This window comes from Actinospica robiniae DSM 44927 (assembly GCF_000504285.1).
Classification (GTDB): Bacteria; Actinomycetota; Actinomycetes; order Streptomycetales; family Catenulisporaceae; genus Actinospica; species Actinospica robiniae.
Genome location: NZ_KI632511.1, coordinates 56714 through 245271, shown reverse-complemented (window position 1 = coordinate 245271; position 188558 = coordinate 56714). Strand labels below are relative to the sequence as shown.

The 188558-nt window shown below is 68.9% G+C and carries 145 protein-coding genes and 6 pseudogenes (1 of these 151 cut by a window edge); 81 read left to right on the top strand and 70 right to left on the bottom strand.

Annotation, left to right across the window (positions count from 1 at the left end):
* Nucleotides 1–82 precede the first annotated feature (82 nt).
* Nucleotides 83–631, top strand: a complete 549-nt coding sequence (locus ACTRO_RS00990; protein WP_034260509.1) for a DUF6886 family protein — start codon at nucleotides 83–85, stop codon at nucleotides 629–631.
* A 125-nt stretch (nucleotides 632–756) separates the two neighbouring features.
* Here ACTRO_RS00990 and ACTRO_RS44720 read toward each other — a convergent pair.
* Nucleotides 757–1561 (bottom strand): annotated as a pseudogene (locus ACTRO_RS44720) (IS110 family transposase).
* A 1789-nt stretch (nucleotides 1562–3350) separates the two neighbouring features.
* On the bottom strand, nucleotides 3351–8528 hold the full coding sequence (locus ACTRO_RS00980) for a LamG-like jellyroll fold domain-containing protein (protein ID WP_034260507.1): 5178 nt from the start codon (nucleotides 8526–8528) through the stop codon (nucleotides 3351–3353).
* Nucleotides 8529–8884: 356 nt separating this feature from the next.
* Here ACTRO_RS00980 and ACTRO_RS50175 point away from each other — a divergent pair, with 356 nt between their 5' ends.
* A complete protein-coding gene (locus tag ACTRO_RS50175; protein WP_157435626.1) occupies nucleotides 8885–15316 on the top strand; it encodes an RHS repeat domain-containing protein in 6432 nt (2143 codons plus the stop codon).
* Between the two features lie 841 nt (nucleotides 15317–16157).
* Here ACTRO_RS50175 and ACTRO_RS00970 read toward each other — a convergent pair.
* The 5 genes from ACTRO_RS00970 to ACTRO_RS00955 form a co-directional block, all read right to left on the bottom strand.
* On the bottom strand, nucleotides 16158–17078 hold the full coding sequence (locus ACTRO_RS00970; protein WP_084315865.1) for an IS3 family transposase: 921 nt from the start codon (nucleotides 17076–17078) through the stop codon (nucleotides 16158–16160).
* Nucleotides 17075–17365, bottom strand: a complete 291-nt coding sequence (locus ACTRO_RS00965; protein ID WP_034260505.1) for a transposase — start codon at nucleotides 17363–17365, stop codon at nucleotides 17075–17077. Before ACTRO_RS00965 ends, ACTRO_RS00970 begins: the two co-directional genes overlap by 4 nt.
* Nucleotides 17366–17592: 227 nt before the next feature.
* Nucleotides 17593–17859, bottom strand: coding sequence for an integrase core domain-containing protein (locus ACTRO_RS45060; protein ID WP_084315864.1), 267 nt, complete (start codon nucleotides 17857–17859; stop codon nucleotides 17593–17595).
* A gap of 733 nt (nucleotides 17860–18592) precedes the next feature.
* A complete protein-coding gene (locus ACTRO_RS00960) occupies nucleotides 18593–22336 on the bottom strand; it encodes a LamG-like jellyroll fold domain-containing protein (protein ID WP_034260502.1) in 3744 nt (1247 codons plus the stop codon).
* 163 nt (nucleotides 22337–22499) lie between these two features.
* Nucleotides 22500–24122 carry a hypothetical protein gene (locus ACTRO_RS00955; protein WP_034272439.1) on the bottom strand — a complete coding sequence of 541 codons (1623 nt, stop codon included), beginning with the start codon at nucleotides 24120–24122 and terminating at the stop codon, nucleotides 22500–22502.
* 973 nt (nucleotides 24123–25095) lie between these two features.
* Between ACTRO_RS00955 and ACTRO_RS00950 the strand changes: the two genes are divergently transcribed.
* From ACTRO_RS00950 to ACTRO_RS00935, 5 genes and pseudogenes are all read left to right on the top strand, one after another.
* Nucleotides 25096–25596, top strand: a complete 501-nt coding sequence (locus tag ACTRO_RS00950) for a hypothetical protein (RefSeq protein WP_084315863.1) — start codon at nucleotides 25096–25098, stop codon at nucleotides 25594–25596.
* A 5-nt stretch (nucleotides 25597–25601) separates the two neighbouring features.
* Nucleotides 25602–26230, top strand: a pseudogene (locus tag ACTRO_RS45055) (IS30 family transposase); the annotation flags it as partial.
* Nucleotides 26231–26829: 599 nt separating this feature from the next.
* Nucleotides 26830–27765: an endonuclease/exonuclease/phosphatase family protein gene (locus ACTRO_RS00945; RefSeq protein ID WP_211244030.1), complete on the top strand. Its 936-nt coding sequence runs from the start codon at nucleotides 26830–26832 to the stop codon at nucleotides 27763–27765.
* Between the two features lie 284 nt (nucleotides 27766–28049).
* The gene (locus ACTRO_RS00940; protein ID WP_034260498.1) at nucleotides 28050–28250 is read left to right on the top strand and encodes a hypothetical protein; all 201 of its coding nucleotides are present in this window, start codon (nucleotides 28050–28052) and stop codon (nucleotides 28248–28250) included.
* Nucleotides 28251–28796: 546 nt separating this feature from the next.
* A complete protein-coding gene (locus ACTRO_RS00935; RefSeq protein ID WP_157435624.1) occupies nucleotides 28797–29369 on the top strand; it encodes a hypothetical protein in 573 nt (190 codons plus the stop codon).
* A gap of 179 nt (nucleotides 29370–29548) precedes the next feature.
* On the opposite strand, the pseudogene ACTRO_RS00930 reads toward ACTRO_RS00935, so the two are convergent.
* A pseudogene (locus ACTRO_RS00930) lies at nucleotides 29549–29899 on the bottom strand (L-rhamnose isomerase); the annotation flags it as partial.
* A gap of 184 nt (nucleotides 29900–30083) precedes the next feature.
* On the opposite strand from ACTRO_RS00930, the gene ACTRO_RS42510 reads away from it, so the two are divergent.
* Complete coding sequence (locus tag ACTRO_RS42510; RefSeq protein WP_051450101.1) at nucleotides 30084–30332, top strand: LacI family DNA-binding transcriptional regulator; 249 nt, start codon at nucleotides 30084–30086, stop codon at nucleotides 30330–30332.
* A gap of 426 nt (nucleotides 30333–30758) precedes the next feature.
* Here ACTRO_RS42510 and ACTRO_RS00920 read toward each other — a convergent pair whose 3' ends face one another.
* Nucleotides 30759–31682, bottom strand: a complete 924-nt coding sequence (locus tag ACTRO_RS00920) for an AraC family transcriptional regulator (protein WP_051450100.1) — start codon at nucleotides 31680–31682, stop codon at nucleotides 30759–30761.
* Between the two features lie 203 nt (nucleotides 31683–31885).
* On the opposite strand from ACTRO_RS00920, the gene ACTRO_RS00915 reads away from it, so the two are divergent.
* The gene (locus tag ACTRO_RS00915; RefSeq protein ID WP_211244029.1) at nucleotides 31886–34126 is read left to right on the top strand and encodes a glycoside hydrolase family 3 C-terminal domain-containing protein; all 2241 of its coding nucleotides are present in this window, start codon (nucleotides 31886–31888) and stop codon (nucleotides 34124–34126) included.
* Between the two features lie 81 nt (nucleotides 34127–34207).
* On the opposite strand, the gene ACTRO_RS00910 is transcribed toward ACTRO_RS00915, so the two are convergent.
* Nucleotides 34208–34696 carry a hypothetical protein gene (locus tag ACTRO_RS00910; RefSeq protein WP_034260494.1) on the bottom strand — a complete coding sequence of 163 codons (489 nt, stop codon included), beginning with the start codon at nucleotides 34694–34696 and terminating at the stop codon, nucleotides 34208–34210.
* A 92-nt stretch (nucleotides 34697–34788) separates the two neighbouring features.
* Between ACTRO_RS00910 and ACTRO_RS00905 the strand changes: the two genes are divergently transcribed.
* Nucleotides 34789–35490: a sigma-70 family RNA polymerase sigma factor gene (locus tag ACTRO_RS00905; RefSeq protein ID WP_034260492.1), complete on the top strand. Its 702-nt coding sequence runs from the start codon at nucleotides 34789–34791 to the stop codon at nucleotides 35488–35490.
* Nucleotides 35491–35541: 51 nt separating this feature from the next.
* Here the strand turns inward: ACTRO_RS00905 and ACTRO_RS00900 are convergent, their stop codons facing one another.
* The 5 genes from ACTRO_RS00900 to ACTRO_RS00880 all read right to left on the bottom strand — a co-directional run bounded on the left by ACTRO_RS00900 (nucleotide 35542) and on the right by ACTRO_RS00880 (nucleotide 42793).
* Nucleotides 35542–38172, bottom strand: a complete 2631-nt coding sequence (locus tag ACTRO_RS00900) for a glycoside hydrolase family 78 protein (protein WP_051450099.1) — start codon at nucleotides 38170–38172, stop codon at nucleotides 35542–35544.
* A gap of 38 nt (nucleotides 38173–38210) precedes the next feature.
* The gene (locus ACTRO_RS00895) at nucleotides 38211–39098 is read right to left on the bottom strand and encodes a carbohydrate ABC transporter permease (protein ID WP_034260490.1); all 888 of its coding nucleotides are present in this window, start codon (nucleotides 39096–39098) and stop codon (nucleotides 38211–38213) included.
* 5 nt (nucleotides 39099–39103) lie between these two features.
* Nucleotides 39104–39988: a carbohydrate ABC transporter permease gene (locus ACTRO_RS00890; RefSeq protein ID WP_034260489.1), complete on the bottom strand. Its 885-nt coding sequence runs from the start codon at nucleotides 39986–39988 to the stop codon at nucleotides 39104–39106.
* An 85-nt stretch (nucleotides 39989–40073) separates the two neighbouring features.
* Nucleotides 40074–41399, bottom strand: a complete 1326-nt coding sequence (locus tag ACTRO_RS00885; RefSeq protein WP_034260487.1) for an ABC transporter substrate-binding protein — start codon at nucleotides 41397–41399, stop codon at nucleotides 40074–40076.
* Between the two features lie 356 nt (nucleotides 41400–41755).
* The gene (locus ACTRO_RS00880; protein ID WP_157435623.1) at nucleotides 41756–42793 is read right to left on the bottom strand and encodes a LacI family DNA-binding transcriptional regulator; all 1038 of its coding nucleotides are present in this window, start codon (nucleotides 42791–42793) and stop codon (nucleotides 41756–41758) included.
* A 271-nt stretch (nucleotides 42794–43064) separates the two neighbouring features.
* Between ACTRO_RS00880 and ACTRO_RS00875 the strand changes: the two genes are divergently transcribed.
* The gene (locus tag ACTRO_RS00875; protein ID WP_084315861.1) at nucleotides 43065–43934 is read left to right on the top strand and encodes an aldo/keto reductase; all 870 of its coding nucleotides are present in this window, start codon (nucleotides 43065–43067) and stop codon (nucleotides 43932–43934) included.
* 120 nt (nucleotides 43935–44054) lie between these two features.
* On the opposite strand, the pseudogene ACTRO_RS45050 reads toward ACTRO_RS00875, so the two are convergent.
* Nucleotides 44055–44456: pseudogene (locus ACTRO_RS45050) on the bottom strand (transposase); the annotation flags it as partial.
* 29 nt (nucleotides 44457–44485) lie between these two features.
* Between ACTRO_RS45050 and ACTRO_RS00870 the strand changes: the two are divergent.
* Nucleotides 44486–44968 (top strand): hypothetical protein, encoded by a 483-nt coding sequence (locus ACTRO_RS00870; RefSeq protein WP_034260482.1) that lies wholly within the window; start codon nucleotides 44486–44488, stop codon nucleotides 44966–44968.
* A gap of 296 nt (nucleotides 44969–45264) precedes the next feature.
* On the opposite strand, the gene ACTRO_RS00865 is transcribed toward ACTRO_RS00870, so the two are convergent.
* Together ACTRO_RS00865 and ACTRO_RS00860 are read right to left on the bottom strand one after the other, a co-directional pair.
* A complete protein-coding gene (locus ACTRO_RS00865) occupies nucleotides 45265–46812 on the bottom strand; it encodes an NAD(P)/FAD-dependent oxidoreductase (protein ID WP_211244027.1) in 1548 nt (515 codons plus the stop codon).
* 122 nt (nucleotides 46813–46934) lie between these two features.
* Nucleotides 46935–47285, bottom strand: a complete 351-nt coding sequence (locus tag ACTRO_RS00860) for a UBP-type zinc finger domain-containing protein (RefSeq protein WP_034260478.1) — start codon at nucleotides 47283–47285, stop codon at nucleotides 46935–46937.
* Between the two features lie 832 nt (nucleotides 47286–48117).
* On the opposite strand from ACTRO_RS00860, the gene ACTRO_RS00855 reads away from it, so the two are divergent.
* From ACTRO_RS00855 to ACTRO_RS00825, 7 genes are all read left to right on the top strand, one after another.
* Nucleotides 48118–50409, top strand: a complete 2292-nt coding sequence (locus ACTRO_RS00855; protein ID WP_211244026.1) for an ATP-binding protein — start codon at nucleotides 48118–48120, stop codon at nucleotides 50407–50409.
* An 11-nt stretch (nucleotides 50410–50420) separates the two neighbouring features.
* A complete protein-coding gene (locus tag ACTRO_RS00850; protein WP_034260474.1) occupies nucleotides 50421–53171 on the top strand; it encodes an ATP-binding protein in 2751 nt (916 codons plus the stop codon).
* A 375-nt stretch (nucleotides 53172–53546) separates the two neighbouring features.
* Nucleotides 53547–54251, top strand: coding sequence for a VOC family protein (locus ACTRO_RS00845; protein ID WP_034260472.1), 705 nt, complete (start codon nucleotides 53547–53549; stop codon nucleotides 54249–54251).
* Nucleotides 54252–54431: 180 nt separating this feature from the next.
* Complete coding sequence (locus ACTRO_RS00840) at nucleotides 54432–55208, top strand: metallophosphoesterase family protein (RefSeq protein ID WP_169739781.1); 777 nt, start codon at nucleotides 54432–54434, stop codon at nucleotides 55206–55208.
* The gene (locus ACTRO_RS00835; RefSeq protein ID WP_034260468.1) at nucleotides 55205–55519 is read left to right on the top strand and encodes a hypothetical protein; all 315 of its coding nucleotides are present in this window, start codon (nucleotides 55205–55207) and stop codon (nucleotides 55517–55519) included. Before ACTRO_RS00840 ends, ACTRO_RS00835 begins: the two co-directional genes overlap by 4 nt.
* Nucleotides 55520–55557: 38 nt before the next feature.
* Nucleotides 55558–56013, top strand: a complete 456-nt coding sequence (locus ACTRO_RS00830) for a hypothetical protein (RefSeq protein WP_034260466.1) — start codon at nucleotides 55558–55560, stop codon at nucleotides 56011–56013.
* Between the two features lie 147 nt (nucleotides 56014–56160).
* On the top strand, nucleotides 56161–57507 hold the full coding sequence (locus tag ACTRO_RS00825) for a sensor histidine kinase (protein ID WP_051450097.1): 1347 nt from the start codon (nucleotides 56161–56163) through the stop codon (nucleotides 57505–57507).
* Here ACTRO_RS00825 and ACTRO_RS00820 read toward each other — a convergent pair.
* The gene (locus ACTRO_RS00820; protein ID WP_051450096.1) at nucleotides 57435–58181 is read right to left on the bottom strand and encodes a response regulator transcription factor; all 747 of its coding nucleotides are present in this window, start codon (nucleotides 58179–58181) and stop codon (nucleotides 57435–57437) included. The genes ACTRO_RS00825 and ACTRO_RS00820 overlap by 73 nt on opposite strands.
* A 172-nt stretch (nucleotides 58182–58353) precedes the next feature.
* Between ACTRO_RS00820 and ACTRO_RS00815 the strand changes: the two genes are divergently transcribed.
* Nucleotides 58354–59547: a CoA transferase gene (locus ACTRO_RS00815; protein ID WP_034272421.1), complete on the top strand. Its 1194-nt coding sequence runs from the start codon at nucleotides 58354–58356 to the stop codon at nucleotides 59545–59547.
* 254 nt (nucleotides 59548–59801) lie between these two features.
* On the opposite strand, the gene ACTRO_RS00810 is transcribed toward ACTRO_RS00815, so the two are convergent.
* Nucleotides 59802–60662, bottom strand: a complete 861-nt coding sequence (locus ACTRO_RS00810; protein WP_034260464.1) for an aldo/keto reductase — start codon at nucleotides 60660–60662, stop codon at nucleotides 59802–59804.
* 119 nt (nucleotides 60663–60781) lie between these two features.
* On the opposite strand from ACTRO_RS00810, the gene ACTRO_RS00805 reads away from it, so the two are divergent.
* The 3 genes from ACTRO_RS00805 (at nucleotide 60782) to ACTRO_RS42505 (ending at nucleotide 63139) form a co-directional block, all read left to right on the top strand.
* On the top strand, nucleotides 60782–61663 hold the full coding sequence (locus ACTRO_RS00805; protein ID WP_211244024.1) for a LysR family transcriptional regulator: 882 nt from the start codon (nucleotides 60782–60784) through the stop codon (nucleotides 61661–61663).
* Nucleotides 61664–61763: 100 nt separating this feature from the next.
* The gene (locus ACTRO_RS00800; RefSeq protein ID WP_211244023.1) at nucleotides 61764–62126 is read left to right on the top strand and encodes a PadR family transcriptional regulator; all 363 of its coding nucleotides are present in this window, start codon (nucleotides 61764–61766) and stop codon (nucleotides 62124–62126) included.
* Nucleotides 62123–63139 carry a hypothetical protein gene (locus ACTRO_RS42505; protein ID WP_157435622.1) on the top strand — a complete coding sequence of 339 codons (1017 nt, stop codon included), beginning with the start codon at nucleotides 62123–62125 and terminating at the stop codon, nucleotides 63137–63139. Before ACTRO_RS00800 ends, ACTRO_RS42505 begins: the two co-directional genes overlap by 4 nt.
* A gap of 21 nt (nucleotides 63140–63160) precedes the next feature.
* Here the strand turns inward: ACTRO_RS42505 and ACTRO_RS00790 are convergent, their stop codons facing one another.
* Nucleotides 63161–64237: a beta-ketoacyl-[acyl-carrier-protein] synthase family protein gene (locus ACTRO_RS00790; RefSeq protein ID WP_051450094.1), complete on the bottom strand. Its 1077-nt coding sequence runs from the start codon at nucleotides 64235–64237 to the stop codon at nucleotides 63161–63163.
* Nucleotides 64238–64440: 203 nt separating this feature from the next.
* On the opposite strand from ACTRO_RS00790, the gene ACTRO_RS00785 reads away from it, so the two are divergent.
* On the top strand, nucleotides 64441–64944 hold the full coding sequence (locus ACTRO_RS00785) for a hypothetical protein (RefSeq protein ID WP_034260460.1): 504 nt from the start codon (nucleotides 64441–64443) through the stop codon (nucleotides 64942–64944).
* A gap of 46 nt (nucleotides 64945–64990) precedes the next feature.
* Here the strand turns inward: ACTRO_RS00785 and ACTRO_RS00780 are convergent, their stop codons facing one another.
* Nucleotides 64991–65347, bottom strand: coding sequence for an STAS domain-containing protein (locus ACTRO_RS00780; protein ID WP_169739780.1), 357 nt, complete (start codon nucleotides 65345–65347; stop codon nucleotides 64991–64993).
* 220 nt (nucleotides 65348–65567) lie between these two features.
* On the opposite strand from ACTRO_RS00780, the gene ACTRO_RS00775 reads away from it, so the two are divergent.
* A complete protein-coding gene (locus tag ACTRO_RS00775) occupies nucleotides 65568–65981 on the top strand; it encodes an ATP-binding protein (protein WP_169739779.1) in 414 nt (137 codons plus the stop codon).
* A gap of 89 nt (nucleotides 65982–66070) precedes the next feature.
* Entirely contained in the window at nucleotides 66071–66853 is a 783-nt protein-coding gene (locus tag ACTRO_RS00770; protein ID WP_034260456.1) for an SDR family oxidoreductase, read from the top strand.
* A 1382-nt stretch (nucleotides 66854–68235) separates the two neighbouring features.
* Here the strand turns inward: ACTRO_RS00770 and ACTRO_RS00765 are convergent.
* Nucleotides 68236–69264 (bottom strand): IS3 family transposase, encoded by a 1029-nt coding sequence (locus tag ACTRO_RS00765; protein WP_063627906.1) that lies wholly within the window; start codon nucleotides 69262–69264, stop codon nucleotides 68236–68238.
* Between the two features lie 41 nt (nucleotides 69265–69305).
* Complete coding sequence (locus ACTRO_RS00760) at nucleotides 69306–69656, bottom strand: transposase (protein ID WP_034272405.1); 351 nt, start codon at nucleotides 69654–69656, stop codon at nucleotides 69306–69308.
* Between the two features lie 343 nt (nucleotides 69657–69999).
* Here ACTRO_RS00760 and ACTRO_RS00755 point away from each other — a divergent pair, with 343 nt between their 5' ends.
* Complete coding sequence (locus ACTRO_RS00755; RefSeq protein WP_211244022.1) at nucleotides 70000–70707, top strand: DUF1345 domain-containing protein; 708 nt, start codon at nucleotides 70000–70002, stop codon at nucleotides 70705–70707.
* 57 nt (nucleotides 70708–70764) lie between these two features.
* On the opposite strand, the gene ACTRO_RS00750 is transcribed toward ACTRO_RS00755, so the two are convergent.
* Nucleotides 70765–71685, bottom strand: coding sequence for a diacylglycerol/lipid kinase family protein (locus ACTRO_RS00750; RefSeq protein WP_051450092.1), 921 nt, complete (start codon nucleotides 71683–71685; stop codon nucleotides 70765–70767).
* Nucleotides 71682–72299: a hypothetical protein gene (locus ACTRO_RS47890; RefSeq protein WP_051450091.1), complete on the bottom strand. Its 618-nt coding sequence runs from the start codon at nucleotides 72297–72299 to the stop codon at nucleotides 71682–71684. Before ACTRO_RS47890 ends, ACTRO_RS00750 begins: the two co-directional genes overlap by 4 nt.
* 294 nt (nucleotides 72300–72593) lie before the next feature.
* On the opposite strand from ACTRO_RS47890, the gene ACTRO_RS00740 reads away from it, so the two are divergent.
* On the top strand, nucleotides 72594–73778 hold the full coding sequence (locus tag ACTRO_RS00740; protein WP_063627905.1) for an AI-2E family transporter: 1185 nt from the start codon (nucleotides 72594–72596) through the stop codon (nucleotides 73776–73778).
* A gap of 35 nt (nucleotides 73779–73813) precedes the next feature.
* On the opposite strand, the gene ACTRO_RS00735 is transcribed toward ACTRO_RS00740, so the two are convergent.
* Entirely contained in the window at nucleotides 73814–74176 is a 363-nt protein-coding gene (locus ACTRO_RS00735; protein ID WP_034260454.1) for an STAS domain-containing protein, read from the bottom strand.
* A gap of 267 nt (nucleotides 74177–74443) precedes the next feature.
* Between ACTRO_RS00735 and ACTRO_RS00730 the strand changes: the two genes are divergently transcribed.
* Nucleotides 74444–78607, top strand: a complete 4164-nt coding sequence (locus ACTRO_RS00730; protein ID WP_034260451.1) for a SpoIIE family protein phosphatase — start codon at nucleotides 74444–74446, stop codon at nucleotides 78605–78607.
* Nucleotides 78604–78906 (top strand): STAS domain-containing protein, encoded by a 303-nt coding sequence (locus ACTRO_RS00725; protein ID WP_034260450.1) that lies wholly within the window; start codon nucleotides 78604–78606, stop codon nucleotides 78904–78906. Before ACTRO_RS00730 ends, ACTRO_RS00725 begins: the two co-directional genes overlap by 4 nt.
* Nucleotides 78907–78993: 87 nt before the next feature.
* Here ACTRO_RS00725 and ACTRO_RS00720 read toward each other — a convergent pair.
* Nucleotides 78994–79623: pseudogene (locus ACTRO_RS00720) on the bottom strand (PP2C family protein-serine/threonine phosphatase); the annotation flags it as partial.
* A gap of 323 nt (nucleotides 79624–79946) precedes the next feature.
* On the opposite strand from ACTRO_RS00720, the gene ACTRO_RS42495 reads away from it, so the two are divergent.
* Nucleotides 79947–80393, top strand: coding sequence for an NUDIX domain-containing protein (locus ACTRO_RS42495; protein WP_051450090.1), 447 nt, complete (start codon nucleotides 79947–79949; stop codon nucleotides 80391–80393).
* 24 nt (nucleotides 80394–80417) lie between these two features.
* Here the strand turns inward: ACTRO_RS42495 and ACTRO_RS00710 are convergent, their stop codons facing one another.
* From ACTRO_RS00710 to ACTRO_RS48480, 6 genes are all read right to left on the bottom strand, one after another.
* Nucleotides 80418–80852, bottom strand: coding sequence for an MFS transporter (locus ACTRO_RS00710; protein WP_034260448.1), 435 nt, complete (start codon nucleotides 80850–80852; stop codon nucleotides 80418–80420).
* A gap of 330 nt (nucleotides 80853–81182) precedes the next feature.
* Nucleotides 81183–81683 (bottom strand): YfbM family protein, encoded by a 501-nt coding sequence (locus tag ACTRO_RS00705; RefSeq protein WP_034260446.1) that lies wholly within the window; start codon nucleotides 81681–81683, stop codon nucleotides 81183–81185.
* A gap of 118 nt (nucleotides 81684–81801) precedes the next feature.
* Entirely contained in the window at nucleotides 81802–82398 is a 597-nt protein-coding gene (locus ACTRO_RS00700; RefSeq protein ID WP_034260444.1) for a DUF4291 domain-containing protein, read from the bottom strand.
* 76 nt (nucleotides 82399–82474) lie between these two features.
* Nucleotides 82475–82852, bottom strand: a complete 378-nt coding sequence (locus ACTRO_RS00695) for a hypothetical protein (RefSeq protein WP_034260442.1) — start codon at nucleotides 82850–82852, stop codon at nucleotides 82475–82477.
* Between the two features lie 729 nt (nucleotides 82853–83581).
* Nucleotides 83582–84097, bottom strand: a complete 516-nt coding sequence (locus tag ACTRO_RS00685; RefSeq protein ID WP_034272392.1) for a DUF2716 domain-containing protein — start codon at nucleotides 84095–84097, stop codon at nucleotides 83582–83584.
* 2016 nt (nucleotides 84098–86113) lie between these two features.
* Entirely contained in the window at nucleotides 86114–86476 is a 363-nt protein-coding gene (locus ACTRO_RS48480; RefSeq protein ID WP_211244020.1) for a hypothetical protein, read from the bottom strand.
* Nucleotides 86477–86775: 299 nt separating this feature from the next.
* On the opposite strand from ACTRO_RS48480, the gene ACTRO_RS00675 reads away from it, so the two are divergent.
* Genes ACTRO_RS00675 through ACTRO_RS00660 form a run of 4 tightly spaced genes read left to right on the top strand, consistent with a single transcriptional unit; the run spans nucleotide 86776 to nucleotide 94398 of the window.
* Nucleotides 86776–89901, top strand: coding sequence for an FtsX-like permease family protein (locus ACTRO_RS00675; protein ID WP_034260438.1), 3126 nt, complete (start codon nucleotides 86776–86778; stop codon nucleotides 89899–89901).
* Nucleotides 89898–92675: a hypothetical protein gene (locus ACTRO_RS00670; RefSeq protein WP_034260436.1), complete on the top strand. Its 2778-nt coding sequence runs from the start codon at nucleotides 89898–89900 to the stop codon at nucleotides 92673–92675. The genes ACTRO_RS00675 and ACTRO_RS00670 overlap by 4 nt, the downstream gene beginning before the upstream one ends.
* A 6-nt stretch (nucleotides 92676–92681) precedes the next feature.
* Nucleotides 92682–93695 (top strand): ABC transporter ATP-binding protein, encoded by a 1014-nt coding sequence (locus tag ACTRO_RS00665; protein WP_051450088.1) that lies wholly within the window; start codon nucleotides 92682–92684, stop codon nucleotides 93693–93695.
* Nucleotides 93688–94398, top strand: a complete 711-nt coding sequence (locus tag ACTRO_RS00660) for an ABC transporter ATP-binding protein (RefSeq protein ID WP_034260434.1) — start codon at nucleotides 93688–93690, stop codon at nucleotides 94396–94398. Before ACTRO_RS00665 ends, ACTRO_RS00660 begins: the two co-directional genes overlap by 8 nt.
* Here ACTRO_RS00660 and ACTRO_RS00655 read toward each other — a convergent pair.
* From ACTRO_RS00655 to ACTRO_RS00645, 3 genes are all read right to left on the bottom strand, one after another.
* Nucleotides 94395–95396 (bottom strand): outer membrane protein assembly factor BamB family protein, encoded by a 1002-nt coding sequence (locus ACTRO_RS00655; protein WP_034260432.1) that lies wholly within the window; start codon nucleotides 95394–95396, stop codon nucleotides 94395–94397. The two genes, ACTRO_RS00660 and ACTRO_RS00655, sit on opposite strands and share 4 nt — an antisense overlap.
* Nucleotides 95397–95458: 62 nt before the next feature.
* A complete protein-coding gene (locus ACTRO_RS00650; protein ID WP_034260430.1) occupies nucleotides 95459–96391 on the bottom strand; it encodes an NADP-dependent oxidoreductase in 933 nt (310 codons plus the stop codon).
* 79 nt (nucleotides 96392–96470) lie between these two features.
* Nucleotides 96471–97271, bottom strand: a complete 801-nt coding sequence (locus tag ACTRO_RS00645; protein ID WP_034260428.1) for an alpha/beta fold hydrolase — start codon at nucleotides 97269–97271, stop codon at nucleotides 96471–96473.
* 81 nt (nucleotides 97272–97352) lie between these two features.
* On the opposite strand from ACTRO_RS00645, the gene ACTRO_RS00640 reads away from it, so the two are divergent.
* Entirely contained in the window at nucleotides 97353–97958 is a 606-nt protein-coding gene (locus ACTRO_RS00640; protein WP_034260427.1) for a TetR/AcrR family transcriptional regulator, read from the top strand.
* Here the strand turns inward: ACTRO_RS00640 and ACTRO_RS00635 are convergent.
* Nucleotides 97939–98741 (bottom strand): annotated as a pseudogene (locus ACTRO_RS00635) (helix-turn-helix transcriptional regulator). The gene ACTRO_RS00640 and the pseudogene ACTRO_RS00635 overlap by 20 nt on opposite strands.
* Nucleotides 98742–98903: 162 nt before the next feature.
* Between ACTRO_RS00635 and ACTRO_RS00630 the strand changes: the two are divergent.
* Nucleotides 98904–99857 (top strand): aldo/keto reductase, encoded by a 954-nt coding sequence (locus ACTRO_RS00630; RefSeq protein WP_034260425.1) that lies wholly within the window; start codon nucleotides 98904–98906, stop codon nucleotides 99855–99857.
* A gap of 42 nt (nucleotides 99858–99899) precedes the next feature.
* On the opposite strand, the gene ACTRO_RS00625 is transcribed toward ACTRO_RS00630, so the two are convergent.
* Entirely contained in the window at nucleotides 99900–100571 is a 672-nt protein-coding gene (locus ACTRO_RS00625) for a Rossmann-fold NAD(P)-binding domain-containing protein (protein WP_211244019.1), read from the bottom strand.
* Nucleotides 100572–100603: 32 nt separating this feature from the next.
* Here ACTRO_RS00625 and ACTRO_RS00620 point away from each other — a divergent pair, with 32 nt between their 5' ends.
* From ACTRO_RS00620 to ACTRO_RS00610, 3 genes are all read left to right on the top strand, one after another.
* Nucleotides 100604–101233, top strand: a complete 630-nt coding sequence (locus ACTRO_RS00620) for a TetR/AcrR family transcriptional regulator C-terminal domain-containing protein (RefSeq protein ID WP_063627904.1) — start codon at nucleotides 100604–100606, stop codon at nucleotides 101231–101233.
* Nucleotides 101234–101308: 75 nt separating this feature from the next.
* Nucleotides 101309–101842, top strand: coding sequence for a GNAT family N-acetyltransferase (locus tag ACTRO_RS00615; RefSeq protein WP_169739778.1), 534 nt, complete (start codon nucleotides 101309–101311; stop codon nucleotides 101840–101842).
* Nucleotides 101843–101911: 69 nt separating this feature from the next.
* Nucleotides 101912–102583, top strand: coding sequence for a 2-phosphosulfolactate phosphatase (locus tag ACTRO_RS00610; protein WP_034260421.1), 672 nt, complete (start codon nucleotides 101912–101914; stop codon nucleotides 102581–102583).
* 117 nt (nucleotides 102584–102700) lie between these two features.
* Here ACTRO_RS00610 and ACTRO_RS00605 read toward each other — a convergent pair whose 3' ends face one another.
* Nucleotides 102701–103573, bottom strand: a complete 873-nt coding sequence (locus tag ACTRO_RS00605; RefSeq protein WP_169739777.1) for an alpha/beta fold hydrolase — start codon at nucleotides 103571–103573, stop codon at nucleotides 102701–102703.
* Nucleotides 103574–103626: 53 nt separating this feature from the next.
* Here ACTRO_RS00605 and ACTRO_RS00600 point away from each other — a divergent pair, with 53 nt between their 5' ends.
* The 3 genes from ACTRO_RS00600 (at nucleotide 103627) to ACTRO_RS00590 (ending at nucleotide 108931) form a co-directional block, all read left to right on the top strand.
* The gene (locus ACTRO_RS00600) at nucleotides 103627–104079 is read left to right on the top strand and encodes a MarR family winged helix-turn-helix transcriptional regulator (protein ID WP_084315852.1); all 453 of its coding nucleotides are present in this window, start codon (nucleotides 103627–103629) and stop codon (nucleotides 104077–104079) included.
* Nucleotides 104080–104290: 211 nt separating this feature from the next.
* Nucleotides 104291–106309, top strand: coding sequence for a murein biosynthesis integral membrane protein MurJ (murJ, locus tag ACTRO_RS00595; protein WP_051450085.1), 2019 nt, complete (start codon nucleotides 104291–104293; stop codon nucleotides 106307–106309).
* A 1635-nt stretch (nucleotides 106310–107944) separates the two neighbouring features.
* Nucleotides 107945–108931 (top strand): tetratricopeptide repeat protein, encoded by a 987-nt coding sequence (locus ACTRO_RS00590; RefSeq protein WP_211244018.1) that lies wholly within the window; start codon nucleotides 107945–107947, stop codon nucleotides 108929–108931.
* Nucleotides 108932–109041: 110 nt separating this feature from the next.
* On the opposite strand, the gene ACTRO_RS00585 is transcribed toward ACTRO_RS00590, so the two are convergent.
* A complete protein-coding gene (locus tag ACTRO_RS00585; RefSeq protein WP_034272377.1) occupies nucleotides 109042–109962 on the bottom strand; it encodes a DUF6891 domain-containing protein in 921 nt (306 codons plus the stop codon).
* 131 nt (nucleotides 109963–110093) lie between these two features.
* The gene (locus tag ACTRO_RS00580) at nucleotides 110094–110597 is read right to left on the bottom strand and encodes a cupin domain-containing protein (RefSeq protein WP_034260415.1); all 504 of its coding nucleotides are present in this window, start codon (nucleotides 110595–110597) and stop codon (nucleotides 110094–110096) included.
* Nucleotides 110598–110887: 290 nt separating this feature from the next.
* Here ACTRO_RS00580 and ACTRO_RS46610 point away from each other — a divergent pair, with 290 nt between their 5' ends.
* Genes ACTRO_RS46610 through ACTRO_RS00565 form a run of 3 tightly spaced genes read left to right on the top strand, consistent with a single transcriptional unit; the run spans nucleotide 110888 to nucleotide 116420 of the window.
* Nucleotides 110888–111655 (top strand): hypothetical protein, encoded by a 768-nt coding sequence (locus tag ACTRO_RS46610; protein WP_157435618.1) that lies wholly within the window; start codon nucleotides 110888–110890, stop codon nucleotides 111653–111655.
* Entirely contained in the window at nucleotides 111652–113232 is a 1581-nt protein-coding gene (locus ACTRO_RS00570; RefSeq protein WP_084315850.1) for a DNA polymerase Y family protein, read from the top strand. The genes ACTRO_RS46610 and ACTRO_RS00570 overlap by 4 nt, the downstream gene beginning before the upstream one ends.
* Nucleotides 113229–116420 carry an error-prone DNA polymerase gene (locus ACTRO_RS00565; RefSeq protein ID WP_051450081.1) on the top strand — a complete coding sequence of 1064 codons (3192 nt, stop codon included), beginning with the start codon at nucleotides 113229–113231 and terminating at the stop codon, nucleotides 116418–116420. Before ACTRO_RS00570 ends, ACTRO_RS00565 begins: the two co-directional genes overlap by 4 nt.
* Nucleotides 116421–116424: 4 nt before the next feature.
* Here ACTRO_RS00565 and ACTRO_RS00560 read toward each other — a convergent pair whose 3' ends face one another.
* The 3 genes from ACTRO_RS00560 to ACTRO_RS00550 all read right to left on the bottom strand — a co-directional run bounded on the left by ACTRO_RS00560 (nucleotide 116425) and on the right by ACTRO_RS00550 (nucleotide 119847).
* A complete protein-coding gene (locus ACTRO_RS00560; protein WP_157435617.1) occupies nucleotides 116425–117453 on the bottom strand; it encodes a hypothetical protein in 1029 nt (342 codons plus the stop codon).
* An 86-nt stretch (nucleotides 117454–117539) separates the two neighbouring features.
* Nucleotides 117540–118895, bottom strand: a complete 1356-nt coding sequence (locus tag ACTRO_RS42490) for a D-alanyl-D-alanine carboxypeptidase family protein (protein WP_051450080.1) — start codon at nucleotides 118893–118895, stop codon at nucleotides 117540–117542.
* A gap of 325 nt (nucleotides 118896–119220) precedes the next feature.
* Entirely contained in the window at nucleotides 119221–119847 is a 627-nt protein-coding gene (locus ACTRO_RS00550; RefSeq protein WP_051450079.1) for a TetR/AcrR family transcriptional regulator, read from the bottom strand.
* A 94-nt stretch (nucleotides 119848–119941) separates the two neighbouring features.
* On the opposite strand from ACTRO_RS00550, the gene ACTRO_RS00545 reads away from it, so the two are divergent.
* Nucleotides 119942–120718: a group II truncated hemoglobin gene (locus tag ACTRO_RS00545; protein ID WP_034260411.1), complete on the top strand. Its 777-nt coding sequence runs from the start codon at nucleotides 119942–119944 to the stop codon at nucleotides 120716–120718.
* A 2-nt stretch (nucleotides 120719–120720) separates the two neighbouring features.
* On the opposite strand, the gene ACTRO_RS00540 is transcribed toward ACTRO_RS00545, so the two are convergent.
* The 3 genes from ACTRO_RS00540 to ACTRO_RS00530 form a co-directional block, all read right to left on the bottom strand.
* The gene (locus ACTRO_RS00540) at nucleotides 120721–121773 is read right to left on the bottom strand and encodes a terpene synthase family protein (RefSeq protein WP_034260409.1); all 1053 of its coding nucleotides are present in this window, start codon (nucleotides 121771–121773) and stop codon (nucleotides 120721–120723) included.
* 55 nt (nucleotides 121774–121828) lie between these two features.
* Nucleotides 121829–123175 (bottom strand): cytochrome P450, encoded by a 1347-nt coding sequence (locus ACTRO_RS00535; RefSeq protein ID WP_051450078.1) that lies wholly within the window; start codon nucleotides 123173–123175, stop codon nucleotides 121829–121831.
* Between the two features lie 101 nt (nucleotides 123176–123276).
* On the bottom strand, nucleotides 123277–124368 hold the full coding sequence (locus ACTRO_RS00530; protein ID WP_211244017.1) for a polyprenyl synthetase family protein: 1092 nt from the start codon (nucleotides 124366–124368) through the stop codon (nucleotides 123277–123279).
* A gap of 388 nt (nucleotides 124369–124756) precedes the next feature.
* Between ACTRO_RS00530 and ACTRO_RS00525 the strand changes: the two genes are divergently transcribed.
* The gene (locus tag ACTRO_RS00525) at nucleotides 124757–125737 is read left to right on the top strand and encodes a hypothetical protein (RefSeq protein ID WP_157435616.1); all 981 of its coding nucleotides are present in this window, start codon (nucleotides 124757–124759) and stop codon (nucleotides 125735–125737) included.
* Between the two features lie 8 nt (nucleotides 125738–125745).
* Here ACTRO_RS00525 and ACTRO_RS00520 read toward each other — a convergent pair whose 3' ends face one another.
* Nucleotides 125746–126609: a LysR family transcriptional regulator gene (locus ACTRO_RS00520; protein ID WP_034260404.1), complete on the bottom strand. Its 864-nt coding sequence runs from the start codon at nucleotides 126607–126609 to the stop codon at nucleotides 125746–125748.
* Nucleotides 126610–126693: 84 nt separating this feature from the next.
* Here ACTRO_RS00520 and ACTRO_RS00515 point away from each other — a divergent pair, with 84 nt between their 5' ends.
* The 3 genes from ACTRO_RS00515 to lysA all read left to right on the top strand — a co-directional run bounded on the left by ACTRO_RS00515 (nucleotide 126694) and on the right by lysA (nucleotide 129744).
* Nucleotides 126694–127686: an EamA family transporter gene (locus ACTRO_RS00515; RefSeq protein WP_245594646.1), complete on the top strand. Its 993-nt coding sequence runs from the start codon at nucleotides 126694–126696 to the stop codon at nucleotides 127684–127686.
* A 325-nt stretch (nucleotides 127687–128011) separates the two neighbouring features.
* Nucleotides 128012–128383: an SAV_915 family protein gene (locus ACTRO_RS00510; protein ID WP_051450077.1), complete on the top strand. Its 372-nt coding sequence runs from the start codon at nucleotides 128012–128014 to the stop codon at nucleotides 128381–128383.
* The gene (gene lysA, locus ACTRO_RS00505; protein ID WP_034260401.1) at nucleotides 128380–129744 is read left to right on the top strand and encodes a diaminopimelate decarboxylase; all 1365 of its coding nucleotides are present in this window, start codon (nucleotides 128380–128382) and stop codon (nucleotides 129742–129744) included. The genes ACTRO_RS00510 and lysA overlap by 4 nt, the downstream gene beginning before the upstream one ends.
* A gap of 1 nt (nucleotide 129745) precedes the next feature.
* Here lysA and ACTRO_RS00500 read toward each other — a convergent pair whose 3' ends face one another.
* The gene (locus ACTRO_RS00500; RefSeq protein WP_157435615.1) at nucleotides 129746–130018 is read right to left on the bottom strand and encodes a hypothetical protein; all 273 of its coding nucleotides are present in this window, start codon (nucleotides 130016–130018) and stop codon (nucleotides 129746–129748) included.
* 324 nt (nucleotides 130019–130342) lie between these two features.
* On the opposite strand from ACTRO_RS00500, the gene ACTRO_RS00495 reads away from it, so the two are divergent.
* Nucleotides 130343–130552, top strand: a complete 210-nt coding sequence (locus tag ACTRO_RS00495) for a hypothetical protein (protein ID WP_034260397.1) — start codon at nucleotides 130343–130345, stop codon at nucleotides 130550–130552.
* Between the two features lie 133 nt (nucleotides 130553–130685).
* Nucleotides 130686–132695 carry an AfsR/SARP family transcriptional regulator gene (locus ACTRO_RS00490; RefSeq protein WP_034260396.1) on the top strand — a complete coding sequence of 670 codons (2010 nt, stop codon included), beginning with the start codon at nucleotides 130686–130688 and terminating at the stop codon, nucleotides 132693–132695.
* Here ACTRO_RS00490 and ACTRO_RS00485 read toward each other — a convergent pair.
* From ACTRO_RS00485 to ACTRO_RS42480, 6 genes are all read right to left on the bottom strand, one after another.
* Complete coding sequence (locus ACTRO_RS00485; protein ID WP_034272356.1) at nucleotides 132638–133117, bottom strand: S26 family signal peptidase; 480 nt, start codon at nucleotides 133115–133117, stop codon at nucleotides 132638–132640. The two genes, ACTRO_RS00490 and ACTRO_RS00485, sit on opposite strands and share 58 nt — an antisense overlap.
* A gap of 14 nt (nucleotides 133118–133131) precedes the next feature.
* The gene (locus ACTRO_RS00480; protein WP_211244015.1) at nucleotides 133132–135012 is read right to left on the bottom strand and encodes an ABC transporter ATP-binding protein; all 1881 of its coding nucleotides are present in this window, start codon (nucleotides 135010–135012) and stop codon (nucleotides 133132–133134) included.
* Nucleotides 135013–135052: 40 nt separating this feature from the next.
* Nucleotides 135053–135595: a TlpA family protein disulfide reductase gene (locus ACTRO_RS00475; protein WP_034260394.1), complete on the bottom strand. Its 543-nt coding sequence runs from the start codon at nucleotides 135593–135595 to the stop codon at nucleotides 135053–135055.
* Nucleotides 135596–135712: 117 nt separating this feature from the next.
* Nucleotides 135713–135892: a hypothetical protein gene (locus tag ACTRO_RS00470; protein WP_034260392.1), complete on the bottom strand. Its 180-nt coding sequence runs from the start codon at nucleotides 135890–135892 to the stop codon at nucleotides 135713–135715.
* 113 nt (nucleotides 135893–136005) lie between these two features.
* The gene (locus ACTRO_RS42485) at nucleotides 136006–136539 is read right to left on the bottom strand and encodes a MauE/DoxX family redox-associated membrane protein (protein ID WP_051450076.1); all 534 of its coding nucleotides are present in this window, start codon (nucleotides 136537–136539) and stop codon (nucleotides 136006–136008) included.
* A 134-nt stretch (nucleotides 136540–136673) separates the two neighbouring features.
* The gene (locus tag ACTRO_RS42480) at nucleotides 136674–140075 is read right to left on the bottom strand and encodes an AfsR/SARP family transcriptional regulator (RefSeq protein WP_157435613.1); all 3402 of its coding nucleotides are present in this window, start codon (nucleotides 140073–140075) and stop codon (nucleotides 136674–136676) included.
* Between the two features lie 426 nt (nucleotides 140076–140501).
* Between ACTRO_RS42480 and ACTRO_RS00455 the strand changes: the two genes are divergently transcribed.
* Together ACTRO_RS00455 and ACTRO_RS00450 are read left to right on the top strand one after the other, a co-directional pair.
* Nucleotides 140502–142448: an ABC transporter ATP-binding protein gene (locus ACTRO_RS00455; protein WP_051450074.1), complete on the top strand. Its 1947-nt coding sequence runs from the start codon at nucleotides 140502–140504 to the stop codon at nucleotides 142446–142448.
* Nucleotides 142445–143254, top strand: a complete 810-nt coding sequence (locus tag ACTRO_RS00450) for an AfsR/SARP family transcriptional regulator (RefSeq protein WP_084315844.1) — start codon at nucleotides 142445–142447, stop codon at nucleotides 143252–143254. The genes ACTRO_RS00455 and ACTRO_RS00450 overlap by 4 nt, the downstream gene beginning before the upstream one ends.
* Here the strand turns inward: ACTRO_RS00450 and lepB are convergent.
* On the bottom strand, nucleotides 143209–143751 hold the full coding sequence (gene lepB / locus ACTRO_RS00445; RefSeq protein WP_051450072.1) for a signal peptidase I: 543 nt from the start codon (nucleotides 143749–143751) through the stop codon (nucleotides 143209–143211). The genes ACTRO_RS00450 and lepB overlap by 46 nt on opposite strands.
* A 165-nt stretch (nucleotides 143752–143916) precedes the next feature.
* Between lepB and ACTRO_RS00440 the strand changes: the two genes are divergently transcribed.
* Together ACTRO_RS00440 and ACTRO_RS48475 are read left to right on the top strand one after the other, a co-directional pair.
* The gene (locus tag ACTRO_RS00440; RefSeq protein WP_034260390.1) at nucleotides 143917–144429 is read left to right on the top strand and encodes a hypothetical protein; all 513 of its coding nucleotides are present in this window, start codon (nucleotides 143917–143919) and stop codon (nucleotides 144427–144429) included.
* 2174 nt (nucleotides 144430–146603) lie between these two features.
* Nucleotides 146604–147326 (top strand): hypothetical protein, encoded by a 723-nt coding sequence (locus ACTRO_RS48475; protein WP_211244014.1) that lies wholly within the window; start codon nucleotides 146604–146606, stop codon nucleotides 147324–147326.
* 29 nt (nucleotides 147327–147355) lie between these two features.
* Here the strand turns inward: ACTRO_RS48475 and ACTRO_RS00425 are convergent, their stop codons facing one another.
* Complete coding sequence (locus ACTRO_RS00425) at nucleotides 147356–148894, bottom strand: MFS transporter (protein WP_084316964.1); 1539 nt, start codon at nucleotides 148892–148894, stop codon at nucleotides 147356–147358.
* 91 nt (nucleotides 148895–148985) lie between these two features.
* Here ACTRO_RS00425 and ACTRO_RS00420 point away from each other — a divergent pair, with 91 nt between their 5' ends.
* Entirely contained in the window at nucleotides 148986–149621 is a 636-nt protein-coding gene (locus tag ACTRO_RS00420; RefSeq protein ID WP_034260386.1) for a TetR/AcrR family transcriptional regulator, read from the top strand.
* Here ACTRO_RS00420 and ACTRO_RS00415 read toward each other — a convergent pair.
* The gene (locus tag ACTRO_RS00415) at nucleotides 149550–150113 is read right to left on the bottom strand and encodes a DUF1990 domain-containing protein (RefSeq protein WP_051450070.1); all 564 of its coding nucleotides are present in this window, start codon (nucleotides 150111–150113) and stop codon (nucleotides 149550–149552) included. The genes ACTRO_RS00420 and ACTRO_RS00415 overlap by 72 nt on opposite strands.
* A 76-nt stretch (nucleotides 150114–150189) precedes the next feature.
* Between ACTRO_RS00415 and ACTRO_RS00410 the strand changes: the two genes are divergently transcribed.
* Complete coding sequence (locus ACTRO_RS00410) at nucleotides 150190–151164, top strand: TIGR01777 family oxidoreductase (protein WP_034260384.1); 975 nt, start codon at nucleotides 150190–150192, stop codon at nucleotides 151162–151164.
* 16 nt (nucleotides 151165–151180) lie between these two features.
* Here the strand turns inward: ACTRO_RS00410 and ACTRO_RS00405 are convergent, their stop codons facing one another.
* On the bottom strand, nucleotides 151181–151699 hold the full coding sequence (locus tag ACTRO_RS00405) for a hypothetical protein (protein WP_211244012.1): 519 nt from the start codon (nucleotides 151697–151699) through the stop codon (nucleotides 151181–151183).
* Nucleotides 151700–152075: 376 nt separating this feature from the next.
* Between ACTRO_RS00405 and ACTRO_RS00400 the strand changes: the two genes are divergently transcribed.
* Both ACTRO_RS00400 and ACTRO_RS00395 read left to right on the top strand, forming a co-directional pair.
* The gene (locus ACTRO_RS00400; RefSeq protein WP_063627903.1) at nucleotides 152076–153707 is read left to right on the top strand and encodes a S53 family peptidase; all 1632 of its coding nucleotides are present in this window, start codon (nucleotides 152076–152078) and stop codon (nucleotides 153705–153707) included.
* A 255-nt stretch (nucleotides 153708–153962) separates the two neighbouring features.
* The gene (locus ACTRO_RS00395) at nucleotides 153963–155636 is read left to right on the top strand and encodes a chitinase (RefSeq protein WP_034260380.1); all 1674 of its coding nucleotides are present in this window, start codon (nucleotides 153963–153965) and stop codon (nucleotides 155634–155636) included.
* Nucleotides 155637–155721: 85 nt separating this feature from the next.
* Here ACTRO_RS00395 and ACTRO_RS00390 read toward each other — a convergent pair whose 3' ends face one another.
* From ACTRO_RS00390 to ACTRO_RS47885, 3 genes are all read right to left on the bottom strand, one after another.
* The gene (locus ACTRO_RS00390) at nucleotides 155722–155949 is read right to left on the bottom strand and encodes a hypothetical protein (RefSeq protein ID WP_034260378.1); all 228 of its coding nucleotides are present in this window, start codon (nucleotides 155947–155949) and stop codon (nucleotides 155722–155724) included.
* Nucleotides 155950–156022: 73 nt separating this feature from the next.
* Entirely contained in the window at nucleotides 156023–156592 is a 570-nt protein-coding gene (locus ACTRO_RS00385; protein ID WP_034260376.1) for a GNAT family N-acetyltransferase, read from the bottom strand.
* On the bottom strand, nucleotides 156589–157035 hold the full coding sequence (locus ACTRO_RS47885) for a hypothetical protein (protein ID WP_034260375.1): 447 nt from the start codon (nucleotides 157033–157035) through the stop codon (nucleotides 156589–156591). Before ACTRO_RS47885 ends, ACTRO_RS00385 begins: the two co-directional genes overlap by 4 nt.
* A gap of 153 nt (nucleotides 157036–157188) precedes the next feature.
* Between ACTRO_RS47885 and ACTRO_RS00375 the strand changes: the two genes are divergently transcribed.
* From ACTRO_RS00375 to ACTRO_RS00325, 11 genes are all read left to right on the top strand, one after another.
* Nucleotides 157189–157719: a GNAT family N-acetyltransferase gene (locus ACTRO_RS00375; RefSeq protein ID WP_034260373.1), complete on the top strand. Its 531-nt coding sequence runs from the start codon at nucleotides 157189–157191 to the stop codon at nucleotides 157717–157719.
* A 145-nt stretch (nucleotides 157720–157864) separates the two neighbouring features.
* Nucleotides 157865–159289: a hypothetical protein gene (locus ACTRO_RS00370; protein ID WP_157435609.1), complete on the top strand. Its 1425-nt coding sequence runs from the start codon at nucleotides 157865–157867 to the stop codon at nucleotides 159287–159289.
* Nucleotides 159290–159483: 194 nt separating this feature from the next.
* Complete coding sequence (locus ACTRO_RS00365) at nucleotides 159484–160509, top strand: LacI family DNA-binding transcriptional regulator (protein ID WP_034260369.1); 1026 nt, start codon at nucleotides 159484–159486, stop codon at nucleotides 160507–160509.
* A gap of 240 nt (nucleotides 160510–160749) precedes the next feature.
* Nucleotides 160750–162753, top strand: a complete 2004-nt coding sequence (locus ACTRO_RS00360) for a glycoside hydrolase family 31 protein (protein WP_034260367.1) — start codon at nucleotides 160750–160752, stop codon at nucleotides 162751–162753.
* Between the two features lie 376 nt (nucleotides 162754–163129).
* Complete coding sequence (locus ACTRO_RS00355) at nucleotides 163130–164749, top strand: lectin (RefSeq protein ID WP_034260365.1); 1620 nt, start codon at nucleotides 163130–163132, stop codon at nucleotides 164747–164749.
* 315 nt (nucleotides 164750–165064) lie between these two features.
* Nucleotides 165065–166675 carry a spherulation-specific family 4 protein gene (locus tag ACTRO_RS00350; protein WP_034260363.1) on the top strand — a complete coding sequence of 537 codons (1611 nt, stop codon included), beginning with the start codon at nucleotides 165065–165067 and terminating at the stop codon, nucleotides 166673–166675.
* A gap of 225 nt (nucleotides 166676–166900) precedes the next feature.
* Nucleotides 166901–168091: an ROK family transcriptional regulator gene (locus ACTRO_RS00345; protein WP_051450068.1), complete on the top strand. Its 1191-nt coding sequence runs from the start codon at nucleotides 166901–166903 to the stop codon at nucleotides 168089–168091.
* A 298-nt stretch (nucleotides 168092–168389) separates the two neighbouring features.
* Nucleotides 168390–169649 (top strand): ABC transporter substrate-binding protein, encoded by a 1260-nt coding sequence (locus tag ACTRO_RS00340; RefSeq protein ID WP_034260361.1) that lies wholly within the window; start codon nucleotides 168390–168392, stop codon nucleotides 169647–169649.
* The gene (locus ACTRO_RS00335; RefSeq protein ID WP_245594263.1) at nucleotides 169646–170647 is read left to right on the top strand and encodes a carbohydrate ABC transporter permease; all 1002 of its coding nucleotides are present in this window, start codon (nucleotides 169646–169648) and stop codon (nucleotides 170645–170647) included. The genes ACTRO_RS00340 and ACTRO_RS00335 overlap by 4 nt, the downstream gene beginning before the upstream one ends.
* Nucleotides 170640–171536, top strand: a complete 897-nt coding sequence (locus ACTRO_RS00330) for a carbohydrate ABC transporter permease (protein ID WP_084315841.1) — start codon at nucleotides 170640–170642, stop codon at nucleotides 171534–171536. Before ACTRO_RS00335 ends, ACTRO_RS00330 begins: the two co-directional genes overlap by 8 nt.
* Before the next feature lie 43 nt (nucleotides 171537–171579).
* On the top strand, nucleotides 171580–172779 hold the full coding sequence (locus ACTRO_RS00325; protein WP_034260359.1) for a Gfo/Idh/MocA family protein: 1200 nt from the start codon (nucleotides 171580–171582) through the stop codon (nucleotides 172777–172779).
* A gap of 68 nt (nucleotides 172780–172847) precedes the next feature.
* Here ACTRO_RS00325 and ACTRO_RS00320 read toward each other — a convergent pair whose 3' ends face one another.
* The 3 genes from ACTRO_RS00320 to ACTRO_RS00310 form a co-directional block, all read right to left on the bottom strand.
* Nucleotides 172848–173855, bottom strand: a complete 1008-nt coding sequence (locus ACTRO_RS00320) for a LacI family DNA-binding transcriptional regulator (protein ID WP_034260357.1) — start codon at nucleotides 173853–173855, stop codon at nucleotides 172848–172850.
* Nucleotides 173856–174320: 465 nt separating this feature from the next.
* On the bottom strand, nucleotides 174321–174524 hold the full coding sequence (locus tag ACTRO_RS00315) for a helix-turn-helix domain-containing protein (RefSeq protein WP_034260354.1): 204 nt from the start codon (nucleotides 174522–174524) through the stop codon (nucleotides 174321–174323).
* Nucleotides 174524–175009, bottom strand: a complete 486-nt coding sequence (locus ACTRO_RS00310; RefSeq protein WP_034260352.1) for a DUF2975 domain-containing protein — start codon at nucleotides 175007–175009, stop codon at nucleotides 174524–174526. The genes ACTRO_RS00315 and ACTRO_RS00310 overlap by 1 nt, the downstream gene beginning before the upstream one ends.
* A 202-nt stretch (nucleotides 175010–175211) precedes the next feature.
* Between ACTRO_RS00310 and ACTRO_RS00305 the strand changes: the two genes are divergently transcribed.
* Both ACTRO_RS00305 and ACTRO_RS00300 read left to right on the top strand, forming a co-directional pair.
* Complete coding sequence (locus ACTRO_RS00305) at nucleotides 175212–176429, top strand: hypothetical protein (RefSeq protein ID WP_211244011.1); 1218 nt, start codon at nucleotides 175212–175214, stop codon at nucleotides 176427–176429.
* Between the two features lie 116 nt (nucleotides 176430–176545).
* The gene (locus ACTRO_RS00300) at nucleotides 176546–176824 is read left to right on the top strand and encodes an ATP-binding protein (protein ID WP_157435608.1); all 279 of its coding nucleotides are present in this window, start codon (nucleotides 176546–176548) and stop codon (nucleotides 176822–176824) included.
* On the opposite strand, the gene ACTRO_RS00295 is transcribed toward ACTRO_RS00300, so the two are convergent.
* The 3 genes from ACTRO_RS00295 to ACTRO_RS00285 form a co-directional block, all read right to left on the bottom strand.
* A complete protein-coding gene (locus ACTRO_RS00295; RefSeq protein ID WP_034260348.1) occupies nucleotides 176815–177621 on the bottom strand; it encodes an alpha/beta fold hydrolase in 807 nt (268 codons plus the stop codon). The two genes, ACTRO_RS00300 and ACTRO_RS00295, sit on opposite strands and share 10 nt — an antisense overlap.
* Nucleotides 177622–177748: 127 nt before the next feature.
* Nucleotides 177749–178573 (bottom strand): SCO6745 family protein, encoded by an 825-nt coding sequence (locus ACTRO_RS00290; protein WP_034260346.1) that lies wholly within the window; start codon nucleotides 178571–178573, stop codon nucleotides 177749–177751.
* Nucleotides 178574–178672: 99 nt separating this feature from the next.
* Nucleotides 178673–180352, bottom strand: coding sequence for a cellulose binding domain-containing protein (locus ACTRO_RS00285; RefSeq protein WP_084315840.1), 1680 nt, complete (start codon nucleotides 180350–180352; stop codon nucleotides 178673–178675).
* Nucleotides 180353–180639: 287 nt separating this feature from the next.
* Here ACTRO_RS00285 and ACTRO_RS00280 point away from each other — a divergent pair, with 287 nt between their 5' ends.
* The 6 genes from ACTRO_RS00280 (at nucleotide 180640) to ACTRO_RS00260 (ending at nucleotide 187379) form a co-directional block, all read left to right on the top strand.
* Complete coding sequence (locus tag ACTRO_RS00280) at nucleotides 180640–183198, top strand: excinuclease ABC subunit UvrA (protein ID WP_157435606.1); 2559 nt, start codon at nucleotides 180640–180642, stop codon at nucleotides 183196–183198.
* Between the two features lie 135 nt (nucleotides 183199–183333).
* The gene (gene macS, locus ACTRO_RS00275; protein ID WP_157435605.1) at nucleotides 183334–184566 is read left to right on the top strand and encodes a MacS family sensor histidine kinase; all 1233 of its coding nucleotides are present in this window, start codon (nucleotides 183334–183336) and stop codon (nucleotides 184564–184566) included.
* Nucleotides 184563–185261, top strand: coding sequence for a response regulator (locus ACTRO_RS00270; protein ID WP_034260344.1), 699 nt, complete (start codon nucleotides 184563–184565; stop codon nucleotides 185259–185261). Before macS ends, ACTRO_RS00270 begins: the two co-directional genes overlap by 4 nt.
* Before the next feature lie 90 nt (nucleotides 185262–185351).
* Nucleotides 185352–185516, top strand: a complete 165-nt coding sequence (locus ACTRO_RS47880; RefSeq protein WP_169739776.1) for a hypothetical protein — start codon at nucleotides 185352–185354, stop codon at nucleotides 185514–185516.
* Between the two features lie 41 nt (nucleotides 185517–185557).
* Nucleotides 185558–186553, top strand: a complete 996-nt coding sequence (locus ACTRO_RS00265; protein ID WP_169739775.1) for a UbiA family prenyltransferase — start codon at nucleotides 185558–185560, stop codon at nucleotides 186551–186553.
* A 49-nt stretch (nucleotides 186554–186602) separates the two neighbouring features.
* On the top strand, nucleotides 186603–187379 hold the full coding sequence (locus ACTRO_RS00260; RefSeq protein WP_034260340.1) for an arylamine N-acetyltransferase family protein: 777 nt from the start codon (nucleotides 186603–186605) through the stop codon (nucleotides 187377–187379).
* Nucleotides 187380–187420: 41 nt separating this feature from the next.
* Here the strand turns inward: ACTRO_RS00260 and ACTRO_RS00255 are convergent, their stop codons facing one another.
* Nucleotides 187421–187852, bottom strand: a complete 432-nt coding sequence (locus ACTRO_RS00255; RefSeq protein WP_034260338.1) for a MarR family winged helix-turn-helix transcriptional regulator — start codon at nucleotides 187850–187852, stop codon at nucleotides 187421–187423.
* A 123-nt stretch (nucleotides 187853–187975) separates the two neighbouring features.
* On the opposite strand from ACTRO_RS00255, the gene ACTRO_RS00250 reads away from it, so the two are divergent.
* On the top strand, nucleotides 187976–188558 hold the 5' portion of the coding sequence (locus ACTRO_RS00250) for an NAD(P)H-binding protein (RefSeq protein WP_034260336.1). The gene runs 269 nt beyond the window's last position; the window shows 583 of its 852 coding nt (coding positions 1–583); its start codon is at nucleotides 187976–187978; its stop codon lies off the right edge, out of view.

Genomic DNA, 188558 nt, shown 5'->3' with positions numbered 1-188558 from the left:
AGGCAGCCGCGACGGGCGTTCGCCGACGTGCCAGTTCGCGCTGGGACGGCACTGTGCGGCAGATCTCTGGCAGGCTTGTCGGATGCGTCCAGAACCCGGTCAGGTCTTGCACTTCTCCGAAGATCCGATGATCGCTCGGTTCGCTCCGCACGTCGCGGCCACCGCGCAACAGGCCGAGTCCTATGTCTGGGCCGTGGACTGGCACAACGCCCCGTCCTACTGGTTTCCCAGGCAGTGCCCGCGGGCCATGGCCTGGGCTACCGCGCGGAGCAGCGACGAGGACCGCACGCTGATCCTCGGGCCCGGTGGCGGCGAACGGGTGCACGCCGTCGAATACGGCTGGCTGGAGGCGATGCGCACGGTCAAGCTCTACGCCTACCGCTTCGACGCCGCGCGCTTTCGCCCCTTCGGCACTCCGGCCGAGCCGCATGCCTGGGTCAGCGAGCAGTCCGTGCTCCCGCTCGGCCCTGCGGAACCGGTCGGCGATCTGTTCGCCCTACTCGAGGAAGCGGACATTCAGCTCAGGGTGCTGCCCAACCTCTGGCCGTTCTGGAACGCGGTGGTCTCCAGCACCCTCGGCGTCAGCGGCATCCGGCTGCGCAATGCCAAGCCGCAGGATCAGCGGGTCTAGCCATCGGCCAACTCTGTCGCCGCGCCCGGATCAGAGCCCTTTGCCTGGGTGACTTCGGGGCGATCTCAAGCATTCGTGACGGTGCGGGGCCGGCAGGCATGAGCCTTTGGGTGCCTTGTCGGGCGTCACGCCGTGCGGGGCGTGTAGAACGCGCCGTCGCGGAGTATGGCGTGGAGGACGTTGATGCGTCTGCGGGCGAGGCGGATGATTGCTTGGGTGTGGGTTTTGCCTGCGGCGCGGTGTTTGTCGTAGTAGGCGCGGGAGTCGGGGTCGGCCAGGGCGGCGAAGGCGGAGAGGAACATGGCGCGTTTGAGCTGTCGGTTTCCGCGTCTGGGTGCGTGTTCGCCGCGGATGGAGCTGCCGGAGGACTTGGTGACCGGGGCAAGTCCTGCGTAGGAGGCGAGGTGGTCGGCGGTGGGGAACGTGCCGGCGTCGCCGACGGTGGTCAGGATGGTCGCGGCGGTCCTGACCTCGATGCCGGGCATCGAGATCAGGAGCGGGGAAAGAGGGTGGGCCTCCAGCAGGGCGGAAAGCTGGCCCTCCAGCGTGCGGCGTTGGGCGAGGATCTCGGTCAGCTGGCGGGCGAGGGATGGGATGAAGGCGGCGTCGCGGGCGTCGGTCTTGGCCTCGCCCTCGTAGAGGTCCGCGGCGCGGCGCATGGCCAGGCCGGGCAGGTAGGCGACCTGGCAGCCGGCGTCTCGGGCGACGGTCAGCGGCAGGGCGCCGATGTTCGCGGGCCGATCGACGATCACCAGGACGGTGCCGAACCTTCGTCAGCAGCTTCTCGAACAGGGCGCGCAGCTTCGGCTCGGTGTTCGGCAGGCGCTTGTCGTAGACGGTCTTGCCGGCCGGGGTCAGCCCGTGGGCGTGGTGCTCGCCCTTGCCCACGTCCAGGCCGAGGAAGACTCCGATATCACTTGTGTCGTACACACTCGTCGCTTTCCAGCCGTGCCCTCGTCTCATGCCCTGGCCTCGACCATCGCACCGCAGCCGGCAACCACGTTACACAGGCCGCCCCGAGAAAACGCCCGGCGTTGCGCCGGGCACGGGATGCGGACCAGGCCCCTTATCAGCGGTCAGGCAGTGCTCCAAAACCCGGCGGCAACACGCCCAAGGCCATAGACACGGCAGGGTGGCAGAGCCATACCGGGCCCGGAGGCCAGGCGCCCCCATTGCGGGGACACGTAAAAGGTAACGGCGGGGGGCACGGTGGTGCTGGTGGTGGCATCGCCGCTGGCGTTCGCGCTGGGTTCGGCGGATGTGGGGGCGCGGTGAGCGGATCGATCATCGCGGCTACGGTGGTTGCGGCGCTGATCGTTCCGCTGTGGCCTTCGGGTACTAAGCGTTCGGAGTCCGGTGCTCAGGCGGCTGGCGGTGCGGCTGCGGTCAAGACGGGGCGGGCGCAGGCCGGTGGGGGTGCGGATGCGAACTCCGGGGTGCGGCGGCGCCGGGGCTCGAGCGGCTGGTTGCGGGCTGAGGGTACGGGGCCTGCGATCGCGTCCGGTCCGGGAAGCCGGGGAAGTCCTTACAGATACTCCATCCTGACGTCGCTTCATAGCGTGGCTCGCGTAGCGTTGGGGTGTACCTCAAATGCAGACAGCCACGCGTGCGCATCCCGAGCACGCTCCGTGCCGATAGATAGCGACGCCTACTGATCAGCCGTCAGCTCTCGGTGCAGGGCATGGCCCAGCCGACCCTCACGCTGCGTAGCCCGACTACCGCGAATGCGCGGCCGTGGGCCATCGGCATTTCCTCGAGCACCGGCCGATCATGCCGCAAACGTGGTAACGACCGACGTGCAGGCCCTCCGAGGGCGTCGCCCAGCGCGCCTCTACCTCGCCCAGGCTTACGCCTACCTGTTCGGCGGCTTCGAATCGATGCCGGGACGCCGAGCCAGGCGCTGGCTCCCAGCGGAAGGCACGAGACGGACGTACCGGAAGTGGACGGCACGGCGCGGCCGGATTCCGCTGTTGGGCAAGCGGTGGGCGAGCGGATAGGCGCGGACGGCGTGGCACCATCGGCTACCGGTAGGACGGGATGGCGGCGGGCGACCGGACCGGAGCGCGGGAGATCGGACGTCACAGCCCAAGCTGGCATATTCGATAGCTGATCCGCCTCAGCTACGGATCAAATGGTGAGAGGTTCGAATCCCTCGGGGCGGACCGAACCATCCGCACCCTGCATAAGGTGCGGCTGTCTGTACAGCTGCCCGCGATTGCCCGGCGCGCCGCGTTCCAGTCGTGCCGGTCGCATCCGGCGCGGCGCGTGACCATCAGCGTCGCCGGGTGGGCGGAACCTCGTCGTCGCCGATATGGAGATCGAATAGGACCCGGTCGCCCGGTCCGGGCCCTTGAGCGGCTCGAGACACTTGCGCGCGGCGGGCAAGGCCAGAGGGGCGGAAGCAGTGGCACTGGCGTAGCGTCCGGCGGCGCGGACGTTCGCACAATATAAGCGTGGTTATGCAGAATGCGGGCATGCCCGTGTCCGCGAAGGAAGACTCGAGTGTTTGCGAGATCAGTGCGTCCGGGTTCGGGCGTGGTGGATGCGTGGGCTCGGTGTAGATGTGCCGTACCGCGCGCTGGGGGCTGTTTGCGTGGCGATGACGCAACCATCGGCGTGCTGTGACGGTTCGAGGCTGGCGTGGGGCAGAGTTGCGGGCGCGGGGTCCCGCTATGCGGGACCCCGCGCGTGGCATGGTTATGTCGGCTCGTCAGTTGACCTACTGGTCGAGCGGGGTGATCTGGTCGTGGAGTGCGGTGATCTGCGGTGCGCTCAGCGCGTAATTGTACGTCTTCAGGTTGCTGATCTCTCCGTCGAGGAAGTTCTTGGTGACGGGCGTGCCACTACCGAGAATGTAGAGGCCGCCGACGGTTAGGGGGCCGGTGGCGCCCCAGCCGGTCGGGCGCCCGGCCGCAGTGGCGGCGAGGGAGCCGTTGAGGTACAGCGCATAGGTGTCGGTTGCCGCGTTGAACGTGGCGACTACATGGGTCCACGTGTTGGCCGCTGCGGTGGCGGTGCTGTACGTGGCTCCGTAGTAGGTGTCGTCGCTTGCGGTGTCAGAACCCTGGCCGCCGATCTGCCAGTATCCGCCGCTGGTGATCCCGAAGTACAGTGCACAGTGATTGTTGCCGCACTCGCCGGCGATCACTTGGGCTCCCGAGGTGGGTGCCGCGGGGTCAACCCAGGCGCTGATGCTGTAGCTTCCCGTGGTGTTGACTACGGTGTTGCCGGTCGACCCGTACCCACTGGTGCCGTCGAGGCTGAGTACGGTGGTGTTGGCATTGGCGCCGACGGTGGCGGTGGCCCAGGTGTATGTGCCTGCCAGTGTCAGGAAGTTGGTGCCGGCGCCGACGTCGGAAGTGGGGTTGGGGTCGGTCAGAGTGAGGTAGGCGTTGGCGTTGTAGTTGGGTGCGCTGTCGGCGGCGGTGGTGGAGCCTGTGCCGTCGGTCAGGGTCCAGGTGTCGGTGGCGGCGAGGATGGCGTTGGCCAGGGCGCCGGTGCCGGTGTTGGTGAGGTTGACCGGGTCGGACAACGTGTTGTTGCGGCTGGTGCCGACCATGGCGAGCGGGTTGAGTTTGGTGGCGCCGTCGCTCGCGTCAGGGACGCCGATCGTCTTGTCGGGGTCGACGTAGTAGTAGGGGGATGGGCTCCACCAGCCGTATCCGTTGGGGTTGGCGGCGAGCCATCCGTTGATCTGGGTGCGGATGGTGTCGACGGGGGTGGTCGTGGTGCTGGCCGTGGTGCACGGGTCGTTGCCGGTGGCGGCGCCGTCGCCGTTGTAGGTGTCGCACGGGGTGAGGCCGATGTCGACGATGCTGGGGAACACCTCGGTGCTGCTGGCCCCGTCGGTTCCGGCCTTCATTTCGATGCCGGTGTCCTGGAGGTAGCCGAGCAGGGAGTTGTAGGCGTCTTCGATGGTGGCGAAGTCGCTGCCGGCGAGGGCGTCTTCGAGGCCTTCGTCGAGGATGACGGTGTTCAGGCCCGGTTCGTCGAGCAGATCGCGGTCGACGCGGGTGAGGGCGGCGGGTCCGCCGACGGCGCCGCCGGTGGTGGTGCCGTCGCGGGTCTCGGGGTAGTCGGTGACGAGTTGGTTGGATTCGATGCCGGCGTTGATGGTGCCGTACGGGTCGGGGGCGGTGGAGGAGGCGGCGGCGATGTCGTCGGACAGGCGCAGCGCGGCGCCGTTGTTGGGGGAGAGGGGGGCGGTGTTGGGTTCGAACGCGTCGATGAGGTTGTCGCCGAGCACGATCTGGGTGGGCACGCCCGCGGTCTGTACGTCGAGGCCGGTGACCAGGTTGGTGTAGGTGCCGTTGAGGGAGCCTGTGGCGGTGTAGGTGGTGGCGGCGGTGTCCGCGGTGTGGTCACCGGAGCCGATGGGGGCGGTGTATTCGTAGGAGTCGGTGACCCAGGAGTGCTCGACCAGGTAGGGGATGGAGTTGGTGAGCTGGAAGGAGACGGCGAGCCAGTGTCCTGCGGTGACGTTGAAGGGCAGCGGGTCGGAGTAGAGCATGGCGCCTTCGGGGATCACGGTGCTGGTCGAGCCTGCGAAGGTGAGGTTCACCGGCGTGGAGCTGGTGGCTGCGGTGGGGGTGATGGCGGTGCCGTTGGTCAGCGCGACGGTGGCGTGGCCGATGTCGAGGGGGCTGGTACCGAGCGCGTTGTCCAGCTTGACCCGGATGGTGGAGCCGGTGACGGTGGGCTGGAGCAGGACGCGGAAGGACTGGTTGTTGAAGTTGCTCGATTCGTAGTTGTAGTTGCCCTCGTTGTCCGAGGCCCATGCCCCGGTCCAGGTGTTGGGGCTCGCGAGGGTCGCGGTGGTGCCGTCGGCCTTGACCGTGCCGGTGGTGGTGTTGCGGGTGCCGATGGAGAAGATGTGCACGGCCGGAATGCCATGGCCGGGGGTGCCGGAGACGTCGGGCAGGGTGATTGAGGAGATGGTCGCGCCGGGCCTGAGCGGGATGCTGAACGCGTACATCTTCGCCGTGGAGGTCTTCTTCCCGGCCGGGTTGTTGAAGGAGGGCATGGTGAACGCGGCGAGGTTGCTCGGGCCGCTCGACCAGTCCGGGACCGTGAGGGTGTAGGTGTCGGAGGTGCCGTCGGCGTAGTTGATGGTGCCGGTGGGGGCGCCGATGGCGTCTTGCAGGGATCCGTCGTTGATGTAGGAGCCGGCGACCGGGGTGCCCGCAGGGATGTAGGGGGCGGTGGTGTCTCCGGAGATGGAGCCGGGCTCGGCCATCGAGCCGTAGGTGGCGGTGGTCAGGAACGTCAGGGCACTGGCACCGACCGGGTTGGTAACGCAGTTCATCGCCTGTGAGCTGGTGCAGGTGATGGTCTGGTTCGCGGCCAGGACGTTGTCTGCCTGCCCGGTGCCGTATGCGGGCAGCGCGAGGTTCGCGCCGTCGATGCTCATGTGCCCGCCGGTGCTTTTCCATCCGGCGGCGGTGAGGTTGGTGGCGGAGAGGCTGTTGCCGTTGCCGTCCGCGTTGGCCTGGGAGGGGTTGGTGTCGGGGCTGATCGCGGTGTTGTTGAAGCAGGCGGTGAGGCTGGCGCAGGTGCTCGGGGCGTGGGCTGCGGCGATGACGGTGTAGGAGTTGGCGCCGGAGACGTCGCCGGCGGCGTCGACGGACTCGACGTAGAGGGTGTGGAGTCCGGCCCAGGCGGGGGTGATGGTGAAGGTGGCGGTGTCGTTGGTGGCGGTGGCGATCTGGGTGGCGGGGATGGTGCCGGTGGTCACCGGGGCGGCGTCGAGCCGGTAGTAGAACTTCGTCGCCGCGGTGCCGTCGGTGTTGCCGGTCACGGTGAAGGTCGCGGTGGTGCCTGCCGCGGCGCCGGTGGTGTTGTCGGGGTAGGTGGTGTTCGCGGTGATGGCCGGCTCGTCGGGGCCGGTGGGTTCGGCGGTGTAGGTGCAGGTGGGCGACCAGCCGGAGGTCAGGGTGCCGTTGGTGGTCTGCACCTGCCAGGACACCGACTGCCCGTCGGTCAGGCCCTGGGTGAAGGCGGCGGGCAGCGTGTAGCTGGCGTTGCCGCCGGAGGCGAGGTTGTCGGCGGATTTGCCGGTGGCGGTGGTGGTGGACCCGGTGATCCAGTATTTGAAGGTGGCCTGGAGTTCGTCGCTGTCCGGACTGGTGATGTTCGTCGCGGTCAGGGTGACGTTGTTGGTCGCGATCGCCTTGCCGATGTACGGGTACGGGGCGGCGGTGTCGCATGCGGCGGTGTCCGAGCCGCCGACCGCGGCGGAGAGTTGGGCGGCGGTCGGGGTGGTGGGGGCGTGGTCGTAGGAGATGTTGAGCGTGGGGTTGTCGGTGAACCGGTCGAAGTCCGCGTAGTTGGTGTTCGAGCCCTGGTCCATGACGAAGGTGATCTGGCTGGCGCTGCTGGTGGCGGCCGCCTGCACCGGGGTGGTGACGGTGAAGGAGGCCGGGGAGGTGATGGGGTTCTGGCAGCCCGACGGGTTGTATGCCGCGCCGACGCTCGCGGAGGTCGAGTAGGCGCCCGAGCCGGTGATGTAGCCGGGGTTGGTGTTGTTGTAGTCGGTGCCGGCGCCGATGCCGACGGCCAGGTGAAGGTCCACGGTGCGTGACTCGCTGCAGGAGAAGGAGGCCTGCCAGTTCTCGGTGGCCTTCACGGTCGCGACCTGGATGGTTGCCTTCGCGATGGCCGGGGGCAGCTTCCACTGGTAGAAGGTGCGCTGGTATCCGCCGCAGTAGGTGTTGGTCCAGCCGACGCCGAGCGAGTTGTCGTCTTCGGCGGTGTCGTTGGTGTAGGACTGGCTGTTACAGGGAGAGCCCTGCTTGATCTCGTCGTATGCCGAGGCTGCGGGTGTGCTGGAGTGCCAGGACACGCTCGGGTCGATGTAGAGCGGGAAGACCGTGTCCTTGGCCGTGAGCATGGCCTTGTCCGGGGCCAGCGTCAGCGAGCTGGTGGAGGAGGAGACCTGCAGCGGCGCCTGGTGCGCGGCGTAGCCCGGGTGGGTCGCATCGGACGGGTCGGACGCGGCGACCTGAGCCAGGCTCGGCGCCTTCGCGCTCGAGGTGCCGGCAGTACCCTTCGCCGCGATACTGCCGGGCGCGGTGGGTGTGGTCTCGGAGTCCCACATCATCGCGTCGGACAGGTCCAGCTGCAGGCCGTCAGGGGCGGTGGCGAGCGTGGTCCCGGTGCCCCGGCTGGTGCCGGAGGAGTGCACGGCGAGCGCGAGCTTCGCAAGCCGCGGATCGGCGGCGGCCTTGGCGTTGTGCACGATCAGGACTTCAGAGAAGCCGCCGGTGGCGTTCGCATCGACCCGGAGATCGACCCCTGCGATCACGTTGCCGTAGGTCGCGCTGGAGCCGGAGACCGTGGGGGCGGGAAGCGCGGTCGGCCAGGACAACTGGTAGTTCGCACCACTCGAGGTGGTCGTGGTGACCAGCGGGCCGCTGCCCCCGCCGGACAGGCGCGCGGTCGCATAGGCGGTGGCAGCCGGCGTGTAGGTGCCGTCGGAGTTTTTGTGCAAGGTGGTGTCCACCGGCACCCACGCCCCGTGCTGCAGGGTACGCACCGGAGCGGGGTTGTCCGCCAGCTCCAGGCCCCCGCCCGGCTCGGCGGAGACCTGCCAGGTCTCGCTGGTCAGGGCACTGATCGGCACCGGCTGGCCGGTCTTCGCAGCCTGCGCCGCAGCCTGGTCGACGGCCTTCTGCTGCGCAGCGGAAAGCCCGTAGCCGTCCGCCAAGGCCTGTGTGCCGGCCGGCGCGCCCGCGGACGAGGCGACCGGCGCAGGATCACCGGTCGAGCTCGCCGGAGCTTGCGCGCCCGCCTGCGCATCGGCAGCTGGAGCGAGGACGCCGCCGCCCGCCATGATCATGGAGACCGCGAGCGCCGCGGCAGCCGCGCGCCGCGAACTTCGCCGCATGTGCGTATTCATGCCATACCTTCCAACCCTGTGAGATATATTCGCCCATTGAATTGGGTGGTGGCGGTTAGCGCCCCCACGGCCCCGTGCGCCCTCGGCGAGAGTGTGATCCAGGGCTCCTGGCGCATGATAGGGCCTGTGACCTGTTAGGTCATCAATTCGCAGAGCCTTTCATGAAATTGCTCCACAGTCCTTGACGGTCAGTACCCTGCGACTGCTACAGTTCGCAGGGTTCGTGCATTGTCACGCGCTGTGTGGCAGGGCCGCGGCGATGGGGAGGGTGTCGGATGGCTAGCATATATGTGGCTGCACATTCCATGCTTGGGCGATTGGCGGGGGGCTTCCGTCGGCGAAACACCCGCCTCGTCGTGGCAGCATTGGCCCCGGCGCTCGTGGCGCAGGTGATATTCGGGAGCCCGGCACTGGCCGCGAGTGGTATGGGCTTGGTGAGCGTGGCGCCGACCAAGTCGTTCCCGGTCTCTCCCGTCATCTCCCACTACACCAAGCCGACACCGGAGACCTCGGCGAAGACCGCGGCGCCGGTGTGGCCCTCAGGCAGCGCGACGGTGGCCTTCGCGGGCAGTACCGCTCAGGCCGCCGGGTCGCTCCCGGTCACCCTCGCACCTGGGGGTAAGCGCGCGGGCAAGGCATCTCCGGCCTCGGATTCGCCGTCAAAAGCCTCCGTCACAGTCGAACCGCGCTCGGCCGCCCAGGCTGCGGGCGCCAACGGGGTAGTTCTGGCCGTGACCCGCGCGGACGGTGTGGATAAGCCCGGCAGTGTGTCGATCACGGTGTCCTACAGGCAGTTCCAGGAAGCGTTCGGCGGCGGCTGGAACGCACGTTTGGCCCTGGTCTCGCTGCCCGCATGCGCGTTGAGCACCCCCGATGTTCCGGCATGCCGGGTGCAGCATCCGGTGACGTTCGCCAACAACCCGAAGACCCAGACGCTGAGCGCCACAGCCACCCTGCCCGCTTCCCCCGCCACGGCCGCGGATGCAAGGGGCGCCGCGTTCGAGAGCGCATCGTGGACTACCGAGTCGGCGTCCTCCGCCTCTCTCCCCACGCCTCTCGTCCTGGCCCTTACCTCGGACACTTCGAGCTCCGCGGGGTCCGGGGGCGGGGATTACACGGCGACCACCCTCAAATCGGACTCCGGGTCCTGGTCGGGGGGCGGGAGCGCGGACTCGTTCACCTGGTCGTATCCGATCTCGACACCTGAGGTCCCCGGTGGGCTCGAGCCTTCGCTCGGCCTGTCGTACGACTCCCAGTCCGTGGACGGGCTGACTTCGGCCACCAACAACCAGGCAGGGGTCGTCGGAGACGGGTGGGATCTGACCGACTCGTACATCGAGCGCTCCTATGCCTCCTGCAACCAGAATCCCGCCGGCTCGTCGAAGACCTACGACAACTGCTGGTCGAACGACGATCAGCTGACGATCAGCCTGGACGGCGATACCTCGACCCTGATCAAGGACGACGCCACCGGCACGTATCACTCGACCGGAGACCCAGGCGAGCGTGTGCAGTACGAGACCGGCGCGGTCAACGGCGCGCACAACGGCGAGTACTGGGTCGTGACGAGCACCGACGGCACGCAGTACTACTTCGGCCTGAACGAGTTGCCCGGGTACGCGGGCACGGACGCGCAGACCAATTCCGTGGATACCGAGCCGGTCTACGCGACCGCGTCCGGACAGCCGTGCTACCAGACATCATTCCCGAGTTCGTACTGTGAGCAGGCCTACCGGTGGAATCTCGACTACGTCGTGGACACCCACTCCGATGCGATCTCCTACTGGTACGCGAAGACCACGGCCTACTACGCGCAGGATCTGGGCACGACTGCTCCTTCAACTTCGGCGTACACGCGTGACAGTGTCCTGTCGAAGATCGAGTACGGGCAGCGGGCGGGTGCGGTCTATTCCTCGACGCCTGCGGGCCAGGTGGACTTGTCCTACGCCGGGCGGTGCAGCACCTCTCCGACCGGGTGCGACACGAGTACGTTGAGCAGCTCGACCGCATCGAACTGGCCGGATGTCCCCTACGACCTGAACTGCGCCTCGGGGGCAACCTGCTCCATGCAGTCTCCGACCTTCTGGTCCGAGGATGAGCTGACCGGGATCAAAACCTCGGCGCTGTCGGGCACGAGCTTGACCCCGGTGGACTCCTGGGCGCTGACCTACGCCCTGCCCGCGATCGTCGACTCCAAAGATACCTCCACCCCGTCCCTCTGGCTCTCCACGATCAAGCAGACGGGGCTGGACACCACGGCCGGCGGGTCCACTTCTTCGGTCCCACTGCCCCAGGTCACATTCAGCGGCACGGCGATGCAGAACCGGGTCGATATGACCGACGGGTACCCGTGGATCACCCGTCAACGCCTGAACAAGATCGTCACCGAGACCGGCGAGACGATCTCCGTCGGGTACTCGGCCCCTGGGTGCGCCAGCTCCACGCCGTCGAGTGATTCGGCGAACACGATGCTGTGCTACCCGGTGTACTGGACCCCCGCCACCGCTTCCGACCCGATCAAGGACTACTTCAACAAGTACATCGTGACCGGGGTCACCGAGGAGGACCCGACCGGCGGGTTCGGCAACGACACCATCCAGACCATCTACACCCCCGTCGGCAACCCAGCCTGGCACTACGACGACAACCCGCTCACCCCGGCGAACCAGCGCACCTGGGATCAGTTCCGCGGCTACTCGGGGATGGTCGTCTCGACGGGCACGGCGCCGGACCCGGTCACGCAGACGCAGTACACCTATTTCCGAGGCATGGACGGGGACTATCTGACCTCGACCAGCACCCGGAGTGTCACCGTCTCGGACACGCGCGGCGACGCAGCGGTCGTGGACTCGAACCAGTACGCGGGCACGACCTACGAAACACAGGTGTTCAACGGTACCGCGGTGGTGAGCGACGCGATCGACACCCCGTGGACGAGCAGCGCGACCGCGACCCACGCTTTGACGGGCGGGCTGCCGTCCCAGCAGGCATTTCTGACCGGCCAGGCCGAACAGCGCGTGTACACGCCGCTCGCGTCCGGATCGACGCGCGAGACGGAGACCGACTACACCCACGACTCCTACGGCCGGGCCACCCAGGTCAACGCCCTCGGCGACGTGAGCGTGGCTTCACAGCACTCGTGTACCACCACTAGCTACGCGGACAACACCAGCACGTGGATCCTGGACCTGCCCGACGAGGTCAAGACCGTCTCCGTGCCCTGCACCACCACGCCCGCGCTTCCCGCGGACGCGATCTCCGACGACCTGACCTACTACGACGGCTCCGCGACCCTGGGCGCCGTGCCGACGGCCGGGGACGCCACCAAGACGCAGAAAGCCGCCTCCTATACCGGATCCACCCCGAACTACGTGACCACCGCGACCACCGTCTACGACGAGTACGGCCGTGACACCTCCGACGCCGACGCCGACTCCCGTACTACCGCCATGGCCTACACCCCCGCGACGGGAGCGGAGCCGACCAGCATCAAGGTGACCGACCCGAAGGGTCTGGTCACCACCACCGCATACGATCCGTTGCGCGAACTGCCGACCACGGTCACCAACCCGGCCGGCCACATCACCACCGAGCAGTACGACGCTCTCGGCCGCCTTACCGCGGTGTACGAGCCCGGGTTCGCGGCCGCGACGAAGGTCCCGAACGAGAAGTTCACCTACACCGTCTCGAACTCCGCGCCCTCGGTCGTCGACAGCTACACCCTCAACGACGACGAGTCCTACCGGCTGTCCGAGACGATCTACGACAGCATGCTCCGAGCCCGGGAGGTGCAGACCGGCACCGTCGACGGCAACCGGGACATCACCGATACGTACTACAACACCGACGGCTGGACGTCTGAGACCACGAACCCGTACTACAACGCCAACCCCGTCGGCACCACGCTCGTCCAAACCAAGACGCCGCCGGAGACCCAGGCACAGCCCGGGGACGTTCCTGCGGAGACCGGATACACCTACGACGGAGTCGGCCGAGAAACCGCGGTGATCTCCTACAACCTCGGTAATGAGACCTGGCGGACCACCTACAGCTACGGCGGGAACTTCACCACCACCATCCCCCCGGCCGGAGGCACCGCAACCACCACGGTCACCAACGCCCTCGGCCAGCAGACCGACCTCATCCAATACCTCGCCGGCCAGCCGACCAACTACGCCACCGACCCGGCCGGCGACTACACCGACACCACCTACACCTACGACCCCGCCGGCCAGAAAGCCACCGAAACCGACGCGGCCGGCAACAAGTGGTCCTGGGCCTACAACCTGCTCGGCCAGCAGACCGACGCCTACGACCCGGACGCCGGGCACAGCGTCGAGACCTACGACAATGCCGGACAGGTGATCACTTCCACGGACGCGCGGGGCAAGCAGAGTACGTACGTCTACGACAAGGACGGGCGCAAGACCGCCGCGTACGACACCACCAGTACGCAGACGCTCTCGAGCAGCAACGAGACCGCCTCGTGGGTCTACGACACGGTCATGAACGGCATGCCCACCTCCTCGACGTCGTACTCGAACGGGGATACGTACACCAGCAGCATCCAGGCGTACAACGCCATGGGCCTGCCCGCGGCAACGAAGTTCACCCTCACCGGTACCGACGCTGACCTGGTTCCGTCCGGGGGATACACCATCGGTTATGGCTACACGTTCACCGGCCTGCCCAAAAGCGTGATCGACCCGGCGATGGGCGGGCTGCCCTCGGAGACCGTCACCACCGGATACAATGCCTACGGCGTGCCGATCTCCTTGGCCGGCACCGGCAGCGTCAACTGGAATTACGTCACCGCGATCGGCTACGACCAGTACGACCACCCCACCCAGTACACGATGCCCACAGTCAGCGGGTCCGTCCAGGCGACACTCTCCTACGATGCGCAGACCAGTGCTCTCACGGGCATCGAGACCACTGACTCGACCAGTACCAACCCGGTCGACCAGCTCGCCTACTTCTACGACAACGGCTCCCACACTGTCTCGCCGGGCTCGGGTCTGCTGACCAAGGTCGTCGACAAGCAGAACGGTACAGCCACGGTCGACACGCAATGCTTCACCTACGACTACGCGCAGCGTCTCTCTCAGGCCTGGACCGCCACCGATAACTGTCTCGCCACGCCGAGCCCGGGCAGCTCCGCCGGCGTCGGCGGAACCGACGCCCCGTACTGGCAGTCCTGGACCTATGACGCAGCCGGAGACCGCCTCACCCAGACCGACCACGCCACCAGCGGCGTGACCGCCAACGACACCACCACCACCTACCACTACCCGACCCAGCCCTCGAGCACCGACCAGCCCACCACCCTGACCAACACCACCGCCACCGGGCCCAACGCCATCGCCGAGACCGCGTCATACACCTACGACACGGCCGGCAACGAAACCAGCCAGACCGGCGGAACACCCGGCACCGAGACCTACACCTGGAACGACCAGGACCAACTCCAGGCCACCACCAGCAGCGCCGGCACTACCAACTACGCCTACGACGCAGACGGCGACCAGATCGTCATGCGCGACCCGGCCTCGACCACGCTGACCGTCGGCGACGCCCAACTCAACCTCGTCTCGGGCAGCGGCAACGTGACTGGCACCCGCTACTACTCGGTCGGCGGCGTCACCGTTGCCGAACGCACCAACACCGGTGCGGTCAACTGCCTCATCCCGGACCGCCAGGGCACCGACCAACTCGCCATCGCCACCACCGCGGCCCAGACCGTGACCCACCGCCAGTACCTGCCCTTCGGACAGACCCGCGGCGCCGCCCCGACCTGGGTCGGCGGAGACAAGGGGTATATCGGGGGCCAGGCGGACAGCACAACGAGCTTGGAGACCCTCGGCGCACGCGTCTACAACGCCGCCAGTGGACGGTTCCTCTCTGTCGACCCCGTCTTCGAGGCCGACGACCCCGCCCAGATCGCCGGCTACGACTACTCCGGAAACGATCCGGTCACCCTCAGCGACCCCACCGGCCAGCGCGACTGCGTCGACAGCTGCGGCAGCGAGGCCGACCAGGATTATGCGAAAGCGATCAGTAAGCAGGCCTACGAGGAGCAACAGGAGTACTACGACAGCGAGGCGAAGAAGGCCGAGAACCAGGCCATCGACGACTGCACGTCCAACGCCTGCATCGAACGCACGGTCCGCAACACCAACAACGCTAAAGCGAAATTGGCACTCGTCAACGAGTATGACAAGCAGCAAGCCCTCAAAAGCGAACAAGCGGCGCAGGAAGTACTCGCGCAAAGAGCCCTTGCAGCGCAACAAGCCGCAGCGGCGAAGCAGTCACATTCGTGCGGATTCATGGGGCTCAGCTGCGCATGGCACGCTGTGACGAACTATAAGATTCTCGGGATCGGCGTAAGTGATATATTGAGCACGGCCGCGATGGTGGTATCTATCGTAAGCATAGCTATTCCAGTCCTTGCGCCTGTTGCCTTCGGACTCAACGTGGCCTCGGCTCTTTACAGTGGTGTGTCCGGCGACTGGTTCGGCCTAATCTCGGCCGTACCCGGCTTCGGAATCGCGGCCCGCGTAGTGAAGCTTGAAAAGGTAGCACGCGACGCCGATGAAATGTATGATGCTGCGAGGCAGCTTCGTGCTGCGGACCCGGATCTCATGTCTAAGGGTGCTAGGCAAGCGTTCGGCAAATCTGCGGCTTCGGCTAGGCGGGACGCGAAGTATATGAATGGATTAAATAATCGGCTGACCGTCGCCGGTGGCATAGGTTTCTGGGGGATCGATGAGTGTCTCTCCCACTGCTAGGAGAACCTTAATGACTGAGCCTCGTGTTGATTGGGGTCTTACTGTCGCTGCGCGTCTTACGCTCGTGGGATCTGTGTCGCAGCCAAGGATGCGCCCTGTGCCTCGGGGTATGCCGCCACGCCCCAGTGACGTGCAGATCGTCTACGCAATGTCGCGTGGCGAGTTTGCAAGTGGTGCCGCTGGGCGAAGGGTTCTGATGCTGATATTCAGCCGACTCGCGGGTGTCACCATCATTGCGATTTTTGCGACACTCGTCGTCGGAGTCACCGGGCAGCACACAGGTGAGTTCGTGCTGCGAGTCATTAAGGCGGTATGTTTGGCTGTAATGGTCTTTACGGGCAGTCTTGCTCTCTTCATGGAACGTCGTTCGCGTCAGATGGCAGTATCGGGTGCTTACCCGCGGCGGAGATCCACTCTTCTTTTGCCTCTCATTCTGGGTGCCCTGGCTGGGGTGTTTGCATATGCGGTACAACCGATACGGTGAAATAATCTCAGCAGTATCTTGGGAGTGCTCTTGCCGAAAATTGGTGTATCTGGAGTTTCGGTCTCGCCGTGTGATGCGGTAGTGGTCGATGACGTTGTCGGGTAGCGGATGCAGCGACGCGGCATTCCCCAACGCCCGGTGTGGTCGGTGCTCGTTGTAGAACGGTTTGTACTCGGTCGGGACGGGGACTGTTTCGATTTTGGCTCTTCCAAGATTTCCGTGAGCGGAGATCGTTGATCTCGGGAGGTCCGTAGTGGGCCGGGGTCGGTGGCAGGACGCTGTGAATGTGCGACCTGGATACCCCGCTCCTGCCGATTTCTCAGTTTGGACGCCGCGCAGTTTCGTAGACAGGCAATATTATGCAGCTAATGAAAGCTTATTGTCAAATATTGACTCGTACTGAGCTGGGCTCAGGTATCCGAGCTGACGCTGGATCCGAGTGCGGTTGTAGTAGGTCTCGATGTACTCGAAGCTGGCGGCGCGTACCGCCTTGCAGTCGACCCAGACCGACAGATGTATCAGTTCTTTTTTATACAGAGCGTTGAACGATTCGGCGGCGGCGTTGTCGAAGCAGATCCCGGTCTTGCCGACGGAGGGCAGGATGCCCTGGTCGAGGCACAGGTCGCGGAATGCGCGTCCGGTGTAGACGCTGCCGCGGTCGGTGTGCATCACGGTCTGGCCCCGATGCGGCCGGCGCCGGGCGATCGCCATGCGCAGCGCGTCCAGGACGAGTTGTTCGCGCATGTGCTCGGCCACGGCCCATCCGATCACCTGGCGGGAGAACCCGTCGATCACCGTGGCGAGGTAGCACCAGCCGGTCATGGTCCATATGTAGGTCACGTCGCCGTACCAGATCTCGTTCGGCGTGTCGGGGAAGAAGTCGCGTTCGACCAGGTCGACGAGGCCGCGGCTGTTCGCAGGGTCCTGGGTTGTCGTGGTGGTGCGCTTGGCGGCGGGGTGGACGCAGCGCAGGCCCGCGGCTCGTGCCAGGCGCCGGACGCGGCGCTGGGAGGTGGCGTGGCCCTGCTTGGCGAGTTCCGCGTGGATGCGGTCGATCCCGTAGCGGCCCTCGTGCGCCCGGTCGATCGCGACGATAGCGGCGGTCAGTTCCGCGTCGCGCTGTGCGTGTGCGCAGGCCTGGCGATTGGACCAGGCGTAGTACCCGGATCGGGAGACCGCCAGGATGCGGCACATCAGCTCGATCGGGTAGCGGTATCGGCGCGGTATGCCCGATTCCTTCTGTTCCTCCACGGCGGAGGAGATGAAGGCGAACCTCACTGGTTCTGGCTGGCAAACCACGCGGCTGCTTTTTTTAGGAAATCTCTTTCCATGCGCAGCTTGCGGTTTTCGTCTTCGAGTTCCCGCAGGCGGGCGCGCTCGTCGGCGGTGACGGGCTTCTCGGCGACGGTGCCGTTCTTCTTGGCAAGGTTGACCCAGTTGCCGAGGGTCGCCTCGTGGATGCCGAGGTCGCGGGCGATCTCAGCGACCGGGCGCCCCGAGTTGACGACCAGGTCCACTGCCTCGGCCTTGTACTCGGCCGTGTACTTCTTCCGTGCTGCTCCCACTGCTCAACCTCCGTAGACCAGCCACCTTAGCGGCTCCGAATGTCTACGAGACTGACGGGGGTCCAGTTCGCGGTGGTGGGGGTGGCTTCGGTCGCCGTGCTGGATGGAACGCTGGTCGTCGCGCCGGCCACGCGTGTCGGGCCGGTACCATGCACGGGTTGTGGCCGGTTCTCGGAGCGGGTGCACAGCGTGTATGGAGTCGACACGGTTTTTTTCACCACTTGGCCTTATGCTGGTGTTGACATTCTGGCTTGCCATGCCCGGCGCACCGTGACGGGCGGCTGGTAGTCGATTGCGGAGTGTAGCCGTCTCGTGTTGTAGTCGGCGATGTAGTTTTCGATGTCTCCATGGGCGCTGGCTCCTTCGGGCCATGAGTCGGCACCGATCTCTGTTTTGATGGTGGCAAAGATTGATTCTGCGGCGGCGCCGTCGAGGCAGTGGGCGGTGGCGCCGAGGATGTGGATGCGGCGGGTGGCGTGTTCGATCACGGCCATCACGTAGGCTTTGGTGCCGTCGAGCAGGTCGACGGTGAAGAAGTCGCTCGCGATGATCGCTTCGGCCTGGGAACGCAGGAACTGCCCCCCAGGACGGTCCGCTGCGACGCGGCGCCGGGTCGATGCCGTGCTCCTTGAGGATCTCCCAGACCGTGGACGGAGCTACGGTGATGCCCAGGCCGGCCAGCTCCCCGGTGATCCGCCGGTAGCCCCCGTTTTCGTTGTCCCTGGCCATCCGCAGGACGAGCCGGGTGATCGTAGGATGCCTGCGGGGGCGGCCGGCCTTCTTCGGTCGGGACCGGCAGATGCAGCCCGGTGTGGCGCGCACGCGGTATCACTGCCGGCAGTGCCGCGAACAACGCCCGATCGGCCCAGGTCAGTTTCGGGCGAGCGGTACTCCGGCGCTCAAGGACCGCGATCTCGTGACGCAGCAGCAAGATTTCCGCGTCCTTTGAGGCTGTTGAATGGCGTGACAGCCTGAACCACTCCGGTAGTCGCAGGGCCAGAAGGAACAGAAACCGCAGACACAAGCCGATAATCATCGCGGAGCCGACACGTAGGGTGCAAGCTCGGCCTCAGCCGACAGGCGTGGATGCCATTGTCGGCAACCACAGGCTGGTTCTGCGTTTTCAGGCACGTGCGCGCGAGATCCGTACGCGCGCGGGGTCCCGGGTGGGCGTTGGCCCGACCCGGGGCCCCGGGCGCGACTGTCGATATCGTGCAGTCGGTTGATCTATTGGTTGGGCGGGGTGTTCTGGTCGTAGAGCGCGGTGACCTGGGATGCGCTCAGGGGGTAGTTGAATGCTTGGACGTTGCTGATGTCTCCGTTGAAGAAGCCGTTGGGCGCGCTGTCGACGAAGTCGCGGCCGATGATGAAGGATCCGGTGGCGTTCCAGGTGGTGGTGTGTGTTCCGGTGGCGGCTGGTGCGCCGTTGACGTAGAGGCTCATGGTGTCGGTTGCGGCGTTGTAGGTGGCGGTGAGGTAGGTCCAGCTTCCCGGGTTGTCGGTCGTGTTTGCGGTGCTGGCCCTGTCTGCGGTCCAGGTGGCGCTGTCGGTCGGGGCCATGGCGAAGGTCCATCCGCCGCCGGCGTTGGCGTAGAGGACGAATCCGCTGATGTTGGTGCCGTCTTGGCTGGCGATCACTCCGGCGCTGCTGACTGCGGGTTCGGCCCAGGCGCTGATGGAGAAGCTGCCGGTGGTGTCGATGAGCGGGCCGCTGGTTGCGCCGTAGCCGCTGGTGCCGTCGAGCGTGAGGACGGTGCCGTGTGTGGGGTCCGTGGTCCAGCTTGTTCCGGCGGAGGACAGGGTGAGATCGGCTCCGCCGACCGTGTCGATTCCGGTGCCGTTGGACAGCGGCCAGGCGTGGATCGGTCCGGTGTTCTGGTCGTCGGTGAACCCGTACGTGGTCGCCGCCGAGGTGACGTCCGCCGAGTTCGTCGCGGTTACCGTCAGCGTGTGACTGCCCGGCGTCAGGTCCTGCAGCGAGACGGTCACCTCGTCGTGGAACGCGTCGAGGCTGACGGCGGGGGCGCCGTCGAGCTGGTAGCTGAACGACTGGATCGCGCCGGTGTCATCGTCTGAGTGGAACAGGAAACTGGCGGAGGTCCCGTTGACGCTCTGCGTGCCCGGATCCACCAGGTTCGTGCTGCCGTTGTCGATGATCGCCTCCCCGTCGGAGAACCGATAGATGTTGCGCGCTCCCGCGGCGGTGCCGTACACCGTGCCCTGCTCGACGCTCACCAGGTCGGCCATCGCCGGGGCGGAGTCGATGACGACGCTGCCGCCGAAGTGGCCGGCGCCGTCGCCGGGGTAGAGCAGCAGGCTGCCGGCGGACCCGCGCACCAGCAGGTCCTCGTTGCCGTCGCCGTTGAAGTCGCCTGCGCTGATCTGCTCGGCGTCACCCCATCCGTCACTGCCCGTGGGCTCGACCTGTGTCGGAGCGGCGAATGTGGGCACCGATGGGCTGGTGCCGTTCTGCCCGGTGATGTTCTGGAAGAGTTGGACGCTTCCGTCGGCGTACCGGATCACCAGGTCGGAGTAGGGGCCTGCGTAGAACGTCCCCGGGACCACCTCCACGACGTTGGCCCAGTCGACCGACTGCAGGCCGGCGACCGTGGTGGTCGGCGGCCCTTCCGAGGTGCCGGCGTTTAGCGCGTAGACGCCGCCGCCGGAAGCGTTGTAAGCGAACAGTTCCTGCGCGCCGCTGGTGCCGAAGCCGCCCACCGTCACCGCCGTGGCCCAGTCCAGGTAGCCCGGTTCGACCGCGGGATCGATCTCCGTTTCCCCGAACGTGCCGGTGCCGCGGCCGGTCCAGAGGTCCGTCTGGCCCGCGGACGCGGGGTTGTCACCGACCGCCGGCGTCCCCTGAACCCGCGTGATCAGGTCGGTGTCACCCGAGGAGGTCGTGGTCGCCGCCGCGAAGTCGGCCGACGTGGTCCACGGCTCGAAGCGCCCCGAGGTGATCTGCACCGGCGCGTTGAACAGCTTTCCGGGCGCGGTCCCGGTCGAGGACAGGTACTCGGTCTGGCCGCGGCCCGGTACAAGCGTGCCCTGATACTCGTTCATCCACTGCAGGACGACGCCGTCCTTGCCGGTGCCGTCGAAGTCCCCCGCGACGAGGTTCTCCACGCCCTGCCAGCTCGGCGTCGGGGCCTTGGTGAGTGCGGCCCAGTTCCGGTTGTCGACGACGGTGAGCGGAGCGGCGGTGAAGTCGCTCTGGGCGTTGTCGCCGTAGAGCGAGAGTGTGCCGTCGGAGTGCCGGAGCAGGATCTCGGCGTGCCCGATCCCGGTGAAGTCCCCCACCGTCATGTCGACGACGTCGGTCAGACTCGTCGCTCCGCCGAGGTCGAGCGAGACGGGCGAGCCCGCCGAATAGGTGCCGCTCTCGGAGCGGTCGATCGGGTAGGCCACGACCGAGTAGCTGGCGGTGGTCGGCGGGCCGGCCGTGCTGCTCGGCGGCGGCGACAGCGAAATGATCGGAGAACGGTTCGCGGTAAGGAAGACGGCGTCGTTCACGGCCGTGTCCGTGCTGCCGAGGACGTGACCGACCCCGACGCTCGTCATCTTGGAGAAGATCGAAGAATGGCCGGGCAGCAGCGGGATGGACACGCCGAGTCCGCCGGAGCCGTTGTTCGGAGAGAGGGAGACGTCTCCGTTGTTCCAACTCACCAGGAGGTCGGCCCGGCCGTCGTTCGCGCCGTCGCCGTCGAAGTCACCCGCCGTCACGCTCGCGACGCCACGCCCGAGCGCAGCGTAGAACCCATACTGAGTCGCCAGTTCGAGCTGTTGCCCTGAGCCGAAGGCGCCACCGCCCTTCCCCGGGTAGAGCATGACGGTGCCGTCGGCGTAGCGCGCCACCATGTCCGCCTTGCCGGTTCCCAGGAAGTTCCCGGCCGTGTAGTCCACGGCGTTGGCCCAGGGGTCCTCCGATCCGATCGTGCGCGGGTTGGTGAGCACGGTCGGGGCAGCGGGCGCCGGGGTCGGGGTGGTGGCCGCCCGCCAGTCGAACGTCGCCTGGTACATCAGGTGGTCGTTGTGTGTCAGGTCGGTGCCGTCGGCCGCCTTGACCTCGACGATCGAGTCGGAATCGGCCGAGAAGTCCTTGGCAGTGGCGAAGATGTAGTCGAACTTGCGCGCCTGACCGCCCGCGGCGACCTCACCCTTCGAGCCCAGGACGGGATATGTCGTCGGTGCGCCGGAGCGGCAGGAGGTGAGCTGGCGGCACTGCGGCGTGAAGTACGCCTTGTCGTACTGTTCGGCCTCGATGAAAGAGCCGTTGCCGTCCTGCGCCTGGTAGATCAGCCCCATGTTGGGGTCCGTGGGGTCGGCGTTGAAGTCGCCGGCGAGCACCGTGGGGGTGTTCGCGCCGCCCCAGTACTGCATGCGGTTGATCACCTCGGGCAGGCCCTGGGCGGGGGCGCCGCCGAGCCCGCCGTCAAGGTGGACATCGCAGTACTGATACGGCATACCGGAGTCGGTCGCCTCCACGCACTCGAGCGGACGGGATTCGACCGTCGGGTTCGTCGGGTAGATGACGTCCGTGGAGAGAACCGGCGATTCGCTCGACTTGACATAGATCATGTCGCCGAACTCGTCCTCGTTCTCGGTCGAGGCCCAGTGACTACAGTGGTTGTTATTGGTGCCCGTCGTGGCCGGCGTCGGCAGGTCCCATGCGGGGTTGAAGTAGACGGTGTATCCGGTCAAGTCCGCGCTGAACGCGTCGACCTGGTTGCCGCAGACCTCCTGGATGCTGCCGGCGTCGGGCCCGTACGCGAGGATCGCCGAGGACAGGTCGGACGCCCAGTCGGTCAGATCCTCTGTCGACTGGCAGGCGGTGGACTGTCCGCACGTGTTGAACGTGACGACCTTCAATGGCGGCGGCGCGGTGGCGTCCGCGGCCTGTGCGGCCGAGCCGAGCGGCGAGAGCGCGGCTGTGGCGGTCAGGATAGAGATGACCGATGTGAGAACGCGGCGCACGACGTGCCGCCTATAGCCCTTAATGGTCACAACCCCCCATTTCACATGTATCAGTGTTGAGCTTCAGATCATATTTACCAGCGGGCCTCCGACGTCGGCTAGGCCCTTTGGTGTTTGAGATCTTGTCGTTTGAGGCAGTTTTCGTCGTCCCTGGTCAGGCTGGCTATAGCCGGGCCAGGGCGATGGAGTGGTCGGTATGACGGGCGAGGGTGTCGAGGGTTTGGCGGATTTCGGGTGGGGCCGGGGGTTGGTCGGCGGCCAGCAGCGGGATGAGCACGCGGTCGTGGACCTTGATGTAGAACACGGCGAAGCGCAGTCCGTCGTCGGTGATCCGGTAGGCGTTGCTGTGCGGTACTCGCTGAATTAGGCCTTTGAGGCGTAGTCGGCGCAGGTCGTAGCTCATCCGGGCGCTGGTGTAGTCGGTCGCCGACAGCCCGGTCACCACGGCGCGCAGGCTCTTGTTGGTGAAGGTGCCGGTGATCGTGTGCACGATGGCCGCGAGAGCTCCTGCCAGGGCCATCACCCGCGGATCGCCGAAGCGCAAGGCTGGAGCGCGCTGTCCGCCGTTTTCGACGGTGGGCTGTGAGATCCGCGCGAAGGCTGGACTCTCAAGGATCGTGTTCTGGGTGACGGTTTCCTGGTGCAGCAGGCGGTGGTTGGCGGCGCGGGCCTTGGCCTGCAGTTCGTTCAGGTGCTCGAGGCGGCGGTAGATGCCGAGGTCGCGGGGGTCGTTGACGACGGTCTCGATCCGCAGCGCGAGCCCGTCTTTGAGGTACTGCTTGATCCGGGAGTGTTTCCAGAAGGCGTTGACGATGACGCCGTCGACGTTCGAGTCGATGGCGGTGCGGTAGCTCTCGGCCGGTCGGCTCGCCTTGCGCCCGGCCAGGTTGCCCTTGAACACGATCTCCACGTTGGGCGGCCGGCCGAGATCGAGGTTGTCGGCGATCAGGGCTTCGAAGAACGCGCGGGCCCGGTGCGCGGCGTCGAACACCAGGGTGCGGGAGGTCTCGATCTGGCGCATCGAGGCCTGCCACCAGTAGCCGGCATCCCGGTCGCGTGGCTCGAGCGGGAGCGGGAGCCGGGCGAGCCAGCGTTCGATGAACACGTGGATCTGTCCGGGGCCGAGCCGGTCGCAGATCTCCTGCAGCCCGCTCGGATCCGAGCATGCGGCGAAGCCGTTGGACAGGGCGGTGAACCCGATCCCGGCGTTCGTCGCCTGGCGTTTGGCCCATTCGTGGCCGTTGACCCACACCTTGCCCGGATACGGGAAGTAGGCGCACAGCTTGATGAATCCGGGGCCGAAGTCCTCATCCCACACGTAGAAGTAGTAGCAGGTCACCCGCCGGTCGGCCTTGTAGACGTCGAACCAGACCGCGCCGTGTCCGTTCTCGCCCTTGGTGGCGGCGAACACCCGCTGGAACTCCTGGGCCACCCCGACCGCCACCACCCGGCTGCGCCCGGCGGCCTCCGCTTCCTCCATGAGCGGACTCACCGTGTCGATCTTCCGCTGGTCCTTGGTGAAGCGCAGCACCGGGACCTGGTTGGCCTCGGCGAAGTCGCGCACCGCGGCCCGGAACCGGGTGCCGCGCTGCTCCATCACCGCAGGCGAGGGGATCGGGTTGCCGCAGTGCTTGCCCAGGAACGTCGCGGCTTGCCCGGAGACCTGCAGCGTGGGCACGTACAGGTTCAGATACACCCGGTCGAGCGACTCGATCTCGAGCGCGACATGCCCGTCGAGAACCTCGTTGACCGTGACCGGACGCGCGCCCGCTTCAGCCGATGCCATGGAGACCACCACCAGACAGGGGGGAACCTGCTGGCAGCGTCCATCGACGCAGGTGGGAGGTCACGCGAACACTGAAAACGCCACCCCGGCTCGGCGGTCCGAGGCGCAGCCTCACTGGTACTTCAGTTGTATTTCTGTTCATGATTTGCGTTGTCGCTGATAACTGTGCTTGTCGATCACGCCGTCCATGCAGCTCACGCGGCTTCTTGGTGGCCGCCTGCTCGATACGGAGACCGAGGTCAACGACATCGGCCGGCTCAAGGGTGGGCCGGTGCATGAGATGGTTCCCGAGTCCCGCTTCGCGGGCTTTCACGACCTCGCCGCCGCCTGGCCTGACCAGACAGATCCGGGCAGTTCGGGGCCGGGCACCCAACGGCGATTGCAAGCCAGTCAGAGCTGTCGAAGTTCACCCGATGGCGCCGGCCGTTCACGTCTCGGCTTCGCAAACACGGGACAAGAGCGGGCAGGAAGCCGAGTGCGCCGATCAGAGCGCTGAAGCTGTCCTCGACGAACAAACCGTGCGAGCGCAGCACCGCCTTGATCGCCCTGCTCCACAGCCGTAGTCACGCCGCCGGAGCCCGCCTATGCGATCGCTGCCCCGCCCGCTCATCGGGTTCTCCTTCGTCCGGCCGGATTCTCCTCGCCGCGAACGGGCTTCGGCAGGTGTTCGCTCCGTACGCGCCTGGCCGTGAGCCGGCGCGCCTTCAGCCATTCGGGCGCCCGTGCGCTGAGCTGAGGTGCCAAGCGGGCGCCGCAGACTGAAGATGATCGAGATGGATCTTCGCCATGCATTCGGAGGCTGACCGGCATGCGCAGACTCGCAGGCATCGCCGCCGGCGTCGTTTGTGGTTCCGCCTTCGTACTGACGGGCTGTTCGTCCGGGAACGGCTCGAGTTCTCCGCAAGCGACCTCCCCCCAGGCCCCTGGTACTGGTGCTGCCGGCGCGCCCCCCGGCGCCCAGGTACTCGGCACGGTGGACGTCGGCCAGCCGTTCACCATCACGTTCCCTTCGAGCAACACCGCTCAGCCGTCGAAGCTCAAGCTCACCGTGAAAAGCGTCGTGTGTGGAAAGGGCCTGGACCCGGCCGTGATCGCCTACGCGGAGCAAGGTGGCACGAGCAGTGCGCCGCCGACTCCCGCCGGCGGCAGCCAATTCTGCGTGGTGTCGATGACCGCTCAGAACGTCGGTGACGCGTCGGCGACCTGGAGCGCTAACTACGGGGTTGGCCTCAATGTCGGCGCCGTCCAATACGTCGAGACATCAAACGATCAGGACTTGGAGCTTGATTATGCACAGGTCTGGTTCCAGCGGGGTCAGCCGAGTCCGACGTTCGGTATCAACCCGGGTGCTGCGGGGCCGGTGAATGGAGTCTTCGAAATTCCGGTCGGGGCTAAGCCGACAAGCGCGTGGGTGAGCGGTGGCTCGATCACGGCGCTCAACGGCCCGGCTCCCGGCTACCTGGTGAGGCTCTAGATCGAGGGCGTGGAGCGCTCAAGCGGGAACTGGTTACGTGCCTGCGCACCCGGCCGGGCCCTGCGAGAGCCTCGGGCACGGTCGCGCAACAACGCGCGAGGGCGTATCACCGTCGCTGTTGTCCTGTCCGGGCGGCCCGCCGAGGCAGCGAACCGCGCGGTACCCGGGCATTGGGAGGGCGACCTGGTCATCGGAACCGGCCGGTCCGCGATCGACACGGGCGAGGAGCCGCCCGTGAGGAACGGTCCCTCGCTCGGCGGTTACGGCGCCGTCGCGATGAACGCCGCGTTGGCGGCGTCGATGGCGAAGCTCCCCCCGGTAACCGGGCAAGACCCTGGCCTGGGACCGCGGGAAGGAACCGTCCGGGCAGGTGTAGTTCACACTCGATACCGGGACGAAGGTGTTCGTCGCCGATCCGCACTCACCGTGACAGCGATCGACGAACCAGAGCACGAATGGGCTGGCTGCGTCAGTACTTTCCGAAGGGCACCGATCTGTCCCGGTGGTCGACCCAGGATCTCCAGGCCGTCGCCTTGGCGATCAACGCACGCCTAAGATCCTCGGCTGGTGGACGCCGGCCGAAGTCTTTGGGGAGCAGCTAAACTCAGTATCAATAGCCGGTATTGCAACAACCCTCGAACCCAAGCAATACACGTCGAGAGCCTTCCGTGACGAGTTGACTCGGATCGGCATGCGGCAGGATGCCAGTATAACAGTGTCCTGTTTTGACAACGCTGCGGCCGAGAAGCTTCTTCGCCGTGCTCAAGAGCGAGATCGAGGTCTGGGAGTGACGAGCCGGAAGCTGACGAGAAGCCAGATGTTCGGGTGGATCGCAGGTGGCTTCAACCGCAGGAGACTGCACTCGACCGTCGACTACCCCACCCCCGCCCAAGTGCGCGTGAAGTGTGGTCATTCGGTCGCGCCGCGGCATAGATCAACCGTTTCGGGGATCAAAAGGCCACTTGAATACCGTGTACCCATATTTCCCCGACGATCACCCTCCTGCGCGAGACGCCTGACTTGTTCCGCACGACATCCGGGACGCGCGTGAGCTACCGGCGACGTACCAGTAGTCGAACATCATGGCTCTTGAGGTCCTTAACTCGTATGTGTATACTCGTTACGTCAATAAGTCTTCTGCGATGCGGTCGGACCGCATCGCATCGCCCGTTAGGGGAATCTGTGCGCCAGCGCCTCCGCCTGATCGTAGCCGCCCTTGTGCTGGGAGCTCCCGTGGCCGCGGCTCCGGCGGCTTCCGCGGACACCACCACCACGGCCACGTACACGGTTTGGCAGTGGAACGTCTCCGGCAACGTCATGAACGCCGGCTCGACGAGCGACGGCATGGTGAGCGCCGCCGTGTCCTCCATCCTCAATCGCGACGCGGACTTCGTCTCCTTCAACGAGATCTGCTACAGCCAGTACAAGGCCATCCAGGCCGATCTGGCGGGTACCTGGACGACCGCCGCCTCCTTCTCCCGGTTCGCCGCGTCGGAGGCCCCGAAAGCGGGCTTGTGCGGAAGCACCACCGACGACACCGACAACTCTTTCGGCATCGCGCTGTTCAGCAAGCAGGCATTGGGGACCTCGTCGCAGTACACCCTGCCGTCGGACGGCAGCCCCGAGGACCGCAAGATGCTGTGCGCCCCCCTCGCGGCCCAGCCAGACATGGTGTTCTGCACCGTGCACATCACCACCAGCCCCGACCTGACGGACGGAGTCGCGAACAACGTCCGCCAACTGGAGTACGTCCGCTCCACGCTCGACGGCTTCGACGCGGCGGGCGAGACCTACATCATCGCCGGCGACTTCAACGCTCAGCCGAACTACGGCCGCCTCAACGACTTCTACGACTCGTCCATCGACACAGTGGCTAATCCCAACAACACCGGCAGCAACTTCGAACTGGACGACACCGACACCCGTTGTCCTGGATACGGAGAGGCCACCGCCGCCCCTGGATCCAAGGAAGCCACGCCGCCCTGCGGCGGCAACGCCAAAATCGACGAGATCTTCGTCCGCAGCACCCGCGTGGCCCCCAACACCTCCTACAGTGCGGACGCCCTGGCGATCCCGGTCACCTGCACCTCGTCGGCGAACCCCGGCACGCTCGTCGCCTGCTCCGACCACAATGTCCTGACGGGCACCGTCACCGTGACCATCGGCTGAACCCCCACGTGGTTCTGGCTTCATGCCTCCCATGCGCTCAGCGAAGAGGAGGATGGCGTCGGTGACCCACTGGATGCGTGGCTAGTGGAAGAAATCGTTCGCTAGCCGCCCAAACGCCGCCGGAACGCGGCAGGTCAACGCGGAGCGGCCGGAGCGCGGCGAGGACGAATGACGTTGACCTGCCGCGTTCCGGCGGCCGCCATCACGCGGCGGACGATGACCGTCGCGCACCCGGCCACGCTACTGTCGTTGGGACCCGACTGGCACCAGCGAAGGGTCAGGCGATGACCGACTCGAAGACGGAACTCCAAGCGCTCATGGCCGAATACGAGCGGGCCACAAGCACGCGCGACATCAACCAAGTCATACCCCTGATCTGTGCCGGCGCCACCTACCGCTTCACCTGGACCGGCCGGGTCGACGGACGACGCCGCTCCGAATACGGCCGCGGAACCAACATGATCGCCAAGCAGCGCGACGAGTAGAAGATCCTCCACGAACGGCTGAGCTCGTAGACATCACGCCACCGCACGTTGCGCCCTCAGCAACTGGGGCGAACGCAGAGCAGCATTGGGTGGAGTAGCCGGACGATGGCGTCCCGCGTGATACAACACCGTTGTGTTCAGCGGTCGGGGCTCGTCCTTGAAGCGTGACATCGGTTGCTATGCGCTGTGGCCAAGGTATCCGATCGCAGGTCGCCATCGATCAGGCCATGGTAGTCAAGATATGAGTGTAGTAGCGCTGGTGCCGACCTTCCCGGGGAGCGGATCGGCCCAAGTCCGTCGCAGAGTTCGGTGAACCGCTGGGAGAACCCTTGGGTGCCTCTGTCCGTGTACATGATCGCGTTGCCGGGATCAGCTAATTGGAAGAGTTCCAAGCCATGCTGACTGTCATCGCTCGTCGCAGAGTCCGTTCATCCGATCACGACCGCGGCGCTGACGGCGCAGACGGCGGTAGCGCGGCGTCAGAGAGGGCGAGCCTCGGGAGACAAGAGCCGTGAGTTCCGGGCGGCGATGGGCTCCAGGGAACAGGTGCTCGAGGAGGCTTCGGCCCTGGCTAAGGATCTGCCCCGCGCTCACTGGCTGCAAGGGCTGTGCCTGGTGTGCGACGACGAGCCGCTGATCGTGCTCGATCCGACCTCCGGCCGCGGCTTTCACCTGACGATGACCGGGGTTGGTGACAACTACCAACTGCACACCCTCCTGGCCGACCGTCTGATAGGCAAGGAGCGCGGCGGGCTGCTCGACACCCGGCCTCCCAGGCCGGCATGGGTTCAGGCGGCCACGGCCGGCCCGACCGGCCCGTTCAACCTGGCCACTCCGATCAAGCGCCGCTTCCGGCTTTTCGACGGCCATGGCAACTACGTCGACCCCGAGGGTTGGCCCTCTGACATCAAGCCGCTCGACGGTATGCGGGTGCTGGTAGTCCACCCGCGAAAAGGGCTCCGGGGGTGGAACAATGGTCGCGCCTACGTCAGCATGGTGCCCACCTTGACGCTGGAGCGGGAGATCGAACCGGAAGAGGCCGCGCACTGGCTCGCCCGGATCGCGCCGGCACGGGAAACCGACGCCATGGGACTCTTCGGGGGCGATCAGGGAAAGTGACTGGCGACTGAGCATCAGCTTCGCCGACTCCATGCGGGAACGTGCAGAGCAGCTCGTCGCCGGTCAGCGCCATGACACCCGGGGTGAGAACCTGCGTTCTTGTCCCGGCGAAGCTGTGGTTCGATACCCGTCTGACTGCCGAGCCGCGGCCGCGGCCCGTTAGCCGATGCGGGCGTGACTTTGCGGCGCACCCCGACATCCGGATGGCAGACGCTGCCGAGTTTGCAGTCCTCGTCCTGGAACGTGTTCGAGTTGATCATCCCGACCCGGACACCCAGACCCGCCGCGTGGTCGGCGAGCTTGCCGTAGTCCGCGACCCTGTCCCGGGGGATGTGCAGCGACACCGGCGCCGCGACCCCCGTCACCGCGTGCACCGCCGCCGCGTCCGCCAGCTTCTCGAACGGATCCCGCGGCACACCGGCCTGCGGAAAGACCCGGAACCGCGTGCCCGAGTTCCCGTAGCCCCACGACGGGGTCTCGATCACCTGTGACTTGAGCGCCGACTTCACGGCTGCAGGTCGGTTTGCCATAGCTCCACCCTTGGCGCTTGGCCGCTCAGCCGGCCGAGCGGATTTATCCTTTCAACCCGCTCGGAGCGTAATACGTTCTACGAGATCATGTCAATGCAATGGTCCATCTCGCGGGCTGGCGTGCCACAATGCCAGCCTGAACTGCAAATATAGTCGATCTCCGCTGGTGTCATCATGTAGATGGGTGAACGATTATGGTCTGATCGATCGGCATGAGGACGTGGCCAAGGCGGCCGGCGTGTCCTTGGGGACGGTCTCGAACGTCGTCAACCTCTCGGCCGGCGTGAGTGAGGCCACCGCCGCCAAGGTCCGCGCCGCGATCGATGAGCTCGGGTACGTGCGCAGCTTGTCGGCGCGTCAGCTGAGGGCTGGACGCAGCCGGGTGGTCGGCCTTCTCCTCCAGGACTCGGGCGATCCGTACATCGCTGCATAGGACCGGCGCTGTTGCGGCAACATGAGATTCCCTACGTCTTGGTCAACGGAGTCGGTTCCGGCGAATCGGACGCGTTTCGTCGCCTTCGACGACGCGATGTCGGGCGAGATCGCGGCTGACGACCTGATCTCGTGTGGGCATGGCCGGATCGGCTTCGTCTCGGTCCACGGCTCAGGACACGCTGACCGGCTGCGTGAGGGGATCCTCAGATCCTTTGCCAAGGCGCGCCTCATGCCCGACAGCTGGACGAGGTCCGCGTAACTGCGCTCGACGCGCACGCCGGAAAAGATGCGGGGGCGCGACTGCGGGGCATGGCTGACCGCCCGACTGCCGTGATCCGCGCCAACGACCCGCTCGCGCTCGGCGTGCTGCCGGCGCTGGTCGCGAGGGCCTCCACGCTCCGCGGCACGCGGTGATTCCCGGGGCTTATCCGGCCTCGGGGATCGGCTCCGCGGCAGGGAGCCCGTCGTGGTGGTCGACGTGCGTCGCAAAGCGCTGCCGGTAGGTCGTGGCGTTCAGCCCGTAATGGGCCTTGAAGCGGCGGGCGAAGTAGTTCTGATCCGGCCAGCCGACCGCCCGCCCGACCGAGGTGACCGGCTCGTCCGTGTGCAGCAGGAGCACCGCGGCGTGCTCCACGCGGAGCTGCGCGAGATACGCGATCGGCGGCAGCCCGGTGGCGGCTTTGAAGACCCGCACCAGATAGCCGGGGGCCAGGTGCAGCTGGTCCGCGAGCTCCGCGAGCGTCCAGTGGCGCGCGATATCGGCCTCGAACAAACGCATGACTTTGCCGACCGCGGGGTGCGACGGCTGGAGCCTCGCCGACTGGGTATCGGCCGCTGACGCGACCGATCGGGCGAGTGCCCCGAACAGCAGCGTCAGCCGGCCGATGAGATCCCCGCGATACTCGCCGGGGGACAGGTGCCGCAGTGCCGAGAGGGATTCGAGCTGGCGAACGCACAGGTCGAACGTGTCCGGCTCCAGTCGGAACGCGAGCGTTCCGCGGCCGTGCGACGCGTACGGCCCGGCCCACAGCAGGTAGCCGAGCAGCGGGTCATCGCGCATCCACGACAGCTCGCGGCGTAGCAGCTCACTGCTGAAGCAACAGTTGTAGAGCTCGAGCTCGCGGCAGTCCTCGTAGCCGTGCCAGACACCAGGGCGCAGCAGCACGACGTCCCTGGTCTCGAGCGTTCTCCGCCCGGCCAGACAGTGGTGCGTGGCCTGTCCGCCGACCGTGAAGGCGATCTCCATGAAGCTGTGCGTGTGCAGCGGATTGTCCTGTAGATGCAGGTATCGGCCCGCGTACGCTTGGGCGCCGTCGGTGAAGTGGAACAGATCCCGACTCGTATCCATGGGGAGATCGTCGTTCACGCGGCGAACGATACAGCGCGCGAGTGCCAGGTCAACATCGTGCTAGCGGCGGTACATCGCAGCCTAGCGGCCCTCGGGAGACGCGGAGCACGATAACCGGCGTCGGCACGCTGTTCATCCGCGTGGCACAGGGGTTGTGACCAACCACATTTCGTTCACCATTCGCCGTTCAAGGAGGAACGCCTGTGAGCGTCCCACGTTCCCGATCTCGTCGCAGGTCAGCCGTGCTGGTGGTACTCGCCGCGGTGTCGCTCGCGGCCGGAGCCGTCGACGGGCCCGCGGCGCAGGCCGCCGGAAACGCCGCCGCCGGCTATCCGGCCGGATGCCCGTGGATGAACACGCACCTCGACGCGAGCACGCGTGCCAGCCTTCTGCTTTCCTCCAGCAGCCTGGACCAGAAGCTGCGCTGGCTCGACGAGAAGGCGGCGAACTCGCCGACGCAGACCACGTTCACGTCCTTCAGCGGCGTGGCGACCACCTACCCGGCCCAGGTGGCGTGCACCCCGACCGTCGTCTACGCCGACGGCGCCGACTTCGTGCGCAACGCCGGCAGCGACGTCACGATCTACCCGTCGCAGGTCGACCTCGCCGCCACCTGGAGCTCCGGCCTCGCCTACGCCAAGGGCAAGGCCCAGGCGAACGACGCGTTCGAGACCGGGCACAATGTCATCCTCGGCCCCGACCTGGAGAACGGGCGCACCCCGCTCGACGGACGTACTCCCGAAGACCTCGGTGAGGACTCCCTGCTTGGCGGTAACCAGGCCGCCGCCCAGATCAACGGCCTGCAGAACGGCGACGCGGACGAGCCCGTCATGGCGGTGCTCAAGCACTACGTGGCCAACGAGCAGGAGGCGGACCGCAACAACATGAGCACGAACATGAGCACGCGCACGCTGGAGGAGGTCTACAACCAGCCGTTCAACATCGCGCTGAGCCAGAGCTCGCCCGGCGGCATCATGTGCTCCTACAACCAGATCAACGGCGCCTACGCCTGCGAGAACCCGATCCTGGACAACGTGCTCAAGGGCCAGGACGGCTTCCAGGGCTACGTGACCTCAGACTTCTTCGCCGTCCACTCCACCGCGCCGTCGCTCAACGCCGGCCTGGACCAGGAACTGAACAACCCGATCCACTACACCCCGGCGAACATCCAGGCCGCCCTGGATTCCGGCCAGGTGACGATGGCCCAGATCAACGAGGCCGCGTTCCGCGTCGTCCGTTCCTACATCGCCTCCGGCCTGTTCGACCACCTGATGCCGACCACCGTGCCGACCACGACGCAGACCCCGTACAGCGAGGCCGTCGCCGAGCAGGTCGCCCAGAACGGCTCGGTCCTGCTCAAGAACTCCGGCCAGGCCCTGCCGCTCGGCAAGTCCTCCGGCACCATCGCCGTGATCGGCCAGACCGCGTCGGCCACCCCGACGAACGGCGTGAGCGCCGAGACCGTCTGCACCCAGGAGGCGCCGGACGGTATGGACAACGCGACGGACTGCCCCGACGTCGTCGCCCCGCTCACCTCCATCACCTCCCGCGCGGCGCAGGACGGGCTGCGCGTCACGTACGACACCGGTTCTGACATCGCCTCGGCCGTCGCCGCGGCCAAGACCGCCAAGACCGCGGTCGTCTTCGCCTACGCCGAGGAAGGCGAGGGTGCCGACCGCACCTCGCTCAGCCTCGACGGGAACGGCGACGCGCTCATCTCGGCCGTGGCCGCAGCCAACCCGAACACCATCGTGGTCCTGGAGACCGGATCCGCCGTGGCCATGCCGTGGCTCAGCCAGGTCAAGGGCGTCGTCGAAGCCTGGTACCCCGGCGAGCAGCAGGGCACCGCGCTCGCGAAGCTGCTGTTCGGCGACGCGGACTTCACCGGCCGCCTGCCGATCACCTTCCCCGCCTCGCTCGCCGACACCCCGACCGACACGACGGCGCAGTACCCCGGCATCGAGGACAGCAACGGCATCTACCAGACCAGCTTCAGTGAAGGCCTGGACGTCGGCTACAAGTGGTACGAGGCGCAGGACATCAAGCCCCTGTTCCCGTTCGGCTACGGCCTGTCCTACACCCGCTACTCCTACAGCGGTATCAAGGTGAACGGCGGCGGCAACGGCAAGAGCGCGATACGCGTCAGCTTCACCGTGCGCAACGACGGCACGAAGACCGGCACCGTCACCCTGCAGGTCTACGTGACGCAGCCCGCCTCGACCGGCGAGCCAGGCCACGCGCTCGTGGGCTACCAGCAGGTCACGCTGAAGCCGGGTCAGAGCCAGAAGGCCACGATCACCATCGACCCGACCAGCGCCGCCCACCCGATCTCGTACTACGACACCAAGACGAGCTCGTGGGTGACCGCGGCCGGCAGGTACACCTTCCAGGTCGGCTCAGACTCGCAGACCGCGGCGCTGAGCCAGGCGATCGAGATCCGGTAGTCCCAGGCAGGACCTGATCGCACGAGGAACGTGCGGGGCGGCGATGTCGTCCCGCACGTCGCCGTTCCGCCCGAATTTTGATCATCGCGGCGCGTCTTCTCCATAGGCAGCCTGGTCGATGAGCGTGAACCGCGCCGCGATCGCCTCGATGAGCGGGAGGTGTTCCTCCCACGTGCGGCTGCCCATGCCGAGCACATAGCCGGCGTTGCCCCGAACGGCGAAGTACTCGCGGGTGCGGTAGACCTCTTCGCCGTTGCCGGTTCGGGTCACGAAGTCCAGCGCCACACCCGGCTGCCCGGCGAAGGGGACGGCGGCGCGGGTGAAGTCGCCGTAGCCGTGCGCTTCGAGTTTGCCCTGCGCCACGTCGGCGACCTCGTCCGCGGTCCGGCCTCCGGCCGGGAGCTTGAAGACGATCAGGTTGCGACCGGCGCCGCCGGCAGCGCGCATGATCTCGGGGCCGTTCGCCGGTTGCGGGGGCATCGCCTCCCAGCCTTCGGGGACGTGCAGGATCGCGCCGTAGGGAATGAGCGGGATCGAGTGCCAGACGGTGGTTGCGACGTTGAAGGTCATGCCTGGTTGATACCGGGAGATCGGCGGTGTGCGAATCTCGCATTTCATGCGGCTCGCGGTATCAAGCCTTCGACGTCGAGGAGAGGAGCGCCGTGACCGGCACCGAGGAAGCCGGCACCACTGCCGGCGCAGCCCGCGATCGCCTCGTCGCGGCCCATCTCCACCTCGTCGAACAGGAGGCCGCGCAGTACCGGACCTGGCGTCTCGACCGCGCCGATCTGCACCAGGCCGGAGCCGTCGGACTGTTGATCGCCGCCTCGAGGTTCGACCCGCAACGGGCTGTCCCCTTCGGGGCCTACGCGCGGATCTGGGTCCGCAAAGAGATCCAGCGCGCGATCGCCCGCCAGGAGTTCCCGATGGTCTTGCCGCCGGACCTGGTCGGGCGCACGGTCGTCCTTCGGCGCGCCTTGGATGAGAACGCCGACAGGCTCACCCTGGCCGCCGCGGCGCTCGGAGTCTCCCCGGGCACCGCCGCGGCACTGCACCGTCAGCTCTCAGCCGTGAGCATCGATGCCGACGAAGATCTCTTCGCACCCGGGTTCGCGATGCCGTTTGCCGACGGTGGGCCGACTCCGGAAACCGCCGTGGTTGCGGCGGATTTCGCGGATGTCATCCGTCTCGCCCTGACCCGTATGGACGCCCGTCGTGCAGCTGCGCTGGTTCTGCGCTACGGCTTGGACGGCGGTCCCGAGCGGTCGTTCCGCGAGATCGGACGCCAGCTCGAGGTCTCCGGCCATACCGCGCGCACCTATGTCGAGCAGGCACAGACGCAGCTGCGCCGCCTCGCCGAGTAGCGCTCTGCGGCGGAAGACCGCTGCGCCACGCCCGATGAGCCTCGCCCTGAGTCAACGAGCCTCGATGGTTCCGGCGTGGCTCAACGAGCGGTTGGGTATTTGCACACTGGCACGATGCGAGCCGGCACCCAGACCGACCGGTGCCTGCCCCGGAAGCTCCAACTCCGCCGTGCATCCCGGCGGCACCACCACATCCACGCTCAACATCTCCTCGACCAACTCCCACGCGATCGCCGCCGTGCCGTACGGCGTCTCGTGGCGGGCCTTGGCCGAGGTGATTCGCCCGCCGGGCCGGGGGCGGAATCTGATCGTGCGGTAGCCGGGGCTGGTGGCTTCGAGGCCTGCGACGGTGCGGTGGAGCCAGTCGGCGACCGCGCCGAGGGCGTAGTGGTTGAACGAGGTCATGTCGCCGGGGTTGAGGCTGCCGTCCGGGCGCAGGCCGTCCCAGCGCTCCCAGATCGTGGTCGCGCCTTGCGTGACGGGGTAGAGCCAGGAGGGGCATTCGGTCTGGGTCAGGAGCTTGTAGGCGACGTCGATGTGACCTGCTTCGGTCAGGGCGTCGCACAGCAGTGGCGTGCCGACGAAACCGGTGGCTATCTTCGCGTCGTCGGCGAGGACGAGCTCGGCGAGGCGGTCGCCGGCTCGCTTGCGCGCGGCCGGCGTCGTGATCAGGTCGAACCGCAGGGCGAGGGCGTAGGCGGTGGGACTGTCGACGCGCATCAGTCCGTCGGGCAGCGCCCAACGGCCGCGGAACGCCGCGGCGACCTGGTCGGCCAGGATCTTGTAGCGGTGGGCGTGCTCGTCCTCGCCGATGGTCTCGGCGATCCGCGCCAGATGCCTTGTCGACCAGGCGAAGTACGCCGTCGCGATGAGGTACTTGTCGGTGCGGCCGCTAGCCGGGTCGTCGGGTGGCGCGACCGGGTCGAGCCAGTCGCCGAGCTGGAACCCGGTGTCCCACAGGCGCGAGGGGCCGGCGACCCGGTCCATCAGGTCGACCCACTTCTTGCCGGTCTCGAAGTGGCGACGCAGCAGTCCGGCGTCGTCGAAACGCTGGTAGAGCAGCCACGGCGTGAGCGTGGAGACGTCGCCCCAGGCCGCACCGGGCTGGATCGGAGTCCACATCGGCTCGCCCGGGATGACAGGGACGTACCAGGGAACGGTGCCGTCGGGCAGCTGCTCGATGCCGACGTCGACGAGCCAGGAGTCGAGCATGCCGGCGCAGTCGAAGAGGAACGCGGCGGTCGGCGCGAACACCTGGATGTCGCCGGTCCAGCCGAGCCGCTCGTCGCGCTGGGGGCAGTCGGTGGGCAGGTCGACGAAGTTGCCGCGCATGCTCCACACGACGTTCTCGTGTAGACGGTTGATCAGCGGGTCGCTGCATTCGAACCAGCCGGTGCGGCGCATGTCGGTGTGGTAGACGCGGGCGGTGACGGCCTCCGGGGGCACCCCGCCGTCGGGCCAGCCCTCGATTTCCGCGTAGCGGAAGCCGTGCAGGGTGAACCGCGGCTCCCAGGTGTCTGGGCCCGCGCCGTCGCTGATGTACGTATCGGTCGAGTGGGCCTCGCGCAGCGGCCAGACCGCCAGCTCGCCGTGTTCGAGGACTTCCGCGTGGCGGATGGTAACGGCGTTTCCGGCCGGTGCGTCGACGGTGATCCGCAGGCGCCCGACGAGGTTCTGGCCGAAGTCGACGAGCAGTCGGCCGTCCTCGCGACGGGCGACGCTGACGGGCGCGACCTCCTCGGTGCACCGCACAGGGGGACCCTGCGGCGCGACCAGGGTGCCCGGGTCGCGCTTCCTGACGACGACGGGCGACCAGTCGGGTTCTGCGGCCGATCGGTGCGGCGTGGACCAGGCCGAGTCCTGGAGGCGGGCGTCGAAGCTCTCGCCTTCGTACAGGCCTGATTCGGTGATGGGGCTCGGCGCGGCGCTCCATGTCCGGTCGGTCGCGATGACGGTCGTGCTCCCGTCGTCGTGGACGATCTCGAGCTGGGCGATCAGCGACTGGTCGGTGCCGTAGATGTTGCGGGTGCCGCCGTCGAAGCCGTACTTGCCGCGGTACCAGCCGTCGCCGAGCCAGGCCCCGATGGTGTTGGCGCCGGCGCTCAGGTGCTCGGTGACGTCGTACGTGTAGTAGCGCAGCCGCCGCGAATAGACGGTCCAGCCGGGGGAGAGGGCGTCGTCGCCGACACGTATGCCGTTGATCTCGGCTTCGTACAGGCCGTGCGCTGTGACATAGAGCCGTGCGCGGACGATCTGCCGTTCGACCTCGAAGTCCCGGCGGACGCGCGCGGGGCGGCGCCGGCCGTGCGGATCCTCCGGCCACGCCGCGCCCACCGGCACGGCGCTCCAGTCAGCTGGTCCGAGTAGGCCGGCTTCGACGACGGCGGCCTCGCTCCAGTCGCTCGGCTCATCGGCGCCGTCCGTCCAGACCCGTACGCGCACGCCAGCGCGCTCGCGAGAGCCCAGGGACAGATCCGGCCAGGCGACGAGGCGCTGCTGCGCGCTCGATATACGTCCGGTGCGCAGCGCGTCGGGTCCGTCGCCGCGGGAGATCTCGAGTTCGTAAGCGTCTTGGCCCAGGGAGTGCGGAGGCAGCGTCCAGGACAGGCGCGGTGCGGGCACACCGATGCCGAGTCCGCTCCGGAGGTGTTCGAACGACACCGGGGCAGGCTGAACACGCATGGGGGTGGTGACCTTTCCAGGAGTACGGAGAGCGTTCTTCAGCCCTTGACAGCGCCGCCGGTGAGGCCCTTCATGATCTTCTGGTTGAGGAACAGATAGATCAGCAGGGTGCCGAAGACGTTGATGCAGATGGCCGCGAACAGCGGACCGTACTGGGTGGAGCCGAACTGGCCGGTGAAGTTGAGCAGCCCGACCTGAATGGTGCTGAGGTTCTGATTGTTCGTGAAGGTGAGCGCGACGAGCAGGTCGTTCCAGATGAAGAAGAACTCGACCAGCCCGACGGTGAGGATGGCATTGCGCACCATCGGCACGCTGATCGCCCAGAAGGAGCGCAGGATGCCGGCGCCGTCGAGCGTCGCGGCCTCGAACATCTCGCGCGGGACCGCGCGGTAGAAGGTGCTCATCATGAACACCGTCAGCGGGAGGTTCGCCCCGGTGTAGGTGAGGATCAGCGGCCAGAGCGTGCCGGAGATGCCGGCCTGGGTGTAGACCGTGAACAGCGGCAGCAGGATCATCTGCACCGGCACCATCAGCCCGGCGAGGAAGATGAGCAGGGTGAAGTTGCGGCCCTTCCACACCATGATCTGCAGCGCGAAGCCGGCCGCCGTGCCCAGCAGCAGGAGCAGGAAGAGGGACGGGAAGACGGCGAGCGCGCTGTTGCGCACGTACAGGCCGATGCTTCCGGTGGTCCAGGCGGTGGAGTAGTTCGACCACAGCCAGTGGGTCGGCAGACTCCAGGCCGAGTTGTTCAGGTAGTCGCTGTTGGACTTCATGGACGTCAGGAACATCCAGATCATCGGCAGGACCTCGACGAGGATCAGCACGGTGATCAGGAACCGAACGGTCAGCTTGCCGGGGCCGAAGCGTCGCTTGCGGCCGGCCGGGTGTGCCTGGATGCGCGTCCCCGTGGGCGTGTCGGTGGACATGGTGTTCAGCCCTTCTGGAGGTCGCGGCGCGAGAGGCGGAAGACGAGGAGGGTGACCAGCAGGCACACGACCGTGAGTAGGAACGCGATGGCGCTGCCGTAGCCGTAGTTGCCGTAGTCGAAGGCGGTGTTGAACATCAGCACCGTCAGCGGCGTCGTGCTGTTCCCGGGCCCGCCGTTGGTCAGCGGGAGGATCGAGTCGAAGACCTTGAGCGTGCCGTTGATGCTGAAGATGAGCGAGGACATCAGCACCGGGAAGGAGAGCGGCAGCACGATGTGGCGCACCAGGCGAAGCCCCGAGGCGCCGTCGAGGCGGGCCGACTCGAGGATGTCGTCGGGCACGTCGACCAAGCCGGCGTAGAGCAGGACCGCGTAGAAGCCCATCGAACGCCAGATGTCCATGACCACCAGCACGATGAACGCCGTGCCGGTGCTGGAGAACCAGTCGATCGGGTGCAAGCCGACGTCGACGAGCAGCTGGTTGACCGGGCCGTACTGCGGCGCGATCTGGAACAGGGCTTTGAACAGCAGGCCGACCGCGACGGTGGGCAGCACCATCGGGAAGAAGACGAGGGTGCGCACCAGGGCGGAGGCGCGCTTGAGGAAGAACACGTAAAGCAGGGCGAGGAGGTAGCCGACCGCGACCTGGCCCACCGTGACGACGACCGCGTACTTGAGGGTGAACCACAGCGCCTGGTGCGCGTTCGGATCCGACCACAGGTGGCTGAAGTTGGTGAACCCGGTCCAGGTGAAGCCCTCGATGGTGTTGCCCTTGGTGAACGAGTACCCCACGGACCAGAACATCGGGACGAGCATGATCAGGGAGTAGACGAGCAGAGCCGGACCCAGCAGGATCGCGATGGCTCTCTTGTCACCGAGTACGCGGTGCATGGTTAGTCCACTTCGTAGTTGTCAGACGACGGCGCGAAGACTCGGGTCGCCGGTCCCTCGCGGGCCCGGCGACCCGGCGTCACGCTCAGCTGCCGCTGTTGAGGGCGTTCTGAACGGCGGACATGAACGCCTGCGCGCTCATCGAGCCGGACACCAGCGGGGTGGCGTCCTGCTGGCTGGTCGTGGTCGCCTGCGCGCTGAAGAGAGCCTCGAACCACAGGACGCTCGAGGTAGCGGTACTCATGGTCGTCTGCACCTGGGTGGTCACGGCGTTGGCCGCGGGCACCGAGCCGTTGACCTTGAAGCCGGAGATCGTGTTCTGCGACTTGAGTGAGTCGGTACCGTAGTTCTTGGCGACGCACGAGATCCAGTTGTCGACCTCGGTGTTGTCCGCGTTCTGCGAGGACATCACGATGCCCAGGCCGATGTTGGACGGGTACTGGTCGATCGAACCCTTGCCGCCGGCCACGGCCGGGAACGGCATGAAGCCGATGTTCGCGGCGCCCACGGTGTCCTGCTTGGAGTCGCCGATGTTGCTCAGCGCCCAGCTGCCCATGTAGAGCATCGCGGCCTTGCCGGTCAGGAAGGTGTTCATCGCGGTGTTGTAGTCGATCGAGCCGACGCCCTTGCCGAAGTAACCCTTGGCGCCGAGGTCGGCGACCTTCTGGGCGGCCGAGACGTATTCGGGGTCGGTCAGCTTGGCCTTGCCGTCGGCGACGTCACTCATAGCGTCGGGGCCGAGGTCGCGGAAGAGGTAGTCGCCGATCATGCGGGTGATGGGCCAGCCCTGCTGCCCCGAGGCGGAGAACGGCTGGATACCCGCGGCGTTCAGCTTCGCGGCGTCCGCGACGAGCTCGTCCCAGGTGGTCGGGATGCTCAGGCCGTGGGCGGCGAAGATCTCCTTGTTGTAGAAGATGCCTTCGATGTTGTATTCGGCCGGCAGAGCGTCGAGCTGACCGTTGTAGAGCGCCTTGACGGTGGAGACCGCGGACGGGAGCAGCTGGTCCTCGACGCCCAGCTTCTGCAGCAGTGGTTCGAGGTTCTCGACCTTGCCCGACTTCGCCAGCTGTACCACCGTGGTCGGAGTGTCCTCGTGGAAGAGCGTCGGCAGCGCGTTCTGGCCGGCCAGAAGCTGGACCTTCTCGTTGAGATTCGCCTGCGGCTGAGTCTGCACGTTCAGCGGCAGCGCCGTGTTCTCCGAGGCGCACTCGTTCTTCGACAAGCTGGTGAGAACGGCCCGGTCGACGGTGTTCTCGGTTGCGGACATGAAGCTGAACGACTTCGGCGCGGCGGAGCCGGAGCTCGACCCGCCTCCCGTCCCGCCGCATGCGGTGGCCAGCAGAGTCAACGCGGCCGCAGTGGCGCAAACGCCCAGCAGCCTTCTCTTGGAGCGGGTCGAGCTGGCGATCATGGATGAGCTCCCGGGTCGTCATTGAAGCGGAGGTACGGAACATGAGTCGGGGAGTGTCACGCCGTCCTGGCGTGTCCTGGGCCGTCGTGTGTAGAACGCTGCACACTCGGTGTGGCTTCACCCTGCTCCAAAACTCGCGCCCCCGTCAAGACACGACAGAGTAACATTGCGGCTACTTCGGCTTTAGCTTGGGCGTGCCGCATCGCTCAGCGTGTAAATCGTTGTTCAGATCGATGGGTGAGCGGTGCTGATCATGCCGATAGCGGCTTCGCTGTTGCGCGGTTAACAGGCCCGCCGGCCGTTGTCGGCACCGCTTCGACCCAGTCGGGCCGGGCGGTAAGAACCTGGATGTCGAATCAGGAAGCGGGCGCTGCCGTGCTCCGGCGCACGACGAGGCTCGGGGTCATCGTGGTCTGCATGGCGCGGGTGCGGCGGCCTTCCACGCGTTCGATCAGCATACGTGCGGCCGCGGAGCCCATGGTCCGGCCGGCCTGGTCGACGCTGGTGAGCTGGACAGAGGTCAGTGCCGCCAAAGCCGTGTTGTTGTAGCCGGCCAGCGACAGATCCTCCGGGACGCGGAGCCCGAGCTCGTCGGCGGCGCGGAAGACGCCCATCGCGGCGATGTCCGCACCGGTCATGATCGCGGTCGGGCGGTGTGACGCGGAAAGCAGGTCCAGGCCGGCCTTGTAACCGCCGTCGTCCGAGTACGGAGCGCGCACCACCGTGGCCAGATCTTCGAGGCCGTGGCGCTGCATCGCTTCCAGATACCCGTTGGTCAGGACGATCTCAGGCGTCTTTCGCCACTGGCTCGACTTCGTGCCGGGTGAGGAGAACAGCGCGATGCGGCGGTGGCCGAGCGAGACGAGGTGATCGACCACCATGGCCGCGCCCATGTCGTCCGCGTCGAGGACCGAGTCGTGGACCTCGGCCGCGTCGTGATGCCCGATGACGACGGTGGGAGTCACCGCGGCGAAGCCGAGCACCTCGCTGCGGCTGGTGCCCGGGGCGATGAGGATCAGCCCGTCCATCCGCCGGTCGACCATGGCCTCGATCGTGTGGGCCTGCCCGGCCGCGTCGAACCCGGCGGCGCCGATCAGCACGGTGTAGTCGGTGTCGAGCAGCTCCTCGTGCACGCCGTCGAGGATGTCGGCGAAGAAGCTGTTGCGCAGGTTGTCGAGCAGCACGCCGATCGTGTAAGTCCGCCCCCGCATGCCGCGCGCCGCCGAGCTCGGCCGGTACCCGAGCGCGGCCATCGAGGCCTTGACCTTCTCCGTCATGGCCGGGCTCGTGCCGTAGGCGTTGCGCAGCACCTTGGAGACGGCGGCCATGGAAACCCCCGCGTGCTGCGCGACTTCCTTGATCGTCACGCGCTTGGTTTGCTTCGCCGAATCCATGCCAGAGCACCCTGTCGTCACGAACGACGGCCGCCGCGGGGCTCCGCGGGCAATCGTCGACCAAAGCAGCTGAATCGCTAACGTTACACGCTATCGGCCACGTGCGACGCACCACAATCCCGCAACGAGCGGGCACCCTGGCGCAATAGTGTATAACGTTATACACAGTTCATCACGGATCGGCCCGCAGACAGCTGCGAAGCGCCGACAGACGGGACCACGAGTCCCGAGGCCGGCTCGCCGCGCGTGTGAACTGGTCTATCAGAGTGCGATGGAAAGGTCGGCTATGGCGAGGTCTCACCGTGTCGTCGGGGCGGTAGGGGTCGGCGGTCTCGCGCTCGGCTGCGCGGCGCTCTCCCTCGAGCACCATGCCGATCCCACGCGGGGCCGAGCGGTCATCGAAGCCGCGCTCGACGCCGGGATCAGGATGTTGGACACGGCCGCCGCCTACACCTCCGCCGCCGGTCCGAACGAGAACGAGCGACTGATCAGGGACGTCTTAGCGGCGAGGCGATCGGACGCGGCCCGTCCGTTGGTCGCTACAAAGGGCGGCCACCTTCGCCAGGGAGACGAGTTCCCGATCGACGCCCGCCCGGAGTCGCTGCGGCGGGATTGTGAGGCAAGCCTCTCGGAGCTCGGGATCGAGCAGATCGACCTGTACTTCCTGCACTGGCCCGACCCCGAGGTCCCGATCGAAGAAAGCGTCGGCGCGTTGGACGACCTCCGCCGCGAAGGCAAGATCGCCCATATCGGAGTCTCCAACATCGGGCTCGACGAGCTCGCCGCGGCGCGTCGTACCGCGACGATCGAGGCAGTGCAGAACCACTACTCCCTCTTCGACGTGTCCGGGCAGCCCGTGCTGGATCAGTGCGCGGAAGCCGGAATCGCATTCCTGGCCTACTCACCGCTGCGCGGACTCGCCCAAGCTGAACCCGTGCTCTCAGGTTCCCTCGGTCGCGTGGCCGGCGTTCACGGTGTGCATGCCGCGCTCGTCGCCCTGGCATGGCTGCTCGCGCGATCGCCTGCGCTCATACCCGTGGTTGGAGCGACCCGTCCGGAAACGGCACGCGATGCGGCAGCAGCAAGCCAGTTGAACCTCAGCGCGGACGAGCTTGCCGAACTGAACTGCTTGATAGCTTGAGCGAGACAAATGCAGCTTTTCGACGTATGGCCTTGGCATGTCATGCAGGCCACCCGGAGTTGAGTGTTGCACGTGGCCCGCGTTGTCAATGCTCATTGAGCCTGCGCTGAACAGCATGAATCACCGTCGCCCTCGACCGGCAACTCGTCGTGTGGCACATACGAGACCGTCCGTCGGACTTGAGGTCAGCGCGTCGCAGCGGCGTCGGGCGAGGCACAACAGGGCTTGGTTGTGCCGCTTGCCTTCGCTGATCTTCCGTTCGTAGTAGGCGCGCGAGGGCGGGTGCGCCATGGATGCGAAGGCGCTGAGGAACAAGGCGCGTTTGAGCGGTCGGTTTCCGCGGAGCGCGGGTGTCTCGTCCTTGATGGACGTGCCGAAGTGGCGGGTGACGAGGGTAAGGCCTGCGTAGGCGGCCAGGTGGGCTACGGATGGGAAGGCGGTGGCGTCGCCGACCTCGGCGAGGACTCGGGCTCCGGTCCTGACTCCGATGCCGGGCGTCGAGAGATCCGGTGGGATTAGCGGTCAAGGGGCAGGCGTGATAGGTGGTCTCCATGATTGATCGTGGGCGGCCTGTCGAGGCGGCGGAGGGCTATCAGGTCGGGGACATCGTGCGGCTGAGTGCGGAGCCGGTCGAGGTGGTGGTGTCGAGGGTTACGGTGCGCACCGTCTTCGTTGAGTGGCCGTGGCGCACTGTGGATCCTGGTCATCATTGGGATGGCAGGATGGGTTTTCCGCGCGATCCTGATCACCACGACTGGCGGGGCACGCCCTGGCGCATGGAGCCCGACGGCAGGGGCTTGTCCGCCCGGGATGTGTGCATCGTCGGAGTGCCCGAGACGTTCGCACGTGTCGAACTCATCGAGCACTTCGACCCGCCTGCGGCGTTCGGCTGGATCCCGCGGCCTGAGTGGTTGCTGGGACTGCGCCCGCTCGAGTTCGCAGCCGACCTTGAGGCGGGGTTTGCGTTTTACCTCGATGATCCGGAGCCCGTTGAGATCGAGGTGGTTACGCGCATCTCGACCAGCAAGTCTTAGATGCTGCCCGAGGGAGCCTGGAACGCGGCGGGATCGAACGACACATCTGCCCAGTGTTGACCACTCCGCCGAGCGAGCTGAGCGACGACACGGACAGCGCGTCAGGCCAGAGGGTGCCGACGACGTTGCGATAGGCAGCAGGCACTGCTCGATCAGGCCGTCGCCATGTTCCGGAATGGAGAGCTCGCTCCCCATCCGAGCTGGTGCGGGCGACTGTCGCCTGACACCCGGTCAGCGAGCGTTGCTCCCTTGAATCGCCGGGCGTTGACTTTTCCCGGTTACCGAGCCCTGATCTTTCAGTGGCCGAGGGCTTGATGGACCGAGCTCACGGCGCTTGCGCCTTCGCCCACCGCCGACGCCACGCGCTTCATCGAACCGGAGCGCACGTCGCCCGCCGCGAATACCCGTGGCTCGCTCGTCTCGAACGGCAGCGGGCTCCGGCCGAGACCAGCCCAGGTGCCGGTGAGCTCGGCGTCGAGCAACTGGGCGTCGGTGCGCAGGAAGCCCTTCTCGTCGACCGCCAGTCCTTCCAGCCACTCGGTGGCGGGGGTAGCACCGATGAAGCAGAAAAGGCCCGTGCACGCGACGGACTCGGGGGTGCCCGTGCCCGCGTCGAACGAGACCCTCTCGAGATGGTCCGCGCCGTGCAGCGCCGAGACCTGGGTGCCGGTCCGCACGGTGATCCCGGAATGGGCCAGGACCCGGTCGGCCAGATACGCTGACATGTCGGCCCGCAGGTCGTCGCCGCGCACCACGAGTGACACCGCGCTGCCGTTTTCGGCAAGGTACAGTGCGGCCTGACCTGCGGAGTTCGCCCCGCCCACCACGGCGACGGGGCTCTGCGCGCACGCGCGCACCTCGATCTGGGTGGCCGCGTAGTAGATTCCTGCGCCCTCGAAGTCGGCCCAGCGCTCGAGTGGCAGGGAGCGGTACCGGGCGCCGGTGGCGATCACGACGGCCCGAGCCGTCAGTTCGGTGTCGTCGAACAAGACCAACCTGATCACGTCACCATGCGGGTCTAGTTTCGCAACCGCACAGGGGGAGGCTATCCGGGCGCCGAATTTCTCCGCTTGCACGGCTGCCCGCGCAGTCAGTTCGCCACCGCTGATGCCCGAAGTGAAACCGAGGTAGTTCTCGATCCGGGAGCTGGCGGCAGCCTGCCCTCCGGCGGCCGAGGCCTCGAGAACCAGAGTGTCGAGCCCTTCCGACGCGCCGTAGACCGCGGCAGCCAGTCCCGCAGGCCCGCCGCCGACGACGACGAGGTCGACCGTGTGCTGCTCGGACGGCGCCCGATAGGACAGGCCGAGGTACTCGGCGAGCAGTCCCGCCGTGGCGTTGAGCAGCACGCGGCTAGGCGTGATAGCGATCGGCAGGCTGGCTGGCTCCGCGCCGACCGCGCGCAGCATGGCGGCACCTGCCGGACTGTCGGCGTCGGTCCAGGTGTGGGGGAGCTGCTGCCGGGCGACATAGGTGCGCAGCGCCAACGCGTCGGCCGACCACGCGCCACCGACCAGCTCCAGGCTCCGTGCTCCTTCACCCGATTGCATGTATCGGCGCCGCGCGATCAGAGTTCGGAGCAAGAGGTCGGAAATCTCAGGCTCTTGCTGCATCACCATGCGCAGGGCGGCGGGGCCGAGCCTGCGTACCACCGCGCCTGCGCCGCCTCTCGCGCCGACGGCGGCGTTCTGGCCGGTCAACAAGCTCAACTCACCGGTGAACTCGCGTGCTCCGAACGAGGCGATTGCGACGCACTCGTCGTCGCCGGGCATCGGCGGCCTACAGATGAGGACCTCGCCCTGCTCGACCAGGACCATATCGATGGCCTGGTCCCCCGGCTCGTACAACCAGGTACCCTCCGGCACCGACTCGGGCGCCCCGGCGTACGCCAGCAAGCGCTCCCACTGCCCCGGGGCCACGGACGGGCGGGCTTCGTCAGGGGGACCGAGAGCAGACATCCTGGACCCCGTCAGCCCAACACTTCTTGCCAGTTCGCCGGCACGTGGCCCGCCGGCCCGGGCACCGGCTGGTCGAGGGGGTGGTTCTCAGGCGGAGCGAGCGCGGGGCCGGAGTCGTACGCCTCGGAGGTCCGGTAGTTCCAGAACCACTCCTCGCCGGGCTCGAAGCTGCGGATCAACTGGTGCCCGGTGGCCTTCGCGTGCGCCGTCGCGTGCTTCGACGGCGAGTCGTCACAGCAGCCGATGTGTCCACACTGCGCGCAACGCCGCAGGTGGACCCACCATCCGCCGGCATCATCGCATTCGACGCACCCGGTTCCGCTCGGGGCGACACTCGGGTCGATTCCCTGCTGCGCGTTCATGCCGTCTCCCAGGTGCTCGCGGGTTCGTGCGCTCTCGCTCCGGCGAGCATAACCTCGGGCGATCTTGCGCACCACGGCAGAGCAGGGCCCGCGGTACTCCGATCCGGGCGCCGGCAGCCAGGAGATCCGGGCCGCGGTCTCGGTCAGCTCGCCCAGGGCGGTGCCGTCCGGGGCGAACCGGGCGGAGCCGAGCCGGCTCCAACAGCCGCGGCGGTAACTGGAGGTACCGGCCGGCCGGCGGCGGTCCGGCGACGGCCTGCCCGAACTGGTCCACCAGGGTGATCCGGGTGAAGGCGAACCGACCGGCCCGCAGCGGCTGGAACCCGCCGGGCCCCTCCGCCAGTGTCAGCTCTCGCGCATGCCGGAGCGTGCGCGCCTCGAAGAACGCGGGATGTGGGATTTCAGGCTTGTCGTCTCGCAGGTACAGCACTATTCCAGCGGGGGTTGTGACGATGACCATCGCGCCGGAGATCGTCGTGCTCGCAGCGATCCGTTCGTCCTCCGGCGAGGGATACGGCGGTGCGTTCATGACCGCAGGCTTTCACAGGCAGATCCGGCCTTATCCCACTTCTGCGAACTGCCGTGGCCTCAGTTACCTTGTACACAAAGAATCTTGGCAATACTTCAACATGTGGCAGACAGACCGGGACCTGCGTGCCACGATGAAGTGGACTGCCGAACGGCGAGGGGGCGGTCGACGAATTCGGTGGGCGCGTCCGGCCGGGCCGTGCCGCTTATTCAGGGGTGGTGCCGGGTCGTGTCCTCATCAGAGCGAGGTTGGTCGTCCGATCGCAGGCTTCTCATATGGCAGATCTGGCTCAGTACATTGGGGGTGTACGCGGCGCCGTTCGCCCTCGCGCTCGGCGCCCTGTACTTCTGGCACGTATCAACACGCTCATACTTTATACTCATCCTGGGGCTCATGTCGGGGGCGGCTCTCTGGGCGCTCGGACTCATCCTCACCATGACCCGTCGCTCCGCGCGGTCCGCACGAACGCTGCGCCGAGACGGGCTGAGCCGGCTCAGAGCCTTGGAGCCTCCACCGCCGGCCCTTTTCGTCGGACGCGGGGAAGAACTGAAGATCATCCAGGACTACGCGAAGCATCACATCACCGGCGACGGCACCCCTCGGATCGTCGTGTTGTACGGCGACGCGGGAGCGGGAAAGACGTCCTTGGCGAACCACGTGGCCCGGGATCTGCAGCGCAGGCATCCCGGGGGCCACGTCTTCCTTCACCTCGAACCGGAGCAGGATCAGGCCCGAGCAGTGGAGTCACTGCTCGGGAGCCTTTACAGCCGTCGCGGCTCTTTCGACGCCAACCGGGATGGAACGGTCCCCGGCCAGAGTCCACTCGATCCTCGGAAGGCTTCAAAGGTTCTGTTCGTCCTGGACGGCGCGGTCGGCTCCTCGGCGCTCGAGCCGTTGATGGCCGCAGGGTCGAGTAACACCGTGCTTCTGACCACGCGGGCGCGGCTGTCCTCGCGGCCCGATGTCCTGCAGATCCACGTCGGACCCCTCACCGCGACCGACGCGGTGGAACTGCTCAGCGCCCTGGTCGGAAGCGAACGCGTGGCCGGCGAGAGGGACGCGGCGGACCAGCTGGTCCAGGCCGTGGGTTATCAGCCGCTCGCCATCCGGCTGATCGGAGCGTCGTTGGCGGACGACCCATATGGAAGTCTCGCATCCGCGCTCGCCCAGATGCAGCGCATCGCGGGTGATGAGATAGCCGAGGCCGCCAGCCAGTCCGCACTCGATCTGAGTGCCTTGGCGCTGACCGCGCTGGAACGCCGCGCTCTCACCTTGCTCGGTCTGTTCGACAAGCTGGTGTTCGCTCCGTGGATGCTGGGTGCGGTCCTCGATGCGGACGAGCCGGAAGTCCTGCGTGTCGTCGACGCTCTCACTCGGGCTCGGCTGATCGAGCAGTTCAGCCTCGACACCGGAACCGCGCTCTTCCGGATCCATGAAGAGGTCCATCAGTACTGCGCGCAACTTCTCCTCACGTCGACCTCTGCGGCGGAGCGCCGCGCGCTCCACGCCCGGATCGCCCTGGCGCGCGAACAATCGAAGGAGTCGGAGTTCGTACAGAGAGTCGATGAACGAGTGCGCCATGAGATCGGAGAGGGAGACTTCGCCTCGGCTCGACAAGCCGCACGAGACTTGACCGTGTTCGCACTCAGTCAGGGCGACCAAGCCAAGGAGGCGCAGGCGAAGACCGTGCTCGCCGCCATACTGATTGAGCTGGGCAGCCTCAACGAGGCTGAGCAGTTGGCCCACTCCGCGTTGGAGATAGACGAACCGGTCAGCGCCAGGCGTGCGATGCACTGCCTGGGTGTCCTCATGCATCGGAAGAAGCAGTTTGCGGCCGCCAGTGACTACTTCACGAAAGCCCGGTCGATGGCGTCCGATGAGCCCGATGTGCAGGAGACATCCTCGCTCATCAGCGATTTGGCCCTGCTGCAAGCAGAATCGACGCAGTCGAGTGAGGCGCAGAGCACGATGGAGACGGCTATCGGCATGGCGAAAGGGCCGGTCGACCACGACGTCCTCATGGTCGGCCTCGTGTGGGCGCAATGCAGGGTCATGAGACTCCTGGGCCATCGGGAGGAGTCCGTCACGCTCCTGACGACCGAACGCCGTGTGGCGGAAGATGCCGGGTTCGCCCTGTGGCAGGCTCGACTCGATCACGAGCTCGCGCTGTGCATGCTCGATGACGGCGATTACGCCGCAGCCGAGACGTTCGCGGCTCGGGCGCTGGCGGGCTTCACGCGCATGCAGCACCGTTACGCCGTCGCGCAGTGCCGGCTCACCATCGGTCAGGCCGCCAGCGCCGGGGGCCGTCTCGAGGAGGCGTCGCGGGTGCTGGGTATGGCGCTCAAGACCTTCCAGAGCTGCGGCGACTCGTGGCTGGAAGCGGATACCGCTCGCCTTCTCGCCGGCGTCCGCGCTCAGGAGAATCGCACATCGGATGCCATACGTCTGTTCAACGACGCGGCGCACGCCTTCGAGCGGCTCGACGACGAGAAGAGCCTGAGCCGTGTCTACCGCGATCGTATCCGGGGACTGCGGACCCGACGACTACGACGGCTCGGCAGTATCACCCGGCAGCCGAACCCTGATCACTAGGCCCGACAACGATGCGTTCATTCAAGCGCAGGCGTTCAGCTCGTGCTCGCCGGCTGAGAAACGGCCTGCTCATCGCATGCAAGTTCTTCAGCCGCGCCGTACTACCGCTGACCTTCGCCTTCGCCACGCGGATGGCCGCCAAGACGCAGTCCGCGAATGCGAGCCTGCGCTGGTGGATTCTGGCGACGACCATCTCGTTCCTGGCGATCCCCGTTGTCGAATGGTTGGCGCGCCGCACCCGTGCCACGGTGGCGGAACTACCGGAGCGCCCGCACGCCTTCTACGGGCGCGAGGACGACATGCGAGCGCTGGACGCGGAGTATCGAGCGCAAGGTGGCGCGCGCCACTGGTGGCGGCTGCCGAAGCGGCGCAGGCACGCGCGCTCTCCGGTGCGGCTGTACCTGCACGGCCAGCCAGGCGTCGGCAAGGGCGCACTGCTTGCCGAGTATGCGCACCGCATCGCGCGGCACTATCCGCACGGAGTGTTCCGCGAACCGCTGAGCGAGGGCGGAGTCGCACGCCCGCCCGATGAAATCCTCAACAGCCTCCTCGACAAGCTCAAGGCGAACGGCTTCGTGAATCAGACGGCGGCGGAGAATCTCGAGCATTTCCGCAAGCTGACACACAGTGGCCGATACCTGATAATCCTGGAGTCGGCGCTGAGCGCCAACCAGATCGAGGAACTGATGCCCGATGGGCTTCGGTGCGCCGTGCTCGTCACCAGCGGACGCGACATCGCCGAGACGACCGTCACGGGCTCCCATCTCGTCAAGGTACCGACCACCAATGCCGCCTGGGACATCTTCTGCTCCGTAGCCGGAGACGCGGCTCGGTCGCATCCCGAATGCGTCGCGGAGATCATCGAACTCTGCGGATGTCTGCCGCTGGCCCTGCTCGCGGCCGCGGCACAGCTGGCGGACCGTAAGGGGATCGCCAACCCCCCGTACGAGGACCCGTACACCGAGATGGCCGCGACGCTCCGGAAGGGTCCGGGACGCCTCGGGCAACTCAATCACGGTGCGATGGTGCCGAGGCAGCGTATTGAAGCGGAGTACGCGAGACTCGGCGAGCTGGAACGGCGCGCATTCCGGTTTCTGGCCCTGCTCGAAACGGAGACGTTCCTGCCCTGGGTGCTCTCGCCGTTGCTCGAGGTGACGGACGCCGTGTCCGCCAACCTGATCGGCCGGCTGGCGAGGGCTCAGCTCATCGAGGTGGTGGGGCAGCGGCCGGGCCCGTACAGGTACACCTTCCATCCACTCGTACGTGATCTGGCCCATACCCTCCTGATGGACGAGAACGCGGCTGACATGGAACCCGCGTCGGCCAGGTTCGAAGAGGAGTTCCTCGCCGTGGCGGTCGGATTCCTGCTCCGCCGCAGGCCGCTTCTGGTGAACGTCCTGCCAGTCCCGCCGACGCCGGAGAGAATGGAGATGGCAGGTTCCGCGGAACCGTCACAGCGGTGGGTGCGGGCCGAATACGCGAACCTCGTCCGCGCTTCCTCGGCCGCCCACCGGCAAGGCGAGTGGGCTCTGAGCTGGCGTATCGCAGCACTACTCGGTGGCTGTGTGCCGCTGCGCCTCGCCGTCCCGGACGCCCTCGAGGTGTTCGAGCTCGCCCATATGGCGGCGGTCCGGGACGCGGCGATCGACGGCGAGATCGAGGTCTTGATCGCAAAGGGCTCATACCTCGTGTCGACCGAAGACTACAACACGTCTTTCGAGACACTCGAAGAAGCGATGCGTCAGGCGCTCGCGTCCTCGGTCTCCAAGCGTTCACTTCTCGCCGCCCGCATCCATCGTGAGATGGGATTGGCCTGGCTCCAGCTCGGCGCGTACTCCAACGCTCTACCCCAGTTCAGCCTCGCGCTTTCCGAGTTCGCGGGGAGCAACGACCCTCAAGACCAGCGGCTGATCGGCATTCTCAGCGCGGAGACGGAGTCCGCCAGGCGTCCGGAGCGCTGGCTGGACAATCCTTACACGGCGAGCGTGGCAGACGGCGAAGTGGTTGCCTACCGCCTCCACCTCGGCCGGTCTGAGGCGGCTCGTCGCGCTTATCGGTGGGAAGCGGCCGAAAAGGAGTTGCATGAAGGCCTGACGTCGAATCTCGGCGACGCGCGCAGACGCGCAAGCATTCAGTACCGCCTGGCGCGCCTCGCGTTGACACGGTACCGGAATGGCGCGCCCCGGCGAGGCCGGGCCGCCTATGCGGAGCAAGCCATACAATACGCGGCGACATCGCTCTTGCGATTTCAGTACATGCCCAACCCCATCGGCGAGATCCGTGCGCGGTGCATGCTGGCCAGTGCCCTGCTGGCGACCGGCCGCACCAAAGATGCTCTCTACCATGGCGAACGCGCGCAAGGCGATCTGGTGAAGATCGGCCTGAAGTCGGAGCTTGCCAAGCCGCTGTTCGCTCGGGTCGGTCGCCTTCTGGGACAGGTCCGCCTCGCGGACGATGATCCTGGCAGGGCCAAGGATCTCATCGCAGAGGCCGCTCGTAGGTTCAAGGAGCTCGACGACTTCCGGTCGTACAGCGAGTGTAAGTTCCTCATGGGCGTCATCCAGTACCGGTCGGGCGATTACATCGACGCCCGTCTTTCACTCGCCGGCGCACACGCTTACTTCGCAAAGAGCGGAGACACTGTTCAGCTGCGCTCGACGCTCTTCGCTATGGCCAAGGTGGATTACAAGATCGGCAAGAAGCTTGCCGCGGCTGATCATTTTCTGGAGGCGATGCGGCATCGCCGCGCAGTCTCGAGATGACCTCAATGAGCGGCCATGGTCGTTCGGCCGTCACCAACTCGTCCAGGGATCGTCGGCGTTCGTCGAGATTCCCGGCACGGCGACGCAGCCCCGGCTGCTGACGGTCGACGGTTCGCCGGCCGGGGCGTGCGCTAGGCGGGCTCGCCGCGTGGCCAGCTTGTTCCGCCCCCGTTCCGTGAGAACACGGACAGGGCGGAACGGGACCACCCTTGGCTGTGCGGCCCTTGCTTCGTCAGTCGACATGACGTGGTCTGCTGTGCGCAAGCTGTCCGCGGACATTTGGAGCGTGTTGTGGTTGACCGTGTTGCGCGCGTCTCGGCCAGTCGCGATGCAATTCGGTGGCGGGCTTCGTCGGTATGCGCCTAGCGTTCGGGCATGGCTGTGAGACTGCTGGCAGTGACATGCGATACCGATAGCCCCGAGCGGGTCGCTCGGTTCTGGAGCGGCATGCTCCGCTGTGATGTGGTCGCCGACGGGGACGGTCTGTTGCTCCCCGGTCCGCCGACCCAAGTCGGCCTGCGGTTCGTGCCCGGGCCCGCGGCAGCCGAGCACCTGCACCGGCTTCATCTGCACCTGACCAGTGCCAGCCTCGCCCACCAGCAGGACACGGTGGCAAGTGCGCTGGCGATCGGGGCCCGCCACGTCGATGTCGGGCAGCGACCCGAGGAAGGTCACGTCGTACTGGTCGACCCGGGCGGCAACTACTTCTGCGTCATCGAGCCGGGCAACGGGTACCTGGCCGGCACCGGCTTCTTCGGCGAGGTTGCCTGCGTCGGTACGCGCGATGTCGGCTTGTTCTGGAGCGCGGCGCTGAACTGGCCGCTGGTCTGGGACCGGGACCAGGAAACGGCCGTACAGTCGCCGCTGGGCGGCACGAAGGTCGCCTGGGGCGGCCAGCCGCTCGCCGCGAAGATCGCCCGCAGCGCGCAACGGTTTCTGCTCACCGCGCCCGGCGGGGATCTGCGCGCCGAGATCGACCGGCTGGTCTCGCTCGGCGCGGCCATCGTGTCCATCGGCGGCGACGGATCGGCCGAGCTGGTCGACGTGGACGGCAACGAGTTCCTGCTACGACCAGCCTGATCCGGCAACAGGAGATCGCAGTCGTCGACCGGACCCGGCGCGCAAACTCGCCGACGCCGGGAGCGTCGTCCTGCCAGTCCGACCCGGTCGGCCGTACGGTGTAGCAGCACCGCGCCCGCATGACCTCGTCAGAATGCTGGTCATCGCAGTCGGGCGCCGCCGGTCTCTATGCTGGTGCCCATGAGACTGGGGGTCATCGCCGACATCCACGGTAACGACGTTGCACTACGCGCAGTACTCAAGGACGCCGAAAGCTTGGAGGTAGACCGCTGGTGGGCACTGGGGGACCTCGTGCTCTTCGGCCCACGGCCCGTCGAAGTCCTGCAACTCCTCCGCACACTGCCCGGTATCGAGATGCTGCGGGGGAACACCGACCGCTACGTCCTGACGGGTGAGCAACCCGCCCCTCACGCAACTGCCGCCGATGCCGTGGCGAGCCTCGACCTCGTGCAACGCTACGCGGCGATGGCGGCGGGAATCGGATGGACCCGCGGCGTCCTGGATCAAGCGGGCGTGCTTACCGCGCTGACTACGCTCCCGACGCGACTGCGACTCCAACTGCCCAGCGGAACCAGCGTCCTGGGTGTCCATGCCTCCCCGGCAGCCGACGACGGCTCCGGCATTTCCCCGGAAATCACCGATGAGCGCCTGCGGCTGCTGCTTGCCGGCTGTGACGCCGATATCGTCATCGGCGGCCACACCCATCGCATGACAGATCGCCACCTCGACGGTATCCGTGTCCTCAATCCGGGTTCTGCGGGACTGCCGCACGGCGCTGACACCACAAGCTGGCTTCTACTCGCAGACGAGGGCCACGGCCCAACCGTCACCCACCGCACCGTGCCCTTCGACGTGAACGCCGTGGTCGAAGACCTGAACCGACGCCGCCACCCCAACACGGACTTCGTCACTTCCATCCTGACCGGGCGACGGCCACTGCGATCCTCGGTTCTGTGAATCCTCGCCTGGTAGAGATCATCGACGCGCTCTTGGATGCCGTTCAGCGATTCCCTCAGGATCTCAACTGGCAGCCGTACTACGAGGATGAGCAGGAGCTCGTCGGGGACCTGCGCGACCATGCGGAGCGCGTAGGTCGCGGAGACGGCAGCAGGCTGCCGGAGTTGAAGTTCGAGCTCCTGCCGACCGGTGATTTGAACGAGATCGCCATCAGCAGTGGCTGGGGGGAGCTCTACCTGGTGCTGGCCAACGAGTTCGACGAGCTCACCCCGGGTATGACCCCCCGGCCGCCCGAGCCGGCAAGCCGGTAGGAGCGGCTGACCGAGTCGATCCGCGGGTCATCAGTCTGATGGCGGCCCGGAAGGCTTCGCGCGGGGCGGATATCACCGAAGACCCGGACCTGCGAAATCCGACCTCGAACTGCAACGAGATCCAGCGGGTGACCCTGGTCGCGGCCCCGGTGGTGAAGCAGTTGGCGTCGAAGAGCACGTCCACGATCCAGCTGCCGGGAGCCGGTTACGCGGCGACGACCGGCCGCGGTGTCCTGGCGGCGTTGGCGATACTCGCCGGGCTGCTTCCGCTGCTTGGCCGGATCACTCGGCCGCAGACCGCGCGGTTCGAACGATTCACCGCCTCCGATCGCCGGCTGCGCAACGCCCTGGCCTCCGGGCTCGCGGCGGTCGCGCTGACCGCGGCCGTTTCGGCCTGCTCGTCCGCCGGAGCCGGCTCCGCGACCTCCACCCCGAGCCAGGCCGTGTCGCGGTGCTGTGACGCCGCCACGAGCGGCCAGAATGAGCCTCAGTGAACTGCGCGAGGCTGCCCGCCATGGCTGGGATTGACGAGTTCATAGCGCTTCGGGCGTGCTCTGAACTGGCGGGCGACTCGCGCGCCCGGCGACTGTCACGAGGTGAGCGTGTCGAGACGGCATGGTGGCGTCAGTCTGCGCCGGCGCGTGCTTACGTCGATCGTGACGGTGACCGCATGCGCGGTCGTCGTCTTCACGCTGCCGCTGGCCTGGGCTGTGGCAGAGGTCTACAGCCGAGGTGCTGTGGTGCTGCTGCAGCGGGATGCCATCTTGGTATCGGCGGACATCGCGGCGCGCCCGACCTCCGACCCGGATGCCCTGATCGGATCCGACGATCCGTCACGCGGCGTGGAGGTGGGTCTTTACTCGGCGTCGGGGCGCAAGCTCGCGGGCGTCGGCCCCGGCCGCTCGCCTGTGTCGGAGCTCTCCGTCGACGGACGCATGCACCATGGGATCGAGACCGGTCATCTGGCCGTGGTCGCGCCGGTCATCCGCAGCGGCCGGGTGGTGGAGATCGTCCGCGTCTGGATGCCCTGGGATCGAGTGACCGACCGCCGGATTCGGGCTTGGCTGGTGCTCGCTGTGCTCGGCTCGGGTGTGGTGGTGCTCTCGGCCGGCCTGGCCTGGCATCTGGCCCGGCGCGTAGCGGCTCCGCTCGAGGAGCTGACGGCAGTCGCACGCGCCTTGGGGGAGGGTGACTTCACGGTCCAGGCGCCGCGGACGCACATCCGCGAAGCGGACTTGGCAGGTCAGGCCTTGGCCGCGACGGCGCGTCGGCTCGGCGATGTACTCGAGCGCGAGCGGGGGTTCAGCACCGCTGTTTCACATCAACTGCGCACCCCGCTGACTGCTCTGGTCCTGGGTCTCGAGGCGGCGCAGAACGCCGACGAGGCGGCGCGGCGCGCGGCCGTGGGAACGGCGTTGCGGCGGGCGGAGAGTCTGGCCGTATCAGTGGAGGAATTGCTTCGGCTGGCACGTGAAACTCATCGGTCCGGCCTCGCCGTCGACGCGGCGGACGTGGCCCGGAACGTGGCGAACCGCCACGAGGCCGCGGTCTCGGACGCCCACCGCCGGTTGACCGTGCGCTGCGAATCCGGCCTCGCGCCCGTCCGGGCCTCCGAGGCCGCCATCGCTCAGATCATCGGCGCGCTGCTGGACAACGCACTGGTCCATGGCCGCGGCGAGATCCGGCTGACGGTCACGGATGTGGGCACCGGCGTCGCGATCGAGGTCGGCGACGACGGTCCCGGCGTGGCGCCCGGCGGCGCAGCGGACGAACCGCCGGTCTTCGAACGCGGCGCCCCGGCGACCCGCCATGGCATCGGGCTGCCGCTGGCCCGCTCGCTCGCGGAAGCGGAGGGCGGCCGACTCGTGATGCGCCGACGCGGGCCGCGGCCGGTGTTCAGTCTCCTCCTGCCCGTTCAGGATCGGGAGGAGTATGAGTACCCGCCCGAGGTTTCCGCAGGTGGAGGCGTCGGCTGCTCGCAGCGGTAGCCACGCCCACGTACCGTCGTGATCGCCTGTCCCAAACCGGGATCGGCGTCCTCGAGTTTGCGCCGCAGCGCGGAGACGTGGACGTCCAGGGTCTTGGTCGGGCCCAACCAGTGCGCGTCCCAGACGAGTGCCATCAGTTCGTCGCGGCTCACCACGGCGCCTGCCCGGCCGGCCAGCGCGGTGAAGAGGTCGAACTCCTTGGGACGAAGATTGATCTCGCGCTCTCCGGCGAACACGCGCCGGGCCCGCATGTCGATCGTGACGCGCCCGAGCCGGATGAATGCGGGTCCTCCGGTATTTCGGCTCCGGCGCAGGTGGGCGCGTAGGCGGGCGAGAAGTTCGGTGAACCGGAAGGGCTTGGTGAGATAGTCGTCCGCGCCCGCGTCCAAGGCGACGACGATCTCGAATTCCTGTGTCCGCGCGGTGAGTACGACGATGATGCTCTCCACGGGAAGCAGGGCCCGTAGACGGCGGCACAGCGCGACGCCGTCCATGTCGGGAAGCCCCAGATCGAGCAGGACCAGATCCGGCTGACGTCTGTCCAGGACGTGAGCGAGTGCCTGTTGCCCGTTCGCCGCGATCACCGGGTGGTAGCCGTGGCCGGTCAGTGCTTGGAGCAGCTCGGCGGCGATGTCCGCATCGTCCTCCACCACCAGCAGTTCAGCGTATGCCATGCCCTCATTACATACCGTGTCTGCTTCGTGGCCAAAGGTAAACGATTTTTAACCTTCCGCTGGCTCTCTGCTCGCCCACGCCTTCGTAGGTTCATGATCACACGACAGTGACCGAACCGAAGGGAGAATCGTGACCACGCAACCCACCCAGACGGACGGGCCGCTCAGCAGCATGCTCGTGCTCGATCTGTCCCACGCTCTGGCCGGGCCGCACGCGGCGATGATGCTCGGTGATCTCGGGGCCAGAGTCATCAAGGTCGAAGCGCCGCAGGGAGACGAGACGCGGGGATGGGGTCCGCCGTTCGTCGTCCCGCCGGTGGTCGGCGCGTCTCCGGAGTCCACGTATTTCCTGGCCTGCAACCGCAACAAGAAGTCCGTCGTCGCCGATCTGCAGAGCCGTGAGGGGAAGGAACTGGTCGAGCGGCTCATCCGGCGCGCCGACGTCCTGGTGGAGAACTTCCGCCCCGGAGTGCTGGACCGCCTCGGTTTCGGTCCCGAGCGTCTGAAGGAGCTCAACCCGCTGCTGGTCGTCCTCTCGATCAGCGGGTACGGCCATGAAGGGCCCGACGATGACCGCCCCGGATACGACCAGATCGCCCAAGGCGAGGGCGGCCTGATGAGCCTGACCGGCGAGAGTGGACGGCCGACGAAGACGGGCGTGCCCATCGCCGACCTGCTCGCCGGCGTCTTCGGGGTCTGCGCCGTCCTGGCCGCCCTGATCGAACGCCGGAGCACCGGGCACGGCCAGACCGTGCGAACGTCGCTGCTCTCGGCGCTCGTCGGCGTGCACAGCTTCCAGGGCACCGGGTGGACGGTCGCGGGCCAGCTGCCGCAGGCCACGGGCAACCATCATCCGTCGGTCGCTCCCTACGGCCTCTATCACTGCGCCGACGGCGACCTTCAGATCGCCGTCGGCAGCCAGAACCTGTGGCGTGCGCTGGCCGAGGTCACCGGCCTGAACGCGGACGACCCGCGTTATCTGACCAACGCGGATCGCGTGCGCAACCGCGACGAATTGGAACGCGATCTGACTGCGTTGTTCAGTCGTGAGTCCGCCCAGACCTGGCTCGAGCGACTGTCGGCTGCGGGGATCCCGGCCGGGCGCATCCGAACCTTGGACGAGGTCTACAGCTGCGAGCAGACCCGCCGGCCGGGGTTGACCGTCGAGGTCGAGCACGCCACCCTCGGGTGCATCACGCTGCCGGGGACGCCCTGGCGCTTCGACGAACGGCCGGAGCCGCTTCACACTCCACCGCCGATTCTGGGCCAACACGACTTCGTCGTGCGCGCATGGCTCGATCTGCTCGATGAGCCAGTGCGCTTCGCCGAAGAGGAGGGGCCTGCTACGGAAACGGCGGGGCTATGAGCTCCGCGCGCGGTGGCGAGTCGCCATCGCCATCTGCCCCTGCGGCGGGCACTCGATAGTCGACCTCGGCCTTGTGAGCCATGACGGCGCGGAGAACATCTACAAGCGTGTAGAATTAAAGTCGGCCGGGGACAGCCGGACCGCCCCCTCCATGGGCTGTCCCCGGCCGCTTCGCCGCGACCGACTGACGCAAGCGCGGCACCGGGTCGGGTGGACTCGGTGCCGCGCTGTTTCGCCGTCGCGGGTTGTGCCCGTCAGGCGGCGTTGAGCCGGCCGATCTCCTCGGCGCTGAGTTCGAGCGATTCGGCGGCGACTGAGTCCCGGATCGTCTCGGGGCGTGAGGATCCGGGGATCGGGATGACGACGGGGGCCTTGGCCAGCATCCAGGCGAGGCAGACCTGCTGCGGGCTGACCGCGTGGGCCTCACCGATCTCGGCGTACGCGGCGAAGCGGTCGCCGAGGCCGGCCGCGCTGGTGATGCCGCCGAGCGGGCTCCACGGGAGGAAGGCGAGACCGAGCTCGGCGCACAGCTCGAGTTCCGGTTCGCTGGAGCGGAAGGAGGGCGAGAACTGGTTCTGCACGCTGACCAGGTCCTCCCCGAGGATCTCAAGGGCCTGGCGGATCTGCTCGGCGTTCGCGTTGGACAGGCCGGCGCGGACGATCTTTCCCTCGTCGAGCAGTTCGCGCAGAGCGCCCACCGAGTCGGCGAACGGGACCCTCGGGTCCGGCCGGTGGAACTGGTAGAGCCCGATGGCCTCGACGCCGAGCCGCTTGAGCGAGCCTTCGCAGGCCTGCTTCAGATACCCAGGGTCGCCGTTCTGCGTCCAGGAGCCGTCGCCGGGACGCAGGTGGCCGCCCTTCGTCGCGACCAGCACGCCCGAGCTGTCGCCGCCGTAGCTCGCGAGAGCGCGCGCGATCAAGGTCTCGTTGTGACCGACCTCGTCGGCTTCCCGGTGGTAGGCATCGGCCGTGTCGATCAGTGTGACGCCCGCGTCGAGAGCCGCGTGGATCGTGGCCACGGACCGCTGTTCGTCCGGGCGCCCCTCGATCGACATCGGCATGCCGCCGAGCCCGATCGCACTGACCGCCCGGTCTCCGATCCGACGAGTCTGCATGGTGGAGAAGCTCCTCTGTCCTCGTTCGTGTGTGCTTCTCCAGCCTTGCCAACGGCGATTAGTCTGTCCAACAGAAGATACTGATCTCACTAAGCACTCAAGCTGATGAGTGCGAGCCGATGGGTGCGTGGACCGTGGAGCTCAGACAGCTGGAGCACTTCGTCGCCGTGGCGCAGGAGTGCCACTTCACTCGCGCGGCGCAGCGTCTGCACATCGCCCAGTCGGGGCTGTCGGCCTCGATCCGCTCGCTGGAGAAGGAATTGGGCGCCACCCTCTTTCTCCGCAGCACGCGCCAGGTACAGCTCACGGCCGCCGGCCAGGCCTTGCTTGCCGAGGCGCTGCGTGCCCTGTCCGCGAGCAACGCGGCCAAGGAGGCCGTCGCCGCCGTCCAGGGACTGCTGCGCGGATCGCTCTCGATCGGCTCACTCCAGTGCCTGCACGCCATCCACCTCCCGACGCTGCTCTCCGGCTTCCTCGGCCGGCACCCGGGTTTGGAGATCCGGCTGCGGCAAGGCGGCTCGGACGAGCTCGTCGAGCACGTGAGCACCGGGCGGCTCGACATCGCCTTCGTCTCCCGGCCGGCCCGCCTGCCCGAGAACGTCGCCGTCAGCCCGCTGGACGCCGAAGACCTGGTCCTCGCCTGCGCTCCCGGCCACCCCGCCGCGACGAAGGACCGTGCCAAGCTGCAGGATCTGACGGACGAGCAGTTCGTCGACTTCCCGCCCACGTGGGGCACCCGTGATCATGCGGACCGGGTTCTGGCCGCAGCAGGTGTCGAACGCCGCGTCGCCCTCGAGGTCACCGACGTCCACTCCCTCCTCGACCTCGTCGCCTGCGGCCTCGGCGTCGCGCTGGTCCCGACCTCCTTCGCCGGCAAGACCAAGCAGGTCCGCTTCATCCCCCTCGACGGAGACGTTCCAGCCTGGGAGCTCGTCACCATCACCGGCGATCCGCCGAGCCCCGCCGCCACGGCTCTTCTCCGACAGGTATGCGGATCCTGATGCCGGTGTGGTGGATGGCGATCGAGCTGCGATGAAGCGACGCGGCGTCGGATTGCGGACGCGGTTGCCGGAGATTTCTCTACCTAGATAGAGTTATCGCGTGACCCGGGAATCTGGCTCTCGACGCATCCGCAGACCCTCACCGCAGACCATTGCGGTGCTCCAGGCCCTGGCCGCTGAGCCGTCCAAGTGGCGCTACGGCTACGAGTTGGGCCGCGAGGTCGGCTTGAAAGCGGGCTCGCTCTACCCGATCCTGATCCGGCTCGACGACCGGGGCATGGTCGAGGCCGGTTGGGAGGACGAGCCTGCGCCCGGGCGCCCGCCGCGCCACCTGTATCGGCTCACTGCTGTGGGCCAGGTGCTGGCCGCTGAACTCGCGCGACCCGCGCCCGAGGGTTCGCCTGCCGCGTCGGCACCCGAGGCCGACGGGCGCGGCCGCGCGACACTGTGCGGTGCCTGGTGACGCGCACCGGGAAGGATGCGGCCAGTCGGATTCTGGGCGTCGCCGTCGCGCTGTTTCCCCCGGACCGTCGGGATTGGGGCCAGGCGATGCGCGCCGAATTGGCCGCTCTCGAGGATCCCGCAGCCCGGCGGCGTTTCGCGCTCGGATGCCTGCGGGTCGCGCTGACCCGTCCGTCGACGTTGCGCACGCTCGGATATCCGGCGCTGATGCTCGGCGCATTGGCGGCGGCCGTCTGGTGGTCGGGCAGGATCGGTTATGGGCCGTTGCGCTGGGCGGTACTCGCCGCGGCGGCGGCACTGCTGGCTTTCGTCTGGTGGGGCCGGCGACCGGGTGCGCTGGGTCCGGTGGGCCCGGGACGGGTGCCGCGGCTGGCGCGTGCCTGCGGGTGCATGCTCGTCTGCGCTCTTGTCCTCGCCGGCGCGGCTTCGGTCGCGTCGAACAGCAACCCCGGCGAGCAGGCGGCGGTGGGAGTGCCGATCTACACCGCCGTCTCAGCCGGCTATCTTTTCGCCTTCCTCGCGGTCACCTCTCGTGCGACGGCACATCGCGGTGCCGTTCCAGCCCGGACGCTGGCGGTCGGCGGGGGCGTCGGCGGCGCCGCTGCGGCGATCTGGGTGGCGGTGCTCGCGACCGCCCGCCCGATGCCGACCGCCACGGCACCGCTGATCGCACTGATCGCCGGTGCCGTAATCGTGGCCGCCGTGGTCGCACCGACCAGCCGCCGAGCGAGCGGCCGCCCACTGACTGGCCGGGCGAAGGACGGACTGATCGCAGGGCTCTGCGCCGGAGCGTCCGCCGCGCTGCTGGCCGTCGAGTCGCTCACCGCCCTTGCCACCTACGGGCCAGCCGCGATGATCCCGGACCTCGCGCCAGTGGCCTTGACCCGGGCCGACGACCTGGCTCAGAGCAGGAGTGAGATCCAGGACCCTTACGTCGCAATCCTCTTGCTCGGCGGTTTGCTGGCGATCGCGTTGTGCCTCAGCGCGATACGCGTTCGCCGCCCATCCCCGTGATGGGTGTTCCTCCGCGGTGGGCTACGCGGGTCTGGTCAGCCGTGCTGCGCACACGGTCACGCCGGGGCCGATGGTCACGGCCGTGCCCGGTCCGTACATGGCGTCGGGCCCGGTCTCGCCAAGCGTTCGCTGCAAGATGTCGAGGAACGAGACCGAGCCCATGTTCCCGTGGTTCTGCAGCGACGCCCAGGAGTGACGCAGCTGCCGCTGATCGGCGCCGAACACTTCGGCGGTGTTCTCCAGAATCGCCGGGCCGCCGTGATGCGCGACGAGGAAGCCGGGGGAGCTCTCGCCGAGCCACGACTCGAGCGCCGGGCGGGCCAGGTGGATCGCCCCCGGCGCGGCCGGGGTGGACGCGAAACCGAGTCGGCCCTCGTCATCGGCGGTCAGCCGGTAGTAGGCGGTGGTGTCGGGGATCAGGTAGTCGAGCGCGCCGACTCCGTCGAGCAGCACGTGCGGGCCATCAGGAGCCTGGTCCGCGGGGGTGACCACGGCCGCGGCCGCCCCGTCTCCGCCGAGAGCCTTGTAGATCAGCGCGTCTGCCCGGCGTGTGTGGGGTTGGGTGGTGGAGCTGAAGGCCTCGCTGGCCACGACCAGCACCTTGGATCCCGGGCGTGCCGCGATCTGCTCGCTGGCCCGGATCAGGCCGTAGAGACCTCCTGCGCAGCCGATCTGGGCGACCGGGATGCGCCGCACGTCCGGTCGCAGCCGCAACTCGCGGATCAGGTCGACGTCCATCCCCGGCATGGCGTAGCCGGTCACGCTGGTGACGATCAGCGCGTCGATCTCCTGCGGCTCGATCCCCGAGGCCCGTAACGCGGCATCGGCCGCGCGTGCGCCCAAGCCGGCGAGCAACGCCACTGTGGAGGCCCAGTGCGCCGGGGCGGTGCCGTCGGTGTAGACCTCTTTCGCGCTGCGTATGAAGGTTCGGGTATCCACCCCGGTATTGCGCATGATGTCAGCGAACTTATCGGGCACGGCGCGGCCCGGGTACGCGAGACCGCTCCGTTCGACCACCTCGTCGATTCCCACGCGGTGTTCGGCCTCGACGAAGACCGGCCGGTGCACGCACACGGGCGCTGACTGGGACTTGCTCATGACGATCCCCCTTCGCGCCCGGCCGGTTTCGACAGTCGGCCATTGCAGGCGCTTCCGGCCTTGATCTTGTCATAGAACCACGGTGCATGGCAGCCCTCGAATGCGAAGCCCGAGGCGAAGACCGTCCGGCGTAAGCAGATGGCCTGAACTTAAGATGAGATGCTTGGGCGTCGAACATGCGGCCCCGGCGAATGGTGTGACAAGTGATCTTCGAGCTTCTGTCGGAGGCTTTGGAGCGAGCGGGTCGAGACAAGCACCGCGGCCTCGAGCTCGGGCGAAGCTTCGCCAAGCATGCGTATGCGCAGGTGCAAGACACGATGGCCGGGGCGTTCGCTGCGAGCTCGGAGGCCCACTGGCGGGCCACGGGCGCCTACATCGACGGCGAGTGCTCGCGCGAACAGCTGCTCGAAGCAGTGGCGGCGATACGCAAGATCGAGACGAGAGGCGAGCGCTGGGGAATGGTCGAAACGCCTACGCTGGTGAGCGGTGTCCTCGCGCTCTGCCTCCGCTTCGAGGAAACGAGTGTTCAGCGCTGGCACAAGACGCTGCGCGACCTGGCCAACGACGCACAGTCGGTAGTCGCCGAGAAGGCCTCGCAGCGAGCACTCGACGACCCGAAAAAGGCTTACGCGGCGGCGCGGTGGGAGGAGGCGCGGTGGCAGCTGCAGTACATCATCGCCACCGAGCCGAATCTTGCTGCTGGGTAGAAGGCTGAGACCGGGACGGCTGGAGCATCCGGGGTAAATACCGCCGTCAGTCCGTTTCGAGCGCCGCGGTGGTGTCCGGGTACGCCGGGAGCAGGGTGTGCGTTCCGGTGAGCTCGATCACCCGCGCGACCTCCGGTCGGACCGCGGCCAGGCGCAGCGCGTGGCCCGTTTCGCCGGCGCGGTGAGCACCGGCGAGCAGTGCGCGCAGGCCGGTGGAGTCCATGAAGGGGCACCGGCTCATTTCCAGGACGGTCACCGCGTGCGCGGCGACCGCACTGGTCAGCACCTCGCGCAGGGGCTCCGCGCGGGCGAGGTCGAGCTCGCCCACGATTTTGATCAGGGCCTTGCCATCACCCGCATCGAGAACAGTCACTTCGAGCGCTTCGGGCCCCTGCTCCATCATGCTTTTCCCCTCGTCGCTGCGACATGCGACGATCATTGTCCCACGTGTGCCGGGCAGAGCGTTACCCGGACTCGGTCCGGGGCCCGTGGCTCGTGCCTGCGCCGACCGCAGCGCCTGCCGCATATGCTGAATGCCATCGCAGCGAATGGGTAGCAGCACCCCGGTGTTTCGGTCGGCCGACGGACCGACGAAACGTACGACCGATAGGACTCAAGCAACGGTGGGCGAGACCTTGCACGTCCCCGCATGGCACATGCGAGGCGACGCGAATTCGATCAGGAGGGCACGTGAGCGTGCCCACGATTTTCTGAACGGCCTTCGCCCGCGAATATCCTCGGAAGAGGAGCAGAGCACTTTGCTCGCGGTCAGCGAGCTGGTGACTAACGCCGTCTGCCATACGCCCGGTTCGTGCGCGCTCAACATGACCGTCGAGGACGGCCACGTCTGCATCGCCGTCAGCGACACGTCCCGTAGCCTCCCCAGCCCGAGAGCGCCGGAGTACGACGGCGAGGGAGGTTTCGGCTTGCACCTGCTCGCTCTTCTCGCCGGGAGCCTCGAGACGGAGGTGCATCCGCACGGGAAGACGGTCGTCGCCCGGATAGCCGTGGGGGACACGACTGTCAGAGCCCGCTGACACACCGGTTGTCAGGCGGTGCGCGCAGGATGCTGATACGGTGCGATGTCCGCGCCAGCGCGGTATGCCGAACCGAAGGCGGGATAGACATGGACCTCAACCTGGCCGGCCGACGAGCCGTCGTGACCGGTGCGTCGAAGGGGATCGGACGGGCGGTGTCGCTGGCCCTGGCCGACGAGGGAGTGGGCCTGGCTTTGTGCGCTCGAGACGGCGGCCCGCTCGCCGAGGTGGCTCGGGAGGTCGAGAGCAGGGGCGTGCCGGTCCACGCGGTCCAGGCCGATGTCACGAACAAGTCCGATATAGACCGTTTCATCCAGGATGCGGCTACGACCCTGAGTGGCATCGACATTCTGGTCAACAATGCCGGCGGGGCGATCCCGGGAGATTTCTTCAGTCTCACTGACGAAGAGTGGCAAGCCGATATCGACATCAAACTGTTCTCGATGATCCGGTGTATCCGAGCGGCCCATCCGTTTCTGAAGCAGTCTGACGCAGGCCGTATCATCAATATCGGCGCGGTCTTCGCCCATTATCCCAAGCCGAATTTCCTCGCCGCGACGACGCTGCGGGCGGCGGGGCACAACCTCGGCAAAGCCCTCGCGATGCAGTTCGCCCCCGATGGGATTCTGGTCAATACGGTGCACATCGGGTACGTGGAAACGCCACAGTGGCAGGGGATCCATCAACGCCGGGCGCCGGACAAGTCCTGGGCGGAATTCCACGAGCAGATCGCCGCGAGTGAGATCCCCCTGCACCGCTTCGGCAAGCCGGAAGAAGTGGCGGGCCTGGTTGCGTTCCTGGCGAGCGATCGCGCCGCTTATATCACCGGTGTCGACATCGACGTCGCGGGTGGCATGGGCATCTCGACATGACCGCGACGACCGGACGCGACTTCGAGCACGGTCGGCCGGCCACCGCCCTGAACTGACGCCAGGTCACGAAGAGCCAGTGTGACGCGAGCGGCAAGTCCTCAGGGCGATCGAATCTAGAGCGATTTGATGATCGGCTGAGTGTTGGTGGGATGTGGTGTCTTGTCGGGTCGGGGTGGTCGTCGGGGTGGTCGTCGGGGTTTGGGCGGGCGCTTCGCGTCGCCCTGTTTGTCTGACCACCCACCCACCCGTTGCGTTGGCGGGGCTGGCTGGGGTTTCAAGATCTCGCCTCCGGCTGGGGCCCTTCCTCGGAGAGTGCCGGGGTCTGTGGGGTGCTGGCGTGGTGGGGCGGGTTGGGGTTGGGGGTGGTGGGGTTGCGGGTGTGGGTTCTCTCCTCGGTCGGTCCCCGGAGGCAATCAGGGACCTGTCGGGAGGTCAAGCGGCGGTGGCTTCCGCTGATGGTCGATTGTGCATGGCGCCGCTTGACCTCCCGGCAGGTCCCTGATCGGGCTTCGCCTGCCCGACCGAGGAGAGAGCCCACCCCCTAGGGAGCAGTGCGAGCTGCGCTCGGCTGAAGCCCGGCCCGTGGCCCGGCCGCGCCCGGCGCGGAAGGATTCTGCATCACCCTGATCCGACGATCCCGGTCCTCGATCCGCGCGAAGGCGTCGGTGCTCCGGTCGCACCTGAAGTGAAATCCTGCACCGCGCTGGTGCGTCCGACCCGATCCCAGACCTCGCGGCAGAACTCCGCGGGCCGGCCCGCGCCCGATCCGGAAGGATTCTGCATCGCCCCGGTCCGAGCCGCCCGGTGCTCGCGCACTGCGCAGGATCGCGTGGCCCGGTCGCACCCCCCGAGGGGAAATCCTGCACTGCTTTCGGCCGCACCCCTGACGCCGTCCGCGCAGCCATCCCGTCCACCACCCCTCCCGTCGCAAGTCCGATCCCCCGTACTCTTCCATGCTAGACGCAGCCACCGACAAAAGCCGTGAATCCAGCTTTCGCCGTATAAGTAAAAATACTGGAGATTTCCGGGCACTCGAGCGCGCTTTCCGGCGTTGAAGTAGTAGAGATGGAACAAGCGACCCGAAACGGCGATGCAGAATCCTTCCGCATCGTGGGTGTTCCCCTTGAGGCCGGGCCGCGGGATGGGACTCGGCCCGAGCGCAGCTCGCACCGATCCCCCAGGGGGTGGGTTCTCTCCTCGGTCGGGCAGGCGAAGCCCGATCAGGGTTCTGCCGGGAGGTCAAGCGGCGCCCTGCAGAATCCGCCACCAGCGGAAACCGCCGCCGCTTGACCTCCCGGCAGGTTCCTGATTGCCTCCGGGGACCGACCGAGAAGAGAGCACACCCCCGCAACCCTGAGCTTCCCTAGAGTTTTCCGTGTGATCTAGCCCGTTGATCTGGTGTTTTCTTGTTGTGGCCGGGTTCGCCCGGATGGGGGTACCCGTTTGGCGGTGGGTGTGGGTCGCTGTCCGGGCAGTTGCCGGGCCTGCGGGCCGGCCGGTAGTGCCGGGCTTTTCGCGCGCTCGGTGCGGCGGTGGCGGCGACGGGTCGCATCGCGCGCCAGTCGCTCGAGGTCGGCCGCGGTCAACTCGCCAGCGTCGTGGGCGGCTTCGTACTCGTCCGGGGATCGGTAGCCGAGATTGCGCTGGATCCTTCGCGGGTTGTAGAACCCGTCGAGGTATTCGAACAGGGCCTGGTTCGCCTCGGCCCGGGTGGCGAACTCCCGGCGGCGCACGCACTCGGTCTTGAGCGTGGACCACATGTTCTCGGCCAGGGCGTTGTCGTAGGAGTCCCCGACCGTGCCCATGGACGCGGTGATCCCGGCCCGCACCAGCCGCGTGCTCAGCTTGATCGAGGTGTACTGCGACCCGTGGTCCGCGTGGTGCACGAGGCTGCCGTCGGCAGGCGGGCGCCTGGAGCGCAGCGCGTACTCGAGGACCGCGCACACCAGGTCCGCGTCCGCGACATCGCTGCTCTCCCACGCGATGACCTTGCGGGAGAACGCGTCGCGGATCGAGGCGAGCCACAACGGCCCCTCACCGGTGGCGATCACGGTCAGGTCGGTGACCCACAAACGGTTCGGTCCCACCGCGGTGAAGCGCCGGTTGACCGCGTCCGCGGGCCGGGGATCATCCGGGTCCGGGATCGTGGTGCGCACCTTGCGCGCCGGGCTCACCCCGACGATGCCGTTCTCGCGCATCAGCCGCTCGACCCGCTTGCGCGAGACCGCCTCGCCCTCGCGCCGCAGCACCGCGTGCACCCGCGGGGAGCCGTACACCCCGCCCGAGTCGGCGTGGACCTCGCGGATGCGCGCGAGCAACTCGGCATCACGCACCTGCCGCGCGCACGGCGCCACAGCCCGCCGGCGCCAGTCGCCGAAGGTGGACGGGGCTATCGCCAACTCCCGGAGCACGGGCTCGACCCCGAACGCCGCCTGGTTCTCCTCGAGGAACCTCAGCAGCGCCGGCCGGTCTGGTCGAGCTGGACCGCGAAATACGCGCTCGCCGCCCGCAGGATCTCATTCGCCCGCCGCAGCTCCATCACCTCCTTGCGCAGCCCCGCCAGCTCCGCCTCCACCTGCGCCGGAAGCTCCGGCACATCCACGAGCGCGCCGCGGCGAGCACCACCCCGGCCCGGACCCGAGCACCGGGCCTCCTCGTCCTTACGGATCCACTCACGCAGCGCCTCCGGATGCACACCGAGCTGACGGGCCATCGCCCGCACCACCGGCTTCTCCTCCGCCGCCCGATACATCGCCACCGCCCGCTCCCGCAACTCCGGCGGATACTTCCTCTGACCAGCCATCAGACCGACTCCCTTCACCTCATCCATCACGCCACGGGTCCGATCAACCGGCAACCCGGGGGACGCTCACCCCACCACCCCGAACCCCAGCCCGCCCCACCAACGACAGCACCCACGCGACCCCGGCACTCTCCGAGGAAGGGCCTGCCAGCGGCACCTTTGATCTTGAAACCCCAGCCCGCCCCGCCAACGCAACGGGTGGGCGGGTGGTCAGACGAACCGGGCGACGCGAAGCGGCCGCCCACAGCCCGACGACCACCCCGACCCGACAAGCCGCCACGCGCCACAAGCACTCAGCCGATCATCAAATCGCGATAACGCGCCCGAAACGGTCCCGACTGCGGTGCTCGTCTCTGGCGTCTGCCAGGCTTACGCCGTGACACCGACATCGTCGGCACCCTCGCGTGCCACCCGGCAGCCGAGGGCCTCGGCGCGCATCCAGTTCGTCGGCTCGGCGATCGCAGGGCTTTTCGTCGGTGTGGCAAGCGCGGTGCTCGGGGCGGAGAAGGTCGCGGCGTTGATCGGGTGGGACGCGATGGCCTTGGTGTTCGGCGTGTGGGTGTGGGCTGCGGTGTGGCCGCTGGATCCGGCCACCACCGCCAAGCATGCCAAGAGCGAGGATCCCGGCCGCGGCCAGGCTGATCTCGTGCTGCTCTCCGCGGCCGTGGCGAGCCTTGCCGGAGTGGGGGTCGTCGTCTTCGGCGCCGGTCATGCTCACGGGGCTGCTCAGTATTCGCTCGCCGGGCTGGCGTTGTTCTCCGTCTTCGTGTCCTGGATGCTGACCCATACGATCTTCGCCTTGAAGTACGCACGTTTGTATTATTCATCCGGGGCTGTCGGGGGTATCAGCTTCAACGAGGATGATGATCCGCAGTACTCCGACTTCGCCTACCTGGCCTTCACCATCGGCATGACCTTCCAGGTCTCCGACACCGACATCCAGGCCAAGCAGATCCGCAGAACCGCGCTTCGGCAGGCGCTGCTGTCCTACCCGCTGGGTGCCGTGGTGATCGCGGCCACCATCAATCTCCTGTCTGGACTGGCCAAGTAGCCGCCTGATGTGTGGACTGCGATCGAGGGCGACCCTGCTGTCTACGCGCCGAAGCCGCTAGCCTTCCACGCGGACCCGCAAGGCGCCGGGAAGCACCTCCACGTCCATGCTCGTGGCGGCAGGAAGCAGTTCACCGTCGAACTCCCGGGGCACCGGCCGACGCGTTCGGATGGTTATCCGCACGCCTCGGTCACGGTGGATCGTGCGCTCGGCTGTCCCGGCTTGGCCGCCGCGCAGCGCGGCAGCTACGCGTAGCCACGCGAGCGGGCCGCGCGGTAGGACCACGGCGAGATCGAGTAGGCCGTCGTCGACTTCGGCGTCCGGCAGCGGCTCGAGCCCCACCTGGAGCCGGCCGATGTTGCCCACCAGCAGCATGCTCACGTTACGATGCCGCGTGCGTCGACCGTCCACTTCGACACTCACGGCTTGGATGCGGTCGGACAGATGCCTGACAAGGGCGACGGCGTACGCGGCCCAGCCGGCACGTCGCTTGAGCGTCTCCGGCGCGCCCTCGATCATCGCCGCGTCCAGGCCCATCCCGGCCATGCCGAGGAAGATCCGGCCATCGATGCGGCCGGCGTCGATACGCCGCTCCGCGCCGTCCACGAGCACGGCTAGCGCGGCGTCGGTGTCGGCGGATATGCCGAGGTTGCGGGCGAGCAGGTTGCCGGTGCCCAGCGGCACGATGCCGAGGGTCGCATCCGTCCCCGCCAACGCAAAGGCGACCTCGTTGACCGTGCCGTCCCCGCCGCAGGCCACGACGAGGCGGGCGCCGGAGCGCACGGCGTCCGCGGCGAGACCGGCGCCGTGGTCATCTGGGGTCGTGGTCACGGCGCGGGGCTTCGGACGTCCGCCCCGGGCACACAGGTCGCTGTAGCGCGAGAGCAGGTCGGCGACGGCCGCGGCGTCGGCCTTGGCGCCGTGGATGACGAGGACGTCTGCTGTATCGGACCCCTGCGCCGCCGGAATCGCGCTCACCGTTCTCGCCTCCTCGCGCTTTCGGACTTCTGACGGGTCCCGGACTTCGCCGCAGCGGGGCCGTGGCCGTCGTCAGCCGATGCCGAGTGCGGCTTGAGGGCGGAGTGTGTGCGCTGTGCGACGCGTCGGAGGGAGTGGGAAAGCGCCGACTCGCGCTGCACACGGACGGCATCGACATGTTTCGTAATCCAGAAACAGAAGCCTGCGAGGGGGAGTTCGACGAGCAGCGCCATGGCCAGTGCCGTGAGGAACTGGTCCGTGTCGGGGGCACCGAGCACATCGAACCACGCGTCGACGATGAGCAGCGTGCCGGTCATGGCTGCGGACAGTTCGCTCTGCTCCCGACGGCGCAGCGTATTCCATCCTGTGTACAGGAGCAGCGCGCAGAGCATGAGATCGAAACCTGCCCAGGACACGTCGTAGTGGGCGGTGCGCTCGCTGCTGGGGAGTACGACCGCGAGGCCCGCGGTCCACGGCAGGGTGACAGCGCCGAGGGCTAGCAGCAGGACGCTGCACCACCGGGGGATCAGCGGGCGGGAGGGTGCATCCGGGGCGTACCCGTCTGCGTGAAGATTGGCGGGGCCGGCCTGTCCGGACGGTCGGTCGGTAGCCATCGGTATCTGTCCTCGCGTCCTCGCGTCCTGCGGCACGGCATCGTCCGTTTCGCTCTCGTCTACCCGCAACCGGCGTGGACACACGAACGGTCGTGGGCACATGAACGGGCTGGCCCACGAACGCCCGGCGCCGAAGGCAGACGGCGCGTGGTGTGCGCGGCGGTGTTTGCGCTCGGCGGGACCGGGCACGCGGATGCGCCGATCCCGGCGTGATACGGACGGACACCGCCGTTCGCCGCCCGATCGCGACGTCGATAGCCGGCTGCGAGAGCTGCGAAAGCTGTGAGGTGCGCGATGCCCGACCGCCCTGTGCCGACGACCGCCGACCGCGGTGTCGGCGGCCGTCTCGATCGAGCTTCGGGCTACGCCTGGCGACTGCTCGTGCTGGGGGTGGCCACGTACGTCGTCTTCAGGGTGCTGCTTCGGTTCGAGGCGGTCGTCGTCGCCGTGTTCATGGCGCTGATCGTGGCCTCGCTGTTGCGGCCTCCGGTCAATCTGCTGTCCCGGTTCCTGCCGAGGCGGCTCGCCGCCACGGTCACCGCCTTCGGTGTTCTCGGCCTGATCGCGCTCATCGTGTGGCAGATGACCGAGTCGGTGACGAACGAGTGGAGCGCGCTGTCCGCCGAGTTCAGCGGCGGGATCCGGCATATAGAGCAGTGGCTGGAGAAGCGGCCGTTCCACATCAAGCCCGACACGCTCACCAACCTGCAGGGCAAGGCCGGCTCCTACATCGAGGCGCACCGCTCCGCGCTCGTCAGCCAGGTGCTGAACAACGCGGGCCGGGTCGTGGACGTGGTCACGGTGCTCGCGCTGGCGCTGTTCTGCTCGATCTTCTTCACGAGTTCCGGCGAACGGATGTGGCTCTGGTTCCAGGACCAACTGCCCGCCACCGCGCGCCCGACCTGGCGGCGGGCCGGCAGCGTGGCTTGGCACACCTTCGCCGGCTACACCCGCGGCATCGTCCTGATCGCCGCCGTGAACGCGATCATGGTCGGGATCGCGCTGGAGATCCTGCGCGTCCCGCTGGCACTGCCGTTGACCCTGCTGGAGTTCACGGCCAGCTTCATCCCCCTGATCGGCTCCCCGATCGCGATGGCGGTGGCCACGGTGGTCGCACTGGCCGGGCGAGGCGTGACCACGGCCGCAATCGTCCTCGTCTTGATCGTGGTGTTCGGCCAGATCGAAGGACACGTGCTCCAGCCCTTCGTGATGGGCTGGTCAGTGCGGCTCCATCCCGTCGTCATCGCGCTGTCCGTCATCGCCGGCACGATCTGCGCGGGACTGCTCGGGGCCGTCGCCGCGGTCCCGCTGGTCTCCATCGCCTGGGCGGTGATCAAGGAACTGCGCGGGAACGGCGAACCGGATCCGGACGAGGACGACGGAGCCGACGCCGACGACGGCCATACGTCCGCAGTCGAGGCGGACTCGGCGGCAACGGGGCGGTCCGCTCTTCCGGTCGGGCCCGGGCCGGGAGAATGAAAACCGGTCGGCGGAGAGCTGGGCGCGAACCGGTGTCAGCCGGCCGATTCCAGGCGCTCGACGGCGCCCTCGACGCTCGGTTCGGTGGAGAAGATCTGGTCGAGCCCGATCATCGCGAACGTGCGGCTGAGTTCGGTGTTCATCGCCGCGAGCACGAGCCGGCCACCGGCCGCCTCGGCGCGCTGGTGGACGCCGATGAGAACGGTGATGCCGGTCGAGTCGCAGTAAGTCAGCTCCGACAAGTCGAGCACGAGTCCTTTGCCCGAGTCCACGTGGATGGCCACCAGCGCCTCGCGCAGGCGCGCGGCGTTGTGGAAATCCAGCTCGCCTGTGACTTGCACGACCGGCACTTCACCGGGCCTGGCAGGGCTGGTGCCGCTGAGAACGCGGAAGATCACCCTCGCTCCTCGAGTAGTCACGGTCGATGCGTGCGGACAGAAGCAGCCGACCAGGGCTCATGTCATCTTCGCGCCAGTACCCGGATAGGAGGAGATCCATCCGTTCGGAATCCGTTCGGAATCATCTCGGAGCGCCGGCGGCCGCGTCGCCGCCGTTGGGGCGCTCATGCCATGACTTATCATACGAAGCTATCGGCCTCGGGGTGCTTGCGGTCGCATTCACCCGCGCCGGTCTGCGTGCGCGACGAGTGGATGGAGACGAGTGACATGACAACCCCCGAGGACGTCACGCGTCGAGCGCCGGTCGACGCCGTCCCGGGCGTGTTCGCCGCCGACGAGGAGGTCGGGCGCGACCTCGCGGCCGTGGACTGGGCCGCGACACCGCTCGGGCCGGTCGGAACCTGGCCGCAGAGCCTGCAGACGGCGGTCGACATCCTGCTTTCGTCCCGGTTCGCCATGTGGATGGCCTGGGGCCCGGAGATGACGTTCTTCTGCAACGCCGCCTACCGTCGCGACACCTTGGGCCGCAAGTATCCCTGGGCCCTGGGGCGGCCGGCCAGCGAGGTGTGGTCCGAGATCTGGCAGGACATCGGCCCGCGCATCGACACGGTGCTGCGCACCGGCAAGGCGACCTGGGACCAGGCGCTGCTTCTGCTGGTGGAGCGTTCCGGCTACCTGGAGGAGAGCTATCACACCTTCTCCTACAGCCCGCTTCGCGACGACCACGGCGCGGTGGTCGGCATGCTCTGCGTGGTGAGCGAGGAGACGGAGCGGGTCATCGGCGAGCGGCAGATGGCGACGTTGCGCGATCTCGGATCCGATCCCAGCGTGGTGCGCACTGAGGCGCAGATGCTGGAGTTCGCCGACCTGCAGCTGGCTCGCAACGGCCGTGACCTGCCGTTCACCGCGACCTACCTGTTCGAGCAGAACTCCGAGGTCGCGCGGCTTGCCGGCGCGACCGGCCTCGCGGCCGGACACCGCCTCGCGCGATCCGTCATCACGCCGGAGGACGCCGACCCGTTGTGGCCTCTGGAGGCTTTGGCTCGCGGTGAATCGGTGCTCGTGGATCTCGAGCCGACGGCGTCCAAGGATCTGCCTCGTGGAGCGTGGCCGGAGCCGCCGGTCCAGGCGTTGGCGGTGCCGCTCGCGGCGCAGGGCGGCTCGCCCTACGGGTTCTTCGTCGCGGCTCTCAACCGTTACCGCCTGCTCGACGAGCGCTACCGCGGTTTCGTCGAGCTGGCCGCAGGCCACCTGGCCTCGGGCATCGGCAGCGCCCGCAGCTACCAGGCGCAGCAGCGGCGCGCGGAGGAACTGGCCGAGCTGGACCGCGCCAAGACCGCGTTCTTCTCCAACGTCAGCCACGAATTCCGCACACCGCTCACCTTGATCATGGGTCCGGTCGAGGAGCTGCGCGACCAGCTGGCCGACGCCGACCCGCGCGTGCGCGAGGAGCTCGAGGTCGTCCGCCGGAACGGACTTCGGCTCGGCAAGCTCGTCAACACCCTGCTGGACTTCTCGCGCATCGAGGCCGGCCGGATGCAGGCCCGCTACGAGCCGGTCGACCTGGCGGCGGTCACGGCGGAACTGGCCAGCGTCTTCCGCTCCGCCGTCGACAAGGCGGGTCTGCGCCTGGAAGTGGACTGCGAGCCCGCGGCCAGGCCCGTCTACCTCGACCGCGGCATGTGGGAGAAGGTGATCCTCAACCTTCTGAGCAACGCCCTGAAGTTCACCTTCGACGGTTCCATCCGCGTCGGCGTGCGCACGGAGTCGGATCGCGCCGTGGTCACCGTGAGCGACACCGGCATCGGCGTGCCCGAGACGGAGATGCCGCGGCTGTTCGAACGCTTCCACCGCATCGAGAACGCCCGGTCCCGTTCGAACGAGGGCAGCGGTATCGGCTTGGCACTGGTCAAGGAGCTCGTCCAGCTGCACGGCGGCAGCATCGGCGCCGAGAGCCGCACCGGCCAGGGCACCTGTTTCACCATCCGGCTCCCGTTCGGCCACGACCATCTTCCCGGCGAAGCCCTGGCGCCGGCGTCGGACGCCTCCGCAGCCTCGCTCAGCGCCGAGCCCTTCGTGCAGGAGGCCCTGCGCTGGCTGCCGCACGAGACCGAACACGCCCTGCCCGAGATGGTGGACCTCACGGCGAACGGCGAGGCGGCCTCCGCCGGGGTACGTGCGGCCCGCGTGCTGATCGCCGACGACAACGCCGATATGCGCGAGTACCTCGTCCGTCTGCTCGGCACGGCCGGCTACCGGGTAAGCGCGGTCGAAGACGGGCGCGAGGCCCTCGACGCGGCCCGCGCCGAAGCCCCCGACCTGGTGGTCAGCGACGTGATGATGCCGAACCTCGACGGCCTCGAACTGGTCAGGCGACTGCGCTCGGACTCACGCACCGTCGCCGTGCCGGTGCTGCTGCTCTCCGCCCGCGCCGGCCAGGAGTCCTCCATCCGGGGACTGCACGCCGGCGCCGACGACTACCTCTTCAAGCCCTTCGCCGCCGCCGAACTGCTCGCCCGTGTACGCGCCAACATCGAGCTCGCCCGGCTGCGCAACCACCACGCCCGCTACCGCAATGCCCTGATCGAATCGCTGCAGGAGGCGTTCTTCGTCTGCGACGAGGACGGCGCGGTCATCGAGATCAACAACGCGTTCACCGACATCATCGGGTACGGTCCGGACCTTCTGCCCTACCTTCCGCAGCACCCCTGGTGGCCCGACGCGGACACCGATCCCCAGGCTCACCGCCAGGTCGCCGAGGCGTTCTCGATGCTCATCGGACGCGAACGCGGCACCTTCACCGTTCCGCTGGTCCACCGCACCGGGCACCGGGTATGGATCACCGTGACGTTCAGTCAGGTGTACGACCCCGACACCGGCCGTCGTGTGATCGTCGGTACGTTCCGGGACGTCACCGCCGAGCACTACGCCATTCAACGCGAATCCGCCATGGCCGCCCTCACCGTCCGCCTTTCCGAGTCCGACAGCGTCCCGAGCGCGCTGGGCGACGCGCTCGAAGAGTTGCGCGACCTGTGGAACGCCGCGCACGTGATCGCCGCCGTCTTCGACGGCGCCGATCAGCCCGCGACCGCGTCCACCGACGGGACCGCGAGCTGGCCGGAACTGCCCGAGCCGCGGCGCCGGGCGCTCAGCGCGCTGCGTGACGGGCCCCTGCTGACCCCGGCGGCCGAGCGCACCGGCGCCGGCGTTGCGCTCGAACACCCCGCCGGACTGCTCACGCTGTGGATCGATCTCGGCGCGCGGCGGCCGTTCACCGACCAGGACCAGCTCCTGCTGTCGCTGCTCGCAAGCCGCCTCGGCCAGCAGCTGAACCGAATCCACCAAGCCGACCAGCAACGTGAGACGGCCCTGGCGCTGCAGCGCGCCATCCTCGGGCCCGCCCACCTGCCGGACGGCTTCGCTGTGCGGTACGAGCCGGCGGCCCGGCCCTTGAAGATCGGTGGCGACTGGTACGACACGGTCACGCTGGCCGACGGCCGTATCGGCATCGTCGTCGGGGACTGCGTCGGACGCGGTCTGGAAGCGGCCACTGTCATGGGTCAGCTGCGCAGCGCCTGCCGCGCCCTGCTCCTGCAGGAGGCCGGGCCCGCGCACGTCCTCGCGGCCCTCGACCGCTTCGCCGCGCTGATCCCCGGCGCCATGTGCACCACCGTGTTCTGCGGCGTTCTGGATCCGGCCAACGGCCAGCTGACCTACTCCAGCGCCGGCCACCCGCCCGGCATCGTCGTCGATCCCGACGGCTCCACCCACTTCCTGGACCAGGCCGGCTCCATCCCGCTGGCCGTACGCGTCGGAGCCGAACGCCCGGAAGCGCAAACGACCGTCAGCCCCCGCGCCACCGTGCTGCTCTACACCGACGGGCTGGTCGAACGCCGCCGCCAGTCGCTGACGGTCGGCATAGACCGGGCCAGCGCCGCCATCCAGCAGGGCAGGGCCACCCCGGTCGACCAACTGGCCACCGACGTCATGACCGATCTGGCCCCGGCCGACGGCTATGACGACGACGTCGCCCTGCTCATCTACCGCCATCCCGCGCCGCTGGAGATGAGCTTCCCCGCCGACTCCGCCCAGCTCGCACCCGTCCGCCAAACTCTGCGCGCCTGGCTCGGACAGTGCGGACTGCCGCCGCAGTCGACACACAACATCCTGGTGGCGGTCGGAGAAGCTTGCGCCAACGCCATCGAGCACGGACATCACCACCGTCCGGGGACCGTCCACCTCCGGGCCGCGGCCACCGTCGCCGAACTGTCCGTCACCGTCGTCGACTCCGGGCAGTGGAGGCCCCCGCATGCCGAAGCTTCCGTACACCGCGGCCGCGGAATCGCCCTCATGCGTGCTCTGACCCACCAGGCCGTCATCACCCCCGGCGCCGAAGGCACCACCGTCCAGTTGCAGGTGAGGATTCCATGACCACGCCGCTGACCCTCACATCCGGGCGACGCCCCGACGGAAGAGATCTGCTGACCGCCGCGGGCGAGATCGACATGACGAACACGGCCGAGCTCGCCGCCGCGCTCGAGGCGCTGCCCGGCCCGGTCACGCTCGACCTCACCGCAGTCGAGTATCTCGACAGCGCCGGCCTGGGCATTCTGTTCGCTCACGCCGATCGCCTGGAGCTCTTAGCCCCAGACCTGTTGCTACCTGTCCTGACCCACTCGGGGCTCGCCGGCATCGCCACGGTCCGCCCGGCCTCCGCGTCGACGTCCTGAGGGCTGCGCAGGGCGTGCAGGTGTGCAGGTGCGTGCAGGTGTGCGAGTGTGCAGAGTCGCGGAAGCTGCGGTGATGGTCGTCCGGGGTCACGTGGTGTTGCGATGCGAGGCGCTGCTCAGGTCGGCACCGGTGGCGGCGTCGCGATATGAGTGGGCCGAGCCATGCCAGTCCAGGCACATGACGGTCGCGTCGTCACACAGGTGACCATCGCTGGCATCGACGACCGCCCCGACCAGCGCACGGGAAGCCTCCCTGGGGTGCAACTGCCGGGTGCGCGCGACCAAGTCCACCAAATCCAGGCCTGCGGCGTTGCGCTCCAGCATCCCGTCCGTCACGATCACGAGCCTGTCACCTGGCCGCAGGTCGAGTGACTGCACGCGATAGCCGGTCTTGGACTGCGTATGGAAGTAGTGGCTGAATCCGAACGGCATGTGGACTTCCGGGACGATTTCCCACACCTTCCCGTCGCGCATCTGCAGCGGCCAGGGGTGACCGGCGTTGACGAACTCGCTCGTACCGTCCCGCAAGTTGAGGCGCAGCAGCTGCCCGGTGGCGTAGCCCTGATGGCCGTGCTCGCGCAGGGCGCGGTCGGCCTCGTGGGCTTGTTCGGCCAGGTCCGCGCCGGCCCGGCGGGCCCGACGTAATGCGCCGACCGCCACGGTGGCCAGCAGGGCCGCGTTCACGTCGAGCCCCATGGCGTCGGTCACCGACAACTGCGGCGCCGCAGCCTCCGCCGCCGCCAGCAGACCCGCCGGCAGTATCGGTTCACCGCGCTGGCTCCCGCCCTCCGACAGATCACCGGTGCCACCGGGTTCTCCCGGCCATCCCGCGGTCGCAGCCACTCCTATCTCCTCGATACGAAAGACTCCCTCGAAGGGCCAGGGCCGAGTGTGCCATCGGGAGGCCACATCGTGCCCTGAGGCAGCCGGGTTACCCGGTCCCCTGAATCGGCTGAACCATGCGCGGCGGCCGGGTCCAGCACGGCTTTCCCGGGGCTCGATCGACTCCCGATCAGATCACCCCGTGGAAAACTGCCGTCATGAACCTTCCGCCGTATCTCTCCCCGGAGGACGAACAGTCCGCCGCGAGCACGACCGCCTCCGGTGCGATGGCCATCGTCACAACCCCCGCTGGAATAGTGCTGCACCTGCGAGACGACAAGCCTGAAATCCCGCATCCCGCGTGCTGGTCCCTCTTCGGCGGTGCGACGGACGACGGCGAACTGCCCGACCAGACCATCCGCCGGGAGCTACGTGAAGAGCTCGCCCTTGATGAGGTGAACTTGCGCCCCCTGTGGCGCGTAGTCGACCTCGACGGCGACGGGCGTCAGCTCACGATCTTCGAGGCGCGCACGCACCGGCATGCGCGAGAGCTGACACTGGCCGAGGGACAGGCGCTCGGCGTCTTCGACCTGGCCTCGGCTCTCGAACTACGCCTCGCGGACTTCTGCCGCCGGAGCCTGCTCAGCTACGCAGCGCAGGCGTAGAAACGAACATGTCGCATCCGCTCTTCAGTTGCTGCTTGGGTCGGCGGCAGCAGGAGGGCCGTCCCGGCGGAAGCGGCGACGAGGCCGGCTGCCAGGTTCATTGAGTGGAGCGCCGATCGCGTAGCCGAGGCCGAGAGCGCCGAAGAGCACGCCGAGGCTCTGCGCTCCGGCGTGCAGCACGCCGCCGAGGTAGGGCACGAGGAGCGCGGTGAGAATGGCGTTGCCGGTGACGAAGGGGGCTGCGACACCGAAGACGATCGGCAGGTCCGAGGTGCGTCGGATGTGGGCGAGCCCGTCGTGCAGCTCAGACCGGAATCTGTGCCACGCCCGCTGCGGCTCGTCGCCGCCGACCGATGGCGGCTGCAGCAGGGCACGATGGCGGATCAGGGCGGTGAATGCGGCGGACGACAGGTAGCTGGCGACATCGATGACGACCACGTAGTGGAAGCCGCAGAGCACCTACAGCACGTCGCCGACGGGGCCGATTCCAGCGGTCGGTGAGCACGCCCGCGATCGGCCCGAGCACGATGGCGGGAACGGCTTCGGCGGTGAGCGTCGGCCCGGTGGCCAGGGTTGAGCCGGTCAGGCTGAACACGTAGAAGGGCGCGGCGACGAGCAGCAGCCGATAGTCGCGGATTCGCAGGACCTTGAGCATCCTCACGCCCCTCCCGTTAGCACTCTCATGGTTAGAGTGCTAACGGGCATGGTGGCACCACCGATGGCCCGCACGCAACGATCGTTCCGGCGGGCTCCGGTAGCGCAGCGGCCGCCTTCAGCGGGTAAGGGCCCTTAGTCGAGCCAGACGAGCACGGCGTCGCCCGCGTCGGCGGCGGCGCTGAAGAATGCCGTGAGCTGGCCGTAGTAGTCGCGCGCCCACTCCAGCGACGTTGGTGAGTCCCAACTCAGGGGATAGACGTTCGCGGCCGCGAGCTCTGTGTGGTCGACGTCGCGGATCAGGTCGTCATAGGAGGTTCGGGCCAATTCCCTGGCGGCGTGCCGAACGCGTTCGACGGTGAGGAAATGTGGCGGGCCGTAGCCCCAGTCCTCGTCGTCAGCAAAGTCCTCCTCGCCGTGGACCACATCGACCGGGAAATGGAAGCGGCGCAGCAGGAACCCGAGCATGTCCCAGGTCTTGTAGGTGCTGAAGTGCTTGGCTTCCTTTGGCGACTGCTCATTCTCGTCTTGCGCGTCTTGGATCTGCTCCGCGTGGTCCAGTGCCCATTGCGGGTCCTCGATCGCCCGGCTCAGCTCCGATGGCGTGACTCTCAGGTACTCACCGATCATGCTCATGGGGTAAGCGTAGGGACCTGGTACGACAGTCTGATCCAGTAGATTGCCGCCGTCCGTCGGCGCCCACCGGCGTGGTTTCCTGCGTGGCAGCGTGCCGCACACCCCGCGCCGTCGCAGCTTATCGCCGCAGATGAGCGAGCAGTTCTTCGCTCGCGGGGTAGGGGCGCTCGGGTGGTAGCCGGCGGGCCGCGGCGTGGAGGTCGCCTTCGACGACGCGCGCGTGGATCTCGCGTGCAAGCGGCGTCACGTCGCGGATCGAGACCGTCCACTTGTCGGCGAAGAGGCGCACGGCTTCACCTGCCAGCCCGAGCTGAAGGGATCGGTGGGGCAGCGGCTGGAGATGCAGATCGCGTTCGGGGTCCCACTGGACACGTGTCGGCGCCCGTTTCAGGGTGCGCTGCCATGAGCTTCGGTCGTCATGCAGTCCATGCTCGTAGTGCGAAAGGCATGCGTGTCTCAGCGCCCATTCGAACCCGTCGCGAGTGACCTCAATGGCCAGGACCGTCTCCTGGCCTTCCTTCGTCGCCCAACCGCACCGATACATCATCCACAGGAAGGAGGGCTTGACCCACGTCATCCGGTCCCGCTGCCAGCTGTCCGGGAACCGTCCGTCGTGTGCGGCAGCCAGGCCGATCTCTGGTCTGTACGCCTGGTACACGGTGATCGTGTCCGCGGCGTAGTGGGCGCGGATTCGGTGTCTGGGTTCTTCTTCCACGACGTACAGGATGGGGCACGGACCCGTGCGGGAGACAACGGATTAGCGCCCGGTCGTGGGTCGCAGGTGCCGTACCTTATTCCGGTTCCTCGGCCACCGGCCGCAGTATCGTGCGCGCATCATCCGAGGCCACCAGCCCGGCGAGCACCTCGACCATCGCGGCCACGCCCGCATCCCGGACGATCAGTCCGTCCGAGCACCAGAAGTAGGCACCCGCTTGGGCCTCGCCCGACTCGGCCCACCGGTCCATCAACCTATGCACCTCGGCGAGCGTGAAGACCGTCGCAGTCCACTCGCTCCCGTCCGAGCGCCGGACGAACACATCGACGTTCTCGACGTTCTCGACGTTCTCGACCCCCTCGGCAGAACCGAGCGCGAACCCCGCTTCAAACCCTTCACCCCGAACATGGAACAACCCGCCGCCCCACCACCCCTGGAGCGTCCCATCACCCATGAATCGACAGTCTGACGCAGCGCTCCGGGCGCAGGCAAGACCACCGTCGCCGAGCCCGGCGCTACAGGTCAGAAGCGCCAGACGAACCAGTTCAGGACGTCAGCGCCGGCGTGCGCCAGATGGAGCTCGGGAGCCTTGTAATACATAAGAAGGAATGCGCCCACGATGATGCACGGTCTGTGTAGCAACATGTGGCGAGGTAGAAAACGGTCGACGAACCAACCTTCGTACTCGACATACACCGGCGTGAGTCTGTCGTAACCGCCGAGGTCGAGGTGCCGGGCTGACGTCCACTGGTTGACGGCGAGTCCCAGTAGAGCGGGTGTCACCGGGATCCCGAGAACGAGTGCCCGCCAGAACACGCGCTTGCGCCGTGACTGCGCCTGGGATGTGGGACCAGGCGCGGTCCCACGCGCTCTGTCAAACTCTCAACCTGGGATCACGTTAATGGTCAAAGCCCCGGTCCCGTCCGGCATGGTGATGACGTCGGCGCCATCGCCTCCGAGGCTGTGTGCCGTAGCGGTTGCCTGCCCGGAGAAACAGCAGTCCAGGATCACGATCTTCATTTTCGCCCGGGGCTCGCGCAGCGCCGCTCTGACTTCGGCGAACCCAGCCCGGTCGTCGTCCGCCGCGCTCCGGCCAGCAACGCCGGGAAAACCACGTCGTATAGCAACATCCCTGTCATCCCCTCGCCTGTCCCGGAGGTCTCGGCACAGCTCTGCCGTTCGCCTACGGGCGGCCGTTGCGTCGCAGGATTCGTCCCAGTGCCTCATCGCCCACCTCGGTCACGGCCGCGATGAGCTCTTCACCGAAGATGCACAGGCTCGGTTCCCAGGGATGTCCGAAGGTGCCGTATCGCATGTCCTCGGCTAGCCAGATGTAGTAGTCGTAATCGGGGTAGATCTCGGTCGGCCACGTGTCATCGACGGGCTCTTCGTCCCGGACTCGGTGTGGCCGACACCGGTAAGTCTGGTGGTGCCAGTTCAACACGACCACGCTATCGTCGATACCCGTGACGCGGCGCAGCGCCGTGAGCAGAGTGCGGTTCACCCATACCGGTTCGACGCGGGTTGCGTCCTCGTATACGAGGTCGTAAGTGATCGACGGCGTGGGTTCGTTGATCCCTGGAAGCTCGTGCATGCTCGGACGGAAGCAGAACGCGGCGTCGAAACGATCCCACAGCTCGTGCTCCTCATCGGCTCTGACCTGCGCCCAGGCAGCCGAGTCGAACCGGTGACTTGCCACCCACGTATCCCAGGTGTTCATTCTGATGACTCCAGCGCGCGTGGCGGGTCGAGCTCGAGGCCCATGCCCGGATCATGCCACACGGCCCCGGATGTACAGGCGTCGGCAGCGAGGCCCCGAACCGGCCCACGGCTTGCGCGGCCGCTTCGCGTCGCCTGGTTCGTCTGTCCACCCGCCCACCCGTTGCGTTGGCGGGGTGGGCTGGGGTTTCAAGATCTCGCCTCCGGCGCGGGCCTTCCCTCGGAGAGTGCCGAGGTCTGTGGGGTGCTGACGTCGGCGGGGCGGGCTGGGGTCCGGGGTGGTGGGGTTGCGGGGGCGTGCTCTCTCCCCGGTCGGTCCCCAGAGGCAATCAGGAACCTGCCGGGAGCTCAAGCGGCGGTAGCTTCCGCTGGTGGTCGATCTTGCGTCGCGCCGCTTGACCTCCCGGCAGAACCCTGACCGGGCTTCGCCTGCCCGACCGAGGAGAGAGCCCACCCCCTGGGGCCCGGTGCGGGCTGCGCTCGGGCCCGGTCCCGTCCGGTGGCCCGGTTGCGCTCGATCCGGAAGGATCCTGCATAGCCGTTCTGGGCGGGTCATCCCGATTCTCGATCGGTGCGAAGGGTCGGTGGTCCGGTCGCGCTTGATGCTGCATCCTGCATTGCCGTGCTGCGATCGACTCCGGTCCCAGATCACGCTGCAGAATCCCGCGGACTGGCCGCGTTCGATGCGGGAGACTGCATCGTCGTGATCCGGCCATCCCGATCCTCGGTCTGAGCGACGGGGTCGGTGCTCGGGACGTGCCTGAGGTGGAATTCTGCATCGCCCTGGTGTGATTCACCCGGTGCTTACGCACTGCGCGGGATCGCGTGGCCCGATCGCGCTCCGAGGGGAATTCCTGCACCGTCTTCGGCCTCACCCCTGACGTCATCTGCCCATCCACCCCGTCCACCTCCCTCCCGACGCAAGCCCCGATTCCTCGTACGCTTCCATGCTAGCCGCCGCCACCGACAAAAACCGTGAATCCGGCCTTTACCTGTTATGGAGAATTACGGACACTTCCGAGGAACTCGGGCGCGCTCCCCGGCGTTGGAACAGTAGAGAACAAAAGAGCGGCCCAGAACGGTGATGCAGGATTCTTCCGCGTCGGGCGCGGCCGGGCCGCGGGATGGGAATCAGCCCGAGTGCAGCTCGCACTGGACCTCAGGGGGTGGGCTCTCTCCTCGGTCGGGCAGGCGAAGCCCGATCAGGGTTCTGCCGGGAGGTCAAGCGGCGCCATGCAGAATCGAGCATCAACCCAAGTCACCGCCGCTTGACCTCCCGGCAGGTTCCTGATTGCCTCCGGGGACCGACCGAGGAGAGAGCACACCCCCGGTACCCGACCACCCCCAACCCCAGCCCGCCCCACCAACGCCAGCAGCCACACGAACCCGGCACTCTCTCCGAGAGAAGGGCCCGCGCCGGAGGCGAAAGCTTGAAACCCCAGCCCACCCCGCTACGCAACGGGTGGGTGGGTGGTCAGACAAACCGGGCGACGCGAAGCGGCCGCCCGCACCCCGACGACCACCCCGACTCGAGAGGCCACCACGCCCCACCAACACCCAGCCGATCATCAAGTCGCAGTAAGCCAACGCCCATTGAGGAACCAGCTCGGTGCCGCGGAGACACCCGCCGACTACGATTTCGCCCGTCTCATTGTGGTGCAGGACGAGAGAATGGTCGACGCTGGTCCGGCTGAACGGCTGGTTGGGCGACGTGAGCCTTATTGGCGAGCTGGGCCAGATGCGCCAGAGGACTCCCGTGCCCTGCGGGCGGGGCTGTTTCTGGGCAGGCGGCGGTTGGACTGCTCTATTGCCATCGCGTGGAACTGAGTGAGCAGGTCGCTGCCGGGGTAGCGCTGGAAGTCGGGGTATTTCCACCTGTAGTAGCAGGCCCAGTAGCTGGTCGTGCGGCGTTCGGTGAGGGCGAAGAAGTCCGGGTTGGCGGCGAGGAAGCGCCCGTAGAGCGCACGGTGGTTTGTGCCGGCGGCGTCTGCCTGCGTCAGCCCGTTAGCGATGCTGACGAGGATCTGGAGGACGTACTCGCCTGCGAGCCGGACCACGAAGGGTGCGTCCAGGGCTCGGGGGTGCGGATGACCTGTTCGATGTGGCGCTGTCTCACGTACCCGTCGTGGTGCCGGGTGTAGAGGCACCCGAGGATCGCCGTCTGTCGGGGAGTCAGGGCCTGGGTGGCGGCGTGGGCCGGTTCGGGGTGGTGGATCCGGTACGGGATGGAGATGGCCTCACCGTCGACCGACACGCCGAACGCCTCAGTCGGGGCAGGGGCATAGTCGGCCGGCGGCATGATGGCTTGGACGGCGCGCACGTCGTTGGCGAGGGCGGCGGGAAATGCCATCGTCAACATGTATTCAGCTCCACTACTTCCGGTGGCGGGTTGTCTTCCACGGATCTGACGATAGGCGCCGGTTGCTGTCAGGGGCTATCGGCTTTTCCGGGGTCAGTCGTCGGCGTGGAGTTGGCCGTGAGTGTGTGAGAGCCGTGGAAGAGACTCAAATGGGGCAGTGGGCACGGAGAGGGCTGTTTCCTGCCGGTTCAGGAGCTAACGTCTCTTATGCAAGCCTTGCATATAACTGCGTGCCCTTCTAACCTGAATCAAAATCGGGGGACCAGAGAGGGGTGGGACACGTGTGGGGGCTGTGGGGGATGACCGTACACCGCGCTCGCACCCAGGTCTGGGTGCTGCTGGCGGCGTTCCTCTCCGTGCTGGCCGCGAGCACCGCCATGACGACCATCGCCGCGTTCGCCTCGGCGACCCGCGAGCAGTCCGTGGTCAGGATGTTGCGATCGGCGAGCCCGGACCAGCTGGGGATCGAGCTGACAGCGGGCCCCAGCAACGTCGATCCGGTCACCGCGCCGACGGAACTGGCCCATGACGTACGGAAGTACCTCCCGCAGCTTTCCGCGCGGTCGGAGGCGCTGTTCACCGGCCAGGACGCTTTCTCGCTGCTCGGCGCGTCGCCGCCGGCGGGGGACGGGGGACTGGGCGACGATCCCGGCGCGATACCGGCCGGCTCTACTGAGCTGAGTTTCTGGTCGTCGCCGACGATTTCCGCGCATGTGCGGCTGGTCGAGGGGCGCCTGCCGACCGTCAGCGCCGGCAGCCGGATCGAGGTGGCCTTGTCGCAGAGTGACGCGGCGGCCCGGCATCTTCGGGTCGGCTCGAGCTATCCGTTCTCCTCGGTCGGCGCGCAGGGGGAGTTCGTCGTCGTCGGGGTCTACCGTCTCGATGCGAGCTCGGACCCGTACTCCGCTCTGCTGCGTTCGAATCTGGGCACGGGCCTGCCGATGCTCGTCGACACCGGGGACTTCAACGGAGCCACGCTGGGCCTCGGCGGCTGCGCCTACCTGGTGCGGCCGGACTTCAGCACGCTGACCGGCGCGAACCTCGACGCGGTCTCCTCCGCGGTCGACACGTTCACCGGCGCACTCGTCGCGGACCAGAAGCTGGGCGCCTCGGCGACGGTCCAGACCGGTCTGACCGCCCTGCTCGGCGGCACGGTGAAGGCGCTGGCGGTGGCGCGCACCGCGATCGCGTTGCCCTGTGTGCTGCTGCTGGCCGTGGCCGCCTGCACGCTGGCGTTCACCGCGCGGCTGCTCGCGATCGACCGCCGTCGTAGCACGGCGCTGATGCTCGCGCGGGGGGCGAGGCCGGCCCAGCTGGCCGGCTGCGGCGCGGCGGAGGCGCTTGTCCTGTGCGCGCTGGCCCAGGTGCCGGCGGTTCTGCTGGCCGGGCCGTTGGCGAGCACGGTTTCCAGCGCGGGCGCGGTGCCGGGCTTCGGTCCGAGCGTGTGGGCCGCCGCCGCGGCCGCCTGGCTGGCCGGCACGATCACCCTCGCCGGGTACGCCGCGCAGCTCCCGGTCGACGCCGAACGTACTCGCGGCAACGTCGTGGTCGGACTGGGCGCCGAGATTGCTCTCGTGGCGCTCGGCGCGCTGGCGCTTTGGGAGCTGGCCGCACACGGCCCGGCCGAGGCGGCGCAAGGATTGGTCGACCCGGTGGTGGTGCTCGCCCCCGCCCTCGCCGTGCTCGCCTGCGCCGTGCTGAGCCTGCGGGTGATTCCGCTGGCAGGCAAGGCGATGCAGCTGCTGGCCGCGCGGGCGCGCAGCTGGGCCGCACCGTATGGCGCGTGGTCCGCGGCCAGGGCCGGGCGGGCGACGGCGGGCCCGGTGGTGTTGCTGGTCATGGCGATCGGCACGGTCGTTTTGGCCGGCAGCTACCTTTCCGCCTCCCAGCGCTCCGCGCTCGATCAGGCCGACTACAGCGTCGGCACAGACGTGCGTGTGTCCGGAGTGAACGCCCAGGCGTTGACCGTGGCAGGGGATCCCGCCACGTTGCCCGGCGTGGCCGGGGCGGCCGAGGTGATCCGCCTGACCGCCTCGATCGGCGCCGACGGTTCAGAAGGCAGCACGCAGATACTCGTGGCCGATCCGGCGGAGCTGGCCGCGGCCGGGCAGCTGCGCACCGACCTCGGCCCCGGCGGTGTCCACGGCCTGACCCAGCCGTTGACGGCCGCGGCTGCGGCCGGCCGGATAGCGCCCGAGCACGGACTCGTCCTGCCGGGCAGGCCGCAGACGGTGGCACTCGAACTCGGCTTGACCGGCAGCGCAGCTCGTGGCGGCGGCAGACTTGAACTGACCTTCGCCGCCGGCACCGGCGAGCCCGAGCCGCTCGACGTCCCGGTGCCCGCCGGCTCGACGGCTCGCGTCCAAGTCTCGCTTTCGCGCATCGTCGGCAGCGGCGCCGAGGTCGCCTGGCCGCTACGTCTGACGCGATTGAACCTTCTGATCCCAGCGTCGTCCGCCGGCCAGGGGGCCGCGGATTCTTCCAGCGCGGACGCCGGCATGACGGTCCGCTCCGTCACCGCCGACGGCGTGACGGCGGCGCTGCCCGCGTCGCAGGTCTGGAGCATGGCGACGGAACAGGAGCAGGGCACCACGATCGTCTCCGCGATGGCGGTCCCGCGCAATCCGACCGTGGCGATCGGCGCCGTGGCCACCTCGGGCTTCCTGTCCGCGGCCGGCAAGCACGTCGGTGACACGGTCGTCATCCTCGTCGGCGCCGCCAAGATCCCCGTGCACATCTACGGCGAGGCCGGCGCGATCCCGACCATCGCGCCGGCAGCCGACGGACTGTTACTCGACCGGGCGGACGTGGACGCGTACGAACAGAGCACCGGGACCGGCCCCGTCGGCACCCTCGAATGGTGGCTGGCGGCCCAGCCTGGCCGGATCGACGCGGTGGCGGCTGAGGCGGCCGCGGTGCCGGGGCTAGGCGGCGCGGTCCAGAACCGGCTCGCGGTGCGCGCCGACTACGTCGCGGATCCCGTGCGCGGCGGACCGGTCGGTGCGCTGCGCATATCCGCCGTGGCGGTCGCGCTGCTGGCCCTGATCGGCTTCGCCACCCGGCTGGCCAACGAGGTGCGCTCGCGCGCCCGCGAGATCGCCATCGCCCGCGCGCTCGGCCTCGACCCCGGCCGGGTGGCGCTGGCCTTCGGCGTGCAGCAGGCCTTCGAGGTGGCCGTGGCGGTGATCGGCGGCTGCCTGGTCGGGTCGGTACTCGCCGACCGGATCGTGCCGGTCGCCATCGTCGCCCGCGACGGCTCGGCCGCGGTGCCCACACCGGTCGCCGTCCCGCCCTGGCCCGAAGCCATCGGCAGCGCCGGCCTAGCCCTGCTCTGTGTCCTCGCGGCCGCCTGCTGGGTCGGCGTCGTCGCCGCCCGCCTGTCCATCAGTGTTCTGCTGCGCAGCGAGTCGGAGGCCGGCCGATGAGCGCCACCCGGTCCCCGGCCCGGTCCGGCGTCCCGCGCGGGCGCGCCCGGCTCGAGCCCCGCACGCTGTGGCTCTCGATCGGCGCGGTGCGCGGCCCGCTCGCGGTCCTGTCCGCGCTCGCCTTCCTGCTCAGCGGCAGCATGATCGCCGGCGACCGGCTGGTCGCCGCGCACACGACGGACGCGTATCGCTCGTATCTCAGGGCCCAGCCATCCGCGCAGACCGACGTGACCGCGACGTCCGCCATGACGGCCGCCTCGTCCGCGGAGCTCACGCAAGCCACTGCGCGTACCGACGCCCTGCTGCCTACCGGCCTGGCCGGCGCGGTCACGCCCATCCACACGGCGGTGGTCGACCAGCCCGCGGTCTGGCGCAAGCCGCTCGTGTACGCGCAGAGCACGGTCATGTGGGCGCCTGAGCTCAGCGCCGCCTACTCGCCGCAAGCTGCGGCCTCCGCGCACTACGTCCAGGGATCCGCACCCGCGTGCCCGACCGGCGGGTGCACCCGCGACGCCGTGCTGCCCATCGCCGTCGCGCAACCGGTGGCCAAGGCGCTAGGGCTCGACGTCGGAAGCCGATTCATTCTCGATGGAGTCGCATCATCCGGTGCGTTCACCGTGCGCGTGAGCGGCATCTTCGTTCCATCCGGTTCCGCCGCGCCCGCCTTCGACGACCTGGCCACGCTGCTCGCGCCCCAATTCTCCGAGTGGGTGCCGACGATGGGCGCCTATGCCGGCAAGACGAACGAGCAGTGGCATGCCGAGGTGCTCGTCGACCCGGCTGCGCTGGCCGCCATTACAGCGTGGCAGCCGGCCCAGGCGACGTGGCGCTATCACCTCGAGCCGAGCGGTCTCGTCGGCTCCGGCGCGGCGTCGCTGGCCGCCGAGATCAAATCGCGGATCAGTTCGGCGAACGGGCTCGGCCTGGGCGCCGCGTTCACCGACGCCGTCTTCTCCTCGCGGCTGGCCCCGGCCGTCCAGTCCTTCACCACCCTCGACGCCGCCGCCGAGGCGCTGGCGGACTTCGCGCTCGCCGGAACGGCCGCGATCGCGCTGGCAGTACTCCTACTGGCCATCAGGATCCTGCTGGACCGGCAGACCGCCGCGGTCGCCTTGGTCCGGGCGCGAGGTGCATCCGGGACGGTGCTGGGGACCTGGGTCGGCATTCAGGCTCTCCTGGTGTGCGTGCCGGCGACCGCCGCCGCGGTCGTGCTCTGCCGGGTCCTGATATCAGGGTCCGGTTCCGCCTCGGGCCATGCCGCCCTGCAGTGGGCCGTAGCCGTGGCCACCGCGCTCGGCGCGCCGCTGCTGGCTGCGCTGGCGGTCGCGTCGCGCACCTCGCGGCCGGCGCGGGCCACGCGGCGGCGCCGCCGGACCGCCTGGTGGATCGGCCGCGGCACCGCGCTGCTGGTGGGCGTGGCCGCGGTGGCGGAGGTGCGGATGCGTCCCGGAACCGGCACCACCGGCGTCGACCCGCTCAGCGCCCTGCTGCCCACCGTCCTGGCCGTGGACGCCGCCGTCGTAATCAGTATGCTGATACCGTTGACGGTGCGCCCCGCCGCCCGGGTCGCCGCGCGCGGCCGTGGCCTGGTCGGCTACCTCTCCGCGGCCGGCGCCGCCCGCCGCCCCACCGTCGACCTGATCACCGCGGGCGCGCTGACCGCGGCCGCCACCGCCGCCGTCTTCGCCACCTGCTTCAACGGCACGCTCGCCCACGCCCGAGTCACCCAGTCCTGGCAGACCGTCGGCGCGGACCTGCGGCTCAGCTCCACCGAGGACAACAGCAGCGCGCTCAGCCCGGCCGCGGTCGCAAAGGTGGCCGCCTCGCCCGGAATCGCCGCGCACGCCGAGGCCGCCGTCTTCACCCAGCAGCAATTCGTGGTGCCGCAGGGAGAGGTCGACGTCATCGTCTACGTCGTCGATCCGGCCGAATACCGCAGCCTGATCCGTGGCACGCCGCTGGACTCGGCGGCGACCGAAACAGGGCTCGACGAACTCGGAGCCGCCCACGTGAGCACGGCCGGCACCGTGCCCGCCCTCGTCTCGCCCGGCCTGCTCGGTCTCGTCCAAGGCCTGCCTCCGAGCTCGCCGGCGACGCTGAGCCTGTCCGAGAACACCCTCGACCTCGACACCCTGGGTTCCGCCCCCGCCTTCCCGGCGGCCACGGGCGCCAAGGCCTATATCGTGCTCTCGGCCGCCGCCCTGCACGAGGCGATGCCGAACTTCCAGATCCCCATCATGACCGCCTGGTATACCTACAAGCCGGGCACGACCAAGCCGCCCGCGGCCGCCGCTCAGGTCTTGGGCGCCACCGTCGCCGAACGGGCCGCGATCGTCGGCGGGTACGGCAGTGATCTGCTTTCCGGACTGTCCGGCTGGATCAGCCGCTTCGCCGGATTGCTCGACGTGCTGTTCTCCGCCGCCTGCGTGCTTCTCGCGGCTGCCATGACCGCACGGGCGAGGGCCGCGTCCAGCTCGTTCCTGCTGACCATGGGCACCCGGCGCCGCTCGGCCGCCACCATCTCCGTGCTCGAAACCGTGCCCATGCTCGTCGCCGTCGGCGTGGCCGCGATCGGCGCCGGCTACGGCGCGGCCGAGGCGCTGCTCCCCGCGCTGTCCGCGATCGGCGGCGTGCCGCAACCGGCCGCCGCCACCCTGCCCGCCGGGTCCCTGCTCGCCGCGGCCGCCGTACCCCTGCTCGGCGTGCTCGTCACCACCGCCGGCGCCGGGTTCGGCCGCGAGGCCCAGCTCTCCTTCCAACGAACAGGCGGGTGAGGCGACATGCCGAGCCAACTGCACCGACTCGAAGCGGCCGCCAACCGGCCCAGCGAGGTCTACGGCGGCGACGCGCACGTGGTGTGTGACCGGGTCGTGCGCATCTACCAGACCGAGGAGGTGGAGGTGGTGGCGTTGCAGGGCCTTGACCTGCTGGTCGGCCGCGGTGAGCTGGTGGCCGTCGTCGGCGCCTCCGGCAGCGGCAAATCCACCCTGCTCGGCATCCTCTCCGGCCTCGACGCCCCCACCGCCGGCCGCGCCACCGTCGCGGGCTTCGACCTCGCCGCACTCGGCAAGCGCGACCGGCTGCGCTACCGGCGCTCCACCGTCGGCTTCATCTGGCAGAACACGGCGAAGAACCTGCTGCCGTTCCTCTCCGCCGCCGACAACGTCGCGCTCCCCATGGCCTTCGCCGGCGGCGGCAAGCGGGAACGGCACCGACGCGCCCTCGAGCTGCTCGACCTCCTCGGCGTCGGCGAATGCCGCGACCGCCGCCCGGCCCAGCTTTCCGGCGGCCAGCAGCAGCGCGTCGCCATCGCCACCGCCCTGGCCAACCGGCCCGAAGTCGTGCTCGCCGACGAGCCCACCGGCGAGCTCGACTCGGCCACCGCCGCCCAGGTCTTCGAAGCCCTCCGCGGCGCCAACTGCGAACTCGGCGTGACCATCCTCGTCGTCACCCACGACAAGGCAGTGTCCGAACACGTCGGCCGCACCGTGGAGATCCGCGACGGCCGTATCAGCACCGAGACGCTGCGCGCCGAGGTGGAGTCGGGCGGTGAAGGCGCCCCCGCCGTCCGCGCCGAGCAGTACGCCGTCCTCGACCGGGCGGGCCGCGTCCAACTCCCGCGCGACTACACCGAGGCGGCCGGCCTGCGCGACCGGGTCCGGCTTACCCTCGACCCCGGCCACGTCGGCGTCTGGCCCGGCCACGTTCCGCAGCCGCAGCGAACACCGCCGCAGACGCAGACGCCGATCGAGCCCGAAACCCGTGCCGCCCGAGAGGACGCCAGCGATGACTGAGCTCGCCGACCCGTCCGAGGTGATGGTCTCGGCCCGCAACCTCCGCCGCACCTTCGGCAGCGGAGACCGGGCCGTGCACGCCGTGAACGACGTCTCCTTCGACATCCCGCGCGGCCAACTGTGCGCCGTGGTGGGCCGTTCCGGCGCGGGAAAGACCTCGCTGCTCAACCTGCTCGGCGGCCTCGACCGCCCCGACAGCGGCAGCCTCTCCATCGACGGCAAGCAGGTCTTCGGCGACGGCCTGCGCCCCAGCCGCCGCGAGCTGACCGCCCTGCGCCGGGACACGGTCGGCTTCGTCTTCCAGAACTTCTCTTTGCTCCCGATCCTCAACGCCGCCGAGAACGTGGGCGTCCCGCTCCGCGTCCGCCGCACCCCCGCCGCCGAGCGCGAGGACCGCGTCAGCCTCCTGCTCAAGCTCGTCGGCCTCGGCGACCATCGCGCCCAACGCCCCGGCGAGCTCTCCGGCGGCCAGCAGCAGCGCGTCGCCATCGCCCGGTCCCTCGTCCACACCCCGCGTCTGCTCATCGCCGACGAACCCACCGGCCAACTCGACTCCCAGACCGGCCGCGACGTCATGGAACTGCTCCACGCCGTCGTCCTCTCCGAGAACGTCACCGCCATCGTCGCCACCCACGACGAGGCGATGATCGAGCTCGCCGACAGAGTGCTGACCATCTCCGACGGGGCCCTCACGGGCTCCTAATCGACCTCGACGACGCGCAGCGTGCCCTTGGTCATGACCAGTACTGTGCCGGGTCCGTGGTCGCGAAGGACCCTGATGCGCTGTGCGATGCGCGCGGAGTGCGTCGAGTACCGCGGCGCCGCCGGGTCCGGATCGACGAGCGCCAGTCGCCCGGTGAAGTCGGCGACCACGAACCCCGAGCCGGCTTGCACCGCGTGATCGACGTCCGCCGCGGCGAACCGGCGCAGCGGCGTCCCGTCGTGGGTGTGGAGGGTCCTGACTGCGTGGGAACCGCACACGGGTAGTACCCAGAGGATCGAACCCGTTCTGCCTACCGCCTGAGGCGCCAGATCGACGTCGTCTGATCTGAAGAAGGTCGCGACGGTCCCGGTGGAGAGCGAGAACTCGACCACAGTACGCGGCCCGCACCGAGCAAGGACTCGATCGCCGTCCAGCGGCGTGAGGACCGGATGGTTGTCGCTCGAAGCCAGAGGTTCGGGCAGCGACCACTGCGCCTTGACGCTTCCGTCACGCGGTTCGATCAAGCTGATCTCGCTGCTGTGCGACTCGCCGACCAGGATGCCGGAGTCCACCACGACAGGAGCTTCGATCTTCACTCGCTTCGGACTCTGCCACAGCAGCGATCCGGTCTGCAGGTCGAACGCGGTCAGCGGAGTCGAGCCGCGCCAACCGCCGACCAGCACCGTGTCTCGCGTAGCGGCGAGATGCCCGGTGAACCTCGCCAGTTGCGCGCTCCAGAGGACGTCCCCGGTGCGCACGTCCAGGCATGACAGCTGATCAGGGCTTTGTGGGATCACCAGGCAGCGGTCGCCGGCGATGATCGTAGCGCGTGGCCAGGTGCCGCATGGGATATCCCAGCGCTGCGCACCGTCGTGGGGATCGAGACCGACCAGGCGGGTGGCTCGCTCGTGGACGACGATGTCCTTGGCGGTTGCTGCCAGCCCGCGAGCGCTGCCCGCCTGATGAAGATTCCGCTCCCACACCGTCTGCCCGAACATGTGCTCATCTCATCAGTGGCGTATCAAAGGCACAACGGGTTTCCGGGGCGCGAGCGGATCGCTCAAACGCTCAGCACGATCTTGCCCTGCGTCCGTCCGGACTCGATGAGCTCGTGCGCGACGGCGGCTTGTTCGAGCGGCAGTGTGTGCTCGACGAACGGCATGAGGCGGCCTTCGTCGACCAGCTTCGCGAGCGCCTCGAGACCGACGTAGTCCGGCTCCACAGTCACTCCCGCGAAGCGCCTTCCGGCGGAGATCGTGGCCGCGCGCAGCGCGGTGTCGGTCCGGTCGACGATGGTGAGAAGCAGGCCGCCGGGGCGCAGCACGCCGATCGAGCGAGGCCCGACCGGGCCGCCGACCGTGTCGAGTACGACGTCGAGGTCGCCGACCTTCTCCGTGAAATCCGTGCCGCGGTAGTCGACGACCTCGTCGGCGCCCAGGCTCCTGACGAAGTCCTGCTTGGCGGCGCTGGCCGTGGCGGTGACGTGGGCGCCTCGGGCCTTGGCGATCTGCACCGCGAGGTGTCCGACTCCTCCGCCGCCGGCGTGAATCAGGACCCGCTGTCCCGGACGGACGTTCGCGGAGTCGACCAGGGCCTGCCATGCCGTCAGGCCGACGAGCGGAAGTGCCGCAGCGTGGTCGTGGTCGATCGTGGTCGGTTTGCGGGCTAGCTGGCGGGAGGGCACGGCGACGTATTCGGCGTAGGCGTTTCCCGCCCGGGGGAAGAAGGGCATGCCGTACACCTCGTCGCCGACCTCGAACCTGGTCACGCCGGGAACGACCTCTTCCACCACGCCGGAGATGTCCCAGCCGAGGACGAACGGCGGCTCTCCGAGCATGCGGAACGTGCCCGAGCGGACCATCGCGTCGACCGGGTTCACGGCAGTGGAGCGAACGCGCACGAGGACTTCGGAGGGGAGCGGGACCGGCGTGGGCAGATCGACGGGTTGCAGGACGGCGGGCTCACCGAAGCTGCGCTGAGAGATGGCACGCATGAGAGGACTCCTCGAAATTGAAGTTGTCGTCGATTCGCTGATCACAGGAGCGTGGGAGGACGAGGACCGCGGGAGACGGTCAGGCGCGGGACTCGGGCGCGGCGAGGAAATCGGTCATCAGCGCGAGCCACTGCTCCGGCTTCTCGGCGAACGGTAGGTGGCCGGTCGCCAGCTCGGCCATGCGCGCGCCGGGGATCTGCTGGGCGAGCTCCCGGTGCAGGTGCGGGGATAGGAGCGGGTCCGCACTGGTCGAGATCACCAGGGTGGGCGCGGTGATGCGGGCCAGATCCTCGCGCACATCGATCCGCCGGACGAGGTCGACGTGCTCCGGCGTGCCGGGCGGGATCGCCTCGGCCAGAGCCTTGATACCAGCGGCGAGTGCCTCGGGATCGGTGGCCCGCAGCGCGTCGGTGCTGAAGGCGACCAGGCTCAGGAACCTTGCGAGCAGCTCCGTGTTCTTCGACGCGTACAGGTCGGCCCACACCTGCGCGGCGAGGTCCAGGCGTGCGTCGCGGTAGGCGAAGGTCGCCGTGAGGATGAGGGCGCTGATCCGTCCGGGATGGCGGGCGGCGGCGCGGATCGCCACCGGGCCGCCGAGGGAGAACCCGGCCAGCGCGAAGGAGTCGAGCCCTTCGGCGTCCGCGGCGGCGATCAGCTGGTCGGCCAGCTCGTCGGCATCCAGCGGTGCGTCCGAGCGCGGCGAACCGCCGGTGCCGGGCCAGTCGACGCCGACGACGGTGTGGCCGGCGGCCAGCCCGTCGAGGATGGGGCCGTAGTTGTCCGCGATGCTCCCGCCGGCGCCGTGGGCGAGCACCAGACCGGGGCCGATACCGCGCACCGTGCGGGCGAGAGTGGGCTTGGGCAGGGCGGAAACAGGCATGGGAGTCCCCTCCAGAATTTTGTAGCGATCGATACAAGTGAAGCGTAGCAGATTTTTTATCGATCGCTATAGAATGGGGTCATGACTTCTCCGGAACGACCCGCCCGAGGACGGCCCAGAGGCTTCGACCGCGAAGCGGCGTTGGAAGCGGCGCTGGCCGAGTTCTGGCGTCACGGGTACGAGGCGACCTCCGTAGCCGCCCTCACCAAGGCGATGGGAATCAACCCGCCGAGCTTGTACGCGAGCTTCGGCGACAAGCGGCGACTGTTCACCGAGGCCGTGGAGCGCTACGCCGAGACGCACGGCGACTACGGTGCCCGCGCCCTCGCTCAGCCGACCGCGCGCGGGACCGTCGAGACGATGCTGCGCCTGGCCGCGGAGCGGTACGCCGACGCCGGCCATCCGCCCGGCTGCCTCGTCATCGACGGCGCCACGAACACGACCGAGGCGTCACACGAGGTCAAGGAGCAGTTGCGCGGTTATCGCGAGAGGACGAAGCACGCAATCGCCGAGAAGATCGAAGTTGACGTTCGAGCCGGCATCTTGCCATCCGGCACGGACGCGGCCGCGCTGGCGATGTTCTACGCAGCCGTCCTTCAGGGCATGTCCACCCAGGCCAGAGACGGGGCAAGCCGCAGCGATCTCGAGCGCACCGTCGAGGTGGCGCTTACTGCCTGGCCGGCGTGATACGGCCGGCAGATTGCGTAGCCGCCCAGATGGCGAGGAGATCGAGCCGGTCTTCGGATGCAGTGCCGGGTTCGGCGGTGTAAATGATCAGGTCGTGTGCGGCTCTGCCCGGCAGAGGCAGCTCGAGGGACTGGAAGGTCAGTTCCAACAGCTCGCCGACGAGTTCGCGCAGTGCCCGGTCGCGCGGCTCGCGCCCGACCTCGGCGCGCAGCAGGGCGGCGGTGGCCATGCCGGCGGCGTCCCAGTCAACAAACAGGTCGTGGGAGTCGGGGTCGAGGAAGATGTAGCGAGCGAGGTTGGGGCGGCCGTGCTTGTCGGTGGTGGCGCTGTCGAACATCGGCGCGAACAGCGCCCGGGCCAGGGCGTTGCCGGCGAGGATGTCGGTGCGGCCGTTGCGTACGAACGCCGAGGACGTCGTCATGGAGTCGAGCAGCCACTGGACCCGGGGCGGGACCTCGACGTCCCGGCGGCGCGGCGGCGTGCGACTCTGCTGACGCGAGGAGCGGGCCAGGTCGAACAGGTAGGTGCGTTCGTCGTCGTTCAGTCGCAGGGCGCGGGCGACCGCGTCGAGGACGTCCTCGGACACGCCGCCGATGTGACCCTTCTCCAGGCGCGTGTACCACTCCGTGCTCACGCCGGCGAGAACGGCGACTTCCTCGCGCCGCAGCCCGGGGACCCGGCGGCGGTGCTGGTCGGCAGTCCGGCCTGCGCCGGGGTGATTTTGGCGCGTCGGCTGGCGAGGAAGTCCCGGATTTCGCCGCGGGTTCCGGGATGCTGGTCCATGCCATTGATGGTAGCCACCGGTCACGGCGCGAAGGGGGTCGAGCTTGTACCCCCGATAGACGCGGCCTTCTCCGGTGGCGGCGATGGCGGTCTCATGGGATCGAACCCTCTGGGGACCGAATAATCCGACCCGGTCGCAAGAGCAAGCAACGGAGATGAGACATGACGGACAAGGCGCTGACGGTGCCAGCGGTGGCGTTGGGCACGTGGGCCTGGGGAGACAGCGGTGAGGCGGGTGACGGCATCTTCGGCAGCCGGCTGAGCGAGCCCGGGCTGCGGGAGGTCGTGGAGAAGGCGCAGTCGAACGGGTTCACCTTGTGGGACACCGCCGCGGTGTACGGCATGGGCCGCTCGGAGACGGTCCTCGCCAAGGCACTGAAGGGCTACGACCGCGGCGAGTATCAGCTGTCGACGAAATTCACGCCACAGGCCGCCGGCGACAGCGATGATCCGGTCGGGGACATGCTGGAGCAGAGTCTCGAGCGCATGGGCACCGACCACGTGGATCTGTACTGGATCCACAACCCCCGCGGCGTGGCACGATGGACGCCGCTGCTGATCCCGTTGCTGAGGAGCGGCAAGGTCAAGCATGTCGGCGTCTCGAACCACGACATGCAGCAGATCGCTCTGGCCGATCAGATCCTCGGCGAGGCCGGCTTCCGCGTGGAGGCGGTCCAGAACCACTTCAGCCTGCTCTACCGCGCCTCTGAGCGCGCGGGCATCCTCGAGTACTGCCGCGAGCACGACGTGCGGTTCTTCTCCTACATGGTCCTCGAGCAAGGAGCCCTGACCGGCAGGTACGGCCCGGCCAACCCGTTGCCGGAGGGCAGCAACCGGGCGGAGGTGTACAACGGCATGCTGCCCAGACTGCAGGCGCTGACGGACCGGATGGGCGCCATCGGCGAAGACCGCGGCGCGCCTGCGGCCGACGTCGCCACGGCCTGGGCCATCGCCAAGGGGACCACTCCGATCATCGGGGTGACGAAGGCGGCTTACATCGACGGATTGGTCCGCGCTCGCGGCATCGAGCTCGCCGAGGAGGAGATCACGGAACTGGAGGCGTTGGCGGATGCCGCGAACGTCGACACGCGCGGCTGGTGGGAGCCGGACATGTGACGTGCGCGGCGGCCGCGTTCGCTGCTTGGCTGCTCAACCGCGTCAGCGCATGGAGTAGGTGGGGATCGAGGCTTCGGTGGCGAACGCGTCGGCGGCCCGGATCATGGTGCGCGCAACCAGCCGGTGCGCGAACGCCCAGTCGCGCAGCTTTATGCGCCGGTGCGTGGGCGGCGCCAGGAACGGGCCCGCGTTGCCGGATCGCGCGATCTTCGTGGGCTTGCGCATCCTCTCGTTGTAGGAGGCTAGAGCGGCGGCGTGCTCGCCGCGGGCCGCGACGAGCTCGCCGGCGAGGACGTAGGCGCCGATCAGGGCGAGTCCGGTGCCGAAGCCGCCGAGCGTGTTCGCGTAGCCGGCGTCGCCGAGCAGGGCGACGCGGCCGCGGGTGAACGACGTCATCCGGGTCCGGGCGAGTTCGTCCAGGTAGAAGTCGGGATCCTCGCGGCAGGCCTCGAGCATCTGCGCGACGCGCCAGCCGACGCCGTCGAAGTGGGCTTCGAGGAATCGCCGCTGTGACGGGATGTCGGATCGGTCGTAGTCCGGCTGCTCGGCTTTGAAGACGAACAGGTTGGGGGCCTTGTGCCCGCCGAGCACGACCAGGCGCCCGGGCGTGTTGAAGGCGTAGGCGACCGCGCGCCCGTCCGGCCGTCGCGTCTCGAGGCCCGCGGTGGGTACCGGCCCGCTGGCGAGGGCGTAGTAGTGCCCGAGGGTCGTCACCGAGCCGACGAGGGCCGAAGCCGAAGTTCACCTTGGAGCAGATCGCGGACGCCGCCACTGCGATCGCCGACCACGACGGCCTGGACGCCGTGACCATGCAGGTCGTGGCCGAGCGCCTCGGTGCCGCGAAGATGGCGCTCTATCGCTACTTGCCTGGGCGGGCAGAGCTCGAGGCCGTGATGCTCGACCGCGCCTTGGGCGCGCCGGACACCTTCGGCGACGGGGAATGGGCGAGCGCGCTCACGCGTTGGGCGACCGCGCTGTATGAACGCGCATCGCAGCGTCCGTGGACCGTCGAACTCATCCAGCGCCCCCACCTGCCCGGACCGAACGAGCTCGGCTGGTACGAAGCCGGGCTTGCCGCTCTGCAGGAGCTGAACCTGGATGGACGGGAGAAGCTCGACGTGTTGGCGATGCTGGCCGGCCACGTCGTCTCGATCGTTCGTCAGCAGGCTGCCGGTCCGGCGCCCGAGGAAGACCTCGCCAAGGCGCTCGCACCGGTCCTCATGCGCAACGCGCACGCGTTCCCGCTCACTGTGGCGGCATTCAGTCAACCGAGCGGATCAGAACACGATGATGCCCTGCACTTCGGGCTGGCCCGTATGGTCGCAGGCATCGAAGCGTTGGCCACCGCACGTGCGCACCCGCAACGTCGACGATAGCCACGCGAGCCACTTGGCCGGCAACTCAGCAGGCTGTGATCCGGTTGGATGACGGGTATGACGTCGCCCATGACTTTGACCGTCGGCCCCTCCGCGACCGCCCCGGCCCTGACCCTTCGACCATGGCAGGACTCGGACATTCCCGCCGTCGTCGCAGCCCACCGCGACGAATCGATGCGTCGCTGGCTGACGCGCTCCATCGGCAACGAGGACCAGGCCCGCGCCTGGCTCGCCGAGGTGGATGCAGGCTGGGCCGCGGACACCCTTCTGAGCTGGGCGATCGAAGAGGAAGGCGCGCTCGTCGGCTACTTCGTCATCAAGGCGGCCAACCCGCCGAAGACGCTCGCGACCGGCGTGGGCTACTGGACCGTCGCCGAAGCCCGCGGCAAAGGCATCGCCTCGCGTTGCGTCGAGGCGGCTACGGAATGGCTGTTCAGCGGGCAGGAGATCATGCCGGCCGACGAGATCGAACTTCTGCACACGGTCGGCAACGCGGGTTCGTGCCGCGTCGCCCAGAAGTGCGGCTACGTCCTCGATTCGGTGCTCGCGCCGCTGCCGCCGGAGTTTCCCGACCAGGGACACCGACACCTGCGCAAGCGACCCTCGTAGCAGCGCCGTCGGCCGCGCTGACGCTGTAAACGGTTTTTCTTCGAGTCGCGCATGCGCGACCATGGCCGAATGGACGCTCGTTTCCTTGGCATCGCCGAGCTCGTCGAAACCCCGTCCGTGGCGGTCGTAGTCGACGTCATGCGCGCCTTCACGGTCGCAGCCTGGGCTTTCGGCCAGGGCGCGGAAAAGATCGTCCTTGCCGAGTCGCTGCAGGACGCCCTGGCGCTCAAGGCCGGCCGCCCCGATTGGGTGACGCTCAAAGACGGTCCACCCGCGCCCGGATTCGACGCCGTCAACTCGCCGGGCCTGCTGCGGTCCCTTGACCTCGGCGGACGGACCGTCGTGCAGAAGACCACGGCAGGGACGGTCGGCGCCCTCGCGGTCAAGGAGGCGTCGCTGGTGTTGTGCGCCAGCTTCGTGGTGGCGGAGGCGACGGCTCGGCTTCTGCGGACGCGCGGTGGTGACGGCGTCACGTTCGTGGTCACGGGCGAAGACGGGCAGGCCGATGAAGATCTGGCGTGCGCTCAATACATCGCTCGCAGGGCGATGGCGGCCGAAACGGATGCGGCGGGATTCCTGCGCCGCGCTGCCGAGTCACGCGCCGCTGCTGAGCTGGCAACGGGAGTGCGTCAAGGAGTCCATCCCGATGACGTCGAGCTCTGTCTTGAACTCGACCGGTTCCCCTTCGCCATGGTGGCGACTTTGGAAAGCTCGCTCATGGTCTTGCGGCCGGCACGCTGACGCAGCGGCGCGAACGCAGTCCCTTCGCGTTGTTCGATGGCGAGGCCGGTTCGACGCGTCGAACTGCGCGGAGCCTCGGCCTCGGTGGAGTCGTGTGTCCGTCGCGTGCACGCGATCTCAGAAGAACTCCTTGAGTCGCTCGGCGACGGCGTTCGGGTTCCCGAGCTTGTTGCGCTGCCGGTCGATGTTCCAGGCGGCTCCGTGGTCGAGGCCGGCGAGTTCGACGCGGCGGACGCCGGGCAGGACCTTCTCCAGCGCGCGGAGTGCCTGGCCGAGGTAGCCCGGGCTCTTGCTGCCGCCGAGCAGCAGCACGGGCTGGGTGATGTCCTTGAACGTCGGGATCGAGCCGTCCATCGATGCCACGACCACGAAGTCGTACCGGAAGGCGCGGGCGAGGTCGGCCATGGAGGCGTACTGATCGGAGCCACTCTTGGCTTCCTGCTTCATGATCCAGCCGATGGCCGCCTTGACCACCCAGTCCGGCATCGCGCGCATGAGCGCCGGTCCGAACTCGGCGAGCTTCATTCCGGTGGTGAGCATGCCGCGCAGGTCGTCGGCCTTGGAGTAGGCGTCGAAGCGTTCGGCGCCCTTGCGCGGGATACCGCCCGGGAGGATCGCGGGCTCGTACAGCGCGATTTTCTCAATCCGGGGCAGGGAGCGCGCGGCTTTGAGGAGGATGTCGCCGCCGGAGCTGAGGCCGAAGACGTGGCGAGCGCCGGTGGCGGCCAGGACGGCGTCCAGGTCCCGGACGTCGTCGTCGACGGTGTAGGCGGCGCTGAAGGCGTGCGGGCTCAGGCCGCGGCCGCGCCGGTCGGGGACGACCACGGTGTAAGTGTCGGCAAGGGCTTCGGCGAGTTCGCGGAAGTTGTACGCGGTTCCCATCGTCCCCTGGACGAGGACGAGCGCCGGACCGGAGCCGAACTGCTCGAAGCCGATCCGGGTGCCGTCCGCGGAGACCGCGTGGCCGATGGTCGGTGCGCTGACGGTCATGAGTTCTTCCATTCCGGGAAATTTCCATTTCGGTAGTACTAGTATGGGGGACCATGGAGCGACGTTCAAATCAGCCCGCACCGCCCGAGGGCTCCGTTGCCGCGGTGGCCGAATTGCTGGCCTCCCTGGTCGGGCAGGCGATCCTGTTCAACGAGCAGGTCGCCCGGGCTCTGGGGATCGGCGCAGTCGACCTGCAGGCGTTCGGGGTCATCTCCCGCTACGACGGCCCCATCAGCCCGACCGAGGTCGCGGCCCGCACCGGCCTGCCGGCCAGCACCACGACGCGGGTGCTCGACCGGCTCGAGCAGGCCGGATACGTCGTGCGCAGCGCCGTCCCGGGCGATCGTCGCAAGGTCGGCGTGGAGGTCGTCCAGGAGAAGGCCGCCGAGGTCGCGCGGCACTATCTCGGCAAGGTCCAGCAGATCAAGAAGCTCAACGCGAAGCGGACCGACGCCGAAGTCGCGGCCGTGACCTCATATCTCAGCGAGCTCACCGCCCGCCCCTGACGATGTGCCCCGGGGCTGTCCATCCGGCAGCCCGCAAAGCAATGACGGACGGCGGGCAGGGCGTGTACGAGTGCTGCTTCACCTTGCCGGCGTGGCTGAAGATCGGGCGTTGACCAACACGGCACGATAGCCTTGGGATTCATGACCGCGGTCCGGGCGGATGGCGGATGGTGGGTCGCCGGAGCAGTGTGTCACAGGAAGAGACTGTGCGATGTCAGGGTGGCGCCCCGAGGGCGAGTCGTATCGGAGCCCCGACTATGCGACGGAATATCATGCGGAGAACACCGCCGGGCAATCCCCGGCCGTGAACGCGGGCGGGGACCTCATCGACCGCACCGACGACTGGTACCGGCAGACGCGTCATGATCAGCAGGCGCTCTGGTACCCGGACATACCGGCGGACGAGGCGCCTGAGGCGCGCGCGATACGCCGGGCCGCCTACGCGGAAGCGGTGGAGGCCACCAGTTATCTGCCGCCGATCAGCGCCGGCTTCCTCGATCCGGTCTCGCTCCAGCACCTCATCCCGCCGCGGCGTGGCCAGGTACAGGGTCCCGGCACCAGGCCGGACGAGGTGGGCGTCAGCGTCGAGTCCAAGGCTCCGGCGGCTGCGAAGACCAGTGTCTCGCGCGCGAGCCGCGTGATGGCCATGGGCACCATGGCCTCCCGCGTCACCGGCATGATCCGCGGTTCCCTGCTGGTGGCCGCGCTCGGCACGGCGAGCCTGTCCGACAGCTTCACCGTCGGCAACAACCTGCCCAACATCGTCTACGGGATCGTGATCGGCGGCGCGGTCAACGCGATCTTCGTCCCGCAGCTGGTGCGCGCTATGAAGGACGATGACGACGCCGGCCAGGCGTTCATCAACCGGCTGCTGACCATGACGATCGTCGTCGTCGGCGCGATCACCGCGCTCGCGGTGGCCCTCGCCCCGCAGCTGGTGACCCTCTACGCGCCGAGCGCGCACGGCACGGACCGCCAGGTCACCATCATGTTCGCGCGCTACTGCCTGCCGCAGATCTTCTTCTACGGCCTCTCGGTGATGCTCGGGCAGATCCTCAACGCCAAAGACAGCTACGGCCCCATCATGTGGACCCCCGTGCTGGCCAACGTGGTCCAGATCGCCGCCATCGGCTCGTATCTGTGGGTTGTCGGCAGCGTGTCGAACACCACCGCCACCATCACCGGGGGCGAGGAGCTGCTGGTCGGTGTCGGCTCCACCCTCGGTATCGTGCTCCAGGCCCTGACCTTGGTGCCGTACCTGCGCGGTGTCGGTGTCAGCTTCCGTCCGCGCTTCGACTGGCGCGGCACCGGCCTCGGCCGGTCCGTCACCCTCGCCAAGTGGACCCTCGCCACCGTCGCAGTGACCACAGTGGTCGGCTGGGCGGTGACGGCGATGGCGACCTCGATGGGCAACAAGCCCAGGTTCTCGCAGGCGGGCGTCGGCTACGCCGCGTACTCGAACGCGTTGACGCTGTGGATCATGCCGCAGTCAGTCGTCACCGTCTCGATCATCACCGCGCTGCTGCCCCGGATGAGCCGGTTCGCGCAGGCCGGGGACAAGCGCGCGGTCGGCGACTCGATCTCCTACGGCCTGCGTTCGACCGGCATCCTGATCGTGCCCGCGTCCTTCGCGCTCCTGGCCTTCGGGCAGCAGATCGTCTCGTTCCTCTTCGGCCACGGCAACGTCACCCCGACCCAGTCGCACAACCTCGGCTACATGCTGATGGCCTTCAGCCTCGGTCTGATCCCGTACTCGGCGTTCTTCGTGATGCTCCGCGGCTTCTACGCGTATGAGGACACGAAGACCCCGTTCATCCTGGCGCTGTGGATCGGCATCGCCAACGCGGCCTTGGCCTACCTGTCCTACCTCCTGCTCGGCAACACCCAGTGGGCGGTGGCCGGCATGTGCGCCGCCTACTCGATCTCCTACCTGATCGGCCTGATCGTCACCGCCACGCGGCTGCACACGCTCGTCGGCAGCTTCGACGGCAGGCGAGTGACCCGGGTGCACGTCAAGCTGTGCGTGGCCGCCGGCCTCGCCGCCGCGATCAGCGGCCCGGTCGGCATCGCCATCACCGACCTGCGCGGCGCCGGCACGATCGGAGCCCTCTCGGGCCTCGCCGCAGGCGGCCCGATCTTCGCCGTGGTCTTCTTCGCCGCCGCGCGAAAGCTGCGCGTGCGCGAGCTCGATTCCGCACTCGGCGCGGTCAGGGCACGCCTGGCCCACTAGAGCAAATTGATGATCGGCTGGGTACCCGGGTCGGGGTGGTCGTCGTAGGTGTGGGCGGCCGCTTCGCGTCGCCCGATTCGTCTGACCACCCGCCCACCCGTTGCGTGGGCGGGGCGGGTTGCGGTTTCAAGCTTTCGCCTCCGGCGCGGGCCTTCCCTCGGAGAGAGATGCCGGGGTTGCGTGGGGTGCCGGCGTGGCGGGGCGGGCTGGGGTTCGGGATGGTGAGGTGCCGGGGTGTGCTCTCTCCTCGGCCGGGCCCCGGAGGCAATCAGGAACCTGCCGGGAGGTCAAGCGGCGGAGGTTTCCGTTGATGGTGAATCATGCAGGGCGCCGCTTGACCTCCCGGCAGAACCCTGATCGGGCTTCGCCTGCCCGACCGAGGAGAGAGCCCACCCCCTGAGGTCCGGTGCGAGCTGCGCTCGGCCCGAGTCCTGTCCCGTGGCCCGGCCTCAAGGGGGGAAGTCCACGATGCGGAAGGATTCTGCATCCCCGTCCCGGGTCGCTCGTTCCTTCTCTCCTACTTCAACGCCGGGGAGCGCGCCCGAGTGCCCGGAAAACTCCCGTATTTTTCTTTTCCGGCGAAAGCCGGATCCGCGGCTTTTGTCGGTGGTGGCGTCTAGCATGGAAGAGTCCGGGGGATCGGCACGTGCGACGGGAGGGATGGTGGACGGGATGGCCGCGCGGACAGCGTCAGGAGTGTGGCCGAAAGCGGTGCAGGAACTCCCTTCGGCGTGCGACCGGGCCACGCGATCCTGCGCAGTGCGTGAGCACCGGGCGGATCCGACCGGGGCGATGCAGAACTCCACCGCAGGCACGACCGGAGTACCGACGCCTCCGCGCGGATCGAGGATCAGGTTGGCCGGACCGGGGCGATGCAGAATCCTTCCGGATCGAACACGGCCGGCCTGCGGGATTCTGCAGCGAGGTCTGGGATCGGGGTGGATCGCACGAGGGCGGCGCAGAATCTCACATCAGGCGCGACCAGAGCACCGACGCCTTCGCGCGGATCAAGGATCGGGATGGTCGGATCAGGGTGATGCAGAATCCTTCCGCACCGAGCACGACCGGGCCACAGGACGGGATCCGGCCCGAGCGCAGCTCACACCGGACCTCAGGGGGTGTGCTCTCTCCTCGGTCGGGCAGGCGAAGCCCGGTCAGGGTTCTGCCGGGAGGTCAAGCGGCGCCATGCACAATCCACCACCAGCCACAGCCACCGCCGCTTGACCTCCCGACAGGTCCCTGATTGCCTCCGGGGACCGACCGAGGAGAGAGCACACCCCCGCAACCCCACCACCCCGAACCCCAGCCCGCCCCGCCAACGCCAGCACCCACACGACCCCGGCACTCTCTCCGAGGAGGGCCTGCCAGCGGCGATTTTCGTCTTGAAACCGCAGCCCGCCCCGCCAACGCAACGGGTGGGTGGGTGGTCAGACGAAACGGGCGACGCGAAGCGGCCGCCCCACCACGACGATCACCCCGACCCGAACCGACCCGACCCGACAAGGCGCCACGCCCCACGAACACTCAGCCGATCATCAAAGGGCAGTAGGTGTAATGCCCCGGCAGGTCCCGGGATCGACCTCGGCCAGTAGCCGATTCGCTGAGTCTCGCGTGTGGAGTCGCTACCATCCTCGGATGACGGCGAATCGATCAGCGGCCGCTTTGAGTGGTCTCGCACGGGTGATGGCGCACTGTGGGGGCAGCCCCATGCAAGCCATACAGTACATAAACGGCGCCATCGCCTCAGCACCGGAGGATCCTGAGCCTTACGCAATCCTCGCCGATCTGTGGAAAGAACAGCGTGCGGCCGTGGCCGGACTCCTCAAGGGTGCCGACTCTCCAGGCGCGATACTGGTGCACTCGTATATCAGCTTCCTCGAGAACGATATGGACGACGCGGCGATGGCGATCGGCGGTGTCACGGGCGCGCGACCCACCGTCGCCTGGGCCGACGCCCCATGGTTCAGCGACGCCCGCTTCCTGGACGCGGTCAGTGCCGATGCGCTGGCCGAGGCCGTGATGCGGACGATGGACTTCGGCCACGATCTCGACACCGAAGACATGCGTAAGCGGTTGCGCCCCTGGTTCCGGGCCATCGACGTAGTCTGCGCCCGCGAGCCCCTTCCGGAGGCGATGGCGAAGATGGCGATATTCCTTCGGGCGAGCGGCCGCACCGACGCGTCGTTCGCTCTCTGCGATCGGGCGGACGCCGTCGAACCGATCATGCTGACAGAGACCGTACGAGCAGGCACATGGCGCAGACTGGGCGATTCCGATAAGGCTGCTGCCGCATTCCAGCGCGCTCTCGTCCTGGACCCGGCCAACTGGTCGCTCTATCTCGACCTGGCCGACATCCGCGCCGGGCAAGGCGACTTCGCGAGCGCGGTTCAGCTCGTTGAGCAAGGCTTGGAACATGAGCCGACCGAGCCCACGCTCCGTGCGGCCGGGGCGGCCTACCGTACCCGGATCACCGGGTCGCCCGACGGCCTGCGCGAGCTCATCGCACTCGCGCCGCAACTGCCTAACGGGTCCTATCGCGGCCTGCTGATCGACCTGGCTTGCGGAAATGCGGCGCTGCCTGCTGAACTCGTCGCCGAGGCACGCCGCCTGAAGAGCCGCTGACGACGCCGAGGTCCGGCAGTAGCGGCTTCACTCTTCTCATCCACGGTGTCGATCGGTGGGGCCTTGACCACAGGTTGACCACAGGCCCCGCCGACCGCTGCTGCTCGTCGTTAGCCGACCAGGCGCTTGCGCCAGTCCATCGGCTTGACCTCGACACCGCGCGACGGATCGCCGTCCCAGCACGCCGGCAGCTCGACTGCATCGAGCGCCGTAACCACCGCGCGGCCGATCGACGCGGTTGTCTCCGCAGTACCGTCGAACCCGCCATACAGCAGCATCAACCCGTGGCCGGCCGCGGCGGCGTCAGTGCACTGCTGATGGAAGTACACAAAACCGCGGGCATCCGACGGACCGGCAGCACCGATCTCGGCCTGGCCACACGAGCGGCAGCAGGTGAAGTTCTCTCGAGCGGTGACGCCTGAGCCCTCCAGAGCGAGGAAAGCTCTGGTCAACCGTTCTGGATCGGTCTCTCCTACCCAGGCCGACTGCTCCGCGACGCGCTCAAGCCAAAGACGGTCGACGAGTTGACCGGCCTGCGCCGCCGACACCGGGCGACGCTCCTTGGTCACCAGGTACTCCTGCGCGAGCTCGTTCAACTGTTCTCGCCCGTCGTAACCCGCGACGATCGCCAGCCGGACCCGCTGCTCAAGCAGGATGTGTTCCTTCTCTGCCAAGTCCAGCGCGGCTACCGGCTCGGCCGCTTCCAGATCCATAGGTCGCCAGTCCCAGGCCGAGCCCCATTCGGAACCGCCGTCTGCCCAGGCGGTCAGCGCAGCGAGCACCTGCTCCGGACCGTCGAGCGTTGATTCGAACTGACGATCCTGACCACCATCGCGGTATTCGACCACGTACGCTCCGCCGGCCTCATGCCACGTTTGGATAAAGTGATCAGGCAGGTCCGGTATCCGCTGGATGGTCAGAAACCGGTTGCCGCGCTCGCCAAGCCCGGAAACGAGCGCGCCGAGCTCCTCGATGCCAGGGCGGACGAATCGCTGCCATCCGATCTCAGCCCGCACGGTGATCTCCAACATGCGAGCCACCATCGCACATCGCGCCGACATCGCGCGAGCATCCACCAGGCTCGGCTGGCCGCGACCTGGACCATCGTTGCAACTACGGCTGGGTGTCAGCGACAGGCAGTGCAGCGCCACTCAGCCTCGTACTACGGCCGAGGCTGGACGTGCTGGACGTGCTGAGACGATGGGGCCGTCCGCCAGTCGGGCAGGTCCACCAGGTGCACATCGAAGCGGTCCTGCTCCGGGATCAGGGAGTCGAACTCCGCCTCGCCCCGGCTGATGGCGCCCAGCTGCTCGAAGTACGCGAACCGCTCGACACCCGGGCTCAGCAGGACGACGACGTCGACCGTGCTGCCCTGCGCCGCCCCGAAGGCGTGGGGCAGGTTTGGCGGGATGATGACGAGGCCGCCTCTACCCACCGAAGTCACCCTGTCGCCGAGACGGAAGACCATAGTCCCGTCCAGGATGTAGAAGACCTCATGGGACAGCTTGTGGTGGTGCGGAGGCGCCCCATCGGCGCCCGTGGCCAGGGTCAGCCGGCTGGCGCTGACCGCGCCACCATCGGCGAGCAGCTCGAATGCGCCGTCGGTGAGGGAGGCCTTTCCCGCCTCACCAGGCTGAACGACGAGCGCCGTGCTCGTGGCTTCCATGCTGACTCCTTTGATCGGACACGTTGACTTCGGAGTCGGAACAGCAAGACACCGTCCACGCTACGCGCGGGTACACCCAGCGGCATCCGCAGTCCATCACCGCTCTGAAGGCCGTGAAGGGTGAAGCTTCGACGTGGGAGGCCCCGTTCGTCGGCTGAAGGAGGCGTTGGCTTGCGTGGCCAGGTGCCTACCGTGGCTCGGCTCGATCGCGCGGCATCGCGCGCCAGTGCGCGGCGAGGCACGGCCTTCCCCGATTGACACTCGGGGCGGGATTGGCCGAGACTGTGCGCGTGACCGCGTTCGAAACTATGTTCGAAAAGAGCTTGACCTCTATCTCAGCGGTCGAGACGTCGAGGTCGGCGCGGCTCGCGCGTGCGGCGGCGGGGATCGAGGGCGTGTCGCGGGGGACGGCGCGGGTGCGGGCGGTGGCCGGGGACGGGCTGGCGGTGCCGGAGGCGTTGGCGGGGTTGCTGCCGCGCGGGCTCGAGCGGGGCGGGGTGCTGGGGGTGGATCAGGACCGGTATCTGGCGGCGAGCCTGGTCGGTTCGGCCGTGCGCTCGGGCGGGAGCGCGGCGCTGGTGGGGGTCGATGATCTGGGGATCGAGGCGGTGGCGGCGGCGGGTGCGCCGACCTCGCGGCTGGTGGTGGTGCGGCCGGACGCGTCGAGTTGGGTCAAGGCGCTGGAGGTGCTGATCGGGGCGGTGGAGGTGGTGCTGGTGCGTCCGCCGGCGGCGGTGGGTGACGCCGTGGCGCGGCGGATCGTCTCTCGGCTGCGGCGTGGTGCGACGGTGGGGACGTCGTTGCTGGTGGCGGGGCCGGCGGTGTTTCCGGCGCCGGTGCGGCTGCGGGTGGCGGCGGCGCGGTGGTCGGGGTTGGAGGCCGGGCATGGGCAGTTGACGGCGCGTCGGGCGACGGTGGTGGCCGAGGGGCGCGGGCTCGGCGGGGGTTCGCGGGCGGCGGAGGTGTACCTGCCGGGCCCTGACGGCGCGGCGCATCCGGTGCGCGCCGCGGCGCCGGTGGACGAGTTGGCCGCGCGCAGGCGCCTGATCGCGGCGTGAATACCACCATTGACATAGATGATCCTGGTTCACCTGCTCGAGTGCTGGCGGCGTGGGCTCCGGCGTTCACGGTGCTGGCCGCGGGTGCGGCGTTGGACGAGCTGGCGGCGACGGTGGCGGCGGGCCGGGTGACGGCGGTGACGCCGGCTGCGGCGCGGGCCGGCGTGCGGGTGGGGATGCGCGCGCGTGATGCGCACCGGATCTGCCCGCAACTCGCCGCGTATCGGGCGGATTCAGAGCGGGCGGCGCGGGTGTTCGAGCCGGTGGTGTGCGCGCTGGAGGAGGTCGCGGCCGGGGTCGAGGTGGTGCGGCCCGGGCTGTGCGTGCTGCTGGCCGCGGGCCCGGTGGGCTACTACGGCGGGGAGGAGCAGGCCGCCGGGGTGATCCGCGATGCCGCGGCGGTGGTGGAGTGCGAGCTCGGGCCGGTGGCGGTCGGGGTCGGCGTCGCGGACGGGATGGCCGCGGCGGTGCTCGCCGCCCGCACGGACACGCTGGTTCCGCCGGGCGGAAGCAGGCGGTTTCTGGCGGAGTTCGACATCGCCGCACTCGCCGACGCACAGCTGGCGCAGCAGTTGCGCCGGCTCGGGATTCGCCGGGTCGGGCAGTTCGCCGCGCTTCCGGCGTCCTCGGTCGCGACGCGGTTCGGGTTGGTGGGTCTGCGGGCGCACCGGTTGGCGCGTGGGCTGGACGCGCGGGATCCGGCGCCGCGCCGTGCGCCGCGGGAGCTTTCGGTGGTGCGCGAGTTCGAGCCGGTGCCGACGGTGGAGCCGCTGGTGTTCGCCGCCAGGGGCCTGGCCGAGCAGCTGCACGAGAAGCTGGCCGGACTCGGGCTGGTGTGCGATCGGGTCGAGATCGAGGCGCTGACGGGGGATGGGCGCGGTTCGGCGCGCTGGTGGCGGCACGAGGGCCGGCTCTCGGCGCGTGCGGTGGCCGAGCGGGTGCGCTGGCAGCTCGAGGCTTGGGCGCAGCGCAACCCGCCGCCCGCCGGCCATGACCCGCACGTGGAGTCCGGCGAGGGGTTCGTCTCCCTGTCGCTGCGTCCGGACGGGCTGCGGATCGCCACGGGCACCCAGATCGACCTGCTCGGGGGAGTGGCGCAGTTGCCTGAGACGGCGGAGGCGGCGATCGAGCGACTCCAGGACCTGCTCGGCCACACCCGCGTCGCGCGGCCCGTTCTGTCCGGCGGCAGGGGAGTGGGCGAGCAGATCGCGCTGGTGCCCTTCGGCGATCTCGATCCGGAGTCGCGGGGGACGGGTCCTTGGCCGGGCCGGGTTCCCGAGCCCGCGCCCGCGATGATCCCCGGCCGCTCCACCCCCGTGCGCCTGCTGGATGCGGCCGGGAACACCGTGGTCGTGACCGCGCGCGGCGAGATGCCCGATCCCCCGGCCGTGCTCGAAGTCGGGGCGGTGTGCGCGGATGTGACCGGCTACTCCCAGCCGTGGCCGGTGCACGAGCGGCCCTGGGACGAAGACGGCGGCCGCCGATACGCGCGCCTGCAGGTGACCACGGCCGACGGGCACGCGTACCTGCTCGCGGCCGAAGCAGGATCCTGGTACGTGCTGGCCGGCTATCAGTGACCGAACGCACCACCCCGGCATACGCGGAACTGCACGCCCACTCCTGGTACAGCTTCCTCGACGGCGTCGACGCGCCCACGACCCTGGTCGAGGAAGCCGTCCGGCTCGGCCTGACCGGTCTGGCGATCACGGACCACGACTCGATGGCCGCGGCCCCGCACCTCGCCGTCGCCGCACGCGGCACGGGACTCGCGACCGTGTTCGGCGCGGAGCTGAACCTGCAGCTGGAGGGTGAGCGTACCGGCACGCCCGATCCGCACGGCACCCACCTGCTCATCCTCGCCCGCGACCCGGACGGCTACCGGCGTCTGGCCGGCGCCATCACCCGCGGCCACCTGGCTGGTGAAGGCAAAGGCAGGCCCGTCTACGACCTCGACGATGTCGCCGCATCAGCTGATGGGCATTGGGAAATCCTGACGGGCTGCCGCAAAGGCGCCGTCGCCCGAGCCCTCGCCGAGAAAGGCGCCGAGGCCGCCGAGAAGGAACTTCGTACGCTGATGGAGCTGTTCGGGCCCGAGCGCGTGCACGTCGAACTGCACGCCACCGGCCTGCCGGGCGATGACCGGCGCAACGACCAGCTCGCCGATCTCGCCGCACGGATCGGCCTGCCGACCGTGGCGACCGGGCTGGTGCACTACGCCCGCCCGGACGGGCACGCCACCTACGCCGCCGTCGCCGCGCTCCGAGCCCGTGCCACCCTCGAGGAGATCGACTCGTGGCTGCCTCCCGGCCCTGGGATGTTCCTCCGCACGCCGGCCCAGGCCGCACGCCGTTTCCGCCGCTACCCCGGCGCTGTCGGCCACGCGGTCGATCTCGCTCTGGCCTGCCGGATCGAGTTCGACACCGACATCCGCCCGCGCCCGCCCCGATTCACCGCCCCCGACGGCCACGACGAGAACACGTACCTGCGTGAGCTCACCTACGAGGGCATCGCCCGCCGCTACGGCACGCGTGCCTCCCGGCCCGACGCCTATGCCCAGGCCGAGCACGAGCTGCAGGTCATCAAAGCCCTGGGTTTCTCCGGCTGGTTCCTGATCTCCTGGGACGTGGTGCGTTTCGCCCGCGCCCAGGACCCGCCGATCCTCGTCCAGGGCCGGGGCAGCGCCGCGAACTCGATCGTCGTGCACGCCCTCGGGATCTCCGCGGTCGACCCGATCAAATACAACCTGCTCTTCTCCCGGTTCCTGCACCCCGAGCGCGACGGGCCGCCCGACATCGACCTCGACATCCAGGCCGACCGGCGCGAGGAGGTCCTCCAATACGTCTACGCGAAGCACGGCCGGGAGAACGCCGCGATGGTCGCCAACGAGGTCTGTCTGACCTCGAAGTTCTCCGTGCGCGAAGCCGCCCGCATCCTCGGCTACTCGCCCGGGGCCGTCGACGCGATCAGCTCCCAGGTCGACCGGCACGAGCAGATCCCCGCCGCGCACGCGGAGATCCCCGGCCAGGTCCTCGCCCTCGCCCGACGCCTGGAAGGCCGGCCGCGGCACTTCTCCATCCACTCCGGCGGCATCGTCATCTGCGAAGGGCCCATCGCCGAGGTCCTGCCGGTCGAATGGGCCCGCATGCCCGGACGCAGCGTCATCCAAGGCGACAAGGAAGCCGCCGTCGACGCCGGCCTGGTCAAACACGACCTGCTCTCCCTGCGCGCCCTCTCCGCCGCGGCCGACGTCCTGACGATGCTCGCCGACGCGGGCACGCCGATGGAGTTCGCCGACATCCCCGCCGATGACCCGCTCGTCTACGACATGATCAACGACGGGGACACCGTCGGGGTCTTCCAGGTCGAATCCCGCGCCCAGATCTCCGTCGCCCCGGTCATGAGAGCCCGCACGTTCCGCGACCTGGCCGTGCAGATCGCCCTGATCCGGCCAGGGCCCGGGGCCTCCGGAGCCAGCAGGCGCTACCTGCGCCGCCGCTCCGGCAAAGACGCCGTCCCCGAGATCCACCCCACGATCGACCGGATCCTCGCCGTCTCCAACGGCACCGTGCTGTTCCAGGAACAGGCCATGATGCTCGCGATCGAAGGAGCCGGATTCACCCCCGCCGAAGCCGACCGGCTCCGCCGCGCGATGGGCGCCAAACGCTCCCTACCCGGCATCCTCGCCCTGCGCGAGCGCTTCCTCGCCGGTCTCGACCGCCTCGGCATCTCCAGCGCCACGGCCGAAGACCTCTACCAGCAGATCGAATCCTTCTCAGGCTACGGATTCCCCTTTTCGCACAGCCTGAGCTTCGCGTTCATCGCCGCAGCCACCGCCTGGATGAAGCGCTACCACCCCGCCCTGCTGCTCACCGGCATCCTCAACCACATGCCCATGGGCTTCTACGAAACCCCCACCCTCATCGCCGACGCCCAGCGCCACCAAGTCACCGTGAACCCCGTCCACATCAACGAGAGCCGCGCCAAGACCAGCCTCGAACCCCTCACCGACGCGGATCGCGCCGCTTACGTGCCCGTCCACCGCCACGCCTCCCCCCACCCCCAACCGCCCGTCCGCCTCGGCCTGATCACCGTGCGCGGCATGGGCACCGAGCTGGCCGAAACCATCGAACGCGAGCGCGACGCCAACGGGCCCTACACCGACATCGAGGACCTCGTCCGCCGCACCCAGACCCCCACTCTGATCCTTGAGAACCTCACTGCCGCAGGCGCCCTCGACACCTTCGGCCAAGGACGCCGCGAAACCCTCTGGGCTGTGGGCGCCGTCGCCGGCACCCGCCCCGACCACCTCCCCGGCACCACCCCCGGCACCAACGCCCCGCCCCTGCCGCCGCTCACCTTCGAAGAACAGACCTTCGCCGAACTCTGGGCCGGCCAGAACGCCGCCCACCACCCCATGCAGCCCATGCGCCCGCGCCTCGCCCGACTGGGTGTCCTCGAAGCCGAGCACCTCGGCGAACTACGCCACGGCCGACCCGTCCGGATCGCAGGCCTCGTCACCCACCGCCAACGCCCGCCCACGGCCAACGGCATCTGCTTCCTCAACCTCGAAGACCCCACCGGCATGATCAACGTCATCGTCCCCGCCAAAACCTGGGCCGCCCTCGACCGCCGCACCCGTTACGCCGGAGCGCTCCTCATCTACGGCACCATCGAGGCCCAAGACGGCTCCGTCAACGTCGTCGCCGGCCGCCTCACCCCGATCGTCGTCGGCGGCGCACCGGACAGGAGCCGCTCGTTCTCCTGAACGATCAGAACAGCCATCCGTACAGCCCTTGATCGGCCGACTCGCCCAGCGCGGCCAGTTCGGCATTGTCTGGATGGTGCAGCGTTGCGAACAGCGCCGGCAGCTGGGAAGCAGGGATCGGAGTGAGCGAGGCGCTATCGACGGTAAGTGCGACGTAGTATCCGTCGTAGAGCTCGATCTGAGTGACGGCCGTGTTCTCCGGAACGCCGACGTACTGCCAGCGACCGTCCGCCAAGCGGAGGCACGACTGGTCGCTGGCGCCGTTGTCGCCGACCGTACTATCGATCATTTTGCCGATGGATGCGCACGGAGTGGACGCCTCGGCCTTGTAGACGACCATGTCAAGGTCGTCTGCCTCGTAGTCGGGCACTGGCAGTGGCGTCTCGCCGCCGGAATCGTAGCTGCTCAAGAGGACGCCCTCGGAGTAGCCGAACCCTTCGAAGGCTGAGACTGATTGCGGATCCACCATCAGGAGCATGGCGCCGGGTATGCCGAAGCGAGCGCGGGTCTGCGCTGCGACCGTGTCGATCGAATGGTGGAGCAGTTGAGGCCATGCCAACGCCAGGCAGACCAAGCCCGCCACGGGAGCGACCCGGACATACCGGTGTGTACTCGGATGGATGAGTAGCGCCACCAGCGGATAAGGGATGCAACACAGGAGCCAGCGCGTCAGCACATCCCACGACGTGATCGATCCGGTCGCCGCCAGCGAGTCGGCACGGGGGAGCATGAAGAACACGCTGCCGAGCAGAAGCACCGCGAGGACCCGCACACTGGCCGCACCCGCTCCATGCCATTGAGTGCCTGCCGCCACGAAGGTGAACACGACAGTCCATACGATGAGGAGCAGGTCTGCGAACAGTGACCCGGCCACGAAGTGGCCGTGGTTCACGCTCGCGGAGGTGAGTGGGCCGGCCAGCAGACCGAAAGCAGTGCTCTGCGCGACCCACACAGCCGGGCCGCGGCCCGCTGACCGATTTTCAGATGCCGTATCGGCCAGCGCGGCACTCTCGACCAAAGGCGCATCCGCCATGACGACGCCCTCCCTCCGGCCAGGGGGACGCAGAACCATGACACGGCGGTTTCGCGCAGAGGATGAGCGATTCGCGGGCTCTGTGGTTACCCGAGAGTGGTGCTGCCGAGGAGTGTTCCGTCGGATGCGTAGGCCTTGAGGGTGTGGGTGGTTCCTGAGGTGTTCAGGCGTAGGGTGACGGTTTCGCCGGGCCATGCGGTGACGGTGAGGTTGGCGGTGGTGTGCAGGGTGGCGGTGGTGCCGTCGGCGAGGGGTGCGGTGGCGACGGCGGTGCCGGCGGGGATGAGGGTGCGGGCGGTGACTTGGGATTCGGTGCTGGATATCGCGGTTTTCGCGGCGGCGAGTCCGACGCCGAGTTCCTGGCCGGTGGGTGCGTCTTGGCCGAGGACGGCGCCGGAGAGGGTGAGGGTGCGGCCGTTGACGGTGAAGTCGGCGTGGAAGAGGAGGCAGCCGCCGGCTTGGCCGGTGGATCCGGTTTTGATGCCGTTGACGCCGTCGTAGCCGAGGAGGCTGTTGTAGTTGGAGATGGTGCCGGCCACGGGGATTTTCGCGCTGCCCTCGTCCACCAGTTGCGCGAAGTAGCCGAGGCCCATGGCGTGCTGGGCGAGGGTGATCTGGTCGGGTGCGGTTGAGACGGAGTCGGGGTCGTAGCCGGAGGCGTCGGCGTAGTGGGTGTGGCTCATGCCGAGGGCGGAGGCTTCGGAGTTCATTTTGCTGACGAACGCGGCGTCGGTGGTGGTGCCGGTGTCCCAGTGGGCGAGGACGTCGGCGATGTTGTCGGCGGAGGCGAGCATGAGGGCTTGGAGCGCCTCGCTCTCGGTCAGCTGTTCGCCGGCTTTGACGGGTACCGAGGACATGTTCTCGCTGACGTCGTATTTGTAGGCGGTGACGTCGGCGGCGGTGAGGGTGATGGTCGGGCCCTGTTGTCCCGGGCTGAGCGGGTGGTCGTGCAGGATGAGGTAGGCGGTCATGGTCTTGGTGACCGAGGCGATCGGCTGTGAGCTGCTGACGGGTCCGTAGCTTTTGATGACGCTGCCGTCGAGGTCTATTTCGGCTTGGCCTTGGTTGGGCCAGGTCGGTTGCAGGGTGCCGGCGACGTTCTGGCTGGAGCCGATCGAGAGTTTGGGCGGGCCGGAGAACGCCGCCGTCGAGGTCGGTGTCGCGGAACCGGACGCCGAGGCCGACGCGGAGGCGGAGGCGGAGGCGGATGCGGAGCTGGAAGCCGAGGCCGATGCGCCGGCCGATGCCGTGCCGGTCGCGGAGGCGCCGGGCGCGCCGGAGCCGTCACCGATCGCGGAGTTCGCGGGGAGGTCGGCTGCCGTCTGGGTGCTGCCCCGGGGTATGAGCAGCACGGTGCAGCCGATCACGACCGCGGCGCCGACGGCGGTGGAGACGACGGTCGCGCGGCGGCGGCTACGGGGAAGGCGGCGCTCGGAAGACATCGGTGGCTGATCCTATGTTTTCGGGCACATGGGTGCGAGATCAGTGCGTGAGGGCACGGGCGCAGTGGATGCGCGGGCCCAGTGTAGACGAGCCCGTACGTGAGTGGTGGATTCTCTGACGTTTCGATGGCATGGCCGCTGTCACCATCGAACAGGTGCAGCACCACCACGGCGTCGGCTCGGGGTCGAACCGCTCGGGCACGAGGTTACCGCAGGGTTCTGATGGTCGCCTGCAGGGTGCCGGTCAGCCCCGGCCGCCGCGCCGGCGCAAATGTGCCTTCCCGGTGACCGTGGACGCGCATCCGAGAGAAGCGCGCGAGGGTCGTCACGGCCGTGGCCGGCCGCCCAGGGCCCGCCACACCAGCGCGGCCGTGCGCCGGGGCCAGTCTTCTGGTATCGGTTCGCCGGCCAGGGCCCGGCCGTACCAGTTGCCGGTGCACATCGTCACGGCGACGGTCAGATCCGCGTCCGCGTCGATCATGCCGAGCTGCTGCGCGGCGCGCAGGACGGCGGCGAGCCGCTGCCGGCGCGGATGGATGACCGTGGCGCGGTAGCGCTCGAGCACTTCGGGGCCGGTGGTCTCCTGCAGCATCGTGCCGACGAGGGACAGCCGCCCCGGCCGGGACACACCCCGCTGGAAGTCCGTCAGCTCCGCGACGAGCGCGTCGAACGGATCCTGTGGGGCGCCCGATCCGCCGCGTTCCTCGCTGATGGCCGCGACGGCGTCGCAAGCCAGCTGCGCCTTGTCCGCCCACCGCCGATACAGCGCCTGCCGCGTCGTCCCGGCCTCCTGGGCCACCGAGGCGATCGACATCCCCTCGAAGCCGAGCACGGAGAGCTGACGCCTCGCGGCAGTCAGAATCCGTTCGTCGATCGTGCTGTCGCGGCTCCGCCCCGAACGGGCCTGGGCCGAGGAGGACGCAGGTTCGGCCGCGGGTCGCTGTCGGTTCACGTTCCCATCTTAGCTTCGGTGATACAATACTGTATTGTATTGGAATGGACGCGGGGCCAACGGGGCCGCGAGCCGACGCCCGAAGGGGCTTGTCATGACCGTCGAATACATCCGTTACCAGATCCCAGCCGAAGCCGCCGAGGGGTTCGAGCAGGCCTACGGGCGAGCCGCGGGGCAGCTGGCCGAGGCGCCGGAGTGTGTGGACTACGAGCTCTCCCGCTGCGACGAGGACCTCGAGTCCTACATCCTGCGCATCACCTGGACGTCCACGGCAGGGCATCTGCAGGGCTTCCGGGCCAGTGAGCACTTCCCGCCGTTCCTGGAAGCCATCAAGCCCTACATCTCGAACATCCAGGAGATGCGGCACTACACCCCGACCGCCGTGGCCGGCCAGGGCGGATCGATCCCCAGCCTCTACGAATGGCTCGGCGGCGCCGAAGCGCTCGAGCGGCTCACCCGGTCCTTCTACGGCGAGGTGCTCAAGGACGAACTGCTCTATCCGCTGTTCAAGGACATGGACGAGCACCACCCGCATTTCGTCGCGCTCTGGCTCGGCGAGGTCTTCGGCGGCCCGGAGAACTACAGCACGGAACGCGGAGACTACCGGCACATGGTCAGCCGCCACCTCGGCAAGCACATCACCGAGCAGCAACGGCGGCGGTGGGTCAATCTGCTGATGGACGCGGCGGACCGGGTCGAGCTGCCCACGGATCCCTCGTTCCGCGCGGCGTTCGCCTCGTACGTCGAATGGGGCACCCGCCTCGCCGAGATCAACTCGCAGCCCGGCCGCGAGGCCTACGACGCACCCATCCCGCACTGGGGCTGGGGTGTGGCCCCGCCGTATAAGCCCGCTGCGAAGTCGGAGGAGTGATGCTACGCAGCCGCGCCGCTCAGCAGCAGAAGCTGGTTCGGATTCTCCCGATCCGTCAGCCGCACCGTGGTGTCGTAGCGGTCGGTCTCGCGCAGCTGCCACTTGACGCCCTCGAAAAGCCAGTCCTCCAGGATCTGTAGGTACGTCGCCACATCGGCCCGGCCGGCGATCGTCGCGTCGCAGAGGCCGGAGCCGCTGCGGAACTGCTCCTGCACGTCGAGGAACTCGGCGGCCTTCTGGTGGAACTTCGCGGCGGCCCGCTCGACGTTCGCCTGTAGCGTGCCGCCGTGCTCGTGCTGCAGGGACAGCACGAGGTTGTCCCGGATGCCGCGCAGCAGATCCGCTTTCAAGCCGATGATGTCATTGGCGTAGGCGATCGCGGCGGTGCCCACCGAATCGGCTTTGCGCAGGAGCGGGTGCCGGACAGTCTCGGGGGTGAGCTCGATGCCGTACGCGTACTCGGCCATGGTGTAGACGGGCCGCGCGGCGCTGGCCAAAGGGCGTAGCTCGCTTGCCGCGCCGAGCGGATTGACGCGGCCGCTGCGGACCAATCGCGCTTCCTCCACGGCGGTCCGCAGATACATTCCGAGCTCTTCGCGCAGCCGGTCACGCCACTGGGGCGAGGTGTCCTCCCGGATCTGCGCCCAGATGGTGCGCATGCTGCGCGCCGCGGGCAGGTCGAAGCGGCGGACGTCGTCCTCGTCGTCCGCGAACCAGGTCTGGATATCGTCGACCATGCCGGCCACGTCCTCGGGCAGCAGATGGCGGCCCAATTGCTCGGCCCAGTCGTCGTAGATGAAGAACCAGGCCATGAGCTTGCCGTAGATCTCGCGGCGCGCCTGCGTGACGGCGCCCGGCACCACGTAGGCGCACATCGTTCCGAAGTGCTGCGTGGTGTAGTAGTCGAGCGCTGTTTCGGTCGTCAGAAGCCCTGTGGCGCGCACGAACGCGATGAGCGACGCGTCGAGCTGCGGGCCCCAGGGCGCCGCGCGTTCGCCGGGAATGAGCTGCAGCTCCGGCAGGTCGAAGAGGTGGGTGATCTCCGTTGCCGACATCGGCCGTCCCTATCGGTCAGGGGACGGGCGGTCTTCCCGCCCGGTCCGGGGAGGTTCAGCGGTGGTCGGCGACGCGCATGCGAAGCCGGTGTGGAGCGAGGCCCGCGGCGACGGACGGGCGTACGTCGGGGCCGGGCAGCGGCTCGAAGCGCCAGCGGGCGACGAGGACCGCCAGAGCGAGTACGACCTCGGCGAACGCGAACTGATCTCCGATGCACCTGCGGGCGCCGAAGCCGAAGGCGATGAACGCTTCACGGCGCGGCCGGTGCGCGGCGTCCCAGCGCTCGGGCGCGAAGCGGTCGGGTGCCGGGTAGAGGTCGGGGCGGTGGTGGATGACGTAGGGGCTGTAGCCGAGCGTGGTGCCGGCAGGCAGATCGTGACCGCCGAGTCGGACGTCGCGGGCGACCGTGCGGGTGAGCAGCCAGCCGGCCGGCGGCCAGGCCCGAAGCGCCTCGGTGACCACCCGTCCGGTGAGTTCCAACCGGGGGACGTCGGCGTAGGTGCCGGGCCTGCCGCCCAGAACCTCGTCGACCTCGGCCCGCACCCGCTCGCAGATCTCCGGATGGCGTCCCAGTGCGTAGAGCGCCCAGGCGAGGCCGGAGGAGGTCGTCTCGGTGCCGGCCACGAAGAAGCTGACGGCCTGGTCGATCGCCTCGGTGTCGGTCAGCGGGCCGTCGTCGTCTTCCCGGCTCGCGGCCGCCGTGGACAGCATCGCGGAGAACAGGTCGCCCCGGTCGGCGTGGTCGGCGCGGCGCTCGGCGATGATCTCGCCGAGGGTGGCCCGCAGCCGGGTGTGGGCGCGGCGGAAGCGGCGGTCGGCGGGGGTGGGCAGCCAGGCCAGCTGCGGCGGCATGATCATGCTCCGTATGATGCCGGGGATGACGACGCCGAGGTCGTCCAGCGCGGTACTCAGTGCCGCGGGCGCCAGCGCGTCGGAGAACATCACCTCGGCGATGATCCGCTCGGTGAGCTGCATCATCAGCTTGTTCACATCGATGATCTGGCCGTCGTGCCACTGTTCGGCGGCCTCGCGCGCATGTGCGGTCATCACCGGCGCGTACCGGCTGAGGCGCTCGGAGCTGAAGGCGGGCTGCAGGACCCGGCGCTGCCGGCGGTGGTCCGCGTGTGGACAGGTGATCAGGCCGTTGCCGAGCACCACCCGGCTCCGGTCGTAGAGCAGCCCGCCCTTGTCGAAGATCCGATCGTCCCGCAGTACCCGGAGCGTCGTCTCGAGGTCGCAGACCACGACGATGGTCATCGGGCCGAACCGGACCCGGACCAGGTCGCCGTGCGCCGGCAGGCCCGAGACGAAGCCCAGCGGGTCGCGCAGCAGCTGTCTGAGATGGCCGGCCAGGGGAAGCGCGCCGGGGGCGGCCGGGATGTCGGCCGGCACCTTGGCCATCGGTGCTCCTTTCAAGCGTCGTCGAGGCTTCGGCGGATCCGGCGGATCCGGCGGCTTCGGCGGGTTCGGCGGGTCTGACGGCTTCGGCGGCTCGGGGGCGCTCACGACCGTCTCCAGACGGCGTCGTGGGCCAGGGACCGAAGCGCCTGGTCCGCGTCGGCGGGCAGCGCGGCTCGATCGAGGGCGGTCAAGGTCCGGCGGTACCGGTCGGCGATCATCTGCTCGACCCGGGCGGCGGCGCCCGTCTCGTCCAGGACCTGCCGGGCTCGGTCGGCGTCGGCGTCGCTGATCGCCTCGTTGCCCAGGACACCACGCAATACCGCGGCCTGGCCTGGGTCCGCGTCGCCGAGAGCCAGCGCGATCAGCGCGGTGTACTTGCCCGCCCGCAGGTCGTCGAGCTGGGACTTGCCGGTCACCTCCGGGTCGCCGAAGGTGCCCAACAGGTCGTCGCGCAGCTGGAAGGCCTCGCCGAGCGGAAGCGCGATCGCGCTCAGATCGGCCAAGAGGCCCTCGCCGGCCCCGGCGAGGGCGGCGCCGATCTGCAAGGGCCGTTCGACGGTGTACTTCGCGGTCTTGTACCGGATGACGGTCAACGGCAATTCGGGCCCGGCGCCGTTCCGGGCGTCGGCGGTCAGGTCGAGGTACTGACCGAACATCAGCTCTGAGCGCATCCGGTCGATGAGCTCGAGCACGCGCATGAAGACCGCGGGTTCGAGCCCTGCGGTGTGGACCAGCTCGTCCGACCAGACCAGGGACAGGTCGCCGACGAGGATCGCGGCGCTCTCGCCGAGACGCGCGGAGTCACCCGCGGGGTGGGAACGGGAGAAGTCCGACTCCAGCAGCCGGTGGACGGTGGGTCGGCCGCGTCGTCGGTCGGAGCGGTCCATCACGTCGTCGTGGATCAGCGCGAAAGCGTGGAACATCTCCAGCGCCGCTCCGACCCGAATCAGGCTCGCCGTCTCGCGCCCGCCCCGTGCGGCCAGCCAGCCGCAGGCGCATATCAGTGGACGCAGCCGTTTGCCGCCGGCGCGGAAGAAAGCGCGCAGCGACTCCACCGCCGGGGCCGGAAGCCGCTGGGTGTCGACGGCACGTGCCTTGGCATCGAGGAACTGTTCGATCCTTGCCTCGACGCGGGCCCGGAAGAGATCGAGGTCGAGGACGGGTACTCCGGGGGAGCCGACCGAGGCGATCACCAGGCCGTCGTCGGCGCTATGCGGCTCGCGCTGAGGACCCGGGCGCGGTCGCGGCCGGGCGATCCCTCGCGGCTGCGGCTGCGGCGCGGGTGCGACACCCCTGACGGCAAGCTCATGGGAAGCTTCCTGTCCCTTTCCACGGCGTCTTCTTCATGACGATCGGTCACTGGGAGCATGCCACCGCGAAACGGCCGGTAGCTGTGCAACGCAACTACGCGCGTTGCACGCCACTGCGTGCGCCCGAGTGCGCCGTTCGCCCCCGGAAATGCGGCCGGGGACGAACGGCCGACGGTCGCGCAGGGATTGGCTGCCGCCGCTGGCATGGCCCCGGTTCGGGGAGCACCATGGTGTTGTGGGGGACATAGGGGTATCACGGCGCTCGTCGCTGGTGTCGCGCCTCCTGGGCGCTCGTCGGCGGACCTACCTCGTGGGCGGGGCGATCGCGCTGGTCGGGATCGCGCTGGAGTTCGTCGGCCTCGGCCGCACTCCGCTGGCTGCGCAAGATCGTGTCTGGCACGATATCGGGCTCGGATTCGTCGTTCTCGGGCTCGCCGTACCGCTGCGGGTGTGGCGCCGGTTCGAGCGCACGCGATACTCGGAGGCGTTGGGGGCCGAGGCGTGGAAGCGGATCATCTGGCGCGCCGGAGTCAGTCCGCTGCTCCTCGGCATCCTGGGCCTGCTGGCAGGACGCGCGCTGGAGAGCGAAGGAGCCGGCGCCGCGTCACATGTCGTGTGGGTCGGTGCGCTCGTCTGCGTGGCCTTGTGCCCGACCGTGCTGTTGACCGGCCGGGTGGCCCTGCGTTGCGCCCCGCGCGCGCTGCGCAGATCCGAGATCACCAGTGAGATCGTCAGGGAACTGTCCGCGGGCAACGCGTTCGGCGTGATCCCGTTCAATCCCGACCTCGGCGCCGCCGGCAGGCCGGATCCGTTGCACGAACGCCTGCCCGGCCCGGCCGTACCCTCACCGCGCAGCGTCAAGATCCGCAAGATCCTCGGCGAGGAGTGCACACTCGAGTGGACGGGCGAGCGGTTGTGCGTGCGCAGAGCGCACCCGGTCACCGGGGTGGCTCGCGACTTGCCTCGCGAGGTCGCCGAGATGGTCTGCTCGGCGAGCCTCGACGCGGGGGCGCCTTACTTCGCCAGAGACATCGGCCCGCGGCCGGTCAACAGGCTGCGTCTGCTCGATGCGCAGGGTTATGTCGTGGTGGACTTCGGCGTCGTGCTCAACGACTGGGAGCAGTTCGCCGCGCTCGCCCGACGGGCCGGTCTGCTGTTCCGGGCCTACGAGCTGCGCTGCGAGGAGAAGCACGATCGTAAAGTCGACCGGCTCCTGTTCCCGCGGCGGGGTGATGTCCTGGAGTTTCTATAAACACCTGGTCATTCGGCAGTAGTGATGAAGGCTTGCGCTGCCGGGCTGGGGTTGAGGGCGTTCCAGGCGAGGTATTCGGTGCGGGTCGGCCCATCGGTGATCTTGATCGTGGCGAGGGCGGGATCGGCGGGTACGTAGCGAGACGGCAGGAGCGTGATCGCCAGCCCTTCGCGTACGAGGCCGATCATGAGGTCCGTGGCGAGCGCCTCGAAGGCGACCTCCCGATGAATCCCGGCGGCGGTGAAGGCGAGGTCGCTCTGCGCACGGCCCGGAGTTCCTGAAGGGAAGTCGGTGAACGTCTCGCCGGAGAGGTCTTCGAGGCTGACCCTCTTGCGCCCGGCGAGGGGGTGGTCGCGGCTGACGACGGCGACGAGCCGGTCTGTGCCGAGGTTCCGCCAGGCGACTGCCTGCGGCTTGCGGCCGGCCGCGAGGCCGAGCACTGCGATGTCGAGTTCGCCGCCGGTGACAGCCGTTTCGAGTTCGTCGCTGCCTGCGACCCGGAGGACGATCTTCACTTGCGGATGCGCCTGCCGGAAGGTGCGTAGCGCTGCGGGAAGGTCGATGGCGGTGACGGTCGGGATCACCCCGATGCTCAGACGGCCCCGGACCAGGCCGGATGCGGCGGCCGCGTCGTCGGCGGCCCGTTCGGCGGCTTCGAGGCTGGCCCGGGCGGCGGGCAGGAACGCCTGACCGGCGCTGGTGAGTTCGACTCGACGGCTGGTGCGGGCGAAGAGCGCGACCCCGAGTTCGTTCTCGAGGGCTTTGATCTGGTGGCTCAGCGCGGACTGCACCACGTGGCAGCGGGCGGCGGCGCGAGTGAAGCTGGCCTCCTCGGCGAGAGCGATCACGTACCTCAGCTGCTGGAACTCCATTCATCGATTCTAGTCATAGATGCACTGAAGAGAATGTGTTGGACTCATCAATCGGTGTGCCCGCACGATGAAGTCGTGACTGCGATGAGAGAGAGCGCCGCCGGTGGCGGCAGGGCCGGGATCACGGCCATGACGGCGATAGCTCCGGCGGTGTGGGGCACGACCTATATCGTCACGACCCAGTTCCTGCCCGGCGGGCACCCCCTCTTCGCCGGGTTGATGCGTTCGCTCCCGGCCGGGATCATCGCCCTGATCTGCTCCCGCGCGCTGCCGCATGGCTCGTGGTGGTGGAAGGCGCTGGTGCTCGGGACGCTGAACATCGGGGCGTTCTTCCCGCTGCTGTTCCTGACGGCGCAGCGCCTGCCCGGCGGGGTCGCCGCGACGCTGGGTGCGACCCAGCCGATCATCGTCGCCGTGCTGGTCGTCCTCGTCCTTCGCGAACGCTTCTCCGTCTGGCGAGTGGGCTGGGGCGCCGTCGGCGTCACCGGGGTCGGGATGGCCGTGCTCGGCCCCGATGCCGCGCTCGACCCGACCGGCGTCCTCGCGGGCATGGCCGGTGCGGCGTCGATGGCGCTCGGAGTCGTCTTGACGAAGCGCTGGGGCCGCCCCGAAGGTGTCAGCGCCCTCGGACTGGCCGGGTGGCAGCTCACCGCAGGCGGCCTGGTGCTGCTGATCCCCACCTTCGCGATAGAGGGTGTCCCCGCGCATATCGACGGGCGTGGCATCGCCGGATATCTGTGGCTCGGGCTGATCGGCGGGCTGCTCACCTACACGATCTGGTTCTCCGGCATCCGCCGCCTGCCGGTGACGGCCACGGCGCTGCTCAGCCCGCTTTCTCCGCTCATTGCGGCAGCCCTCGGCGCTATCTTCCTCGGCCAGTCTCTCAACCTGATCCAGCTTGCCGGGTTCGTACTCGCGGTCGCCGCGATGCTCGCCGGGCAACTCACTCCGCGCGCCGCAACCGGCGGCCGAGACGTGCGCGCCCAGGCTCTGCTCGAAACCGACATGCGAACCCTGACTTCACCCTCACCCTGCTGCTGCAGGGACTGGTGCCGCCGGGGTGACAAGCCGGGGTGACAAGCCGCGCGGCCGACGGAACGGATCCTCTTCGCAGAGGCCTGTCATTCGCCTGGGGAGTCATCGTGCCGTTCGAACGCGTTTCCTTCCTTCCGAACCGTGAGCAGCGCGCCGCCTCGAAGGCTGAACGAGAGGGCCGCGGCGTCGGCCGAGGCCTAGGGCGGCGGACGTGTGCGCGCCTGTGTGGGGGCGGCAGGAACGCGTGAGCGAGCGGCGGGGGCGGCGTAGAGATCGTGTGAGGAGCGGTGCCGCGATCAATCGGCGGGTCTAGCTTCGAACTGTCAGGCCGCCTACCGGCGGTTTCATACGACAGGGAGCCAGCGCCATGCGCGAGATCGAGGAGCCTCCGGATACCTTGAACGGCCGTCGGCTGTACGTGCCGATGCGCGAGTCGGGCTGCGGGGTGAGGTTGGCGTTGTTCCGGGACCGGCACGGGGCGCGGTGCGCGGTCGGTTTCACCGACGCCGGCGCGCTGCAACGAGTGCTCGGGCCGGATTACACCGTGCTGCCGCTGGCCCGGCGGGTGCTTCGGGAGCTGGCGGCGGCGCGCGGGGTGGAGCAGATCCAGGTCGATCCGGTGTTCGCCGCGGCGCCGGTCGCCCGGCCGGCGCGCCGGATGGACCCGCAGATGGCCGGGGCGCTGGCGGTCTGTGCCGCGGCAGGCGCGGCGGCCGCGTTGCTGGGAGAACTGCGATGAGTCTGCGGGTGGAGTTGCTCGGGGAGGAGTCCGACGAGCGCGAGACGGGCGCGGTGCTCGGCTCGCCGTGGCCGGCCGGAGCGCGCGAGCAGGCGGGACGCATCGTCGTGGGCGGCGTCGATCTGGGCGAACTCGTCGAGCGTTTCGGGACCCCGTTGTACGTGCTCGACGAAGCGGAGTTCCGCTCGCGTGCGGCTGCGTATGCACGGGCTCTGCCGCAGGATTCGGTGCGCTACGCGGCGAAGGCGTTCTTCAGTCCGACGCTCGCGCGGTGGGTGCGGGAGGAGGGCCTCGGGGTGGACGTGTGCTCGGCCAACGAGCTCGCCCTCGCACTGGACGCCGGCTTCGAACCGGAACGGATCGTGCTGCACGGGGTGGCCAAGACCCACGAGGAGCTCGAGACCGCGACGCGCGAACACGTCGGCCGAATCGTCATCGACGGGTTCACCGAGATCGCGCACCTGGCCTCGCTCGCCGGCCGGCACCGGCCGTATCAGCCGCAAGGCGTGTACGTGCGCGTGATCCCCGGCATAGCCGTCGGCCACCACGAGGCGGTGCGCACCGGGATCGAGGACCAGCAGTTCGGTCTCAGCCTCGCGGACGGCTCCGCGCTCGACGCCGTCACCCGCATACTCGGCCAGGCACACCTGCGCCTGTGCGGCCTGCACTGCCATCTCGGGTCGCAGATCTCTACGATCGAGCCCTACCTCACCGCCGTCGACCGGCTGACGGCCTTCCTCGCCGAGCTGCACGTCCGGCACGGGATCCAGCTGCCCGAACTGGACCTCGGCGGCGGCCAGGCGATCGGCTACCGGCCGGGCGACGCGTCGCTGCGACCGGGGGAGTTCGCCGCCGCGGTCACGGCGCGGCTGCGCGAGCGCTGCGCCGAACACGGGCTGGCGGTGCCACGCCTGGTGATCGAGCCGGGCCGCTCGATCGTGGGCCCGGCCGGAATCGCGCTCTACCGCGTGCTGGCGGTCAAGACCAGCGCGCACGGGATCCGGTTCGCGGCGGTCGACGGCGGGATGAGCGACAATCCGCGCCCGGCGCTGTACCACGCCGCGTACACGATCCGGCCGGTCGCGCAGCACGGTGGTGCGCCGCTGCGTCCCACCCGCGTCGTCGGACGGCACTGCGAGGCCGGCGACGTGCTCGCGCCCGAGGCGCAGCTGCCCGAGGACCTGCGCGCCGGGGACGTGCTGGCGGTCCCGGCCTCCGGCGCGTATCAGCTCTCGATGTCCTCGGCGTACAACCTGGTCGGCCGCCCGCCGCTGGTCGCGGTGCGCGACGGACTGGCCCGGCTCATCCAGCGGCGCGAGACCCTGGCCGACCTCACGAGCCGCGAGGGAGCCTGGGGCTGAGTTACTGCACCGCGCGAGCTTCCTCGTCGTCGAACGAGGCCGGCAGTCGATGGATCTGCGCGAGAGCTCCGGAACTTCGGAAGAATCCCAGCAGCATCCAGCCATCGTCGAACGGCGGATGCAGCCGCCTCGGGCCGAAGAGGCTGTAGATCTGCAGCGGGCCCAGTCCCGTTCCTGCGAAGGGTGTTGGGCCGATGGGCTCGAGGACCGGGTCCGGGGCGTGCAGACGTTCGGAGTCGACGAGGACCCAGATGTCGTAATCCTCGCTGGTCACGCCGCACATGACGCCGCCGGCGGCGGCGAGGTGGGCCGAGAGCTCGGTTTGCTGACGGCCGGCAGCTCCGCGGACTCGTCGAATCCGAGGATCTCCAAGCCACACCGCTCGAAAAGCGCGAGTGCTTGCTCCTGCCGCCCGATCATGTCGGATAACCGTTACCTCCGCGCTGGACCGCGGGGTCGGGGCCGGGGGCGGCAGTACCGGCCCGGTGAGGTAGCGGATCGGTAACGAGACCGTAAGCGCGCGGTAGGCGTGCGGCGCATGCTGTGAGCCGCCGGCGGTGACCCGGCCGTTCGGCTCCGAGAACGAAGGAGGTGCCATATGACGACCGCCATGCGCTCGTTCGGTGACCGTATGCTCGGCGCGCTGTTGGGCAAGGAAGTCGCCGCGGCGGTGTACTGCCCGCATTCCGGACCGACCTGCGCCACGAGCTGCTACTCCCACGGCGTGACCGGCTGTGAGTACATCTGCGAGACCGACTGCTACGCGGCCGCAGTTCTCTGCTGGACGCACAGCGCCTGCTCGAACTGAGAGCCTCCCCGCTCTCTCCCGGCCCTGTGGCCGGGCATGTTGCCGCCGAGCTCGCCTCGGCGGCAACATGCCGCGATCCGGGACCCCGATGCCGTGAGCCGCAGACCGCCCACGTCCAGCCGCGAGGAGGCGCATGGAAAAGGCCCGATCGGCAGCGGACCTCGCGGGGGCCGAGGCCGCACGGACGCGGATCGCCGTTCTCGGGCCGGTCCAGGTGTGGCACGAGGACTGCGCGACCCGGATCAAGGGGGCCCGGCCGCAAGCGCTGCTCACGGTGCTGCTGCTCGAAGCCAATCGGGTGGTGACGCTGGAGCGGCTGGCCGAGCTGATCTGGGAGCGGCCGCCGGCGTCGGCGACGGCGAATCTGCGCACGTACGCCTGTCGGCTGCGTTCCGCTCTGGACGGCGCGCTCGGGCCGGCCGGCGCACGACGGCTGACGGCGACGCCCTCGGGGTACCGGCTGCAGGTGGCGGCCGAGGAGTCGGACATCTGCGTCTTCGCCCAGCGGATGCGTCGCGGGCTCGAGTTGTCGGCCGGCGATCCCGCTGCGGCGGCCGGGTACCTGGAGTCCGCCCTGGGTCTCTGGCGTGGCGCGGCGGCCGAGGACGTGCCGCGGACGCAGGGACTTGCCGGCCGCCTGGCCGCGCTCGAGGACCAGCGCCACCGTGCGACGGAGCACCTCATGCAGGCCCGGCTGGCGCTGGGCGAACACGAGCGGCTCGTCGGCCGACTGCACGAGCTCGCCGTCGCCCACCCGACACGCGAGCGATTCTGGTGTCAACTGATTGTCGCGAACTACCGTTGCGGGGATCCGGCGGCAGCCATATCAGCCTTCGAACAGGCGCGGCAGGTCTTGCGCCGGGAGCTCGGCATAGCGCCGGGGCCGGAGATGACAGAGCTCTACCGGCGCGTCCTGCACCGGGATCCGTTGCTGCACGCCGCTTCCAGGGACGGGGCGTGGTTCGCGTCTCAGCATTCTGTGTCGTTGCGCGAGCGCGCGATACTCACACCGGTCGTGGCTGAGCAGGCCGAAAAGATAAACGGTACCGGGCAGGACGCGGCGAACGAGCTGTTCGTGGGAAGGGCGGATGAACTGGCCCGCCTGCTCGACCATCTGGCTGCTCCGAGCGCGCCGCACGCTCCGGCCGCGCAGCGCCTCGCCGTGATCAGTGGCGGCGCCGGGATCGGGAAGTCCGCGCTTGCGGCGAAAGTGGCGCGCGTGCTCGACGGGCTGGGGCACGCGCGCTGCATCGTGCTCGATCTGCGTGGCACGACCATGGGCCGAGCGCCGCTGGCTCCGGCCGTGGCGCTGCGCCGGCTGCGCGAACTGCGCGGGGAGGCCGCAGGGGCCGAGCCCTTGGTCGTGTTGGACAACGCGGCGAGCGCCGAGCAAGTGAGCCCCCTGATACAGGCGTTGGCGCCGTGTCCCGTCCTGATCACCAGCAGGTCCGTGTTGGCCACCTTCGGTTCGGCGATGCGGATCGACCTGGCGCCGCTTCCCCTGGCCGAGTCGCGGCGGTTGCTGGCCGCGTTGTGCGGCGAGCAGCGCACGGAAGGCGAGCGGGACCAGATCGATGCGTTGGTGCGCGCCTGCGGCGGACTACCGCTGGCGCTGCATATCGCAGGCACCCGGTTGGCCGCACGGCCGGAGTGGTCGGTCACCGCCTTCGCGGAGATCCTCGCGGACGAGCGGTGCCGCCTGGACGAACTGTGCGGCGACGGCTTGTCCGTGCGTGCGAGTTTCGCAGTGAGCTACCGCGCGTTGACCGAGGCCACCGGCGCCGCCGGCGCCGCTGCGGAACGGGCGGCGCGCCTTTTCGGCCGGCTGGGCCGGGCTGGGAGCACGTTCGTCGATGCGGATCGGGCCGCTGGGATACTCGGCTGCGACCGCGTGCCGGCCGCCGCCGCACTCGGTCGACTGGCCGACGCGCGCCTCCTCGAGCCCGCGGGCGCGGGCGGATACCGGATCAGCGAGCTGATGCGCCTTTTCGCGGCCGAACAGCTTGACCGCGGTGAGGAGCAGGACGAACCGGGAAGACACTGCGCGAGGACACGCCCCGTGCCCCGGGACGTCGACGTGTCCTGCTATCGGCCGTCCAGCCTTCTTCGGACGACGCCGAGCAGCCGTTCCGTGGGCAGATAGCCCCAGACGCGAGAATCGGCGCTGCGGGAGGGATTGTCGCCGAGTACGACGAGGAATCCCGCGGGCACCGCCGTTCCCGGGGTGACACCGGCCGCGGCCGCCACCGAAGCCGGCACCGGGTCACCGGCCACGGCTGCCGCGCGCTTGATGGCCCAGTCCCGGCGCCGATCCAGCCGATCCAACTGCAGCGGCTGTTCCGCGGCCGCCCCGGCGCCACTTCGCTCGATGACGACGATGTCGCCGGTGCGCACGGATTCCGCGGGTATCCGTCTGACCAACACGCGGTCGCCCTGTCGGAGCGTGGGCTCCATGCTCGCTCCGTGGACGTCGACGACCACCAGCCTCCGTCGCAGCACCCATACGGCATACCAGCCGATCGCTAGCGCCGGCACGGTGATCGACGTCGCAATCAGAATACTCATCCACGTGCCCTGCATCACCCGACCTCCTGTCGCACCGGAGATTCGGCGCCCACCGCGTACGCCCGGGCCTGGGTCTCGAACATCCGGGCGTAGCGGCCGTCCGCCTCGATGAGTTCGGCGTGCGTGCCGCGCTCCACGATCTGCCCGTTTTCCAGGACCACCAACAGATCCGCGTCCCGGACGGCGCCGAGCCGGTGCGAGACCAGAACGCTGGTGCGTCCGGCGCGGAGCTCGCGCAGGCGCAGGTGAATCTCGTGCTCCGCTTCCGCGTCGATCCCCGAGCTCGGTTCGTCCAGGATGAGCACGTCTCGTTCGCCGCGCAGGTACGCGCGGGCCAGGGCGAGCCGCTGCCACTGGCCGCCGGACAGCGGCATGCCGGACCCGCCGCCTGCCCCGCCGCTTTCGTCATCGTCGTCGTCGGCGGGAAAGAGCCGGGACAGCGGCGTGTCGTAGCCGCGGGGCAACGCCGCGACCGTGTCGTGGATCGCGGCCCGGCGTGCGGCGGCGTGGATCCGTTCGCGATCGGTGGCGCGGCCGAGATCGCCGAGGGCGATGTTCTCGAGGGCGGTCAGGTCGTAGCACATGAAGTCCTGGAACACCGCGCCGATCCGCTCTCGCAGCTCGGCCGGGTCGAGGTCGCGCACGTCCACCCCGTCCCAGAGCACTGCGCCTCGCTGCGGGTCGTAGAGCCGGCACAGCAACTTGACCAGGGTGCTCTTCCCGGCGCCGTTGCGGCCGATCAACGCCACCGAGGAGCCGTACGGGATGCTCAGGTTCACGTCCCGCAGGGCCCAGGGATGAGCGTCGGAGTAGCGGAACCACACGCCTCTGAGTTCTATGCCACGGCGCAGCGCGGGGGTGGGGGAGGGCTTCGCGGCTACCGGCAGATCGGGGCCGCCGGCCAGCACGGCCCGGAAGTGGCCGAAGACCAGCAGTTGCTGGTGCGCGGTCGAGACCTCGGTGACCAGCCCCGACAGCGCGCCCTGGATGCCCGCGACGGAACCGATCAGCAGCGATACATCGCCGACTGTCAACCGGCCCTGCCCGGCCGCCGCCAAGGCCCAGAGCAACGCGGCGCCCGCCGTGACGGCGGTGACCAAGGCCAGTCCGGTCTGGCCGGCCAGCTCGCGTCGGTCCATGTCCCGCTGGGCCAGGTTCGCCGAGCGGCGCTCGACCGCCATCCGGTCACGCAGGTGACGGCCGGCCGCGAACAGTCGCAACTCCTTGGCCGCCTGGACGGAGGTCAGCAGGTGCTGGAAGAACAGTTCGCGCCGCACCGAGGGCGCGATTCGCCACATCGTCGCGGCCCGCCGCCGGGCCAGGGCGAGTTCGGCGATCAACGCCGGCACCGCGGAGAGCATGACGGCCACCGCGACCCACGGACTGATCGCGGCGAGTGAGATGACGAAGCCCGCTGACATCAGTACCCCGCGACCGATGCCGACCACACCGGTCACCACCGCGCCCGGCCCGACGCCGCCGGCCTGGTTCGCCAGGCGCAACCGGTCGATGAACGCGGGGTCTTCGAACCTGCTCAGGCCGACGAGGTCTTCGATGGCGGCGAACAAGCGGTCCTGGGCGAGCAGCCCGGTGCGCCGCTGCGACTCCTCGCGCGCGTACCGCTCGGCATGCGGGAGCAGGCCGATCAGCAGTCCCGCCCCCGCCAGCGCGGAGCCGACCGCGAGCAGTCCGCTGTGGCGGCCCGGCGCGGCGATCAGGTCGAGCGTGTCCTTGCTCAGCCAGGCCGCGGCGACCGGCAGCACCGCGCCGAGCAACGCGACCGCGGCCTGGGCGAGAACGAGATGGCGCCCGGCGCTCCAAGCGAGAGCCGTTGCATCGGCTGTCGCGCGCGCAGTGCCCTGAATCGCCGTGCGCAGAGCGGCGAGCTTCGGCACCCGTAAGGGCTCTGAATCAGCCGTCGATGGCATTTCCGACTCAGACTCCTGCCGGAATCCTGAGCCAGTCCGTGTTCGTCCCGGCGGACACCATGGTGCCCGAGTCGTCGAGGATGCCGAACGCGGGGAAACCGCGGACCTTCAAGGCTTTGGTGATCGAGCCCTCCATGTCCTCGACCACGACCCGGGCTATCGGAGACAGGACGGCGACCTGGTCGGCCGCCTCGTCCGGCTCGCCCACCACGATGGCGATGGTCTGGTCGCGGCCGCCGGGGAAGGAGCGGGCGAAGTCCAGGAATCGCGGAAGCCGCTCCTCGCAGGCCGGGCAGCTCGGCGAGAAGACGCCGACGAGCGTCAGCCCCGACAGCGCGGCCCGGGAGACGTGATCGCCCTCGACGGTCACCGCGTCGAAGGGATCCGTCCGCTCGGTGACGGCGAGCATCGGGTTCGGCGGCTCGGGGGAGAGCCGGGAGATCCGGTCGGCGTGCTCGCGCAGGCGCCGTATGACGCCGAGCACGAGCACGAGGTTCAGGACGCTCACCGCGCAGGCGAAGACGGCGAGGGCGATCAGCAGCGGGTGCATGGGGGAGCCTCCGGAGGCCGGGTCTGTCGTTCACGTCGGTATCGGCCGTCCGGGTCGGCCGCAGGGGCCGGCCCGGACGTTCCGTGGACGGCCGCAGGCACTGCGGCCAGGCCTAACTCAGAGGCACTTGGCCCCGGCGGCGGCGCAGTACTTGCTTCCGGGCGGGTACTCGCAGTAGCACCAGACCCGGTTGGTCCCGCAGGACCCTCCGGCGCTGCACTGCGTGGCGTGGGCCGGCACCCTCGGGACGAAGCGGCCCAGCATCCGGTCGCCCATCCTCTCCAGCAGGTTGAGCATCCGCTCGACTCCTTCCGCTCGACTATGGTCGGCTCCTGATATACGGCCGACCGATCCGCCACGCTAGGGCGCCACGGCACACCGCACGTCGCGCGCGGATACACGGCCCTGATTCAGCCGGCGGAGCGGAAGACGTCGGCGAGGTCGTCGGCGATCGCGAAGAGCAGAGCGAAGACGACGGCCAGCGCCACCACCACGGCCGCGTCCACCGCGGCGACGGGGCGGGCGGCCGACGAGGTCCCGGCGATGACACCGGCCAACGCGAGGACTGCCAGCACGACGTTGCGCGTCACATGCCCGCTGGTGAGCTCGCGCTGCGAGAAGCCGAAGCAGTGGCACGGCGCGTTCTCCCCGCGGCGCAGCGCGGCCGCGGTGGCAGCGGCGAAGACGGCCATCAGGACACACGAGAGTGCCAGGCCCGCGAGCACTGAGGCGGGCACGGCCAGCAGCACCGGCACGGCGGCCTCCGCGGCGAGGATGCCGGGCGCCGCCGCGCGCGCCGGGATCCGGGACGCCGCCCACCGCGGCATCAGCCGGCGGGTCGCGGCCAGGTAGCCGTCATAGCGCGTGCGTCCCCACGCCTTGCCCACGAACGAGACCAGGAACACGCACCCGAGTAGCGAGCGGGTGCCGAGCAGCAGATACATCACGGCGATCTCCTTGGGAACGAGGACGCGGCGCGCAAGAGCGGGCAACGCTATCGCGCCGGGATACACCGGAGATTGCCCGTCGATGACTGCGCGCCCGTCCCACGGACGCCGCGGTGCGAAAGTTTCAGCACCTACGCATGGCACGCCGCGAGCCGCTGCCGAATCCGCTCGGCGTCAGGAGTCATCCCCAATCGTTCATAGAGGGCGAGGGCCCGGCGCAGATCATCGAGGCCTGATTCGGTCTCGCCCAGAGACAGCCGGCATTCGCCCAGCCCTTCGTGGGCGAGGGCCTCGTCGTCGGGCTTGTCCAGCTCCTGATTCACGGCTCGGGCCCGCTCGTAGAGCGTGAGCGCGCCGGCCTGGTCGCCGCCGGCGGCGACGGCCGCGGCGTAGAAGTTCAGGGACCAGGCCTCGGCGTTGCGGTTGCCGGTCTCGCTGAAGATCTCCAGTGCCCGGGCGATCGTGTCCCGGGCGCCGGGCGGGTCCCCGGCGGCCAGCTGCACCCGCCCGAGCTCGACCAGCGCGGAGCCTTCGCCGTGGCGGTGGCCGATCCCGTGGTAGATCTCGAGGGCGAGGGTCGCGGCGTCGGCGGCGCCGGACAGGTCCGCGTTCAGCCGCCGCACGCCGCCCAGCTCGATCAGGACATTGCCCTGGCCGTGGCGGTGGCCGATCGTGCGGTAGATCTCCAGGGCCCTGGCGAACGCGTCCTCGGCGCCCGACGGGTCTCCCGTCGCCACCCGCACGCGCCCCAGATCGCCGAGGGCGTCGGCCTGGCCGTGGTGGTGGCCGATCTCCCGGTAGATCTCGAGGGCCAGTGCCGCCACGTCGGCGGCGCCGGACAGATCGCCCGTCAGCCGCCGCACGTTCCCGGACAGAATCAGGGCACTGGCTTCGCCGTGGCGGTGTCCGACCGCGCGGTAGATCTCCAGGGCCCGGGCCAGGGCGTCCCCGGCTCCGGGCAGTTCGCCCATCACCAGCCGCACCCGACCCAAGCCGATCAGGCAGTCGGCCTCGCCCAGGGGATGGCCGATCTCGCCGAACAGGGTGAGGCCGAGCGTGCACTTCTCGGCGGCCTCCAGGTAGTCCCCGGTCAGCAGCCGCACCCGGCCCAGCTCGGCCAGGGCCGCGGCCTCGCCCAGTCGTTGCCCGATCTCCCGGTAGATCTCCAACGCGCGCGCGTGCACTGCCGTGGCGCCGGGATAATCCCCGGTCAGACACCACACCTTGCCCAGCTCGGTCAGTGCGGCCGCCTCACCGTGGCGATCTCCGACGGCACGCCAGATCTCCAGGGCGCGCGTCTCGGCCTGCGCGGCCCCCGAAAGGTCTCCGGTCAGCCGGCGCACGCTGCCCAGCTCACCGAGCGCGGTGGCGTGCGCGGCGGCCCAGCCCCGGCGCTCGGCGGTTTCGACGGCGGCCTGGTGCAGGTCCAGGGAACGGGTGAGAGGGCCGTCGGTCTGCAGGATCTCGGCCATTCCGGCGGCCAGGGCGACGGCGTGGCGATCGAGGCCCAGGGACCGGGCGAGCGTATGCGCCGCCTCGAGGTTCTCGCGCTCGGCGCGCAGCCACGCGCGGGCCGCGTCGGGGTCGGACAAGGCGGGGGAGTGGATCGGCGCGGATCCCGTCGGCCCGGGCCGGGGGTGCCGGGCGATGGGGACTGAGGCGCGCAGCGCGGTGTGCGCGTAATAGTGCAGCAGCCGGTCCAGCGCGTCGGCGCGCTCGGGCTCCGGATCGGCCTCGGACAGCCCTCGGGCGTAGGCGCGAATCAGATCATGGAGTCGATAGCGGCCGGGCAGATACGCGATCAGCAGGCTGTGATCGACCAGGTCCTCCAACTGCCTGGCCGCGGCGACGTAGTCGGAGCCGAGCAGGGCTGCGGCGGTGAAGGCGTCGAAGTCCGGGCCGGGCAGCAGGGCCAGCCGGCGTAACAGCCGCCGATGCTGCTCACCGAGGCCGAGATAGGACACGTCGAGCACGACGGCGAGATCGTGGTCGCCGTCGGCCAGGGTGGCCAGCCGCCCGCGCTCGTCGCGCAGGAGACCGGCCAGGTAGTGCGCGGTCCACGCCGGACGGTGGCGCAGGAGGGCACCGACGATGCGCAGTGCGAGGGGCAGCCGCCCGCAGAGTTCGGCGATCTCGGTCAGGGTCGGCTCGTCGGCCGTGGCGTCCACCGATGAGATCAGCGTCCGCAGCAGGCCGACCGCATCCCGCTCGGGCAGCACGTCCAGGGCGACCACCTGGGCGTCGTGCAGGCCCTTGAGCCTGCGCCGGCTGGTGATCAGGACCAGGCAGCCGGGTGCGCCGGGCAGCAGCGGACGCACCTGCGCCTCGTCCAGCGCGTTGTCCAGCACGATGAGGGTCCTGGATCCGGCCAGGCGGTCCCGGTACAGCGCGGCGCACGCTTCGAGATCCGCCGGGATCTGCGGCGCGGGCATACCCAGGGCCTGGAGCAGCGTGCCCAGGGCGGCGGCCGGCTCACGTGGCGGGACACCCTTGGTATGGCCGTGCAGGTCGACGAACAGGTGCCCGTCGGGGAACGCATCGGCCAGCCGGTACGCCGCGTGCACCGCCAGCGCGGTCTTGCCGACGCCGGCCATCCCGTCGATGGCGGAGATCACCACCGTGCCGCCCGGCACGTCAGCGGATCGCGGCGGGTCGACCAGGCCGATGATGCGGTCCAGTTCCTCGCGGCGGCCGGTGAAATACCCTGCCGCGGCGGGCAACTGACGCGGCGTCACCCGCTTCGGCGTGCCCGCGGATTTCGCGGCATCGGACGGCACGACCTCCTCGACCTCGTCGGCCAGGATCCGTTCGTGCAGGCCCCGCAGGTGCGGGCCGGGCTCGGCCCCGAGTTTCGCCACGAGCTCCCTGCGCGCGTCCTGATACGCGGCCAGCGCCTCGGCCCGCCGCCCGCTGAGGTGCAGCGCGAGCATCAACTGGCCGCGCAGCCGTTCCCGCAGCGGGTAGGCCGCCACCGTCTCGCGCAGGTCCGCCACCAGAGCCTCGTGCCGGCCCAGACTCAGTCCCGCCTCGGCGCGGTCCTCGACGAGCTCGATCCGCATCCGCTCGAGCCACGGCACCACGTTGTCGCGCAGCAGCTGGCTGGGCACGTCCACCAGCGGATCGCCGCGCCAGAGACGCAGCGCCTCGTCGGCGGCGTCCTCGGCCGCCTTCCACGCGTGTTCGCGCCGCGACGCGCCCACGGCCCGGCACAGCCGCTCGAACTCGAGCACGTCCAGCTCCTGCGGCTCCACCCGGATCAGGTAGCCCGGTGCCCGCGCCTCCACCCGCTCGCCCTCGGGGCCCAGCAGCCGGCGCAGCCGTCCGACATGGCTGCGCAGCGTACGGGCGGCACCGGGCGGGGGATCGCCGTCCCACACGGTCTCCGCGAGCTCCTCCGTCGAGACCGCCGCGTTGGCCCGAAGCAGCAAAGCGGCGAAGAGCACCCGCAGCCGCGCCCCGTCCACCGGCACCGCTTCATCACCAGCCCCATCGGCCAGCATCAACGGCCCCAGCAACCCGAACCTCAAAGCCACCACCGCTCAATCGCCGGAGCATCTTCGAGCTCGACGATACAAAGCCGGGGCGCGTTGCGCTCGCGTTGCGCGCGGATTGCGCCGCGTCACTCCAGACTCGCACCGCCGCACGGCCGGGGAACCGCGCAACACCTGCGGCGTCCCGGTGACCCGCCGGGGCGCCGGACACTGAGCGAGCACGGTCCGGCGAGGCGCCACCCGCCTCATCCGGGCCGAAGATTCGTGTGCTGATGGCGTGAGCTCGACGGCTCGCCGGCATCGGCCACGGCGCGATTCCCGCTCTCTCCGGCCGACCGCGCCGACCGCGCCTTTCGAGCTCGGCACCCCACCGCGGCGGCGAATTCGTTCCCTGTCAAACCGCGACTGACGCGGCGTCCTGCTGTGCGGGCCTCGCCGTGTCGGCCCATCGTGTGGGGAAGGACCTCAGTGTCGCAAGAGCCTGATTACCCGCGGTCGCGCCGAGGGCGGGCACGTCTGCTGCTGCTCGCTTGCGCGGACCTCGCCGGCGCCGCGCCGACGGCCCTGGCGGTGAAACTTACCACCACGCTCGTCGGCGGCGCCTCGCCCGTCGCCGTCGCCTGGCTGACCATGGTCGTGGTCAACCGGATGGTCAGTGACTCCGGCATGCGCGGACTCACCCTCCCGCTGGCCCTGCTGTGCCTGGTCGGACTCGTGATGGCGGTGGCCCAGTACGCCGACCGGTACGCCGACCGCGAGCTCGGCCGGCGCGCCACCGTACGCGGGATGTCGCGGCTGTTCGGCGCCGTTCTCGCCCCGGTCGGCATCGGCGAGCTCGAGGATCCGGCGTACCAGGACCGGGTACGCCTGGCCCAGCAGTCGATCACCTCCGGGATCACCCAGCTGGTGCACGGGCTGATCGGCGCGGCGCAGCCGGCGATCACCACTGCCGGCTATCTGGTCAGCCTGTGGACCGTCTCGCCGGAGGTCACCTGGCTGGTGCTGGCCTCCTCCGTGCCGGCCCTGATCGCGCAGCTGCGACTGTCCGGCCGCCGCGAAGCGGTGCAGCGGGCAATGAGCCCCCTGATGCGGCGGCAGCTGTTCTACAGCATGCTGATGCTCGATGCGCGCGCCGGCACGGAGATCCGGCTCTTCGGGCTCGGGCCGCTGCTGCGCCGCCGGCTGCTCAACGAGGTCACCGCCGGCCAGCGGAAGGATCGCGCGGTCGACCGGGCGACCGTGTGGACCGAGAGCGGGCTGGCCCTGCTGACGGCCTGCGTGGCCGCGGCAGCCCTCTTCGGCGCCGCCGACCGGATCACCACCGGGCACGCTCCGGTCGGAAGCCTCGCGCTGCTGCTGGCCGCACTCGCCGGGGTCCAGGCCGCGCTGGCCGGCCTGCTGATGCAGGTGACCAGCCTCGGTCCGGCGCTGGCTCTATACGAGGTCTACCACGGGATCGTCGGCGCGCCACCCGACGACGTCGCCGCGGCCCCGACCGATCCGGGACCGCTGCGGATCGGCATCGAAGTGCGCGACGTCTGGTTCCGCTATCACGCCGACCGCGATTGGGTGCTGCGGGCCGCGGACCTGACCCTGCCGGCCGGCACGTCCACCGCCCTGGTCGGACTCAACGGAGCCGGCAAGAGCACGCTGGTCAAACTCCTGTGCCGGATGTACGAGCCCGAACGCGGCGTGATCACGTGGGACGGCATCGATATCCGGCAGCTGGACCCCGAGGCGCTGCGTCGGCGCGTGGGCGTGTTGTTCCAGGACTACATGACCTACGCGATGACTGCCGGCGAGAACATCGGCGTCGGCGAGGTCTCGACGCTGGAGCCCGGACCGCCGGACCTCGACCGGATCCGGGCGGCCGCGAACGCCGCGGGCATCGACGCCGAGTTGGCCGCCCTGCCCGAGGGCTACGACACGATGCTCGGGCGCATGTTCGCCACGCCCGGCACCTCGTCCGGGCCGACCCAGGCCGTCGGCGCCTCCTCGGCCGGAGCCGCTTCGGTCCGCCGAGCCGCCGCCCCCGGCCCGGCCCGTCCGACGCCCGGCACCAGCCTCTCCGGCGGCCAGTGGCAACGCGTCGCACTCGCCCGCGCCCTGCTGCGTCGCGACGCCGACCTGCTCGTCCTGGACGAACCCTCCTCGGGTCTCGACGCCGTGGCGGAAGGGCAGATCCACACCAGGATCGGCGAGCTGCGCGCCGGGCGGACCAGCCTGCTGATCTCGCATCGGCTGGCCGCGGTCAGAGGGGCGGACCAGATCGTGGTGCTGCGCGAGGGTCGGATCGTGGAACGCGGCGACCACGAGAGCCTGATGCTCGCCGACGGCGTCTACGCGGAGCTGTTCCGCACCCAGGCCGCCGGCTACCAGCTCACGCCCGCCGACTCGAGCGGAGGCCACCGATGAGCGTGTACGCCCCGGCCCCCGCGGACGAGGCCGTCCAGATCTCCGTGCTCGGCCCGCTCGAGGTGTTCGACCGCGGCGGCGAGCGGCTGCTGCTGCGCGGCCCGCAGACCCGCACCGTCTTCGCGCTGCTTCTGCTCGGGGCCGGAACCCTCGTCCCGACCGAGCGCCTCATCGAAGGGGTCTGGGGCGAGTGCCCGCCCCCCTCGGCGGTACTCAAGGTGCAGGGGCATATCTGTACCCTGCGGAAGCTGCTGCGTCCCGTGCGGGCGGCGGAGCTGCTGGTGACGAGGCCGCCGGGCTATCGGCTGCAGACCGAGTACTACCGGTGCGACCTGGACGAGTTCACCGCCGCGGTCCGGCACGCCGCCGCACTCTCCGCTGCCGACGACATCGAGCAGGCCTGCGAGGTGCTCGACCGGGCGCTCGGATGCTGGCGCGGACCCGCGTTCGCGGACATATCGAGCGAGCACGTGCAACGCCACGTGGTGCGGATCCACGGTCTGCGGTCCATCGCGGTGCAGGATCGGGCCTGGTTCGAGCTCAGGCTCGGCCGGGCGCTGCGCGCGATCGAACAGCTCGGCCCCGAAGTCGACGCCTATCCACTCGACGAGCGCGCACGGGAGATCCTCATCCGCGCCTACCTGCGCCTCGGCCAGCGGCACGCCGCGCTCGCCTGCTACGAGTCCGGGCGCTCCCGCCTGCGCGACGAACTCGGCGTCAGCCCGGGCCCGGCGCTCCAGCGGCTTGCCGCCGTGATCCGTCACGGCGCCGCGTCGGGCCTCGATCCGGAGGGCGCGACGCCGTGAGCCGGGCGGGCGGCCGGCCGGGTGTCCGCGCGGGCGTCCGCCCGGGCCGGGATCGAGACCCGCCGCCCGGATCCGGAGAGCCGGCGCAGCACGACGCCGGTCACCTGATCGGCAGCCAGGTAGCCGAAATCCCGTGAATCCGTACTCTGCACGCCGTCGCCGATCACGACGAGGAACCCCTGCGGCACCCGCGTCCCGGGCTGCGCGTCCACAGCGCCCAGCACGTTCCGCGGCACGAGGTCCCCGGGGACGGCGGCCACCCGCTTGATCAGCTTCTCCTCAGGCCCGCTCGCGTACCGGAACACCACCACGTCGCCGACCGAGATCCGGGTGGAGCGGCTAGAGCGCGCGACGAGCACCTGGTCCCCGGAGGACAGAGCGGGGCTCATGCTCTCGCCGTCCACCAGCACGACCGTCAGCCTGCGCCGAACCGTGGCGGCGACCGCGGCTAACGCCAAGACGACTATTCCCGCGCCGACGAGCGCGGCCTGCAGCATGGGCACGCCCCCACGTTCCCGCAACTCCGCCCTGAGGCTCAAGGCCCTCGTCAACGGACCGGTAGTGGACTGGTAACGGCCCGGTAGCCGGTCGACACATGCTGATGGCCCCGCCGCGCAAGCCGTCAACCGCGGCCGGCGCCACTGTGGAAGGGATCCCTCCTCATGCCGATTCTCACTGCCGCCGTGATCGTGGTGGGCGTCCTGTGCGTGCTCAACCTCATCCTCGTCGACGCCGTCATCCGCAGGCTGCGCGAGGTCTCCTCCCGTCTCGGCAGGGACACCGAGAAGCTGCTGCCGATCGGCAGCGCGATCGGCGAGGTCCCCGCCGACAACGCGGCGCTAAAGCATGGCACGAAGATCGTTGCAATGATGTCAACCAACTGTAGTGCCTGTATGTCCGCCCTCGACGCCACCGTCGGCTACGCCCGCAACCTGCCCGGCGGCCCCGCCGACATCCTCGTCGCCGTCCAAGGCGAAGGCGGCCATCTCGACGAGCTGACTGCCGCCCTCGGCGACGTCACCACCCTGGTTACCGGCCAAGCCGCGACCGACCTCGTCGCCGCGCTGCAAGGCCGCGCCTTCCCCACGTTCTACCTGCTCGAAGACGGCCGCATCAAGGCCGCCGGCCACACCCCGCTCGCACTGCCCACCCCGGCCGCGGTGGCAGGGGACTGAAGCGGTTCACTGCTCTACTGCGAAGTTGTGATCGGCTTGGGGCTTGTGGGGTTCGGTGGCCTGCCGGGTCGGGGTGGTCGTCTTGGTGTGGGCGGCCGCTTCGCGTCGTCCGTTTCGCCTGTAAACCCGCCCACCCGTTGCGTTGGCGGGGTGGGCTGGAGTTTCAAGATCTCGCCTCCGGCGCGGGCCCTTCCCTCGGAGAGATTGCCGGGGTCGTGTGGGTGCTGGCGTGGCGGGGCGGGCTGGGGTTCGGGGTGGTCGGGTGCCGGGGGTGTGCTCTCTCCTCGGTCGGTCCCCGGAGGCAATCAGGGACCTGTCGGGAGGTCAAGCGGCGGTGGATTCCGTTGATGGTGAATCCTGCAGGGCGCCGCTTGACCTCCCGGCAGAACCCTGATCGGGCTTCGCCTGCCCGACCGAGGAGAGAGCCCACCCCCTGAGGTCCGGTGTGAGCTGCGCTCGGGCCGGATCCCGTCCTGTGGCCCGGTCGTGCTCGGTGCGGAAGGATTCTGCATCACCCTGATCCGACCATCCCGACCCTTGATCCGCGCGAACGCGTCGGTGCTCGGTCGCGCCTGATGTGAGATTCTGCACCGCCCTCGTGCGATCCACCCCGATCCCAGAGCTCGCGGCAGAATCCCGCAGGCCAGCCGTGTTCGATCCGGAAGGATTCTGCATCGCCCCGGTCCGGCCAACCTGGTCCTCGATCCGGGCGGAGGCGTCGGTGCTCCGGTCGTGCCTGCGGTGGAGTTCTGCATCGCCCCGGTCGGATTCGCCCGGTGTTCAGAGACTGCGCGGGATCGCGTGGCCCGGTCGCACGCCGAGGGGAGTTTCTGCACCGCTTTCGGCCACAATTCTGACGCTGTCTGCGCGGCCATCCCGTCCACCACCCTCCCGTCGCACGTGCCGATCCCCTGTACTCTTCCATGCTAGACGCCACCACCGACAAAAGCCGCGGATCCGGCTTTCGCCGGATAAGGAAAAATACTGGAGTTTCCGGGAACTCGGGCGCGCTCCCCGGCGTTGAAGTAGGAGAGAAGGAACGAGCGACCCGGGACGGCGATGCAGAATCCTTCCGCATCGAGCGCGACCGGGCCCGCGGGACGGGACTCGGCCTGAGCGCAGCTCGCGCTGCTCCCTGAGGGGGTGTGTTCTCTCCTCGGTCGGGCAGGCGAAGCCCGATCAGGGTTCTGTCGGGAGGTCAAGCGGCGCGATGCAAGATCGAGCATGAGCGGAAATCTCCGCCGCTTGAGCTCCCGGCAGGTTCCTGATTGCCTCCGGGGACCGGCCGAGGAGAGAGCACGCCCCCGCTACCCCACCATCCCGAACAACAGCCCGCCCCGCCAACGCCGGCACCCACGAAGCCCCGGCATTCTCTCCGAGGGAAGGGCCCGCGCCGGAGGCGAAAGCTTGAAACCGCAGCTCACCCGCGAACGCAACGGGTGGGCGGGGTGGTCAGACGAACCAGGCGACGCGAAGCGGCCGCCCACACCCCGACGACCACCCCGACCCGGCAGGCCACCACGCCCCGAGCCCTAAGCCGATCATCACTTCGCGTTAGTCAGTCAGATGCGAATGGCTCATCGTTCCAACGGAACCAGGCGCGGCCTCCCTTGATATGCAGCAGAAACTCCGCGACCGGGCCGTCCGGCGACTCCATGGCCATCGACTTCGAGATCACGTCGTAGGCGGCCTCCCAAGCCTCATGGTCGGCTCAGGCTCGAAGACCTCCTTCCAGCCAGGGAAAGTCGGAACCGTCGATCGTGATCCGCCCTACCAGTTGGCTACCCTTCAAGACCCGCCAGACTCTTCCCACTGGGGCTGAGACAGCGCGGCCCAGTGTCTTGGTGCGTATATGGCCCCTGATTGACCTCACCTGCGCGAGCGCCGCGCGCGCCCGATCCCCAGCCGCGGCTTGGTTAAGTCATGACTAAGGCTTGACTAACCATATGCGTGCACCGATAGCCTCTCCAGCGCAGTCCGCCAGGCGTCGCTGACCACACCTGGTGCACGTCTGCGCGGTTCACGGCTGTCAGTGCATTTGGCCATGGAGGGGTTCATCAATGAGGTTCAATTCGCCGCCGGGCTGGCCGCAACCGCCGGAGGGCTGGACCCCGCCTCCGGGCTGGCGCCCCGATCCGTCGTGGCCTGAGCCGCCGTCCGGCTGGCGGATGTGGGTGGGCGACGACGAGCGGCCGGGTACGTCGTTCGCCCCGCAGCGTTCGACGACAATGCCCTGGTACGGGCGGACCCGCTATGTGACGCTGCTTCTGATCTTCGTCTTCCCGGTCGGGCTCGTGCTGTTGTGGCTCCGGGGGGACTGGTCGGTCAGGCGGCGTGGTCTCATATCCGGCGCGACGGCCGTCTGGGCGCTCATCCTCCTGATGACGGGCACGACGTCCACGCCCCCGACCACAGTTTCTCTCAGCCCTGCGGCCGGCCAGAACTCGACCAGCCCGATCGCGACAGCTGCCACCACCGCGGTCGCGCCGTCCCAGTCGCCCTCGGCCTTGCCGTCACCCAGTGCCGTCAAACCGTCTCCGAGCAAGGCCGCGGCGTCGACGACTCAAGCCACGCATGCTGCGACCACGCACGCTGCGACCACAAAGGCTCCCACCACAAAGACTCCGACCACGCACGCGGCGACTACGCAGGCTGCGGCGGAAAAGTCCACGTGCGGCGCGCCGAAGAACCCTTACGGCTACAGCTTCTGCGGCACCGGTGGCCACCTCACCAGCCCCGCCTCCGACGTCTGCAGCTACTTCCAGTGCATTGCCAGCTTCTGGAACGGCAAAGGCTACATGGTCGAATGTAACGATGGTGATTTCAGTATGTCCGGCGGTATCCGCGGCGCCTGCTCGGACCACCAAGGGGTAGAGCAGGCCGTCTTCAGCGGGTAGGTCCGACGTCGCCAGCACGACCCGTCGCGCTACTGCGCCGTCCCGGCGTTGCGGCGGCGCAGCAGCACTCCCACCACGACCGCGCCGAGCAGTGCGGCTGCGCTGGCACTGAGCAGCGCTGACTGCATCCCGGCGAGGAAGGCGCTTTGGGCCTGGGCGCGGACCGGGCCGCCCATGTTAGCGGCCACCGCGAGGGAGGAGCGGGCGGCGTCGGCCGCGGCGACGGGCATGTGCGGCAGCGGGAGGTTCGCCCGGTAGACGGCGCTCAGCACGCTGCCGAGCACGGCGATGCCCAGGGCGCCGCCGACCTCGCGGGACAGGTCGTTGACCGCGCTGCCCACGCCCTGGAGCGCGGGCGGCAGGGCGTCGGTGACGGCGGTGGTCGCGGGCGTCATCGCCAGCCCCATCCCGACCCCGAGCGGTACGAGTCCGACGGCGAGGTGCCAGTACGCGGTGGTGGCGTTCATCTGCGCGAGCCAGGCCAGGGCGAGCGCCGCGAGCGTGAGCCCGAGCGCGCAGCAGGCGCGGGCGCCGAACTTCTCGCTGGCCCGCGGGGCCAGGCGGGAGGCCGGGATGAGCCCGGCCGCCATCGGCAGCACGCTGACGGCGGCCGGCAGCGGGTCGTCGCCGCGCACCAGCTGCAGGTACTGCATGATCACGAAGATGAAGCCGAAGAAGGCGAAGAACTGCAACGTGATCGAGGCGGTGCCGGCCGCGAACGCCGGGTTCTTGAACAGCCGCGGATCGAGCAGGGGGTCGCGCCGGCGCAGTTCCCAGGCCACGAACACGGCCATGACCACCAGCCCGCCGCCGAGGCCGCCGAGGGTGGCCGGGCTGGCCCAGCCGCGTTCGGGCGCCTCGATCACCGAGTAGACCAGCGCGCACAGCCCGACCACTGAGATCAACGCTCCGACCACGTCGACGCGCGGGGCGTCCGGGTCGGCCGACTCGGGCACGACCGCGATGGTGCCGACGAGCGCGGCCGCGGCGAGCACGACGTTGAGCAGAAACACCGAGCGCCACGACCACTGCGTCAGCAGTGCGCCGGTGGTCAGCACGCCCACGATCGCACTCGCCCCGGCCACGGCCGCCCACACGCTCACTGCGCGTGCGCGCTGCTCGCGCGGGAAGGTGCTGGTGATCGTGGACAGCGTGGCCGGCATCACCAGCGCCCCGCCGAAGCCGAGCACGCAACGGATCGCGATCAGCACAGCCGGGGTGGCGGTGAACACCGCCGCTCCCGACGCCAGGCCGAACACCGTTAGACCGATCAACAGGGTCCTACGACGCCCGAACCGGTCCCCGAGCGCGCCGCCCGGCAGCAGCAGCGAGGCGAACACCAGACTGTAGGCGTCGATGATCCAGGTCAGCTGCGTCAGCCCGGCGTGCGTCTCGCGGGCGATCGAGGGCAGCGCGACGTTCAGCGACGCCATCGCCGCGACGACGGTGCCCAGGGCCAGACACGTCACCGCGAGCACAGGGCCGTGGCGTACCGGGCCGGCGTCGGCGCGCCCACCACCTACTCCGACGGGGCCGGGCGCGGGGATCGGTACGGCTGCGGATGGCATCTCGGTCTCCTTGACGGTGCGGGGTTTCGGCGCCGGCCCGGGCGGGCCGTGCTTGAACGTTCGCTCCGGCGGGCCCACCATTTCAACCGTGATGAATAAATCGCCCGGGCGCGGGCGCAGGGCCGGGGGACCGGACACGCGCGAGCAGATCCTCGAGACGGCCCGGCGCCTGTTCCTGGCCAACGGCTACGGAGGCACCACGATGCGCGCCGTGGCCGCCGAAGCGGACGTGGACGCCGCGCTGATCAGCTACTTCTTCGGCTCCAAGCGCGGATTGTTCGGCGCCGCGCTGGCGCTGACGGCCAATCCGCTCGAGGTCGCCCGCCAGGAACTGCCCGGCGACCTGGCCACTTTGCCCGAACGGGCGCTGACCGCGCTGCTGCAGGCGTGGGACGACCCGTGCACCGGCGAGCCGCTGGTCGCGATGCTGCGCGGGGTCGTGCTCGACCCGGGGATGGGCGAGCTCGTGCGCGAGGCGATGCACGGCGAACTGCTCGCCCACCTCGCCGAGCGCCTCGGCGGGGTCGAGGGCCGGCGCCGGGCGGCGCTTTTCGGCGCGCAGATGGGCGGACTGATCTTCACCCGCTACCTGTTGCGCCTCGAGCCGATCGCCTCGATGAATTCCGATGAGATCATCCGCATGTACACCCCGGCCCTACGCGCCGTCATGTTCGGCCCGCGCCCCGGTCGCGCAGTGCTCGCCCGCACCACCCGCACTGCCCGCTGAATTCGCCGCGCGTCGCACGACTGCCGCGCAGCAGACCGCGTAGAGCCGCTGGAACCACGGCACCAACGGGCCGATCGCACGGGTATACCAAGCCGCGCCGGTACTGAATACCGTGATCGTCAGCCAGACGTCATCGTGGTCGTCCCACTCGATGAGGAAGGCCTCCTCGCCGCACTCCGGGTGGCCCGGCAACGTTCCGTAGGCGAAGCCGCGGCGCCGCGGCTCGTCCAGCGCCCAGACCACGGCGCACTGAGCCCGGATCGGCCCGAGCGCGAGCTGGACCCGGCTGCCGGGCTCGGCCCGTGGCCGTTCCGGCCGCGGGCGCAGGTGCAACGCGGCGTGCATCCGCCACTCCAGCACCATGCTCGACGCCTGCTCGAACGCGTCGCGGCCTCGCCCGACCTGTGCTCGGTACTTGACGTGCTTGTATCCTGCGGGCAGGGGGCCGCCGTCGCGCGTCGCCCCGACCTCCGGGTAGCTGAATTCTGCCATGCGGCCCACCCTATGCCACTTTTTGAACGCGTTCAATTCTGCTGCTACGCTGAGTTCGGCAATGAAGGGGGTTTCCATGAAGGTTGTCATTCCCGGCGGCACCGGGCAGGTCGGCACGCTGCTGCGCAGGTCCCTGGCCGCGCAGGGCCACGACGTCGTCATCCTCACCCGTCAGCCGGACCGGACGGCTCAGGCGACCCGGACGGCCCGGACGCACGAGGTCGCGTGGGACGGGCGGAACCTCGGCGCGTGGACGAGGGAACTCGAGGGCGCCGACGCCGTGATCAACCTCGCCGGGCGCAGCGTCAGCTGTCGGTACAACGAGGCGAACCTGCAAGCCATGATGGACTCGCGCGTGCACTCCGCCGAGGTGATCGGCGAGGCCATCGCGCGCTGCGACGCCCCGCCCGCGATCTGGCTCCAGGCCTCCACCGCCACGATCTACGCCCACCGTTTCGACGCGCCGAACGACGAAGCGACCGGCGTGATCGGTGGCAACGAGGCCGGGGTGCCGGACTATTGGGAGTACAGCGTCCGCATCGCCCGCGCCTGGGAGCAGGCGCAGCGCGAAGCCGACACGCCCGGCACCCGCCGCGTCGCACTGCGCTCGGCGATGGTCATGAGCCCGGACCGCGCCGGCATCTTCGACTACCTTTCCTGGCTGGCCCGGCTCGGCCTCGGAGGCCCCGTCGCGGGCGGCGCCCAGTACGTCTCCTGGATCCACGAGCACGATTTCGTCCGCGCGGTATGCCACCTCATTGCCGACGACCGCCTCGACGGCCCGGTCAACCTGGCCGCGCCCGGACCGTTGCCGCAGCGCGAGTTCATGCGGATCCTGCGAAAGGCCTGGCGGCGGCCGGTTGGCCTGCCGGCGACGGAGTGGATGGCGCAGGTCGGCGCGTTCGTGCTCCGTTCGGATGTCGAGCTGCTGCTCAAGAGCCGGAGAGTGGTGCCGACGAGGCTCCTCGAAGCGGGGTTCGCGTTCGACTACGAGCGCTGGCCGGCCGCGGCAGACGAACTCGTCGCGCGTAGAAGGCACGCCGACTCGTGAGCCTCAGTCGGCCGGTTCATTCGTCCGTGGCGGAGCTGTCGAGGGGGTCGTTGAGCATCCCGGGACGGTAGTCCCACGGCAGAGATTCCCCGAGCGCGATCTGCGCCCGCCGCAGCCGGTCGCGGTCCGGTTCCAGCGTCGCAAGCAGTTCGAAGGCCGTGGCCGTCGCGTTGATGGAGCGATCCAATGCCAGCTCCCTGTACAGCAGCCAAATGCCGCGGCTCGCGAGCCGCTCGCACGCTTCCGGCAGGTCGGTGCCCTCGCCGTGGACAAGCGAGTTGAGCAGCTCGAGGAACTGCTCGTGCGCCTGCTGCGATAAGTCGTCGGCGAGGGCGGCCAGCGCCACCTCGGCTACGGCGGGTGCCGGCGAGTAGAGCACTACCGGGCTCCACACGTGGCATTCCGTTGCGCCTTTCAGCTCTATTTCAGCACTCTGAGCTGCGCGTCGCAGGAGGTCGGCGAGGTGACGGGCGGACTGGCTGCAGCCGCAAGGGATATCGTCCCAGGGCTGACGAGCGATCTCGAGGTCGACCAATCTCATGCGGCGAAGTCTAGATGTGGACAGCTGCGCGGAGGTCGTGTGCTGAGTCGCCCCCGAGCCACGAATTTCCCCGGACTCCGTTGACAAGGCCGCGGGCCGGTGCATCAATCAAGTCAGCGAGAGTCGATGACAACGTTGTCACGCTGTGATCGCTCCCGCCGCCCACTCGACCGCAACCGCGGATCCACGTCGGGCCAGGCGGGTTCCGTGCCCACACGCGGGCCTTCCTCCGTGCCTGCCCGATCGCTTCGTCCCGGGGCGTGCAAGTCAGCGTCCTGCCACGAGCGTCCATCCGCCCAGGGATCCCCGGATGCGGGCGCAGCGCGCACATCTCCTCATTCACGCCACACCACCCACGAGGATTTTCGACATGCAGCGACCCTTTCTCCTGGCGGTGGCGATCGCCGCGGCCGTCGGGTCGGCCTTCCTGACCCCGACCGCAGCGAGCGCCGCGACCGGCGGCGGCCAGTCCCACCCGGCCGCCGCAGCCGCGAAGACGATCACCACCAAGCACGCCTGCGCGAAGCCGCTCGAGCCCGACGGCCCGGTCTGCTACGCCATCATCCGCACGGACGTCGCGCCGGTTTCCGCCCAGGCGCTCAAGCCCGACGCGACCCCGTCCGGCTACGGACCCAGCGATCTGCGCAGTGCCTACAACCTCGCCTCCGCCGCCTCGGCGGACGGCTCCGGCGCGACCGTCGCGCTGATGGAGGCGGCCGACGACCCGAACCTCGAATCCGATCTCGGCGTCTACCGCGCCCAGTACGGACTGCCCTCCTGCACCACCGCGAACGGCTGCTTCCGCAAGGTCAACGGATCCGGGCAGCAGGGCAACTACCCGCCCGGGGACACCGGCTGGGGCGGTGAGGCTTCGCTCGACGTGGAGATGGTCTCGGCGATCTGCCCGAACTGCCACATCCTGGTCGTCGAGTCGACCGATCTCGAAGGCGCACAGAACGTGGCCGTGAGCCTCGGTGCCCACTTCATCTCGAACAGCTGGGGCACGAACGACGGGTCGGGCGACTCGGGCGCCGACGCCGACTTCAACCACGCCGGCGTGGTCGATGTGGCCAGCTCGGGCGACAGCGGATACGGCGTCAGCTTCCCGGCCAGCTCGAGGTACGTGGTCGCGGCCGGCGGCACCAGCCTGAACCGCAACTCCTCGACCTCGCGCGGCTGGAGCGAGACGACGTGGTCGGGCGCGGGTGCGGGCTGCTCCAGTTGGGAGTCGAAGCCGTCCTGGCAGGCAGATTCCGGTTGCTCCCGGCGCACCGTCGCGGACGTGTCCGCGGTGGCGGATCCGGGTACGGGCGTTGCCTTCTACGACAGCTACGGCCAGGGCGGCTGGGGTGTGGTCGGCGGCACCAGTGTCTCCTCGCCGATCATCGCGTCGGTGTTCGCACTCGCCGGCGCACCGTCCTCCGCCGCAGCCTCCGTCCTGTACGCGCACTCCGGTTCGCTGAACGACATCACCTCCGGTTCCGACGGCTCGTGCAGCCCGTCGTACCTGTGCACGGCCGGGTCCGGCTATGACGGCCCGACCGGCCTGGGCACCCCCAACGGGCTCGGCGCGTTCAACGGCTCGGGCTCCGGCGGCTCGGGCGGTTCCGGCGGTGCCACCGGTCCGATCGTCTCGGGCGTCTCCTCGAGCCTGTGCGTGGACGACAGCAACTCGAGCACCTCGTCTGGATCCCCGGTCCAGATTTGGAACTGCAACGGCACCGCCGCCCAGAGTTGGACGGTGGCGGCCAACGGCACGCTCCAAGTGCTGGGTGGCTGCCTCGACGTGACCTCCAGCGGCACCTCGGCCGGTACGAAGGTCCAGTACTGGTCGTGCAACGGAACCGGCGCGCAGCAGTGGACTGCGGGCGCGAACGGTTCGCTGGTCAACCCCGAATCCGGGCTCTGCCTCGACGATCCCGGCTCCAGCACCACGGAAGGAACCCAGTTGCAGATCTGGACCTGCAACGGCACCGGCGCCCAGCACTGGACGCTCCCGTAGGTCCACGCGGCACACGGGTTCTGCAGCTGTGAAGGCGACGATGGAGTGTTCGTCGTTCAGGTCATGTGGCTGAGGTGAACGCCCTCAGCCACATGACCGCGCCGAGCGCCCGCAGACTTCCGCAAGCCTCACTTGACTGTCTCTTAAGGTAACGGGATTGACCGCGATATTGGTCTAGTCCAATCATCCTTGGTGCGGCACTTCCCCGGCGCGACGTGGCGCCCGGCCGCACTCGTGAAGGGACCCGCCCCACCCATGGCATCCACACCCGCGCCCGGCAAGCGCACCCGCGCCGCGCTCGCGGCCACAGCCGTCGCGGCGCTCGCCGTCACCGGCGCCGTCTTCGCCACCCAAGCTCAGGCGGCGAGCACCAACATCCTGGTCAACGGCAGCTTCGGCACCGGCGACCTGACCGGCTGGACCTGCGACGCGGGTACCGGCTCCGTGGTCACCAGTCCGGTCTACACCGGTGACACCCACGCTCTGGCGGGCGCCGCGAGCAGCTCCGACGACGCGCAGTGCACCCAGACCGTCTCGGTCCAGCCGAACACCTCCTGCACCCTGTCCGGCGAGGTCGAGGGCGCCTACGTTTACCTCGGCATCGTCGGCGGCACCTCCACCTGGACGCCCTCGGCCTCCTCCTGGGCGGCGCTGTCGACCACCTTCACCACCACCGCGTCGCAGACCTCGGTGACGGTCTTCACCCACGGCTGGTACGGCCAGGGCACCTACTACGCCGACAACCTGGCGCTGACCGGCCCGGCCGGCGCGGGCTCGAGCCCGTCGGTCTCCCCGACCACGGCATCCGCCAGCCCTTCGGCCAGCCCGTCGGCGTCGCCGAGCAAGTCCGCGAGCCCGTCGCCGAGTGCCTCGGCCAGCGCGTCGCCGACCTCCACCGGCACCGGTGGCGGCGGGACCGGCGGCCTGCCCGCGCACTCGCTGGTCGGCTACCTGCACTCGAGCTTCTCCAACGGGGCCGGCAATGTGAACATCCAGGACGCCCCGGCGGCGTGGAACGTGATCGCCCTCGCCTTCGCCGACTCGAACGGTGCCGGTGACATCACCTTCACCCCGTGCCCGGCGAGCGAATGCGCGGGCGCGCAGACACAGGCGCAGCTGATCGCCGGGGTCAAGACAGTGCAGTCCCAGGGCCGCAAGGTGCTGATCTCCATCGGCGGGGCGAACGGCCAGGTGACCCTGAACAGCGCGTCCGACGCGACCGAGTTCGTCAACACGGTCAGCTCGATCGTCGACACCTACGGCCTCAACGGCGTCGACCTGGACTTCGAGAACCAGTCCCTGACGCTCAACAGCGGCGACAACGACATCACCCACCCGACCACGCCGGCTGTGGTGAACCTGATCTCGGCCGTGCAGCAGCTCAAGGCCAAGTACGGGTCCGGATTCATCGTCGCGATGGCGCCGCAGGTGTTCTTCGTCCAGACCGGCTACCAGTACTACGGCGGCAACAGCACCGGCGCGTCCGACCGCCGGGCCGGCGCGTGGCTCCCGGTCATCTACGGCCTGCGCAACCAGCTGAACCTGCTGGACGTGCAGGACTACAACTCCGGACCCACGATGGGGCTGGACGGGCAGTACTACAACACCGGCGGCGAGGACTTCCTGACCGCGATGACGGACATGCTGCTGCACGGCTTCACCGTGGCCGGCACCGGCGAGACCTTCCCCGCGCTCAGCCCGAGCCAAGTCACCATCGGCCTGCCCGCCGACCAGTACGCCGGCAACGGCGCCGTCAGCGCCTCCGACCTCGACAGCGCGCTCAACTGCCTGACGAAGGGCAGCAGTTGCGGCGGCTACAAGCCGCTCGGCACCTACCCGGCTCTGGGCGGCCTGATGGCGTGGTCCATCAACTGGGATGTGTTCAGCGGCAACCAGTTCGCCACCACCTATACCGGCTACTTCGGCTGAGGCCAGGTGCTCGCGCCTTCGCTCCGGTCCCGGGCAACGGGGACGGGGCGAGGGCGCGACGCCGCCGCACCGCACGGGCGGTGGCTTAGGAGGCCCGCGCCGTGCGGCGTGCGGAAGCTGCCTGCATGCCGCGGACGTGTTTTGCCCAGACCTCGCGGTATTCGCAGGCTGCGTTGGGATGCTTCTCGGCCCATGCGAGCATGGCTTGTGCCGCGGCCAGTTGCTCGGCGAACTCCGCTGCGGGCAGGATGGTCACGGCCGTGTCGTCTCCCACCACGCCAGGCAGCGTGGATCGCGTGGCGAACCCCGTCATGAGGACCCATCACTCCGCCCGCTGCCCGTCAGCCCGTCAGCCATCCGGCCACCCTAGCGAGGCATCCAGTGGCTTACAACGTTTTCCAGTCGCTCGCGAGCAGCGCCATCAGGTGCGCGTCCACCCACTCACCGTCCCACCGGAGCGCCTGGCGCTTCGTGCCCTCGTGGACGAAGCCCGCCTGCTCGTAGACGTGCCGGGCGCGCGGGTTGAACGCGTAAACCTCGAGTTCGACGCGGTTGACTCCGACGGTCTCGAAGGCGTGCGTCAGCGCGAGCCGCGTCGCCTCCGACCCGAAGCCGCGGCCGAACGCGCGCGGGCCGACTAGGCAGATGCGGAAGCCGCACGAGCGGTTGACGGGGTCGAGTTCATTGAGCACCACTTCGCCCACGTACGCGCCGCCTGCGCGCTCGACGATGGCCAGGTCGAGCCGGTCGTCGTGCTCGGCGCGCGTGGCGTACCAGTCCTCGGCAGCCCGGGCGTCGGGCTCGGAGTCCATGTGCGTACCGGTCATGCGCGCGCTCTCCGGATCCCGCAGCAACTCGAGCAGTCCCGGCACGTCCGCGACGCCGACGGGTCGCAGGAGTACAAGGTTGCCGACGAGGGTCGCTTTGTCCGCGAAGGAGATCTCCGTCTCGGTCACGCCCTGCCCCAGCGATTGATCGAGTTCTTCGCGTGCTTGCCGGTGGAGATGATGCCCTCGTTGTGGTGGACCGCCACTGACCCGGCGCCCTCGGCTGAGACCTGCACGCCCGCAGCCTCCAGCAGCTTCGTCAGGTCCTCGACGAGCGACGGGTCGTCCACGCTGTCCGTGCCGGCCAGGGCCTTCTTGACCTGGCCGCGCAGGGCCGCGCGGAAGTCCTCGTCGTCCGGCGCGTTGGCGACGTCGACAGCCGCGGCCTCGAGCTGCGCCCGCGCGGGATCGGTCGAGCCGCCGCGCCGGCGCAGACGTGCGAGCAGCTTGTGGCCGAGGCCGACGATGCCCTTCGCCGCGTCGTCCTCCGCGTCGGTCAGCGCTTTGTGACCGATCGCGCCGAGCGCGGCCCAGATCGGGCCCATGACGGCTTCGAGCAGATTCGGATCCATGAAAACCCCACCCCACAGCATCGGACTGCCGATGTGCCAACGGGGCCCATTGTGCCCGCGATTCTGCTCACGCGTGCGGGATTCAGGCAGACGAGACAGGGCGGATCGCTACGGCCGTAACGGATGCCCGGGGAAAACGGGTGGCCTACGGTCATGTTCGATGCAACCCTCGGCGAGGTGGCAACGATCAGAGATTATCGTCCGGGCGACGCTCCCGCGCTCTGGACTCTCAGCACCCTGCCGAACGTCGGACACACCGCCGACGCGACCGTGCCGATCGAGCTGCCTGCCGCGCGCGCAGCACCGAGTCAGTTCGCGGACTTGGCCGACATCCCCGCCCATTTCATCGGACCCGGTGGGGTCTTTCTCGTCGCAGAACACCACGGGCACCCTGTCGGCATGGGCGGATTCCGCCCTAACTCCCGCGGGCAGGCCGAAGTCCTGCGGGTGCGGATCCACCCCGCGCTGCGCCGGACTGGCGTCGGTCGCGCGCTGATGGAAGGGCTCGAATCACGCGCCGCAGACCACGGCTTTCGCGAGATGTCTTTGGACACGGCGACGAACATGCCTGAAGCGATGGCGTTCTACCGCGCACTCGGCTACCGGGAAACCGCCCGGGAGACTCGCCCGGAGTGGACATGGACACTGGTGTACTACACCAAGCAGCTTTTCCCGGCGCAGTAGGCCGGCCTGCACAGCAGCCGGGGCCCAGGGAGCTGCTGCTAGGCGCGTCTGTATACTGACAGCCAGCTCAGACTCCCGGGGGAGAGGCAGGCCATTGTCATCGCAGGGTTTCTTCGAATCCGAGCCTCGTTACGCTCGTCGGCTCGTGCAGGAGGCGGGCGAGGACGCGGCGAGGTCTGATGAGCGGATCCGCCGTTCGGTGCTGGACGCGGACCAGCGGATCGACGACCTGACCCGGCAGGTCGAGTTCCTCACGCGGGCTTTCGAGGCGTTCGTCGAGCTCGGCGATGTCCGGACTGAACTCGCCCGCTTCCTTCCGGCAGCCGCCGCAAGAGCAGCAGCCCGCACCTTCATCAAAAGCCTGGTTCCCAGCCAGGATTCCGTACTGCTGCGCGATTCGGGCGACGTGCCAGGGTACTGGCTTCCTCTCGCCGCTTCCGGATTGGCCCTGCTGCTGCGCGCCGATCCGGGCGCCGAGCCACAGGTTGCGGCGGCTTGCGAGCGCGATGCGGAGCGTACTGCGCTCTTCCTCGCTCTCGGGCTGCGGCTCGGCGGCGCCGCGCAGCTCGCCGGGCCATACCTCGCCGCCGCTCTGCCCCCGCCGTCGGCGGACGGGGTCGTCACCGTGGCGGCGCGACACCTGTGGTGCGCCCTCGCCGACGGGCACTACGGACCTGCTGCACGCACGGCTCTGGCGAGCTGGCTGGAGGCGCTCGTCGCGTCCATCTCGGCGGCAGACCTGCGCGCGGCCGTCGAGGCGCGACGCGGTCAGAGCCCGGTCGAGTTCGGGCCCTTCCCGCGGCCGACTTTCGGCCCGCGCGTACCGCGATCGGCGGCGATCGAGGCGGCGCTCAAGTCCGCCGCTGCGGCGGCCACGAGCCTGGTCCGGCTGGAACGCTGGTACGGTGCCGAGCCGGACGACCCGAACGCCCCGGCCGCGGCGGCGGACGTCGCCGCGTGCGAGCCGGTCATCAACATGCTGATCGACGAGGGCAGCCCGGAGGAGGGTCCGCTCCTGCGCAGAGCCGCGGAGCTCGAGATCCTCACCCGCACCAAGATCGCCCCGCCTGCCGCGCCGCGGTGGGACGACCCGGCCGGCTACGGACCGGAAGTGGTGGTCGCCGACCTGCTGGCCGCAGACCCCGAGCTCGCCGCACGACGCGACCTCGCCCGCGCCGCTCTGTGCCGACCGGTGGCGGAACTCGCCGAGTCCCTGCTCGCCGACGCGTGCCCGCAGCCGCCGGCGGAGATGACGGTCAGCCTGGAAGACGACACGCTCACGCTGGCCTACGACCGTTCCCCGGACGCGGAGATCGACCGGATCTGCGCGGAAATCGAGCGCCGGGCTGCTGAGGCCGGTGCCCGCGGCAACCGCAAGTACGCCGCCGACCAGCTCCGCCGCGCCGTCGACCGCAAGGCCGAGCACAGCACCCTGATCCGCTCGGCCGGCGAGCGCCTGCTCGACTATCGCGCGCAGGCGGCCGAGATTCGAGCAGCGGCCGAGGCCTCGCACCAATCGCTGATGCACCGCATGGGCCAGGTCGCGGAGTGGGCGAACCCAGAAGCCTGATCCACCGGAGACGGGCAGCGCCAGATGCGCGCTGCTCACGCGCTTGTCGAATCAGTTCCGGTCCTGCTGAGGGGATCCACGCGCGATTCGCGCCTGCCAACTGGGTGAATACGCCTCTTGCGGGGCTGTGGAGGCGGATGCTACCGTCCCTGCCCGTCGAATCAGTTCAACAACGATGCGGAAGGGAGCCTCGGATGGCGGTCACGATCGCTGACGTGGCGAAGCTGGCGGGGGTCTCTCGCAGCACCGTGTCGTACGTGCTCTCCGGCGCCCGCTCGATCTCGCCGGACACCCGGCGCCGAGTGGAGCGGGCGATCGAGGAGCTGCAGTACCGACCGCACGCCGGGGCACGCTCGATCCGCAGCGGGCGCAACGGCGTGATCGCCATGGCGTTGCCGATGGTGCACGGCCCGCAGAACCAGGTGCAGATGCCCTACGTGTGGGCGGCGCTGACCGCGGCACAGGACCTCGGTTTCAAGATGCTGATGCTGACCGACGACGACGGCGAGGCCGCGATCCGGGACTCGGTGGTCGGCTCGCAGGTCGACGGCGTGATGCTGATGGAGGTCCAGCGCAAAGACCCGCGGGTGGCGCTGCTCGGCTCGCTCAAGTGCTCGGCCGTGCTGGTCGGGACACCTGACGACAGCGCCCGGCTGCCCTATGTGGACTTCGACACCGGGTTGGCCGGCCGGCTGTGCGCCGAGCACCTGCTCGAGCTCGGGCACCGCGGCGTCGGCTACATCGGGCAGTCCTCCGCCACCTTCCGCCGCGGCGTCGCGTACGCGGTGCACGCCCGGGACGGCGCGCTCTCGACCCTGCGGGCCGCACGGGCTCGCACCGCCTGGACGGCCTGCGACGGCCAGCCTGGCGACGTGGTGCGGGCCGTGGACCAGCTGTTCGCCAAGGTGCACGATCTGACCGGCTTGATCGTGTACAACGAGCGGGCCCTGCCGCTGGTGCTCGACCGGCTGGCCGGCCTCGGGCTGCGGGTGCCGCACGACGTCTCGGTGGTCGCGGTCTGCCCGGACGACGAGGCCGAGCGGCTGCACCTGCCCGCCACCTCGGCGTCGCTGCCGGTGGAGGAACTGGCCCGGACCGCCGTCCGGCTGCTGGCCGGGCAGGTCAACGCCGAACCGGTCGCCTCGGTGACGATCCTGCCGCCGACGCTCAAGATCCGCGACACCACCGGATCGGCGCCGAGCCGGTCCGAGCGCTCCTGACTTCCCTTCGCCGCTGTCTGCTCTTCGGCCCACCCGGGGGCGGCAGCCTCTCTAGTGCAGTTTCGAATCGATTCGAAAGGTGAAGGCCATGACAGAGTCGTCCAGCCGCCGCACCTGGGCGGTCGTCTCCGCCGCATCGGTCGCGTTGACCGTGCTGTCCGCCTGCTCGTCCTCGCCATCGGCAGCGCCGCCACCGAGGACTGAAACCCCACCTCTACTCCCGGAACACAGGAGAGTCTCGTGCTAACCCCGTTCTTCGTCGCCGACGACACCCTGACCTGGCGCAACGGCCAGCACATCTTGACCGTCCAGCCGTGGGGCGCGGACAGCGTCCGGGTGCGCGCGGGCCTCTACCGGATCCAGCCGGAGCTGCCCGGCGCGCTCGAGGCCTGCCCACCTGCCCCCGAGCCCGGCGCGAGCCGGATCGAGATCGACGCCGACGGTGGCCGCGCCACGCTCGTCAACGGCCGCGTCCGGGTCGAGATCGCCGGGGCGAACGGGCTGGTCTCGTTCTTCGACGACGTCACCGGCGAGGTCGTCGTCGGCGAGGCGCCCGCCCACTTCTGGTATCCCGGTTCGCGCCATTTCGAGGCCGGCGAGGGCGGGTTGCATCGGGTCGAGCAGCGCTTCGCCGCCTACCCGGACGAGCGCATATACGGGCTCGGACAACACGGGCACGGCCGACTCGACCAGAAGGGCATGGTCATCGAGCTCGCCCAGCGCAACGGCGAGGTCTCCATCCCCTTCGTCCTGTCCAGCCGCGGCTACGGCATGCTCTGGAACAACCCGGCGGTCGGCCGGGTCGAGTTCGCCGGCAACGGCACCCGCTGGGTCGCGGACAAGGCCCGGCAGATCGACTACTGGCTCACCGTCGGTGAGACGCCCGCCGCGATCATGACCGCGTACGCGGGGGCCACCGGCTTTCCCTCGGCGATGCCCGAGTGGGCCTCAGGGTTCTGGCAGAGCAAGCTGCGCTACCGCGACCAAGCCGAATTCCTTGAGATCGCTCGCGAATACGCGCGTCGGGGCCTGCCGCTTGCCGTGCTCGTCATCGACTACCTCCACTGGCGCCACCTCGGCGACTGGGACTTCGACGCCGAGGCCTGGCCGGATCCGCAGGCCATGGTTGAGGAACTGCGCGCGCTCGGCGTGGAGCCGGCGGTCTCCGTCTGGCCGTCAGTCAGCCCCCTGTCAGAGAACTACATACCGATGCGCGACGCCGGGATGCTCGCGGAGACCGCCAGCGGCACCGCCGCGATCGGAAACTGGCCCGACGGAACGACGCCCGCCGAGATCGGCGTCGCGTTCTACGACGCCACCGATCCGCGCGCCCGCGACTTCCTCTGGGAGAAGGTCGAGGCCGGATACGCCAGACTCGGCATCCGCGCACTCTGGCTCGACGCGTGCGAACCCGAGGTGCGCCCCGGCCCGCAGCACCTCAACTTCGCCGCCGGCACCGGCCACGAAGTGGCGAACCTCTACCCGCGCGAGCATGCTCGCGGCGTCTACGAGCACCAGCGCCGCGCCGGCCAAGACGCGGTGCTCTCGCTGATCCGCTCGGCGTGGGCCGGCTCCCAGCGCTACGGCGCGGCCCTGTGGTCCGGCGACATCCCCGCGACGTTCCCCTCGCTCGCCGACTCGATCCGTGCCGGACTCAACGTGGCGCTGAGCGGAATTCCCTGGTGGAACACCGACATCGGCGGCTTCCACGGCGGCGACCCTGAGGACCCTGAATTCAGGGAACTGATCGTGCGCTGGTTCCAGTTCGGCGCCTTCTGCCCGATCATGCGCCTGCACGGCCACCGCGAGCCGCGCGGCAGCCACGGCCCGGTGGGGGAGAGCGGCGGGCCGAACGAAGTGTGGTCCTTCGGCGAGACGGCGTACGCGGCGATCACCCCCCTCCTGCACCTGCGCGAGCGGCTGCGCCCCTACATCCACTCCCACCTGCGTGAGGGCGAACGCACCGGCATCCCGCTGATGCGCCCGCTGCTGCTCGCGTTCCCCGACGATCCGGAGGCTTGGAAGGTCGAGGACCAGTACCTGTTCGGTCCGGACATCCTGGTCGCCCCGGTCACCGAGTTCGGCGCCCGGCAGCGCCGCGTGTACCTGCCGGCCGGAGCGGAATGGACGCACACCGGCTCTGGCAACCGACACGCCGGCGGCGGCTACATCACGGTGGACGCGCCGCTGGAGTCGATCCCGCTGTTCGTGCGCGACGGCGCCGACACCCCGCTGTACCCGTGAAAGCTTTACCAACTCAGGAGTCGCAGTGAAGCGAAGTATCCTGTCCCACCCGCTCACCCTCGCCCTGATCAGCGCGACCGCGGCCCTGGACGCGGTGCGGCTCCCGACACGCTCCACCAATTCTGAACTCTGGCGAACTGAATTACCCACTCCCGCCGCGAACTCGATCCGGCCGAAAGCGGCTGGCAGGTTCCGGAACTGACCTGTTTAGAGCCATATCCTCGGGCTCCTTTGGGAAACGGTTGTCTTGGTGAAGTTTTGACTGTATCCAGCTGAATAGCGCTGCTACGTTGGCGACGCGGACACCCCACATGTTCATCCGCCTGCAGAACCCTCACTCACCCACACACACGCTTCGCGCGTTTGAGGAACTACCATGACGATCTCTCGACGCAGGCTTCTGTCCACCGCGCTCGCCGGCACCACGGTCGCGGCCGTGGGCGCAACCGAGCTCATCTCCGCCCTGACCAGCCCGGCCAGCGCCGCCTCGCCCGCCGGCGACGTGGTCGGCAAGATCACCGTCGGCTATCAGGGCTGGTTCGCGTGCATCGGCGACGGGGCGCCGATCAACGGCTGGTGGCACTGGAGCGACAACTGGGGGCAGGCTCCGTCCCCGAGCAACAACAACATCAAAGCCTGGCCGGACATGACGGTCTACAGCAAGGGTTATGAGACCGGGTACGCGAATCTCGGCAACGGATCCCAGGCCACGCTGTTCTCCTCCTACGACCAGTCCACGGTCAACGAGCATTTCGCGCTGATGGCGGCGAACGGGTGTGACACCGCGGCGCTGCAGCGGTTCGACCCGAACGGCTCCGAAGGACCGACCCGCAACGCGGTGACGGCCAGGGTGAACACCGCCGCGCAGGCCAACGGCCGGAAGTTCTACATCATGTACGACGCGAGCGGGTGGACGAACATGGCCACCGAGATGCCGGCCGACTGGACGGCCAACATGAAGCAGTACACGTCGTCATCCGCCTACGCGCACCAGAACGGCAAGCCCGTCGTCGGTATCTGGGGCTTCGGCTTCAACGACTCCAACCACCCCTGGTCCGCCTCCGATTGCCTGTCCGTGATCGACTGGTTCAAGAGCCAGGGCTGCTACGTGATGGGCGGCGTCCCCACGTACTGGCGCACCGGCGTGAGCGACTCGCGGGCCGGGTACTCCAGCGTGTACAACGCCTTCAACATGATCTCGCCGTGGATGGTCGGGCGGATCGGGACGGTCGCGGATTCGAACAACTTCTACAACAACGTCAACGTCGGCGACCAGTCCTCCTGCAACGGCAACGGGATCGACTACCAGCCGTGTGTTCTGCCCGGGGACCTCTCCGCCCGCCAGCGCGCGCACGGCGACTTCATGTGGGGCCAGTTCTACAACATGGTGCGCGTCGGCGCTCAGGGTATTTACATCTCGATGTTCGACGAGTACGGCGAGGGCAACCAGATCCTGCACACCGCCGCCACCCAAGCCGCCGTGCCCGCCGGCTCCGGCCTGCTCTCCCTGGATGAGGACGGCACCGCCTGCTCCGCCGACTACTACATGCGCCTGACGAACGACGGCGGCCGGATGCTCAAGGGCCAGATCGCGCTCACCGCCACCCGGCCCACCGTGCCCAACCCCGGCTCCTCCACCGGTGGCGCCACCCCCGGGTGCGGCCAGATGACCGGCAACCAGCAGATCACCGTGAACCAGTCCATCACCTCGTGCGACGGCCGGTTCCAACTGATCCTCGGCGGCGACGGCAACCTCGTGCTCTACCAGGGCAGCACCGCGCTGTGGGCCTCGGGCACCGCCGGCCAGGCCAGCGCCAAGGCGATCATGCAGGGCGACGGCAACTTCGTCATCTACAACGCCTCCGGCAGCCCGCTGTGGGCCAGCAACACCGCCGGCGACAACGGCGCCTACCTCTCCGTGCAGAACGATGGCAACACCGTCATATACAACTCGGCCGGAACCGTCCTGTGGAGCACCGGAACCGCAGGACACTGAGACGGCAGGGCGCTGAGGCAACTGGAGACGAGGCCCGTCCGGCGGCAGATGTCGCCGGGCGGGCCTCGCCGGTCATCGCCACGTCCGCCTCGTCATCGCCGCCACGATCTGTCGGCCGGCTGCTCGAAAAAGCGCGCTGATCGGCTCGGCCGACGGTCCCGCAATGCTCGAAACTGCGCATTTTTGCCTGTTGTCGAGCATCTTCGAGCGCTGTACGCTGACCGCGTTTTGCTGGCCGCGCCTCCGCTGTGCAGAGGTCCGGTCCAGGTCATCGCTCCGCCTGGTTCCACCCAACCTTGCTCCAGGAGGAATCCCATGCTCATCCACCGCGCCCGAGCCGCCCGGCTCGGACTGCATCGGCGCGCCGCGGCGGCCCTCGCCGCGGTCACGGCCGTGCTCGTCGCAGCAGCCTTCCTCGCGCCCGCCACGGCGCAGGCCCAGAGCACGACCGTCCAGCACGTCGGCGTCCCCGCGTACTTCAATCCGAACGCCAGCCCGGGTTCGACCTACTGGACCCAGCTCGACCAGAGCGCTCCCAACGGGGGAGTCGCCATCGCCAACCCGAACAGCGGCCCCGGGACCGCGTTCGATCAGGGCTATGCCAACGCGATCCAGGCAGCCACCAGCGCCGGCATCAAGGTGATCGGCTACGTCGACACCGGCTACTTCGGCACCACCGGCCGCACCACCCGCGGCGGCTCGACCACCAGCGCGGCCTGGACGACGCAGGTCGAAGGCGACATCGCCAACTGGTACAGCTGGTACGGCAGCTACGGCCTCGGCGGCATCTTCTTCGACGACGCGCAGAACGTCTGCGGTACGAACAACGCGTACGTCAACCTCTACATCGCCGTCAACACGTACACGAAGCAGAACCACGCCGGTGCGCTGACGGCGGACAACCCGGGCGCCGTGGCGGACCAGTGCTACGCGCAGGCCGCGGACATCCTCGTCATGTTCGAAGGCACCTACGCCAGCTACAGCACGTGGACCGCGCCGGCGTGGGAGCTGAACGCGAACAACCCGAGCGCGTTCTGGAATCTGGTGTACGACACGCCGACCCAGGCCGACATGGAGTCGGCGATCGCGCGCAGCAAGCAGAACGACGTCGGCTACGTCTACGTCACCTCGGACAATCTGCCCAACCCCTGGGACACCCTGCCGGCCAGCGCCTACTGGAACGATGAGATCAGCCAGGCCGGCGCGGGCAGCAGCGGCGGTGGCGGCGGCACCTCGCCGACCGCACCGACGAACCTCCAGGCGGCGAACGTCACCTCGACGAGCCTGACTCTGTCATGGACCGCGTCGACGGACAGCGCGGGCGTCTCGTCCTACGCGGTTTACGCGGGCGGCTCGGCCGTGGCCACGACCAACGGGTCGACCACGAGTGTCGCTCTCAACAATCTGAGCCCGAGCACGGCCTACTCGTTCACGGTGAAGGCGACCGGCGCCGAGGGCGTCGTCTCCGCTGCCAGCGCGCCGCTCACGGTGACGACTCAGGCCGCGAGCGGCGGTGGCGGCACCTCGTGCACCACGTCGGCCGGATCCGGGGCGCTGACCAGCCTGACGGCGTGCAAGTACAGCACGTACGAATACTTCCAGGCGACCTTCAACACCACGACCAGCCTGCACCACGTCTTCATCAACACCGACGCCAACACGGCCACCGGCTATCAGCTCCCTTCTCCGTCGACGAGCAAGCTCGGCGCCGACTACATGCTCGAGAACAACACGCTGTACCGCAGCGCGTGCGGGTGCTGGGGCTGGAGCGCGGTGAGCGGGGTGAACCCGCAGATGACCGTCAGCGGCAACACCTACACGTGGACGGTGCCGCTCAGTGCCCTGAGCAGCCCGGCCGCGACCGAACAGGCCGAGTTCAACGCGAACACCAGCTACTCTTCGCCGCTCACCTTCGGCCAGAGCTGAGTAGCGCACTCTGAGGGCGAAGCCCGTGTGCCCGGTCCGCGCGGACCGGGCACACGGGCTGCCTGTGCTGTCCCGGCCGACCCGCCCTTCCCGAACCGACCCCGCGCCCCTTATATTTGCGATCTAGAGTAATAATTGGCAGCGGGCGCCTGACCCGCCGTGCCCGACGCCTGTCGCCGGGACGCACGGCGGATCGGGGCAGGTCGCGCGAGGAGGGGTAGATCCGTGGGAGATCCTGGAGCCGCCGGGCAGGAGCCGGTTCTGCTGCGCCGCGTCCGGCTGCTGGCCGTCATCGACGCGCTGCGCGAGGCGGGGCCGACCCCGTTGACCGTCCTCGCGACCAAGACCGGCCTCTCGCGCCCGATCGTCCAGTCGCTCGCCGACGAGCTCGTCGAGATGGGCTGGGTCGAGGCGCGGACGCCGGAGGAACTCGGCGATGGCGGTCGTTCGGTCGGCCGCCCCGCCCGCCGCTTCCGCTTCCACGCCGAGGCCGGGCTGATCGCCGGCCTCGACATCGGCGCGCACACCGTGACCGGCCTGGTCACCGACCTTGACGGCACGGTCCTGGGGCGCAGCCGGCTGACCGTCTCTCCGGCTGCCCCGCCGGCCGAACGGCTCGAACGTGCCCACGCCGCGCTGCAGGATGCGTGCGCCGAGGCGGGTACGACCCCGGCGAAGCTGTGGCATCTCGGAGTCGCCAGCACCGGTGTCATCGACCACGCCGGCCGGGTGATGCTCTCCGTCGCGCTGCCGGGCTGGACCGGGGTGGACATCGCAGGAGCCTTCGCCGAGAAGGTGGGCTGCCCGGTCGTCGTGGAGAACGACGGACGCGCCGCCGCGCTGGCCGAGCAGTGGCGTGGGGTCGGCCGCGGCGTCGAGGACATGGTCTACGTGCACGCCGGGCTACGCACCGGCACGGGCATCATCGTGGGCGGCAAGATGCTGCGCGGCCACTCCGGCGCCGCCGGCGAGATCGGCGCGCTGCCCTCCGCCGGCTGGGCCGAGGCGCCGATGCACCTGCTCGGATTCCCCGGGCTCGCGCCGGATGCCCCGCAGGAGCAGCTGCCCCAGCATGTCTTCGCCCGGGCGCGGGAGGGCGACGAGGCGGCGCTGGCCGCGACCCAGCGCTATGTACGGGCCCTGTCGTCCGGCATCGCCGCACTCGTGTTGACCTTCGATCCGGAGCTCGTCGTGCTCGGCGGCGGCATCTCGCGTTCCGCGGACCTCGTCCTCGGCCAGCTGGTGTCCGAGCTGGAGCGGGTGTGCGTGCGGCTGCCGCGCGTCGTGGCCTCGCCGCTGGACGCGGAGTGGGTCGCCCTCGGCGCGGTACGCGTGGCCCTCGACGCTGTGCAGCAGCGCTATTTCGACCCCGCCGCCTCCGAGGCGCTCGCGGCTCCGGGTCAGCTCGCAGCCTGAGGACCGCGAACCGACCCCTGCCGCCGCGTCCTCGGCACCGGCCGCGACGAAACCGCTGAGTCTCACTCAGGGCTTGGCCGAACCGTAATGTATTTGCTCGAAAATGCTCAATATTGGCCTTGTGGCCGCACCAACACGCACCTAAGGTCGGTGTACATCCCCCGGGCGAGCCACCATCGCCGCACCTGTCCGACGTTCTTCCCCCGGACCTCGAAGGATTTTTCGATGTCCAGCGCGGAACTGCGGCCGCGGACGCGCCCGGGTCCGTATCCAGCGGGCTTGAGAAGGGTGCACGACGATGAGATCGAAGAAGATCGCGGCGCTGGCAGCGTCACTCGCCTTGGTCGCCACGGCGGCCGCGGCATGTTCGAGTTCGAAGACGTCAACTTCGAGCGGCGGCAAGACCACGCTCAGTTACGCCATCTGGGACCAGACCCAGCAGCCGGCCATGCAGAAGATCATCACGGCGTTCGAGCAGCAGAACCCGGATATCACCGTGAAGATCCAGCTCACCCCGTACGCGGACTACTTCACCAAGCTGCAGACCGCGGCCTCGGGCGGCTCGGCGCCCGACGTGTTCTGGATGAACGGCCCCAACTTCCAGCTCTACGCCGCCAACGGCCAGCTCATGTCACTGACCTCGGCGTCCATCAAGACCGCGGACTATCCGTCCTCGCTCGTCTCCCTCTACACCTATGACAACACGCTCTACGGAGTGCCGAAGGACTTCGACACCGTCGGCCTCTGGTACAACAAGGCCCTGTTCAAGGCCGCCGGCGTGGCCGATCCCACCGCGAACTGGACCTGGGCCGACTTCCAGTCGGCGGCGGCCAAGCTCACGAACAAGGCCAAGGGCGTCTACGCGGTAGGCGCGACGCTCGAGGGCCAGGAAGACTACTACGACACGATCTTCCAGGCCGGCGGCCAGGTCATCTCGGCGGACGGCAAGAGCTCGGGCTACGGCTCGCCCGCCTCGATCTCCGGTCTGGAGTTCTGGACGAACCTGATCGGCAAGGGCGAATCGCCGAGCCTGGCGCAGATGAACGACACCGCCACGATCGACATGTTCGAATCCGGCAAGCTCGCCATGTACTGGGGCGGCTCCTGGGACGCGAACGCCTTCGCCCAGAACGCCAACACCAAGGACAACGTCGACGTCACCGTCCTGCCGGAGGGCGTCAAGCGCGCGACGGTGATCCACGGCCTCGCCAACGTCGTCTACGCCAAGACCGCGCACCCTCAGCAGGCTGAGAAGTTCGTCCAGTTCCTCGGCTCGCAGCAGGCCGCCGACATCGAGGCCGGCACCGGCACGGTGATCCCCGCCTTCAACGACACGCAGCAGGCTTGGGTCAAGTCCTACCCGCAGTACAACCTGCAGTCCTTCCTCGACGAGCTCCCGTACGCGGTGCCCTACCCGATATCGAAGGACACCGCCGCCTGGAACACCCTCGAGGCGAACCTGCTGGCCAAAGCCTGGAACCTGAGCGAGCCGACGCCGACGGTGGCCGCGCAGCTGGCCACCCAGATGAACCAGGCGCTCGCGAAGGAAGGGTCGTGACCGACACGGCCACGCCGCGGGTGGCGGGCGACCCGATCGGGTCCCGCAGCCCCCTGCGCCGCCGCGCCGCGTCCCCGAAAGGGGGCGCGGCCCCGGCCGCGGGCGAACGTCGGCGCGGCCGCGGCCCGGCGACCTCGGGCTGGTGGGCGGTGTTCTTCCTGGCGCCCATGGGCATCGGCCTCGGCGTGTTCTACATCTGGCCGGTCTTCCAGACGCTCTACTACAGCTTCACCTCCTGGGGCCCGTTCGGCGGGCACACCTTCACCGGCCTGGCCAACTACCGCGCCCTGCTGCACGATCCGGCGCTCGGCTCGGCCTTCCTCAACACCCTGTGGTACTGCCTGCTCGGCCTGCTCGGCATCCCGGTCTCGCTGATCCTCGCGCAGGTGCTCGGCCGGCGCGGGCGCCGGGGCGTGAGCGTCTACCGCACGCTGATGTTCCTGCCGGTGATCACCATGCCGGCGGCGGTCGCGATCGTCTGGCGCTGGCTCTACAACGGCGACTACGGGCTGATCGACGAGCTGCTGCGCAAGGTCGGGATCAAGGGCCCGTACTGGATCAGCGACCCGCACACCGTGCTGATCGCGGTGGCGATCGTGGGGATCTGGTCGACCGTCGGCTACAACATGGTCGTCCTGATGGCCGGGATCCAGGGGATCCCGCGCACCTACTACGAGGCGGCCGAGCTCGACGGCGCGGGGCCGGTGCGCCAATTCTTCTCGGTCACCCTGCCGCTGCTCACCCCGAGCATCTTCTTCGTGACGGTCTACTCGGTGATCGGTTCGCTGCAGACCTTCGACCTCGTCTATGTGCTGATCGGCCCACAGAATCCGGCGCTGCCGCGGGCGCAGAGCGTCATCTACCTCTTCTATCAGGACTCGTTCATCGACAACAACCGCGGCTACGGAGCGGCCATGGCCTTCGCCCTGATGCTCGTGATCATCGCGGTCACCGGCCTCCAGTTCCGGCTGCAGAAGAGGTGGGTGCACTATGGCTGATTCGACCCTCCCGCAGCGGCCGCCCGGTGCGGCGCGGGCTCTCGACGAGCCGTCCCGGCAGCGGCCGAACCGGCGCGTGCTCGGCTCGATCGGGGCGCACGGCTTCCTGATCCTCGCCAGCGTGCTGCTGGCCGGACCGTTCCTCTGGGAGCTGCTGACCTCGTTCAAGTCGCTGACCGAATCAGTGGCCGTACCGCCGACGCTGCTGCCCTCGAGCTGGCACCTGAGCAACTACACCAACGTGCTCGACGCGGTGCCGTTCGGCAGCGAGCTGGTCAACAGCGTGATCAACGCCCTCGCCCGGACCGCTGCGCAGCTGCTGTTCTGCTCGATGGCCGCGTTCGCGTTCGCGTGGCTGAAGTTCCGAGGCCGGGGCGTCGTGTTCGCGCTGTTCCTGTCCGTGCTGCTCGTGCCCACGCAGCTGCTGGTGATCCCGCAGTACCAGATCATGCAGGACCTGCACCTGCTCAACACGATCCCGGCGCTGTTCCTGCCCGGCATGTTCAGCGCGTTCGGCACGTTCCTGCTGCGCCAGTTCTTCCTGTCCCTGCCGCCTGAGCTGCACGAGGCCGCGCGGCTCGACGGCGCCGGACCCGTCCGGATCTTCTGGTCCATCATGCTGCCGCTGGCCCGGCCGGGCCTGCTCGCCCTGGGCCTGCTGACGATGATCTGGTCCTGGAACGACCTGCTGTGGCCGTTGATCGTGAACGACGACCCGGGCAAGATGACGCTCAGCGTCGGGCTGGCCAACCTCCAGGGTGTGTACCTGACAAACTACCCCGTGCTGATGGCCGGGGCACTGATGGCGACACTCCCGCTGATCATCGTGTTCGTCGTCATGCAGCGCCGTGTCGTCGAGGGCATCGCGCTGACCGGAACAAAGGGCTGATCCCATCACCATGAGCACCTCTGAGATAGGCACTTCCCCTGAGATGAGCACCGCCCGTGAACTGCGTGTGGGCGTCGTCGGCGTGGGGCAACGCGCCGTACTCGCCGAATACGCGAACCGGCCCGGCTACTCGCGCGTGGTCTCCTGCGCCGATCCGACCGAACGCGGACGCGCGGACGCGCGCCGGCTGTTCGGTCCGGAGGCGAGGATCCACGACGACTACCAGGCCATGGTCGGCGACGACCTCGACGCCGTGTTCGTCTTCACTCCCGACTACGTGCACACCGGGCCGGTGCTGTTCTTCCTCGAGCAGGGCGTCGCGGTCTTCGTCGAGAAGCCGATGGCCATCAGCATCGAGGACTGCGATGCGATGCTGGCCGCGGCGAAGGCCAAGGGCGTGCGCCTCTACGTGGGCCACAACCTGCGGCATCTGCCGACGCTGCGGACGATGCGCCGGCTCATCGACGAGGGCGCCATCGGCCAGGTGCGCGCGGTCTGGTGCCGCCACTTCGTGGGCCACGGCGGCGACTACTACTTCAAGGACTGGCACGCCGAACGGGATAAGACCACCGGCCTGCTGCTGCAGAAGGGCGCGCACGACATCGACGTCATCCACTGGCTCGCCGGCGGGTACTCGCGCGAGGTCGTGGGACTGGGCGCGCTGACGGTGTACGGCGACAACCCGCACCGGCGCGGCGCGGGCGAACCGCCCGCCGCGGAGCGGATGCCCGAGTGGTTCGACCGCACGGCCTGGCCGCCCGCGCGGCTGCGGGACCTGAACCCGACGATCGACGTCGAGGACCTCACCATGATGACGGCCAGGCTCGACAACGGCGTGTACATGAGCTACCAGCAATGTCATTACACGCCGGACTACTGGCGCAACTACACCGTGATCGGCGACGCCGGCCGGCTGGAGAACTTCGGCGACGGGATCGAGGGCGACCCGGCCGTGGTGCGGGTTTGGAACGAGTACCGCTCCGGCTACCGGGCCGAAGCCGACCTGACCCTGCAGATCGAGCCGGACTCCGAGGAACGCCATGGTGGCGCGGACCTCAGGCTGGTCGCCGAGTTCCTGCGCTTCGTCCGCGAAGGCGGCCCGACCGAGATCTCGCCGCTGGCCGCGCGCGAGGCGGTGGCTGCCGGCGTGGCCGCGACGGCCTCCCTGCGGGAAGGCGGCCGTCCCGTGCCGGTCCCGGCGCTCGACCCCGACCTTGCCGCCTATTTCGCCGGTAATGAGTGAGCTGATATAAGAAAGCGAAGACTCGCCGCGGGGCCTGAATCAACCGATTCGGACCCCGCGGCGAGTCGTCAGCGCGCGGCGCGGACCGGCCCGCTGCTCGCCCGCACCGTCAGGCTCGGGCGCAGCAGGTGCAGCGAGTTGGTGCCTTCCTCGGCGCCGGCCAGGATCCGCAGCAGTTGCTCGGCCGCGAGCCGGGCCATCTCGCGCTTGGGGATGGCCACCGTGGTCAGCGCCGGCCGGGCCAGGGAGGCCTCGTCGTTGTCGTCGTGGCCGACGATGGAGACGTCCCCAGGGATCGCGCGGCCGGACTCCTTGGCCGCATCGATCGCGCCGAGCGCCAGGATGTCGTGGGTGGCGAAGAGCGCGGTCACCTCCGGGTCCGCGGTGAACGCGGCCTGGGCGGCGAGGAAGCCTCCGGTGGAGGTGGGCTCCGGCGCGAAGTGGACGTCGTCGTCCGCGAGCACGATTCCGTCCGCGGCCAGGGCTCGGCGGAAACCCTCGATCCGGGCGCCGTGCGCCGGACTGGCGATCACCGCCACGCGCTCGTGGCCGAGCTCGCGCAAGTGGCGTCCGGCGAGACAGCCGGCTCGCTCGTAATCGATGGTGACGACCGGGTACCCGTCCGGAGCCTCCGTCTCCCAGGCGCACAGCGCCACCGGGAACGGCGCCTCCGCGAGCACCGGCAGTTGGGTGGGCAGGTCCTGGTCTCCGGCGATCAGCAGAGCGTCGACGTTGCGGCTGGACAGGCCGGCCAGGTGGCGCCGCGCCCGTTCGCCGTCCAGGTGGGTCGTGCACAGCAGCAGATGGTAGCCGTGCCGGTTCAGCACGTCTTCGACCTCTTCGACCAGCACGGAGTAGAAGCCGCCGGACAGCGTGGGTACGAGCATCCCCAGGGTCTTGGTGGTGCCGGTCGCCAGCGAGCGGGCGACGAGGTTCGGGGTGTATCCGAGTTCTTTCACCGCGGCCCGCACCCGGGCCGCCGTCTCGCGGCCCACCCGCCCGCGGTTCCCCATGACGTTGGACACGGTCTGTTTCGTGACACCGGCCCGGTCGGCCACGTCCTGCATCGTCGCCATCGGGACTCCATGTTTATCGGTCAAGCAGCTTCAGGCCACGCTAGGGTCCGTGGTGTCATAATGTCAAGGAATTTGCCGTTGCGCATGCAACCTGTAAGTATCCTGAACTGCACCTGAACGGAAGCTGTAGACGCGGCCTGGCGGAAAGATCTCAGCGACGTCGTGTTCACCGGTCAATCAAACTCGCCGCCACGAGCGCCCGTCGGCCTGGACGAGGGGCTCCAGACGCCTCGGCGGCGAGTGGGTCGCTGGTGATGCAGCAGCCGGACACCGGCACGGCTCTGCAGGCCTGGACCGTCAGCGGTATCGGCTCCGGCTCCAGCTCCTCGAGGTATAGCTCCAGCTCCAGCTCAGCCCGCCGCGGGCACCTTCGCCCTGGCTAGTATCGGTGGCGGCACTGACCGCCACGTCCGACTGATCGAAGCCTCCTGAACGCGGTCCGCCGTCATTTCGCGCGGGCTGCGTTCAGGCTTCCCAGCGCAGCAGATCGCCCGGCTGGCAATCGAGCACCTCGCAGAGCGCTGCGAGCGTCGTGAACCGCACCGCCTTTGCGCGGCCGTTCTTGAGTACCGCGAGGTTGGCGGGCGTGATCCCGACGCGGTCCGCGAGTTCGCCCACGGACATCTTCCGCTTGGCCAGCATCACGTCGATGTCGACGACGATCGGCATCAGATGACCTCGTCCAGCTCGGCCTGCAGCTGCGCCGCCTCCACCTCGCGCGCGACGGCCTGGGCGAGCAGCATCCGCAGCACGTACACGATGAGCGCGACGCCGAGGATGGCCACGCCGATCCCGCCCATGATGCCGGTCACGCCCGGATCCGCCCGCTGACCGGGCGCGTTGATGATCGTGACCGCGAACCATACGAGCGCTGCCGCCACGATGGCGCCGATCACGACGTCCACGTAGCGGAAAGCGGCGTCGGAGAAGACGGTCCCGCGGCGCACCATCGTCACCAGCCGCCAAACGCAGACCACTGCGACTTCGACCGACGCCATGCCGATGATGGTGGCCACGCGCAGCGGCGTCAGCGGCAGCGACCCCACGACCGGCTTGGTGGCCAGCGCCCAGACCATCAATGCCTGGACAAGGCAGGTGCCGGTCAGCACCACGGTGAGCACCGCGCGCAACGCGCGCACGACCAGGTTTCCCATGTCCCCACTCTCCATCGATTTGCGATGGGAATCTATCGAATCTCGATAGGCGGGGCAAGGATCGAGGCTCGGGCGCCCAGTCACCACCCGCCGATGCTCGGACTGGTTCCTGCAGTATCTTTGCCGCCGCCCGCAGTCCTGCGTCACGCGCACGCCCTCCAGGTTGACCATGATGTCAGCACCCACCGTTACTCTGCGGAACATGGCACACGGTACTGAAATGCGGACGGTCGTCGACGGCGAGGTGTTCGTCCACTACGGCCAGATCTACGTCAACAGCGATCCCGACTCGTTCGGGCCCGAACTGAAGGCGGCGTTCGCCGGGCAGAGCGTGGGATTGTGCGGTGGGGCGGATCCGGGCGCGCTTTGGCTGGTGACCGGGCTGCATACGGGCAACGTCGGGTTCACCGTCGAGGTCCACGATCAGCCGCCGCTGCTCGATCCGGCCTGGGAAGAAGCCGTTGAGGTCTCCTTCCGCCCGGCCTCGGGACGCAGTCTGCTGGTGCAGTGGGCGGGCTCGGCCGCGTGGGAGCTGGGGCTGGACGAGATCGATTACCGGGTGCGGTACTGCGCGCAGGGCATGGAGGGTGCCCGGTTGAAGGACACCCGCACGCACGGCCCTCAACTCGACCGTTATCTGCTGCAGTTCTGGCCCGCCCCGCCAGAGCCCGAACGGCTGCTCCGGCGGACTTCGTCGGTCGCAGAGTATTGGCACGAGTTCGCTCGCAAGCAGCCGCCGCCACCGACGGCCGCCGAGCGCGCCGAAGCCGAACGCGTTGCCCGGGAGACCCAGGAGCAAGCGGACGAGCAGGCCCGCACCGCCCGGGAGGAGTGGAAGTGGGGTGGGAAGTTGCCCAGCGAGAGGCTGCGCCAGGTCAGTGGCTGCGTTGAGTCGCTGCTGCGTTTCGATCCCGAACTGGTCCACGCGCTCGACGCCGCCGGACCCGCAGCCCAGCGAAGCGTGGCGCTGCTGGCGGCCCGCCGCGCGTGCGAGGCGGCCGGCCTCGCCGGCGTCGGCTGGATCGCCGCAGCGCTCGACGCTCTCGAAGCCGGCGACGCGTTGCCCCCGCCGTTCGACGACCGCGACCGCCTGCACCGAGCGATCCGCGCCGATCCGGATCTGCCCCGCCAGACCGTCGGCCGCGCGATACCGCCGCAGCGTCCTGCTTTCCAGCCACCTCTCCCGTCGCGAGCCGGGAGAGGCGAACCGCTCCGCCTGAGCACGTCGTCGCGAAGGCCGGCGCCTGCGCCTGCGATCAGGATTTCCCAGCGCCATATGGCTTTGCCCGCCGTCGTCCACGCCGCCGAAGCCGACCCGCTCGAGGCCGCCGTCAAGGCCGTGAGCGCAGCCGTTTCGGCCTACGGTGAGAACTATCCGGCGCTGTTGGCGGAGGTCCGGGCGACCGTCCGCCCGGAGTAACGCCACGGCGGATCTCAAAGTGCTGGAGTTCGACGACTCGCCTCGGCTACTACGGAGCGCTCCTCGAGTCCGAGCGTTGGATCAGCGCCGCCGCGGCCGCCGTGAGCTCGCGTGCCGTGGTCGAAGTCTGGAGGGACGGACGCGGCTTCCGTCAGGAACTCGTCGGCATTCGCCCTGCCGGGCCGCCCGAGGAAGCCGAAGCTCGAGACGGCTGCGGTACCCACGTAGCGTTCGAGCTCGATCCGAGCTACTTCGGCTCAAGCGCGGCCATCAGCACTGATCTGAACTCACTGGAGCTACACGGCCCGCACTGCACCGAGCTGAGCGCGCCGGGGTGCGTCGTCATCCGTGACCTGCGCCCTCACGCCTCGCCGAGCGAGATTCGCTACCGCTGAGGGCGGCTCACCGCGTCGCGGATCACGTTCGCGAGCGATTCGGATGCGGTGAGGTGGGCGATGTGGCCTTGACCGGTGAGGGTGACGACCTTCGCGTTCGGCAGAGTCGCCGCCAGGTCGGCGACGCGCTCGCGGAGGTGGGCGGGACTGAGGTCGCCCTCGAGGAAGGTTGTCGGCAGGTCGAGCGTGGTGAAGCGGTCGATGCCGGCGCCGAGTGCGTCGATCGCTTCGTCATCGGCGATCTGTGCGGCTGCGTACGCGGCGAAGAGGCCTTGCGCGCCCGGGTCGGCGAACATGGCGTCGACGATGGCTGCGGGCATGCGGACGATGTCGCGCATGTGGATCCGCATCGCTTCGACGGGGTCGCCAGCGTCCAACGCGGCGCGAGCGTGTGCTGCGGCGGGCCCGCAAAGCAACTCCGTGGTGGGCATCGGCGGCTCATAGAGGAACAGCCCGTTGCACGCGGACGGCTCGAGTAGCGCTGCCTCCAGCGCGGCGACAGCGCCGGAGGAGTGGCCGACGAGCACTACAGGCGCAGTCAGGAGTCTCGCGACCGCCAGGATGTCTGCGGCCTCGACGGCCATCGAGTGCGGCAGCGCGATCTCGGCTCCCCCCGCGTAGATGCGCCGGCGGATGCGGACGACGCGGAATTCGGCGGCGAGGTGGCGGGTGACATCGTCCCAGGTGGACGCGTCGCTGCCGCCCGGGTGGACGACCAGGAGGGTCGTCGGTCCGGAGCCGTCGACGAGAGCGGTAACGGGGTGGCCGTCGGCGGAGGTTGCACGAAGCTCTGTCATGCACTCAAGCCTGCACCCCTCCGCTGATAGCGCACTGACGGGCAGCTGACACACCGCATCTGACCTGCCGAGCGTTTTGCGGCGCGACCGCGCGGCATCAGGAGGCGGGCGGCCGAGCCGGCACCGCTCAGTCCTCGGCGGCCTGCACCGCGGCGGCGATCGGCTCGAGTCCGGCGATCAGTTCGTCGAGCTCCTCGGCACTGAGCACGTCGTACGCGGGCGCGGCCGATTCGTCGGTGAGGGCCTCGATGCGCTCCCTCGTCGCCCGGCCGGTGTCGGTGAACCCGCCGGCGGCGTTGACGAGGCCGCGCTCGCGTAGACCGTCGACGACGGCGGCGAGCTGCGGCCTCGGCAGATGGTGGACGCGCCCGAACTCCTCAGCTCTCATTCCGAGCGACAGGGCGAGGAGGACGTGTGCTTCGGTGCCGCCGATGCCGTGGGCCAGCAGGACGGCGTTGTGGCCGTCGCCGCGGTGCTCGCGCAGCAGGGTCGCGACGTGCCAGAGCCGGGCCACCGGCTCTTCGGGCACATCGAGCGCTCGGAGCCCGGCGTAGAGCGCCCGGCCTTCGGTTGGTGCGCTGAGCGCTGCCCGGCAGGCGAGGTCGGCGGCCCGGACCAGGCCGGGAGAGTCGGCGAGCGCTCCGATCATCTGACGCAGCGCAGCGGCGCTGCCCCGCTCGCGCACCGCGATCGCCTCCTCCGGGGTGGTCTTGCCCCAGACCCAAGGGATGTGGCGGGCGACCTCGCCGGCGGCGAAGTTGTAGAAGACCGCGTGCACCACCTCGGCCGGCGCCTGCCCCAGCGGAGCCGCGCGGCCGGCGAAGTAGCCGTCCCAGTAGTTGCGCATGCCCAGGGCCAGGAAGGCCTCATTGGGCACGTCCGAGAAGGTGACGGCGCCGATGGGTTCGATGAGCTCGGCCATACGGTGGATCTTGGCTTGCGGGTGCGGCATCTGTCGTCATCTCCCGTGGTCGCGACGGCCCCGATGGAGGCCTTCCACCCTAGTTACGAATGGCGCGACCCGGATCCGACACGCCGGGCTTCGTCAGCTTCAGCTACAGGCGACGCCGTTGAGGGTGAAGTGGGTCGGGACTGCGTCGCTGCTGGTCCACGTGCCCTGGAAGCCGAGCGACGTGCTCGTGCCGGGGGAGAGCGAGTTGTTGTAGCTGGCGCCGGTCGCCGTGACCGCGGCGCCGCTTTGGCTTAGCGTCGCGTTCCAGGCGTTGGTGATCTTCTGGTCGCCTGGGAAGCTGAATGCCAGTGTCCAGCCGTTGATGGCCGAGGTGCCGGTGTCGGCGACGGTGACGGCGGCGACGAAGCCGCCGGCCCACTCGCTCTGGGTGCTGTAGGTGACGTGGCACGTGGCTGAACCGGTCGCGCTGCCGCTCGGGCTCGGGCTCTTGGTCGGCGTGGAGCTCGCCGACGGGCTCGGGGTCGCGCTGTGGCTGGGTGTCGCGCTCGCCGACCCCGACGGCGACGCGGAAACCGAGGCGGACGCGGAAACCGACGGCGACGGCGAGGCCGAGGTGGCGCCCTTCGCCGTCACCCTGTACATGACCACGCCGTGGGCGGGGACGCTCGCGCTGAAGGTGCTGCTGCTCGAGGTGGTGCTGGTGTGCGCCCACAGGTCGTTCAGCGTGTAGCTCGAGGCGCTGGGCAGTCCGACCGCGGCGGCGGTGGTGGAGATGGTGGCCGCAGTGGTGTTCTCGTTGAACAGCACCACGGAAACGTCGCCGTTGGACAGCGGCTTGGCCAGCACGTCGAGGCCGCCGGAGGAGGAGACCTCAGTGCCCTGCTTGCCCAGCGGGTCCTGGTCCACCGCGATCACGTCCTTGTTCAGGTAGATCGCCATGGTCGCGGCGCTCGCGTTGCGCAGGTCGGTGCCGGACACGAGCGGGGCGGCCATCTGCGCCCACAGCGAGAACTCGCTCTGGTCCTCGGTGGCCGACATGCCGTTGCCGACCTCCAGCATGTCAGGGTCGTTCCATCCTCCGGGGCCGGCGTACTGCGCGAGCGCCACGTTGGAGTGGAAGTTGTTGAGCATGCTGCCGAAGTTCGGGCTGATGTCGCTGGTGGTGCGCCACATGTTGCCGGTCTGGGCGCCCCAGGTCCACACGCTGTCGGCGCCCCATTCGCAGAGGGCGAACAGGATCGGGCGGCCGGTCGCGGCCAGCGCGTCGCGCATGGCGTCGTACCGCTGCTGGGTCGGCTCGCTTCCGCCGTTGCAGTTGTCGTACTTGAGGTAGTCCACGCCCCAGGAGGCAAACAAGTTCGCATCCTGCGTCTCATGGCCGAGGCTGCCGGGGAAACCGGCGCAGGTCGCGGTGCCGGCTTCTTCGTAGAGCCCGAACTTCAGGCCGAGGCTGTGTACGTAGTCTGCCACCGCCTTCATCCCGTCGGGGAACTTGGCCGGATCGGCGACGAGGTTGCCGCTGGCGTCGCGGCTGCTGGTCATCCAGCAGTCGTCGATGTTCACATACTCGTAGCCGGCGGCCTTCATCCCGGAGGTCACCATGTACTGCGCGGTCTGTTCGACCAGCGCCTCGCTCACGTTGCAGCCGAAGGCGTTCCAGTCGTTCCAGCCCATCGGCGGGGTGACGGCCAGTCCGTTGGACAGGGCCTGCGCCGGCGGCGAGGAGGAGAACAGCACCACGGGCACGAGTGTGGCCACGAGCGCCACGGCGCTCAATGCGGCCAGCAGGCCGCGAAATCGGTGCGCTCGGACCGGCATCGCAACTCCCTGAAACGAGACGGCGGCACGGGTGGTAGCGCCGTACCGTTGTGTAGCACTCGGTTCCGAGGTGAGAAACGGCCCGAGGCGCCCGGCGACCCGGGGCTGCGGGAGGCCTGCGGGAACGCTGGACCTGTGCGTGCGGTGTGCAGAAAGTTTCGCCGCGCGCCCATTGATCTTCAGCCGGATGGCGCAGCCTGCGCGGAGCCGCCGGGTGCAGCGGCGGCGGGCCACTTCTAAGGTCGGATTGTACTGTTCGAGTGCCTTGTCCACAGGGGGGTCTCTCCATGATGAAGAGCGGCTCCTCCGTTGCGTCGGCAGCTGACCCACGCGCGAACGGAACCGTGCGCGTACGGGGCGCGCGCGAGCACAACCTCAAGAACGTCGATGTCGACATTCCGCGCGACGCACTCGTGGTGTTCACGGGCATCTCCGGATCCGGCAAGTCTTCGCTCGCGTTCGGCACGCTGTACGCGGAGGCGCAGCGGCGGTATTTCGAGTCGGTGGCGCCGTACGCGCGTCGCCTCATCGAGCAGGTCGGTGCGCCCGACGTCGGCTCGATCGACGGACTGCCGCCGGCCGTCGCGCTGCAGCAGCAGCGGAACGTGGGCAACGCGCGTTCCTCGGTCGGGAGCGTGACGACCATCTCGAGCCTCGTCCGCATGCTCTACTCGCGGGCCGGGTCCTATCCGCCGGATCAGCCGATGCTCTACGCCGAGGACTTCTCCCCGAACACCGTCCAAGGGGCGTGCCCGACGTGTCATGGGCTTGGCCGCGTGTACGACGTGACCGAGCAGTCGCTGGTGCCGGACGACTCGCTGACGATCCGGGAACGCGCGATCGCCGGGTGGCCGGGGGCTTGGCATGGGCAGAACCTTCGGGACGTGCTGGTCTCGCTCGGGTACGACGTCGACAAGCCGTGGCGTGACCTGCCGAAGAAGCAGCGCGACTGGATTCTGTTCACTGACGAGCAGCCGACCGCGCCCGTCTACGCGGGCTTCACGCCCAAAGAGACGAGGGCGGCGATCAAGGAGGGCATGGAGCCGAGCTATCAGGGCACGTTCACGGGTGCCAAGCGCTACGTGCTGCACACCTTCGCCAACAGTAAGAGCACGAAGATGAAGGCGCGCGTGGCCCAGTTCATGACTGGCGGCGACTGCCCGGCATGCGGTGGGAAGCGGCTGAAGCCGGAAGCCTTGTCAGTGAACTTCGAAGGGCTTGACATCTCCGAGCTGACACGGCTGCCGTTGTCCGAGCTGGCGGACCTGCTCAAGCGCGTGACGAGCGAAACCCGGCCGAGTGCACGACACGGATCGGACCTCCGCGGCGAAAAGCGCGTCGCCGCAAGGAGACTGGCCGCGGAACTGCTCGAACGCCTCAAACCGATCGTCGATCTCGGACTCGGCTATCTCTCGCTCGATCGCGCCACGCCGACGTTGTCGTCGGGCGAGCTGCAACGCCTGCGCCTCGCCAGCCAGCTGTCCTCGCGTTTGTTCGGCGTCGTATACGTTCTGGACGAACCCTCGGCCGGCCTGCACCCGGCGGACGGTGACGCGCTGCTCGTGATCCTCCAAGGCCTGAAGGACAGCGGCAACTCAGTGTTCGTCGTCGAACATGCGATGGACGTGGTCAGGGCCGCGGACTGGTTGGTCGACATCGGGCCGGCGGCGGGAGAGGCGGGCGGTGAGGTGCTGTACAGTGGGCCACCCGCCGGGCTCGCCGACGTCGAGGCCTCCGCCACTCGCCGCTACCTGTTCGCGCAGGCCGGCACCGTCGTCCGGCGCGAGCCACGGCGGCAGCGGGAATGGCTGCGTCTCGAGGGCGTCACGCGCAACAACCTGCGCGGCCTCGACGTCGCGTTCCCATTCGCTTGTCTCACAGCGGTGACCGGCGTTTCCGGGTCGGGGAAGTCGAGCCTGGTGAGCCAGGCGCTTCCGGAACTCGTGGCCGGGCACCTGGGCCGTCCGCTCGACGATTCGGACGCTGGACCGGACGACGACGCGGATCCGCTGCTCGCGCCGACCTCGGAGACCGCCGAGGGACACATCGTTGGCGGCCTCGGAAACGTGCGACGCGTCGTGCGCGTGGACCAGAAGCCGATCGGACGCACACCGCGCTCCAACGTGGCGACCTACAGCGGCCTCTTCGATCACGTGCGCAAGCTCTTCGCCGACACGCCCAAGGCCCGCCAGCGCCGCTACGGCGTCGGCAGATTCTCGTTCAACGTCGCCCAGGGACGCTGCCCCACCTGTGAAGGTGAGGGCTTCGTGACGGTCGAACTGCTGTTCCTGCCGAGCGTCTACGCGCCTTGCTCGACGTGCCACGGCAGCCGCTATAACGCTGCCACGCTTGAGATCGAATGGAACGGCCGCGACATCGCCCAGGTTCTAGCGTCGAGTATCGACGAAGCCTGCGATTTCTTCGCCCAGGAAGCGAGCGTCATGCGCTCGCTGACCGTGCTGCGTGATGTCGGGCTCGGATACCTCCGGCTGGGCCAGCCGGCGACCGAGTTGTCCGGCGGCGAGGCACAACGCGTCAAACTGGCCACGGAACTGCAACGCGCTCAGCGAGGCGACACGCTCTACATCCTCGACGAACCGACCGCGGGCCTGCATCCCGCCGATACGGACCGGCTGATGCGTCACCTGCAAGGACTGGTGGACGCGGGCAACACGGTCGTCATCGTCGAGCACGATATGCGTGTCGTGGCGCAGACCGACTGGGTGATCGACCTCGGGCCTGGAGCCGGCGACGACGGAGGCCGGATCGTCGCCGCCGGCACGCCCGCGGACGTCGCTGGTACGCGGGACAGCCGCACTGCAGCGTACTTGGCCGCAGTCTTCTAGCTGGCCTTCGACGTGTGTGGCCTCCGCCTGGCATGCTGGCCGCATGCACACCGTGGAGATCCACATCGACGTGGCACCGATGCCGCAGCTGTACCTGAACGCGAATCAGGACGCTGTCGAACGATTCGCCGCCCGATGAGCCCCGAGTCCGCGTCGCCGCCCCGCCCGCTGCGCGTTGCCGCCGCGGCGCTGGCGGCGCGCGTCGAGCGCACCCCGGTCGACGGCGTCAGTGCACTGCTTTGGCGAGCCGTGTCCATGTTCCGGCTGCTGTCCTGCGCCTACGCCGTGACCCTGACGGTGCATTACGGGCACAACTATGCGCATCCGGTGGGCGGCTACGCCGTGGCCGTGGCGATGGCGCTCTGGAGCGTCGCGAGCATCCTGGGATACGCGCGGTATCGGCCCGCTCCGGACCGCCGAACGCGACCGGCGCTGCCGCCGCTGCTCGTCGCGGACCTCGTCGTCACCTTGGGATGCCTGCTGGCTACCCGCTGGATCGTGCCGCCCGGGCAGAACCCGCAGATCCTCCCGATGCTCTGGGTCGCGTCGGTCGTGCTTGCCTGGGGCGTGGTCGGGGGGAGCGGGGCCGGCACGGCGGCGGCCCTCGCGCTCTCGGTCGGAGACGTGTTCGTGCGCGACAACGTCAACGAGGGAACGCTCAATCTCGCGATCCTGATCCTGTTGCCGGGTGCCTTGATCGGTTACGTCGCGGACCTCGCCACCCGAGTCGAGGAGCAGTCCCGGCGCGCCGCGCACCTCGAGGCGGCGACCATCGAACGCGAACGCTTGGCCCGCGCCGTGCACGACTCCGTGCTGCAGGTGCTCGCACTGGTCCAGCGGCGCGGCGCCGAGATCGGCGGCCCGGCGGCGGAACTCGGCCGACTCGCCGGAGAGCAGGAGACGGCTCTACGCGCGCTCGTCGCCATCGGACCGCTCTCGCGCACGCCTGCGGGCACCTCGGATCTGTGCAGCGCGTTGCGCGCCTTCGAGGCTCCGCGGGTGACGCTCGCATTGCCGGCCGAGCCCATCGCGCTGCCTTCTGTCGACTGCGCCGAGTTGGCCGCCGCGGTAGGCGCCGCGCTGGATAACGTGATAAAACACACGGGTCCGGATACTCGGGTGTGGATCCTTGCGGAAGCCGGGGCGGGCACCGTCAGCGTGACCGTGCGGGACGACGGCCCCGGCATCGAGCCGGGACGGCTGGAGAAAGCCGAGGCCGAGGGCCGTCTCGGCATCGCCCAGTCGATCCGGATGCGCACGATCCGGCTCGGCGGCACCGTCTCCATCGTCGCGCCACCGGGTCAGGGCACAGAGATAGAGCTACGGCTGCCGATGCGGTCCGTGTCGATTGAGGAGGGCGCGGCATGACGGACGAGGACGGTGTCGGCGCTGAGGACAGAGACGCGCCGCTACGGGTGCTGATCGTCGACGACCACCCCATCTGGCGTGACGCGGTGGCCCGCGACCTGGCCGCGGCAGGCTTCGACGTGCGCGCAAGCGTCGGCGAGGGGCGGCAGGCGGTCCGCATCGTGCCGGGACTCGGCTGCGACGTCGCGGTACTCGACCTGCACCTGCCCGATCTGTCCGGGCCCGAGCTGATCCGCGGGCTGCTGCAACGCTGCCCTGCGCTGCGCATCCTCGTGCTCAGTGCGAGCGGCGAGCACCAGGACGTACTCGACGCCGTCAAAGCCGGCGCGTCCGGCTACGTACTCAAGTCCGCGAGCAGCGGGGAACTGGTGGACGCCGCGCGTCGCACCGCCGCCGGTGACGCCGTCTTCACGCCCGGGCTCGCGGGCCTGGTGCTCGGCGAATATCGCCGCCTCGCCGACCGCGCGACCGGCCCGGAGACCGATACGCCGCGGTTGACCGAGCGGGAGATGCAGGTGCTGCGCCTCGTCGCGACCGGCCTGACCTACCGGCAGATCGCCGAACGGCTCACCCTCTCGCATCGCACCGTGCAGAACCACGTCCAGAACACCTTGACGAAGCTTCAGCTGCACAACCGCGTCGAGCTCGTCCGCTACGCGCTGGACAACGGCCTCGGTGACGACGCGGCTGAGTAGTTCTACTCAACACCGACCGAGTACCGCGCAGCCGCCGGTTGAGTAGGTCTGCCGATGCCCGGCGCCGGCCCGGGCTGGTCTCATGGGTCCATGACCCACAACAGCCGCGATACGAAGCCCGGCGACCGCACGTTCGACATGATCAGCATGCTCGGCGTCGTGTGCGTCGTCCTGTGCGTGATCGCGGGTCTTGTCGCCGTGGGCTGGTTCATCCTCCTCGGCCTGGCGATGAGCAGATACGGGAGCAACAAGTGATACAGCGGATCCGCCTCGCGTTCGTCGCGGCCAGGCCCCCGGTGTTCGTGCTCTTCGCCTCGTACGCGGCGCTCGGCATCGCGCAGGCCGGACGGCCGAACGCCTACCTGCCGTTGACCGGGATCCTCGTGACGATTGCGGGATTCCTCATCTTCTCAGTGGCCTGCAACGATCTCGCGGACGAGGCGATCGACCGGGTCAACCTCCCCGGCGACCGACGCCGGCCGCTCGTCGGCGGGGACGCCAGCCGGACTCAGCTCTCGACGACCGGGATCATCGGAGCGATCGCGGCGCTCGCCGCGAGCGCCGCCCTTGGCTGGCTTGCAGTGCTGGTCGTCGCAGTGGGCTTGGTGTTGAGCGCCGCCTACTCGCTGCGGCCGTTCCGCTTCGCCGAACGCGGGGTGCTCGCGCCGCTGGTGCTGCCCGCCTGCTACGTCGCGGTGCCTTTCCTGCTCGGCGTGGACGCGGCTCATCGCCCGGTCACCAGCCACGACTTCGTCCTGCTCGGCGGGCTCTACCTCGGCTTCATCGGACGCATCGTGCTCAAAGACTTCCGCGACGTGCGCGGCGATGCGCTCTTCGGCAAGCGCACGTTCCTGGTGCGGCACGGCCGACGCGCGACCTGCGCGCTGAGCATGATCTGCTGGAGTGCGGGAAGTTTGATCATCGTGATCGGCAGCACTCGCGACACGAGCGAGGGCCTCGTCGCCGACGCGATTCTCGGTGTGCTCGCGGCTTGCTCCGTCAAGCTGATCAACATGCTGTCTCATTGTTCTGAACATCGCCGTGATGAACGACTCATCAGTGCGATCGCGATCCTCGGTCGCGGGATGATCGTCGTCCTACTGGCGGAGTTCTCGATTTACGCCAAAGCAGTCGCGCCGACGCTCGCGCTGCCGCTGCTTCTCCTCCTCGCACTCCTCACGCTGTCACAGACTGCTGCGATGGTCGTGTACGGCCCGCGTCCGCGCCGCTCCGACGTCGACCGCCTGCTGTCGGAGGAGCCGACACCGGTCCAAGGTCTCAGTCGGGCGTAGGTCCTCCGCCTGATGGCATCCCGGCCTCGAAACTGGGATAACTGATCACGTGAATGAAGTATCTGTCACTGCGCACCTGGAGCGGATCGGCCTGCCGCATCCCGACCGCCCCGACCTGGACTATCTGCGCCGGCTGCACAGTCGGCACCTGCACGCCGTGCCGTTCGAGAACCTGAGTATTCACCTCGGCGAGGACGTGCCCCTGAATGAGGACGCACTCTTCGACAAGATCGTCACCCGGCGGCGCGGCGGCTACTGCTACGAGCTGAACGGGTTGCTCGCCGCGCTACTGCGCGCCTTGGGTTACCAGGTAAGCCTGCTCGCCGTGCGCGTGCACGGCGACAACGGCTTCAGCCCGCCGTTCGACCACCTCGCGCTGCGCGTCGACCTCGACGAGCCGTGGCTCGTGGACGTCGGCTTCGGCCGGCACAGCGAGTTCCCGCTGCGCTTGGACTACCGTGACGAGCAGAAGGATCCCGGCGGCGTCTTCCGCATCGAGGCGACGCCCGACGGCGACCTCGACGTCTACCGCGACGGAACCCCGGCCTACCGCATCGAGCAGCGCCCGCGCGAGCTCGCCGACTTCACGATCGCGCACGGGTTCCAGCGGTTCTCGCCCACGTCCCACTTCACCCGCTCACCGTTCTGCACCATCCTGACAGACGATGGCATGATCACCCTGGCCGGCCGTAAGCTGATCACCACCACCCAGGACGGCGTGCGCACTGAAGAAACGCTCGAGGACGACGCGCAGGTGCTCGCCGCCTACCGCACACACTTCGGCCTCACGCTCGCCCGTGTGCCCGACCACAGTCAGGATGTATAGAACCGAAGTCGCAGTGTGCGAATTCGGCGAAATCCCTTTGCTTACACGGAATCCTGCTGGAGGCGAGACGCCGCTTGGTGCACCTTGGCGAGGGCGGCGAGTAGCTGATCGCGCTCGGCGGGGCTGAGGTCTGCGATGAGCTCCTCTTCGAGGCGGCGCCGCTCCTGCTCGATCGGGAGCTGCAGGGCGCGGCCGGCATCGGTGAGCCAGATGCGCACGAGGCGGTGGTCGCGCTCGTCGGGGCGGCGTTCGAGGAGGCCGGCAGCGGACATCCGGGTCGCGGCCTTGACGACGGTGGGGGTGCTGACTTCGAGGGCCGCGGCGAGTTCACCGGGGGTGCGGCCGTCTTGGGCCCAGAGCAGCGCCAGCAGGTGATCTTGGCCGAGGTGCAGGCCGTGGCGGCGGATGCGGGCGTCGGCGGCGGCGCGGACGGCCTTGTTGGTCCGGCCGTGCAGGTCGAGGAATCCGGGCACGTCGCGTGGCCTTCCATCCGGAGGGGCGGGGGACCGAGCTTAGCGGAGGTCGATTGACGGCTAATCATTTACCGGCTAACGTTCCGAAAGTCGTGAGACGGCTAATGACCTCAGGGGGCAGCCATGATCCTGGTAACTGGTGCGACCGGAAATGTGGGGCGCGAGCTCGTGCGCACGCTCGACGCGGCCGGCGAGCGGATCCGCATCCTGGTCCGCGATCCAACCCGAGCCGCAGGGCTCTGTGACAAGACATCCGTCGCTGTGGCGGATCTGACGCAGCCGACCGGCCTTAAGGCCGCGTTCGACGGCGTGGACCGGCTCTTTTTGTTGACTCAGGGCACCGGGATCGACCAGGCGGCCAACGCCGTCGCCGCGGCGGTCGCCGCCGGGGTGCGTCGCATCGTGCTCTTGTCTTCGGTGAACGTCATCGGCGACCCGGTGCCCGCGATGGGCCGGTGGCACCACGCCCGCGAGCGGCTCGTGCTCGACTCCGGCATCCCCGCGACGATCCTGCGGCCGAGCGGCTTCATGACCAACGCGCTGGAGTGGGCGCCGACGATCCGCGAGGGCAACTATGTGCTCGATCCGACCGGGCCGGGCCGTTTCTCGCTCATCGATCCCGCCGACATCGCCGACGTCGCGGCCCGCGCTCTGCTCGAGGACGGACACGAGGGGGAGATCTACGCGCTCACCGGCGACGAGGTGC

Excerpts from the sequence above, each read along its gene's own strand:
- ACTRO_RS00990 (WP_034260509.1), top strand. The coding sequence starts at position 83 with ATGCGTCCAGAACCCGGTCAGGTCTTGCACTTCTCCGAAGATCCGATG.
- ACTRO_RS00980 (WP_034260507.1), bottom strand. The coding sequence starts at position 8,528 with ATGAATACGCACATGCGGCGAAGTTCGCGGCGCGCGGCTGCCGCGGCG.
- ACTRO_RS45060 (WP_084315864.1), bottom strand. The coding sequence starts at position 17,859 with ATGGCCGTGATCGAACACGCCACCCGCCGCATCCACATCCTCGGCGCC.
- ACTRO_RS00955 (WP_034272439.1), bottom strand. The coding sequence starts at position 24,122 with ATGGCATCGGCTGAAGCGGGCGCGCGTCCGGTCACGGTCAACGAGGTT.
- ACTRO_RS00940 (WP_034260498.1), top strand. The coding sequence starts at position 28,050 with ATGACCGACTCGAAGACGGAACTCCAAGCGCTCATGGCCGAATACGAG.
- ACTRO_RS00920 (WP_051450100.1), bottom strand. The coding sequence starts at position 31,682 with ATGGATACGAGTCGGGATCTGTTCCACTTCACCGACGGCGCCCAAGCG.
- ACTRO_RS00910 (WP_034260494.1), bottom strand. The coding sequence starts at position 34,696 with ATGACCTTCAACGTCGCAACCACCGTCTGGCACTCGATCCCGCTCATT.
- ACTRO_RS00900 (WP_051450099.1), bottom strand. The coding sequence starts at position 38,172 with ATGCGTGTTCAGCCTGCCCCGGTGTCGTTCGAACACCTCCGGAGCGGA.
- ACTRO_RS00895 (WP_034260490.1), bottom strand. The coding sequence starts at position 39,098 with ATGTCCACCGACACGCCCACGGGGACGCGCATCCAGGCACACCCGGCC.
- ACTRO_RS00890 (WP_034260489.1), bottom strand. The coding sequence starts at position 39,988 with ATGCACCGCGTACTCGGTGACAAGAGAGCCATCGCGATCCTGCTGGGT.
- ACTRO_RS00885 (WP_034260487.1), bottom strand. The coding sequence starts at position 41,399 with ATGATCGCCAGCTCGACCCGCTCCAAGAGAAGGCTGCTGGGCGTTTGC.
- ACTRO_RS00880 (WP_157435623.1), bottom strand. The coding sequence starts at position 42,793 with ATGGATTCGGCGAAGCAAACCAAGCGCGTGACGATCAAGGAAGTCGCG.
- ACTRO_RS00875 (WP_084315861.1), top strand. The coding sequence starts at position 43,065 with ATGGAAAGGTCGGCTATGGCGAGGTCTCACCGTGTCGTCGGGGCGGTA.
- ACTRO_RS00870 (WP_034260482.1), top strand. The coding sequence starts at position 44,486 with ATGATTGATCGTGGGCGGCCTGTCGAGGCGGCGGAGGGCTATCAGGTC.
- ACTRO_RS00860 (WP_034260478.1), bottom strand. The coding sequence starts at position 47,285 with ATGAACGCGCAGCAGGGAATCGACCCGAGTGTCGCCCCGAGCGGAACC.
- ACTRO_RS00850 (WP_034260474.1), top strand. The coding sequence starts at position 50,421 with ATGCGTTCATTCAAGCGCAGGCGTTCAGCTCGTGCTCGCCGGCTGAGA.
- ACTRO_RS00845 (WP_034260472.1), top strand. The coding sequence starts at position 53,547 with ATGGCTGTGAGACTGCTGGCAGTGACATGCGATACCGATAGCCCCGAG.
- ACTRO_RS00840 (WP_169739781.1), top strand. The coding sequence starts at position 54,432 with ATGAGACTGGGGGTCATCGCCGACATCCACGGTAACGACGTTGCACTA.
- ACTRO_RS00830 (WP_034260466.1), top strand. The coding sequence starts at position 55,558 with ATGGCGGCCCGGAAGGCTTCGCGCGGGGCGGATATCACCGAAGACCCG.
- ACTRO_RS00820 (WP_051450096.1), bottom strand. The coding sequence starts at position 58,181 with ATGGCATACGCTGAACTGCTGGTGGTGGAGGACGATGCGGACATCGCC.
- ACTRO_RS00815 (WP_034272421.1), top strand. The coding sequence starts at position 58,354 with ATGCTCGTGCTCGATCTGTCCCACGCTCTGGCCGGGCCGCACGCGGCG.
- ACTRO_RS00810 (WP_034260464.1), bottom strand. The coding sequence starts at position 60,662 with ATGCAGACTCGTCGGATCGGAGACCGGGCGGTCAGTGCGATCGGGCTC.
- ACTRO_RS00805 (WP_211244024.1), top strand. The coding sequence starts at position 60,782 with ATGGGTGCGTGGACCGTGGAGCTCAGACAGCTGGAGCACTTCGTCGCC.
- ACTRO_RS00790 (WP_051450094.1), bottom strand. The coding sequence starts at position 64,237 with ATGAGCAAGTCCCAGTCAGCGCCCGTGTGCGTGCACCGGCCGGTCTTC.
- ACTRO_RS00780 (WP_169739780.1), bottom strand. The coding sequence starts at position 65,347 with ATGATGGAGCAGGGGCCCGAAGCGCTCGAAGTGACTGTTCTCGATGCG.
- ACTRO_RS00770 (WP_034260456.1), top strand. The coding sequence starts at position 66,071 with ATGGACCTCAACCTGGCCGGCCGACGAGCCGTCGTGACCGGTGCGTCG.
- ACTRO_RS00760 (WP_034272405.1), bottom strand. The coding sequence starts at position 69,656 with ATGGCTGGTCAGAGGAAGTATCCGCCGGAGTTGCGGGAGCGGGCGGTG.
- ACTRO_RS47890 (WP_051450091.1), bottom strand. The coding sequence starts at position 72,299 with ATGGCTACCGACCGACCGTCCGGACAGGCCGGCCCCGCCAATCTTCAC.
- ACTRO_RS00740 (WP_063627905.1), top strand. The coding sequence starts at position 72,594 with ATGCCCGACCGCCCTGTGCCGACGACCGCCGACCGCGGTGTCGGCGGC.
- ACTRO_RS00730 (WP_034260451.1), top strand. The coding sequence starts at position 74,444 with ATGACAACCCCCGAGGACGTCACGCGTCGAGCGCCGGTCGACGCCGTC.
- ACTRO_RS00725 (WP_034260450.1), top strand. The coding sequence starts at position 78,604 with ATGACCACGCCGCTGACCCTCACATCCGGGCGACGCCCCGACGGAAGA.
- ACTRO_RS42495 (WP_051450090.1), top strand. The coding sequence starts at position 79,947 with ATGAACCTTCCGCCGTATCTCTCCCCGGAGGACGAACAGTCCGCCGCG.
- ACTRO_RS00705 (WP_034260446.1), bottom strand. The coding sequence starts at position 81,683 with ATGAGCATGATCGGTGAGTACCTGAGAGTCACGCCATCGGAGCTGAGC.
- ACTRO_RS00695 (WP_034260442.1), bottom strand. The coding sequence starts at position 82,852 with ATGGGTGATGGGACGCTCCAGGGGTGGTGGGGCGGCGGGTTGTTCCAT.
- ACTRO_RS48480 (WP_211244020.1), bottom strand. The coding sequence starts at position 86,476 with ATGTTGACGATGGCATTTCCCGCCGCCCTCGCCAACGACGTGCGCGCC.
- ACTRO_RS00675 (WP_034260438.1), top strand. The coding sequence starts at position 86,776 with ATGACCGTACACCGCGCTCGCACCCAGGTCTGGGTGCTGCTGGCGGCG.
- ACTRO_RS00670 (WP_034260436.1), top strand. The coding sequence starts at position 89,898 with ATGAGCGCCACCCGGTCCCCGGCCCGGTCCGGCGTCCCGCGCGGGCGC.
- ACTRO_RS00665 (WP_051450088.1), top strand. The coding sequence starts at position 92,682 with ATGCCGAGCCAACTGCACCGACTCGAAGCGGCCGCCAACCGGCCCAGC.
- ACTRO_RS00660 (WP_034260434.1), top strand. The coding sequence starts at position 93,688 with ATGACTGAGCTCGCCGACCCGTCCGAGGTGATGGTCTCGGCCCGCAAC.
- ACTRO_RS00655 (WP_034260432.1), bottom strand. The coding sequence starts at position 95,396 with ATGTTCGGGCAGACGGTGTGGGAGCGGAATCTTCATCAGGCGGGCAGC.
- ACTRO_RS00650 (WP_034260430.1), bottom strand. The coding sequence starts at position 96,391 with ATGCGTGCCATCTCTCAGCGCAGCTTCGGTGAGCCCGCCGTCCTGCAA.
- ACTRO_RS00645 (WP_034260428.1), bottom strand. The coding sequence starts at position 97,271 with ATGCCTGTTTCCGCCCTGCCCAAGCCCACTCTCGCCCGCACGGTGCGC.
- ACTRO_RS00640 (WP_034260427.1), top strand. The coding sequence starts at position 97,353 with ATGACTTCTCCGGAACGACCCGCCCGAGGACGGCCCAGAGGCTTCGAC.
- ACTRO_RS00630 (WP_034260425.1), top strand. The coding sequence starts at position 98,904 with ATGACGGACAAGGCGCTGACGGTGCCAGCGGTGGCGTTGGGCACGTGG.
- ACTRO_RS00610 (WP_034260421.1), top strand. The coding sequence starts at position 101,912 with ATGGACGCTCGTTTCCTTGGCATCGCCGAGCTCGTCGAAACCCCGTCC.
- ACTRO_RS00605 (WP_169739777.1), bottom strand. The coding sequence starts at position 103,573 with ATGACCGTCAGCGCACCGACCATCGGCCACGCGGTCTCCGCGGACGGC.
- ACTRO_RS00600 (WP_084315852.1), top strand. The coding sequence starts at position 103,627 with ATGGAGCGACGTTCAAATCAGCCCGCACCGCCCGAGGGCTCCGTTGCC.
- murJ (WP_051450085.1), top strand. The coding sequence starts at position 104,291 with ATGTCAGGGTGGCGCCCCGAGGGCGAGTCGTATCGGAGCCCCGACTAT.
- ACTRO_RS00590 (WP_211244018.1), top strand. The coding sequence starts at position 107,945 with ATGACGGCGAATCGATCAGCGGCCGCTTTGAGTGGTCTCGCACGGGTG.
- ACTRO_RS00585 (WP_034272377.1), bottom strand. The coding sequence starts at position 109,962 with ATGTTGGAGATCACCGTGCGGGCTGAGATCGGATGGCAGCGATTCGTC.
- ACTRO_RS00580 (WP_034260415.1), bottom strand. The coding sequence starts at position 110,597 with ATGGAAGCCACGAGCACGGCGCTCGTCGTTCAGCCTGGTGAGGCGGGA.
- ACTRO_RS00560 (WP_157435617.1), bottom strand. The coding sequence starts at position 117,453 with ATGGCGGATGCGCCTTTGGTCGAGAGTGCCGCGCTGGCCGATACGGCA.
- ACTRO_RS42490 (WP_051450080.1), bottom strand. The coding sequence starts at position 118,895 with ATGTCTTCCGAGCGCCGCCTTCCCCGTAGCCGCCGCCGCGCGACCGTC.
- ACTRO_RS00545 (WP_034260411.1), top strand. The coding sequence starts at position 119,942 with ATGACCGTCGAATACATCCGTTACCAGATCCCAGCCGAAGCCGCCGAG.
- ACTRO_RS00540 (WP_034260409.1), bottom strand. The coding sequence starts at position 121,773 with ATGTCGGCAACGGAGATCACCCACCTCTTCGACCTGCCGGAGCTGCAG.
- ACTRO_RS00535 (WP_051450078.1), bottom strand. The coding sequence starts at position 123,175 with ATGGCCAAGGTGCCGGCCGACATCCCGGCCGCCCCCGGCGCGCTTCCC.
- ACTRO_RS00520 (WP_034260404.1), bottom strand. The coding sequence starts at position 126,609 with ATGGAGTTCCAGCAGCTGAGGTACGTGATCGCTCTCGCCGAGGAGGCC.
- ACTRO_RS00515 (WP_245594646.1), top strand. The coding sequence starts at position 126,694 with ATGAGAGAGAGCGCCGCCGGTGGCGGCAGGGCCGGGATCACGGCCATG.
- ACTRO_RS00510 (WP_051450077.1), top strand. The coding sequence starts at position 128,012 with ATGCGCGAGATCGAGGAGCCTCCGGATACCTTGAACGGCCGTCGGCTG.
- lysA (WP_034260401.1), top strand. The coding sequence starts at position 128,380 with ATGAGTCTGCGGGTGGAGTTGCTCGGGGAGGAGTCCGACGAGCGCGAG.
- ACTRO_RS00495 (WP_034260397.1), top strand. The coding sequence starts at position 130,343 with ATGACGACCGCCATGCGCTCGTTCGGTGACCGTATGCTCGGCGCGCTG.
- ACTRO_RS00490 (WP_034260396.1), top strand. The coding sequence starts at position 130,686 with ATGGAAAAGGCCCGATCGGCAGCGGACCTCGCGGGGGCCGAGGCCGCA.
- ACTRO_RS00485 (WP_034272356.1), bottom strand. The coding sequence starts at position 133,117 with ATGAGTATTCTGATTGCGACGTCGATCACCGTGCCGGCGCTAGCGATC.
- ACTRO_RS00475 (WP_034260394.1), bottom strand. The coding sequence starts at position 135,595 with ATGCACCCGCTGCTGATCGCCCTCGCCGTCTTCGCCTGCGCGGTGAGC.
- ACTRO_RS00470 (WP_034260392.1), bottom strand. The coding sequence starts at position 135,892 with ATGCTCAACCTGCTGGAGAGGATGGGCGACCGGATGCTGGGCCGCTTC.
- ACTRO_RS42485 (WP_051450076.1), bottom strand. The coding sequence starts at position 136,539 with ATGTATCTGCTGCTCGGCACCCGCTCGCTACTCGGGTGCGTGTTCCTG.
- ACTRO_RS00450 (WP_084315844.1), top strand. The coding sequence starts at position 142,445 with ATGAGCGTGTACGCCCCGGCCCCCGCGGACGAGGCCGTCCAGATCTCC.
- lepB (WP_051450072.1), bottom strand. The coding sequence starts at position 143,751 with ATGCTGCAGGCCGCGCTCGTCGGCGCGGGAATAGTCGTCTTGGCGTTA.
- ACTRO_RS00440 (WP_034260390.1), top strand. The coding sequence starts at position 143,917 with ATGCCGATTCTCACTGCCGCCGTGATCGTGGTGGGCGTCCTGTGCGTG.
- ACTRO_RS00425 (WP_084316964.1), bottom strand. The coding sequence starts at position 148,894 with ATGCCATCCGCAGCCGTACCGATCCCCGCGCCCGGCCCCGTCGGAGTA.
- ACTRO_RS00420 (WP_034260386.1), top strand. The coding sequence starts at position 148,986 with ATGAATAAATCGCCCGGGCGCGGGCGCAGGGCCGGGGGACCGGACACG.
- ACTRO_RS00415 (WP_051450070.1), bottom strand. The coding sequence starts at position 150,113 with ATGGCAGAATTCAGCTACCCGGAGGTCGGGGCGACGCGCGACGGCGGC.
- ACTRO_RS00410 (WP_034260384.1), top strand. The coding sequence starts at position 150,190 with ATGAAGGTTGTCATTCCCGGCGGCACCGGGCAGGTCGGCACGCTGCTG.
- ACTRO_RS00400 (WP_063627903.1), top strand. The coding sequence starts at position 152,076 with ATGCAGCGACCCTTTCTCCTGGCGGTGGCGATCGCCGCGGCCGTCGGG.
- ACTRO_RS00395 (WP_034260380.1), top strand. The coding sequence starts at position 153,963 with ATGGCATCCACACCCGCGCCCGGCAAGCGCACCCGCGCCGCGCTCGCG.
- ACTRO_RS00390 (WP_034260378.1), bottom strand. The coding sequence starts at position 155,949 with ATGACGGGGTTCGCCACGCGATCCACGCTGCCTGGCGTGGTGGGAGAC.
- ACTRO_RS47885 (WP_034260375.1), bottom strand. The coding sequence starts at position 157,035 with ATGGATCCGAATCTGCTCGAAGCCGTCATGGGCCCGATCTGGGCCGCG.
- ACTRO_RS00375 (WP_034260373.1), top strand. The coding sequence starts at position 157,189 with ATGTTCGATGCAACCCTCGGCGAGGTGGCAACGATCAGAGATTATCGT.
- ACTRO_RS00365 (WP_034260369.1), top strand. The coding sequence starts at position 159,484 with ATGGCGGTCACGATCGCTGACGTGGCGAAGCTGGCGGGGGTCTCTCGC.
- ACTRO_RS00355 (WP_034260365.1), top strand. The coding sequence starts at position 163,130 with ATGACGATCTCTCGACGCAGGCTTCTGTCCACCGCGCTCGCCGGCACC.
- ACTRO_RS00350 (WP_034260363.1), top strand. The coding sequence starts at position 165,065 with ATGCTCATCCACCGCGCCCGAGCCGCCCGGCTCGGACTGCATCGGCGC.
- ACTRO_RS00340 (WP_034260361.1), top strand. The coding sequence starts at position 168,390 with ATGAGATCGAAGAAGATCGCGGCGCTGGCAGCGTCACTCGCCTTGGTC.
- ACTRO_RS00330 (WP_084315841.1), top strand. The coding sequence starts at position 170,640 with ATGGCTGATTCGACCCTCCCGCAGCGGCCGCCCGGTGCGGCGCGGGCT.
- ACTRO_RS00325 (WP_034260359.1), top strand. The coding sequence starts at position 171,580 with ATGAGCACCGCCCGTGAACTGCGTGTGGGCGTCGTCGGCGTGGGGCAA.
- ACTRO_RS00320 (WP_034260357.1), bottom strand. The coding sequence starts at position 173,855 with ATGGCGACGATGCAGGACGTGGCCGACCGGGCCGGTGTCACGAAACAG.
- ACTRO_RS00315 (WP_034260354.1), bottom strand. The coding sequence starts at position 174,524 with ATGCCGATCGTCGTCGACATCGACGTGATGCTGGCCAAGCGGAAGATG.
- ACTRO_RS00310 (WP_034260352.1), bottom strand. The coding sequence starts at position 175,009 with ATGGGAAACCTGGTCGTGCGCGCGTTGCGCGCGGTGCTCACCGTGGTG.
- ACTRO_RS00305 (WP_211244011.1), top strand. The coding sequence starts at position 175,212 with ATGGCACACGGTACTGAAATGCGGACGGTCGTCGACGGCGAGGTGTTC.
- ACTRO_RS00295 (WP_034260348.1), bottom strand. The coding sequence starts at position 177,621 with ATGACAGAGCTTCGTGCAACCTCCGCCGACGGCCACCCCGTTACCGCT.
- ACTRO_RS00290 (WP_034260346.1), bottom strand. The coding sequence starts at position 178,573 with ATGCCGCACCCGCAAGCCAAGATCCACCGTATGGCCGAGCTCATCGAA.
- ACTRO_RS00285 (WP_084315840.1), bottom strand. The coding sequence starts at position 180,352 with ATGCCGGTCCGAGCGCACCGATTTCGCGGCCTGCTGGCCGCATTGAGC.
- ACTRO_RS00280 (WP_157435606.1), top strand. The coding sequence starts at position 180,640 with ATGATGAAGAGCGGCTCCTCCGTTGCGTCGGCAGCTGACCCACGCGCG.
- macS (WP_157435605.1), top strand. The coding sequence starts at position 183,334 with ATGAGCCCCGAGTCCGCGTCGCCGCCCCGCCCGCTGCGCGTTGCCGCC.
- ACTRO_RS00270 (WP_034260344.1), top strand. The coding sequence starts at position 184,563 with ATGACGGACGAGGACGGTGTCGGCGCTGAGGACAGAGACGCGCCGCTA.
- ACTRO_RS47880 (WP_169739776.1), top strand. The coding sequence starts at position 185,352 with ATGACCCACAACAGCCGCGATACGAAGCCCGGCGACCGCACGTTCGAC.